The sequence below is a fragment of the Pseudomonas kilonensis genome (genome assembly GCF_001269885.1).
Taxonomy (GTDB): domain Bacteria; phylum Pseudomonadota; class Gammaproteobacteria; order Pseudomonadales; family Pseudomonadaceae; genus Aquipseudomonas; species Aquipseudomonas kilonensis.
Map to the genome: position 1 here is coordinate 1 of NZ_LHVH01000030.1, position 178,989 is coordinate 178,989.

The following is a 178,989-nucleotide window of genomic DNA, read 5'->3' on the forward strand; positions in this document are numbered from 1 at the left end:
TCGCGGGCAAGGCGTGCGTCCACACTGAAGATCGGGGTGTTCACAGATCCCGCCTTCACCAAAAATCCCCTGTGGGAGCTGAGCTTGCTCGCGATAGCGGTGGGTCAGCTTGCAGCGATGTTGAATGTGCCGCCGCCATCGCGGGCAAGCCTTGCTCCCACACTGAATCTCGGGTGTTCACAGATCCCGCCTTCACCACAAATCCCCTGTGGGAGCTGAGCTTGCTCGCGATAGCGGTGGGTCAGCTTGCAGCGATGTTGAATGTGCCGCCGTCATCGCGGGCAAGCCTTGCTCCCACACTGAATCTCGGGGGTTCACAGATCCTACCTTCACCACAAATCCCCTGTGGGAGCTGAGCTTGCTCGCGATAGCGGTGGGTCAGCTTGCAGCGATGTTGAATGTGCCGCCGCCATCGCGGGCAAGCCTTGCTCCCACACTAAATCTCGGGGTGTTCACAGATCCCGCCTTCACCAAAAATCCCCTGTGGGAGCTGAGCTTGCTCGCGATAGCGGTGGGTCAGCTTGCAGCGATGTTGAATGTGCCGCCGCCATCGCGGGCAAGCCTTGCTCCCACACTGAATCTCGGGTGTTCACAGATCCCGCCTTCACCAAAAATCCCCTGTGGGAGCTGAGCTTGCTCGCGATAGCGGTGGGTCAGCTTGCAGCGATGTTGAATGTGCCGCCGCCATCGCGGGCAAGCCTTGCTCCCACACTGAATCTCGGGTGTTCACAGATCCCGCCTTCACCACAAATCCCCTGTGGGAGCTGAGCTTGCTCGCGATAGCGGTGGGTCAGCTTGCAGCGATGTTGAATGTGCCGCCGCTATCGCGAGCAAGCCTTGCTCCCACACTGAATCTCGGGTGTTCACAGATCCCGCCTTCACCACAAATCCCCTGTGGGAGCTGAGCTTGCTCGCGATAGCGGTGGGTCAGCTTGCAGCGATGTTGAATGTGCCGCCGCTATCGCGAGCAAGCTCGCTCCCACAGGGTTTCTGTTCAGTTCAAGATTGAGGCTCAGCCTGTCACCAACTGCCGCACCGCGACGATTTCCGGCAGGTCGCTGCGGGCCATGTACACCCGCAAAGGTTCGCAAAGATTGATCCGGTCGTCGATGTTCTGGTCCAGCAGCAACTGGATGCGCTCGCGACTCAAGGCCATGGTGCCGTCTGCCACAGGGGCCCAGACAAATTCGCAGGTGGGGATAATGCCGTCGTCGGCCACGTCCATGCCGAAAGCGTCTTCGCTGAACCGCACGATGTATTGGCCGGTCTTGCGGTTCAGGCCAACAAAACCCTTGAGCTGGTCGGCGGCCTGGCAGATGAATGTCGAAGTGGTGCGCATGGTAAACCTCATGGATACGTCCCTCGGGACGTCTGATCGATGGTTTACACGCAGGACAAGCGAACACAGAATTTAAGGTCTCCCTCTGCCGGGGAAACTGATGCGACCGAGATTACCGTAGACCTGCTTGAAAAGCATCACAACAGAGGTATCCGTCGCAGTTTCGATTAATCGAGCTTGATGAACCGGGCAGAGTCGAAAGGAGATCGACCGGCCCGGACCATCAGGTTGATACCTCGTTATGGCCTGAAGATTGGATGGACCAGTTCTAATGAGGCTTGCTCATAGGCATAGGCAAACCCCAACAACCCGGCGTCTCCCCACATGGAACCGATAAACAATATAGAAGTTGGCTCACCGCTCTGCTCCACACCGGTCGGTACGGTGATAATAGGATAGCCAGCAATTGCCGTACTCGGCTGGGCTATACCGTCAAGGTCAGCCACCATGGCATCCAGCGTGTGATCGCGGAATTGTGTGTCAATCATATTTTTAAAACTGACCTGTATCGGCTGCCATAGAGCATTGATTTCCTCTTCATTCAACGTTTGCGCATTGATTTGCTCAAGCATCCGCTGGCCATAGTTCTCTTGCACCGGATTTTGCTCGTTGAAATCAATCAAATGGTCAATAGTCGCAATTGGCAAACCGCTACGCGTATTCAAGTAAGCCTGCAATTCGAGCTTCATCCCCGCCATCATCACCTGAAAATAATTACTAATATCCGGCAAACTTAAAGTCACCGGGACCAGAGTAGCTCCATTACCCTGAACGGTTTTCAGTGCTGCGCAAAATTGAGGGCTGAGGTCGTGCACCATCCCGTTACCTAAATCACATTGCGAACGATCCAGGGTCCTTATAACGGGGGGTAACAGTGGAAAAGTACCACTGAATCTTTGTCCCTCATCCAAAACCACGCCAATCCGTTTCCCTTGCAACGCCTCGGTCGTTAAAGCGCTGGTGTAATCGGTGCCTTGCGGAGCATCCGCGGTAGGTGGGTCGGTGGGGTCGGTGCCTGCCAACTGGTTCAATAGCAAAGCGACATCGTAAACCGTGCGGGCCATCGGCCCCGGGGTATCCTGCCGCCGGGTAATTGGAATGACACCCGAGCGACTCACTAACCCAAGACTGGGTTTGAAACCAACGACCCCATTGGCGGCGGATGGGCAGATGATCGAGCCATTGGTCTCGGTGCCCACCGAAATCGGCGCAAAACCTGCAGCCAGGCCGGCAGCCGAGCCGGAGCTGGAGCCACACGTACCTGCGCTTAACACGTGGGGGTTGAGTCCTTGTCCACCTCGGCCGCTCCAACCCCGCGGCGCTCCCGAGTCCCTCATGCCAGCCCATTCGCTCATGTTCGCTTTGCCCAGGATAATGGCGCCGGCGTCGCGTAGCTGCTCGATGACGAACGCATCTTGCGCGGCCGGCACCCCTACCATCGCCAGTGAGCCGGCGGAAGTCTGCATCTGGTCCGCCGTGTTGATATTGTCTTTGATTAATATAGGTATACCGTGCAATGGACTTCGAACGTTACCGCTCGCACGCTCACCGTCGCGTAACGCGGCATCTGCCAAGGCTTGGGGATTCAGTTCAAGGACAGCCTTGAGATGGGGGCCTTCTTTATCCAGCGCCTGGATCCGGTTGTTCAGATAATTCACCAGTTCCACTGAAGTAAGCTGATTGTCAGTCAATCGTTGATTGAGTTCCGTGACGCTCAAGTACTCATACGCCTGCCCGGCATCTTCCGTTGTTTTCGCCTGGGCGTGGACAGCGCACGCGATCAACGATAAAAATCCGAGCTTAGCCATCCACAATGTGCATCGTATAGTCATGTTAGTCCTTGATATGGAGAATACGAGCGAGCCGTTTCGCTCTGCTGCTCATGGTAAGAGCCGAAAACAACAGAGACACCGTTAGAACTGTTAAGGCGTATTGCTTGTTTTTAGCCACGTCAGACAAACCGGGAAACTACAGCTATTCACGGCAGTTTCTGCGAGCTAATCGCTGCGGACCAGGAAGTGTCTTGTAAATATTTAGAAAGTCGCCGCAGGCGCTCGCCGCTTTCGATGCCAGAAAAAATCCGCTGAGACAAACGGTCTGCATAGCCGCCAAAGGCGAGGAAAAAATCTGCTTCGAGAAAGATTATGTCGGTCTAGCGATAGCGCCGAATGCGTTCAATTGTTAAAAGAGAGGTCTTTGCAAATCACGAAAGGATTTCGAGTATGCCTGTCACCTTCACCCGCACCGCCTTGATGCTGAGCCTGTTGCTCGGCTTCGGCCAGGCCCAAGCGTCCGAGGCCCCGAACCCCAAGGCCTTGGCAGCCCTCCAGGGCATTCCGCACCCCGCCGTGATCGCCCACCGCGGCGCCTCGTTCGACGCGCCGGAATCCACCGCTGCCGCCTACAAGCTGGCCCGCGACCTGGGCGCCGACTACCTGGAACTGGACCTGCAACGCAGCAAGGACGGCGTGTTGTTCGTCCTGCATGACGACAGCCTGCTGCGCACCACGGATGTCGCGGTCAAATTCCCCGAGCGCAAGGGCAGCACCGCCAACGAATTCACCATGGCAGAGCTCAAAACCCTCGATGCCGGCAGTTGGTTCAACACCGCTTACCCGGACCGCGCGCGCCCTTCGTTCGCCGGCCTGAAAATCCTGACCCTCGATGAAGTGATCAATATCGCCGAGGGCAACCCGCAGCAAAAACCCGGGCTGTACATCGAAACCAAGGCGCCGAAGCTGTTCCCCGGCATCGAGCGCGACCTGAAGGACAAACTGCAGGACCGCGGCTGGCTGAGCCCGGCCGGGTCGAAACTGGCCAAGCGGGCCACGGGGGTCGGCCAGGGCAAAGGCAAAGTGGTCTTGCAGACCTTTGAAAAGAGCAGCCTCGAACTGCTGCACAAAGAGATGCCGAAGGTGCCGAAGATCCTGCTGTTGTGGGTGGGCGAAGGCAACATCGAGCCCAAATCCAAGGTGCCTTTCGCCGAGTCCGGCGAAACGGACAAGGCCGCCTATTACGCCAAGCAGGAACCCAAGGACAAGGCTGAATTCGAAAAATGGATTCAGTACGCCAAAGCCCAGGGCGCCATTGGTACCGGGCCATCCGCGGCGTTGACCCATGGCGGCAGCCAGAGTTACGCGGACCTGGTGCAGCCGTGGATGAACCAGTACACCCATGACCAGGGTCTGCTGGTGCATGTCTACACTGTTGATGAGCCGGTGGACTTCAAGAAAGTGATGGATGCCGGCGTGGATGGCATTTTCACCAATCGGGCCAGTGAGTTGCTCAAGTACTTCAAGCGTCCCGAAACAGGCGGTGTGGCGCAACTATTGGAGAAGAACGGTTACTGAAAGATCAGGACCGGGTCGGTGCAGTCGCTGCAAGTTTTCCGAATTAAGGGTGAATTAAGTTGCCACAGATAATCTGAGCCCACTTAAACGAATCACCCTTTAACGACACCAAGGAAAGACCTATGAAAACGTTGACTGCCCTGTTTACCGCTGCCGCCCTGACCCTCACCGCTGGCCTGGTCCAGGCGGATGTTCGCGTCGATCAAATTCCTCAACTGGTCAAGGAAGGCAAGATCAAGTCCCTTGAATCGATGAACGAAGAAGCCCTGAAGTTGCACCCGGGCGCGACCATCACCGACACCGACCTGGATAACCACTTCAACGGTTATGAATATGAAGTCGAATTGAAAACCGCCGACGGCAAAGAGTTTGATGTTGATTTCGATGCCACCACCGGCAAAGTCTTGAGCAACAAGCAAGACACTTGATCCATCAGCAAAAAAAGAGCCGCGCAACCTTAGGGTTGCGCGGCTCTTTTGCGTTTATCAATACCTGTCGCGAACGACCGTCAGGCACTCAACCGCGCCGTCACTTCATTCAACTGTCCTGACAAACCGTGCAAATCCCGACTGGCCGCTTCGGTGCGCTGCACATTGTCCTGGTTAGTGCTGGCAATGCAGGTGATTTCAGTCAGGTTGCGGGAAATGTCTTCGGCCACGGAAGTCTGCTCTTCGGCTGCAGTGGCGATCTGGCGATTCATGTCGCGAATCGCTTCGACAGCCTGGGTGATGCGTTCGAGCATCACACCGGCCTGGGTCACTTGCTCCACACTTTCTTCACTGCGCGACTGCCCGCTCTCAATGGCATGGGCCGCGTCCACCGCACCCGTTTGTACAGTCTGGATAATCTGGTTGATCTCGATGATCGACGAGGCCGTGCGCTGGGCCAGGCTGCGTACCTCATCGGCGACTACCGCGAAACCGCGCCCCGCCTCCCCCGCCCGCGCGGCCTCAATGGCAGCATTGAGGGCCAGCAGGTTGGTCTGTTCGGCGATCCCGCGGATCACCTCCAACACCTTGCCGATGCGCCCGCTGTCGGTTTCCAACTGACGGATGACCGTGGCTGTGTTGGCGATCTCGCCGCGCATCCGGGTGATGGTGTGGATGGTCCCCTGCATGACCTTCCCGCCCTGTTGCGCCGATTGATCGGCGTCATCGGCCGCCTGCGCCGCGTCGGCGGCATGACGGGCCACTTCCTGGGCCGTGGCGGACATTTCGTTCATCGCCGTCGCCACCTGATCGGTGCGTTCGAATTGCTCGCTGGTGCCCTGGCTCATCAGGCTGGCGATGGAGTTGAGTTCACCGCTGGCACTGTCCAGTTCCGTGGCACTGCGTTGCAGGCGGGTAAAGGTTTCGGCAAGGAAATCACGCAACGTGTTGGCCGCTACCGCCAGATTGCCCAGCTCGTCCTGACGGTTGCTCGTCACACGCTCGGCGAAACGCCCCTGACTGAGTCGGGTCACGTAGTCGATCAGGTTACGGATCGGCTGAACCAGGTTGCGATTGACCAGCCACAGGCTGAACAACCCGATCAGCACGCCCGACACCAGCATGATCACGGTGCCCAGCATAATCGTGCGATCGGCACCGGCACTGATCAGCGTCGATTGCTCGGTGCCCAGCTTGCGCAGCTCCACCACCAGCGCGCTCATTTGCTCACTGGCCGCACGGTCCACGCCCTTGACCGCCGCATCACCCGCCGCCGCATCGCCACCGGAGGCGACAAATGCGTCACGGCCCTTTTGGTAGGCGACGCCCAACTGACGATGTTCATCGCGCAGGGTCTCGATACGCGTCTTGATCGGCGCCGGCACGCCTTCACGCCCGCTCAACTCACCAAGGAGGCCTTGGACATCACGCTGACGCTCCTCGAACTGCTTCCAGTATTTATCCAGGTCCGCCGGCTGCTTGCCGCGCAGCAGGACGTTTTTCCATTCCTGCACCTGCACCTTGAACTGCAGGTTGGCCTCGTCAATCAACTGCGAGGCACGCAACGGCCCATCGATCAGGTTGCGATAGTTCTGGACACCATTGGAAAGGAAATGAAAGGACGCCAGGGCGATCAGCAATATCGCCAGCAGGCTGCCGCTCAACAGGGCGAGAATCTGGGCTCGAAGGGATTTTTGTAGAATCATGGGGAGCAATCTCTAAGCAAGGAGAACAGGAACGACGTCCCGACCTCCATGTCCGCAACACACCGCGTCGCCCCCCCAATACGGGGGATATGCACATACCATCGGCCTGCGCGGGGCATTCTTGAACCTTGGCGACGGCCGGTAGCGCCAGCTTGGCAGTGCGAAAGGAACTGTCACAAAACCATCAAGAAAGCTTGCGAAGATGGCGTTCAAGTGAACCTGTAGCCGCCACAGGCACTTCCCGCCAGCGAGACTTCATGAACCACAGCATCGATCAAAGCCACCGTGATCCGGACCTGTTCGGCCTGCTTTACGGGTTCCGTTTCCGCCCCGGCGAACGCGGGCAGGAGATCGATTCGGCCCAGGCCTTACGGAGCCTGCAACACCCGCAAGACTCGGATGAGTTCCTCTGGCTGCACTTGAACCTGGCCCACGCTGCGTGCGAGCGCTGGATGAAAGGTCACCTGGCCCTGCCCCAGGAGTTTTTCGAAGCCTTGCACGAAGGCTCGCGCTCGACCCGCATCGAGCATGTCGACTCGGCGTTGCTGGCCGTGGTGAACGATGTCGTGTTCAACCTCAGCAACATGGTGTCCTCGGATGTCTCCACATTGTGGGTTTGCGTGCACAGTCGATTGATCGTCAGCGCGCGGCTGCAACCCCTGCACTCGGTCGACAAGCTGCGCTCGTCGGTGAAGGCCGGCGAGTGCTTTCGCTCGCCAGTGGAATTACTCGTGCACTTGCTGCGCGACCAGGGCGAAGTGCTGACCCAGATCGTGCGCAAGACCAGCCTGAGCGTCGATCAGGTCGAAGATCAGTTGCTGTCCTCGCGCCTGTCCACCAACCGCGCCGAGCTGGGCAGCAACCGCCGGGTGCTGGTGCGCTTGCAGCGCTTGCTGGCCTTGGAGCCGGGTTCATTGCTGCGTCTGCTCAACCGCCCGCCGCAATGGTTGCAGAAAGAAGACGTCAAGGAGCTGCGCAAATCCACCGAGGAGTTCGCCCTGATCATCAACGACCTCACCGCGTTGAGCGAACGGATCAAGCTGCTCCAGGAAGAAATCGCCGCCAACCTCAACGAACAAAGCAACCGCACCCTGTTCACCCTGACGGTGGTCACGGTATTGGCGTTGCCCATCAACATCATTGCCGGTTTCTTTGGCATGAACGTCGGTGGCGTGCCGCTTGCCGGCGATCCCGAAGGCTTCTGGATCCTGGTGGCGCTGGTGGCAACCTTCACGCTAATTGCCGGCCGCTGGGCATTTCGCAAGCGACGTGACTATTGAACATGACGTGTCTAGACAATCCCTTTTGTCGGCCCAACGGGATTTAAAAGTCTTTTTGTCATTTCTCCTGCTGTATCCTGCCCAGGCTTTGTAAAAGCGCGGATCTACCAGATCTATCCACAGACTTTGCGAGGAGCGCGATATGCACGAGATCCCTAATCTCCCCTTCCCAAGCCTGCACGACACTGAGCAGACGACCACGCTACGAGCCGCAGGGCAACCAGACGCCCAGCAACCCGAGCCCAAAGAAGCCACTGAACGCCGCCAGGCCGACAGCGAAGACTGATTGACCCGCACCACCAGACCGTGTGGAAAGCGCTAAAATGCGCTTTCCACACGGCCTGAATCCCGAGCCCTCCATGACCGATGACACCCCTCCCTTCAGCGAAGCCCAGGCCAGCGTGCTGATCGGCACTGCCGAAAAAATGGTCGAGATCTGGACCCGCCTTCCTGCCGAGAAACAAGCGGCCCTGCTGGCGCGCTTTGGCAGCGAAGAAAACGCCATTGCCGCACTGGTGACCACACGCCTGGTCAGCGGTGAGAACGGCAACTGAACCACCGTTGGGCAAATAGTTTTACTTTTCCCCGCCCTGATCCCACGGTCACCGTTATCATAAGCAGCCTATCTATCCTGCTGCTCCGTGGACCTTTACCCCATGTCAGATTCCCAGCGCCCCCTGGCGGTCACGCTGCAAGTCGTTTCCATCGTCCTGTTCACCTTCATCGGCTATCTGAATATCGGCATTCCCCTGGCCGTGCTGCCCGGGTTCGTCCACGGCGAACTGGGCTTCGGCGCGGTGATCGCCGGGTTGGTGATCAGCGTGCAATACCTGGCCACCCTGCTCAGTCGTCCTTACGCCGGGCGAATCATCGATAACCTGGGGAGCAAGCGCGCGGTGATGTTCGGCCTCGCCGGCTGCGGGCTGAGCGGTGTGTTCATGCTGGTGTCTGCCTGGACGTCCCACCTGCCCACGTTCAGTCTGATCAGCCTGCTGATCGGTCGCCTGGTGCTCGGCAGCGCGGAAAGCCTGGTCGGTTCCGGTTCGATTGGCTGGGGCATCGGCCGAGTCGGCGCGGCGAATACCGCCAAAGTGATTTCCTGGAACGGTATCGCCAGTTACGGCGCGCTGGCGATCGGCGCACCGCTGGGGGTATGGCTGGTCAATGCGCTGGGACTGTGGAGCATGGGCGTGAGCATTATCTTGCTCGGTTTGCTGGGGTTGGCATTGGCCTGGCGCAAAACCGCCGCGCCCATCGTCACTGGCGAACGCCTGCCGTTCATGCACGTACTGGGACGTGTGCTGCCACACGGCTGCGGCCTGGCCCTGGGTTCCATCGGGTTTGGCACCATCGCGACCTTCATCACCCTGTACTACGCCACCCAGCACTGGGACAACGCCGTGCTGTGCCTGAGCCTGTTCGGCGCCAGCTTCATCGGCGCGCGCCTGCTGTTCGGCAACCTGATCAACCGTCTGGGTGGCTTTCGCGTGGCGATTGCCTGCCTGTCGGTGGAAACCCTGGGCCTGTTGCTGTTGTGGCTCGCACCGGATGCCCACTGGGCCCTGGCGGGCGCGGCGTTGAGCGGTTTCGGCTTTTCCCTGGTGTTTCCGGCGCTGGGCGTGGAAGCGGTCAACCTGGTGCCGGCCTCCAGCCGCGGGGCGGCGGTGGGCGCTTATTCACTGTTCATTGATTTGTCGCTGGGGATCACCGGACCGCTGGCCGGTGCGATTGCCGCCGGCTTCGGTTTTGCCTCGATCTTTCTGTTCGCCGCACTCGCGGCCCTGGGCGGGTTGGCATTGAGCGTCTACCTGTACCGACAGGCGCCGAGGCATCGCCAGGAACGGGAGAAAAGCTAGAAGTCCACCTTGCCGCGCCCGGCCTTGATCGAGCCGCGCTTGGTCTTGGATTCCAGGCGACGCTTTTTCGAACCCAGGGTCGGTTTGGTCGGACGGCGCTTCTTTTCGACCTTGGTGGCGCTGAGGATCAGTTCGCTCAGGCGCTCCAGGGCATCGGCCCGGTTCTGTTCCTGCGTGCGGTATTGCTGGGCCTTGATGATCAATACACCGTCGCTGGTAATGCGACTGTCGCGCAGCGCCAGCAGCCGCTCCTTGTAGAACTCGGGCAGCGACGAGGCCGGAATGTCGAAGCGCAAGTGCACGGCGCTGGAGACCTTGTTGACGTTCTGCCCCCCTGCCCCCTGGGCGCGGATGGCCGTCAGCTCGATCTCGGCGTCCGGGATGTGCACGGTGTTGGAAATGACCAGCATGGAAAGTGTCCGGTATCAGGACCCACAGGATACCCGAAACAGCTGGAATGAAGATTGCGAGAGCCTGACCTGTGGAATTGGTCTGTGGGAGCAAGGCTTGCCCGCGATGCAGTCACCTCGGTGCAGCTGATGGACCGAGGCGATGCCATCGCGGGCAAGCCTTGCTCCCACAGACCTTGTTCCCAGAGTTCTTGCTTCCAGAGTTCTTGCTTCCACAGGATTTGTGTCTTGCCTGAAACGACAAACCCGGCACTTGGCCGGGTTTGTTGTATTTCAGGCTGGCTTACTTGGCAGCAGCCGCCACCGCCAGTTCATGCCGGGCACTGCGCTTGTTCTTGATCACGTAGCACACCCACATGAACACCACCCACACCGGAATCGCATAGACCGATACCTGGATGCCGGGGATCAGCAGCATCACGCCCAGGATGAACACCACGAACGCCAGGCAGAGGTAGTTGCCGTACGGGTACCACAGCGCCTTGAACAGCGGCGTCTGGTGGGTCTGGTTCATGTGCTGGCGGAACTTGAAGTGCGAGTAGCTGATCATTGCCCAGTTGATCACCAGGGTCGCGACCACCAGCGACATCAGCAACTCCAGCGCATGTTGCGGGATCAGGTAATTCAACAGCACCGCCACCAGCGTGACCGCCGCCGAGGCGAGGATCGAACGCACCGGCACGCCGCGCTTGTCGATCTTGGACAAGGCCTTGGGTGCATCGCCCTGCTCGGCCATGCCCAGCAACATGCGGCTGTTGCAATAGGTGCCGCTGTTGTACACCGACAGCGCGGCGGTCAGCACGACGAAGTTGAGGATATGCGCCGCGGTGTTGCTACCCAGCATCGAGAACACCTGCACGAACGGGCTGCCGCTGTAGGCGTCGCCGGAAGCGTTGAGTGTGGTCAGCAGGCTGTCCCAAGGGGTCAGGGACAACAGCACCACGAGCGCACCGATGTAGAAAATCAGGATCCGGTAGATCACCTGGTTGATGGCCTTGGGAATCACGGTTTTCGGTTTATCGGCCTCGGCGGCGGTGAAACCGAGCATTTCCAGGCCACCGAAGGAGAACATGATGATCGCCATGGCCATCACCAGCCCGCTGACGCCGTTGGGGAAAAACCCACCGTGGGACCACAGGTTGGTCACCGACGCTTGCGGCCCGCCGTCGCCACTGACCAGCAAATAGCTGCCCAGGGCAATCATGCCGACAATCGCCACGACCTTGATGATCGCGAACCAGAACTCGGCCTCGCCAAAGACTTTGACGTTGGCCAGGTTGATGACGTTGATCAGGATGAAAAACGCCGCCGCGGACACCCAGGTCGGAATGTCCGGGGCCCAGTAATGGATGTACTTGCCGACTGCAGTCAGTTCGGACATGCCCACCAGGATGTAGAGAATCCAGCAGTTCCAACCCGACAGGAACCCGGCGAAACCGCCCCAGTACTTATGGGCAAAGTGGCTGAAGGAACCGGCCACCGGCTCTTCGACGATCATTTCGCCCAACTGGCGCATGATCATGAAGGCGATGAAGCCGCAGATGGCGTAGCCCAGGATCATCGACGGGCCGGCTGATTTCAGCACCCCCGCCGAGCCGAGGAACAGGCCGGTACCGATCGCGCCACCGAGGGCGATCAGTTGAATGTGGCGATTTTTCAGGCCGCGTTTCAGCTCGCCCGAATGGGTATTTTCTACAGCGGTCATGCGTCACCTATTTGTTTTTATCTGTGACGAAATCGAACCCGACACGTTTGTGGCGTGGCGGAGTGAACAAGGCGGATAACCTTGAAAATGCGTGGGTACGCGAAGGGTCACAGTAAAACGCCGCGCATTGTACACTGCGGCCCTCCTGCTGCCAGACACCACCGGATCAGCGTCTCCCCCCGCACTTCAGGTATGGCCCGCATCTGACCCTTCCCGTTGGCCTGAAACAAGCGCTGCGAAGTATCAAAAAACGCGTCAAACCGGGGCCCTCGGCAGCTTTTTCTTACAGCCACCCTAAACGCCGATAGCGGCCCGTTCACAAGGCAAAAATCGTCAGCATTCCTTTACGGTGCGTAACGCAAACTTTCCAAAGAGGAAATTTCCGTAGGCTGACTGCAAATTGACGGTAGGTAGCTACCTATTTAAAAAAACACCCAGGCGGCTGTTTTTGAATGAGTAATGTTGTCACTGAAAATGGAACAAAAAGTTCATACAAAAAAAATAAAAATTATTTTTTTGCAATCCAAAAAACCCTCGACTAGGTTTCCACCGACTTGCCAAGGCATCGTGCCGACAAGTTCTGCGGTGCCGTTGCCGGCCTGTTTCCATTCGCCGAATCGACCCGCAAATTTCCGTAAAAGTCATCTAGGAGATTCACTATGCAAGCACTGGACAAAGACTTGGAAACCGAACTGCAACTGGACGAATGGTTTGAAGCCCCAACCCATGAAGCCGCCGTTGAAATGATGCAGGCCGACGCCGTCGTTCCGTTCGGCACGGCGATGTGGCCTCTGTAGGCACCGCCCGGCGGAGGCGATCCGGCCGGTCGACTCCGCCACTAGTTGCCGGCTGTCAGGGACGTTAAATGAACTTGTCAGGGAAGAAAAAGCATGGACACACAACGAGCCATCTCACATTTCCTTTACTACCTCGAACACCATCCCGCCCTGGCCGGCATCCAACCCGCCAAGGTGTTGCTCGGCCATACCGCTGACTACGAAGCGCTGACCGGCGCCATTGCCGAGCAGGCGGGCAGCGGCTCGCCCTTCCGGTTCAGCGCCATGCGCCTGGACCTTGAACCCACGGAACGCCTGTCCAAGGCCATTGCCGACAGCGATCTGTATATTTTCTTCTACGACTCCTCCACCTTGCCCAACCCTCGCCCCGACGGCCCGGACTTTGTCCGCGCGCTGCAAGGCGTGATGGCCGACAACTGGAAGAAATCACTGCTGTTCAAGGACTACGGCGACTACTTCTACGACACCTTCAGCGTGATTCCCCAGCGTATCGCCGGGCTCAACAGTCACCTGATCCGGCGCATGTCCCAGGCGACGACCTTGAGTTTCCAGGATGACCACGGTTCGTATTTCGACACCGCCCTGGGCGGCGTGAAAAAATGGACCGACATCAACGGCCTCGGCAACTACGACCTGGCCCCCGGCGAAATCGCCACCCACAGCGACACCATCAATGGCCGAGTGAATTTCGTCGGCACCTTCCTGAGCACCATCCCGTTCGCGCGCAAATACGGCGTGCTGCAATCGCCGCTGGAGCTGTGGATCGAAGACTCCACCATCCAGAAAATCGCCACCGACGTACCGGGCCTGGAGCACGACTTCAACAAATACCTGGACGCCAACCCGTCCAACCGCCGCATCGAGGAACTGGGGATTGGCACCAACGAAGGGGTCAAGAGCCTGTACGCCCGCAATGCCGGTTTCGAAGAACGGCATTGCGGCCTACACCTGGGGCTCGGCGGCGGGGCCAAGGGCAGCCATCACCTGGATCTGATTTTCGAGAAGGGGATGTTGGCGCTGGATAATGAGCCGATGTTTGATGGGCGGTTTGTGCTTTAGAGGTGGCTGCGAGGCTACTGGCCTCTTCGCGAGCAGGCTCGCTCCCACACTGGATCGCCGGTGATCACAAATGCTATGTCCACTGAAGATCAAATGTGGGAGCGGGCTTGCTCGCGAAGGCGGACTCACCTGCGCCCCATCACTAAAGCCTGCTCAAAAAAAACGCCAACCCGAAGGTTGGCGTTTTTCATGGGCGGCTGCCGATCACTCCGGCTTACGACGCCCAAACCCCGGACGCTGTCCCGAACCTGCCGGTGCACCACGGCGTTTACCCGATGGCGCATCGCGGTCGGCCAGGATGATACCCGGGCGTTTTTTCGGCGCTGGCTTGGCCGGGCGCTTGGTGTCGACCGGGCGATCGGCGACTGGCGTACCGCGACCAGCCGGGGCACCGCGACCTTCGCCGCGCTCAGTGCGACCATTGGCCGGACGCGGCGTGCGTGGACCCCGCTCGCCGTCCTGACGGGGTGCAGGCTTGCGGGCCGGGCGTTCGCCTTCGATCTGCGGCTCGCGCGAAGGACGCGGGCCAGTCGGCGCACCTTCAGCAGCCGGACGCAGCGTACGCACGCGCTCGGTCTTGCCCATCGGGCGCGAGGATTTACGCTGCATCCGCTCCAGCTTGTCCTTGCTCTTGGCGGTCATCTGCGGCATTGCCACCGGCTTGAGGCCCACTTCGGCCGCCAGGATGTCGACTTCGTACTGGCTCATTTCGCGCCAGCGGCCCATCGGCAGGTCGGAGTTGAGGAACACCGGGCCGAAACGCACGCGCTTCAGGCGGCTGACCACCAGCCCCTGGGATTCCCACAAACGCCGCACTTCACGGTTACGGCCTTCCATCACCACGCAGTGGTACCAGTGGTTGAAACCTTCACCGCCAGGCGCCTGCTTGATGTCGGTGAAACGCGCCGGGCCGTCTTCCAGCACAACGCCGGCCTTGAGACGCTCGATCATCTCGTCGTCGACTTCGCCACGCACACGCACGGCGTATTCGCGGTCCATCTCGTAGGACGGGTGCATCAAGCGGTTGGCCAGTTCACCGTCGGTGGTAAACATCAGCAAACCGGTGGTGTTGATGTCCAGGCGACCGATGTTGATCCAGCGGCCTTCTTTGGGACGCGGCATCTTGTCGAACACCGTCGGACGGCCTTCCGGGTCGTCACGGGTGCAGATCTCGCCGTCGGGTTTGTTGTACATGATCACGCGGCGCACCGTTTCGGCGGCCTCTTCGCGCTTGATCACCTTGCCATCGATGGTGATGGCGTCGTGCATGTCGACACGCAGGCCCAAGGTGGCATCTTTGCCGTTGACCTTGATCCGGCCCTGGGTGATCCAGGCTTCCACGTCACGGCGCGAGCCGACGCCGATACGGGCGAGGACTTTTTGCAGCTTCTCGCCTGCTGGGCCGATTTCCTGGCTGTCGTTCTGGTCTTGGTCTTTCATTCTGGGCACCTCCCGGTGTGGTCGGGTCAGGCTTGGCCTGACGCTTTGAAAACGGGTCTTCGACGAAGGGATCGCCAAAGGGTCGCGAATCATACGCTCGTTGAGGCGATTGCGCATCAGAGACTAGCTGATCAACCAGCGCCCGGCGCTTTTTCCGCCGACCGGTGGCTCCCGGTTGGCGCTCATGATGCATTGCATCATCCATGTGGGAGCGGGCTTGCTCGCGAAGAGGGCGTGTCAGGTTAATCAGTGCTAGCTGACCCACCGCCTTCGCGAGCAAGCCCGCTCCCACAGGAGTTGTGGTGAATCAGCAATATCGGCGACAAAAATCGGATCAATCGTCGAACTGGCGCCGTTCGTTTTCAATCGCTTCAGCCAAGGCCCGGGCTTCGGCTTCTTCGTCGCTCAGTTCCGGCTCGGGTTCGCGTGGTTCAAGGGCGGCGACGGCGGCCAGCAGTTTTTCCCGGGCTTCGGCAACGCCGAGGATATCTTCTTCCGGCTCTGGCTCAGGTTCCGACTCGCTGTCAGGCTCTGGCAACTCATCCGACTCATCCTCAGGCCCCGGCCCCTCACGCAGCAGGTCATCGAAATCGGTCTTCAAGCCCTCCTCCATGGTGTCCAGCTCCAGCAACAACGAGTGGAAACTGGTCTCTTCCTTCGGTTCCTCAGGCTCGGCACTGGCATCGGCCAATTCCTGCAGACCCTGGGGCACCGGGGCGTCGTCGAACTCCAGCATCGGTTCGGGTTCCAGCTCCCGCAGTTCGGCCAGCGGCGGCAGGTCATCCAGGTTCTTCAGGTTGAAGTGATCGAGAAAGGCCTTGGTGGTGGCGAACATCGCCGGTTTGCCCGGCACATCGCGATAGCCGACGACGCGGATCCACTCGCGCTCCAACAGCGTCTTGACGATATGGCTGTTGACCGCCACGCCGCGCACATCTTCGATCTCGCCGCGGGTGATCGGTTGGCGATAGGCAATCAATGCCATGGTTTCGAGCATGGCGCGGGAGTAGCGCTGCGGCCGCTCCTCCCACAGGCGCCCGACCCATGGCGCAAACTTCTCGCGGATCTGCAGGCGATAACCGGACGCCACTTCCTTGAGTTCGAAGGCCCGCCCCTCGCAGGACTTGCCCAACAGCGTCAGGGCTTTCTTGAATACGGCCGGCTCAGGCCGCTCGCCTTCTTCGAAAAGTTCGAACAAGCGCTCCATTGATTGCGGCTTTCCCGAGGCCAACAGGAAAGCTTCAAGCAAGGGGGCCAGCTCGCGGGGTTCAGTCAGATTCATTGATTTGCTCGTTATTCGGCTCGTGCCCGCACGTGGATCGCTGCGAACGGCTCATTCTGCACCAGCTCGACCAAGGATTCCTTGACCAATTCCAGGACCGCCATAAACGTCACCACCACCCCTAAGCGTCCTTCCTCGGCGGTGAACAGCTCGACGAACGGCACAAAGCCGCCGCCCTTGAGCCGCTCCAGCACATCACTCATGCGCTCGCGGGTGGACAGCGCTTCGCGGCTGACCTGGTGACTTTCAAACATATCGCCCCGGCGCAGGACCTCGGCCATGGACATCAGCAACTCTTCCAGGCTCACATCCGGCAGCAACTTGCGCGCCCGTGCCTCGGGGGCATCGAGCTTGGGCACCACCACGTCGCGCCCGACCCGGTTCAAACCATCGAGGCCTTCGGCTGCGGCCTTGAAGCGTTCGTACTCCTGCAAGCGGCGGATCAGCTCGGCCCGAGGATCGTCTTCTTCCTGTTCGACCTCCGCCGAGCGCGGCAGCAACATCCGCGATTTGATCTCGGCGAGCATGGCCGCCATCACCAGGTACTCGGCCGCCAGTTCCAGGCGCACCGACTGCATCAACTCGACGTAGCCCATGTACTGGCGGGTGATTTCCGCCACGGGGATGTCGAGGATGTTGATGTTCTGTTTGCGGATCAGGTACAGCAGCAGGTCAAGCGGGCCCTCGAAGGCTTCGAGGAACACTTCCAGCGCATCGGGCGGAATGTACAGGTCCAGGGGCATTTCCATGACCGCCTGGCCATAGACCATGGCGAACGGCAACTCCTGCTGTGCGCCGGCCTGGCTGTCTGCACTGTCCACGGCGGTTTCCACGGCGGACATTCAGGCCTCGACCATGAACGGCGTCGGATCGCCACAACCGACGCGCACCACCTGGGGCTCGCCATCGGCCAGATTGATCACCGTAGACGCCGACATGCCGCCGAAACCGCCGTCGATGATCAGGTCCACCTGATGCTCGAGGATCTGGCGCATTTCATAGGGATCGGTCAGCGGATCGGTCTCGCCGGGCATGATCAGCGTCACGCTCATCAGCGGCTCACCCAGTTCCGCCAGCAGCGCCAGGGCAATGGGATGGCTCGGCACCCGCAGGCCGATGGTGCGTTTTTTCGGGTGCAGCAACAGCCGCGGGACTTCCCGCGTGGCATTGAGAATGAAGGTGTACGGCCCCGGCAAATGCGCCTTGAGCAAGCGGAAGGTGCCGGTGTCGATCTTGGCGAACAGGCCCAACTGCGACAGGTCGCTGCAGATGAGCGCGAAGTTGTGCTTGTCGTCCAGTTGACGCAGGCGTCTGACACGCTCAACGGCATTCTTGTCGCCGATCTGGCAACCGATGGCGTAGGACGAGTCGGTGGGATAGACCACCACGCCACCGCCACGAATGATCTCCACGGCCTGTTTGATCAGGCGCGCTTGCGGGTTTTCCGGATGAATCTGGAAAAATTGACTCACGTGTTCTACCTGTTCAGACGGCGGCGGTAACGGGATCATGTTTGAATCTACACCAGAGTGGTGGCAGATCTTCCGGCAACGGGCGGTATTCGCCAATCTCGGACCAGCCCCCAGGGCCATGGAAATCACTGCCGGCGGTGACCAGCAGGCCGAACTCACGGGCCAGGATCGCCAGGCTGCCAACCTGCTCGGCAGGCTGATGGCCGTTGACCACCTCAATGGCATGGCCCCCCGCTTGAATATAGTCGGCGACCAGACGGCGGCGCTTGCTGCGAGTGAAGTCATAGTGCCATGGATGTGCCAGGCTGACCCAGGCGCCAGCAGCCCGCAGGGTGCCGACGGTTTCTTCCAGCGTTGGCCAGTGCTGCTTGACGTCCCCCAGCTTGCCGGCCCCCAGCCATTTGCGGAACGCTTCGGCGCGGTCCTTGACGAACCCTTCGCGCACCATCCAGTCGGCAAAGTGTGGCCGAGCCGGTGCGTTGCCACTGTCGCCCAGTGCCTGCTGGATCTGCCGCGCGCCGTCCAGCGCACCGGGCATGCCCTTGAGGGCCAGCTTGCGGCTGATCTCTTCGGAACGCAGCCAGCGCCCGTCGCGCAGTTGTGCAATGGCCTGGACCAACGCCGGCGCATTCACATCAAAGCCGTAGCCCAGCACATGGATGGTCGCCCCGCCCCAGGTACAGGACAGCTCGACCCCATTGACCAGCTGCATGCCCAGCGCCGTGGCGGCACTGCGGGCCTCGTCGAGGCCTTCGAGGGTGTCGTGATCGGTCAGGGCCAGGACTCGCACGCCGTGCTCGAACGCCCGCGCCACCAGAACCGCAGGCGCCAGGGCGCCATCGGAGGCCGTGCTATGGCAGTGCAAATCAACATTCACGAGAGTTTGTTACCTCAAATCAGCTGGCCCTATCGCGGCCAAGGATGTTTGTTATTATGCCGCCACATCCTGCTTCTGGCTGCCACTGTGAAACAATTCATCGACTTCATCCCGCTCCTGCTGTTTTTCATCGTCTACAAACTTGATCCCCGGGCCGTCGACTTCGCCGGTCATTCCTTGACTGTAGGCGGTATTTACAGCGCCACGGCAGTGCTGATCATCAGCTCCCTGGTGGTCTACGGCGCACTGTTCGTGTCCCAGCGCAAGCTGGAGAAGAGCCAGTGGCTGACCCTGATCGCCTGCCTCGTGTTCGGCAGCCTGACCCTGGCCTTCCACAGCGAAACCTTCCTCAAATGGAAGGCCCCGGTGGTCAACTGGCTGTTCGCCCTCGCTTTCATCGGCAGCCACTTCATCGGTGACCGCCTGCTGATCAAGCGCATCATGGGCCATGCCATCAACCTGCCGGAACTGATCTGGACCCGGTTGAACATCGCCTGGATCGCGTTTTTCCTGTTCTGCGGCGCCGCCAACCTGTTCGTTGCGTTCACGTTCCAGGAGTACTGGGTCGACTTCAAGGTCTTCGGTAGCCTGGGCATGACGCTGTTGTTCCTGATTGGCCAGGGTATCTACCTGTCCCGTCATCTGCATGATGCCGACCCCACCACGCCAAAAACCGAGGACTGACATGCTCTACGCAATCATTGCTACCGACGTCGCCAACTCCCTGGAAAAACGCCAGGCCGCTCGTCCCGCGCACCTGGAGCGCCTGCAAAAACTCCAGGACGAAGGCCGCGTAGTGCTGGCCGGCCCGCATCCGGCGGTGGACAGCAATGACCCGGGCGCCGCGGGTTTCAGTGGCAGCCTGATGGTGGTCGAGTTCGACTCCCTGGCCGCTGCGCAGCAGTGGGCCGAGGCCGACCCGTTCGTTGTGGCCGGCGTCTATGCCAATGTCGTGGTCAAGCCATTCAAGCAAGTCATGCCGTAAATCCCCCTGGCGCGATGAGCCTTCAGGGCTCATTGCCCCCAGTTGCTCATCTTTCTCATTTGCCTGCCGACAACCTGTCTAATCTCGATTGGAATTCAGGAGTTGCAATGCGCAAAGGTCCGTTGTGCCTGTTATTGGTCACGTTGACGATCGGGGCACCCGCCCATGGCCAGGAGAGCACCGAGGGCAGTCATTCGGCGCCCTTGTCCCTGAGCGCCGGTGGCCAGATCGCCGAACTGCAGCAACGCTTGAAAGACAGCGAACGCCAGCGTGAAGAACTGAGCAAGCAATTGCAAAGCGCTGACAGTGCACGCGAGAGCGCATTGCTGGCCAGGCTGCGCCAGGAAAACCAGCGACTGAAGCTGCAACTCAAGGAAGCCCAGGCAAGCCCGCTGCCACGCCTGTTGACCGATCAACAGCAATGGTTTGTCATTGGTGCCGGGGTAGCGCTATTGGCCCTGCTGTGCGGTATCTTTGCCAGCGGTGGACGTAGACAACGTCGGCAATGGCTAAATTGAGTGAGTCATGAGCGAGCTGTTACTGATAGACGATGACCAGGAGCTGTGTGAGCTCCTCGTAAGCTGGTTGAGCCAGGAAGGTTTTCAGGTCCGGGCCTGTCACGATGGCCAAAGTGCCCGCAAGGCCCTGGCCGAAACCTCCCCGGCAGCCGTGGTACTGGACGTGATGCTGCCCGACGGCAGTGGCCTGGAACTGCTCAAGCAATTGCGCAACGATCACCCGGAGCTGCCGGTGCTGATGCTGTCGGCCCGGGGAGAACCGCTGGACCGTATCCTCGGCCTGGAACTGGGCGCCGATGACTACCTGGCCAAGCCCTGCGACCCCCGCGAACTGACCGCCCGCCTGCGCGCCGTGCTACGCCGCAGCCACCCGACGGCGGTGTCCAGCCAGATCGAGCTGGGTGACCTGACTTTCAGCCCGGTGCGTGGCGTGGTCAGCATCGATGAACAGGAACAGACCCTCACCGTTTCCGAAAGCCGCCTGCTCGAAGCGTTGCTCAAGCAGCCGGGCGAGCCGCTGGACAAGCAGGTACTGGCGCAGATCGCCCTGGGCCGCAAGCTGACCCTGTACGACCGCAGCCTCGATATGCACGTGAGCAACCTGCGCAAGAAAATCGGCCCCCACCCCGACGGCCGCCCGCGCATCGTGGCGCTGCGTAGCCGGGGCTATTACTACAGCCTCTAAGCACGACACTGATCCCTTGTGGCGCCGCCCTGCTGGGCTGTGGGAGCAAAGCTTGCTCGCGATGCAGGCGCCTCGGTTCCCTCAGAGACCGCGTTATCTTCATCGCGGGCAAGCCTTGCTTCCACAGGGTTTAGTGTTCGGCCCTGCAGATTTGTCAGGTCCGCACCAAACCGTCTTTACCCAAGCTTTACCCTCCCCTGACCGCCGCTGACCTTGATCTCCGTAATCTGCACTCATCCGGAACTGACCGGGAATGAGACAAGGAGACACACCATGCGCAAGACCCTTATCGCTCTGATGTTCGCCGCCGCCCTGCCGACCGTCGCCATGGCCATGCCCGAAGGCGCCGGCCCGATGGGACCAATGGACGGCCCACGCCACGGCGGCCAGATGCACGACAAAGGCCCGTACAGCCAACTGGACCTGAGCCGCGAACAGCGCCAGCAGATTCGCCGGATCATGGGCGAACAGCGCCACGAACAACGCGAGCTGGTAGACAAGTACCTGGCCAAGCTGTCGCCAGCCGACCAGAAAGCCATGCAGGACGAAATGCAAGCCCGGCATCAGAAGATCGATGCCCAGATCCGCGGGCTGCTGAAGCCTGAACAGCAGAAAGAGTTCGACGCGATCCAGAAGAAACAGGCCGAGCGTCGCGCCGAGTGGGCTGAGTTCAAGGCCTGGAAAGCGCAACAGCCGCAAAAAGCGCAATAATGCACTGAAGCCCCCAGCCCAACGGCAAGTCGCCGTTGGGCTTTCTTTGTTTTCGAGGATTTACCGTGCGTTCATTGTTCTGGCGCATCCTGGCCAGTTTCTGGCTGGCCATCGCCCTGGTTGCAGGCCTTTCACTCTTGATGGGCCACATGCTCAACCAGGACGCCTGGATCCTCAGCCGCCATCCGGGCCTCAATACCCTGGCCGCAGAGTGGACGCAAACCTATGAAAGCCAGGGCGAAGAGGCCGCCCAGGACATCCTGCAACAGCGCAAGCGCCAGTACCGCATCGACGTCCAGGTACTCAACGAGAGCGGTGACCCGGTGGTACGCGGCACCTTCCCACCTCGCGCCGCCGCCTTCGAGGCACGACAAAAGCGCCTGCCCTGGCGGCGGCTGACCGACGAGTTCACCAGCGCCAAAACCGGCGACACTTACCTGTTCATCTACCGTATTCCCCATCCTGAACTGGACGCCTGGCACCGCGAGAGCCTGCTCTTGCCCCTCAGTGCGCTAGGGATCGCGTTGGTGGTGCTGACCCTGTTCAGCTTGTTGGTGACCTTCTCCATCACCCGGCCACTGAGTCGCCTGCGCGGCGCCGTGCATGACTTGGGGCAAGCCACCTACCAACAGAACAGCCTTGCCAAACTGGCCAACCGGCGGGACGAATTCGGTGTACTGGCCACTGACTTCAACCGCATGGGCGCGCGCCTGCAAAGCTTGATCACCAGCCAGCGACAACTGCTGCGCGACGTCTCCCACGAACTGCGCTCGCCCCTGGCCCGGCTGCGCATTGCCCTGGCATTGGCTGAACGGGCCAGTCCTGAGGAGCGTGAGAAGCTCTGGCCACGCCTGACCCGCGAATGCGATCGCCTGGAAGCACTGATCAGCGAAATCCTGGTGTTAGCCCGGGTCGATGCCGACAACGCCAGCGCCGAAGAGGTGGAACTCAACGGCTTGCTGGTCACCCTGCAAAAAGATGCGCAACTGGCCTCACCGGAACAAACCGTGCAGCTCGAAACCGAGGCGGACCTGACCCTCAAGGGCTGGCCAACCATGATCGAGCGAGCGGTGGACAACCTGCTGCGCAACGCCCAGCGCTTCAATCCGGCCGGGCAATCGATCGAAATGCGCGCGGCGCGCCAGGGCGAACGGATCATGATCAGCGTGCGCGACCACGGGCCAGGCGTGGAGGCCGAACACCTGGGGCAATTGGCCGAGCCGTTCTACCGCGCCCCCGGCCAGACCGCCGCCGGTCACGGACTGGGCCTGGCCATCGCACGCCGTGCCGCCGAACGCCATGGCGGCACGCTGGTGCTGGGTAATCATCCTGGCGGCGGGTTCATCGCGACGCTGGAGTTGCCGTTGGTGCCGGGGGCTGTCGTCCAACCGTAAGCGTTGCAAATACCCCCTGTGGCGAGGGGATTTATCCCCGCTGGGCTGCGCAGCAGCCCCCTGGTTTTATCTGATACACCGCGGTGGCAGACACATTTGGGGGCGCTCCGCACCCCAGCGGGGCGGTGCGACGTTTCGCTAAATCCCCTCGCCACAATGGGTCAGACCATCCTTGAGTGGCCCTCTGATCAAAGCAGCTCTCATCAAACCAAACGATAATTCCTCTTATTCAAACTGCCCCGCCCTGTTAGACTTTGCGCCCTCGTTTTCACTCATCTCCCAGGACGCCCGATGCCGTCGTTGCCTCTTCGTTTATGTGCGCTGTTCATGGCCCTGGGCCTGAGCGCCTGCGATGATGCCCCGCGTTTTACCCAGGCCGAACCCGGTGAAGCCCGTTCCGGTGGCGCTGCGACGGTACGCAAGACGGATCAGAACGCCTTTTCCCTGCCCTCGGCCAACCTGCCGCCCTCGCGGCGCGTGGATTTCAGCGTCGGCAACAGTTTTTTCCGCAGCCCCTGGGTGATCGCTCCCTCGACCACCACCGCCCGCGACGGCCTCGGGCCTTTGTTCAACACCAACGCCTGCCAGAACTGCCACATCAAGGACGGTCGCGGCCACCCGCCCGCGCCGGACGCGAGCACCGCGGTATCGATGCTGGTACGCCTGTCGATCCCCGACGCGCCGCCTTACGCCAAGGTCATCGAGCAATTGGGAGTCGTGCCGGAACCGGTTTACGGCGGGCAGTTGCAGGACATGTCCGTGCCCGGCGTCGCCCCCGAAGCCAAGGTGCGGGTTGATTACACATCGGTCCCGGTGCGTTTCAAGGACGGTACCGTCGTGGAGCTGCGCAAGCCGAACCTGCAGATCACCCAACTGGCCTATGGACCGATGCACCCGGACACGCGCTTTTCCGCCCGCGTCGCCCCGCCGATGATCGGCCTGGGACTGCTCGAAGCCATCCCTGACGAAGCCATCCTGGCAAACGCCGAGGCCCAGGCCCGGGAGAAAAATGGCATTGCCGGGCGTCCCAACCAGGTCTGGGACGATGCCCAGCAAAAAACCGTCCTGGGACGCTTCGGCTGGAAGGCCGGGCAGCCCAACCTCAACCAACAGAATGTCCACGCGTTCTCCGGTGACATGGGCCTGACAACAAGCCTGCGGCCCTTTGACGACTGCACCCAGACCCAGCTCGATTGCCAGCGCGCCCCCAGCGGTAATGGCCCGGACGGCGAACCGGAAGTCAGCGACAACATCCTGCGACTGGTGCTGTTCTATAGCCGCAACCTCGCCGTACCGGCCCGTCGCGAGGTGAATTCACCCCAGGTACTGGCGGGCAAGAATCTGTTTTTCCAGGCCGGTTGCCAGTCCTGCCACACACCGAAATACACCACCGCCGCCAACGCCGCCGAACCAGAGTTGGCGAACCAGGTCATCCGCCCTTACACCGACCTGCTGTTACACGACATGGGCGAAGGCCTGGCGGACAACCGCAGCGAATTCAAGGCCAGCGGCCGTGACTGGCGAACCCCGCCGCTGTGGGGCATAGGCCTGACCGAAACCGTCAACGGCCACACCAAGTTCCTGCATGACGGTCGGGCCCGCAACCTGCTCGAAGCCGTGCTGTGGCATGGCGGCGAAGCACAAGCGGCGCAGCGACAGGTCTTATCGTTCAATGTCGAACAGCGCGCTGCGTTGCTGGCCTTCCTGAATTCCCTTTAAACACCTTTTCCAGAAGTGGGAGCACAACATGTTCCGTCCCAAGCTGTTGTTCACCAGCCTCGCCGCCATCGCCCTTGGCGCCTGTTCGCCCCAGGATCCACAAGCCGTTACCTCGGCCGCCATCGCCAAGCAAGTGATCCTGCCGACCTACAGCCGCTGGGTCGATGCCGACCGGCAACTGGCGACCAGCGCCCTGGCGTTCTGCCAAGGCAAGGAAAACCTGGAAACCGCCCGCGCCGATTTTCTCAAGGCACAAAAAGCCTGGGCCGAGCTGCAACCGCTGCTGATCGGCCCACTGGCCGAGGGCAACCGCGCCTGGCAGGTGCAGTTCTGGCCGGACAAGAAAAACCTGGTGGGCCGTCAGGTCGAGCAACTGGTCAATAGCCAGCCACAGATCGACGCCGACGGCCTGGCCAAGTCCAGCGTCGTGGTCCAGGGCCTCTCGGCCTACGAATACCTGCTGTTCGACGCCAGGATCGACATGGCCGACAGTGCGCAAAAAGCCAAGTACTGCCCGCTGCTCACCGCCATCGGCGAACGCCAGAAGCAACTGGCCGAAGAGATCCTGTCGGGCTGGAACACCAACGACGGCATGCTCGCCCAGATGAGCAAATTCCCCAACCAGCGCTACGCCGATTCCCACGAGGCCATCGCTGACCTGCTGCGTGTCCAGGTCACCGCCCTGGACACGCTGAAGAAAAAGCTCGGCACACCGATGGGCCGTCAGAGCAAAGGCGTGCCCCAACCGTTCCAGGCCGATGCCTGGCGCAGCCAGTCATCGTTGCAAGGCCTGGAGGCCAGCCTGAGCGCGGCCAGGACCGTCTGGGCGGGCGTGGACAACAAGGGCCTGCGCGGCTTGCTGCCAAGCGACCAGAAGCCACTGGCCGACAAGATCGATGCCGCCTACGATGCCTCGTTGAAATTGTTCGCCAGCAGCCAGCGCTCGCTGACCGAAATGCTCAACGACGATGCCGGGCGCCAGCAACTCAACGATTTGTATGACAGCCTCAACGTCGTCCATCGCCTGCACGAAGGCGAATTGGCCAAGGCGCTGGGCATTCAACTGGGCTTCAATGCCAACGACGGTGACTGATCATGTTTCGACGTCAGGTTCTGGCACTGGGCAGCTTGCTGCTCGGCGCCGTCACCCTGGGCGGCTGGACGCTGTTCAAGCAAAAGGACAAGCACCCACTCCTGCTGTCGGCACGGGACGATGGCAACGGCAAGCACTACGCCGTCGGCTATCGGCTGGACGGCACGCGGGTGTTCGCCACCCAGGTCGGCCAGCGTTGCCATGACATCATCAATCATCCGACACAGCCGATTGCGCTGTTCGTCGCCCGTCGTCCAGGTACCGAAAGCTACCTGATCGACCTGCGCGACGGGACGCTGCTGCAAACCATCACTTCGTTGCCGAACCGGCATTTCTACGGCCACGCGGTGATCCACAAAAGCGGCGAATGGCTGTACGCCACCGAGAACGACACCACCGACCCGGGACGCGGCCTGTTGGGCGTGTACCGTTTCGAAGGCGAACGACTGGTGCACAGCGGCGAGATGTCCACCCATGGCATCGGCCCTCACCAGGTGTCATGGATGCCCGATGGCGAAACGCTGGTGGTCGCCAACGGCGGCATTCGCACCGAGGCCGAAAGCCGGGTCGAAATGAACCTCGACGCCATGGAGCCGAGCCTGGTGCTGATGCAGCGCGATGGCACCCTGCTGAGCAAGGAAACCCTCGCCCAATCGATGAACAGCGTGCGCCACCTGGGCATCGCCAGCGACGGCACCATCGTCTCCGGCCAGCAATTCATGGGCGCTGCCCACGAGTCGTCGCAACTGCTGGCGATCAAGCGGCCAGGGCAGCCGTTCCAGGCGTTCCCGGTGTCTGAAGAGCAATTGCAGGCCATGGGGCACTACACCGCCAGCGTCGCCGTGCACAGCGACCTGCGCCTGGTGGCCCTGACCGCCCCCCGTGGCAATCGCTTCTTCATCTGGGACCTGGACAGTGGCGAAGTACGCCTGGATGCGCCGCTGCCGGACTGTGCCGGCGTGGGCGCGGTGGCCGACGGTTTTGTCGTGACGTCGGGCCAAGGGCGTTGCCGCTATTACGATTGCCGACAGACACAACTGGTTGCAAAGCCTCTGGATCTGCCGGCAGGGCTCTGGGACAACCATTTGCATCTGGCCTGAGCCAGGGAGCGAAGCCCCTCGGGGCCGAGCGCCCTGATTTTTCGGAAAAATCCCACGCACCTCCAGCCCGCCAGCATCTGGAATAGCCCGCACACTCAGGGTAATGTGCCCGCCTATCTGTATTTTCTCTCAGCTCTTTTCCAAGGAAGTGGAACATGCTGCGACGCCGCATGCTGATCATGTTGGGTGTTGTCCTGCTGGTGGTGCTGTTGCTCGCCGGCTACAAGGCCTTCTCCGTCTACCAGCAGATCCAGATGTTTTCTGCACCCAAACCGCCGGTCAGCGTGGCCGTGGCCACGGCCGCCCGGCAACCCTGGCAAGCTCGCCTGCCCACCGTTGGCAGCCTCAAGGCGCTGCAAGGCGTGGACCTGAGCCTGGAAATCGCCGGGACCGTGCAGAAGCTGCAGTTCCAGTCCGGGCAGAAGGTCAAGGCTGGCCAGCCGCTCCTGCAACTGGACAGCGAAGTCGAAAGCGCCCTGCTGGAAACCGCCGAGGCCGACCTTGGCCTGTCGCAACTGGATTTTGGTCGCGGCCGACAACTGGTGGGCAGCCAGGCGATCTCCAAGGGCGAGTTCGACCGGCTCTCGGCGCAACTGAAAAAGAACCAGGCCACGGTCAATCAGCTCAAGGCTTCGCTGGCCAAGAAACACATCCTGGCGCCGTTCAGCGGCACCATCGGCATTCGCCAGGTGGATGTCGGCGACTACCTGGCCAGCGGCACGGTGATCGCCACCCTGCAGGACCTCAGCAGCCTTTACGTGGACTTCTACGTCCCTGAACAAACCGTGCCCAGGCTCGCCGTTGCCCAGCCGGTCAACGTCAGCGTCTCGGCCTACCCCGGGCAGAACTTCGTCGCCACCATCAGCGCGATCAACCCCAAGGTCGAAGACAGCACCCGCAACGTATTGGCACGTGCCACCCTGGCCAACCCCGACGGCAAGCTGCTGCCAGGCATGTTCGCCAACCTGGAGGTGATCCTGCCGGACGTGGCCGACGGAATCGTCGTGCCGGAAAGCGCCGTGACCTACACGCTCTACGGCAACTCCATGTACGTGGTGACCCAGAAGAAAACCGCCGACGGCAATGTTGAGAAAAACGACAAGGGCCAGCCGGTCCTGATCGCCGAACGGCGTTTCGTGGAAACCGGCGAGCGACGCGACGGGCAGGTGCTGGTTACCAAAGGCGTGCAGAGCGGCGAGCAAGTCGTGACCGCCGGCCAGCTCAAGCTCGATAACGGTACGCCGATCGCCATCAGCGACGACAAGACCCTGACCGAACAGAACAGCCCGCCGCGCGCGGACTGATCAAGGAACCCCCATGGCCTTTACCGATCCATTCATCCGCCGTCCGGTGCTCGCCACCGTGGTCAGCCTGTTGATCGTGCTGCTGGGCTTCCAGGCCTGGAGCAAGCTGCCCCTGCGCCAGTATCCGCAAATGGAGAACGCCCTGATCACGGTGACCACCGCCTACCCCGGGGCCAACGCCGAGACCATCCAGGGCTACATCACCCAGCCGATGCAGCAGAGCCTGGCCAGTGCCGAGGGCATCGACTACATGACCTCGGTCAGCCGCCAGAATTTCTCGGTGATTTCGGTCTATGCCCGCATCGGCTCCAACAGCGACCGGCTCTTTACCGAACTGCTGGCCAAGGCCAACGAGGTCAAGAACCAACTGCCCCAGGACGCCGAGGACCCGGTCCTCAGCCGCGAAGCCGCCGATGCCTCGGCACTGATGTACATCAGCTTCTTCAGCAAGGAACTGAACAACCCGCAGATCACCGACTACCTGTCACGGGTGATCCAGCCCAAACTGGCGACCCTGCCAGGCATGGCTGAGGCGGAGATCCTCGGCAACCAGGTCTTCGCCATGCGCCTGTGGCTGGACCCGGTCAAGCTCGCCGGTTTCGGCCTGACTGCCGCCGACGTGACCAACGCCGTGCGCCAGCACAACTTCCTCTCCGCTGCCGGTGAAGTGAAAGGCGAATACGTCGTCACCAGCATCAACGCCAACACCGAACTCAAGTCCGCCGAGGCCTTCGGCGCGATTCCGCTCAAGACCGACGGCGACAGCCGCGTGTTGCTGCGGGACGTGGCTCGCGTGGAAATGGGCGCCGAGAACTACGACACCATCAGCTCCTTTGGTGGCACGCCCTCGGTGTACATCGGGATCAAGGCCACGCCCGGTGCGAACCCGCTGGATGTGATCAAGGAAGTGCGCAAGATCATGCCGGACATGGAGGCCCAGCTCCCGACCAACCTCAAGGCCGAGATCGCCTACGACGCCACCCTGTTCATCCAGGCCTCCATCGACGAAGTGGTGAAAACCCTGTTCGAGGCGGTGCTGATTGTCATTGTCGTGGTGTTCCTGTTCCTCGGTGCCCTGCGTTCGGTGGTCATCCCGGTGGTGACCATCCCGCTGTCGATGATCGGCGTGATGTTCTTCATGCAGTTGATGGGCTACTCGATGAACCTCCTGACCCTGCTGGCCATGGTGCTCGCCATCGGTCTGGTGGTGGACGACGCCATTGTGGTGGTGGAGAACATTCACCGGCACATCGAGGAAGGCAAGACCCCGTTCGATGCGGCGATAGAAGGTGCCCGGGAAATCGCCATGCCGGTGGTCTCGATGACCATCACCCTGGCGGCGGTGTACGCGCCGATCGGTCTGCTCGAGGGCCTGACGGGCGCTTTGTTCAAGGAGTTCGCATTGACCCTGGCCGGGGCGGTGGTGATCTCCGGGATCGTCGCCCTGACCTTGTCACCGATGATGTGCGCCCTGCTCCTGCGCCACGATGAGAACCCCTCGGGGCTGGCCCATCGGCTGGACATGGTGTTCGAACGCTTGAAGAGCCGTTACCAGCGCATGCTTCACGGCACGCTCAATACCCGGCCGGTGGTCCTGGTGTTCGCGGTGATCGTGCTGCTGCTGATCCCGGTGTTGATCATGTTCACCAAGTCCGAACTGGCTCCCGACGAAGACCAGGGCATCATCTTCATGATGGCCACCGCTCCGCAACCCACCAACCTCGACTACCTGAACACGTACACCGATCACTTCATTACCATCTTCAAGGAGTTCCCGGAGTACTACTCCTCGTTCCAGATCAACGGCTACAACGGCGTGCAGTCGGGCATTGGCGGCTTCCTGCTCAAGCCCTGGAACGAACGCAGCCGCACCCAGATGGAAATCCTGCCAGAGGTCCAGGCCAAGCTGGAAAGCGTGCCTGGCTTGCAGATCTTCGGTTTCAACCTGCCCTCGCTGCCGGGCACCGGCGAAGGCTTGCCATTTGCGTTCGTCATCAACTCGCCGAAGGATTATGCGACGCTGCTGGAGGTTGCCGACCGGGTCAAAAAGCGCGCATTGGAATCCGGCAAGTTCGCCTTCATGGACATTGACCTGGCGTTCGACAAGCCCGAAGTCGTGGTGGATATCGATCGCGCCAAGGCCGCCCAGATGGGCGTTTCGATGCAGGACCTGGGCGGTACCCTGGCGACACTGCTGGGTGAAGCCGAGATCAACCGCTTCACCCTCGAGGGACGCAGCTACAAGGTCATTGCCCAGGTCGAACGTCCCTTCCGGGACAACCCGGACTGGCTGAACAACTACTACGTAAAAAATGCCAAGGGTGAATCGCTACCGCTGTCGACCCTGATCAAGGTCAGCGACCGGGCACGGCCACGACAACTGAACCAGTTCCAGCAGCTCAATGCGGTGACCATTTCGGGCTTCCCCATCGTGAGCATGGGCGAGGCCATCGAGACCGTCCGCCAGATCGCCCGGGAGGAAGCGCCGGTGGGGTTCGCCTTCGATTATGCAGGGGCTTCGCGCCAGTTCGTACAGGAAGGCAGTGCGTTGTGGGTGACCTTTGCCCTGGCCCTGGCGATCATCTTCCTGGTGCTGGCCGCGCAGTTCGAAAGCTTCCGGGACCCGCTGGTGATCCTGGTGACCGTGCCACTGTCCATTTGCGGAGCCTTGATCCCGCTGTTCCTCGGCTGGTCGAGCATGAACATCTATACCCAGGTGGGCCTGGTGACGCTGATTGGCCTGATCAGCAAGCACGGGATCCTGATTGTCGAGTTCGCCAACCAGCTGCGCAGGGAACAGAACCTGACACCGCGCGAAGCGGTGGAACAAGCCGCGTCGATTCGTCTGCGGCCAGTGCTGATGACCACTGCGGCGATGGTGTTCGGCATGGTGCCGCTCATCTTCGCCACAGGCGCCGGGGCGGTGAGCCGCTTCGACATCGGCATGGTGATCGCAACCGGGATGTCGATTGGCACCTTGTTCACGTTGTTCGTGCTGCCTTGCGTCTACACGCTGCTGGCCAAGCCGGACAAGGCCTGAAATAGACACCTGTGGCGAGGGATAGTGTGGGAGCAAGGCTTGCCCGCGATGAAGGCGGTGCGGTCTTCCAGGAATCGGGGCGGCCGTTTCGCGAGCAAGCTTTGCTCCCACAATCCAACGGGGATAGATCCCCTCGCCACAATGGTTGATTTGACAGTCCACCAAAATAATAAAGGCCTCGCACAAGGGAGACCTTTATCTTGGTTTCAGGGCTTTAACTTTGCGGCCTCATCCCCTGGGACAGGCTGAACATGAACAGCAGCAGATCATCGTTCGGTTGGATCGCCTCGCTGGTCTTTGCCACGCGGGGCAAAGGACAATGCGCATCAGCATTCGAAGCACTGAGGATCTGCGAGCGCGGCTGTTCCCACACAGCCACCGCCATCGATGCAACTGCCAGGGCTCCGACTAAAAACAAACCTCTAGCAATTTCTAGTTTCATCGCTATAAACCCTTGATAGCGCTGCCAAACGCCGCCTCATAAAAGTAGACGAGTTTTTTCCAATCAACATCGCTGAACGACGAATGGCGCCGCAGCTGTTTCATGTCATGGGAGGCCGCCCACCGGGCAGTCAGGCGCCGGCGACACTTCTCCAGAGGCTCCATGAATGATCGGCCCCACTTTATGAAACGGGATGTCATGTCTTTGTGAAAACAACGTCACGTAAATGCCCTATTGTTTAAAAGACTTTTCCATACCTACGCTTAGCCCCTTGGGTTCAGTTCCACCTCGAAATGGCAACCGTTGGGCTCCATCGTACTGAGGCTCACTGTCCAGCCCTGGTTCTCGCAAATGCGCTGCACCAGGGACAACCCCAATCCCAATCCCTCGCCGCGCTTTTCACTGCCGCGCACGAACGGCTCGAACATCGCCTCGCGCTTCTCCTCGGGAATGCCTACGCCACTGTCCTCGACCACGAAACCGGTGGCGGTCAGCGAAAGGCGGATGAACCCCTGATCGGTGTAGTGCAGGGCGTTGCGTAGCAAATTGCCCATCACGGCAGTCAGGAACGTGGCGTTATACAGGGTGTCGACGGTTTGCCCGGGATCGAAGATCAGCGTCAGGCCTTTGGATTCGATGGGCACGCGCCACACGCCGAGGAGGTTCTCGGCCACCAGCCCCAGGGGCAGCCGAGGCGACATGCCGTTGTCTTCGCGTTCGGCCCTGGCGAGCATCAGGAAGGTCTGCACCAACTCGCGCATCTCTTCACTGGCTCGATTGATGCGCTCGACCTGGGTACGTCCGCGCGGGTCCAGTGCCGGATTTCCCAGCAACAACTCACAGGAGGTCGCCAGGACCATCAACGGTGTGCGCAACTCGTGGCTCACGTCGCTGGTAAACAAACGCTCGCGGGTCAAGGCCTGGCGCAAGCGCCCCAATGTGGCGTCGAATGCCACGGCCAGTTCACCCACTTCATCGGCGGCATAATCCGGGGCCAGCGGAGGAGCCAGACCCAGGAGCTGGTCGCGATGGCGCACTTGCCGCGCCAGGCGGACCACTGGCGCCATCACCCGGCGTGCCAGGACCCAGCCCAAAAATACCGCCAGTGCCAGGCTGAGCACAAAGCCCACCAACACCACGGCGAACAGTACCCGCTCGCGCTCCTCGAAGTCACTCTGGTCCTGCAGCAACACGTAGTGCCGCCCATCAACGATCTCGACCATGGCGTGATAGGACAACTGCCCGCGAAACACCTCGTGGAAACCACGCTCCAGATGGCGCAGGTCCTTGGGCAACTCGAAGTCACCTGGGCCGCCGCTGAAATAAAACAGTTGGTCGGGTTCCGGCCGGTGGTTCCAGTCCGAGACACTGTCCATCAGCAGCAAGCGTTGCAGATCGCCGCCAAGCCCGGCGGAAATCAGTTTCTCTTCCACCAGATGGACCGTCGCCACGATGCCCATGGCGAATGCGCCAGCCACCAATGCGCTCATCAGCGCAAAGGCGATGATGATCCGTTGGGCAAGGCTCTGCTTAAACTCCATCGCGGCCCTCGGCCAGGCGATAGCCGACGCCGTGTACGGTGTGCAGCAACGGTTTGTCGAACGGTTTGTCGATCACCTGGCGCAATTGATGGACGTGACTGCGCAGGCTGTCGCTGTCCGGGCAATCATCGCCCCACAACGCTTCTTCGAGGATTTCGCGGCGCAACACGTGAGGGCTTTTCTGCATCAATACCGCCAGCAGCTTGAGGCCTACGGGGTTGAGCTTGAGCAGCTTGCCTTCACGCGTCACTTCCAGGGTATCGAGGTCGTAGCTCAGATCGCCGACCTGCAAGGCTCGGCGGCCACCGCCCTGGGCCCGACGCATGACGGCTTCGATCCGCGCGGCCAGTTCTGACAGGGCAAACGGTTTGATCAGGTAGTCATCGGCCCCGGACTTGAAGCCCTGCAGACGATCGTCCAACTGATCCCGGGCGGTGAGCATGATCACCGGCGTATCGCGCCGGGCGTCTTCGCGCAGGCGCTGGCACAAGGTATAGCCGTCGATGCCCGGCAGCATGATGTCGAGCACGATCAGATCGTAGTGTTCGGTCGCGGCCAGGTGCAATCCTGACAAACCGTCCTGGGCACAATCGACGGTGTAGCCCTTGAGCTCCAGGTAATCGGCCAGGTTGGCCAGGATGTCGCGGTTGTCTTCGACCAATAGAATTCGCATGGGCACCTCTGCGTACACAGTTAACGGCCATCTTGGCCCGCGCAGCTTACGGCCAAGTCTGGCTCACGGCTAGGATTGTATCCGCTGTGACAGCACATGCTTATGTGGGAGCGGGCTTGCTCGCGAATGCGGTGGCCCAGCCGCCATCAATGTTGAATGTACCGACGCTTTCGCGAGCAAGCCCGCTCCCACATAAGTCGAGTGAGCCAAGGAACAGGACTGCGCGGGCATTGACGAGTTTTTCACCCAACATTCACACCGCCCCGACGCAGCGCAGACCAGACTGTGCGACACCGCTTTATGCCCTCCCCCCATCAAAGGTAATGCCATGGTCCCCACCGCCACCCGCCCCGTTTCCCGGCCCCTGAATTTCTGGGTTGTCCTGGGCCTGCCTGCCGTTGTCGCAGCGACGCTGGTGTTGCTGGAATTGACCACGCTGGACATGGACGTGGCCAAGCTGTTTTACGACCCGATGGCGGGTGGATTCATCGGCCGGCACAGCTTTTTCCTGGAAGACATCCTGCACGATCGAGCCAAAGAGGTGGTCATCGTGTTCTCCGTGCTGGCGGTCCTGGGATTCATCAGCTCGTTCTTCATCGCCCGGCTCAAACCGTTCAAGCGCGAGCTCGGTTGCCTGGTGCTGTCCCTGACACTGGCGACGTCCTTCGTCACCCCGATGAAAGCGGTGACGGCGGTGCAATGCCCCTGGAGCCTGAAGGAGTTCGGCGGCAAGGAAACCTATAGCGAACTGCTGAGCCCACGCCCGGCCACGGACAAACCCGGTCGATGCTGGCCCGGCGGTCACGCCGCTACGGGGTTCACGTTGTTTGCACTATTCTTCGTCCTGCGCGACCGCCGCCCGCGCCTGGCCCGCCAGGCCTTGGTACTCACCTTTACGCTGGGCACGGTGTTTTCCCTGGGGCGGATGATGCAAGGGGCGCACTTCTTTTCCCACAATGTGTGGACAGCGGTGTTCTGTTGGCTGATTTGCCTGGGGTGTTACTACTACATTCTGTACCGACCGGCCGTCATGACTGATCGCGCAGCGTTGAGCCAGCCCGCCAACGCCTGAAAGCGCCTTGGACAAACCCTGTGGGAGCAAAGCTTGCTCGCGATTACGATGGCAGCTTCAACATCCTGGCAAGCTGACCCACCGCAATCGCGAGCAAGCTTTGCTCCCACAGAGACAGCCGGGCCCTACTCAATGCTGGGGCAAACCCAAGGCAATAAAAAACCCCGCTTGCTTTCGCAGGCGGGGTTTTTCGCTACAGGGGTAAGGCTGGCTTACATCATGCCGCCCATGCCACCCATGCCGCCCATGTCTGGCATACCGCCGCCAGCTGGAGCGTCTTCCTTGATTTCAGCGATCATCGCCTCGGTGGTGATCATCAGGCTGGCAATCGACGAAGCCGCTTGCAGAGCCGAACGAGTCACTTTGGCCGGGTCCAGGATACCCATTTCGATCATGTCGCCGTATTCGCCGGTAGCAGCGTTGTAACCGTAGTTACCCGAACCCTGCTTGACCTTGTCGACCACAACGCTTGGCTCGTCGCCGGAGTTGGCAACGATCTGGCGCAGCGGTGCTTCTACAGCGCGACGCAGCAACTGGATGCCGACGTTCTGGTCATCGTTGTCGCCTTTCAGCTCGGAGATAGCCTGCAGAGCGCGAACCAGTGCCACGCCGCCGCCAGGTACCACGCCTTCTTCAACGGCTGCGCGGGTCGCGTGCAGGGCGTCTTCAACGCGGGCTTTCTTCTCTTTCATTTCAACTTCGGAACCGGCGCCAACCTTGATCACTGCAACGCCGCCGGACAGCTTGGCCAGACGCTCTTGCAGTTTTTCACGGTCGTAGTCGGACGAAGTGTCGGCCACTTGCTGACGGATCTGCAGAACGCGAGCCTGGATGTCAGTCTCAACGCCGGCACCGTCGATCACGGTGGTGTTTTCTTTCGACAGGATCACACGCTTGGCATTACCCAGGTGTTCCAGGGTAGTGCTTTCCAGGCTCAGGCCGATCTCTTCGGAGATAACGGTACCGCCAGTCAGAACAGCGATGTCCTGCAGCATGGCCTTGCGACGGTCGCCGAAGCCTGGAGCCTTGACGGCCGCGACTTTAACGATGCCACGCATGTTGTTCACGACCAGGGTCGCCAGGGCTTCGCCTTCAACGTCTTCAGCCACGATCAGCAGTGGGCGGCCGGCTTTGGCAACGGCTTCCAGCACTGGCAGCATTTCGCGGATGTTGGAGATCTTCTTGTCGACCAGCAGGATCAGTGGACCGTCCAGCTCGGCAGTCATGGTCTCTGGCTTGTTGACGAAGTACGGGGACAGGTAGCCACGGTCGAACTGCATGCCTTCTACAACCGACAGTTCGTTTTCCAGGCCCGAGCCTTCTTCAACGGTGATCACGCCTTCTTTACCGACTTTTTCCATGGCTTCGGCAATGATGTCGCCGATGGAGTTGTCGGAGTTGGCGGAGATGGTGCCGACCTGAGCGATTGCCTTGGTGTCAGCGCATGGCTTGGACAGGGCCTTGAGCTCTTTGACAATGGCGATGGTCGCCTTGTCGATGCCGCGCTTGAGGTCCATCGGGTTCATGCCGGCAGCGACGGCCTTCAGGCCTTCGTTGACGATCGATTGAGCCAGGACGGTAGCGGTGGTGGTGCCATCGCCGGCGTCATCGTTGGCACGGGAGGCAACGTCTTTGACCAGTTGCGCGCCCATGTTTTCGAAGCGGTCTTTGAGCTCGATTTCCTTGGCAACGGAAACGCCGTCCTTAGTGATGGTCGGAGCGCCGAAGCTCTTCTCGATGATCACGTTACGGCCTTTCGGGCCCAGGGTCGCTTTTACTGCGTCAGCCAGGACGTTGACACCGGCGAGCATTTTCTTGCGGGCGGAATCGCCGAATTTTACTTCTTTAGCAGCCATGATCGATATTCCTTAAATACTTTGTAGTCGCGGGAAAATGAGCGGGGAATCAGCCTTCGATAACAGCGAGGATTTCGCTCTCGCCGATAACCAGCAGGTCTTCGCCATCAACTTTCACAGTGTTGCTACCGGAGTAAGGGCCGAACACAACCTTGTCACCCACTTTCACGGACAGCGCACGTACTTCACCGTTTTCCAGTGCCTTGCCCGGGCCTACAGCGAGGACTTCACCCTGGTTTGGCTTCTCGGCAGCCGAACCTGGCAGGACGATACCGCCAGCGGTTTTCTTTTCTTCTTCGCTGCGACGGACGACGACGCGGTCATGCAGAGGACGAAGCTTCATTGTCGATCTCTCCTAATTGTGGTTTTCATCGGCCGGTGTAGTCCCGGCGGGTTTAACAAAGCCGGCGGAGCCGGGTGCGGTTCGTCAGTCGAACCGCGGAAGTCTGTCCGGTGTCACCACCGGAAACCTTGCGGTGACCGTTACATAAGGGCGCACAAGTGGATTACAAGGGCGGGAGCAGATTTTTTTTACTTTGCGCAGCCAAAACGAACACGGCGCCCGAAGGCGCCGTGCTGATGGTTTTACTTGGAATCGCGGTGTTCGAATTCGCCTTCGATCACGTTGGGCTCGCGGCCCACAGGCTCGCGCGGCGCCGGACCGCCACGGGGTTGGAGGTCATCGGCGAAGGCGCGTTGACGCATCGCCTGCTCTTCGGCGCGCTGGCGCATTTTATTGGCCAGCAGCCTCCGGGTGAACGGCAACAGCATGACCAGGCCCAGCACGTCGCTGATAAAGCCGGGCAGGATCAACAGACCGCCACCCAGGGCCAGCATCAGGCCTTCGAGCATGGTCTGGGCGGGCAGCTCGCCACGGTTCAGGCTTTCACGGGCCCGCAATGCCGTGGCGAGGCCGGCAATGCGCAGCACGAACACGCCGAGCATCGAGCCGAGAATGACCAGCAGCAGGGCCGGGAAAAACCCGATCGCACCGCTGACCTTGACGAATACGAACAGCTCCAACACCGGGAACAGCAGAAAGAGCAACAAAAAAGGGCGCATCAAATGGTTCCTCAACGCAAGAATGCCTTGCTATGAAAACCTAAATGACGTCGCCCTTTCGTGAATTCAAGCGTCGACTTCCGCATTTTTTGGCCATTGCTCGGCGTGAGCCAGATAAACCAAGGCTTCGCGCACTTGTGTCGGCGTGTTGCAAGGCGTCGCAAACGCCAGCCAGTGCAGGCCCTGGCCAATGCGCAAGTGCATGCCCTCGCTGTCGATGCCCGCCAGTTGTGCCGGTTCGCTTTTCGGCAGGCCGGTCAATTCCACGTAATGGGCGATGGCCTTGGCGTGATCGGCATTCATGTGCTCGACCATGCTGGCTTCGGCCTTGCCGGCGAAGGGATTGGCCAGGGTGAGCTGGTCGATCCAGTGGATGGCGCCAAAGCCGCCAATGTAGCGATGGCGCACCGGCTCGAGCACCCAGAAATCGAAATCATGGGCCTTGTGGTAGTTCTGCGAGTCAGGGAAATAGCGGTAGTAACGCTCGGCGGCAGCCTCGATGGCGCCACTGTCTTCGAGTTTGCGGGCCTCGGCCAGGTAGGTCAGGCGCCCCACGGCCTGCACATCCTCGGCACCGCGCTCGCCCACCAGCATCGAACACTTGGGGTCTTTTTGCAGGTTATGAGTGTGCTGGGCGATACGGCTGATCAGGATCAGTGGCCGGCCTTGTTCGTCCAGGCAATAGGGCACCACGGAGCCGAACGGAAAGCCGGGCATGGATTTGGAATGAGTGGCGAGCACTCCACGGTATTCCTTGAGCAGCAGTTCCCGGGCATGCTTGGCAGCTTCAACGCTCAACTTATGACTCCTTTTATGAAAACCGTCTAGAAAACGGTCAGGTGACTGGAGTAATGTTCCGGTACGCCTATGGGACAGTTCTCGTGTGCAGCCGGGCTACACCGTCGCCAATCGAGAGACCTCCCAAAAGGCCCCCTCCACCGCTGCGCCATCTGGACATGAGCATGCAACTCACTGACAAAGTAATCATTATCACCGGCGGTTGCCAGGGCCTGGGCCGCTCCATGGCCGAGTATCTCGCGGGCAAAGGTGCGAAGCTCGCCCTGGTGGACCTCAACCAGGAAAAACTCGACCAGACGGTTGCCGCGTGTATAGCCAAGGGCGTCGAAGCCCGGGCGTACCTGTGCAACGTTGCCAATGAGGAGCAGGTCAGCGACATGGTCGCCCGGGTCGCCGAGGACTTCGGCGCGATCCACGGCCTGATCAACAACGCCGGGATCCTGCGTGACGGCCTGCTGCTCAAGGTCAAGGATGGCGAAATGACCAAGATGAGCCTGGCCCAGTGGCAGGCCGTGATCGACGTCAACCTCACCGGTGTATTCCTGTGCACCCGTGAAGTGGCGGCGAAAATGGTCGAGCTGAAGAACAGCGGCGCCATCATCAATATCTCGTCGATCTCCCGCGCCGGCAATGTCGGCCAGACCAACTACTCGGCCGCCAAGGCCGGTGTGGCCGCCGCCACTGTGACCTGGGCCAAGGAACTGGCGCGCTACGGCATCCGTGTCGCCGGCATCGCACCGGGCTTCATCGAAACCGAGATGACCCTGGGCATGAAGCCCGAGGCCCTGGAAAAAATGACCTCGGGGATTCCGCTCAAGCGCATGGGCAAGCCTGAGGAGATTGCGCATTCGGCGGCGTATATCTTCGAGAACGACTATTACACCGGTCGGATCCTGGAGATGGATGGCGGGTTGCGGATCTAAACCCACCGCCTAACAAAATGTGGGAGCAAGCCTGTGGGGGGCAAAGCCTGTGGGAGCATAGCTTGCTCGCGATGACGGCGTCACACCCAACATCTCTGTTGGCTTTAAAACCGCTATCGCGAGCAAGCTATGCTCCCACAGGCTTTGCTCCTACAGGGTTTGCTCCTATAGGGTTTGCTCCTACAGGCTTGCTCCCCACATAGATCGCAGTTCAGCCGATCAATCGTCGCTGACAGTGATGTTCGGCATCGCCGGCATGGCCGCTTCCTGCAACACGATCCGCGCGCCCACGTGGCGGGCCAGTTCCTGATAGACCATGGCGATCTGGCTGTCCGGTTCGGCGATGACCGTCGGCTTGCCGCCGTCGGCCTGTTCGCGGATCAGCATCGACAGCGGCAGCGAAGCCAGCAATTCGACGCCGTATTGGGTCGCCAGTTTTTCCCCGCCACCTTCGCCGAACAGGTGCTCGGCATGCCCGCAATTGGAGCAGATGTGCACGGCCATGTTCTCCACCACACCCAGCACCGGGATGTTGACCTTGCGGAACATCTCCACACCCTTGCGTGCGTCCAGCAAGGCCAGGTCTTGAGGCGTGGTGACGATCACCGCACCGGCCACCGGGACTTTCTGCGCCAGGGTCAGCTGGATATCGCCGGTGCCCGGTGGCATGTCGATCACCAGGTAATCCAGGTCGCCCCAGGCGGTTTGCGTAACCAGTTGCAACAGGGCACCGGAAACCATCGGCCCACGCCAGACCATCGGCGTGTTGTCATCGGTCAGGAAGGCCATGGACATGACTTCCACGCCATGGGACTGGATCGGCACGAACCACTTCTGGTCCTTGACCTGCGGTCGGGTGCCCTCGGCAACACCGAACATGATGCCCTGGCTCGGGCCGTAGATGTCTGCATCGAGAATCCCGACCTTCGCCCCTTCACGGGCCAGGGCCAGGGCCAGGTTGGCCGCGGTGGTGGACTTGCCCACGCCGCCCTTGCCCGAGGCCACGGCGATCACATTCTTGACGTTCGCCAGCCCCGGCACCTGCGCCTGGGCCTTGTGGGCGGCGATCACGCTGGTGATGTCGACTTTGGCGGCGCTCACCCCGTCCAGGGCCTCGATCGCCATTTGCAGCATCTGCGCCCAGCCGCTCTTGAACAGGTCGGCGGCGTAGCCGATTTCCAGCTGGACGCTGACGCGATCGCCCTGGATGTCGATGGCGCGCACGCATCCGGCGCTGACCGGGTCCTGGTTCAGATAAGGGTCGGTGTACTGGCGAAGGACGGCTTCCACCGCTGCGCGATTGACGGCGCTCATGGGCAACTCCGATAGCAAGACTTGAAAACAGGCCGCTATCCTACGCCGCGCATGCTGTTGTGGCGACCCGATTAAGGGCGACGAATGCGCTTGTGGCGAGGGAGCTTGCTCCCGCTGTGTGGGAGCAAGGCTTGCCCGCGATGCAGGCGATGCGGTCTTTCAGGAATCGAGGCGCCTGTTTCGCGAGCAAGCTTTGCTCCCACAATCCCCTCCCGCAACTTGTACCTGGCTTAATCCTTGCGCCGCTCCCAGCAATACATCCCGAAACAGCCCCGAAGGGTGAAAAAAAGCCGCCAGCGCTTTATAGTGGCCGACCTCCGTTTCATCAAGTAGCCGAGCCCCATGTCCGAGCCACGCAAGATCCTCGTCACCAGCGCCCTGCCCTATGCCAATGGTTCGATTCACCTCGGCCATATGCTGGAGTACATCCAGACCGATATGTGGGTGCGCTTCCAGAAGCATCGCGGCAACCAATGCATCTATGTCTGCGCCGACGACGCCCACGGTTCGGCCATCATGCTGCGCGCGGAAAAGGAAGGCATCACCCCGGAAGAACTGATCGCCAACGTCCAGGCTGAGCACAGCGCCGACTTTGCCGAGTTCCTGGTGGACTTCGACAACTTCCACTCCACTCACGCCGAAGAAAACCGTGAGCTGTCGAGCCAGATCTACCTGAAACTGCGTGACGCCGGGCACATCGCCACCCGTTCGATCACCCAGTATTTCGACCCGGAAAAGAAAATGTTCCTGGCCGACCGCTTCATCAAGGGCACCTGCCCGAAATGCGGCACTGAAGACCAGTACGGCGATAACTGCGAAAAATGCGGCGCCACCTACGCACCGACCGACCTGAAAGACCCGAAATCGGCGATTTCCGGGGCGACGCCGGTGCTCAAGGACTCCCAGCATTTCTTCTTCAAGCTGCCGGACTTCCAGCAGATGCTGCAAGCCTGGACCCGCAGCGGCACCCTGCAGGACGCCGTCGCCAACAAGATCGCCGAATGGCTCGATGCCGGCCTGCAGCAGTGGGACATTTCCCGCGATGCGCCGTACTTCGGCTTCGAGATCCCCGACGAGCCCGGCAAGTATTTCTACGTGTGGCTGGACGCTCCGATCGGCTACATGGCGAGTTTCAAGAACCTCTGCAACCGCACGCCGGAGTTGGACTTCGACGCGTTCTGGGGCAAGGACTCCACCGCCGAGCTGTATCACTTCATCGGCAAGGACATCGTCAACTTCCACGCACTGTTCTGGCCGGCAATGCTTGAAGGCGCCGGTTTCCGCAAGCCGACCGGCATCAATGTCCACGGCTACCTGACCGTCAACGGCCAGAAAATGTCCAAGTCCCGCGGCACCTTCATCAAGGCCCGGACCTACCTGGACCACCTGTCCCCGGAATACCTGCGTTACTACTACGCGGCCAAGCTCGGCCGCGGCGTCGACGACCTGGACCTGAACCTCGAAGACTTCGTGCAAAAGGTCAACTCCGACCTGGTGGGCAAGGTCGTCAACATTGCCAGCCGTTGCGCCGGGTTCATCCACAAGGGCAACGCCGGGGTCCTGGTCGCCGGCAATGCCGCGCCGGAACTGACCGACGCCTTCCTGGCGGCCGCGCCAAGCATCGCCGAAGCCTACGAGTCCCGCGACTTTGCCCGTGCCATGCGCGAAATCATGGCCTTGGCCGACCGCGCCAATGCCTGGATCGCCGACAAGGCGCCCTGGTCGCTGGCCAAGCAGGAAGGCAAACAGGACGAAGTCCAGGCGATCTGCGCCCTGGGCATCAACCTGTTCCGCCAACTGGTGATTTTCCTCAAGCCGGTACTGCCGCTGCTGGCCGCCGATGCCGAGGCGTTCCTCAACGTCGCGCCACTGACCTGGAACGATCACCAGACGCTGCTGAGCAACCATCAGTTGAACGCGTTCAAGCCGTTGATGACCCGTATCGACGCGACCAAGGTGCAAGCCATGACCGACGCCTCCAAGGAAGACCTGGCCGCCAGCCAGACCGACACCGGCGCGCCTGCCGGGAACGGCGAACTGGCCAAGGACCCGCTGTCGCCGGAAATCGAATTCGACGCCTTTGCCGCCGTTGACCTGCGCGTGGCGCTGATCGTCAAGGCCGAGGCCGTCGAAGGCGCCGACAAGCTGCTGCGCCTGACCCTGGACATTGGCGACGAGCAACGCAACGTGTTCTCCGGCATCAAGAGTGCCTACCCGGACCCGGCCAAGCTCGAAGGCCGCTTGACGATGATGATCGCCAACCTCAAGCCGCGCAAAATGCGCTTTGGTATCTCCGAAGGCATGGTGATGGCGGCAGGCCCCGGCGGCGAGGAAATCTACCTGTTGAGCCCTGACAGCGGCGCCAAGCCGGGCCAGCGGATCAAGTAACGCGACCGCTTGCTGTACCGATCCCACAGCCGCCTTGCAGGTGGCTGTGGGATTTTCATATCTGGCCCACGCCCCCGGCGTGCCGGATAATGCCTAATCTTGTAACAGGTCCTTTGTCGCCAACACACCCATGACCGAAATCGTCCTCACGCTGTTCAGCGCTGCCCTGATCAACAACCTGGTGTTGCACTGGCCGCTGGGCGTCGATCCGCTGCTGGCGGCCAACGGTAGGGGGCAGGTACACGCCGTGGGCCTGGCGACGGCATGCCTGATGCTGATCGTCGGCACCCTGGGCCATCTGATCGATCATGGGCTGCTGGCACCGACCAACCTGGTCTCGCTGCGCCTGTTGGCCTGGCTGTCCTTGAGCGTGTTGCTGATCGGCCCCTTGCTGCGCCTGCTGGCACGCTGGCGGCCGGCAATGCCGTTCGAGGGGTTGTGGCCGCTGTTGCTGGGTAATGCCGGCATACTCGGGGTCACGCTGCTCAACGGCCAGGATGACCGAGGCCTGGGCCACGCCATCGCCCTGAGCCTGGGTGCCGGGCTGGGGTTCTGGCTGGTGCTGAGCCTGTTCGACGATCTGCGCCAGCGCACCTTCAATAATGATATTCCCCTGCCCTTTCGGGGCCTGCCGATTCAGTTGATCAGCGCCGGACTGATGGCAGTGGCCTTTCTCGGATTGCGTGGGCTGGTCAAAACATGAGCCTGATTCAACGTATCGACGCCCTGCTGCCGCAGACCCAATGCGGCAAGTGCGGCCATCCCGGGTGCAAGCCCTACGCCGAAGGCATCGCCCAGGGCGAGCCGATCAACAAATGCCCGCCCGGGGGACGCGAAACCATCGCCGCCCTGGCCGAGCTGATGAAAATACCGGTGTTGGAGCTGGACACCAGCCGCGGCGTGGCCCCGGCGCAAGTCGCCTTTATCCGTGAAGCCGAATGCATCGGTTGCACCAAGTGCATCCAGGCCTGTCCGGTGGACGCGATTGTCGGCGCCGCCAAGCTGATGCACACCGTCCTCATCGACGAATGCACAGGCTGCGATCTGTGCGTGGCGCCCTGCCCGGTCGATTGCATCGAAATGCGTCCTCTGCCGACGGCAAACGTGCTGCCGATCGTCGGCGGCCTGGCCTTCAGCACCGAAGAACACCAGGCGCGAACCGCCAAGCGCAATCATGCCCGGCGCCGCTTCGAACAACGCAATGTGCGCCTGCGCCGCGAAGAAGAGCAGCGCCAGGCCGAACGCCTGGCTCGAACCCAACGGGCGGCGCAGGCCCAGGCTCAACCCCAGGACCTGGCACTCGACCCCGTACAAGCCGCACTGGAGCGCGTACGCGCGCAAAAAGCCGCCACTGCCGATGCCGCCTTGAAAAAAGCCAAGGTCGACCTGGCCATGAGCCGGGCGCAGCTGAACAAATCCTTGAAAGCGTTCGGCCACCCGCCAACCTTCGAGCAGCAGTCGCAACTGATCGTGCTGCAACGCCAGTTCGAAGCGGCCGAACAGGCGCTGAGCCAACTGGAAAACGCCGCGCCCGCACCCGCGGCTGCGCCAGCCCCGGCACCGACGCAAAACGCCGAGCTGAAGCGAGCCAAGATCCAACTGGCGATGCGCCGCGCCGAACTCAGCAAAGCCCGGGCAGCTACAGCATCGGCTGAACAACTGCTGGCATTGGAACAAGCGGTGAAGGATGCCGAACGCCAGGTGGACGCCCATGCCGCCTCTTGAGCCAGTGGACGAACGGCTGCGCCAAGCAATGACGCGCGTGTTGCTGGCGACGCTGCCCGGCGTGCTGGCGTTGCTGTGGTTCCATGGCTGGGGCGTGGCGCTCAACCTGCTGTTGTCCGGCGTCACTGCCCTGGCAGTCGAGGCGTTGGTGTTGCGTTTACGCCGCCGGCCACTCAAACCCGAGCTGAACGATGGCAGCGCGCTGGTCAGCGCCACGCTGCTGGCCCTGGCCTTGCCGGCCTATTGCCCCTGGTGGCTGACCGTCACGGCGGCCGCCTGCGCCTTGCTGTTGGGCAAGCACCTGTGGGGCGGCGTCGGCAGCAACCCGTTCAACCCGGCAATGCTCGGGTACGCCCTGGTACTGGTGGCGTTTCCGTCCCAGATGAGTCACTGGCCGGCACTCCACGGCGTGGGCCTGTCCGAAGGCTTGCAACAGGTGTTCGGCGCTCATCCGGCGCCCGATGCCTGGGCCGGGGCGACCGCACTGGACAGCCTGCGAATCAACACGAGCCTGACCGTCGATGAACTGTTCGCCAACGATCCGGCGTTCGGGCGTTTCGGTGGCCGGGGTGTCGAATGGGTCAACCTGGCCTTCCTGGCGGGCGGTCTGTTTCTGCTGCAGCAACGGGTGTGCAGTTGGCATGCACCGGTGGGGATGCTGGTGAGCCTGTCCGTCGTCAGCCTGCTGTGCTGGAACGGTTCGGGCTCCGACTCCCATGGCTCGCCGCTGTTTCATCTGTTCAGCGGCGCAACCATGCTCGGCGCATTTTTTATCGCGACCGAACCGGTCTCGGGTGCCAAGGCTCCTCTCGCCCGCCTGCTGTTTGGCGCGGGCATGGGATTGCTGATCTATCTGATACGCACCTGGGGTGGCTACCCCGACGGCGTGGCGTTCGCGGTGTTGCTGATGAACCTCGGCGTGCCGGCGCTGGACCGGTTTGCCGAGGCGCGACAACGGCGGCCACTGACATGAACAACCCCGTCGGCGTGGCAATCCTGACCGTGTTGATCGGCCTCGGTATCGGTGCCACTTACCTCACGCACCTCGGCACCGCCGGGCGTATCGAGGCCCAGCAGCAAGCGCTGGCGAACAGGGCCTTGCTCGAGGTGCTGCCCACCGACCACTACGATAACCAGCCGTTGGCGCACCCCGTTGTCACAGCCTCGGTGCCCCTGGCCCATAGCACGCTGCTGGGTGGCTACCTGGCGACTCGCAGTGGCCAGCCCAGCGCCGTGCTGCTGCGTAGCCAGGCGCTGGGCTATGAAGGCAGCATCGAATTGCTGGTCGCCATCGATCCACAGGGCCGGTTGCTGGGCGTCAAGACCCTGCGCCAATCCGAGACACCCGGGTTGGGCGCGGCGATTGCCGACTGGCCGAACGCCTGGTTGCAGACCTTCACGGGTAAATCACGCCAGGCGCCTGATGACAGCGGCTGGGCCTTGAAAAAGGACCAGGGCCAGTTCGATCAACTGGCAGGCGCGACAGTGACGTCCCGAGCGGTCCTCCAGGCTGTTCACGATGCGCTGCGTTACTTCGACGAGCACAAGGCTCAGTTGACGGGGGTGGCGGCCAATGAATAAACCATGGGGACTGACACACGGCCTGCTGCTCGTTCCATTGATTGGCGCGAGCGATTCGCTGGTTGGCGCGCTGGGGTTATGGCTGGCCTGGGCCCTGGTTCTTTTCAGCCATGGCTTGGCAATGGGGCTTGTGCGGCAACACCTGGCAGCCTGTCAACGGCTGCTCGCCTCCATCGTATTGGCCACTACCCTGACCACCTGCATTGGCCTTGTCGTCCAGGCCTGGGCGCTGGAACTGTATCGACCGTTGAACCTTTACGTTGGCTGGATCGCCCTGAGTTGCGTAGCGCTGGAGCAGGAAGGCTTCTTCGTTGAAGCTCGCTGGCCCGAACGCCTCAGGCTGGCCGGGCTGTTTGGCCTCTTGATGATCAGCCTGGGCGCCGTGCGTGGGCTGATCGGCAGCGGCCTGCCCCTGGCCCTGCTCGCCCCCGGCGGGTTCATTCTGCTCGGACTGCTGTTGGCAGCCCGACAAGCCTGGACGGCCGCCAAACCCCATTCATCCGTTGAGGAAACGCCGCGCCCATGAATGCCGCAAAACGCCTGGAAATATTTCGTCGCCTTCACGAGGACAACCCGGAACCGAAAACCGAACTGGCCTATTCCTCGCCGTTCGAGTTGCTGATCGCGGTCATTCTGTCAGCCCAGTCCACCGACGTCGGCGTCAACAAAGCCACGGCCAAACTGTTCCCGGTGGCCAATACGCCGAAGGCGATCTACGCCCTGGGCGTCGAAGGACTGTCCGAATACATCAAGACCATCGGGCTGTTCAACAGCAAGGCCAAAAACGTGATCGAGACCTGCCGTCTGCTGATCGAGCGCCACGACAGTGAAGTCCCGCAGACGCGCGAAGCGCTGGAAGCCCTTCCGGGAGTCGGCCGCAAAACCGCCAACGTCGTGCTCAATACCGCGTTTCGGCAGTTGACCATGGCGGTCGACACCCACATTTTCCGCGTCAGCAACCGCACCGGGCTGGCCCCCGGCAAAAACGTGGTGGAGGTCGAGAAGAAATTGATGAAATTTGTTCCCAAGGAATTCCTGCTGGACTCCCATCACTGGCTCATCCTGCACGGCCGTTACGTTTGCCTGGCGCGCAAGCCCCGCTGCGGCAGCTGCCGAATCGAAGATTTATGCGAATACAAGCACAAGACCTCCGACGATTGAGGCGCTATTGCTTTTATCGATCCATCGATTGAAAAAATCTTTTTTACCCGCCCGTGGTTTATCGATATAAGGAGCGCCAATGGCAGTCTTAGCCTGGAGTCGAACCCATGAGTGCTGGCAAAGAACAACTGGATGTAGAAGACGAATTCATCGCCGTTGAGTCCGACGACGTCGAACCTGTGGTCGTGGAAGTGGCGAAAACCAACCTGAGCAAGCGCCGCACCATTGATAACCTGCTGGAAGAGCGCCGTCTGCAGAAGCAATTGGCCGATTATGACTTTGACCTCTGACACGTAAAAGCCTCCCTGATGGAGGCTTTTTACTGAGTACGCGTAACCCGAAAACTCACACCAAGCCATTGCGCTGCGCCAGTTCGATCAGGTCGACCAGCGAACGGGCATTGAGCTTCAATAACAGGCGCGTCTTGTAGGTACTGACGGTCTTGTTGCTCAAGAACATCCCATCGGCGATTTCCTTGTTGGTCTTTCCGCGCGCCAGTTGTTGCAAGACCATCATTTCTCGCCCCGATAATCGATCAACCATATCGGACTCACTGGCATTGCCCAGACTCGACCGCACCGTATGCAATGCCTGGTTGGGAAAGTAACTGTAACCGGACAGTACTGCCTTGATTGCACTCAGTAACTCAGTAAGATCCTGTTGCTTGCATACATACCCGGCTGCCCCTGTCTGCATACAGCGCATCGAAAAATGTCCCGGTGCCTGGGAAGTCAGCACCAACACTTTCATGGGCGAAGGAATGGTCGTCAGGCGGGCAATGACCTCCAACCCGTCCAGCTTCGGAATACCAATATCGAGAATGACGATATCGGGCATAAGTTCGCGAGCAAGTTGTAACGCATCGACGCCATTATCGGTTTCGGCAAGGACTTCATAACCGTGACGCTCCATCAGCAAACGTACAGCAAGACGAATGACGGGATGATCATCCACGATCAGCACTTTATTCATGAGCAAATCCAACTTCGCTGTTCGAATTTTTAGAGCACGCACAATAGCCTAGTCATTTCTACCTTGGCATGCTGCCCCCCCCTGAACGCTCGCACCGAGAGACAGAACCTACAAGCTATACAGAAAATTCCTACAATTCGCCCCGGAAAAAATGTGTCATGGATTTTTTTACAGAGAAGGAATGACCTTTCTTAACAATCCGGTAACCCTATGAACAATGCGCTCTTTCACCGCCACACCCACCCGTGGACAGCCCATTGAAAAGCTCTTCACTCATAGAAAGTAACTGAATTATTTGCTGTTAAAACTGCCATTCACTCACTTAAGGCAGGAAAATTCATATATAAAACTCACTCCGGCGCCCGATATCCAATATGGGCAGCCATTGCGACTGCGCCTATATTTCATTCGGCATGGACAACCACTTTTCAAGCCACTCACCGAGCACAAGTATTCCATGAGTATTAACCATGAACAAACCTTTGAAGACTATAACCAACCCCATGACCCTCATCGCCATATTCGCCACTTTATCCGAAACTTCCGCAGCGATTTCCCTGCCCTTTCTGGATGACCAGGATCGTGAATACTATCTGTGGTTCCTGATCAGCTTTCCTTTTTATCTATTGCTGCTTTTTTTCATAACGCTCAACTTCAATTATCGTTCCTTGTATTCACCTTCGGATTTTCGCAAGAACAAACACTTCATAAAGACCATGGATGATTCGCCCTGTCGACGCAAACGACAGCTACGTCGGGCGGACGACGTCAAGGAACTGCTGGTGATACGTCTTCATCGACGCAGGCGCGAACCAGACACCCTTTGTATCGTATGCAGCCAATCGAAACGTCCGATCGAAACCTGTCGATCAAGACAGTTGAAGCACGCCGGCATCGTCGTGTACGTCATCTACAGCAACACAGGCCTGGCAACGCACGGGCAGGATGAATGAGCGATCGAGGGCAGCGCCGCAGCAAAGGCCACACAAAAAAAGGGCAAAAAAAACGGCCTGCTCATGGCAGGCCGTTTTCATATCGCCAGGGTCAGAACAGCTTGCGACCCTTGTTCGCCGCGATGCGCATGCGCAGGGCGTTGAGCTTGATGAAGCCGGCCGCGTCAGCCTGGTTGTAGGCACCGCCGTCTTCTTCGAAGGTCGCGATGTTGGCATCGAACAGCGACTCGTCGGACTTGCGCCCGGTGACGATCACGTTGCCCTTGTACAGCTTCAGGCGTACCACGCCATTCACGTGAGCCTGGGAGGCGTCGATCATCTGTTGCAGCATCAGACGCTCTGGGCTCCACCAGTAGCCGGTGTAGATCAGGCTGGCGTACTTGGGCATCAACTCGTCTTTGAGGTGAGCCACTTCGCGGTCCAGGGTGATCGACTCGATCGCCCGGTGGGCGCGCAACATGATGGTGCCGCCCGGGGTTTCGTAGCAGCCGCGGGACTTCATGCCCACATAGCGGTTCTCGACGATGTCCAGACGACCGATGCCGTGTTCGCCACCGATGCGGTTCAGGGTCGCCAGCACAGTGGCCGGGCTCATCTCAACGCCATCCAGTGCGACGATATCGCCGTTGCGATAGGTCAGTTCCAGGTATTGCGGGGTATCGGGAGCCTTCTCCGGGGAGACGGTCCAGCGCCACATGTCTTCTTCGTGCTCGGTCCAGGTGTCTTCCAGCACGCCGCCTTCATAGGAGATGTGCAGCAGGTTGGCATCCATCGAGTATGGGGATTTCTTCTTGCCGTGGCGCTCGATCGGAATCGCGTGCTTCTCGGCGTAGTCCATCAATTTTTCACGGGACAGCAAGTCCCATTCGCGCCACGGGGCAATGACTTTCACGCCTGGCTTGAGGGCATAGGCGCCCAGTTCGAAACGCACCTGGTCGTTGCCCTTGCCGGTGGCGCCATGGGAAATGGCGTCGGCGCCGGTTTCGTTGGCGATTTCGATCAGGCGCTTGGCGATCAACGGACGGGCGATGGAGGTACCCAGCAGGTACTCGCCTTCGTAAACGGTGTTGGCGCGGAACATCGGGAACACGAAGTCGCGGACGAATTCTTCGCGCAGGTCATCGATGTAGATCTCTTTGACGCCCATGGCCTGGGCCTTGGCGCGTGCAGGCTCGACTTCTTCGCCCTGCCCCAGGTCAGCGGTGAAGGTCACCACTTCGCAGTTATAAGTGTCCTGCAGCCACTTGAGGATCACCGAAGTGTCCAGGCCGCCGGAATACGCCAGAACGACCTTGTTTACGTCCGCCATGCCATCACTCCACGGGTTGTACGGAAAGCCGGGAAGTCTAACGTCCAGCGCGGATAATTTACAGGGGCGCGACAGCTTATGACGACGAAGCGACAGATTATGTCGATTGCGCGACGATCCGGGCGGGATCAGGAAGTGCGCGCAGCCGCCGTAGCAGGCACCGCCGCCTTGGGCGGGGCAACCGGCGCCGCCGTCTTGCCCGGCGCAGCAGCGGGCGCCACGGCAGGCGGCGCGGCAGGCGGCGCGGGTGTTGCCGCGGGTGTTGGCGGCTGTGGAGCCGGGGCCTGGGTGGCCGCCACCCGCTCCAGTTTTACGACGACACGACGGTTCTTGGCCCGATTGGCTGCGTTGGTATTGGCGACCAGCGGATAACGCTCGCCGTGGAAGCGCACGGTGAACTGGGACTCCTGGAAACCGTTGGCCTTGAAGAAGTCCATGACGGCCAGCGCACGGCGGCGCGAAAGCTCACGGTTGGTCAGGCGGTTGCCACTGTTGTCGGAATGGCCATCAAGTTCGACATGATTGACGCTCGGGTCTGCCTTGATGAAGTCGAGCATGACCTGCAACTGAGCCTTGGCCCGAGCGTCCAGCTCAATCCCCTCGCCGGGGAAGCCGATCTGGGTTTGCTTGATCTGTTCGAAGTTCTTCGGCAACAGTTTCGCCACGCAGCCCTGGTAATCGTTGAACGCCTTGTTGAAGCGCACGGGCAACAGCCGGACTTCAGAAACACGGCCATCCTCGGTGTTGCGTCGAACCACGGGGCTGCGACCTTCCATCAATCCGCTGATCAGTCGGCCTGCCTGTACCTGGGAACTGTCGAACAGCACATCGCCGCTGCCGATCCTGACCGAGCCCAGGTTGATATCGCCCCGCCCCGGTTGCCACGGTGCGGCGGCCGCCAGCAAGGTGGCCGAACCGCCGCCCAGCATCGGGTTATAGCTCTTGAGGCGGAACGTGGCCTGCTCGCCCGCCCGGCGCACGAATTCACCGCTGCCGAAATCGGTAATCGGCTGGCTCAGCCGGCACTCGAACTTGTCGCCTTCGACCGTCCACTCAATGCTCTCCAGACGGGTCTGGAAAGTGAGCGCCATGGCGGGGAGGCTGGCAAACACACTGAGCAAGGCTAGATAACGCTGGCGCACGGGAGGCTCCACTGACTTTTATACAAAGATCGACGCATACCAGGGGCATGACGCCTGTCCGGGGCACTGCACGGATTCGTGGCACACCTGTAGGAGCTATCGGTAAGTTGCGGCAGAACTTGATAGCGGGTGCCTGAATCGGTCTTTTCCGGTAGCATTCCCACAGTTTGACCCGCCTGGAAGCCCCCCAATGTCCGACCGCCTGACCCTGCTGCGTCCCGACGACTGGCATATTCATCTTCGCGATGGTGCTGTGTTGACCCATACCGTCGCCGATGTCGCGCGCACCTTCGGGCGCGCAATCATCATGCCTAACCTGGTTCCGCCAGTGCGCAACGCCGCCGAGGCCGACGGCTATCGCCAGCGCATCCTCGCCGCACGCCCGGCTGGCAGCCGCTTCGAACCGCTGATGGTGCTGTACCTCACCGACCGCACCCAGCCCGAAGAGATCCGCGAGGCCAAGGCCAGCGGCTTCGTCCACGCCGCCAAGCTGTACCCGGCCGGAGCGACCACCAATTCCGATTCCGGCGTCACCAGCATCGACAAGATCTTCCCGGCGCTGGAGGCCATGGCCGAAGTCGGCATGCCGTTGTTGATCCATGGTGAAGTCACCCGGGGCGACGTCGACGTGTTCGACCGCGAGAAAATCTTCATCGACGAGCACATGCGCCGCGTCGTGGAGCGCTTCCCGACCCTTAAGGTGGTGTTCGAACACATCACCACCGGCGATGCCGTGCAGTTCGTCAACGAGGCCCCGGCCAACGTTGGCGCGACCATTACCGCCCATCACCTGCTGTACAACCGCAACCACATGCTGGTGGGCGGGATCCGGCCGCACTTCTATTGCCTGCCGATCCTCAAGCGCAATACCCACCAGGAAGCCTTGCTGGACGCCGCCACCAGCGGCAGCGCCAAGTTTTTCCTCGGCACCGACTCGGCACCCCACGCCCAGCACGCCAAGGAAGCGGCCTGCGGTTGCGCTGGTTGCTACACCGCCTATGCCGCCATCGAGATGTACGCCGAGGCATTCGAACAGCGCAACGCGCTGGACAAACTCGAAGGCTTCGCCAGCCTGCATGGCCCGCGTTTCTATGGCCTGCCGGTGAACACCGATCGTATTACCCTGGTCCGTGACGAATGGACCGCCCCCGTCAGCCTGCCCTTCGGCGAGCAGACCGTCATCCCGCTGCGCGCCGGTGAAAAACTGCGCTGGCGCCTGCTGGAGGAAAACGCGTGAGTGAAGATCATTTCGACGACGAACTGGACGGCAACGGTGGTTCGGGCGGCGCCCGTCACCCGATGGCCGCCCGCTTCCGTGGCTACCTGCCGGTCGTCGTCGACGTAGAAACCGGCGGTTTCAACTCCGCCACCGACGCCTTGCTGGAAATCGCCGCGACCACCATCGGCATGGACGAAAAAGGCTTTGTGTTCCCTGACCACACCTACTTCTTCCGTGTCGAACCGTTCGAAGGCGCCAACGTCGAAGCCGCGGCCCTGGAATTCACCGGGATCAAGCTCGATCACCCGTTGCGCATGGCAGTCAGCGAAGAAACGGCCCTGACCGACATCTTCCGTGGCGTGCGCAAGGCGCTCAAGGCCAACGGTTGCAAGCGAGCGATCCTGGTCGGCCATAACAGCAGCTTCGATTTGGGCTTCCTCAACGCCGCCGTCGCGCGCCTGGACATGAAGCGCAACCCGTTCCATCCGTTCTCCAGCTTCGACACCGCGACCCTGGCTGGCCTGGCATACGGCCAGACCGTCCTGGCCAAGGCGTGCCAGGCGGCCGACATCGATTTCGATGGCCGTGAAGCCCACTCGGCCCGCTACGACACCGAGAAGACCGCCGAGCTGTTCTGCGGCATCGTCAACCGGTGGAAAGAGATGGGTGGCTGGCATGATTTCGACGACTGACTAGTAGAGCCATTGTGGCGGCCCGTGGGAGCAAAGCTTGCTCGCGACACAGGCGACTCGGTTTTTGAAGACCGCATCGCTGCCATCGCGGGCAAGCCTTGCTCCCACAGATAAATCACCTCGCCATAAGGTTCTGTGTTTCAGCCGACAAGTTTGAAACACCCATAAAAAAACCGGCCCATGATGGGCCGGTTTTTTTATGCCTGGGTGCGCTTACAGCTGGCCGCCGTGCTCGGTCAGGTAAGCAGCCACGCCTTCAGGCGATGCGTCCATGCCCTTGTCGCCTTTTTTCCAGTTGGCCGGGCAGACTTCGCCGTGCTCTTCGTGGAATTGCAGCGCGTCGACCAGGCGGATCAGTTCTTCCATGTTACGGCCCAGTGGCAGGTCGTTGATGATCTGCGAACGGACAACGCCTTTGTCGTCGATCAGGAACGCGCCACGGAAGGCCACGCCGCCTTCGGACTCAACGTCATAGGCCTTGGCGATTTCGTGCTTCATGTCGGCAGCCATGGTGTATTTCACCTGACCGATACCGCCATTGTTGATCGGGGTGTTGCGCCAGGCGTTGTGGGTGAAGTGCGAGTCGATCGAAACAGCGACCACTTCAACGTTGCGCGCCTTGAAGTCATCCATGCGGTGATCCAGTGCGATCAGCTCGGACGGGCAGACGAAGGTGAAGTCCAGTGGATAGAAGAACACCAGGCCGTATTTGCCTTTGATGGCCGAGGACAGGGTGAAGCTGTCGACGATTTCGCCGTTGCCGAGGACGGCTGGAACGGTGAAGTCTGGGGCTTGTTTGCCTACGAGTACGCTCATTGGATATCTCCTGATGTAATAGCGTGAAAACAAGGTCCGGGCCAGCCTGCCACCCTCAGGCGACAGCCCTGTGACACGAACCCGCTTGCAAGGGCCGATCATCATACACCGCGCATTTGGACTGTCTTCAACGGTTTTTCGGTGGCATCGAAAAATCGCCGTCCGGTTTCATGCCGCATCAGTCGTCCTGGATAAACCGTTCGTCAGCCCGGCAACGCTCTGGCGCAAGACCTTGAGAAACCACTTTGACAATCATTCTCGTTAACATTAAGATCCGTCCCAATTGAGTCACAACCAGCGACGGTTCTCACTTATGTATGTATGCCTCTGCACTGGCGTCACCGACGGGCAAATCCGCGAAGCGATCTACGAAGGTTGCTGCAGCTATCGCGAAGTCCGCCAGGCCACCGGCGTAGCCAGCCAATGCGGCAAATGTGCCTGCCTGGCCAAGGAAGTGGTTCGTGAAACCCTCGCCAAAGTGCAAACGGCACAGGCCTCGATCCCCTACCCGGTAGAATTTACCGCGGCGTAATAGACAGTTTTCAAGGAACCGGACTCAATGTCCGGTTTTTTTATGCCTGCAAATCAAATGCTTAGCGTCCAGACGCGGAACACAAACATTCTTATTCCGATTAATTTTCATTTATTATTCAATAACTTAGGTTTGACACTCGTAAATGCGCGGCTCAAACTCGGCCTTATACACAGCTATTACAGGGCAGGCCTCATCATGAAAGGCGACATTACAGTCATCCAGCATCTCAACAAGATCCTTGCCAATGAGCTGGTCGCGATCAACCAATACTTCCTGCATGCGCGCATGTACGAGGATTGGGGCCTGAACAAGCTGGGCAAGCACGAGTACCACGAATCCATCGACGAGATGAAGCACGCGGACAAGCTGATCAAGCGCATCCTGTTCCTCGAAGGCCTGCCGAACGTCCAGGACCTGGGCAAGCTGCACATCGGCGAACACACCCGCGAGATGCTTGAGTGCGACCTGAAAATCGAGCGCGAAGGCCACAAGGACCTGAAAGTCGCCATCGCCCATTGCGAAAGCGTTGGTGACTTCGGCAGCCGTGAACTGTTGGAAGACATTCTCGAGTCCGAAGAAGAGCACATCGATTGGCTGGAAACCCAATTGGGCCTGATCGACAAAGTCGGTCTTGAGAACTACCTGCAATCGCAGATGGGTGAAGAGTAAGCTTCCCCGAAAGCAAGCCACTAAAAAGCCCCGCCCTCTTTCGAGAGGCGGGGCTTTTTATTGCCTGGGTTTCCAGGCCCACCTAAATCCACTGTGGGAGCGAGCTTGCTCGCGAAAGCGTTGTATCAGAAACATCAATAGCGACTGACCCACCGCTTTCGCGAGCAAGCCCGCTCCCACAGTGTCCGCATTCAGTCACAACCGGCGTGGTGAATACGGATGTGTAGATCAGGCTTCGGTCTTGTTCGCCGCTGCTGCTTCCACAGCTGCCTTGATCGTGGCCTGCAGAGAGCCGTCGGCGGCCATCTCGGTCATGATGTCGCTACCGCCGATCAGTTCACCACCCACCCACAGCTGTGGGAAAGTTGGCCAGTTGGCGTACTTGGGCAGGTTGGCGCGGATTTCCGGGTTCTGCAGGATGTCCACGTAGGCAAACTTCTCGCCACACGCCATCACCGCCTGAGCAGCCTTGGCCGAGAAACCGCACTGTGGCGCGTTCGGCGAGCCTTTCATGTAAAGCAGGATGGTGTTGTTGGCAATCTGGTCTTTAATCGTTTCGATGATATCCATGGAGCACCTCGGCTTAAAACTTTTGCGACTTAAGTTGTCGACACGGTGACGCATTGTAACGGAAAGCCGAACCTGCTCCAGAGACAATTTTACGCAGCCGCCACCTTCACCGGTACGCCGTTAAGCGCCGCGTTGCCGGACAACTCATCGAGCTGACAATCATCGGTCAGGTCGTTGGCGCTGGAGCCCGGCTGTCCGCTGGCAATGGTCATCTGCACGCCCGGCCGGGCATGGCCCCAGCCATGGGGCAGGCTGACCACGCCTTTCATCATGTCCAGGCTGCCCAGCACCTCGACTTCGATGACGCCCACCCGCGAACTGACGGTCACGCGTTGCCCGTCGACAAGGCCGCGACTGGCGAGGTCATCCGGGTGCATCAGCAACTGATGACGCGGCTTGCCCTTCACCAGTCGATGGAAGTTATGCATCCAGGAGTTGTTACTGCGCACATGGCGACGGCCAATCATCAGCAACTCGTCCGGTTTTGGCGCCTGCAACGCGGCAAAGCGCACAAGGTCGGCAAGAATCACCGCTGGCGCAGCCTGCACACGTTGGTTTTCGGTTTTCAGACGCGCAGCCAGGTTGGGCTTGAGTGCGCCGAGGTCGATGCCATGGGGATGGTCGAACAGGGTCGCCAGGGACAACTTGTGCGTCGAGGCGTCGCCATACGCCCCGCTGCGCAGGCCAAAATCGATCATTTTCGCGGGGGGCATGGTCGGCTTGAGCTCCTTGCCGGTCCGGGCAGCGAAGGCCTTGGCCAGGCCGACAAAGATTTCCCAATCGTGCAGCGCGCCCTCGGGCTTGGGCAGGATCGCCCGGTTGAAACGGGTCACGTTGCGCACCGCGAACAGGTTGAACGTGGTGTCGTAATGATCGTTTTCCAGGGCCGAGGTCGAGGGCAGGATCAGGTCGGCATAACGCGTGGTTTCGTTGATGTACAAATCGACGCTGACCATGAACTCCAGCCCATCCAGGGCCTGCTCCAGTTGCCGCCCGTTGGGTGTGGACAGCACCGGGTTGCCGGCCACGGTGACCAGCGCACGAATCTGGCCTTCGCCCTCGGTGAGCATTTCCTCGGCCAGGGCCGACACCGGCAACTCCCCTGAGTACTCGGGACGCCCGGACACCCGGCTCTGCCAACGATTGAAATGCCCGCCCGAGGTGGTAGCGACCAGGTCCACCGCCGGTTCGGTGCACAGCGCCCCGCCCACCCGATCAAGATTGCCGGTGACCAGGTTGATCACCTGGATCAGCCAATGGCACAGCGTACCAAACGCCTGGGTCGACACCCCCATCCGCCCGTAGCACACCGCTGACGGCGCGCCGGCGAAGTCCCGGGCCAATTGCCGGATCTGCGCTGCTGGCACCGCACAGAGCGGGCTCATGGCTTCAGCCGTGAACGTGGCAACGGCCTCACGCACCTCGTCCAGGCCGTCCACCGGCAGGTGACTGTCACGGGTCAAGCCTTCGCTGAACAATGTATTGAGCAAACCAAACAGCAGCGCAGCATCGCCGCCGGGTCGTACAAAGACATGCTGGTTGGCAATGGCCGCCGTTTCGCTGCGGCGCGGATCGACCACCACCACCTTGCCGCCACGGGCCTGGATCGCCTTGAGGCGCTTTTCCACGTCCGGCACGGTCATGATGCTGCCGTTGGAAGCCAGCGGGTTGCCGCCCAGGATCAGCATGAAGTCGGTGTGGTCGATGTCCGGAATCGGCAGCAGCAGGCCGTGACCGTACATCAGGTAGCTGGTCAGGTGATGGGGCAGTTGGTCCACCGAGGTCGCCGAGAAACGGCTGCGGGTTTTCAACAGGCCCAGGAAATAGTTGCTATGGGTCATCAGCCCATAGTTATGCACGCTGGGGTTGCCCTGGTAGACCGCCACCGCGTTCTGGCCGTGGCGCGCCTGGATATCCGCCAGGCGCTCGGCCACTAACGCAAAGGCGTCGTCCCAGGCAATGGGTTGCCATTCATTACCAACGCGCTGCATGGGCTGGCGCAAGCGATCCGGATCGTTCTGGATATCTTGCAAAGCCACCGCCTTGGGGCAGATGTGACCGCGACTGAAGGTGTCCAGCGTATCGCCCTTGATCGAGGTGATCGCCAGGCCCTGGCCGTCGGTTTCGGTGGTTTCGAGGGTCAAGCCGCAGATGGCTTCACACAGATGGCACGCACGGTGGTGGAGAGTCTTGGTCATGGCCAGTCTCTGTTTTATTCGTGGCGGGCGTTTTCGGCCGCGGGAACAAAACTATGGCGCGTGATTCCCGGCAGCGCCAGCGACGTTCGTCCTGTGAATTGCCGGGCATCAGGCCCACCGATGACCGGGCGTCAAGGCTGGTCGGGAGGCGGCGCCAGCAGCTGGATTTCTTCGACGGTTTCCACCTGTTCCTGGGCAATGGGCACACCCGTGAGTTCGCCGATCAGCCGCCAATGCTCGTCGAGCCCGTTACTGATGGTGGCCATGCGATCGATCATCCGGCGACCCGCGGCTTTGGTCACCTCGTCATCGCTGCGCAGCAATTCGAATGACATGGAAGTCACCGAAGCCGTCAGGTGCGTCAGCGAGCGTGCAGTCAGCCCCAGCAATTCCATCAATTGTTGCTCTTTCGAATCCATTTCGGGCTCCTGTGCCGCTGTGGCTCATTTATAACCCAGGCCTTTGCATTAGGAAATGTTTCACAACCACCAGCAGACAGGCGAAAGGCTGGGGGCCACGGTGCAAACCACCCCTCATCCATGGCGCGCCCGCCACGCTTGATTGCCAAGCCCAGCAACGCCAGTGTACAAATGGGTCGCTGCTGTCAGGAAACCGGCCACAAATATGCCATCGCATTCGCGTGATGGCCTCGCTGAAATCCCCAAAAACCGTAGCCCTATTGGTAAGACGCGACATTTAATTATAAGATCGCGCCTTCCCCTATTTCGTCGCCCCGTGCGGCTTTTGCCGCAGGTCTCGCCCGTTTTTTCATTAAACAAGGCTTTGAGCATCTGCGGTCAGTTACAAAAAGGTAGTCAATCATGAGCGCAAGGCACTTTCTCTCCCTGATGGATTTAACGCCCGATGAGTTGCTCGGCGTGATCCGTCGAGGCGTGGAGCTCAAAGACCTGCGTAACCGCGGCGTACTGTTCGAGCCCTTGAAAAACCGCGTGCTGGGAATGATCTTCGAGAAGTCATCGACCCGCACCCGTATCTCTTTCGAAGCCGGCATGATCCAACTGGGCGGCCAGGCGATCTTCCTGTCGCCCCGTGACACCCAACTGGGCCGCGGCGAACCGATCAGCGACTGCGCCATCGTCATGTCGAGCATGCTCGACGCGATGATGATCCGTACCTTTGCCCATAGCACCCTGACCGAGTTCGCGGCCCATTCCCGCGTACCGGTGATCAACGGCCTGTCCGACGACCTGCACCCCTGCCAGTTGCTGGCCGACATGCAGACCTTCCTCGAGCATCGCGGCTCGATCCAGGGCAAGACCGTGGCCTGGATCGGCGACGGCAACAACATGTGCAACAGCTATATAGAAGCGGCGCTGCAATTCGACTTCCAGCTGCGCATTGCCTGCCCTGAAGGTTTTGACCCCAATGCCGAACTGCTCGCCAAGGCCGGGGACCGGGTGACCATCGTGCGTGATCCGAAACAGGCCGTGGCCGGCGCGCACCTGGTGAGTACCGACGTCTGGACCTCCATGGGCCAGGAAGAAGAAACCGCCAAGCGCCTCGAGTTGTTCGCGCCGCTGCAGGTCAACCGGGCCTTGCTCGACCTGGCGGATGCCGAGGTGCTGTTCATGCACTGCCTGCCGGCCCACCGCGGCGAGGAGATCAGCTTCGATTTGCTCGACGACCCGCGTTCGGTGGCCTGGGACCAGGCAGAGAATCGTCTCCATGCGCAAAAGGCGCTGCTCGAGTTCCTTGTCGAGCCGGCGTATCGCCACGCATGAGCCACTCGCTGCTGCTGAACTTGCAAAACCTGGCCTGCGGCTACCAAAACCAGCGGGTCGTGCAGAACCTCAACCTGCACCTCAATGCCGGCGATATCGGTTGTCTGCTCGGTTCGTCCGGGTGCGGCAAGACCACCACGTTGCGCGCCATTGCCGGCTTCGAACCGGTGCACGAGGGTGAAATCCAACTGGCCGGGGAAACCATTTCCCGCGCCGGTTTCACCCTCGCCCCGGAAAAACGCCGTATCGGCATGGTGTTCCAGGACTATGCCCTGTTCCCCCACCTGAGCGTGGCCGAGAACATCGCCTTTGGCATTCGCAAGCATCCGGACAAGGACCGCGTCGTCGAAGAGTTGTTGGAACTGGTCAACCTCAAGCACCTGGGCAAGCGCTTTCCCCATGAACTGTCCGGCGGCCAGCAACAGCGTGTGGCCCTGGCCCGCGCGCTGGCACCGGAACCACAACTGCTGTTGCTTGATGAGCCGTTCTCCAACCTCGATGGCGAGTTGCGACGCAAGCTCAGCCATGAAGTGCGAGACATTCTCAAGGCCCGCGGCACCAGCGCGATCCTGGTCACTCACGATCAGGAAGAAGCCTTCGCCGTCAGTGACCATGTCGGGGTATTCAAGGAAGGTCGACTGGAACAGTGGGACACGCCCTACAACCTGTATCACGAACCGCTGACGCCATTCGTCGCCAGCTTCATTGGCCAGGGCTACTTCATTCGCGGCCGGCTCGACAGCCCGGAATCGGTGCAGACCGAGTTGGGCACCCTGCGCGGTAACCGTGCCTACACCTGGCCCATCGGCGGCGCGGTGGACGTGTTGCTGCGCCCGGACGATATCGTCTACGCACCGGACAGTCCGCTCACCGCCAGCATTGTCGGCAAGACCTTCCAGGGCGCTTCAACCTTGTATCGCCTGCAATTGCCCACAGGCGCGCAACTGGAATCGATCTTCCCCAGCCACGCCGACCATCAGCTTGGGGACCGTGTCGGCATCCGCGTGGCGGCTGAACACCTGGTGCTGTTCCAGGCCTCGGGCAGCACCGCGGCGCACATCCCTCCGATGGACAGCGGTGTGCGGCGCCATAGCCTGTAGGAGCTGTGTAGGAGCGGTCGAGTGCAACGAGGCTGCGATCTTTCCCCAGCCACTTGAATCTCAAGCGAAAGATCAAAAGATCAAAAGATCAAAAGATCAAAAGATCGCAGGCTTCGCCAGCTCCTACTGGGCGCAAACCAGCGGGGAATGCCATCACCCCAGCATCAACGTCCCACTGGCCACCAACGTCGCATTCCCACCGATCTTCACCCGCTCCCCCTCCAGCCGGCAAAACAGCGCCCCGCCCCGGGCCGAGCATTGGTAAGCCGTCAGGCCGTGCTTGCCCAAGCGCTTGGACCAATAGGGAATCAGGCTGCAGTGAGTCGAGCCGGTCACCGGGTCTTCGTTGATGCCGATCGCCGGGGCAAAATAGCGCGAGACAAAATCATGCTTGCTCCCCGGCGCGGTGACGATAGCGCCGGGCCAGGGCAGTTTTGCCAGGGCCGCCATGTCCGGCTTGCAATCGAGCACCGCTTGCTCCGACTCCAGCACTACGAACAGTTCGTTGGAACTCAGCACATCCACCGCTTCGACGCCCAAGGCATTCTGGACGGCCAAGGACGCGCCCAACTCGGCAGGCACGACGGCCGGAAAATCCAGCCACAGCCGATCACCCTCGCGCGTAACGCTCAATGAGCCGGACTTGCAGATGAAATCCAGTCGTTCGACGGTTTCGTGGTAGACCTCGAACAGTACATAAGCGCCGGCCAACGTAGCGTGCCCGCACAGCGGGACTTCGGTGGTGGGCGTGAACCAGCGGATATGCCAATGCTGACCTTCACGCACCAGAAACGCGGTTTCAGCCAGGTTATGTTCGGCGGCGATCTTCTGCATCAAGTCATCGGCAAGCCAGCCGTCGAGCCGATAGACCATCGCCGGGTTACCGCCGAACGGCCGGTCACTGAACGCATCGACCTGATGAAACGCAAGCTGCATGACACTTCTCCTTTTTATGATGCGCCAGCATGCGGTGCAGCGGCACGGGTTATCCAGTGACAGATCAGCAGAATTTTCACCCTACAGCGCAGGCCATCTCTGAAACTCCAGACTTACGCCCCTGTGGCGAGGGAGCTTGCTCCCGCTTGGCTGCGCAGCAGCCACCCGGCTATCAAGCCCGCCCAATATCGGCAAACGCCGCCCCGGTATGCTCCTTCAAAACCGAAGGCGCCAACTCGACTTCCAAGCCGCGGCGTCCCGCACTGACAAACATACTGGCGAGCGGCTGTGCGGAATTGTCGATGAAAGTGCGCAAACGCTTCTTCTGCCCCAGCGGGCTGATCCCGCCAAGTAAATAACCGGTCGAACGCTGCGCGGCCGCCGGGTCGGCCATCTCGACCTTTTTCACCCCGGCGGCATGGGCCAGGCCTTTCAAGTCCAGGCTTCCGGCCACGGGCACCACCGCCACCAACAGTTCACCCTTTTCGCTGGCCGCCAACAACGTCTTGAACACCTGCGCCGGATCCAGCCCGAGCTTTTCCGCCGCTTCCAGGCCGTAGGACGCGGCCTTGGGATCGTGTTCATAACTGTGGATGCGATGTTCGGCGCGCACTTTCTTAAGCAGATCCAACGCGGGTGTCATGACTGCTCCTGACAAGGAAATGAAAAAAAGAGTGGCCGGATTCTAAGCCATCGTCAGCGAAAAGGCTTGGGAGGGCGTCGCGTGTTCCGGTGATCCACCGCCAATGGAAGAGTCATTCACGCCACGAATAGTTGAAATGTGACCGACGGTTCACTTTCGACCTTTGACACCAGCGTTTCTTGTCTATATTTTTTCGAAACTGAAAGTCATATCGCAGGTCTCAAGCAACAACACGAGATCAGGATGAGGATCCTGCTTCGGTGGAGATCGCGCCATCGAGCTTTATCGAAGGCGCAGCAAAACAACAAAAACCCGAGGTTTGAATGACAACTGCTTTACAACAGCCGTCCCTGTCCAGCCAATGCCTGGCTGAATTCCTGGGCACTGCCCTGCTGATTTTTTTCGGCACCGGGTGTGTCGCGGCGCTCAAGGTTGCGGGTGCCAGCTTCGGCTTGTGGGAAATCAGCATTATCTGGGGCGTTGGCGTCAGCATGGCGATCTATCTGAGCGCGGGCATTTCCGGCGCCCATCTCAACCCCGCCGTCAGCATTGCCCTGTGCATTTTCACTGACTTCGAAAAGCGCAAACTGCCTCTCTACATGCTTTCCCAGTTGGCCGGTGCTTTCTGCGGTGCCCTCCTGGTCTACACGCTGTACAGCAACCTATTCTTCGATTTCGAACAGTCCCGACAGATGATTCGCGGCACCGAAGCAAGCCTCGAACTGGCCTCGGTGTTTTCCACCTACCCGCACGCAGCGCTGTCCACCGGCCAGGCCTTCCTCGTGGAGGTGATCATCACGGCCATCCTGATGGGCGTGATCATGTCCCTGACCGATGACAACAATGGCTTGCCTCGCGGCCCATTGGCGCCACTGCTGATCGGCCTGCTGATTGCCGTGATCGGCAGCTCCATGGGGCCCCTGACAGGCTTTGCGATGAACCCGGCGCGGGACTTCGGTCCTAAACTGATGACTTTCTTCGCTGGCTGGGGTGAAATTTCCCTCACGGGTGGACGCGACATCCCGTACTTCCTGGTTCCGATTTTTGCACCTATCGTGGGTGCCTGCCTCGGTGCTGCGGCCTATCGCGGGCTGATTGCCCGCCACCTGCCCAGCGCCACAACGGCTACAAAGGATGCAAAAACGGCCATTGACGGCAAGCCCAGAACATCCTGAAACAGTCGGTGCAGGCTCTTGCCCATCGAACCTGCGCCGTGGCTTCTTCCTTTTACGTCCCAAGGCAATCGACATGACCGATATCCAGAACAAGAACTACATCATTGCCCTCGACCAGGGTACGACCAGCTCGCGGGCGATCATCTTCGATCGCGACGCCAACGTGGTCTGCACCGCCCAGCGCGAATTCGCCCAGCATTACCCACAGGCCGGCTGGGTCGAACACGACCCGATGGAAATCTTCGCCACCCAGAGCGCGGTCATGGTCGAAGCCCTCGCCCAGGCTGGCCTGCACCATGACCAGGTGGCCGCCATCGGCATCACCAACCAGCGTGAAACCACCGTGGTCTGGGACAAGACCACCGGCCGGCCGATCTACAACGCCATCGTCTGGCAATGCCGCCGCAGTACCGAAATCTGCCAGCAGCTCAAGCGCGATGGCCACGAGCAATACATCAGCCAAACCACCGGCCTGGTCACCGACCCGTACTTTTCCGGCACCAAGCTCAAGTGGATCCTGGACAACGTCGAAGGCAGCCGCGAGCGTGCGCGCAACGGTGAACTGCTGTTCGGCACCGTCGACAGCTGGCTGATCTGGAAATTCACCGGCGGCAAGGTCCACGTCACCGACTACACCAACGCCTCGCGCACCATGCTCTTCAACATCCACTCGCTGGAATGGGACGCGAAGATGCTCGATATTCTCGACATCCCTCGCGAAATGCTCCCGCAAGTGAAATCCTCCTCGGAGATCTATGGCCGCACCAAGAGCGGCATCGCCATCGGCGGCATTGCCGGCGACCAGCAGGCGGCCCTGTTCGGCCAGATGTGCGTGGAGCCGGGCCAGGCGAAAAACACCTACGGCACCGGCTGCTTCCTGCTGATGAACACCGGTAAAAAGGCCGTCAAATCCAATCACGGCATGCTCACCACCATCGCCTGCGGCCCGCGCGGCGAAGTCGCCTACGCCCTGGAAGGTGCGGTCTTCAATGGCGGTTCCACGGTCCAGTGGCTGCGCGATGAACTGAAGATCATCAACGACGCGCTGGATACCGAATACTTTGCCAACAAGGTCAAGGACAGCAACGGCGTGTACCTGGTGCCCGCCTTCACCGGCCTGGGCGCACCCTACTGGGACCCCTATGCCCGCGGCGCGCTGTTTGGCCTGACCCGCGGCGTACGCGTCGATCACATCATTCGCGCAGCGCTGGAGTCGATTGCCTACCAGACCCGCGACGTACTCGACGCCATGCAGCAGGATTCGGGTGAACGCCTCAAGGCCCTGCGCGTCGACGGTGGCGCGGTGGCGAACAACTTCCTGATGCAGTTCCAGGCCGACATCCTGGGTACTCAGGTCGAGCGCCCGAAAATGCGTGAAACCACAGCCTTGGGCGCGGCGTACCTGGCCGGCCTGGCGTGCGGCTTCTGGGGCAGCCTGGAAGAACTGCGCGGCAAAGCGGTGATCGAGCGCGTATTCGCACCACAACTGGACGAGCAGGCGAAGGAAAAACTCTACGCCGGCTGGCAGAAGGCGGTCAGTCGCACCCGTGACTGGGAACCCCATGAAGACGCTGAATAAGGCCTGATAAGGTTCTGAAACTGGTCGGGAGTGGATTCCTGCGGCATCATGGGCAAATTTTGTACGGCAGCCCAAAGGAAGCCCCATGAATCTGCCTCCCCGCCAGCAGCAAATCCTCGAACTGGTCCGCGAACGCGGCTATGTCAGCATCGAGGAAATGGCGCAGCTATTCGTCGTCACCCCGCAAACCATTCGCCGCGATATCAACCAACTGGCGGAAGTGAACCTGCTGCGTCGCTACCACGGCGGCGCCGCCTACGACTCAAGCGTGGAAAACACCGCCTACGCCATGCGCGCCGATCAGATGCGCGACGAGAAGCAACGCATCGCCGAAGCCATCGCCGCCCAGATCCCCGATCATGCCTCGCTGTTCATCAACATCGGCACCACCACCGAATCCATTGCCCGGGCGCTGCTCAATCACAACCATCTGAAGGTCATCACCAATAACCTGCACGTGGCTTCGATCCTCAGCGCCAAGGACGACTTCGAAGTCCTGATCGCCGGCGGCAACGTACGGCGAGACGGCGGCGTGGTGGGTCAGGCCAGCGTCGACTTCATCAACCAGTTCAAGGTCGACTTCGCCTTGGTGGGCATCAGCGGGATCGATGAAGACGGCAGCCTGCTGGACTTCGACTACCAGGAAGTGCGGGTCTCCCAAGCCATCATCGCCAACGCCCGGCAAGTGCTGCTGGCGGCGGACTCCAGCAAATTCGGGCGCAACGCCATGGTCCGCCTGGGGCCTATCAGCCTGATCGACTGCCTGGTGACCGACCAGCAACCCGTGCCGGCCCTGGCGCAATTGCTGAGCCAGCACAAGATTCGGCTGGAGGTGGTTTAACGCCTTCTCCAATACCCTGTGGCAAGACTAATGCTGTGGGAGCAAGGCTTGCCCGCGATGAAGACGACACGGTTTCTACAAAGAACGAGGCGCCTGTTTCGCGAGCAAGCTTTGCTCCCACAAATCCCCTCGCCGCAACTGCCTCCCTGTCGGCTTCAATCTCTCTTCGTGTTCGAAAATTTTCCTTTTAGCTTCCTTTGATCAGTATTTTCAATCGAAGCCCGCTGGCTGTTGCGTTGTTTATGGGCTAGTATTTTCGCAAATGAACATTTATGTTCGAATTCAAATATTGCGAAAAAGAGCCCGAGGCCAGCCGATGCCCACTTCTACCTTGCCTACGCCCCCTCTCGCCGAGATTTACGACGTCGCCGTCATTGGTGGCGGTATCAACGGCGTGGGGATTGCCGCGGACGCTGCCGGTCGCGGTCTTTCGGTGTTCCTTTGCGAAAAGGACGACCTGGCCAGCCACACATCGTCGGCCAGCAGCAAGCTGATCCACGGTGGCCTGCGCTACCTCGAACATTATGAGTTTCGCCTGGTGCGCGAAGCGCTGGCCGAGCGCGAAGTGCTGCTGACCAAGGCCCCGCACATCGTCAAGCAAATGCGCTTCGTGCTGCCTCACCGCCCGCATCTGCGCCCGGCCTGGATGATCCGCGCCGGCCTGTTCCTCTACGATCACCTGGGCAAGCGTGAACAGCTCGCCGGCTCCAAAAGCCTGAAGTTCGGTGCCGACAGCGCATTGAAAAGCGAGATCACCAAAGGTTTCGAATATTCCGACTGCTGGGTCGACGATGCGCGGCTGGTGGTACTCAACGCCATGGCCGCCCGGGAAAAAGGCGCGCATATCCACACCCGCACGCGTTGCGTGAACGCCCGTCGCAGCAAAGGCCTGTGGCACTTGCACCTGGAACGTGCCGACGGCAGCCTGTTCTCGATCCGCGCCAAGGCATTGGTCAACGCCGCCGGCCCGTGGGTCGCCAAGTTCATTCGCGATGACCTGAAGCTGGAATCGCCCTATGGCATCCGCCTGATCCAGGGCAGTCACCTGATCGTGCCGAAACTCTACGAAGGCGAGCATGCACACATTCTTCAAAACGAAGACCAGCGCATCGTGTTCACCATTCCGTACCTGAACCAGTTCACCCTGATCGGTACCACTGACCGCGAATACACCGGTGACCCGGCCAAAGTGGCGATCACCGAGGGCGAAACCGATTACCTGTTGAAGGTGGTCAATGCCCACTTCAAGAAGCAGATCAGCCGCGACGATATCCTGCACAGCTATTCCGGCGTGCGTCCGCTGTGCAATGACGAATCCGACAACCCGTCGGCCGTGACCCGCGACTACACCCTGGCGCTGTCGAGTGACGGTGAAGAAGCCCCCTTGCTGTCGGTGTTCGGCGGCAAGCTGACCACCTATCGCAAACTGGCCGAATCGGCGATGGCGCAACTGGCCCCGTATTTCATGCAAATGCGTGCGAGCTGGACCGCCGTAGAGGCCCTCCCCGGCGGCGAAAACATGACCACCCCGCAGGCGCTTTGCTCGGCGATCCGCGACAAGTTCGACTGGCTGCCAACCGACATTGCCCGCCGCTGGGCCACCACCTACGGCAGCCGTACCTGGCGCATGCTCGAAGGCGTGCACAACCTGAGCGACCTGGGCGAGCACATCGGTGCCGGCCTCTATACCCGTGAAGTCGATTATCTGTGCAGCGACGAGTGGGCCGTCGATGCCCAGGACATCTTGTGGCGCCGCAGCAAGCTGGGCTTGTTCACCACCCCGCTCGAGCAGGAGAAACTGCAGCAGTACCTGGACAAGGTCGAGCACAACCGCCGCAAGATCGAAGCGGCCTGAACGATCGCCCGCTGAACCCAAGGCCCCTGAATCCTGCGATTCAGGGGCTTTTTGCTGTCTGAAATCCGCCACAGAACCCTGTGGGAGCGGGCTTGCTCGCGAAGAGGCCGGCACATTCAACATCAATGTGGCTGACACACCGCTTTCGCGAGCAAGCCCGCCCCCACAAGGATTAATGAAGCTCCAAGCCATTCGGTTTTCCGAACACGACCCGCCAGTCAGTTCGGCTAACCGGATAAAACAGCCCGCATAAAACCTGAAACAAAACATTAATTACCATCTAAAACAACAAGTTAACCAGATAACCCTGGCCTGGCACGACTCATGCTCTACACTCCTGGAGACGAATGCCTGTAAGCCAACACACCAGGAGCTGCCAGGCACTTCGAAGTACTCAGGGCCGACAAACCGGTCGAAATAAAAAAAACAATGTCGAGGAAACATCGATGCGTATCGTTCCCCATCTCCTGGGCGCAGCCATTGCTGCCGCTCTGATCAGCACTCCGGTTTTCGCAGCCGAACTGACCGGCACATTGAAAAAGATCAAAGAGTCCGGCGTTGTCACGCTGGGCCATCGCGATGCTTCCATTCCGTTTTCCTACATCGCGGACGCTTCCGGCAAGCCGGTCGGCTACTCCCACGATATCCAGATGAAAGTCGTCGAAGCACTGAAAAAAGACCTGGACTTGCCCAACCTGCAGGTCAAATACAACCTGGTCACCTCGCAAACCCGTATCCCGCTGGTGCAGAACGGCACCGTGGACCTGGAGTGCGGCTCCACCACCAACAACGTCGAGCGTCAGCAGCAGGTTGACTTCTCCGTTGGCATCTTCGAGATCGGCACCAAGCTGCTGTCCAAGAAAGATTCCAAGTACAAGGATTTCGACGACCTCAAGGGCAAGAACGTCGTGACCACCGCCGGCACTACGTCCGAGCGCATCCTCAAGGCGATGAACGCCGACAAGCAGATGGGCATGAACGTCATCTCCGCCAAGGACCACGGCGAATCCTTCCAGATGCTGGAATCGGGTCGTGCCGTTGCGTTCATGATGGACGACGCCCTGCTGGCCGGCGAAGCCGCCAAGGCCAAGAAAGCCGATGACTGGGCCGTGACCGGTACCCCACAGTCCTACGAAATCTACGGCTGCATGATGCGCAAAGGCGACGAGCCGTTCAAAAAGGCTGTCGATGACGCCATCAAGGCCACCTACGCTTCGGGCGAGATCAACAAGATCTACGAAAAATGGTTCATGCAGCCTATTCCGCCAAAAGGCCTGAACCTGAACTTCCCGATGAGCGAAGAACTCAAGGCACTGATCGCCAAGCCGACCGATAAAGCGGCTGACGACAAGAAATCCTGATTTCTGACTAACCTTATCTCCTGAAGGGGCCCGGCCCTTTCAGGAGATGGTCACTCCCTGCTGGCAACTCTGGAAACACTCGAACCGGTGGCTGTCGAGCCGATCGCGTGTGCCTGGCCTCCAAGCCGGGCGGGAACGGAGTTTCCCCAGGCAGGCATTTGTACATCGAACGATCTGAGGGGAGACCCTAATGAATTACAACTGGGACTGGGGCGTGTTCTTCAAGTCCACCGGCGTGGGCAGCGAGACTTATCTCGACTGGTACGTGGCCGGCCTGGGCTGGACCATCGCCATCGCCGTCGTCGCCTGGATCATTGCCCTGCTGCTGGGCTCGATCCTGGGTGTGATGCGTACCGTGCCGAACCGGCTGGTGTCGGGTATCGCCACGTGCTACGTGGAGCTTTTCCGTAACGTACCGCTGCTGGTTCAGCTGTTCATCTGGTACTTCCTGGTCCCGGACCTGCTGCCCGCCGATATGCAGGAGTGGTACAAGCAGGACCTGAACCCGACCACCTCGGCCTACCTGAGCGTCGTGGTGTGCCTGGGCCTGTTCACCGCCGCCCGGGTCTGCGAACAGGTGCGTACCGGCATTCAGGCGCTGCCGCGTGGCCAGGAATCCGCCGCGCGCGCCATGGGCTTCAAGCTGCCGCAGATCTACTGGAACGTGCTGCTGCCCCAGGCCTACCGGATCATCATTCCGCCGCTTACTTCGGAATTCCTCAACGTCTTCAAGAACTCTTCCGTGGCCTCGCTGATCGGCCTGATGGAACTGCTCGCGCAGACCAAGCAGACCGCCGAGTTCTCCGCCAACCTGTTCGAAGCCTTTACCCTGGCGACGCTGATCTATTTCACCTTGAACATGAGCCTGATGCTGCTCATGCGCATGGTCGAGAAGAAAGTCGCGGTGCCCGGCCTGATCTCCGTGGGGGGTAAATAATGGAATTCGACTTCACTGGCGTCATCCCGGCCATTCCCGGCTTGTGGAACGGTATGCTGATGACCCTCCAACTGATGGCCCTTGGCGTGGTCGGCGGGATCATCCTGGGGACCATCCTGGCGCTGATGCGCCTGTCCCACAACAAGCTGGTCTCCAATATCGCTGGCGCCTACGTCAACTATTTCCGCTCGATTCCGCTGCTGCTGGTCATCACCTGGTTCTACCTGGCGGTGCCGTTCGTGCTGCGCTGGATCACCGGCGAAGACACGCCGATCGGCGCGTTCGGCTCCTGCGTCGTGGCATTCATGATGTTCGAGGCAGCGTACTTCTGCGAAATCGTGCGGGCCGGCGTACAGGCGATTCCCAAGGGCCAGATGGGCGCCGCCCAGGCACTGGGGATGAATTATGGCCAGGTCATGCGCCTGATCATCCTGCCCCAGGCGTTTCGCAAGATGACCCCGCTGCTGCTGCAACAAAGCATCATCCTGTTTCAGGACACCTCGTTGGTCTACACGGTCGGCCTGGTGGACTTCCTCAATGCTTCGCGGGCCAATGGCGACATCATCGGCCGCTCCAATGAGTTCCTGATCATCGCAGGTCTCGTGTACTTCACAATCAGCTTTGCCGCCTCGCTGCTGGTCAAGCGTCTGCAAAAAAGGTTCGCCGTATGATCTCTATCAAGAACATCAACAAGTGGTATGGGGACTTCCAGGTACTGACCAATTGCAGCACCGAGGTCAGCAAGGGTGAGGTTGTGGTGGTGTGCGGGCCGTCCGGTTCGGGCAAATCCACGCTGATCAAGTGCGTGAACGCCCTGGAACCGTTCCAGAAAGGCGACATCGTGGTCGATGGCACGTCCATCGCCGACCCGAAGACCAACCTGCCGAAGCTGCGTTCGCGCGTGGGCATGGTGTTCCAGCATTTCGAACTGTTCCCGCACCTGACCATCACCGAGAACCTGACCATCGCGCAGATCAAGGTGCTGGGCCGCAGCAAGGAAGAAGCCACCACGAAAGGCCTGCAACTGCTTGAGCGCGTGGGTCTCTCGGCCCACGCCCACAAGCACCCGGGCCAGCTCTCCGGCGGCCAGCAGCAGCGCGTGGCGATTGCCCGTGCACTGGCGATGGACCCGGTGGTGATGCTGTTCGACGAACCGACCTCGGCCCTTGACCCGGAAATGGTCAACGAAGTGCTCGACGTGATGGTGCAACTGGCCCACGAAGGCATGACCATGATGTGCGTGACCCACGAAATGGGCTTCGCCCGCAAAGTGGCGAACCGGGTGATCTTCATGGACCAGGGCCAGATCATCGAAGACTGCCCGAAAGAAGAGTTCTTCGGCGACATCAGCGCCCGCTCCGAACGCGCGCAGCATTTCCTTGAGAAAATCCTGCAGCACTAAACAACACCACTCCCCACTGTGGGAGCGGGCTTGCTCGCGAAGAGGTCAGCACATTCAACATCAATGTGGCTGACACACCGCCTTCGCGAGCAAGCCCGCTCCCACACAGGGATCGGAGTTGGCTTGTCGATTTGTGTTGTGGTTGACCCAAGGCTTCTGTGATGAAATGCGACCCCACCCTTTATCGCGCCGCGCCGCCATCACTCGCCGTGAAACCCCGCCTGATCCGCCATCTGTTCCTGCCGCCACTGGTCATCGCCCTGATGATCGGCCTGGGTTACCTCGGCTTCTGGATCAGCGAGCACTATGGCGTACGTGGCCTCGCCGAGAATGGCGAACGCCAGTTGGAGCTGCACGCCCGTGCGGTCGAAAGCGAGATCAGCAAGTACACCTACCTGCCCAGCCTGCTGGAACTTGAATCGAGTGTCTCGCAACTGCTCGACGACCCGACGCCCGAGCACCGCAGGACCGTCAATGAATACCTCGAAGGCCTGAACCGCCGCAGCCGCAGCCGGGCCATCTACGTGATGGACACCACCGGCCGGGTGATGGCCACCAGCAACTGGCGCGATGTCGACAGTTACCTGGGCGAAGACCTGTCCTTCCGCGCCTATTTCCAGAACGCCGTGCGCGGCCAGCCGGGGCGTTTCTACGGCATCGGCAGCACCAACGGCGAACCCGGCTACTACCTGGCCCATGGCTTGGAGCAACAAGGCAAGATCATTGGCGTGGCCGTGGTCAAGGTGCGCCTCGAAGCCCTGGAGGAGCGCTGGCAGCGAGCGCGGCTGGAGGCGTTTGTCAGTGATGAGAACGGCATCATCATCCTGTCCAGCGACCCGGCGCGGCGGCTCAAGTCGGTTCGCCCCCTGAGCGACGACACCAAGGAACGCCTGGCCCGCAGCCTGCAGTACTACTGGTTCCCGCTCAATGAACTGGTGCCACTGGCCCGGGAACGCCTGGCCGAAGGCATGGAGAAACTGACGTTCCCGGCCAACAGCGAACTGGTGCCCGACGAGCGCGCCATCAGCTACTTGTCGCAGACCCGGCCCTTGAGCGATACACCGTGGAATTTCACCCTGCTGACCCCACTTGAAGACCTGCGTCGCCAGGCGATCAACCAAGGCATCCTGGTGGCCGTGGCCTTCGCCCTGGTGGCGTTCCTGCTGATTGCCTGGAACGAACGACGCAAGGTCATCGCCACCCGTCTCGCGGCCCGGGAAGCCTTGCAGCAAGCCAACAACCAGCTCGAGCGTCGGATTACCGAACGCACCACCGACCTGCGCGCCAGCAACGAACGACTCAAGGGCCAGATCCGCGAGCGGCGCCAGGCCGAAGAGACCTTGCGCCGGGCCCAGGACGAATTGGTCCAGGCCGGTAAACTGGCGGCCATCGGCCAGATGTCCACCAGCATCGCCCATGAACTCAACCAACCGCTGGCGGCGCTGCGCACCTTGTCCGGCAATACCGTGCGCTTCCTGGAACGCGGTCAACTGGACATCGCCAGCACCAACCTCAAGACCATCAACGAATTGATCGACCGCATGGGCCGGATCACCGCCAGCCTGCGCTCCTTTGCCCGGCGTGGGGACGACCAGGGCCAGGCCAGCCTCGGCAAAGGTATCGAGGCCGCGCTGCAACTGCTGGGCGCTCGTCTTGAAAGCTTGAACATCCAGATTCATTCCAGTTTCGACGACGTCCAGGTGCAAATTGACCAGACGCGCCTGGAGCAGATCCTGGTGAACCTGATCGGCAATGCCCTGGACGCCATGCAGACGCAACCCGAACCGCAGCTGTGGCTCGAAGGCCAGGCCGGCGATGGCAAATATCGCCTGCGTGTGCGAGATAACGGCCACGGTATTGACCCAGAAGCACGCAAGCATCTGTTCGAACCCTTCTTCACCACCAAACCCGGCGAACAAGGCCTGGGCCTGGGCCTGACGCTTTCCGCCAGCCTGGCCGCCGCCACGGGCGGATACCTGGGCGTCGAGCACCCGGTCGAGGGCAGTGGAACCACCTTTGTCCTCAGTTTACCGTTGGTAAGCCTTTCACCTGTCGAGCCGCTATGAACCACGACCTGAGCGTACTGATCGTCGAAGACGACCCCCACGTCCTGCTGGGCTGCCAGCAGGCCTTGAGCCTGGAAGACATTCCCTGCATCGGCGTGGGCAGCGCCGAAGAGGCCCTGGAGCGTGTCGACGATAACTTTGCCGGCATCGTCATCAGTGACATTCGCCTGCCGGGCATCGACGGCCTGGAACTGCTGACCCGCCTCAAGGCACGGGACCGCAGCCTGCCGGTGGTGCTGATCACCGGCCACGGCGACATCTCCATGGCCGTCGGTGCCATGCAAAAAGGCGCCTATGACTTCATGGAGAAACCCTTCTCTCCTGAACGCCTGGTGGACGTCGCCCGCCGTGCCCTGGAGCAGCGCAGCCTCGCCCGGGAAGTGTCATCGCTGCGTCGGCAATTGGCCGAACGCGATTCCCTGGAAGGCCGGATCATTGGCCGCTCGCCCGCCATGCAGCACCTGCGCGCGCTGATCGCCAACGTCGCCGACACCTCGGCCAACGTGCTGATCGAAGGCGAAACCGGCACCGGCAAGGAACTGGTCGCCCGTTGCCTGCACGACTTCAGCCGACGCCACGACAAGCAGTTCGTCGCATTGAACTGCGGCGGCCTGCCGGAGAACCTGTTCGAAAGCGAGATTTTCGGCCACGAAGCCAATGCCTTTACCGGTGCCGGCAAACGCCGGATCGGCAAGATCGAACACGCCGACGGTGGCACGCTGTTTCTCGACGAAGTGGAAAGCATGCCCCTGCCCTTGCAGATCAAGTTGCTGCGCGTGCTGCAGGAACGCACCCTCGAGCGCCTGGGTTCGAACCAGAGCGTGGCCGTGGATTGCCGGGTGATCGCCGCCACCAAGTCCGACCTGGACGAAATGGGCCGGACCGGGCTGTTCCGCAGCGACTTGTATTACCGCCTCAACGTGGTGACCCTGGAACTGCCGCCACTGCGCGAGCGGCGCGAAGACATCCTGCAACTGTTCAAGCACTTTCTCCAGCAGTCGTCCCTGCGCTTCGACCGCACGGTGCCGGAGCTGGACAACCAGACCCTGTCGAACCTGATGAGCCACGACTGGCCGGGCAACGTACGCGAACTGCGCAACGTCGCCGAGCGTTACGCCCTGGGCCTGCCGGCGTTCAAGCGCGCCGGTGCCAGCGGCGGTAACCAGGGCCTGGCCTTCGCCGAAGCCGTCGAAGCCTTCGAGCGCAACCTGCTGGTGGACGCCCTGCAACGCAGCGGTGGCAACCTGACCCAGGCCAGCCTGGAGTTGGGCATGGCCAAGACCACGCTGTTCGACAAAGTCAAAAAATATGGCCTGAGCCATTAACTGGGCGGGAAACCTGTGGATCTGATTTTCAAGGCGGCGCTCGGTGCAGCCGTGGTGGTCATCCTGGCGATGCTGGCCAAGACCAGGAACTATTACATCGCCGGGCTGGTGCCGCTGTTCCCGACCTTCGCCCTGATCGCCCATTACATCGTCGGCAAGGGCCGCTCGGTGGACGACCTGAAGACCACCATCGTGTTTGGGATGTGGTCGATCATTCCGTACTTCGTCTATCTGGCAACGCTGTACGTGATGGTCGACCGCATGCGCCTGGAGGCGTCCCTGGCCGTAGCGGCGGTGGCGTGGCTGATGGCCGCGACGGTGCTGGTCAGCGTCTGGGTAAGAATCCACGGTTAATCCCTGTAGGAGCTGCCGAGCAACGCGAGGCTGCGATCTTTCCTTGGACACTTGAGTCTCTAGCGAAAGATCAAAAGATCGCAGCCTCGCGTTGCTCGACAGCTCCTACACAGTTCCTACACAAACCTGTGATCAATAACCGACGGTAAATCGCGTGCGCGAAAACTGCGGCGTTTCCACTTCATCGATCATCGCGATAGCGTAGTCGGCAAAGCTGATCCAGCTACGCCCGGCATCGTCGAACAGCAGGTGATTCTTGCCGAGGCGAAACTGCTCCGTGCGTTCGGTTTCGACGAACTCTGCCGAAGGCGAAAGGAAGGTCCAGTCCAGGTCTTGCTCCTGGCGCAGCACATCGAGGAACAATGCTCCGGCGCTGGCTTCGGCCAGGTATTCCTCCGGGAAGCCATCGCTGTCGATCACACGAGAGCCGTCCGGAAGCAACAACGAACCGGCCCCGCCGACCACCAGCAAACGCTTGACCCCAGCGGCTTTCACCGGCGCGATGAGCTTGTCGGCCGACACGCTGGCAAAGTGGGCCGCGCTGATCACCACATCGTGATCGGTCACCGCCGCCGTCAATGCCTCGCTGTCCAATACATCCAGTTGCTTGCTGACCACCCCGGCCCTTTCACCGATTTTCGCGGTGTTGCGGGCAATGGCCGTCACGCTGTGACCACGGCGCAGGGCTTCTTCCAGCAATTGGCTGCCGGCGCGACCGGTGGCGCCGATGATTGCGATTTTGCTCATGGTGTTCTCCATTGGTTAGCGATGTTAGAAATGCATGCTCTTGTGGCGAGGGGATTTATCCCCGCTGGACTGCGAAGCAGTCCCAATGCGCCATTGGTGATAAACCTGATGTAACCCGTTCAGCCTTTTTAGGGCCGCTTCGCAGCCCAGCGGGGCGGTGCGACGTTTCGCTAAATCCCCTCGCCACAAAGGAGTACCGCCCCCAAAATTTGTGTCTCACCACTTCATCTCGCCCTTCGCCACCTTGGCACTCAGTTCCAGGGAACTGTCTTCACCCAGGTTCGGGTAGCGTTGCTTCATGGCGGCGATCAGCGCGGCGGAATCCTTGGCCTTGGCGGTTTCTTCATCGAAGGCCTTGATATAGCCGGCGGTGAATGTCACCGGGGCCAGGGACCGGGCGCTTTCACCCAGGTAGTGGCCCGGGATCACGGTGTTCGGCTGCAGCTTTTCAATACCGGCGAGGGTCGCCAGCCAGTCCTTGTGGGACTGCGGCGTCTGGGTGTCAGCCATCCAGACATGAATGTTCTCGGCCACCACCACACCGCCTACCACGGCCTTGATCGATGGAATCCACACGAAACTGCGGTCCGGCTGTGGGCCATCGAGGCCGACGATCTGCAAGCGCTGGCCTTCCAGGGTCAGGCTGTCGCCCTTGAGCACCTGGGGCACGATGGCTTTGGCCGGTGCATCGGTCTTCAGAATCGGCCCCCAATATTTCAGCTTGCCGTCCATGGTGTGTTTGATGTGCTCGACAGTCGGTGCGGACGCCAGCACCTTGGCCTCAGGGAACGCGGCGGTGAGGGTTTCCAAACCAAAATAGTAGTCTGGATCGCCGTGGCTGATGTAGATCGTGGTCAATCGCTTGCCGCTGGCGCGGATTTTTTCCACCACCTGGGCGGCCTGGGTCTTGCCGAACTGGGCGTCCACCAGGATTGCCTCTTTTTCACCGCTGACTAAAACCGAAGTCACCGGGAAAACCGCCGCCGCGCCGGGGTTGTAGACGTCCAGCGTCAGGCCGGCGGCCCAGGTCTGGGCGGTGAAGGCCAGGGCGGCGGTTGCCAGCAGCAGGCGCTTGAGTGGGATAAGTCCGGTCATGGTGTGCTCCGTTGTCCAAAAACCCGTCAGGGGAATGGGGATTGAGCTTAGTTACCTTACTCGTTACAAAAAATGCGATGCTGGAACATAGTTTGTTTCTGAAATCGGGCAAATCATGGATCGTCTACAAGCAATGCGGGTGTTCGTCACGGTGGTGGACCTGGGCAGCCAGTCGGCGGCGGCCGAGCATCTGGACCTGTCGCGGCCGGTGGTGTCACGCTACCTGGCGGAGCTGGAGGACTGGGTCGGTGCCCGGCTGATGCACCGCACCACTCGCAAGCTGAGCCTGACGGCCGCAGGCACGGAGATCCTGCCGCGCTGCCGGCAGATGCTCGAGCTGTCCGGCGACATGCAAGCCGCCGTCAGCACCCCGGACGACGCGCCGCGGGGCATGTTGCGCATCAGCGCCAGCACCTCGTTCGGCCAAGCCCAACTGGCGAGCGCCATGGCCGAATACGTCAAGCGCTACCCCGGGGTGAGCGTCGACCTGCAAATGCTCGACCGCACCGTGAACCTGGTGGATGAGCGCATCGACCTGGCGATCCGCATGAGCAACGACCTGGACCCGAACCTGATTGCCCGTCGCCTCACGGTCTGCCGCTCGGTGATCTGCGCTTCGCCACAGTATCTGCGCGAGCACTCGACACCGCTGCGCGTGGAAGACCTGAGCCGGCACAACTGCCTGACCCACTCCTACGTCGGCAAGAGCCTGTGGCATTTCGAGCAGGACGGCGAGCAGGTCTCGGTGCCGGTGCAAGGTAATATCAGCGCCAACGAAGCCAGCACATTGCTTCAAGCAACGATAGCCGGCGCTGGCGTGGCCATGCTGCCCAGCTACCAGGCCGGCGCCCACATCAAGAACGGCGAACTGATCCGCCTGCTGCCCCACGCCGAACCCCGCCGGATGAACATGTACGCGGTGTATGCCTCACGCAAACACATGCCGTCGGCACTGCGCAGCCTGCTGGATTTTTTGGTGCTCAAGTTTCCCGAGATGCCCGAGTGGGATGTGGGGCTCTAAGCGATAGCCGCCTCACCGCCGACCGCCACTGTGGGAGCGGGCTTGCTCGCGAAGGCGGAGTGCCAGCCAATCAAATGTCGACTGGTACACCGCTTTCGCGAGCAAGCCCGCTCCCACAGTGGAGGTCGGTGTATTCCTTGTCTCTTCGCCAGGATTTCACCAACAGCCCGCCCCAAGGCATACTGGCCACCCTCCGCACTCCAGAACCCAAAACCGCCCCATGCGTATCCACGTCAGTTTCATCGACCGCGTCGGCATCACCCAGGAAGTCCTGGCCTTGCTCGGTGGGCGCAATCTCAATCTGGATGCGGTGGAAATGGTGCCGCCCAACGTCTACATCGACGCCCCGACCCTCAGTCCGCAAGTGCTCGACGAGTTGCGCGAGGCGCTGTTCAGCGTGCGCGGCGTGCAGGCGGTCACCGTGGTGGACATCCTGCCGGGCCAGCGTCGGCACTTGCAGCTCGATGCCTTGCTCGCCGCCATGACCGACCCGGTGCTGGCCCTGGACAGCGCCGGCAAGGTGTTGCTGGCCAATCCGGCGCTGATTGCCCTGTACGGGCGTGAACCGGCCGGGGAAAGCGTGGCCGAGCTGTTCGGTGACGAGGCCTTGCTGGACGCCTTGCTGGAGAACGGTTTCCGCTTGCCGCTGCGGGAAATCACCCTCAACGGCCAGACCTTGCTGCTGGACGCCACGCCCATCACCGATGCCGGCGCGCTGCTGACGCTGTATCAGCCGAACCGCATCGGCGAGCGCCTGTCGGCACTGCATCACGATCACGCCGAAGGCTTCGACGCGCTGCTGGGCGAATCCCCGGCGATCCGCACCCTCAAGGCCCGGGCCCAGCGGGTCGCGGCGCTGGATGCACCGCTGCTGATCCAGGGCGAAACCGGCACCGGCAAGGAACTGGTGGCCCGGGCGTGCCATGCCATCAGCGCCCGTCATGGCGCACCGTTCCTGGCCCTGAACTGCGCAGCATTGCCGGAGAACCTGGCGGAAAGCGAACTGTTCGGCTATGCCCCCGGCGCCTTCACCGGAGCGCAACGAGGCGGCAAGCCGGGACTGATGGAGCTGGCGAACCAGGGCACGGTATTCCTCGATGAAATCGGCGAGATGTCGCCGTACCTGCAAGCCAAGCTGCTGCGCTTCCTGAACGATGGCAGCTTCCGCCGAGTGGGCGGCGACCGGGAAATCAAGGTCAACGTGCGGATCCTCAGCGCCACCCACCGCAACCTGGAAAAAATGGTCAGCGAGGGCTCGTTCCGCGAAGACCTGTTCTATCGCCTGAACGTGCTCAATGTCGAAGTCCCGCCGCTGCGGGAACGCGGCCAGGACATCCTGCTGCTGGCGCGTTATTTCATGCAGCAGGCCTGCGCGCAGATCCAGCGCCCGGTCTGCCGCCTGGCCCCCGGCACTTACCCGGCCCTGCTGGGCAACCGCTGGCCAGGCAATGTGCGGCAATTGCAGAACGTGATCTTCCGCGCCGCGGCCATCTGCGAAAGCAGCCTGGTGGACATCGGCGACCTGGACATCGCCGGCACCTCCGTGGCGCGCCAGGGCGATGTGGAAGTCGAAAGCCTGGAACAGGCCGTGGAAAGCTTCGAGAAGCACCTGCTCGAAAGCCTCTACGTCAACTACCCCTCCACCCGCCAGCTCGCCAGCCGCCTGCAAACCTCCCACACCGCGATTGCCCATCGGTTGCGCAAGTACGGGATCTCCAACAAGCCCTAGTTTTACTCGGTCCATGTGGGAGCGGGCTTGCTCGCGAAAGCGGTGTGCCAGTCGACATCCAATTAGCTGACACACCGTCTTCGCGAGCAAGCCCGCTCCCACAGGGATTCTTGTGTTGCATTCGAAAGTAGCGTCAAAAACGACCTCCACCTGTACTGAAAGCGCTACAGCGGAACGATATCGCTACACTCATCGCTAAGCAGCGCTGCGCAAGGCTTTGATCCCACAACGATTTTTTCCAGCCTCCCATCTGTAGCGATTTCGCTACAGCGAAGTTGGTCCAAGCTTTGACAAAACCAGTCAAGACATTGATATATAAGCAATTATTAAGATTGGCCGCATTCTTGCTATGGGTATTAGCATTCGGCCGGGCCAAGCCCCGTGCCTTTCTTCGCGTCCACCAGACGATTCTGGCCCCAGGAGTTTCCATGAGCGAGTTGCGTTTCACTGAAGATCACGAATGGCTGCGCACCGAAGCCGACGGCAGCGTCACCGTAGGCATTACCGCTTTCGCGCAGAACGCATTGGGTGACGTGGTTTTTGTGCAACTGCCTGAACTGCAGGCCTATGAAAAAGGCGCCGAAGCCTCCACTGTGGAGTCGGTCAAGGCCGCCAGCGGTGTGTACATGCCACTGGACGGTGAAGTGCTCGAAGTGAACAACAAACTCGACGGCAGCCCGGAACTGGTCAACGAAGATCCGATGGTCGAAGGCTGGTTCTTCCGCTTTAAACCGACCGACGTCGACGCAGTGGCTAAGCTGTTGGATCAAGACGCCTACGATCGCCTGATCAAAGCCAACGCCCAAGCCTGAGGAGCGCCATATGACCGTTAATCTCGGCACTGCCAACGAATTCATCGCCCGCCACATCGGCCCGCGTGCCAGCGACGAGCAAGCCATGCTCGAGCGTCTGGGCTACGACTCCCTGCAAGCCCTGAGCGCCAGCGTCATCCCGGAAAGCATCAAGGGCACCAGCGTGCTGGACATGGGCGACGGCCAGAGCGAAGCCGACGCACTGGCCTCGATCAAGGCCATCGCCGCCAAGAACCAACTGTTCAAGACCTACATCGGCCAGGGCTACTACAACTGCCATACGCCGGCACCGATCCTGCGCAACCTGCTGGAAAACCCGGCCTGGTACACCGCCTACACCCCGTACCAGCCAGAAATTTCCCAGGGCCGTCTCGAAGCGCTGCTGAACTTCCAGACCTTGATCAGCGACCTTACCGGCCTGCCGATCGCCAACGCGTCCTTGCTCGACGAAGCCACTGCCGCCGCCGAAGCCATGACCTTCTGCAAGCGCCTGAGCAAGAACAAAGGCAGCAACGCGTTCTTCGCCTCCGTGCACAGCCACCCGCAAACCCTCGACGTGCTGCGCACCCGTGCCGAGCCCCTGGGCATCGACGTGGTGGTGGGCGATGAGCGCGAACTGAGCGACGTCAGCGGTTTCTTCGGCGCGCTGCTGCAGTACCCAGCCAGCAACGGTGACCTGTTCGACTACCGCGAACTGACCGAACGCTTCCACACCGCCAACGCCCTGGTGGCCGTGGCTGCTGATCTGCTGGCCCTGACCCTGCTGACCCCGCCAGGTGAATTCGGCGCCGACGTGGCCATCGGCAGCGCCCAGCGCTTCGGTGTGCCGCTGGGCTTCGGTGGCCCGCACGCGGCGTATTTCTCCACCAAGGATGCGTTCAAGCGCGACATGCCGGGCCGCCTGGTCGGCGTTTCCGTGGACCGTTTCGGCAAGCCGGCCCTGCGCCTGGCGATGCAGACCCGCGAGCAACACATCCGCCGCGAGAAAGCCACGAGCAACATCTGCACCGCCCAGGTGCTGCTGGCCAACATCGCCAGCATGTACGCCGTGTACCACGGTCCCAAGGGCCTGGTGCAAATTGCCAATCGCATCCATCACCTGACCGCGATCCTCGCCAAGGGCCTCGGCGCGCTGGGCCTGAGCGTCGAGCAAGAGCGCTTCTTCGACACCCTGACCCTGCGCACCGGCGCGCAAACCGCGGCCCTGCACGACAAGGCCCGCGCACAGCGCATCAACCTGCGTGTGGTGGACGCCGAACGCCTGGGCCTGTCCCTCGACGAGACCACCAGCCAGACTGACGTCGAAGCCCTGTGGAACGTGTTGGCCGACGGCAAGGCGCTGCCGGACTTCGCGGCACTGGCCGCCAGCGTGCAAAGCCGCATTCCGGCCGAGCTGGTGCGTCAATCGGCGATCCTCAGCCACCCAGTGTTCAACCGCTACCACTCCGAAACCGAGCTGATGCGCTACCTGCGCAAGCTCGCCGACAAGGACCTGGCCCTGGATCGCACCATGATCCCGCTGGGTTCCTGCACCATGAAACTCAACGCCGCCAGCGAAATGATTCCGGTGACCTGGGCCGAGTTCGGCGCCCTGCACCCGTTCGCCCCGGCCGAACAGAGCGCTGGCTACCAGCAACTGACCGACGAGCTCGAAGCCATGCTCTGCGCCGCCACCGGCTATGACGCGGTGTCGCTGCAACCCAACGCTGGCTCCCAAGGCGAATACGCCGGCCTGCTGGCGATCCGTGCCTATCACCAGAGCCGTGGCGAAGACCGTCGCGACATCTGCCTGATCCCGTCCTCGGCCCACGGTACCAACCCGGCCACCGCCAACATGGCCGGCATGCGCGTGGTCGTGACCGCCTGCGATGCCCGCGGCAACGTCGACATCGAAGACCTGCGGGCCAAGGCCATCGAGCACCGCGAACACCTCGCCGCGCTGATGATCACCTACCCGTCCACACACGGTGTGTTCGAAGAAGGCATCCGCGAAATCTGCGGCATCATTCATGACAACGGCGGCCAGGTGTACATCGACGGCGCCAACATGAACGCCATGGTCGGCCTCTGCGCCCCAGGCAAGTTCGGCGGCGACGTGTCGCACCTGAACCTGCACAAGACCTTCTGCATTCCCCACGGCGGTGGCGGCCCGGGCGTCGGCCCGATTGGCGTCAAGTCCCACCTGGCACCGTTCCTGCCGGGCCACGCCAACATGGAACGCAAGGAAGGCGCGGTGTGCGCGGCGCCGTTCGGCAGCGCGAGCATCTTGCCGATCACCTGGATGTACATCCGCATGATGGGCGGCGCCGGTCTCAAGCGCGCTTCGCAACTGGCGATCCTCAACGCCAACTACATCGCCCGTCGCCTGGAAGAGCACTATCCAGTGCTCTACTCCGGCAGCAACGGCCTGGTGGCCCACGAATGCATCCTCGACCTGCGTCCACTCAAGGACAGCAGCGGCATCAGCGTCGATGACGTGGCCAAGCGCCTGATCGACTTCGGTTTCCACGCGCCGACCATGTCGTTCCCGGTGGCCGGCACGCTGATGATCGAGCCGACCGAAAGCGAATCCAAGGAAGAACTGGACCGTTTCTGCGACGCCATGATCTGCATCCGCGAAGAAATTCGCGCGGTGGAAAACGGCAGCCTGGACAAAGACGACAACCCGCTGAAGAACGCCCCGCACACTGCGGCGGAAATCGTCGGCGAGTGGACCCACCCTTACAGCCGCGAACAGGCGGTGTACCCGGTGGCGTCGTTGATCGAAGGCAAATACTGGCCGCCTGTGGGCCGGGTCGATAACGTGTTCGGCGACCGCAACCTGGTCTGCGCCTGCCCGTCGATCGAAAGCTACGCTTGACCTGTGAGGGGGTGGGTTTGCTCGCCCCTCTTTCAATAACACCGCCTACCCCCTGTGGGAGCGGGCTTGCTCGCGAAGGCGGTGTATCAGTCAACATCTACTTGGCTGACACACCGCCTTCGCGAGCAAGCCCGCTCCCACAAGGGGATCTACGCCAATCTCGAACTCATAAAAAGAAACCGGAGAAACACCATGTCGTTAAGCGTGTTCGACCTGTTCAAGATCGGTATCGGCCCTTCCAGCTCCCATACCGTCGGCCCGATGCGTGCCGCTGCCCGTTTTGCCGAAGGGCTGCGTCGCGATGACTTGCTCAATTGCACCACCAGCGTCAAGGTCGAGCTCTACGGCTCGCTCGGCGCCACCGGCAAGGGCCACGGCAGCGACAAGGCCGTGCTGCTGGGCCTGGAAGGCGAGCATCCCGACACCGTGGACACCGAAACCGTCGACGCCCGCCTGCAAGCGATCCGCAGCAGCGGTCGCCTGAACCTGCTCGGCGAACACTCCATCGAATTCAATGAAAAGCTGCACTTGGCGATGATCCGCAAGCCGTTGGCCTTTCACCCCAACGGCATGATCTTCCGCGCCTTCGATGCCGCAGGACTGCAAGTGCGCAGCCGCGAGTACTACTCGGTCGGCGGCGGCTTTGTCGTCGATGAAGACGCGGCTGGCGCCGACCGCATCGTCGAAGATGCCACGCCCCTGACCTTCCCGTTCAAGAGTGCCAAGGACCTGCTGGGCCATTGCAGCACCTATGGCCTGTCCATCAGCCAGGTGATGCTGACCAACGAAAGCGCCTGGCGCCCCGAAGCCGAGACCCGTGCCGGCCTGCTGAAAATCTGGCAGGTGATGCAGGATTGCGTGGCGGCGGGCTGTCGCAACGAAGGGATTCTGCCAGGCGGGCTGAAGGTCAAGCGCCGGGCCGCGGCGTTGCACCGCCAACTGTGCAAGAACCCCGAAGCCGCACTGCGCGACCCGCTGTCGGTGCTGGACTGGGTCAACCTGTACGCCTTGGCGGTCAACGAAGAAAACGCCTATGGCGGGCGCGTCGTCACCGCACCTACCAACGGGGCGGCGGGTATCGTCCCGGCCGTGCTGCATTACTACATGCGCTTTATCCCCGGGGCCAGCGAGGATGGCGTGGTGCGGTTCCTGCTGACCGCCGCCGCCATCGGCATCCTGTACAAGGAAAACGCCTCCATCTCCGGCGCCGAAGTCGGTTGCCAGGGTGAAGTGGGCGTGGCCTGTTCCATGGCCGCCGGCGCCCTCTGCGAAGTGCTTGGTGGCAGCGTGCAGCAAGTGGAAAACGCTGCCGAGATCGGCATGGAACACAACCTCGGCCTGACCTGCGACCCGATTGGCGGCCTGGTGCAGGTGCCATGCATCGAACGCAACGCCATGGGTTCGGTGAAGGCCATCAACGCGGTACGCATGGCCATGCGCGGCGACGGGCATCACTTCGTCTCTCTCGACAAAGTCATCCGCACCATGCGCCAGACCGGCGCCGACATGAAAAGCAAATACAAGGAGACCGCCCGCGGCGGTCTGGCGGTCAACATCATCGAATGCTGATGCGGCCTCACTTCTACATTTTTTCCAGGAGCTGATATGTCCACCGAACAACTGCTGAAGACCCCGCTGCACGCGCTGCACCTCGAACTCGGCGCCCGCATGGTGCCGTTCGCCGGCTACGACATGCCGGTGCAGTACCCTCTGGGCGTGATGAAGGAACACCAGCACACCCGTGATCAGGCCGGGCTGTTCGACGTGTCCCACATGGGCCAGATCCGCCTGACCGGCGCAGGCGTCGCCAAGGCCCTGGAAACCCTGGTGCCGGTGGACATCATCGACCTGCCGGTGGGCATGCAGCGCTACGCCATGTTCACCCAAGAGAACGGCGGCATCCTCGACGACCTGATGGTCGCCAACCTGGGCAATGACGAACTGTTCCTGGTGGTCAACGCGGCCTGCAAGGACCAGGACCTGGCCCACCTGCGGGCCCACATTGGCGCGCAGTGCAGCATCGAGCCACTGTTCGAAGCTCGTGCCCTGCTTGCCCTGCAAGGCCCGGCCGCCGTCACCGTGCTCGCACGCCTGGCGCCGGACGTGGCGAAGATGACCTTCATGCAGTTCCAGCGCGTCACGCTGTTGGGCATGGACTGCTTTGTCAGCCGTTCGGGCTACACCGGTGAAGACGGTTTCGAAATCTCGGTACCCGCCGCCGATGCGGAAAAACTGGCCCGCGCCCTGCTGGCCGAGCCGGAAGTCGCGGCCATCGGCCTCGGTGCCCGTGACTCCCTGCGCCTGGAAGCCGGCCTGTGCCTCTACGGCCACGACATGAACACCGAGACCACGCCAATCGAAGCCAGCCTGTTGTGGGCGATTTCCAAAGTACGTCGTGCCGACGGCGCCCGCGCTGGCGGTTTCCCCGGCGCTGAAAGCGTGTTCGCCCAACAACAGGGCGGCGTGAAGCGCAAACGCGTCGGCCTGCTGCCCCAGGAACGCACACCGGTGCGCGAAGGCGCAGAGATCGTCAACGAAGCGGGCGAGATTATCGGGACGGTGTGCAGCGGCGGTTTCGGCCCGACCCTGGGCGGTCCGTTGGCGATGGGTTACCTGGACAGCGCCTATGTCGCACTGGATACGCCAGTCTGGGCCATCGTGCGTGGGAAAAAGGTGCCTTTACTTGTAAGCAAAATGCCATTCGTCCCACAGCGCTACTACCGCGGTTGATTGACTGTTTCTATAAGTAACGCGATTGCGTTATACGTGCACTAATGTGTAACGCAACCGCCATAAAAAGGTGCATATCTTTAGACATTGAACAACGCTTATAACGGTCGCTAACAATTGAACTAGCCTATCGAATAAGCTCCGCCCGGTGGTGTATGTAAATGCTTGCAAGCTGAGCAAATACGGGGCTTCCCCGGGGGGTTGTTTTTTCATTCGTAGTTGGCGTAGAGTTTGGTCACTGTGTTTGCATGGGTCGCTTGGAATCGTGACCTGGGCAGTAGCTTATGAAGTTCGCTACATCCCGTTCGACGTCTCTTACTTTCCTGCAACCCAGCCCCAGTACTCTTTCATGCGAAAGAGGCTGTCATCAATTTTAGCGTCAAAGGAAATAAGAAAATGTCTCAACGTCAGAGCGGTACCGTCAAGTGGTTCAACGACGAGAAGGGTTTTGGTTTTATCACGCCTGAAAGCGGTCCGGACCTGTTCGTGCATTTCCGCGCCATCCAGGGCAACGGCTTCAAGAGCCTGAAAGAAGGCCAGAAAGTCACTTTCGTTGCTGTGCAAGGCCAGAAAGGCATGCAGGCTGACGAGGTTCAAGCAGAAGCCTAAGGCTTTCGCACACTAAAAAGCCCCTGATTGATATCAGGGGCTTTTTTATGGGCGTAAATCCGTAAAATGGCTTCTTTTTTCGTCCGAGGCCGTCATGCCGAAACACCTGCTCACCCCCCAGGGCGACTTTCCTCCCGCCGGCCTGGGCCGTCGCCTGGCCGCGATGTTCTATGACTTCTTGCTGTGCACGGCGCTGCTGATCGTCACCAGTGGCGCCTACAAGATGATCCAGATGGCGATCATCGGCGAAGAAAAAATGCGTGCCCTGACCGAAGCTGGCGCACTGGACGGTGACCCGCTGCTGTCCACCGTGCTGCTGTTCGTGCTGTTCGGCTTCTTCGCCAAGTTCTGGACCCACAACGGCCAGACCCTGGGCATGCAGGTGTGGTGCATCCGCGTACAGAACGCCGATGGCACGGCCATCAGCCTGTGGCAGGCGCTGTTGCGGTTCGTGGTATCGATTGCGTCACTGCTGCTGGTGGGGCTGGGCTTCATCTGGGCGCTGTTCGACAAGCGCAAGCGCAGCTGGCATGACATCTACTCGGATACGCAGTTGGTGCGGATTCCCAAGAAGAGCAAGTAAGAACACCACGTCAGTGGGTTTGATCGTTCCCACGCTCTGCGTGGGAATGTAGCCCGGGACGCTCTGCGTCCCAAAAAGCCGAACGCGGAGCGTCCGCAGAGACGTTCCCACGCAGAGCGTGGGAACGATCAAGCTCACGCCTCCAATCAGGCATTGCCCGCCAGCTTCATCCGCGCCGCCTGGGTGAAGTCCAGCATGCGCTTGAGCGGGCGAATCGCCTGGGGAATCAGCGCCGGGTCGACGAATATCTCGTTGGCACCCTCCTGCAAGCTCTTGAGCGTGCGCTCCAGGGTATTCATCGCCATCCATGGGCAGTGTGCGCAACTGCGGCACGCCGCGCCGTTGCCGGCGGTAGGGGCTTCGATGAAGACCTTGTCCGGGCACAGCTGCTGCATCTTGTAGAAAATGCCCCGGTCGGTGGCGACGATCAGCGTCTTGTTCGGCAGGGTCTGGGCCGCGGCGATCAACTGGCTGGTGGAGCCCACGGCATCCGCCAGTTCGATCACCGACGTCGGCGACTCCGGGTGCACCAGGATCGCGGCGTCCGGGTACAGCGCCTTCATGTCCTCCAACTGCTTGGACTTGAACTCTTCGTGGACGATACAGGCACCGTCCCAGAGCAGCATGTCAGCGCCGGTCTTGCGCTGGATGTAAGTGCCCAGGTGCTTGTCCGGGCCCCAGATGATCGTCTCGCCGTTGTCCATCAGGCTCTCGACGATTTCCAGCGCGCAACTGGACGTCACCACCCAGTCGGCCCGGGCCTTCACTGCCGCCGAGGTGTTGGCATACACCACCACGGTGCGCTCCGGATGCTGGTCGCAGAACGCCGAGAACTCGTCCACCGGGCAGCCCAGGTCCAGGGAGCAGGTGGCTTCCAGGGTGGGCATCAGCACACGTTTTTCGGGGTTGAGGATCTTGGCGGTCTCGCCCATGAACTTGACCCCCGCCACCACCACGGTCTTGGCCGGGTGGGCATTGCCAAAGCGGGCCATTTCCAGGGAGTCGGACACGCAACCCCCGGTCTCTTCGGCCAGGGCCTGGATGATCGGGTCGCAATAGAAGTGCGCGACCAGCACCGCGTCCTGAGCCTTGAGCTCGGCGGCGATGGCGGCGCGGTACCAGGCCTCTTGCTCGGCGGTCAGCGGCTTGGGCTGCTTGGCGTCGAGGTGGGCCTGGACCAGAAGGCGTTCGGAAATTTGCGTCATGTTCGCAAGACCTGCAAGCGCGTTTAGCGCGAAAGTCGAGTATACACCCGGCTCCGGACCACTCGGGTACCGCCGGGAAAGTGGGTATCAATCAGGCACGGGACAGCGTGAAGCCGGCAAGGCTACAGAATATCCCGTCGATGCAAAAGATCATTCTGACCTGTGCCCGACCAACCTGTCACAGGCAACTGAGTCGAACACAAACCTTGTGGCGAGGGGATTTATCCCCGCTGGGCTGCGCAGCAGCCCTAAACCCTGACACCGTGGTGTATCAGGCATGTTGCATTCACCTTCTTTGGGGCTGCTTCGCAGCCCAGCGGGGATAAATCCCCTCGCCACAGGTTTTGCGTTAGCCAAGGCAATAGTGGCTTCTGCCTCCGGCAAGCTGACCGAAATGTAATCACCTGCCCGGCCGGCTTATGTCATCTTCTTTTCAAAGCGACACCGGGGGATTGCCCCCGTGTTCGCTGCGAATCGACTGACGGACTTCCATCGCATGCAAACAAAAACTTCCCGGCGAACCTTCGTAAAGGGCCTGACTGCCGGCGGCATCCTTGGCGGCCTGGGCTTGTGGCGCGCGCCTGTCTGGGCGGTCACCGGCCCGGGCCAGCCCAACGTCCTGAGCGGCACCGAGTTCGACCTGTTCATCGGCGAAAGCCCGGTCAACTTCACCGGCAACCCACGTACCGCCCAGACCATCAACGGCGGCATTCCCGGCCCGCTGCTGCGCTGGCGTGAAGGCGACACCGTGACCCTGCGGGTGCGCAATCGCTTGAAGGACACCACGTCCATCCACTGGCACGGCATCCTGCTGCCAGCCAACATGGACGGCGTTCCGGGGTTGAGTTTCAAAGGCATCGAACCCGACGGCATGTACGTGTATCAGTTCAAGGTCCGGCAAAACGGCACCTACTGGTACCACAGCCATTCCGGCTTCCAGGAACAATCCGGGGTCTACGGCCCGCTGGTGATCGACGCCAGGGAGCCGGAGCCCTTCCAGTACGAACGGGACTATGTGGTGATGCTCACCGACTGGACCGATGAAGACCCCGCCGACATCCTTCGCAAGCTCAAGAAACAGTCGGACTACTACAACTACAACAAACGCACCGTCGGCGACTTCATTGACGATGTGGGCAAGAACGGCTGGGCCAGCACCGTGGCCGATCGCAAGATGTGGGCCGAGATGAAGATGAATCCCACTGACCTGGCCGACGTCAGTGGCGCCACCTACACCTACCTCATGAACGGCCAGGCGCCGGATATGAACTGGACTGGCCTGTTCAAGCCTGGCGAACGTCTTCGCCTGCGCTTTATCAACGGCTCGGCCATGAGCTATTTCGACGTGCGCATTCCTGGCTTGAAGATGACGGTGGTGGCGTCCGACGGCCAATACGTCAAACCGGTGAGCGTCGACGAGTTCCGGATCGCCGTGGCCGAAACCTATGACGTCATCGTCGAACCGACCCAGGAGGTCTACACCCTGTTCGCCCAGTCCATGGACCGCACCGGCTATGCCCGCGGCACTCTCGCGGCCAGGGCCGGGTTGTCGGCACCGGTGCCGCCCCTGGACCCGCGGCCATTGGTGACCATGGACGACATGGGCATGGGTGGCATGGACCATGGCTCGATGCAGGGCATGGCGGGAATGGACGACAGCTCGATGCAAGGTATGGATCACAGCCAGATGCAGGGCATGGGCGACATGGCCGGTATGGATCACGGTGCCATGCAAGGCATGGACGGCATGCAGTCGCATCCCGACACCGAGAACGACAACCCCCTGGTGGACATGCAGGCCATGAGCGTCAAGCCCAGGCTCGACGACCCGGGCATGGGGCTGCGCGACAACGGCCGCAAAGTGCTGACCTACTCAGACCTGCGCAGCACCTTCCCCGACCCCGACGGCCGCGAGCCGGGCCGTACGATCGAGCTGCACCTGACCGGGCACATGGAGAAATTCGCCTGGTCGTTCAACGGCGTGAAATTTTCCGACGCCGCGCCGCTGCTGCTCAAGTACGGCGAGCGACTGCGCATCGTGCTGATCAACGACACCATGATGACCCATCCCATCCACCTGCACGGCATGTGGAGCGACCTGGAGGATGAGAACGGCCAGTTCATGGTGCGTAAGCACACCATCGACGTGCCGCCGGGCACCAAGCGCAGCTACCGCGTCACCGCCGATGCCCTCGGGCGCTGGGCGTACCACTGTCATCTGCTGTTTCACATGGAGATGGGGATGTTCCGTGAAGTTCGGGTGCAGGAATGAGGAGCCGACCATGACCACTGTTTTTCACTACCCCATGGCACTCATTGCCAGCCTGACCCTCGGCGCCACCTCGGCCTGGGCGGCGGGCAACTACATGCAAGGCATGGATCACAGCCAGATGCCCGGGATGGACCATAGCCAGATGCAAGGCATGGACTCGATGCAGGGCATGGAACCCATGCAATCAGCGCCGACCAGCAGCCGCACGCCGATCCCGGAACTGACCGCCGCCGACCGCGCCGCCGTCTACGAGGATCATGGCGGACACGCGGTGCATGACAGCGCCATCCATTCGTTTTTCCTCATCGACCAGCTGGAGTGGCAAGACGCCGATGACGGCAGCGCCCTGAGCTGGGACGCCTCCGGCTGGATCGGTGGCGACATCGACCGCTTGTGGCTGCGCTCCGAAGGTGAACGCCTCAACGGCAAGACCGAAGAGGCAGAGCTTCAAGCCCTATGGGGCCACGCCATCAGTCCTTGGTGGGACGTGGTGGCCGGCGTACGCCAGGACTTCAAGCCAGGCGATCCGCAAACCTGGGCCGCCTTCGGTGTGCAAGGCATGGCGCTGTATAACTTCGAAGCCGAAGCCACCGCATTCATCGGTGAAGGCGGCCAGAGCGCGGCGCGACTGGAAGGCGACTACGACATCTTGCTGACCAATCGGTTGATCCTGCAGCCCACCGCCGAGGTCAACTTCTATGGCAAGAACGACCCCGCCCGCGGTGTCGGCTCAGGGCTGTCGGACACCGAACTCGGCGTACGGCTGCGTTATGAAATACGCCGCGAATTCGCACCCTACATTGGCGTCACCTGGAACCGGGTCTACGGCAACACCGCCGACTACGCCCGGGAAGAAAGCGAAGACCGCAGCGAAGCGCGCCTGGTGCTGGGCGTGCGCATGTGGTTCTGAGCCACTGACCTGTTTCACTCAAAACTAAAAAACCGAGCTGTAGGAGTCCTTGCATGTCATTCATCAAAACCGCTGTTGTCGCCGTTGCCTTATCCACCGGCCTGTTGGTCAGTGGCCTGGCCCAGGCCCACCCGAAACTGCTGTCCTCTACCCCTGCCGACGGTGCAGACGGGGCGGCACCGGCAAAAATCGAGCTGCATTTTTCCGAAAACCTGCTGACCAAGTTTTCCGGCGCCAAGCTGATGATGACCGCCATGCCCGGCATGGCGGCGCATTCGCCCATGCCCATGCCAGCCAAGGTTTCCGGCAGCGATGACCCGAAAACCATGGTCATTGTCCCGAATGGTCCCCTCACCGCCGGCACCTATCAGGTCCAGTGGCGCGCGGTGTCGTCCGACACTCACCCGATCACCGGTAACGTCACGTTCAAGGTGAAGTGAGTTGATGAGCGACTCGATCAACATCGCCCTGCGTTTCGCCCTGTACCTGGATTTGATGCTGTTGTTCGGCCTGGCCGCGTTCGGGCTCTATAGCCTGCGAGGCCAGGAGCGGGTGTCGGGCGCGCAGTTGCCTTTCACGCCGCTGCTGCTGACCACGGCGGTGCTGGGCGGGTTGCTCTCCTTCGCCGCCATGGCGTGCATGGCCTGGGCCATGAGCGGCGTTGCGGACTGGGCCGAGCTGTGGCCGCACGTTGAAATGATGGTGATGGAGACCGATTTCGGCTTGAGTTGGACGCTGCGGATAGCGGCGCTGCTGCTGGCCGGCTTCGCCGTGACGCTCAATACACGTTGGCCGACCGCCAGCCTGGGCCTGGCGATGCTGGGCGGGGCGGTGGCCTTGGCGACGCTGGCCTGGGCAGGGCATGGCGCCATGGACGAAGGCACACGCCGCAACTGGCACTTCATCACCGACTTCCTGCACCTGTGGGCGGCGGGAGGCTGGGTCGGCGCCTTGGCTGCGTTCGCCCTGCTGCTTCGCCAGACCGAACCGCAGTTGGCGGTACTGGCCCGGACGTTGACCGGGTTTGAAACCGCCGGGGCGGTGATCGTGGTGGTCATCAGCGTGACGGGGGTGGTGAATTATCTGTTTATCGTCGGCCCAAACGTCGCAGGCTTGTTCGACAGTACCTATGGACAGTTGCTGGCGCTCAAACTCATCTTGTTCGCGGCCATGCTGGTGTTCGCCGCGCTGAACCGTTTTCACCTGAGCCCACTGCTGGAGCAGGCCCGAAAGACCGGCGAGCACGGGGTCGCGGTGAATGCCCTGCGGCGCAGCATGGTCCTGGAGTTCACTGTCGCGGTGATCATCCTGGGGTTGGTGGCGTGGCTGGGGACGCTGAGCCCGGGGATGGAATAAACGACTAACGCCCCACTGAATCCGTGGCGAGGGAGCTTGCTCCCGCTGGGGTGCGTGTAGGAGCTGTCGAGTGCAACGAGGCTGCGATCTTGTCCCAGACACTTGAGTCGTGAGCGAACGATCAAAAAATCAAAAGATCGCAGGCTTCGCCAGCTCCTACAGAGTCAAGCGGGAGCAAGCTCCCTCGCCACAAAAGCGAGCAACATTTAATTATTAAATAAGCCTCACCAGTTTTCAGTTTGCCCATCGCAAGGTGCCCTGGCCTAAATGGGGCTTTATCCAGCCAAGGCCCTGTTATGGAAAACATTCGAACCTCAAGCACCCACGCCGTCTGGCTGATGGTCAGCATCGTCTTGGTCGCGCTGAACCTGCGGCCCTCGATGGCGGCGGTCGGGCCGTTGTTGTCGGCTATTCGCGGCGAGGTGCCCTTGAGTTTCAGTACCGCCTCGCTGTTGACCATGTTGCCCGTCATGGCGATGGGCCTCGCGATGTTCCTGGGCATGCGCATCGCCCTGCGCATCGGTGAACACCGCACCATCGTGCTGTCGCTGTTGATCATTGGTCTCGCCACGGCCTCGCGCTTGTACCTGGACAGCGCCGCCGGGTTGATCGCCAGTGCGATCGTGGCCGGGCTCGGGATCGCCTTGATCCAGGCGGTGATGCCGGCACTGATCAAATCGCGCTTCGCCGACAACGTCTCGCTGTTCATGGGTTTGTACGTCACCTCCATCATGGGCGGGGCGGCGCTTGCCGCATCGTTTTCACCCTTTGTCCTGACGCAGACTGGCAGTTGGCGCGTCGGCCTGGCGATCTGGGCATTGTTGGCACTGGTCGCCCTGGGCTGCTGGTACGCCCAGCGCTCGAACATCACGCCCTTGCCCGAAGCAGCGTCCCGGCATCACGAAGCGTTTTCCAGCAACGCCCGGGCCTGGCTCCTGGCGATTTTCTTTGGCCTGGGCACCGCCTCCTACACCTGCGTGCTGGCCTGGCTGGCGCCGTACTACGTGGAAAAGGGCTGGAGCGAACAGCACGCTGGCCTGCTGCTGGGGTTCCTCACGGCAATGGAAGTGTTGTCCGGCCTGATCACTCCGGCGATTGCCAACCGCAGCCGGGATAAACGCCTGGTCCTGACCGTCCTGCTAGCCCTGATCATCGGCGGCTTCTGCGGCCTGATCCTCAGTCCGGAACGCTTCAGCCTGCTCTGGGCCTGCCTGCTGGGGCTGGGTATCGGCGGCCTGTTCCCCATGAGCCTGATCGTATCCCTCGACCACCTGGATAACCCACGTCGGGCCGGTGGCCTTACCGCGTTCGTGCAGGGTGTCGGCTATCTCATCGCCGGGCTCTCGCCATTGATTGCCGGGATGATCCGCGACCAATTGGGGAGTTTTGAGTGGGCCTGGTGGTCGCTCACGGCGGTCATGGCGTTGATGATGGTGATGGTATTGCGCCTGGACCCAAAACATTACGGACAGCACATCCGCTGAATTTCCAGTAGGAGGACTTGATAGGTTGAAGATTTAGCGGGTGCGACTTGGCGTTACTATACCTGCCAGGATTTTTACCTCGTAAGGGAGCTACGCCTTGTCCGTCATTCCTGACAGAACCTTCGCTGAAGTGCTAAAGCGAACCATCAAACGCATTCTTTCCTATTGGACCCAAATCACCGTCACGTTAGGCCTGCTCGCGACAGGGCTTGGGTTCATCACGCTGTATCTCTATACCCGCACGATTGGACGTATCGACCTTTTCATGCCGTCGATCGATGTGAAGTCTGCGCTGTTGGTCTGGGTCGTGCTGGTCCTGCTGCTGATGCTTTCGTATTTGTTCATCCTGGGGGCAACAACGTGGATGTTCGGCTGCTCGGTTTCGCTTTTTTCAAACATGAAGGACCACCAACCGAAGATTGTTTTCTATCTGGTGTTCCCCACGGTTGTGGGATTTAGCGCGTTCATCTGGGCCACCTTCTTCTTGCCCACTTTATTGAACCACTGGGCGACAATGGCGGCGTTACTCCTGATCGTCTTCGTTGCGTGCTTTCTCATGTACGCATTCACGCCGTTCAAAAGAATCATCAGGAAAAGCACACTTGTCCAAGCCAGGCTGGATCGAGCCCGCTTGAAGCGCCTGGCAGCCCATCAACAAATAAAGCGGAAAAAATTGCAGCACAAGGCAGCCCCCGCCCAGAAGACCTGGTCGCAAGAATGGCTCACCTATTGGCAGGCACTCAAGAACAAGACGACGCCAGCGTGGCTCTGGCTAAAAGAAAAATGGCAGCGGCTACAGTCGTGGGTATGGGCTCGCAAAGAGTTCTGGCTCGTCACCCTGCTCTCGATCTCCATATTCGTCACCGTGATCTTCGCCGCCTTTCCAATCCTGCTGACGATACGTTCATATATGGAGAGGGAAACGCCTGACACCGTCCCCTACGTGGCGGGCCTGTCCTGGCTGACACTCATCTTCACCCTGCTACCGGTCGTCATATTTTATTGTTTCAAGGGGGATATCTACAGGCGGACCTTCAATGGCCTGGTCGCAATGATCTTCGCCTTTTTCGTCTTCACATTGCTCTCGCCGGGCAGTTTGAGCCAGATCACCTACATCGCAGCAGGCGGCTTATCGGTTCGCCAACAAACGGCGGAGCGATACACCTTGCCAGAGGATATAAAGCTGCAGGACCTGAGCGCCACCCTGTGGAAAACACGTCAGGTTGCTGCGCAAAAAATAGAAGTCGAGGCGTTCCAGTTATATTCCTTTGGGGACGTACTGTTACTGTGCCCAAAAGACATGCTGTCACTTGAACTCAAAGAACTGAAAAACTACTCGAAGTTCTGTGTGAGCACGCTCAATAGCAAGGTTGTGCGCAAACCTCGGCTACCGGTATTCGCCAGGAAACCACAGAACGAATGGTCCTGTCGGGTGCCCTCATGGCAGATCCAGGCAGGACGTTGGCTCGCGTGGGAAGCGCTGGTTCCTGGCGTTCATCGCTCCGCGTCGGGCGAGAAAAAGGGCTGAAGGCCCTGGCAGTCGTGAGCATGGCGACGGCTCTACAACAGGACTGCTGACTCCCTGCCCTTGGGCGGGGGGACACTTAATTTCAGGCAAAAAAAAATCCGGAAATCCTCACTTTCGTGGGCCTTCCAGACTTTTAAAACTGCAAAAAATGGTGGGTCGTGTGGGATTCGAACCTACGACCAATTGGTTAAAAGCCAACTGCTCTACCAACTGAGCTAACGACCCGCTGTGTGGTGGCGCGTATAATACTGATTTTTAAGGACTATTCAACACCTAATTTGAAATAAATCAAAAATAACGGGTTGGATCGCTCACACCCGCCGCGGCAAAGCCTTCTGCGCGCAGGCGGCAGCTGTCGCACTTGCCGCAAGCACGGCCCTGATCGTCGGCCTGATAGCAGGAAACAGTGAGCCCGTAGTCCACGCCAAGCTTCACACCGGCCTTGACGATGTCGGCCTTGCTGAGATTCTGCAACGGCGCCTGGATGCGGAAACCCAGCCCTTCTACGCCGGCCTTGGTCGCCAGGTTCGCCATGCGCTCGAAGGCTTCGACGAACTCCGGGCGACAATCCGGGTAACCGGAATAATCCACGGCATTGACGCCGATGAAAATGTCACGGGCGCCCAGCACTTCGGCCCAGCCCAATGCCAAGGACAGGAATACGGTGTTACGCGCCGGCACATACGTCACCGGGATGCCTTCGCCAGGCGCCTCCGGCACGTCGATGGAACTGTCGGTCAAGGCCGAGCCACCGATGCCGTTGAGGTTCAGGCCGATCACTTTGTGTTCCACCACGCCCTGGTCCCGGGCCACTCGCTCGGCGGCGTGCAGTTCTGCGCGGTGGCGCTGACCATAATCGAAACTCATGGTGTAGCAGCGGTAACCCTCGGCATGGGCCATGGCCACGACGGTGGCCGAATCCAGGCCGCCGGACAACAGGATGACCGCACGTTTTTCTGCAATGTTCGAATGTTCTGTCATATCAGCGCCCCGGCTCGTCGTTCCAAAGATATTTATGCAGCTGCAGTTGCAGGCGCACCGGCAGGTTATCCGCCACCACCCAGTCCGCCAGGTCCCGGGCGCTCAAATCGTGATGGCTCGGCGACAACAATACTTCGCCGGCCCGCTGGTCGAGTCCGTACTGGATCAGCTTGGACACGGCCCAGTCGTAATCTTCCCGGGAACAGATCACGAACTTGACCTGATCGTTGGGCGTCAGCAGTTCGATATTCTCGTAACGGTTGCGGTGCGCTTCCTTGGAACCTGGAGTCTTCAGGTCCACAACGCGACTGACACGCGGGTCGACGGCCGAGATATCCAAGGCGCCGCTGGTTTCCAGGGAAACCTGATATCCGGCATCACACAACTGCTTGAGCAAGGGAATGGCGTTGGGTTGCGCCAATGGCTCGCCGCCCGTGACGCAGACATAACGCGGGCGATAACTGGCCACTTGCTCCAGGATATCGTCGAGGGTTCGCAAGGTGCCGCCGCTGAACGCGTAGGCACTGTCGCAGTATTGGCAACGCAACGGGCAACCGGTGAGGCGCACAAATACTGTGGGCAGCCCAGCCGTCCGCGTTTCACCCTGCAACGAGTAAAAAACTTCGGTGATTCTCAATGTGTCTTGCATAGTCGCCACGGGCGTAACAGCTAAACAGGCTGTCCGCCTCCGTCAGGCACTTCAAGGAACCCCGCCAACGCGCAGATCCCAAAAAGCGTGTTTCATAAAAAGGGCGTGAATTCTAACGAAAAAACCCGCGACAGGCGCGGGTTTCTTCAAAACAGGTCAAGCCAGCTTACATGCGTTGCAGATCACGCTGGGCCAACTGGGCGGCGGATGTACCCGGATATTGGGCCACCACCTGCTGCAGAATGCCTTTTACCTTGTCGGTGTGACCGAGGCGGCGCTCTACGTCAGCCAGCTTGTACAGCGAATCCGGCACTTTGGCGTGCTTGGGATACAGTTGCGAAACCTTGGCGAACGCCTGGCCAGCGCCTTGCAGGTCACCCTTGGCCAGGTTCACTTCGCCCAACCAGTATTGGGCATTACCCGAGTACTGGCTGTTTGGGTATTTGCGCAGGAAAGCGCCAAAGGCCTGGCTGGCCTTGTCGAAATCCTTGGCCTTGATCAGGTCGAAGGCAGCATCGTAATAGAGCTTTTCCTTCGCCGGATCAGCCGGCTCGCCACCGGCGGCAGGTGCTGCGGGAGCGGCTGCCCCCGCGCCTGCGGCTGCACCGGGGGCGTTCAAGTCGCCACCGGCTGGAGAATTCTCGGGAGTCGCGGCAGGTGCAACGCCGGATCCTATGCGCCGATCAAGATCCTGGTATCGCTCCAGGTTTTCCTGCTTCATGCGCGAAATATCATTCTGCAGAACTTCGATCACGCCTTGCTGGCGCGAAAGCTGATCCTGCATTTGCTGGAGCTGGTTGAACAGCTCGCCCTGTGCCGAGACAGGGGCCGAAACCCCTCCCCCGGCATAGGCGCCGTTCGTACCGTAACCTGCAGGCGGATAGCTGCTCCCGCTATTGTTATAGCCGGCATCGTTATCGACCACAGGAACCGCAGCCCACGCCGCAAGCGGCGCGAGGCTGAGAGCCAGAACAGTTACAGCACGACGGCACGTTCGCATGACGAATTACTTACGCAGTTCGACGCGACGGTTTTGAGCCCAGGACTGCTCGTCGTTGCCGGTAGCAACTGGACGCTCTTCGCCGTAGGAAACCAGTTCCAGCTGAGCTGGGGAAACACCTTGCAGTACCAGGTAGCGTTGAACGGCTTTCGCACGACGCTCGCCCAGTGCCATGTTGTACTCACGAGTACCACGTTCGTCGGTGTTGCCTTCCAGAACAACGCGAGCGCCGTTCGACTTCAGGTCTTTGGCGTGAACGTCCAGAGCGCGCATGGCTTCTGGCTTCAGGTCCGAGCTGTCGTATTCGAAGTAGAAGGTGGTGATTGCGCGCAGAGCAGCTTCTTCGCTCAGGGAGCCGTCAACTGCACCGGTGTTAGCGCCGTAACCAGCGTTTGGATCAACAGCGCCTTCACCGGCATTGTCGCCGCCTTTGGACGAGCAACCTACAGCTACAGCCATGGCCAGAGCCAGCGCAGCAAATTTACCAAACTTCAGCATTTCCATCGTGAAACTCCTAATGAACCCCAGTGTGTTAAGTAAAACGTATAGCGCCGCGTCAGTTCAGGTAAGGGGACCAGGACGGTTCTCTGACTTCGCCTTGAGCGGTAGGAAGCGGGAGCCTCACGCGTCCGTTAATGGACACGAGCATCAAGACTCCCCGGCCCTGCTGGCGGGTGGCGTAGATTACCATGGTGCCGTTGGGCGCAACAGTGGGTGACTCGTCCAGAGTGCTATCAGTGAGGATTTTTACGCTACCGCGCTGCAAATCCTGGGCCGCCACCTTGAAATTAGTGAAACCATCCTGGCGATGGATCATCACCAGGGTCTTTTCATCTGCCGACAGTTTAGGGTTGGCGTTGTAGTTACCGACGAACGTCACGCGCTCGGCACCGCCACCACCGGCACCGGTCTTGTAGATCTGTGGCTTGCCGCCACGGTCGGAGGTGAAGTAGATGGTCGAGCCATCCTTGCCCCAGAACGGTTCGGTGTTGATGCCCGGGCCATTGGTGACGCGGGAGATCGAACGCGAAGCCAGGTTCATCACATAAATGTCCGGGTTACCGTCCTTGGACAGCACGAACGCCAGGCGCGAACCGTCCGGCGACCAGGCTGGCGCGCCGTTCAGGCCTTCGAAGTTGGTGATCTGCTCACGACGACCGGTGTCGATGTGCTGCACGAAAATGCGCGGACGCTTCTGCTCGAACGAGACATAGGCGATGCGCTTGCCATCGGGGGCGAAGCGCGGCGACAGGATCGGCTCGCGCGATTGCAGCAAGGTCACCGCACGCGCGCCGTCATAGTCGGAACGCTGCAGGGTGTAGCGGGTGTTGTTCTCGGAGAAACGCTCGGCCGTCACGTAGAGCATGCGGGTAGAGAACGCGCCCTTGATGCCGGTGAGTTTCTCGAACGACTGGTCGGCGATGTAGTGCGACATGTCGCGCAGCTGATCGACACTGCCCGACACGCTGCCGGTCAGCACTTGCTGTTCGGTGGCGACGTTGAACAGGGCGTACTGCACCTGCAGGCGACCGCCAGCCGGAACGATGCTGCCGACCATGATGTACTGGGCGCCCAGGGCCTTCCAGTCACGGTAGATGACTTCGCTGGCCTGGGTCGGCAGGCTGATCATGTTCTGTTTCGGAATCGGCGCGTAGTAACCCGAGTTGCGCAGGTCGTTGCCGATGATTTCCGCCATGTCGTCCGGCAGGACGTTACCGCCCTGCCAGCCGAACGGTACGACGGCGATCGGGGTCGCCCGGTCGCTGCCGCTGGTGACCAGAATGTTCTTTTCCTCTGCTACCGCTATCCCTGCCAGGCAGCAGATAACGACCAGCATTGATCGAAGAAGGTTTCTCACAAGGCTAGATCCTCAGGTGTGAATGTCATCTTGAATGAACGATAGGGAGCAAAGTCGCTCGGTTTCATTCCTTGCATTTCCGTCAATCGCCCAATGTTCTTGACCGCTGCGACCGCCGAAGCGTCGAACGGGCCGTCACCACTGGACTTGGCGACGCTGACCGAGGTAACCGTACCGTCGGGCAACATGCCGATTTGCAATACTACCGTCATGCCTTTACGCGCCGAAGGTGGACGAGCCCAGCCTTCTGCCGCTCGGGCACGAATCAGATCATCGTAGCTGCCGGCGACTTCATCGCCCTGCTCATCGGCCAAGGCCTGCTGGCGCTCCGGCGTGTCGGAAAGCAAATCTGCCAAGGCCTGGGCCTTTTTGTCTTCGGCGGATTTACGCGCTGCGTCCTGGGCCTTTTTCTTGGCGGCGTCGGCGGCGGCTTTCTTCTTCGCGTCTTCGGCGACTTTCTTTTTCGCCTCGTCAGCTTCAGCTTTCTTCTTGGCGTCTTCGGCTGCTTTTTTCTTCGCGTCCTCGACGATCTTTTTCTTCGCTTCTTCAGCGGCCGCTTTCTTGGCCTCTTCTTCAGCGGCTTTCTTGGCTTCTTCTTCGGCTTTCTTCTTGGCTATATCAGCCAATTGTTTCTCTTCTGCCTTTTTGGCCTCGGCGGTTTTCTTCGCTTCGTCGGCTTTCTTGGCTTCGTCAGCCTTTTTCGCCTCGTCCGCTTTCTTCGCCTCATCGGCCTTCTTGGCTTCCTCGGCCTTTTGAGCCGATTCCTCTTTCTTTTGTTCCGCGGCCTTTATCGCTTCCTGCTCGACCTTCTTCTGTTCCATCTGCTCGACTTCGGTCTGGCGCGCGGCGGATTTTTTCGCCTCACCGGCAAGCTTCTGGTTGGTCTGCGTGGTGGCCTGGCTTTTCGACTTGAGCTGGTACAAGGTCGCCTGCACGATCGGCTTGGCCGGCGGCAGCTCCGGGGTCATGGCAAAACTGACGAACAGCATGCCGAACACCAGCACATGCAAGCCGATGGCCAGGACACTGGGCCAGAAGTAGCTTTCCGAGGCGGACGGCTCTCGCTGTTGCTGCATCAGGGGGCCTCGGTGATCAAGCCAACATTACCGACCCCGGCTTTCTGCAGGCCGCCCATGGCGCCCATCACGGCACCGTAGTCGACGGTCTTGTCGCCGCGAATGAAGACCTGCGTGCGCTTGCCGGCATCGTTGCCGACACGAATGATCTTGGTCACCGCATCGGTCATCTGCGGCAAGGTCATGGCCCGGTCCTGCTGCTTCTCGGTGTCCACTTCACTGCCAAGGTTCCAGTAGTAGGTCTTGTCAGCCTTGATCGAAATGGTCAGTACCTGGGTGTTGTTGTCCTGCGGCAAGGCTTCGCTGGAAACCTTGGGCAGATCGACCTTCACGCCCTGATTGAGCATCGGCGCGGTCACCATGAAGATGACCAGCAGCACCAACATCACGTCGATGTAGGGCACCACGTTCATCTCGGCAACCGGCTTGCGCTTTTTTCGGGCTCGAGCGATTAAAGCCATTGGGAAATACCTGCTTATTCTTCGCTGGTGTGCACTTTGCGGTGCAGGATCGCCTGGAATTCATCGGCGAAGGTGTAGTAACGGCCGGTCAGCATTTCGCTGCGGGCGGCAAAGCGGTTGTAGGCGATAACGGCCGGGATGGCCGCGAACAGACCGATGGCGGTGGCGATCAGTGCCTCGGCGATGCCCGGGGCCACGGTGGCCAGGGTTGCTTGCTGGGCAGAAGCCAGGCCACGGAAGGAGTTCATGATCCCCCACACGGTACCGAACAGACCGATGTACGGGCTGACCGAACCGACGGTGGCCAGGAACGACAGGCCTTGTTCGAGCTTTTCTTCCTCGCGGGAAATGGCCACGCGCATGGCACGGGCCACACCTTCCATCACCGCTTCAGGGTCGACGCCCGGCTGCTGGCGCAGGCGAGAGAACTCCTTGAAACCGGCGCGGAAGATCTGCTCGACGCCCGAATCCGGGTCCGGATTGCTGCCAGCCTGGCGATAGAGCTTGGACAGGTCGATACCGGACCAGAAGCGCTCCTCGAAGCTCTCCAGGGCACGACGACCGGCGCGCAGCATGTTGCTGCGCTGAAAGATCATGATCCATGAGGTCACCGATGCGGCTACCAGGGTCAGCATTACCAGTTGCACCACGACGCTGGCATTGCTGACCAGGCTCCACATGGAGGAATGGTCGACGACGTTAGCTTCCACGCTTTATCTCCTGCTCTGAGTGTGTACCCGCGCCGCTCACGCCGGCAAAGGCCGCACGTAGAGCTTCGGGAATGGCCCGGGGTTTCAAACTATGGGTGCGCACACAGGCCACCAAAAACTGCCCTTCGCAGAGCAGCACATTATCCGTAGCCCGCCTGACCTGCTGCTTGAAACGCAGGCTGACACGGTTCAATTCGATGACATCGGCACTTACCACCAGTTCGTCGTCCAGTCGCGCCGGCGCGTGGTAGCGCGCTTCGCTGGAATGCACGACGAATAACAGGTCCTCCCCTGCCAGCGCGGATTGGGCAAAACCCAGTTCCCGCAGCCGTTCGGTTCGAGCCCGTTCCATAAACTTGAGGTAATTGACGTAGTAGACGATGCCGCCAGCATCGGTGTCCTCGTAATAAACGCGACAGCGATGTGCGAACGACTCCAGCCCGTTTTGCGCGCGCATACTCTAGTGCTTACTCCTCAGGTTGCCAATCGGCCAGGCAACTGTTTTTTCATTCTCGAACGCATTGACGCTCCAGGCGTCGTCTGGGACAGCACGAACTGGAAAAAAGTCGGCGTACAGAGCGCGTTCAATCGTCCACGGCATCGAGGAATTCGTCTACCACTGGCATCTCACCCATTCGTGTCGGGATGTTTAAGCCAAAATGCAGATAAGCATGGCGGGTCACCACGCGCCCGCGAGGGGTACGCATGATGTAGCCCTGCTGGATCAGGTACGGTTCCAGCACATCTTCAATGGTGTGGCGCTCTTCGCTGATGGCCGCGGCCAGGCTGTCCACGCCCACCGGGCCACCGTCGAACTTCTCGATCATGGTCAGCAGCAGGCGCCGGTCCTGGTGGTCGAAGCCACGCTCGTCGATGTCCAGCAGGTTCAACGCCAGGTCGGCAATCGGCTTGGTGATGTGGCCCTTGGCCCGGACTTCGGCAAAATCCCGGACCCGGCGCAGCAGGCGGTTGGCGATCCGCGGCGTGCCCCGGGCACGCCGGGCGATCTCATACGCACCGTCCGGGTCCAGCGGCAACCCGAGGATGCCCGCCGAACGACTGACAATCGTCGCCAGGTCGGCGTTGTTGTAGAACTCCAGGCGCTGGACGATACCGAAACGGTCCCGCAACGGGTTGGTCAGCATGCCAGCGCGGGTGGTGGCGCCCACCAGGGTGAAGGGCGGCAGGTCGAGCTTGATGGAGCGTGCCGCCGGCCCTTCGCCGATCATGATGTCGAGCTGGAAATCTTCCATGGCCGGGTACAGCACTTCCTCGACGATCGGCGACAACCGATGGATTTCGTCGATGAACAGCACGTCATGGGGCTCAAGGTTGGTCAGCAGCGCCGCCAGGTCGCCCGGCCGCTCGAGGACCGGCCCCGACGTGCTCTTGATCGAGACGCCCATTTCCTGGGCAATGATGTTGGCCAGGGTGGTCTTGCCCAGGCCCGGCGGGCCGAAGATCAAGGTGTGGTCCAGCGACTCGCTGCGCCCACGGGCCGCCTGGATGAACAGCTCCATTTGCTCGCGCACGGTCGGCTGGCCGATGTAGTCGGCCAGGCTGACAGGGCGAATCGCGCGGTCCTGGATTTCCTCGCGGTCACGGGGCGCGCCCGTGGCGGCGATCAGGCGGTCAGCTTCAATCACTTAAATCATTCCCTTCAGGGCACGACGAATCATATCTTCAGTGCTCAGGCCTTTTTCCTTGATGGCGGAAATCGCCTTGCTGGCTTCCTGCGGCTTGTAGCCCAGGGAGATCAGCGCGGTGACCGCATCGTTTTCGGCGCTGACCGCTGGCGCCGGCGCGTCCGGCTGGTTCGGTTGATTCGGCACTAAGGCGAACATCGCCGGCACCGCCTCCCAGGCCTTGAAACGGTCCTTGAGCTCGACCAGCAGGCGCTCGGCGGTTTTCTTGCCCACCCCCGGCACCTTGGTCAGGGCCGAGGTGTCCTGGGACTGCACACAACGCACCAACTCATCGACCTCCAGGCTCGACATCAAGGCCAGGGCCAGTTTCGGGCCGACGCCATTGAGACGGATCAGCTCGCGGAAGAAATCCCGCTCGCGCTTGCCGACGAAGCCATAGAGTAACTGCGCATCCTCGCGCACGACCAAATGGGTGTGCAGGGTCAGCGGCTCGCCGACCGACGGCAAGCGGTACAGCGTGGTCATGGGCACTTCCAGCTCATAGCCCAGGCCGTTTACATCCAGAATCAGGTGCGGCGGCTGTTTTTCAGCCAGGGTGCCGCGCAAGCGTCCAATCACGTTTCAGATCCTTGGGTGTTGGCCAACCTGCTGGCTGGCGAGTAACAGCCCGGGCATAAAGGCCGACGACACAGGCGCAAGATGCTCGGGCTCACGAAAGATTGCGCTGATGCTATCAGAGACGCAGGCGCCCGCCACGACTGCGTGCGGTCCCCAGGCCATGAGGCAACAGGCTGGAACGGGTGTGGGCATGGCAAATGGCGATGGCCAAGGCGTCGGAGGCATCGATCTGCGGCTTGCTGACCAGTTTCAACAGGTGCATCACCATCATTTGCACCTGCTCCTTGTTCGCCGCCCCTGTGCCGACGACCGCCTGCTTGACCTGGGTCGCGGTGTACTCGGCGATCTCCAGGTTTTCCTCGGCGCCAGCCACGATGGCCGCACCCCGGGCCTGCCCCAGCTTCAGGGCCGAATCGGCGTTGCGCGCCATGAAGACTCTTTCGATACCCATGGTCACCGGCCCGTAGGTCTGGATGACTTCGCGAACGCCGCGATAAACGATCTGCAAGCGCTCAGGCAGCTCACCCGCGCCAGTGCGGATGCAACCAGACGCGACGTACACGCAGCCGCGCCCGGTATCGCGAACCACACCGTAGCCGGTGATGCGCGAACCAGGGTCGATACCAAGGATTAAAGTCATAGCGCCTGCGGTTTGAAGGGGGTTACCTGAACTTGTGGGAGCGGGCTTGCTCGCGAAGAGGTCGTCACATTCGACATCGATGTCGACTGATGCACTGCATTCGCGAGCAAGCCCGCTCCCACCCTGATAATCATGCGCCTCAATAGAAGATCATTAACCCAGCTGTTCAGCCACCGACTCCGGAATGTCGGCGTTGGAGTAGACGTTCTGCACATCGTCCAGGTCTTCAAGCATGTCGATCAGCTTGAGCACCTTCTCGGCACCTTCCAGGTCCAGTTCGGCACTGGTGGTCGGCTGCATGACGATCTCTGCGTCGGCGGGTTTGAAACCGGCCGCCTCCAGGGCGTTACGCACGGCATAGAAGCTGGCGAACGAAGTGAACACGTCGAACGAGCCGTCTTCGTGGCTGACCACGTCATCGGCGTCGGCCTCCAGGGCGGCTTCCGTCAGGGCATCTTCATCGAGACCCGGCGCGAAGCTGATCTGCCCCTTGCGCTCGAACAGATAGGCCACGGAGCCGTCGGTGCCCAGGTTGCCACCGCATTTGCTGAACGCGTGACGCACGGCTGCCGCAGTGCGGTTGCGGTTGTCGGTCATGCATTCGACCATCACCGCCACACCGCCCGGGCCGTAACCTTCGTAGGTCAGCTCTTCAACGTTGTCAGCCTCGGTCGCACCGGCGCCACGGGCGATGGCCCGGTCGATGATGTCGCGGCTCATGTTGGCACCCAGCGCCTTGTCCAGGGCCAGGCGCAAGCGCGGGTTGGAACCCGGATCGCCGCCGCCCTGGCGGGCCGCGACCGTCAGCTCACGGATCCACTTGGTGAAGATCTTGCCTCTCTTGGCATCCTGACGTTCTTTGCGGTGCTTGATGTTCGCCCACTTGGAATGACCTGCCATAACTCGCTCCGTTTCTCTTTGGAACATTGCCCGCCCTGCGCGTACGCAGTGGCCGGCAATCAGAAATATCGACCCCAATGAAAAGGCGCATCCGAAGATGCGCCCTCTCAGGTGCCAGCCTTACTCAGCCTTTGGCTGTTCACGCAGACGAATGTGCAACTCGCGCAATGCCTTGGCATCCACCACACCCGGCGCCTGGGTCATGACATCGGCCGCGCTCTGGGTTTTCGGGAACGCGATCACTTCACGGATCGACTGGGCGCCGGTCATCAGCATCACCAGGCGGTCCAGGCCGAAGGCCAGGCCACCGTGGGGCGGCGCACCGTACTTCAGGGCGTCGAGCAGGAAGCCGAACTTCTCTTCCTGCTCGGCTTCGTTGATGCCCAGCAGGCGGAACACGGCCTGTTGCATTTCCTTGCGATGGATACGGATCGAACCGCCACCCAATTCGGTGCCGTTCAGGACCATGTCGTAAGCGCGCGACAGAGCGGTGGCCGGGTTGGCCTCCAACTCTTGCGGCGAGCACTTCGGCGCAGTGAACGGGTGGTGCAGCGCGGAGAAGCTGCCGTCGTCGTTTTCTTCGAACATCGGGAAGTCAACGACCCACATTGGCGCCCATTCGCAAGTCAGCAGCTTCAGGTCGTGACCCAGCTTGATGCGCAGCGCGCCCAGGGCTTCGCTGACGATCTTGGCCTTGTCGGCGCCGAAGAACACGATGTCGCCGTCAACCGCGCCCACGCGATCGAGGATCACATTGAGGTTGGCTTCAGGGATGTTTTTCACGATCGGCGATTGCAGGCCATCAACACCCGCGGCGCGCTCGTTGACCTTGATGTAGGCCAGGCCCTTGGCACCGTAGATGCCGACGAACTTGGTGTAGTCGTCGATCTGCTTGCGCGGCATGCTGGCTCCGCCAGGAACGCGCAGGGCCGCGATACGGCATTTCGGGTCGTTGGCCGGGCCGCTGAACACCTTGAAATCCACTTCCTTGAGCTGGTCGGCCACGTCCACCAGCTCCAGCGGGTTACGCAGGTCTGGTTTGTCGGAACCGTAGCGGCGCATGGCCTCTTCGAAGGTCATGTGCGGGAACTCGCCGAATTCCAGACCCAGCACTTCCTTGAACAGGTTGCGGATCATGCCTTCGGTCAGGCCCATGATGTCTTTTTCGTCGAGGAAACTGGTCTCGATGTCGATCTGAGTGAACTCAGGCTGACGGTCGGCACGCAGGTCTTCGTCACGGAAGCACTTGGCGATCTGGTAGTAGCGATCGAACCCGGCGACCATCAGCAGTTGCTTGAACAGCTGTGGCGATTGCGGCAAGGCGAAGAAGCTGCCGGGGTGGGTACGGCTCGGCACCAGGTAGTCGCGAGCGCCTTCCGGCGTGGCGCGGGTCAGGATCGGCGTCTCGACGTCGAGGAAGCCGTTCTCGTCCAGGTAACGACGGATGCTGGTGGTCATGCGCGAACGCAGGCGCAGCTTCTCGGCCATTTCCGGGCGACGCAGGTCGATGAAGCGGTAGCGCAGGCGGGTTTCTTCGCCCACGTCGGAGTATTCGTTGAGTGGGAACGGCGGGGTTTCCGATTCGTTGAGCACTTCCAGCTCGTAACCCAGCACTTCGATCATGCCAGACGCCATGTTGGCGTTGCCGGCGCCAGCCGGGCGCAGACGCACCTTGCCGGTGACCTTGACCACATATTCGCTGCGCACGCGGTCGGCGGCGGCGAAGGTTTCAGCGCGGTCCGGATCGAACACCACCTGGGCCAGGCCTTCACGATCACGGATATCGAGGAAAATCACCCCGCCATGGTCACGGCGACGATGGACCCATCCGCAAAGAGTAACTTCCTGACCTTCCAGGCTTTCGTTCAGTTGGCCGCAATAATGGCTGCGCATCATGGTAGTGGTTTCACTTCTCGTAATTCGAAATTCGGTTGGAGGACCTGCCCGTGCAAGCACTCGCGCGTGTTCAACTCAATCAGCTTTGTCGCCACCGGCCAGATTCTTCTTGGCGCCGGTCTTGAAGTCGGTTTCATACCAGCCTGTGCCGCCGAGGCGGAAACCAGGCATGGACAGCATCTTTTTCAGTTCCGGCGCCTGGCAGGCAGGGCAGTCGACCAGCGGTGCCGCGCTGATCTTTTGAATGGCTTCCATCTGATGACCACAGGAAGCACATTGATAGTCGTACATCGGCATGGGGTTGTCTCGGCGATCAGGTTACTCGCGCAAAGGCTGGGCTTTGCGGCAAAGAGCGAGATTATATCCATTAAATGCGGCCTGTGCAGCCGTAAGACCGCGCGTAGGAGCTGACGAGTGCAACGAGGCTGCGATCTTGCCCCAGAGACTTGAGTCGCAAGCGAGAAATCAAGATCAAGATCAAAAGATCGCAGCCTTCGGCAGCTCCTACGCCCCACCATGATCCATCCCGGCTTCCTTCAAACTGTGCACCACGCAAACCACACGCACCAGTGCGCTGAAATTGCGCACCCCGCCATGGCGCAGGTGCACCTCCCTGTCGACATGGGACAGCAACGTACTGATGGAGCAGCTGTTGAGCTGGGCCATGTCACCGAGGATATCCCAATAGACCTGCTCCAGCCGCAGGCAGGTGGCGAACCCGTTCAGACGAATGGATCGGGCCAGGGGACGCGCCAGCTGCATGTCGAACCCCCTGACGAACGGATCGACGCGGATGGACTGAAAGCGCCCACGCACACCCTCCCCCGGTTCTTTTCCTTGAATCATACCGTTGACACTCCTTTGCCATACGAACCTCTCAGTTGGAACACTCCATCTGTGGCTCTATGGAAGCTCAACGGCATCGCCAGTTCCAGACGACTTTATGACCGTGGACGTAGGACAAGCCAACAGTAGGCAGGCGACGAATTACGCCGTCCTACACGCCGCACGCTGGGAATGTGGCCCACGCCACGTCATCACTTGCCGGATCATGTCTTCGGCACCCGGCACACCTTCCTCTTATTTAATAGAAGACAGGCGCGCATACACCGAGTAAGCACCGGCGGGGCTTTTCTGGCCGACGAACAGCGCGGTACGCGCCCGTAACGCGTTTGAGAAGGCCGGGGCTTTGCTGTTAAATAGGCAGTGTGTCGCTACGCCTATTTTTCCGGGCGTAACGCATAGGCTGATTCGGGTACGTGTCCAACGCCTCTCATTGTTTCGAAGCGAACCGTCCCCGACCCGCTCTTCCTTGTGATCTGTCTTAACCGTGAGCCAATCAAAATGTTGAAAATCGTCCACTTGCTAATGGGCGCAGCTGCCCTGCTGCTGTCCTTCATCCCTAGCCTGGGTTCCGAAGCCACACCTTACCTGCAACACCCCGATGCACTGTACCTGGCCTTTTTCGGCCTGCTCAACCTGACCCTTGCACCCGTCATCCCTTACTGGAACAAAGGTCCACGTCACCAACTGCAAAACCTGGTCAGCGCCCTGCTGGTGCTGGCCGTTGCCCTGCAAACCCTGGCCCTGCTGGCGCCTATGCCGGAAATCGGCGGTCAACCTGCCATTCTGTTCAGCCTGGGCGCAGCACTGCTCGCCGTGGCACTGCACCTGGCCGTCAGCTTCTACAAGAAGTCGTCGCCGGCCGCCGCTGCGCAGAACTACGACATGTCCAACCGCGATACCGGCACGGTGAAGTGGTTCAACACGTCCAAAGGGTTCGGCTTCATCTCCCGCGACTCCGGCGATGATATTTTCGTGCATTTCCGGGCCATTCGTGGCGAAGGCCATCGCGTCCTGGTGGAAGGCCAGCGCGTGGAGTTCTCCGTAATGAACCGCGACAAGGGCCTGCAGGCCGAAGATGTGATCGCCGCGCTGCCGCGCCGCTGATCCAAGCGTAAAAAAACCGCGATGCAGCCTGGCTGCTCGCGGTTTTTTATTGCCCGTCAATCGGGAATCGGGCAAGTCAGTAGTGAGGCGGCGGCGCCTCTTCTTCGAACGACTCGAACTGCCCGACCATCTCTTCCTGGCGCTTGAGCAACGCCGCCATCTGCAGCTGCAGACGCTCGACGACCCGCTGCTGCTCGACCAGCACATCGTTCAACGCCTGGATGGTGTCATCCTGAAACGCCAAGCGGCTTTCCAGATCGGTTACACGGTCTTCAAGGTTCATGGTTCAGCCCTCCAGAAACTTGAAATCATCGGTCAAGGCCACTCGCAACCGTTCACGAATAGCCGTGACCTGCCCTGCATTATAAGGCTGGGCCGGGTGCTTGCCCCAGACAGGCGCAGGCCAGGCGGCGTCATCCCGTTTGCGCACGATGACGTGCATGTGCAGTTGACTGACAACGTTACCTAAGGTTGCAACGTTCATCTTGTCGGCATCGAACGAATCCTTGAGGGTTTCGGCCAGCGCCGTGGTTTCTTTCCACAGTTGCTGTTGATCAGCGTCATCCAATTGAAATAATTCGCTGATATCTTCCCGCCGCGGCACGAGGATGAACCACGGATAATTCGAATCGTTGGACAAGAGCAACCGGCACAGCGGGAAATCGCCGATGGGCAATGTGTCTTGTTGCAGTCGTGGATCTAAAGCAAACACCGCGCGTACTCCTCGCTCGTTATCGGTTCTGCCCGGTTTGGCGGCCCGCAGGCCTGCATCGGACTCAGGTGCGCAGCATACCCGCGAACGCCGAATCGATCACGGCGTACCGTCCTGATGCTCGGTCTTCGAATGTTTTTCAACACACCGCATCAACCTGTGCAAGCTGACGCACCAACACAGCGCAGGCGGCACCACACCGTCCTGACAGGACCGTGCCAGGGGCCCAGGCAAGGCTTCGACGTTGTAAGATTTTCGTACAACCGGAAAATTTTCTGCACCAAAACAGCACAGTGCGTCTACGCTCAGTGCACAGAGCATCCGTGATTTACTCACTGGGTAGGGTGAACCGGTAACGTTTTTGGTGGTCTCGCCACGTTTACGGGCGTTAATCACGAGAGCGGTACACGAGTCAACCCTATTTAAAACAAGGCCTTTGGAGCCCGGTTTCATGAGGTTTCACGGCGTCAACCGGTCAAATGTGAAAAAAATGTAAACAAAATTCGGGTTTGAGCATGCTTGTTGCAAGCATACTCGCACTGTCCAAAGGTCTCGCCGGAAGCGAGAACCTGCCGACATACAAATTAAAGTGGCAAGGCTGCCCACAGGAGCTTCAAGCGCGGTAATGACGGACTCTTTACACCGATGCCGGAAAAGAAAAAACAACATTAAAGTTGTGAATACGGTTGCGTCGGAACAGCTGAAATGCGACATGGATCGAGCCATTGGCGACACGGTCGTAAAGAAGCTGAAAGGTTGAATGGGCAAGTATCGCCAAAGAATGTCGACGTGATATAAGTTTGCGCCGACACAAAAAGAAAGAGCCGCCCAGATAAAAAAACAGGTGGGACGGCAGTACTCTTCTAAAAACCAAAGGAGCAAATCACGATGCGCGTGATGAAGTGGAGCATGATCGCACTGGCTGTATCGGCCAGTACCTCGCAGTTCGCAATGGCCTCTTCCCAGGAAGAATCCAAGGGCTTTTTTGAAGATCAGAGCTTGAATGTTCTGAGCCGCATGCTGTACATGAACCGCGACTTCAAGAACGAAATAAGCACTCGTCAAAGTTATCGTGAAGAAGCCGGCCTTGGCGTACGTGCCACGTACGAATCGGGCTTCACCCAAGGTACCGTTGGTGTAGGCGCCGATGCCTTCGCATTCGGCTCCGCCCGTTTCGACGGCAGTGCTGGTCGTGCCGGTAACGGTCTGTTCGCCCAGCAAGACGATGGCGACCTGGAACACACCCAATCGAAGGCTGGCGGCGCGGTTAAGTTCCGTCTGTCCGACACTGTCTTGAAATACGGTAATCAAGTGGTTGCCAGCCCGGTTTTCTCTACTGACGACAGCCGTCTGCTGCCAGAAGTTGCTACCGGTACGCTGATCACCAGTAAAGAAATCAAAGGCTTGGAGCTGAGCGCAGGTCATTTCAACGCCATCAGTTCGCAAACTGGCATGGGTGATGACGGCCTTGGCCTGACATCCGCTGATATCGTCGGCGCAACCTACCAGTTCACCGACAATTTCGTAGCCGGTGTAGCGGCTTCCGATGTTGAAGATCACTACAAAAAGAAATACATCAACCTGAACTACACCCTGCCGATCAACGAAGATCAGTCCCTGAACTTCGACTTCAACGGCTATGACAGCCAGGACCAAGGCCAGAAGCTCAGCGGCGACGTTGACAACCGCATCTGGTCCCTCGCAGCAGCCTATGCCATCGGCGCCCACAAATTCACCCTGGCTCACCAGCGCTCCACCGGTGACACCGGCTATGTGTATGGCGTTGACGGCGGCGGTACCATTTTCCTCGCCAACTCCATCCAATACTCCGACTTCAACGGTCAGGACGAGCGTTCCTGGCAGGCGCGCTACGACCTGAACATGAAAACTTACGGCGTTCCTGGCCTGAGCTTCATGACCCGTTATGTCACCGGTGACAACATCTCCACCGCTGACGGCGAAGCAAAAGAGCACGAGTGGGACTTCGAAACCAAGTACGTTATGCAAAGCGGTCCAGCCAAAGACCTGTCGTTCCGTGTTCGTAGCGCGTTCTACCGCGCTAACAGCTCTTATTCCGACAGTACCGGTAACCGCGACAACAACGACTTCCGCTTCATCGTCGAATACCCACTGAGCATCTTGTAATTCAGTGCTAGTTCGATAGCTGCACCCGCAACAAACAAAAACCGCTCACCTGATCCAGGTGAGCGGTTTTTTTATGTCCATCGCATGTCAGCTTTAACACAACTCGTTAAATAGCAAGCTAACTAAATATAACCTGACCCCAGCGCCAAGTTATAGTCGAATCATTACTGCGCTGGCCCTTCCTGAACAACCCGAATCACACGTTGCGGAAACGGAATATCAATGCCCGCGTCCTTCAAGCGATCCCGCGCCTGTTCATTGAGCATGAACATCACATTCCAATAATCCGCTGTCTTGACCCAAATGCGCAGCGACACCGTGATGGAACTGTCGCCCAGGGTGGAAATTACCGCCTCAGGCGCCGGGTCAGCCAGCACGCGCTCATCCTTGGCCAGTTCCAGCAACACTTCCCGGGCCTTTTGCAGGTCGGCCTGGTAATCCACGCCGACATCAAACACCACCTTGCGGGTCGGCTGGCGGTTGGTGTTGGTGATGATGCCGTTCGACAGATTGCCGTTTGGCACGATCACGGTCTTGTTGTCACCGGTGCGAATCACAGTGTGGAAAATCTGGATGCTGTCGACCGTACCGGCCACACCCTGGGCTTCGATCCAGTCACCAATGCGGAATGGGCGGAACAGCAGGATCAGTACGCCACCGGCGAAATTCGCCAGGCTGCCTTGCAAGGCAAGGCCAATGGCCAGGCCGGCGGCACCGATGGCGGCGACGAACGAAGTGGTTTCTACACCGATCATCGAAGCGACGCTGACGATCAGCAAAATCTTCAGGATGATGTTGGCCAGGGTACTGATAAACCCTTGCAGTGCCAGGTCGGCGTTACGCAAGGCCAGCAACGCACCCAGTTTCTGCGTCACTTTGTTGATCAACCACCAGCCGATGGCCAGGGTGATGACCGCCAGCAGCACGCGGCTGCCGTATTCCATGATCATGGGGATCCAGGTCTGGGAAGCCTTGACCAGGTTGTCCACTTCAGCATTCAAATCCATCTTTCTCTCCTATTCCTGTTGCACGCGGCATTTTGTGGCGAGGGGATTTATCCCCGCTGGGCTGCGCAGCAGCCCTAAATCAACTCAATCTTCCTGGCACACCGAGTTGTCTGGTTTGGGGGCCGCTGCGCAGCCCAGCGGGGATAAATCCCCTCGCCACAGTATTTAATGCAACCCAGTATCAGTCGCGGAAGTTGTTGAATTGCAGCGGCATGCCGAATTCCTTGCCGCGCAGTGCGGCAATGGCTTCCTGCAAGTCGTCACGCTTCTTGCCGGTGACCCGCACTTGCTCGCCCTGGATGGCGGCTTGCACCTTGAGTTTGGCGTCCTTGATATGAGCGACGATCTTCTTCGCCAGTTCCTTGTCGATGCCTTCCTTGAGCACGGCTTCCTGTTTCATCAGCTTGCCGGAGGCATAGGCGTCCTTGACCTCAAGGCACTGCACGTCGATCTTGCGCTTGACCAGCGCCAGCTTGAGGATCTCGATCATCGCCTCGAGCTGGAAATCGGCCTCGGCGGTCAGGTTCACGGTCAGGTCTTTTTCCTTGAACTCGAAACTGCCCTTGCCCTTGAGGTCATAACGACGGTCGAGTTCCTTGACGGCGTTTTCAACCGCGTTGGTGACTTCGTGTTTGTCCAGTTCGGATACCACGTCGAATGACGGCATGTAGTGTTCTCCAAATAAAAAGGCGCGCCAGTATCAACGGCGCGCACTTGGCTTGTGGTTAAAATCGGGCTCATTATAACGGCTCTTTTCCTGCCGACACTGCGAGCCCTCAGATGCCTGCGCCAATCCGAGTAAAAAACTGATGTCCACTACCTGGCATGTCCTCGGGGCCGGCAGTCTCGGCACGTTGTGGGCCACGCGCCTGGCCCGGGCCGGGTTGCCGGTGCGGCTGGTGCTGCGCAACGAAGCCCGCTTGCAGGCCTACCGCAGCGCCGGCGGCCTGACGCTGGTGGAACAGGGACAGGCGCAGAGCTACCCGATACCTGGCGAAACGGCGGACAGCCCGGAACCGATCAGGCGCCTGCTATTGGCCTGCAAAGCCTACGACGCGGAAGCGGCCGTGGCCTCGGTGGCCCATCGCCTGGACGCCGAATCGGAACTGATCCTGTTGCAGAACGGCCTCGGCAGCCAGGACGCAGTAGCCAACTGTGTGCCCCAGGCCCGTTGCATCAGCGCTTCCAGCACCGAAGGCGCGTTCCGCGACGGTGATTGGCGCGTGGTGTTCGCCGGCCACGGCTACACCTGGTTGGGCGACCCCGCGCACCCGGTGGCACCGTTCTGGCTGGACGACCTGAGCGCCGCCGGCATTCCCCACGAATGGAGCGCCGACATCCTCACCCGGCTCTGGCGCAAACTGGCGCTCAACTGTGCAATCAATCCGCTGACCGTACTGCACCACTGCAAGAATGGCGGCTTGCAGGAACACCGTTGCGAAGTGGCGACCCTGTGCGTGGAACTCACCGACCTGCTCGAACGTTGCGGCCAGCCTGCGGCTGCCGAAGACTTGCAGCCGGAAGTCGAACGGGTGATCCAGGCCACGGCCGCCAATTACTCCTCGATGTACCAGGATGTCGCCAATCGGCGCCGCACCGAAATCAGCTACTTGCTCGGTTACGCCTGCAAGGTCGCCCAACGCCACGAGCTGACCGTGCCGCACCTGGAGCAACTGCGCCAGCGACTGATTGCCCACTTGCACAACCTCGCATTGCCCAGCGACTGAGCAGCGGCTACGCTGGCCCTCGTGTTCCTTTTTAGCGACGAGTCTGATGCCATTGCGCCAGCGCCTTGAAAACCTCCCGGTCGGCCAGAAACTGCTGGCTGCCCTGTTGGTGTTGTTGACCACTGTCCTGCTGGTGGCCAACCTGACCTTTATCAGCGCCGCCTACTACATCTCCCAGGAAAGCATGGCGCCCCAGGCCCTGCAGACCATTGGCCGACTGGTGGCCAATCCGAGCCTGATCTCCGACGCCCTGCAATCGCCACAAAATGCCCAGCGCTTGCTCGATGAGCTCAACAGCTATGCACCGCTGCGGGCGGCGGCGCTGTATGACGGCCAGGGCGAACGCCTGGCACAACTGCAACAGGGCGAAAAGCTCAAGCTGCCGGACCATTACCGCAACATACAGGCCTGGCAGGCCGGTGAGTTTCGCAGCAACCAGGTCATTACCCTGCCCCGTCCCGGCACGGCGCCTGGCCATCTGTTGCTGGTGGCCAGCAGTGAATTGCCGACCGCGTTCTACACCGGCACCCTGACCGCCAGCCTCGGCATCCTGATTTTCAGCGTGTTGCTGTGGTTGATCATTGCCCAGCAGATCAAGCGCCTGATCACCCAGCCGATTCATCAGCTTGAAGAGCTGTCACGCCAGGTCACCCGCGAAGAGAACTATGCCCTGCGTGCCGCACGCGGCAACCACGATGAGATCGGCAGCCTGGCCGAGGCGTTCAACACCATGTTGTCGCGGATCGAAGCCCGGGAACAGCAACTCAAGCGCGCGCGGGACGACTCCCAGGCCGCCTACGACCAGGCCCAGGGCCTGGCGGAAGAAACCCGCCATACCAATCGCAAGCTGGAGCTGGAAGTCCAGGTGCGCAGCAAGATCGAGAAAAAGCTCACCGGCTTTCAGAATTACCTCAACAGCATCATCGACTCCATGCCCTCGGCGCTGATCGCCCTCGACGAGCAACTCTACGTCACCCAATGGAACCAGGAAGCCAGCGCCCTCTCCGGCACACGGCTGGACGAGGCGCTGAACCAGCCGATCTTCCTCGCTTTCGAACCGCTCAAGCCGTACCTGCCCCAGCTCAAGCAGACCGTCGAGCAGCACACGGTGGCCAAGATCGAACGCGTCACCTGGACCAAGGACGACGAAGCCCGCCACTACGCCCTCACGTTCTACCCACTGATGGGCGGTGCCGGACGTGGCGTGGTCATCCGGATCGATGACATCACCCAGCGCCTGTCGCTGGAAGAAATGATGGTGCAATCGGAGAAAATGCTCTCGGTCGGCGGCCTCGCGGCGGGCATGGCCCATGAGATCAACAACCCCCTGGGCGCCATCCTGCACAACGTGCAGAACATCCGCCGACGCCTGTCGCCGGAATTGCCGAAGAACCTCGAACAGGCCGAACAATTGGGTATCCCGTTGGAGGAGGTCAATCGCTACCTCCAGGGTCGGGAGATCCCGCAGTTGCTCGACGGCATCCAGCAAGCCGGCGCCCGAGCGGCAAAAATCGTCACCCATATGCTCAGCTTCAGCCGGCTCAGCACGCGGCAGATGGCACCCTGCGACCTACCGGCGCTGATCGACCAGGCGGTAGAAATCGCCGGTAACGACTTCGACCTGGCGATCGGTTTCGACTTCAAGGGCCAAGCGATCATCCGCCAGTTCGATCCGAACCTGGGCCCGGTGCCCGGCACGGCCAACGAACTGGAACAGGTGCTGCTCAACCTGCTGAAAAACGCCGCCCAGGCGATCCATCAACGCCAGGACGACAGCGAACCGGGACGCATCGTCCTGCGCACACGGTTGAACCCGCCATGGGCGGAAATCCAGGTCGAGGACAACGGCATCGGCATGAGCGAGAACGTGCGCAAACGCACCTTCGAGCCATTTTTTACCACCAAGGAGATCGGCCAAGGCACAGGCCTTGGGTTGTCGGTCTCGTACTTCATCATCACCAATAACCACAAGGGCCAGATGGAAGTGCAGTCGGCGCCGGGCCAAGGCACCTGCTTCACCTTGCGCCTGCCGCTGGCCGGCACGTCGATGGTGCCGCCGGAACACAAACAATTGGAGCGCTGAGCATGGGTTTTCGCCTGTCGAAGATTTACACCCGCACCGGCGACAAGGGTGAAACCGGGTTGGGCGATGGTCGCCGCGTGGCAAAGGACCACCCACGGGTCGAGGCCATCGGCGAAGTGGATACGCTGAACAGCCAGCTGGGCTTATTGCTGGCCGGGCTCGCCGCTGAAACGGCCCGATACCCGGCGCTAAAGGAAGTCAGTGAAGTGCTGGGGCCTTGTCAGCATCGCTTGTTCGACCTCGGTGGTGAACTGGCGATGCCGGCCTACCAGGCCTTGAACGTGGCGGAAATCGAGCGGCTGGAAGCGGCGATCGACGTGTGGAACGAGGAATTGGGGCCCCTGGAAAACTTCATCCTGCCCGGTGGTTCGACGCTGATCGCCCAGGCCCATGTCTGCCGCAGCCTGGCCCGCAGCGCCGAGCGCCGTTGCCAGCAACTGAACGCGGTGGAACCGCTGGCCGGGCCGGGGCTGGCCTATATCAATCGATTGTCGGATCTGCTGTTCGTGGCCGCACGGGTCATTGCCCGGCGGCAAGGGGTGGCGGAAGTGCTTTGGGTGGCGGCGGCCAAGCCTGGGATTTGATCAGAGAGGTGTATCGCCTGTCAGGCCGCCTTCGCGAGCAAGCCCGCTCCCACAGGGGATCTGCGGCAGGCACACATTCTGTGCCTGGCAGAAATCTACTGTGGGAGCGGGCTTGCTCGCGAAGAGGCCAGCAGTCACACCACACCATCAAGCCTCAGGCCAAAACGCCCGAATCCCCGCCACACCCTGCGCCCCGGTCTCCCAGGCTTTTTGCCGCTCGCCGGGCCCGACCCCACCCAACAGATAGACCGGCCTGTTGAAGCCCTCGATCAACCGCGCCGCCTCTGCCCACCCCAACGGCTGTGCGTCAGGATGGGTCTGGGTCGGTTGCACCGGCGAGAGCGTCACGAAGTCCACGTCCATCTGCTGCGCCAGGGAGAGTTCCTCGGTGTTATGGCAGGAGGCCGCCAGCCAACGGTCCTTGCCGAACGGGCGACCGGCCGCAGCATGCTTGCGCAGTTGCGCGGCGGTAATGTGCCAACCGGCGGAGGGAAAATCCCCCAGCCATTCGAACGGCCCCTTGAGCATCAGTTGGGCCTTGCCGGCACACAACCCCACCGCATCCACCGCCAGATCGCGGTATTTCGGGTCGTAGCCACCGGGGGCACGCAGTTGGACCAACTTGATCCCGCCGGCAATCGCCTTCTGCATACCCCGCAGCAAGGCCGGCGTCTCAAGGCCTTCAGGGGTAATCAGGTACTCACCCGGCAAACGGGCCGCCGCGACGATCGGCTGATTGGCCGCCGGAAACGCATAGTTCGTCAGGTCGCGGGCCGTCACCCAGGCCAACGGCTGCCCTTCGGCACCGTGGGGCTCGCCAGTGAAGGCCGAGACTTCCCAGACATCCAGCAACACCTGTTTGTCCGGGTAGTCGTGACGCACCTTGATCAACGGCCGGGCGGCACCGACAACGATACCCAGTTCCTCATGAAGCTCGCGGGCCAGGGCGGTTTCGACGGACTCGTCGGCCTCGACCTTGCCGCCAGGAAATTCCCACAGGCCGCCCTGGTGCTGGGTGTCGGCCCGTCGGGCGATCAGGATTTTACCGGCGGCATCGCGGATGACCGCTGCCGCCACATGGACTCGTTTCACCGCGCAGTGTCCTCCAGGCCAGCCTGTTGCCACGCCTTGAACGCTGGCCATTGATATAGGGTTTCGACGTAGGCCTCATCGACCTCGGACAGTTTCACCTGATAAGTGCGCAAGCGCACGGCAACAGGGGCAAAAAACGCGTCGGCCAGGCTGATGCGGCCAAACAGGTAGGGACCGGCTTCGGTCGCCGCGGCACGGCATTCGGCCCACAGCGCCAGCATCCGCTGGATTTCCGCCTGCACATCAGATGGCATCGGCGACAACGGCGCATCGTGCAGCAGGTCCATGGGCATGTGGCTGCGCAGGGCGAAAAAACCGCTGTGCATCTGTGCACAGGCCGAGCGTGCCTGGGCCCGGGCGGCCACATCCTTGGGCCAGAGATTGGCCTCGGGAAACTGTTCAGCCAGGTATTCGGCAATCGCCAGGGAATCGGCGATCACGCCGAACTCGGTCTTGAGTAACGGGACCTTGGCCGTGGCCGAATACTTGAGCAGCTTCTCGCGGGTGTCGGGCTGGTCGAGCCTGACCAGCTCTTCGGTGTATTTCGCGCCGGTCAGCGCCAGGGCCAGCGCGCCGCGCAGGGACCAGGAAGAAATGCGTTGGTCGCCGATGATCAGGTGCAGGCTCATGTCTGGATTCCTTTCTTGTGGTTTTGTAGAGGCCGTACTGGCGCCTTCGCGAGCAAGCCCGCTCCCACAGGGGATTGGTGGTGTGAGCACTTTCTCAGTCACCCAGCAAATCCCCTGTGGGAGCGGGCTTGCTCGCGAATGGGACGACTCGGTTTAAGTCCGGTACTCAGCGTTGATCTTGACGTACTCGTGGGACAGGTCGGTGGTCCAGATGGTTTCGCTGCAATCCCCACGTCCCAGCTCGATACGGATGGTGATCTCTTCCTGCTGCATCACAGCCGCGCCCTGGGCTTCGGTGTAGGTCGCAGCACGAGCACCTTGGCTGGCGATGCAGACTTCGCCGAGGAACACGTCGATCTTGCTCACGTCCAGCTCAGGCACGCCGGCACGGCCCACGGCGGCGAGGATGCGGCCCCAGTTCGGGTCGGAGGCGAACAGCGCGGTCTTGATCAGCGGCGAGTGGGCCACGGTGTAGCCGACATCCAGGCATTCCTGGTGATTGCCACCGCCATTGACCTGCACGGTCACGAACTTGGTCGCGCCTTCGCCGTCACGCACGATAGCCTGGGCCACTTCCATGCACACTTCGAACACCGCCTGCTTGAGGGCGGCGAACAGCGCGCCGCTGGCCTCGGTAATCTCCGGCAGGTTGGCCTGGCCGGTGGCGATCAGCATGCAGCAATCGTTGGTGGAGGTATCACCGTCGATGGTGATGCGGTTGAACGACTTGTTGGCACCGTCGAGCATCAGGTCTTGCAGCACCTGGCGCGAAACCTTGGCGTCGGTGGCGATGTAGCCGAGCATGGTCGCCATGTTCGGACGGATCATGCCGGCGCCTTTGCTGATACCGGTGACGGTGATGGTCACGCCATCGTGCTCGAACTGGCGGCTCGCGCCCTTGGGCAAAGTGTCAGTGGTCATGATGCCGGTGGCGGCCGCAGCCCAGTTGTTCTCCGACAGGTCATCAAGGGCGGCTTGCAGCGCGCCTTCGATCTTCTCGACCGGCAGCGGTTCGCCGATCACGCCGGTGGAATACGGCAGCACCTGGCTGGCGTCAACGCCGGTCAGTTCCGCCAGCTTGGCGCAGGTGCGCTCGGCGGCTGCCAAACCTGGCGCACCGGTGCCGGCGTTGGCGTTACCGGTGTTGGTCAACAGGTAACGCACCGGCCCCTGCACGCGTTGCTTGGCCAGGATGACTGGAGCGGCACAGAAGGCGTTGAGGGTGAACACGCCAGCCACCGTCGAGCCTTCGGCGCAACGCATGACCACGACGTCCTTGCGCCCGGGGCGCTTGATGCCCGCCGAGGCAATACCGAGTTCAAAACCGGCAACCGGGTGCAACGTTGGCAACGGACCAAGACCAACAGCCATGAATGCGCTCCTAAATGAGATGTCTATCGACGCCGTCCTCATCGGGACGGCGATTGAAAATGGCAAAACGCCGCGACGGATAGAATCCGGTCGCGGCGCGGGTGGTTCAGCGTTGGAACGGGTTTATTGGATCTGCCCGTGGCAATGCTTGTATTTCTTGCCCGAACCGCAATAGCACAGTTCGTTACGGCCCAGCTTCTGCTCGTTGCGCACCGGTGCGGTCGCCAGGGCGACATCCACATCGACGCCCTCTTCGGCGACCACTTCCAGGCCCGGGGCCTCGGCGTGTTCGAACTGCATGCGGGCAGCCAGGGCTTCGGCTTCCTGACGCAGGCGAGCTTCTTCTTCGGCCGGGTCTTCGCGGCGAACCTGAACGTGGGACAGCACACGGATCGAGTCGCGCTTGATCGAATCGAGCAATTCGGAGAACAGCGTGAAGGACTCGCGCTTGTACTCCTGCTTCGGGTTCTTCTGGGCGTAACCACGCAAATGGATACCGTGACGCAGGTGGTCCATGGTCGACAGGTGGTCTTTCCACAGGTCGTCCAGTACTCGCAACACAATCTGCTTCTCGAAGGAGCGCAGCGCCTCGGCGCCCGCCTGGTCTTCCTTCTCGTTGTAGGCAGCGATCAGTTCGGCCAGCAGTTTCTCGCGCAGGGTTTCTTCGTACAGGTGATCGTCTTCGTCGAGCCATTGCTGGATCGGCAATGCCACGCCGAAGTCGCTCTGCAAGGCGGCTTCCAGGCCGGTGACGTCCCACTGTTCCGGCAGCGACTGCGGCGGGATATGGGCGCTGACGGTGGCGTTGAGCACGTCCTGGCGGAAATCGGCGATGGTTTCGCCAATGTTGTCGGCGGCCAACAAACTGTTACGCATGTGATAGATCACTTTACGCTGTTCGTTGTTGACGTCGTCGAACTCCAGCAGTTGCTTGCGGATATCGAAGTTGCGGCCTTCGACCTTGCGCTGGGCTTTCTCGATGGCGTTGGTCACCATGCGGTGCTCGATCGCCTCGCCTGGCTGCATGCCCAGGGCCTTCATGAAGTTCTTCACCCGGTCAGAGGCGAAGATGCGCATCAGGCTGTCTTCCAGGGACAGGTAGAAACGGCTGGAACCGGCGTCGCCCTGGCGACCGGCACGACCACGCAACTGGTTGTCGATACGACGCGATTCGTGACGCTCGGAAGCGATCACCTGCAAACCGCCGGACTCGAGTACCTGCTGGTGACGCTTCTGCCAGTCGGCCTTGATCTGCGCGATCTGCTCAGGCGTAGGGTTTTCCAGGCTGGCGACTTCCACTTCCCAGTTGCCGCCCAACAGGATGTCGGTACCACGACCGGCCATGTTGGTGGCGATGGTCAGCGCACCCGGGCGACCGGCCTGGGCGATGATCTCGGCTTCCTTCTCGTGGAACTTGGCGTTGAGGACCTTGTGCTCGATGCCTTCCTTGTTGAGCAGGGCGGACATGTGCTCGGAGGTCTCGATGGTGGCGGTACCCACCAGGATCGGACGGCCCTGGGCCATGCATTCCTTGATGTCGTTGATGATCGCCGCGTATTTCTCATCGGCGGTCAGGAACACCAGGTCGTTATAGTCTTTACGGGCCAGCGGCTTGTTCGGTGGAATCACCATCACTTGCAGGCCGTAGATCTGGTGGAATTCGAACGCTTCGGTGTCCGCGGTACCGGTCATGCCGGACAGCTTGTTGTACAGGCGGAAGTAGTTCTGGAAGGTGGTGGAGGCCAGGGTCTGGCTCTCGGCCTGGATGTTCAGGCCTTCCTTGGCTTCGATGGCCTGGTGCAGGCCTTCGGACAGGCGACGGCCCGGCATGGTACGACCGGTGTGTTCGTCCACCAGCACGACCTGGCCGTCCTGCACGATGTATTCAACGTTGCGATGGAACAGCTTGTGGGCACGCAGGCCGGCATAGACGTGGGTCAAAAGGCCCAGGTTATGGGCCGAGTACAGGCTCTCGCCTTCGGCCAGCAAACCAATACGGGTGAGCATTTCCTCGACAAACTGGTGACCCGCTTCGTTGAGCTCGACCTGACGGGTCTTCTCGTCAACGGTGTAGTGCCCGGCCTGGGTCACTTCGCCTTCGACTTCCTCGACGTGCAACTTGAGCTGCGGGATCAGCTTGTTGATCTCGATGTACAGCTTGGAGCTGTCCTCGGCCTGACCGGAAATGATCAGCGGGGTACGGGCTTCGTCGATGAGGATGGAGTCGACTTCGTCGATCACGGCAAAGTTGAGTTCACGCTGGAATTTTTCTTCCATGCTGAACGCCATGTTGTCGCGCAGGTAGTCGAAACCGAATTCGTTGTTGGTGCCGTAGGTGATGTCGGCGGCGTAGGCGGCGCGCTTCTCTTCCGGCGGCTGGAACGGCGTGACGACGCCGACGCTCAGGCCGAGGAATTCGTAGAGCGGGCGCATCCAGTTGGCGTCGCGGCGGGCCAGGTAGTCGTTGACCGTCACCACATGCACGCCCTTGCCGGACAGCGCGTTGAGGTAGACACCCAGGGTCGCCACGAGGGTCTTGCCCTCACCGGTACGCATTTCGGCGATCTTGCCTTCGTGCAAGGTCATGCCGCCGATCAACTGGACGTCGAAGTGGCGCATGCCCATGACCCGCTTGCCGGCTTCACGGGCGACCGCAAAGGCTTCGGGCAGGAGTTGGTCAAGGGTTTCCCCCTTGGCGATGCGGTCCTTGAATTCGGCAGTCTTGGCGCGTAACTGATCGTCCGAAAGGGCCACCATTTGCTCTTCGAAGGCATTGACAGTCTGTACCGTCTTGAGCATGCGTTTGACTTCACGCTCGTTCTTGCTTCCAAAAAGTTTCTTTAACAAAGGCGCAAACATATCGGCAGGATCTTCCACACTAAAGGGATGGAGGGCGGCCCCGTGAGTCGCCCGTGCAGCCCTCATGGCCGCATGCGAACGAGCATTCTACCCGGAAACGATGGAGAGGAAAGTGGCGTTATTCCACGATGCTGGCACAGCGCTGTGACGGGGCTTGCTTAAAATAAGGGCTTTTGCGCGAACTTCAACCCACAAAGCGCAGAAGTTACTTATTGATTGTGCAGCTAAAAGCCACTGGGCGAGAGGGTCGAGGCGCATCCGGCGCTTTCTGCTACCATGGCGCCTCTGTCACTTGCGGTATTCATTCATGGCCTTTCGCCCTCTTCCAGCCAAGGCGCCCGCCGTTCTGCTGCGCGAAGCCAAGCCGCTGAAAGCCATCTTCGGCCACGCCAAACGCCTGGGTCACCTGCAACGCCTGCTCGACAGCCAGTTGCAACCGGCCGCGCGCGAGCATTGCCACGTGGCTTCCTGGCGCGAAGGCAGCCTGCTGCTGATCGTCACCGACGGCCACTGGGCCACACGCCTGCGCTACCAGCAAAAACGCCTGCTGCGCCAACTCCAGGCGTTCGAAGAATTCGCCAACCTGACGCGGATCCTGTTCAAGGTACAACCGCCCACCGTCCAGGTCGGCGCCAAGGGGCACACGCTGGATTTGTCCACCGACGCCGCCGCGACCATTCAAGCCACGGCGGATGGCATCAGCGATCCCAACCTGCGGGCGGCGCTGGAGCGGTTGGCGGCGCATGCGCGGCCCAAGGATTGAGATTTTCGGCGCCTGTTGAATCGCTTTCGCGAGCAAGCCCGCTCCCACAGGGGATCTAGGCGAACACAAATTTTGTGTCTGGCAGAAACCCACTGTGGGAGCGAGCCTGCTCGCGATGGCGGCAGATCAGCCAGCCTATTTTTCGCCTGCTAAACCGTCTTCGCGAGCAAGCCCGCTCCCACAGGGGATTTGCGGCGGGCACACATTCTGTGTCTGGCAAAAATCTACTGTGGGAGCGGGCTTGCTCGCGAAAGGGGCGACTCGGTCCTGACTACCGGCGCTTGCTGCCCCCCAGCAACGACCCCATCAACCCACGCACCAATTGCCGGCCCAACTGATTGGCCGCCTGGCGCATCGCCGATTTAAGCGCCTGGCCGGCCGCGGTGCCGAGGAACTCGCCGGCTTTTTCGGTGAAGCTCGGTTCTTCCGCCGCCGGCTTGCCCGGCGCCTCTTCGGCCTGCGGTTCCAGCCCTTTGCGGCCCATCAGCACTTCATAGGCCGATTCACGATCAATGGGTTTGTCATAGCGCCCTTGCAACGGCGAACTGGCGATCAACCCGGCGCGCTCGGCTTCGCTCAGCGGCCCGATGCGCGATTGCGGTGGCGCCACCAGCACGCGCTGGACCACTTCCGGCGTGCCTTTTTCCTGCAAGGTGCCCACCAGGGCTTCACCGATGCCCAGTTCGGTCAGCACCGCCAGGGCATCGAATTGCGGGTTGGGCCGGAAACCGTCAGCCACCGCCCGCAGGGATTTCTGCTCCTTGGCCGTAAAGGCCCGCAACCCGTGCTGGATGCGCAAGCCCAACTGCGCCAGCACGTCATCCGGCAAGTCGCCCGGCGACTGGGTCACGAAATACACCCCGACGCCCTTGGAACGGATCAGCCGCACCACTTGCTCCAGGCGCTCCTGCAAGGCCTTGGGCGTCCCGGCAAAGAGCAGGTGCGCCTCATCGAAGAACAGCGCCAGCAACGGTTTGTCCGCATCACCGCGCTCAGGCAACTGCTCGAACAGCTCGGCCAGCAGCCACAACAGGAATGTCGCGTAGACCTTCGGCGCTTCGTGGACCAGGCGGCTGGCGTCGAGCAAGTGGATGCGGCCACGGCCATCGCTGGCCGGTTGCAGGATGTCTTCGAGCTGCAAGGCCGGCTCGCCGAACAACGCATCCGCACCCTGCTGTTCCAAAGTGGACAAGCGTCGCAACAACGCCTGGCTGGAGCCCGTGGTCATCAGCGCCGCGTCGTCCCCCAGCAACTCAGGGTTGTCCTTGAGATGGTTGAGCAGCGCTTTCAGGTCCTTGAGGTCCAGCAGTAACAAGCCTTCGCGGTCGGCCACCTTGAACGCGGCGTAGAGCGCCGACTGCTGGCTGTCCGTCAGTTCCAGCAGGCTGCCGATCAACAACGGACCCATTTCACTCAAGGTGGTGCGCAGTGGATGACCGGACTGGCCGTGGATATCCCACAAGGTCACCGGATAAGCCTGGGGCTTGTGGTTGAGCCAAGGCATGCCGGCGATACGCTCGGCGATCTTGCCTTGGGGGTTGCCGGCCGCGCCGAGGCCGCACAGGTCACCCTTGATGTCCGCCGCGAACACCGCCACGCCGGCATCGCTGAACATTTCGGCCAGGCGCTGCAAGGTGACGGTCTTGCCGGTACCGGTGGCGCCCGCCACCAGACCATGACGATTCGCCAGGCGCATGGCCTGGGCGATGGGCTGGCCGCTAAGGTCGGCGCCGATAATGAGTTGCGATGAGTCAGGCATGTGGTCACCCGTGGTGTTTGCGATATGACGCCATTTTGCACGCTTATATAAAAGCATGCCTGGGGCATTAAGGCTTGAATGCACAGTCAACACTGTATTTGGCCGGACCTATGTGGCGAGGGGATTTATCCCCGCTGGGCTGCGCAGCAGCCCTAAAGCAGCGTACTCCATCATCCTGGCACACCGAGTTGCATGGTTTGGAGCCGCTTCGCGGCCCAGCGGGGATAAATCCCCTCGCCACAGGAATCTGCATGACCGCTACGTCACCACAACCCCAACCGAACATCTATTCTTACTAAAGGTCAACACAGGAGAACACTGACCGGAGGGACGTTCATCGTGCATATAGCGGACATAACCATGTTCTACGCCCCCGCCAGCGGAGGCGTGCGCACTTATCTGGATGCCAAGCACCGGCGCCTGGGCGATCGGCCCGGTATTCGCCACAGCCTGCTGATTCCCGGCGCGCATTTGAGCGTGCATGACGGAATCTACAAGGTTCCAGCCCCTGCACTGCCGTTCGGCAAGGGCTACCGCTTCCCCCTTCGCCTGGCCCCCTGGCGCAATGTCCTGCGCGATCTACAGCCCGATCTGATTGAAGTCGGCGATCCCTACCTCACGGCCTGGGCCGCGCTGGATGCCCGTCGCCAGCTCGACGTCCCCGTCATCGGTTTCTATCACTCCGACCTGCCACTGCTGGTCAGCAACCGCATGGGCAACTGGTTCACCCCCAACATCGAAGCTTATGTCAGCAAGTTGTACGGCAATTTCGACCGGGTCCTGGCGCCGAGCCAGGTCATGGCCGACAAACTGACCGGGTTGGGGGTCAAGAACGTCTTCGTGCAACCGTTGGGCGTCGACCTGCAAACCTTCAACCCGGCCGCCCGCGACCCGGAGCTGCGCGCCGAGCTGGGCATCGCCGAGGACACGCGCCTGCTGATTTTTGCCGGGCGCGGCTCCAAGGAAAAAAACCTGCCGGTGCTGCTCAAGTGCATGAAACGCCTGGGCGAGCGCTATCACCTGTTGTTGGTGGGCTCGTCGATGCCCGCCGTGGTGCCGGACAACGTCACGGTGATCGATGAATTCTGCCCGGCACCGCAAGTCGCCCGGCTCATGGCCAGCGCCGATGCCCTGCTGCACGCTGGCGACCAGGAAACCTTCGGCCTGGTGATTCTCGAAGCCATGGCCAGCGGTATTCCGGTCGTGGCGGTGGCGGCCGGGGCTTTCACTGAGGTCGTCGATGAAGACTGCGGCCTGCTGTGCACACCCAACAATCCACAGGCCATGGCCAATGCCGTGCGGCAACTGTTTGCCGAAGGCTGCCAGCGCCGTGGTGTGCTGGCGCGCCAGCATGTGGAGCAGCATTACGCCTGGGATACCGTGGTCAACAGCTTGCTGGGGCACTACTACGCCGTGCTCGGCGGGCAGATGCCACTGCTGGCCAATGGTTGAGGTGAGGTCCGTGTCGATGAACCGCTCGTCCAGTGTCCTGTTTCGCAAATACGTTTCTTTCTTGGCGAGTGGCTGTTGTCGTCAGGCAAGGCGCCGCGACGAGTCATAGCCCGCTATGGCGAGGAGCGGCAACGCAGCATGACGACAACAGACACCGTCAAAAAGGAACAGTATTTGTGATACAGGACACTAGCGTGCTCCTGGTGCTGCACGACGTGGCACCGCAAACCTGGCCCGACTACCAGCCCTTCGTCGAAGCCGTTGACGCCCTCGGCCAGGTGCCGATGACCTGGTTGGTGGTGCCGGACTTTCACCGCAACAATGCCTTGGAGGCTGACCCCGGCTTTCGACGCCTGCTCGACAGCCGGGTCGAGCGCGGCGACGAACTGGTGTTGCATGGCTACTACCATTGCGACGACGGCCCTGCCGCCCGCCACCCCAAGGAGTGGTTCATGCGCCGGGTCTATACCCATGAGGGGGAGTTCTACAACCTGTCCGAGGCCGCCGCCCTCGCCCGCCTGCGCGCCGGTATCGAAACCTTTGAACGCTACCACTGGCCACTGGAGGGTTTCGTCGCCCCGGCCTGGCTGATGAGCGAAGGCACGCGCCAGGCCTTGCGCCAGTTGCCGCTGAGCTACACCAGTGACACCCAACACCTTTATCGCCTGCCTGACTTCACCGCCATCGATGCGCCGGGGCTGGTCTGGAGTGCCCGCAGCGCCTGGCGCCGTGGCCTGTCGAAAGTCATCAGCGACCAACGCGAACAGCGCTGGCGCCAGGCCCCGGTGATTCGCCTGGGCCTGCACCCGGTGGACATGCGCCATACCTTTTCCCGGGACTATTGGCTGCGCACCCTCCAACGCCTGCTCAACGACGGTCGCATACCCATGACCAAAGTCGACTGGCTGGCGACCCAGGGGCTGCGGGTCAGCAGCGCCGCATGAAACGGCTGATCTGGCTGGGTGCCGCCCTGCTCACGGCGCTACTGGTGCCGCTGCTGGTCGGCGGCGGGGAAATGTGGTCGCGGGTGCAGCGCTTTCCGTTGTCGCTACTGCTGGCCATGCTCGGCATGATCGTGCTGTGCTGGGGTTTGAACTCCGTGCGCTTGCGCCTGCTGCTGGGGGAGCACCGTGGGCGCATCGGCGGGCTGAAAAGCATCGGCGTGGTGATGTCCACCGAGTTCGCCATGTGCGCGACGCCCGGTGGCAGTGGCGGCCCGCTGACGCTGATGGCCCTGCTGGCGCGCAACGGCGTGCGCCCGGCCCATGGCAGCGCGGTGTTTGCCATGGATCAGTTGAGTGACTTGCTGTTCTTCCTCTGCGCCTTGGTGGGCATTCTGTTTTACGCGCTGTTCCAGAACCTCAGCCAGCGCATGGAGTGGATGCTGGCGTTAAGCGCGATTTCATTGTTTGGCGGGTTGTTCGGCTGTGTGCTGGTGGCCCGGTATCACCGCAGATTGATTCTGCTGGGTGCTCGACTGCTGCGCCACCTGCGCGTAAAAGCCGTCACCCGTCGACGCTGGGCGCGCAAGATCCTGAGCTTTCTGGCGGCGTTCACCGACACCTTGAAGTTGCCGCGACAGACACTGCTCCAGGTCTTCGGCCTGACCTGCCTGCATTGGGCGCTGCGCTACAGCGTGTTGTACCTGGCATTGAGGGGACTGGGGGCGGATTTGCAGTGGGCCTGGAGTTTCCTGATCCAGATGCTGTCCCTGAGTGCGGGACAGTTCAGCCTGCTGCCGGGCGGCGCCGGGGCGGCCGAATTGACGTCGGCGGCGCTGCTGGCACCCATGGTGGGCAAATCCACCGCAGCGGCGGCGATCCTGATCTGGCGGGCGGTGACCTATTACTTTTATCTGGTGGCCGGCGGGCCGGTGTTCTTCCTGATGGTCGGGCGACCGTTGCTCAAGAAACTGATCAGGCTCAGGCAGGCCTGACGTATCACGGCTTCTGTTCGGGCTCGTCCTGGGGATGCAGTTGCTCCCACAATTGCGCAGCATCGGGAAACTCAGTGCCGTCCTCCGGGCCCAACGCATCTGGGTCATAGCGGCTGAGGCAGCCCTCGCCCAGGGTCGCCGGCGCCTTGGAGGTGGCTTTGTCCAATGGATCGGTCATGGCGCGAGCGTCTCCCTTGAACTGTATGAGTTCCTGTGGCGAGGGGATTTATCCCCGTTGGGTTGCGGAGCAACCCTAAAGCGGCGAGCTCAATCTGGCATACCGGGTTGCCTGGATTGGGGCCGCTTCGCAGCCCAACGGGGATAAATCCCCTCGCCACAGGGACATCATTGCTCTTCAGAAAAAAGGCCTGGCGATCGCTCGTCCAGGCCCTTTGCAGTGCAGTCAGAACACCACGGTCTTGTTGCCGTGCACCAGCACCCGGTCTTCCAGGTGATAACGCAGGCCGCGGGCCAACACCATCTTCTCTACGTCACGGCCGAAACGCACCATGTCTTCGATGCTGTCGCTGTGGCTGACGCGCACCACGTCCTGCTCGATGATCGGGCCGGCATCCAGCTCTTCGGTCACGTAGTGACAGGTGGCGCCAATCAGCTTCACACCACGCATCGACGCCTGGTGGTACGGCTTGGCCCCGACGAACGACGGCAGGAAGCTGTGGTGGATGTTGATGACTTTATGGGCGTATTCGCGGCACAAGGCCGGCGGCAGGATCTGCATGTAGCGGGCCAGCACCACCACCTCGGCATCGTGCTGCTTGACCAGCCGCGAGACTTCGGCGAACGCCGGCTGCTTGTCTTGCGCGTTGACGGGTACGTGGTAGTACGGGATGCCGTGCCACTCCACCATGCTGCGCAAGTCGTCATGGTTGGAAATCACACAGGCGATGTCGCAATCGAGCTCATCGCTGTGCCAGCGGTGCAACAGATCGGCCAGGCAGTGGGACTCACGACTGGCCATCAGCACCACGCGTTTTTTCTGCGCGGTGTCGGTGATACGCCAGTCCATCGAGAACTCTTCGGCGATGGGGGCGAACGCTTCACGGAAGGCTTCGATACCGAAGGGCAGCGAGTCGGCACGAATCTCGTGACGCATGAAAAACCAACCACTTTGATTGTCCGAGTGATGGCTTGCTTCGGTGATCCAGCCGTTATGGGACGCCAGAAAGTTACTGACTTTAGCAACGATGCCGACGCGGTCCGGGCAAGCAATCACCAGACGAAAAGTGCGCATTAGGGAAACTCCAGAACTTCGCAAAGGCGGCCATTCTAGCCATTGCGCGGCAAAACTGCAGTATCGATGACACGCCAAACCCTCCGCGACGGCCTATCGCTGCGATCTGCGTGGCCTGGGGAAGCAGGCTATATGTGTGAAAAGATGTGAAGACTCTGTCGCGGCATTTAACTGCAACAGGCGTTTTTGTGGCACAGCACTAATTAATTAAATAAAACACCGGTTAAATGTTTACTTGATGAAACTGTCTGATTACTATTGCCGCACTGTGTCCTTGTCACCCGCGTCCTACATAAGGTAGTCCACATGTCCTTGATCAATGAATACCGCGCCACAGAAGAAGCCATCAAAGAACTGCAAGCTCGCCTGAAAAACCTGTCCCAAGACGACAAACTGCAAACCGAGCTTGAATTCGAAGGCAAACTGCGCACTCTGATGGGCGAATACTCCAAGTCGCTGCGCGACATCATTGCCCTGCTGGATCCAGAAGCCAAGTCGAGCAAAGCACCCCGTGGCGCCGTGAAAACTACCGGCACCAAACGCGCTCGCAAAGTTAAGCAATACAAGAACCCGCACAACGGCGAAGTCATCGAAACCAAAGGTGGCAACCACAAGACTCTGAAAGAGTGGAAAGCCAAGTGGGGCGGTGACGTGGTTGAAGGCTGGGCAACCCTGCTGGGCTAAGCCTCACCGGTTCGCACCGTTCTTAGCGAACAAAAAAACGCCAGCGATTGCTGGCGTTTTTTATGCCTGTCATCTTTTTACTTCATCACGGCTCAAGGCTTAAACGTTTGCGCAATTGCTGGCTGTAGCCCTGCCACTCCCTGAGTACTTCTTGCTGCACGGGTGTAGACAGAGCCATCCACTCTCCCATCGCCGCATCAAAACTTTCCAAGGTATTAGGCGCCCCCCACTCCGGGGATGACAGCCGTTGTTGACAGAAAAGTCTCCAACGCGCCTGCTCTTCAGGACTCAACGTGTCTGGAAAGTTGCGCGCGCGATATCGGAACAATAGTTCTGGCAAACGCTCATCATCGAAAGGCCAGCGTTCTTGAGCCAATTGCGCGGGGTCAGCCATGCGCACTTGTTCACATAAACGTCGATCGCGATCCCCCAGGAAGCCCGCGTATAACTGTTGTTCGGGATCCTCGCTGGCGGTGAAATCCTCGCGCCCATAAATAGCCTGAAGTTTATCTTGCCAAACTTTCTGTGCGTCAGTTAGCCGCAATGCCCGCTGCTGATAGCCCTCCATGTCCAGTTCCAGTCGCTGCTGGTCCGCGGCACGCAGCACCGACAATGGCGCGATCACCGGGCATTTGTTGATATGGATAAGCTTGAGCGGCACCGGCAACTCACCTTCGAGCAATTCTTCACGGCGGGTATACAAACGCTGGCGCAGGCTTTCGGCATCGTCGTCCAGCAGGCCCTGGGGGTCCAGATGCAGGTCGCAGACGATCAGGGCGTTGCGGTTTTTCGGGTGCCAGGCCAGCGGCAGGACCACACCGATGTAGTTGCGCGCCGCCGAGAAGCGACCGGAAATATGCACCATGGGCTGCAACAGACGGATCTGGTCCATCACCTTCTGTTTGCTGCGCAACTGGAACAGCCAGTCGTAGAGCCGGGGCTGCTGCTGACGGATCAGCCGGGCCAGGGCGATGGTCGCGCGCACGTCCGACAACGCATCATGGGCCTGGCCATGGTCGATGCCATTGGCGGCGGTCAGGCGCTCGAGCTTGAGGGTCACGCGACCGTCCTCTTGCGGCCAGACAATGCCTTGCGGGCGCAGCGCATAGGCCGCGCGCACCAGGTCGATCAAATCCCAGCGACTGTTGCCGCCCTGCCATTCCCGCGCGTACGGGTCGAAGAAATTCCGATAGAGGCTGTAGCGGGTCATTTCATCGTCGAAGCGCAGGGTGTTGTAGCCGGCGCCACAGGTACCGGGCGCGGCCAGGTGGCCGTGGACACGGGTCATGAAATCGGCTTCGCTCAAGCCTTTTTCGGCCAGGCATGTCGGGGTGATACCGGTAATCGCACTGGCCGCCGGATGCGGCAGGATGTCATCGCCGGGCTGGCAATACAGGTTCACCGGTTCGTCGATTTCATTGAGTTCGAAATCGGTACGGATACCCGCCACCTGCAAGGGCCGGTCGCAACGCGGGTTGATGCCGGTGGTTTCGTAGTCGTACCAGAAAATGGAAGTCACGGGCTGTTCCTGAACTGAAGACTGGCGAAGTCTAGGCGCTCGAACCCGCCTGCGACCAGCAGTCCTGTAACTTTTGAATGCCGACACGGGGGTGGATATTGGATCTGTAAACACCCGAGAACCCATGTGGGAGCGGGCTTGCTCGCGAAAGCGGTGGGTCAGCGACATCGATGTTGAATGTACCGCCGTCTTCGCGAGCAAGCCCGCTCCCACAAGGATCCGTGAACACTGAGGGGGCGCAGAATGATGCAGACAACGTTCACGCGCTCAATCCTGTTACAAACCATGAAATGACACACACAGCTCTATCGTTTGCCCGCACGAAGACTGCTAGCATCTGGGCCGAGATTGAACGTTCGGTCTGGCCCATCACAGGTTGCCCATGCTCGAGACACCAGCACTGCAAAGGAACGCGACGCTGCCCGCGCCCCTGGACACGCGCTATCAGGTTGAAACGCCCGAAGGCATCGACCTGCCGCTGCGCCCGGCGGGACTGATGCCGCGTGCAATCGCCTTCGCCATCGACCTGGGCATACGCGGGCTGGTCCTGGGGCTTTTCTTCCTGGTCCTGGCGTTTTTCGGCGAACTGGGGATGGGCCTTGGGTCCATCCTGCTGTTTGTCGTCAGTTGGTGGTACATGGTGCTGTTCGAGGTGCTCAACCAGGGGCGCTCTCCCGGCAAGCAGATCATGGGGCTGCGCGTGGTGCAGGACGATGGCCGGCCCATCGGCTGGTCGGCGTCGTTGATCCGCAACCTGCTGCGTTTCGTCGACATGCTGCCCTTCGGCTACACCTTCGGGGCCATCAGTTGCCTGCAGCATCCGGCGTTCAAGCGCTTGGGCGACCTCGCGGCCGGCACGCTGGTGGTGTATCGCGAACAGCCGGTCAAACGCCCCGCCTTGCCGATGGCCCCGCCGATACGCACGCCTTTCACCCTCAGTCTGAATGAGCAACGCGCCGTGCTGGGCTTCGCCGAACGCCAGGCAGAACTGTCCCAGGCGCGAGTCAACGAACTGGCTGCCATCCTGGCCGCGCCACTGAACGTCCAGGTGCCAAACGCCGCGGCCGAACTCAATGGCGTCGCCCGCGGCCTGCTGGGGCCAACATGAAGCAAAGCCTGTTCGAAAGCCGTCACCAAGGGGAATGGGAGCACCTGACCCGGCAACTCGACCAACTGGAGCGCAGCCGCAGCGTACCCCAGAGCAGCGACTTCCCTGCCACCTACCGACGGCTTTGCCATCACCTGGCACTGGCCCAGGCCCGGGGCTACAGCAGTTTGCTGGTCGACACCCTGCAACAACTGGCGCTGCGCGGTCACCAGCAACTCTACCGGGATCGCAGCCGGCCCTCGGCCAGTCTCTCGGCGTTTATCCTGGTCGGTTTCCCCCGACTGGTGCGTGAACAATGGCGATTCGTGCTGGCCGCCAGCCTGATGTTCCTGGGCAGCCTGGTGGGCATCGGGCTGCTGGTCTATCTGTTCCCGGAACTGGTCTACAGCGTGCTGGGCGCTGACGAAATCAGCCAGATCCGCAGCATGTATGACCCGGCGTCCGGGCACCTGGGGCGCTCGGTCGAGCGGGCCGCCAGCGAGGACTGGGTCATGTTCGGTTACTACATCATGCACAACATCGGCATTGCCTTTCAGACCTTTGCCAGTGGCTTGATGTTTGGCCTGGGGAGCGCGTTTTTCCTGTTTTTCAATGGCCTGACCATCGGCGCGGTGGCCGGGAACCTGACCCAGATCGGCTCCGGGGGAACGTTCTGGTCGTTCGTGATCGGCCACGGCGCCTTCGAACTCACCGCCATCGCCCTGGCCGGGGCCGCAGGCCTGCAACTGGGCTGGGCCTTGATTGCGCCGGGACGCCTGACCCGAGGCGAGGCCTTGCGGCTCGCGGCGGGCAAAAGCGTGCTGATGATCGGCGGCGTGATGCTGTTCCTGCTCATTGCCGCGTTCATCGAGGCCTACTGGTCTTCCAGCGCCGTGACGCCCGCCACCAAATACACGGTAGGCGCCTTGTTGTGGCTGTTGGTGATCAGCTATCTGTCGCTTGCCGGACGGGTCCGCCATGCGCCTGAGTGACGCCACCGTCGTCATCCGCCCACGCACCACCTGGGAAGCCATGGACCTTGGCGTGTTGATGAGTCAGCAGCATCGACGCCTGCTGATGACCAGTTGGGCGATCATCACGTTGCCGGTGTACCTGTTGCTGACCCTGCTGCTGTGGGACTCACCGTCGCTGGTGGTGATGCTGTTCTGGTGGTTGAAGCCGGCCTTCGACCGGCTGCCGCTGTACATTCTGTCCAAGGCACTGTTTGGCGAAACCCCCACCTTGCGGCAGGCGTTGCGCCAGTGGCCTGCGCTGCTCAAGCCGCAGTTGCTGGCCAGCCTGACCTGGCGCCGGTTGAGCCTGAGCCGCAGTTTCCTGATGCCGGTGGTGCAACTCGAGGGGCTTAGCGGTGAGGCCCGGGCGCAGCGCTTGCGGGTATTGCAGCAACGCAACCGCGGCGCGGCGCAATGGTTGACCGTCATCGGCGTGCACCTGGAAACCGCCTTGTGGTTCGGCCTGATGGCCCTGTTCTATCTGTTCGTGCCGCAACAAGTCGAACTGCAATGGGATTGGGAGACGCTGGTGTCAGCGGCCGAGCACGACTGGTTGTGGTTCGAACACCTGGTCAACTTCCTGTACCCGCTGCTGCTGATCTTATGGGAGCCGATATATGTCGCCTGTGGCTTCAGCCTCTACCTGAACCGGCGCACGATCCTCGAGGCGTGGGACATCGAGCTGGTGTTCCGACGCCTGCGCCAACGCCTGAGCGGCGTGGCCCCGGTGCTGATGCTGCTGGTGTTCATGCTGCTGCCGCTGGCGCCCCCGGCGTTTGCCGATGAGGACCGCAGCGGCCCCGACAGCCCCCGACTGCTCAACCAGCCCCTCACCAGCGAAGCCTCCCGGGACGGTATCAAGGCAATCCTCGACGCCCCGCCGTTCAAGAACCCCGAGACCGTCATTCGTTATCGTTTCGGCGAAGAAACGGCCGAATCCCCCGAGTCCGAGACCGAAACCGAGGCCAAACCGAGCTGGCTCAAGGACCTGTTCAAATGGCTCGGCAGCCAACGTTTCGACATCGCCGCCGCACTGATCCAGGTGGTGCTGTGGGCCTGCCTGGTGGCGGCGATCGTCTGGCTGGCCTGGCGCTACCGTGAACGACTCAAGGCCCTGGCCAATCTCCGACCGACGCAGCGCCTGCCGGTGGAACGCGCCGTACCGGCGCGCATGTTCGGCCTGGATATTCGCGAAGAGAGCCTGCCCGCCGACGTGGCGGCCAACGTCGAGCAACTGTGGGCCACGCAACCCCGTGAAGCCCTGGGCCTGCTGTACCGGGCGCTGCTCAGCCGGTTGCATCATGACTTCAAGATCCCCTTGAAACCGGCCGACACCGAAGGTCAGGTGCTGGAACGCGTCGAACAGCTCAAGCAGGACAACCTGCTGGGCTTCAGCAAAAACCTCACCCTGCATTGGCAGAACATTGCCTATGGGCATCGCCCCCCACCGACACACCTGCAACAGGAACTGTGTGACGGCTGGCGCGCGCTGTTCGGTCCGGGGGCGTCTCGATGAGCCGGCACGCGGGATGGCTGATCGGCGCCGTGCTGGCCGCCGTGGTGTGCGCATTCGGTCTCTACCTCTACACCAAGGCCGTGCCCTATGAGGAGGTCGTCGAGCACGACCCCTCCCCTGAGGCCCAGGCCAATCCTTACCTGGCCGCCGAGCTTTTCCTGCGCCAGAAGGGTATCAACATCGAGCACGCCAACAGCCTGGATGTGCTGCCCACCCTGGAGCCTCGCCAGCACAGCCTGCTGTTGCTAGGCGAACGAACCCACATGACGCCACGGGAAGTCGAGCAGTTGATGAACTGGACCCGGGCCGGCGGGCGCTTGCTTTTCGTTGCCGAAGCCTTGTGGGACGACAGCACCGGCAACAGCGGCGACCTGCTGCTCGACCGCGTGCGCCTGCGCCAATCCTTGAGCAAGGACCTCAAGGAACCGGCGCCCAAACTGATCAAGGACCGTTACCCGGAACTGACCAAACTCTATCTGGAAGACGAAGAGGCGCCGGCGTATGTCGGCTTCGACACCGACTTCCACCTCGAGGACCCGCATGACCTGGCCCAGGCCTGGGCCAACAGCGCGCTGGCGACCCACATGATGCAATTGAACCTCGGCCTCGGCTCGATCACCGTGATCACCGACGCCGAGCTGTGGAAGAACGAGAAGATCGACCAGTACGACAACGCCTGGCTGCTCTGGTATTTGAGCGCCGACACGGACGTCACGCTGCTGTTCAACACCGACCACGACAACCTGCTGACCCTGCTGCTGCGCTATTTTCCCCAGGCATTGGTGGCACTGCTGGCCTTGATTGCCCTGTGGTTCTGGCGTTCAGCGGTGCGCCATGGCCCACTGCAACAACCGGCCTCCAAGGCGCGGCGTCAGTTGGAAGAGCACGTGCAGGCCGGCGCCGGTTTCCACCTGCGGCACAACGGCCAGGAGTACCTGTTGCATGCCTTGCAACAAGACGTGCTGCGCCGGGCACGTCATCTTCACCCAGGCTTCGAACAACTGGCCGTCGCCGAACAATGGCAGGTACTCGCCCGCCTGACCCGACAACCGACGCGGGCCATCAGCCAGGCCTTGAGCCCACGGCCGAAACAGCGCCTGTCCCGCGCCGAGTTCTGCCGCCAGGTTGCCCATTTGCAAACCCTTAGGAATGCCTTATAGATTCTTTCCGCAGAAAAATCCGCAAAAACAGCGGAAACAATCTATCGTACGGTATCGCCAAACCCAGTAATTACGGGCTTTATCGACCGTTTTATTTTCCGCATAAATTTCCGCAGGAATTGCCCAACCAATAGCCGTTTATGTTCGCTGGAAGCAAAACGATGATCACCTCGAAAACGTACCTTGATCCCGTACTGCCAGAAAGTCTGCCCGACTCGATCATTCAGGCTGCGGATCAATTGCCACGCAAGGCAACCTTTCTGGCCGGACGGCTGGCCGATGAGACATCCAAGCAACTGGCGGGCCTGTTGCGCATCACCAATACCTACTACTCGAACCTGATCGAAGGGCATCGAACCGAGATCGCCGACCTCCAGGTTGCTCGCACGACACCGAAACGGGAAAGAAAAGAGCTCAAAGAGCTTGCCGTGCAACACATGACGCAGCAGGAGGTGATGGAACGACTGCTTCGCATGCGGCCAACGGACAGTTTCTCTGCCGTGTTCGATCCCAAGTTGATCGCGGCCATCCATCGTCGACTGTTCAAGGACGCCTCTAAGCAGGAGTTGACCCTGGGTGATGGTCGCATGATGGAACCCGGCAGGCTGCGGGCCGAAGAGAACGAGCAGGTCCAGGTTGGCGCCCATGTCGCTCCAGCGGCGGCTGTTGTATTGCCCATGCTTGAGCATCTGCAGTTGCACTACGGACGAATCAGGGATCCGCGACGCCAATTGATCGCGGCCCTGGCAGGCCATCACCGAGTGGCGCTTGTTCACCCCTTCCTTGACGGCAATGGTCGAGTGATTCGGATGCTCACCCACCTGCAGCTTGTTCACCTTGGGCTGAAACCTTTTCTCTGGTCACTGTCTCGTGGCCTGGCTCGCAGGCAAGATGAGTACTATCGCTTTCTGGCCTTGGCTGATCGCCCTCGCGAAGGTGACTATGACGGGCGCGGCCAACTCTCACAGCGTCACTACTTCAACTTCATCGAGTTCATGCTCGATGTCTGCCACGACCAGATCGAGTACATGACGACCTCGCTAAACCCGGCCAAGCTGCGCGAGCAGGTTGTTCATGTGTTTTCAACCGATCCTGAGCTTCGCCGTGCCGGCATCCGGCCCACCAGTGCAGCCGCCGTGCTGGCGCTTCTCACCCAAGGTGCGATGCCGCGTGCGGAGTTCAAAGTGTTCACAGGTTTGAAGGATCGGCTTGCAACGGAAGAACTGGGCCGCTTGATCGAAGCGGGGATCGTGGTCAGCAGTACCCCCAGATCCCGAACGGTGGAAGCGGGTTTGCCCGCACGCTTCGCCGGATTGATCTTTCCAAACCTGCATTTTCAAATGGGCTAAGGTGTGCAGCGACTCAGTTGTCAGCGCCCGGCACTGCACCATGTCGCGAGTCATAGGATTTAACCGTTAGGAGAACGCCAGAATTGACGACTGAACAGAACGAACCTGTCGACGGCCAGGCCCACGCCGCCCAACAGCGCCAGCGCGCCAGTCAGTTGGCCCAGGCCATCCGCACCGAGCTGCGCAAAGCGGTGGTTGGCCAGGGCGCAGTGATCGACGATGTGCTCACCGCGCTGATCGCTGGCGGGCATGTGCTGCTCGAAGGCGTTCCCGGGCTGGGCAAGACCTTGCTGGTGCGGGCCCTGGCCCGGTGTTTCAACGGCGAGTTCGCGCGTATCCAGTTCACCCCCGACCTGATGCCCAGCGACGTCACCGGGCACGCGGTGTACGACTTGCAGACCGAGCAGTTCAAGCTGCGCAAGGGCCCGGTGTTCACCAACCTGCTGCTGGCCGACGAGATCAACCGCGCACCGGCCAAGACCCAGGCCGCGCTGCTCGAAGCCATGCAGGAACGCCAGGTCACCCTCGAAGGCCGCGCCCTGCCCATCAGCCAGCCGTTCATGGTCCTCGCCACCCAGAACCCCATCGAACAGGAAGGCACCTACCCGCTGCCGGAAGCCGAGCTCGACCGCTTCATGCTCAAGGTGCGCATGGACTACCCGGACGCCGACCAGGAGCTGGACATGGTGCGCCAGGTCAGCCGCTCGACCCGCGCCGACATGCTCGACGTGCAGCCGCTGCGCATGGTGTTGCAGGCCAAGGACGTGCAAGCACTGCAACGCATTGCCAGCGACCTGCCGATGGACGATCAGGTGCTCGATTACGCCGTGCGCCTGGCCCGCACCACCCGCAGTTGGCCGGGCCTGACCCTCGGCGCCGGCCCGCGCGCGTCGATTGCGCTGGTACGTTGCGCCCGGGCCCGGGCGTTGTTGCGCGGCGGCGAGTTCGTCGTGCCGGATGACATCAAGGGCTGCGCCCTGGCCGTGCTGCGCCATCGCGTGCGCCTGGCGCCGGAACTGGACATCGAAGGGCTGTCGGTGGACCAGGTGCTGGGGCAACTGCTCGATCAAGTGCCGGCGCCGCGGTTGTGAGTCACACCAGCATGATGAGGGGATTTATGTGGGAGCAAGGCTTGCTGTGGGAGCAAGGCTCCCACAGCAAGCCTTGCTCCCACATAAATCCCCTCACCACAAAAGCCCACTCTGCATTTCTTCTAAAGGGAATGTGTCGATGAAACCCTCGCGCCTGCTGCTGACCTGGCTCGCCGTGCTGCTGGCCGTGAGTATCGTGCTCGGCGCGCTGCGGGCGTTGGGCATGGCGGTGCCATCGGCGCTGCTGTCGATCAACTGGGCGCTGCTGTTGGCCTTGCTGGCCCTGGCGCTGCTCGACGCGGTGCGCGTCAGGCGCCTGCCCTCGCCGCGGGTACAACGGCAGATGCCCGGCAGCCTGGCCCTGGGTCGCTGGGGTGAAATCCGCTTGGACATCAGCCATGACTTTGCCCAACCGCTGCACGTGCAGCTCTTCGACCATGTACCCGATGGCCTGGACTTCGAAAACCTGCCGCTGTCGGTCGAGCTGCAACCCGGCCAGCGCAGCCAGGCCGGCTACCGCCTGCGCCCGCTCAAGCGCGGTCACTTCACCTTCGCCCGGTGCGAAACCAGCCTGCCAAGCCCGCTGGGCCTGTGGACCGACAGACGCCTACTGGACGCTGTCGACCACACCCGCGTCTACCCGGATTTCGCCAGGCTCTACGACGGTCAACTGCTGGCGGTGGACAACTGGCTGAGCCAGCTCGGCATCCGCCAGCGGCAACGACGCGGCCAGGGCCAGGAATTCCATCAATTGCGCGAATTTCGCGAGGGCGACAGCCTGCGCCAGATCGACTGGAAGGCCACGGCCCGCCATCGCACGCCGATTGCCCGGGAATACGAAGACGAGCGCGACCAACAGATTATCTTCATGCTCGACTGCGGCCGGCGCATGCGCAGCCAGGACGGCGAACTGTCGCACTTCGACCACGCCCTCAACGCCTGCCTGCTGCTCAGCTACACCGCGCTGCGCCAGGGCGATGCCGTGGGCCTGAACACCTTCGCCAGCGATCAGACCCGCTACCTCGCCCCGGTCAAAGGCACCGGCCAGCTCAACGTCCTGCTCAACACCGTGTACGACCTCGACAGCAGCCAACGCCCCGCCGACTACCAGGCCGCCGTCACCCAGCTGTTGGCCCGGCAAAAACGCCGGGCCCTAGTGGTGCTGGTGACCAACCTGCGGGATGAGGACGACGCGGATCTGCTCGCGGCCGTCAAACGGTTGGGCCAGCAGCATCGGGGGCTGGTGGCCAGCCTGCGGGAAGAGGCCCTCGACCGGTTGCGCCAGGCGCCGGTGCAAACCTTGCCCGAGGCCTTGGCCTACTGCGGGACGGTGGATTATTTGAATGCCCGGGCCGAACTGCACAAGCAGTTGGCCGCCCACGGCGTCCCGGCCCTGGATTCGCGTCCTAGTGAATTAGGTGCGGACCTGGTGACCCAATACCTGGCCTGGAAAAAGGCCGGGACCGTCTAGGTCCTACAGCGAGCCAGCAAAACTCCGGCTGACTACAACGCCTTGCGCAACGGACTACAGATCCGCCAGAATCCGCCGGCTTGTGCGCTTTGACGTCGCCCCGTAACTTGATTCGCGTCGCTGATATCCAGCGATCGGGTTTAGTCGCCCGGCTATGAAGTGATGTGCACAAGCGTCATCCAGTCGGGTTCCCCTATCCCCGCACTTGATGGTGGCTGTGCGCAGGGCGCCCTCGGGCGCGCCGGTTTCACTTCTCACCGGTCGACTAACCTGCGTCCAGCCGCCACCCCTCGTTTAGTCGCGAGCCGGATGGCAGCACCACCAACGAGAAGTGAATATGATCAAGCCAACTCCAAATCCACCCCACGAAACCCTCGACCCCGAAAAGCTCGACGAAGCCGCTCAAAGAGCCCTCGACTACTACCTCAAGCCCAACCACGGCCAACCCGACAAAAAGCCTTACAAACAACCGGACTACTTCATCGTCGCCCCCGACGCCGATCCCGAAGGCATGCTCGCGCACACCTACGAAACCTTCTGCTCGGTGAGCACGCTGATCCTGGATTTATCGGAAGACCTGGAAGGCGCCCCGCGCAACCTGGCCCTGGCGATTCACCAGATGGGCGAGATGGGGGTGTTGTTGCTGGAGAAGATGCTGGATAACGAGGCGAAGGTTCAGCGCTGAAGCTTTGGACTGTTTCTGAGTAACCTGTGGGAGCAAAGCTTGCTCGCGATGGCGTCCGTGGAATCGCCATCGCGAGCGAGCTTTGCTCCCACAGAGGTATCAACCAGGCTGGTTATTCCATAGCCCGATCTCAGGCCGATTCCGGCAACGGATAAAAACTGAAATATTGCTGCAACGCGCTGATCAGTTGCCCGTACTCCGGCGGCGCCCATTTCAGGCTGAAACCGGCGTCGAAATGCTGCGGCGTCACGTCTTCGCGGCACCACAGGCAATTGGCCCTGAGCACAATGTTCTGCTGCGGTCCCTCATCGGCAGGGATTTTCAGGAGCAGGTCAAAGTCCGCGCCGACCATCAACGGTAAATGGCTGATCAGCATCAGGCCATCTGCAGAAACGTTGCCCAAAAAACCGATGGGCTTGCCGTTGACGCCATTGAACACTCTCAGGAAACACGGCAGCTGATGCCGTTCGATTCGCCGTTTTTTGTACATGTCCTGTATCGCTTTTTGAACGACCCCGAATCGGGGCAACCTAATACTTCGGAACGAGCACACGTCAGCTCGCTCTCCCCGATCCCGGTGCCAGACGCTCGCAAGCGTTCAGGCCCTAGTGCTGCCGGTCACAGGTGCCGCTTGAAGTTAGAGATTTAGCTCTAATGACGATTTGTACAAATATAGCTCAAGGTGGTGTGGCGGCCAGTCCTTGCGCAAACCTTTCATAAACAAAAACACGCCAGGCGCTTGTGGCCGGGGATCGCCCCGGCCAATGGCTTGGTGAGCCTGTCAGGACGCCGACGGGCGGATCGCCGACGCGCTGCGGGTCGGGTAATGGCCCAGGCTCTGCAGGGTCTCGAGCCGAGCGCGGGCGCGGAAGGCGTATTCACTGTTAGGGTATTGCACGATGATGAACTGGTAGGTCTGCGCCGCATCGACAAACAGCTTCTGCCGTTCCAGGCACTGGCCGCGCAGCATCGAGACTTCCGGCTGCATATAGCGGCGGGCACGGCTGGCGCGGTCGACCTGGGACAGTTCGAGCATGACCTGCTCGCAATTGCCGCGTTCATAGGCCTTGTAGGCCAGGTTCATGTGATGGTTCATCGACCAACGGGTGCAGCCCGTGACGCTCAGGGCCAGGGCAACAAAAAGCACGAATCGCATGGGAGGTTCTCCTGTCTTGAGCTCTGTATCGACCTGGCTGGGAAAATCTTCAGCCTGAAAATGGACCGGACGCTGTCCCTCTGGCAAGGGGAATGATGAGCTATGGGAACTGGATGGGAATGATGGCCTGGGGAGCAGAGATGTGAATGAAGACCTGTGGGAGCAAGGCTTGCCCGCGATGGCACACTCGAGATCGCCATCGCGAGCAAGCTATGCTCCCACAGATCATCCACCACACCAGCAAGCCTTGCTCCCACAGATCATTCCAGCTCACCACCAAGCTGTACTTGAAAGCTCATCCAAGGCGCAAAAATTTTCAGGAATGTTCATTTCGAAAAACAAACGAAAAAGTAGTGCATATGAACAATGACTACACCCAAAGAGCATAGTAGCCTTCGCTGGCGCTTGAACTTGAGGAGTCTTGCATGTCCGTCCGTCGCACCAAAATCGTCGCTACCCTTGGCCCGGCCAGTAATTCGCCGGAAGTTCTCGAACAGCTGATTCTGGCTGGCCTGGACGTTGCCCGCCTGAATTTCTCCCACGGTACCCCCGACGAGCACAAGGCTCGTGCCAAGCTGGTGCGCGACCTCGCCGCCAAGCACGGCCGCTTCGTTGCCCTGCTGGGTGACCTGCAAGGCCCGAAGATCCGTATCGCCAAATTCGCCAACAAGCGCATCGAGCTGAAGATCGGTGACGCCTTCACCTTCTCCACCAGCCATCCGCTGACCGAAGGCAACCAGCAAGTGGTCGGCATCGACTACCCGGACCTGGTCAAGGACTGCGGCGTGGGCGACGAGCTGCTGCTCGACGACGGTCGCGTGGTGATGCGCGTCGAAACCGCCACCGCCACTGAACTGCACTGCATCGTGATCATCGGCGGCCCGCTGTCGGACCACAAAGGCATCAACCGTCGCGGCGGTGGCCTGACCGCACCGGCCCTGACCGAAAAAGACAAGGCCGACATCAAGCTGGCCGCGGAAATGGAAGTCGACTACCTGGCCGTGTCCTTCCCGCGCGACGCCGCTGATATGGAATACGCCCGTCAACTGCGCGACGAAGCCGGCGGTACTGCCTGGCTGGTGGCCAAGATCGAACGCGCCGAAGCGGTGGCCGACGACGAAACCCTCGATGGCCTGATCAAGGCGTCCGACGCCGTGATGGTGGCCCGTGGTGACCTGGGCGTGGAAATCGGCGACGCCGAGCTGGTGGGCATCCAGAAGAAGATCATTCTGCACGCACGCCGCCACAACAAAGCGGTGATCGTCGCGACCCAGATGATGGAGTCGATGATCCAGAACCCGATGCCGACCCGCGCCGAAGTGTCCGACGTAGCCAACGCCGTACTGGACTACACCGACGCCGTGATGCTCTCGGCCGAAAGCGCCGCCGGCCTCTACCCGCTCGAAGCGGTGCAGGCCATGGCACGCATCTGCATCGGCGCTGAAAAGCACCCGACCAGCAAGACCTCCAGCCACCGCATCGGCAAGACCTTCGAGCGCTGCGACGAGAGCATCGCCCTGGCGACGATGTACACCGCCAACCACTTCCCGGGCGTGAAGGCGATCATCGCCCTGACCGAAAGTGGCTACACGCCGCTGATCATGTCGCGCATCCGTTCCTCGGTGCCGATCTACGCGTTCTCCCCGCACCGCGAAACCCAGGCGCGCGCGTCGATGTTCCGTGGTGTCTACACCGTGCCATTCGACCCGGCCGCCCTGCAACCGGGCGAAGTCAGCCAGGCGGCGGTGGATGAACTGGTCAAGCGCGGCGTGGTGCAGACCGGTGACTGGGTCATCCTGACCAAGGGCGACAGCTACCACACCATCGGCGGCACCAACGGGATGAAAATCCTGCATGTTGGCGACCCGATGGTCTGAGTGACCGAGCGCTGAAAAACAAAAGCCCTGCCATGTGAATGGCGGGGCTTTTTGGTTTTTGCCTGCAAGAAATGTGGCACTTGGACTGGCCCCATCGCGAGCAAGCTTTGCTCCCACAGTTCGGCCGGCGTACACATCTCACCTGTGGGAGCGGGCTTGCTCGCGAAGGCGTCGGCCCATTCAAAATGGATGCAAGCTGACCCACCGCTTTCGCGAGCAAGCCCGCTCCCACAGGGGTTTTGTGTTGAACACATTATTCGTGAACACCACAGACCTACTGTGGGAGCAAAGCTTGCTCGCGATGGGGCCAGTCCAGGCGCTGCAAAACCCAATGCCTGTTGATAAACCCCGACAACGCGGCTACCTGCCTGCCCTCTTCTTCAATCACCTTGCGCAACTGTCCCCGGCCTGGAAACGCTCAACCACGGGGCAGGAAGACGTCGGCCAGCAGTTGATTGCGCGGCAAGCCCGCCAGGTACAAGCGCTTGGCAAAGGCCTCGACCCGGTCGGGGTGGCCGCAGAGTAAGGCTTGGGTTTGCCGTGAAACAAGCCGCAGTTGCGCCAAGGCGGACGGCGCCTCGGCTGCGCTCAGCAGCTCCACGGTGAGGTTTTGATGCTTGGCCGCCAGCGCCGCCAGGGGTTTGGCCAGGTAATGCCCGGCCGCATCATGGGCCACGTGAATAAGGCGAATCGCGCCTTGATGCTGCTGGCGCAACGCTTCGCGCAGCAAGCCAAACAACGGCGCCAGGCCGGTGCCGGCGGCGAGCAGCCACAGCGGCCTGTCGTGCCAGTCGGGGTCGTAATGCAGGGCACCGCCGCGCAACTCGCCCAGACGGATCGGGTCACCGGCCTTCATCTGCCGGGCCGCATCAATGAATTGGCCGGGCTCGCGGCAATCGAGGTGGAACTCCAGGAACCGGTCTTCCTCGGGCAGGCTCGCCAGGGAATACGGCCGGGCCACGTCACCAGCCCACAGCACCAGGTGCTGCCCGGCCTGATAACGCAGCGGCCGCTCGGGGGTGACGCGCAGGCGCAGCACCTCGCCACCGAGCCAATCCACCGCGGCTACGTGAGCGGCCTGGCCGTCGCGTTGCGGGTCGAAGGTGTGGATCTGCACATCCTCGACCACCTGGCATTGGCAGGCCAGCCGCCAGCCCTGGTCGCGTTGCACCGGGTTCAAGGCGTCGGGACGACTGTCGCGCACATCACCGCCCACACACTGCACCAGGCACGCGTGGCAGCTGCCGGCGCGACAACTGTAGGGCACCGCCACACCGGCGCCGTTCAACACGTCCAGCAGGTTACTGCCCGCCGCCACCGTCCATTGCCGACCGGCGACTGTCAGTTCAGGCATCGACGTTCTCCCAGGCGGCGGCGCACCGATTGCGGCCGTCTCGCTTGGCACGGTACAGGGCCTGGTCGGCACGCTGCAACGCGTTGTCCAGGTCATCGCCCATTTCCAGCATCGTCATGCCCGCCGACAAGCTGAGGGCGCCGACCTGCAGGCCGATCAGCTCGACTTCAGTGAACGCCAGCCGCAGCCGCTCGCAGCAGGCCGTCAGGCGCTGGGGGTCACAAGCAGGCAGCAGCATGACGAATTCCTCGCCGCCATAACGGGCCAATACATCGCCCTCGCGCAGGCACGCCGTGGCGACCGCGGCAAATGCCTGCAGCACCTGGTCGCCAGCAGCGTGGCCGTGCAGGTCGTTGATGCGCTTGAAATGGTCGAGATCGATCAGGGCCAGGCCATGGGCGATGCCGGGCCTGAGGGTGTTGAGTTCGCGCGAAGCGAGGCGCAGGAAGTGCCGGCGATTGAACAGCCCGGTCAGCTCATCGGTGGCCACCAGGTCTTCGAGCTGGCGCATCATCCCGCGCAAGGTGTCCTGGTGCGCCTGCAGGGCAAACCGCCGCTGGCGCATGCGCTGACGTGAGGTCTGGACGTAGCGGGCGTAGAACACCAGCCACACCAGCACGAGAAACAGCACGGCCACCTGCAACCCGGCCAAGGTGGGGTCCGGAAGCCGGAAGAAGTAACCGTCCCACAGGGTAATAGCGGTGAAGCTGATAAACACCAGCGTCGCGCAGCGCACAAAGGCCCGGCGTGACAGGTGAAACAGCCCGAACAGCAGGATCAATACATAAAACACCAGGAACACGCCCCGAGCCTGGTCCAGGTGCGCCATCATCCAGGTTTGCCAGCCCAGGCCGATCAACACCTGCGCTTCGGTAAGGCTGGGGTCGGCGAAGCGCAGGTTACGGTCGGTGATAAACAGCGCGAACAGTCCGGCCTGGCACAGCACCACCAACACGCTGCCGATGATGACATCGCGCAACGAATCGAGGTAATGACCACTGAAAAATGCCAGCCACAACAAAACCAGTGCCAGCGCGTACGTCGCGGCCGCCAAAGCGAAGCGTTTCAGCAAAAGACGTTGAATGGCGTTATGGGTCAATCGTTGACTCACCATGGGAAAGGAAACTGACAGGAGGCGTCCTACGCTACAGGCCAGACGCCACTTTAGTGGCGTGTAGGACAAATGACCATTCAATTCTGGAGCAGAAAAATGGCGTCAAAGCAATGGCCTAGATTGACGCAGTGGTTTGAGGCCTGACACATAGCCTGCACATCGCCCTGTTGGGCTGTGGGAGCAAGGTTTCTGTGGGAACAAAGCTTCTGTGGGAGCAAAGCTTGCTCGCGATGCAGGCGCCTCGATTCCCCGGGAGACCGCGTTGTCTTCATCGCGGGCAAGCCTTGCTCCCACAGAAGCCTTGCCCCCACAGAAGCTTTGCTCCCACAGCCTTGCTCTCACAGCTCGCTCCCACAGGGGGCCGGCCTGCGATATACTGCCGCGCCTTTTTAGCGTCGCGCCAGCATGCCCGGCGTGCCTTATAGAGGTGCCGTCCGTCGACCGATGCACCCAAGCGGCCGGCACCTTATTGAATGTTCCCGTCTTTAGAGAGGAGCGCGACTCATGACCGTGATCAAGCAAGATGACCTGATACAGAGCGTTGCCGACGCTTTGCAGTTCATTTCCTACTACCACCCCGTGGATTTCATCCAGGCGATGCACGAGGCCTATCTGCGCGAAGAATCGCCGGCAGCCCGTGACTCCATGGCGCAGATCCTGATCAACTCGCGCATGTGCGCCACCGGCCATCGGCCGATCTGCCAGGACACCGGCATCGTGACCGTGTTCGTGCGCGTGGGCATGGACGTGCGTTGGGATGGCGCGACCATGAGCCTGGACGACATGATCAACGAGGGCGTACGTCGCGCCTACAACCTGCCGGAAAACGTCCTGCGTGCCTCCATCCTCGCCGACCCGGCAGGCGCACGCAAAAACACCAAGGACAACACCCCGGCGGTCATCCACTACTCCATCGTCCCGGGCAACACCGTGGAAGTGGACGTGGCGGCCAAGGGCGGCGGCTCCGAGAACAAGTCGAAGATGGCGATGCTCAACCCGTCCGACTCCATCGTTGACTGGGTGCTGAAAACCGTTCCGACCATGGGCGCCGGCTGGTGCCCACCGGGCATGCTCGGCATCGGCATCGGCGGCACCGCCGAGAAAGCCGCGGTCATGGCCAAGGAAGTGTTGATGGAATCCATCGACATCCACGAGCTCAAGGCTCGCGGCCCGCAGAACCGTATCGAAGAGATGCGCCTGGAGCTGTTCGAGAAGGTCAACCAACTGGGCATCGGCGCCCAGGGCCTGGGTGGCCTGACCACCGTGCTCGACGTGAAGATCATGGACTACCCGACCCACGCCGCCTCCCTGCCGGTGTGCATGATCCCCAACTGCGCCGCCACCCGTCACGCCCACTTCGTGCTCGACGGCAGCGGCCCGGCGTCGCTGGAAGCGCCACCGTTGGACGCCTACCCGGAAATCGTCTGGGAAGCCGGCCCGTCGGCCCGTCGCGTCAACCTCGACACCCTGACCCCGGAAGACGTGCAGAGCTGGAAACCGGGCGAAACCGTGCTGCTCAACGGCAAGATGCTCACCGGCCGCGATGCCGCGCACAAGCGCATGGTCGAGATGCTGAACAAGGGTGAAACCTTGCCGGTGGACCTCAAGGGCCGCTTCATCTACTACGTCGGCCCGGTCGACCCGGTAGGCGAAGAAGTCGTCGGCCCAGCCGGCCCGACCACCGCCACGCGGATGGACAAGTTCACCCGTCAGATCCTCGAGCAGACCGGCCTGTTGGGCATGATCGGCAAATCCGAGCGCGGCCCGACCGCCATCGAAGCGATCAAGGACAACAAGGCTGTCTACCTGATGGCCGTCGGCGGCGCCGCTTACCTGGTGGCCCAGGCGATCAAGAAATCCAAGGTCCTGGCGTTCGCCGAACTGGGGATGGAAGCGATCTACGAGTTCGAGGTCAAGGACATGCCGGTGACCGTTGCGGTCGATAGCAAAGGCGAGTCGGTACACATCACCGGTCCTGCCATCTGGCAGAAGAAGATCAGTGACAGCCTGGCGGTCGAAGTGCAGTAACAGGCATTTTGGCGCGGTGAAAAAGGCCGGTGGGGCGACAAGCCCACCGGCCTTTTTTTATGCAGGCACCAAAGCCATACCTACACAACCCTGTGGCGAGGGAGCTTGCTCCCGCTGGGCTGCGTAGCAGCCCCAAACCAGTCAACCCAGTACTCCAGGAAAAATCGGCCGACTGGTTTTACGACTGCTGCGCAGCCGAGCGGGAGCAAGCTCCCTCGCCACGATGGTTTATATCCAGCATTCAAGTAACTGACCCACCGCCAATTCCCTGTGGGAGCGGGCTTGCTCGCGAAAGCGGTGGGCCAGCCGACATCAATGTTGAATGTGCCGGCTTCTTCGCGAGCAAGCCCGCTCCCACAGGATCTGCGGCAGGCTCGAAGTACATGATCGCTTGACGCAACCGCCATGCTATCGTGCCCGCCCGACTTTCCACTGGTTTACGCCAGCATGCTGCCGACTCCCCGTACCTTGCGTCTGTCGTTGTACACCTTGCTGATCCTCATCGGCGCGGCCGTTGCCGCCACCCTCGCCGTGCGCCATGCCGAACGTGCGGCCCTGGAGGAAGACGCCGGTCGTGCCAACCAGCAGTTGGCGCTGTACGCCACTTCGCTGCACACCCTGATCGAACGCTACCGCGCCCTGCCCGTCGTGCTGGCGCTGGACCCGGAGTTGCGCTCGGCCCTCAAGGGGCCGGTCAGCGCGGCGCAGCAGGACGCGTTGAACCGCAAGCTGGAACAGATCAACGGCGCCGCCCAGTCATCCACCCTGGAATTGCTCGACCACACCGGCCTGGCCGTCGCGGCCAGCAACTGGCGCCTGCCCAGCAGCTATGTCGGGCACAACTATGGCTTTCGTCCGTATTTCCTCCAGACCCGCACCCAGGGCACCGGGCGTTTTTATGCGGTGGGCGTGACCAGCGGCATCCCGGGGTACTTTCTCTCCAGCGCCGTGACGGGCGACAACGGCGAGTTCCTCGGCGCGATGGTGGTCAAGCTGGAATTTCCGGAGCTTGAGCGCGAATGGCGCCAGGGCAGCGACACGCTGTTGGTCAGCGACGCCCGGGGCATCATCTTCATCGCCAACCGCCCGGGCTGGCGTTATCGCCACTTGCAGCCGCTGAGCGACAGCGACCGCGCCGAGCTCAAGGCCACCCGTCAGTACGACAAACAACCGTTGCAACCGCTGGCCTATGAAGCGCTGCGACGCTTCGACGACAATAGCCATCTGGCCCGGGTCGAGACCCCCGATGGCTCGGCGGACTACCTGTGGAAATCCTTGCCGCTGACCGCCGAAGGCTGGACGCTGCACTTGCTGCGCCGTCCGCAGATTGCCTTCGAAGACCGACGTAATGCCGGGCTCGCGGCTGCCGGGTCGTGGCTGGCGCTGGTGTTCCTGCTGCTGTTTCTCAACCAGCGCTGGCGCCTGGCAAAATTGCGCCAGCGCAGCCGCGAAGAGCTTGAACGGTTGGTCGAAGAACGTACCCGGGATCTGCGCACGGCCCAGGACGGCCTGGTGCAATCGGCCAAGCTGGCAGCACTGGGGCAGATGTCGGCGGCACTGGCCCATGAAATCAACCAGCCCTTGACCGCCCAGCGCATGCAATTGGCGACCCTGCGCTTGCTGCTCGATCACGGGCGGGTCGATGACGCCTACAAGGCCCTCAAGCCGGTGGACGACATGCTGACGCGCATGGCCGCCCTCACCGGCCACCTGAAGACCTTTGCCCGCAAAAGCCCCAGCGGCCTGCGCGAACGCCTCGACCTGGCGGCGGTGGTCGACCAGGCGCTGCAATTGCTGGACACACGCCTGCGCGACGAACAGATCAGCACCGTGCTGCACGTGACTCGACCGGCCTGGGTGCGCGGCGATGCGATCCGCCTCGAACAGGTGTTGATCAACCTGCTGCGCAACGCCCTCGACGCCATGGCCGACCAACCCCTCAAGCGCCTGGAAGTGCGCCTGGAAGCCGATGAGCAATTGTGGCGCCTGACCGTCAGTGACAGCGGCACCGGTATCGCCGAGGAACACCTGGCCCAGGTGTTCGATCCGTTTTTCACCACCAAGGCGGTGGGCGACGGCCTGGGCCTGGGGCTGGCGGTTTCGTTTGCAATCATCCATGAATCCGGTGGACGGCTGACGGCGGACAACCATGAGCACGGCGCGGTATTCTGCGTGACCTTGCCCATTGATCAGGAGCCGCAACTGCATGCTTGATTCAGTCATGGTTGTGGATGACGAAGGCAGCATTCGCAGTGCCGTCGAGCAGTGGTTGAGCCTGTCGGGGTTCCAGGTGCAGCTGTTCAGCCGCGCCGATGAATGCCTGGCCCGGTTGCCGGAGCATTTCCCCGGGGTAATCCTCAGCGATGTGCGCATGCCCGGCCTCAGCGGCCTGGAGTTGTTGGCCGAAGTGCGCCGCCGCGATCCCGACCTGCCGGTGATTCTGTTGACCGGCCACGGCGACGTGCCGATGGCCGTGGAAGCCATGCGCGACGGTGCCTACGACTTCCTGGAAAAACCCTTCAGCCCCGAAGCCCTGCTCGGCAGCCTGCGCCGGGCCCTGGACAAGCGCACCCTGGTCCTGGAAAACCGTCGCCTGCATGAACAGGCCGACGCCCGGACCCGTCTCGATGGGACGCTGCTGGGGGTTTCCCGTGCGTTGCAAAACCTGCGGCGCCAAGTGCTGGACCTCGCCGCACTGCCAGTCAACGTGTTGATCCGCGGCGAAACCGGCAGCGGCAAGGAACTGGTCGCCCGTTGCCTGCACGACTTCGGCCCGAGGGCGAGCAAACCCTTCGTCGCGCTGAACTGCGCAGCCATTCCCGAAGCGCTGTTCGAGGCGGAGCTGTTCGGCCATGAAAGCGGCGCCTTCACCGGCGCCCAGGGCAAGCGCATCGGCAAGCTCGAATACGCCGACGGCGGCACGCTGTTTCTCGACGAAATCGAGAGCATGCCCCTGGCCCAGCAGGTCAAGTTGTTGCGGGTGTTGCAGGAACAGAAGCTCGAACGCCTGGGCTCCAACCAGAGCATCCAGGTGGACCTGCGCATCATCGCCGCCACCAAGCCCGACCTGTTGGACGAAGCCCGGGCCGGGCGTTTCCGTGAAGACCTGGCCTATCGCCTGAACATCGCCGAGCTGCGCCTGCCGCCGCTGCGAGAACGGCGCGAGGACATTCCCTTGCTGTTCGAACACTTCACCCACAGTGCGGCCGAACGCTTGGGCCGCTCCGCCGCGCCCCTGAGCGGCCCGCAGTTGAGCCACCTGCTCAGCCACGACTGGCCGGGCAACGTGCGGGAACTGGCCAATGTCGCCGAACGCCAGGTGTTGGGGCTCGACCAACTGCCCGCCCTGGAGACGGAGCCGGGCCAGTCCCTCGCGGCCCAGCAGGAAGCCTTCGAAGCCCAATGCCTGCGCGCCGCCCTGACTCGGCACAAAGGTGATGTGAAAGCCGTGCTCGAAGAACTGCAACTGCCGCGCCGCACCTTCAATGAAAAGATGCAGCGGCATGGGTTGAGTCGGGAGATGTTTTTGTAGGGCCGCGAATTTTGCGGCCGATCGTTCCCACGCTCTGCGTGGGAACGCCGCTACGGACGCTCCGCGTTCGGCTTCTAGGGACGCGGAGCGTCCCAGGCTGCATTCCCACGCAGAGCGTGGGAACGATCCTCTTGCATAAGCGGATTCCCGCCCACACCCCCAGCCACAATGAGCGGAGTTCCGCTCACGCAACACCACAAACCCCTCTAAACCAGCCTTCTGCCACCTGGCACAGCTCCTGCTATAGCCCTGTCAGGCTGCGTCCACACGCGCTCCACAAAAACAATTAAACGAAGGATCCTTCAATGGACAACTCCAACGCCCTGCCCCTTGGGTCGGCTGCCGTGCCCGCCCGTGAAAGAACCACCGCCAGCCGCATCAAGTCGATCTTCAGCGGCTCGGTCGGCAACATGGTCGAGTGGTATGACTGGTACGTCTACGCCGCGTTCTCGTTGTACTTCGCCAAAGCCTTCTTCCCCAAGGGCGACACCACCGCCCAATTGCTCAACACCGCCGCGATCTTCGCCGTAGGCTTCCTGATGCGCCCGATCGGCGGGTGGTTGATGGGCCTGTACGCCGACCGTGCCGGTCGCAAACGTGCGTTGATGGCCTCGGTGTACCTGATGTGCTTCGGCTCGCTGATCATCGCCTTGAGCCCGAGCTACGAAACCATCGGCGTCGGCGCACCGATCCTGCTGGTGTTTGCCCGCCTGCTCCAAGGCCTGTCGGTGGGTGGCGAGTACGGCACCTCGGCGACCTACCTGAGCGAGATGGCGACCAAGGAACGTCGCGGCTTCTTCTCCAGCTTCCAGTACGTGACCCTGATCTCCGGCCAGCTCATCGCCCTGGGCGTGTTGATCGTGCTGCAACAGACCCTCACCACCGAACAACTGTATGCCTGGGGCTGGCGCATCCCGTTCGCCATCGGCGCGCTGTGTGCGGTGGTGGCGCTGTACCTGCGACGCGGCATGGAAGAAACCGAGTCGTTCACCAAGAAGGAAAAAGCCAAGGAAAGCGCGATGCGCACCTTGATGCGCCATCCAAAAGAGCTGATGACTGTGGTCGGCCTGACCATGGGCGGCACCCTGGCCTTCTACACCTACACCACCTACATGCAGAAATACCTGGTGAACACGGTCGGCATGAGCATCTCCGACTCCACCACTATTTCCGCCGCCACGCTGTTCCTGTTCATGTGCCTGCAACCGCTGATCGGCGGGCTGTCGGACAAGATTGGCCGCCGGCCGATCCTGATTGCCTTCGGCATCCTCGGCACCCTGTTCACCGTGCCGATCCTCACCACCCTGCACACCATCCAGACCTGGTGGGGCGCGTTCTTCCTGATCATGGCCGCGCTGATCATCGTCAGCGGCTACACCTCGATCAACGCCGTGGTGAAAGCCGAGCTGTTCCCCACCGAAATCCGCGCCCTGGGCGTCGGCCTGCCCTACGCACTGACTGTGTCGATCTTCGGCGGCACCGCTGAATACATCGCCCTGTGGTTCAAGAGCATCGGCATGGAAACTGGCTACTACTGGTACGTAACGGCGTGCATCGCCGTGTCGCTGCTGGTGTACATCACCATGAAAGACACCCGCAAACACTCGCGGATCGTTACCGACTGACAGCCACGTCGGACAAACAGAAAGGGGCGCACCTGAACAGGTTCGCCCCTTTTTTTCGCTCCCGGTCTAAAGATTTATCCGACATTAATCTCTGGTTAATGCCCGTCTTCCATCCTCACGCTCAACAGAACGCCATTCGATACGCCGGTAATGGGCCTCATTGACCGTTCTGTGGCAACCGACAACAAATCGATTTAATCGATACGTTTAAGCATTTATTTGCGCTTTTTAATCAAATTAACGAGCGTAATATGAACTCCACACCCAAGGCGCCTAACGCCAAACATTCTGGAGCACGACCATGAAAACCAAACTGATCATCGCCCTGACCCTGTCCGTACTGGCCGCCAACACCTTCGCTGCCGACGGTTTCGACCGCACCAGCTCGGCCATCGCCGCCGACGGTTATGACCGTACTAGCGCTGCCACTGTTGCGGCTGATGGCTTCGACCGCACTAACGGCGCCACCGTCGCTGAAGATGGCTTCGACCGCACTAACGGCGCCACCGTCGCTGAAGATGGCTTCGATCGCACTGGCGGCGCTACCGTTGCTGAAGATGGTTTCGACCGCACTGGCGGCGCTACCGTTGCTGAAGATGGTTTCGATCGCACTAACACTGCTGCCATCAGCTAATCCGATAACGACACCCTTACAGCCCGGCTTCGGCCGGGCTTAGTTATTTATGGAACATGGAAAAAGGAAGACCGCCGCTGGTTCTGTTGTCGCCACTCATCAGATTGTGGGAGCGGGCTTGCTCGCGAAGACAGTGTGTCAGTCGACATCTATGTATCTGTACCACCGCATTCGCGAGCAAGCCCGCTCCCACAGGGCCCCAAGGTGCTGACAAAAACAGTGAGGCCCTGCACTATCTCAAAATCCCTCGAAACTCCACTGCAGGACCTTCTTCAGCCATGCCCGATGACATCCATTTCTACGAACCCGCCAACGGCCACGGCCTGCCCCATGACCCGTTCAACGCCATTGTTGGCCCGCGCCCCATCGGCTGGATTTCGTCCCAGGATGCCGAAGGCCGCCTGAACCTGGCGCCCTACAGTTTCTTCAATGCGTTCAACTACATTCCGCCGATCATTGGGTTCTCCAGCGTCGGGCGCAAAGACAGCCTGAACAACATCGAACAGACCGGCGAATTCGCCTGGAACCTGGCCACCCGCCCGCTGGCCGAGCAGATGAACCAGAGCTGCGCGATGGTCGCGCCAGAGGTCAATGAGTTCGAACTGGCGGGTTTGACGACCGCCCCGTCACGGGTGATCCAGGTGCCGCGCGTCGCCGAAAGCCCGGTGTCCTTCGAATGCAAGGTCACGCAGATCATTCAATTGCAACGGGCGGACAAAGGACTGGTGCCGAGCTGGCTGATCCTCGGCGAAGTGGTCGCCGTGCATATCGCCCAGTGGCTGTTGAAGGATGGGGTATACGACACTGCCGCCGCCGAGCCGATCTTGCGCGGTGGCGGGCCGGCGGATTATTTCCAGTTGGGGCCTGAGGCGTTGTTCAAGATGCATCGCCCTCGATAGAAGGTTGCACACTGCACCTTGTGGCAAAGCACTTATCTGTGGGAGCAAGGCTTGCCCGCGATGCAGACACCACGGTTCCCAAGACAGACCGCGTTGCCTGCATCGCGGGCAAGCCTTGCTCCCACAGTATTAATCCCGTGGGTTCCAGACCAACCCGCCCTCGTCGTCGACACCCTTGAGGTGGGTCAGCTGCAGGGCTGCCGCTTCATCGGCTTTGACGGCGGTCTCGAAGGTCTGCTCTTCAAGGATCTTGTTGAAGCGCGGCGCACCTGAGCCGCCGATGGCCTTGGTGGCAATGGCGGCATGGTAGCCGCCGCCTTCCTTGGGAACGACTGCAGAAACAGCTTCAAAGGTTTCAAAGGCTTTACGTGCCATGTGTTGTGCATCCTGGCGGTGGAAAATGACGCTCATTAAACCTTCAACCAACCCGTTTGTGTACCTGCGCCCGACACCCTTCGGTCGCCTGGGCGGCGGAGACTTCCCGGAAGGTGTGGAAATCCAGGCTGCTCACCACCAGGTCCTGCACCAGCTCGGCGAAAATCGCCATGGCCGGTGAATTGAAGTAGGCGTCCATCGACGGCTGATTGACCCACAGCCCGGACACCAGCCACAAATCAGCGTCGCATTGCGATTGCTGCAAGGCAAAGTGCAAGCAACCGGGAGCCAGGCGCGAGGGCGCGATCAGCGTACTCAGGCGCGCCCCCAGTTGCCTGGAGCAACCGGCACGGGCCCGGACGAAAGCCATGTGGCTGACGGGGATCTGTGTAGTCATGTTCAACCCTCCCAGGTAATCCGTTGTGCAGCCGGGGACAGGCTGCGACAGGATCAAAGGTTAAGCGCCACGACGCCAGCTTCGTTAGTCGGATCCTGCCGACCCATTGCACAATCCTGCGCATCGACGTCACAAAATTCGACACGAACAGGGCTGGAACCGAGGAAGTTGAAACAAAAGGTTTCAAGCAAGTTTCCACAGCATTGCAGCGTCATGGCCCCTTGCGCCGTGCAGGATCAGGCAAGCTTTCAACAGGATGTTGCTACCGCTGCGCCTTGCACAAACATAAGCTTTTGTTCATCGCTCCCTATCGCCTGAGGATCCCGGCATGTCGCCACTCGACCACGCCCACGTCCCGCTGGACACGTACCTGGAACAACAGCGCGCCGAACTGGCGTCGATCATCGACCGCAACACCAGCGAAGACGGCAGCTACGCCACGGCTATCGGCTCACTGAACCTGTCACGGCACAGCCAGCCGCATAAGTTCGCCCCGGTGTTGGCGCAACCGGCGCTGTGCATCATGGCCCAGGGCAGCAAACAGGTGCGCCTGGCGGATGAGTTCTTCAACTATGACCCGCTCCATTACCTGGTGGTCTCGGTGTCGATGCCGTTGAGTGGTTGCATTGCCGACGTTTCGCCCGAGCAGCCGATCCTGGCACTGCGCCTGGACATCGACCCGGCGGAAATCACCGCGTTGATCGCCGATGCCGGCCCCTTGGGCGTGCCGACCCGCCCCGCCGGGCGCGGGCTGTACGTCGAACGCCTGGACACGCCGATGCTCGACGCCGTACTGCGCCTGGCGCGACTGCTCGATACGCCGAAAGACATCGCCATGCTCGCCCCGCTGGTGCGCCGGGAAATCCTCTATCGCCTGTTGCGCAGTCCCCAGGGCTATCGGCTGTACGAAATCGCCATCGCCAACAGCCAGAGCCATCGCATCAGCCAGGCGATCAAATGGCTCAACGGCCATTTCGAACAGCCGCTGCGCATCGATGACCTGGCCCGGGAAGTGAACCTCAGCGTCTCGACCCTGCATCACCGCTTCAAGGCCATGACCGCCATGAGCCCGCTGCAATACCAGAAGCAACTGCGCTTGCAGGAAGCCCGCCGGCTGATGCTCGCCGAAGGGCTGGAAGCCTCGGCGGCGGGGTATCGGGTGGGTTATGAAAGCCCTTCGCAGTTCAGCCGCGAGTACAGCCGGTTGTTCGGCGCACCGCCGTTGCGGGATCTGGCGCGGTTGCGGATGACCGTTTGACCTGAAGTGTGTGTAGCTTTTTCCGGCCTCTTCGCGAGCAAGCCCGCTCCCACATTTGATCGGTTGTGAACAAAGAATCTGTGTTCACTGAAGATCCCCTGTGGGAGCGGGCTTGCTCGCGAAAGCGCCAGTCAAGACAACTTATCTCTCAAGATGATGAACTCAGGCACCGAGCAACCGACACGCCTGCGCCGGTATGGTCACCGACACCGTATGCCCAATCCCCAGGTCCATGCCCTGGCAAGGCGTGCTCAGCGCCGTGAACGAGATCCCAGAACATTCCACCGTGGTCTCGACGGTCGCGCCGATGTCGCGCACGAACGTCACCTTACCCTGCAACCGGTTACCCGCCGTGGCCTGGGGCGAGGACAGTTGCAGGTCTTCGGGGCGCACCAGCAACTTGATCTTCTCGCCAGCGATGACGCTATGGCTGGCCGGCACGTCCAGCGTGTCCCCGCCCGGCAGCCCGACCCGTCCGTTGCCCAGGGTGGTTGCCGGAAAAATGTTGCCTGAGCCGATGAAGTCGGCGACGAATTCATTGGCTGGGTGCCGGTAGATCTCGATCGGCGTACCGACCTGTTGCACCCGATGTTCCCCCAGCACCACGACGATGTCGGCCATGGTCATGGCTTCGCGCTGATCATGGGTCACCAAAATGGTGGTGATGTTCAACCGCTGTTGCAGTTGGCGGATTTCCACTTGCATCGACTCGCGCAACTTGGCGTCCAGGGCCGACAGCGGTTCGTCCAGCAAGAGGATCTTCGGCCGGGCGGCAATGGCCCGGGCAATCGCCACACGCTGGCGCTGGCCGCCGGACAGTTTCGCCACGGGCCGGTCGATCATCGCCTGGAGCTGGATCAGTTCCAGCAACTCCACCACCCGCGCCTGTTGCTCGGCCTTGCCCACGCCCCGCAATTTCAGCGGATAGGCAATGTTCTCGCCGACGGTCATGTGGGGAAACAAGGCCAGTGATTGAAACACCATGCCGAAGTTGCGCAGGTGCGCCGGGGTGTGGCCGATGTCTTGGCCATCCAGGCGGATTTCGCCGCCGCTGAGGCTTTCCAGGCCGGCGATCATGCGCAGCAAGGTGGTCTTGCCACAGCCCGAAGGCCCGAGAAAACACACCAGTTTGCCCTCGGGCAAATGCAGGTTCACGTCCGTGACCGCGCAGGCCGAGCCGTAATGTTTCTCGACGTTTTCCAATATCAGTCCAGTCATGTCTTCACCTCGAAATCAAAAGGAAACGCCGCCCTCGCCCACCAGTTTCTCCAACGCCCAGATCAGCACGAAGTCGATCAGCACGATGAGCACGGCAAACGAAAAAACAGTGGGGTCCAGCGACGACACGGTGCGGCTGTACATCCAGATCGGCACGGTCATGACATCGATGGTGTAGAGGAAATAGGTCACGGTGAATTCGTTGAACGAGACAATGAACGCCAGCAGCATCCCGGCAAGGATCCCCGACTTCATCAACGGCACGACCACATCGACGATGGCCCGCCGTGGTGTCGCCCCAAGCATTCGCGCGGCTTCTTCGACTTCGCTGCCGATGCCGAGCATGGCGGCGGTGCAGTTCTTCACCACGAACGGCAAGGCGAGGATCACGTGGGCAATGACCAGCCGCGAGGTGGTTATCTGGAACGGCAGGCTGTCGAACACCAGCAGCAGCGCCAACCCCAACACCACCATGGGAAACACCAGCGGCAGCGACATCAGTTGCAACGCGACGGCCTTGCCACGGAACTCGCAACGGGTCAGCGCGTAGGCCGCCGGCACCGCGATCAGCGTGGCGAATATCATCGTCAGGCACGCCACCCACAAACTGGTGCCCATGGCCTGGCCCAGGCTCAGCACGTCGCTGGCATCCGGCGATACGAAGGTGTGCCAGGCCGCCCGATACCATTGCAGGCTGTAACTGCTCGGCGGAAAGTCCAGATTCGCCGCGCCGCTGAAGGACATGACGATCATGGTCAGGATCGGCAGCACCGCCAGCAACAGGATGAAGCCCGACAGCAGCCCCACTGTGCGTCCGGTTTCACCGGGCAACAGCGCCTGGCGTTTTTTGCTCAACGCACTCATTGAGAAGCCTCCAGCATCCGCCGACGACGGCCAGTGAAATATTCGGACAGGGTCATGATCATCAGCGTGGTGACAATCAGCACCACCCCGGCGGCGGACGCGGCGGGCCAGTTCATCAACGGGGCAATCTGGTCGTGGACCATCACCGCCAGCATCGGCACCCGCCGACCGCCCAACAGCAGCGGCACGACAAAGCTGCTGGCGTTGTAGGCAAACACCAGCGTCGCGCCAGTGATAATGCCCGGCAGGCTCATGGGCAGCACCACTTGGCGAAACACCTGGAAGCGGCTGGCGCCGAGGGTGGCGGCGGCCTCTTCATAACTGCGAGCCACGCCACGCATGGCGCTGGCGATAGGCAGCACGGCCAGCGGGAAGGCCGTCTGGACCAGGCCCATCAACACACCATTCTGGTTGTACAGCAGCATGATCGGCCGCTTGATCAGACCCAGGCCCATGAGTGCCTGATTGAGCATGCCGGCAGGGCCGAGGATCACCAGCCAGCCATAGCTTTGCAGCAACAAGTTGACCAACAGCGGCAACAGCACCGCGGCCAGGAACACCCGCCGCAACAACGGCGAGGCCAGGCGCGACATGGTGTAGGCCACGGGGATCGCCAGCAGCACGGCGATCACCGCGCTGATCAATGCAAGGCGCAAGGTCAGCAGCAGGGACTTGAGGTAATAAGGCTCCAGCAACTGCCCGTAGCTGGCGAGGCTGAACCCACTCCACTCCGCACCCTTGGTGCCGACGCTCATGCGCAGCACCAACAGGCTGGCAGCGATCAGCACACCGAGAAACAACATCGATGGCGACAGGAACAGCCAGGCTCGGCGGGTAGGGGAAATCTCCCGGGGTGGACGCATAGGCGCGACACTCTGGTGATGGGTTAACGGTAGGTGTTCCATGGCAAGATCTCGTCAGTGGAAAACGACAGAACAAACACAATCTCAAAACAACCCAATTCCCTGTGGGAGCGAGCCTGCTCGCGAAGACGGCACAGCCAACATCTCCATCAACTGAACCACCGCTATCGCGAGCAAGCTCGCTCCCACACTGGGTCTCGGGTGGGCCGAAAGACCCATGCACACCCCAATTCCCCTGTGGGAGCGAGCCTGCTCGCGAAGGCGGCGGCACAGTCAGCATCTCCAGCAACTGAACCACCGCTATCGCGAGCAAGCTCGCTCCCACACTGGGTCTCGGGTGGTCACAGAGGCCGCGTACCCCTCAATTCCTTATGCCGGGCGGGCGGTGTCCAGCAGTTGTTTCAGGAAGAGAAGATTTCCGTGTACCGGCGAATCCATTGGTCATGCACCGTCGCCAGGAAGGCGTTGTCGTGCATGATCGCTTTGTCGGCGATTTGCTCCGGGGTGAGGATGTAGGGGCTCTTGCGCGCCTCGCTGGAGATGATGGCCTTGGCGTTGACCGGGCCGTTGAAGATGTCTTCGGCCATCTTGCCCTGCACCAGCGGGTCAAGAGAGTGGTCGATGAAGGCGTAGGCCAGGTCGGTGTCGCCCGGGCGGTTTTTCGGCATGACCGAGAGCATCAGGTCGGTGTAGAAACCTTCCTTCATGCCGAACGTCGCCCCCAGGCTGTAGGCCGGGTCGCGGATCTGCTTGGGGAAAAACGCCGGTGCGTACAAGCCGCCCATGTCCAGGGAGCCGGTGCGAAACAACTCGGCGATCTGGTTCGGGTTCTCCCCCAGGGTTATCACCCGGTCCTTGAGCTCGGCGAGTTTCTTGAAGCCGGGCTCGATGTTGTGTTCATCACCACCGGCCAGCTTGGCGGCGATGATGATCAGGTCCATGGCCTCGGTCCAGTTCGGCGGCGGCAGGAAGATGTTCGGCGCCAGCTCCGCATCCCACAGCGCGGCGTAACTGTCCGGCGCCTGATTCAAGGTCCGGGTGCTGTAGACCAGGCTGTTGCACCACAGCAGGTAACCGATGCCATGGCCGCCGGCGCCGGTGCGGTATTGCGCCGGCACGTCGGCCAGGTTGGGAATGCGGTTGAGGTCGGGTTTTTCCAACAGCCCGGCGGCGGCCAGGCCCTCGGCGCCGACGCCGGCCAGGGTGATGATGTCGTACTGCGGCCGGTCACCACCGGCCTTGAGCTTGGCCACCATCTCCGAGGTACTGCCGGTGCGGTCGGCAATGACCTTGGCCCCGGTCTTGGCCTCGAAGGTGGCCGCGATGTTGCGCAACGCCGCCAGCCCGGTGTCATCGGACCAGGTGAGCAGGCGCAGGGTCTTGCCAACGAACCGCGTATCGCTGGCCCGGGCGCTGATGAAGGGCACACTCATGGCGGCCGCCGCTACCGAAACCACACTTGCAGTCTTGATGAATTGACGTCTGTTCAGATCATGCTCGCCCATGTAGGACTCCCTTTATTCTTTTAAGTATGAGGTGGGTAAAAACCGTTGCGCCCGCACCGTTCGACGTCGAGCAAAGCCCCGTACCACAAGGGCTTGACCGCCGCCTGCGGCCATCCTGAGGTTGTGCAAAATCCCTGACTATCGAAAAAAACTCATTGGAGCCATGTTCCTGGCGCATGCCTTTTTTCGAGGCATGCGTGACCTGATAACGTGCCGTCAGACCGCCCGGATCACATGCTTGATTTCCTGAAACGCGGCCAGTCCCCAAGGCCCCAATTCGCGACCCAGACTGCTCTGCTTGTAACCTCCCCACGCCGCCTGGGGAAAAATCACCTGAGGCGCGTTGATCCACACCAGCCCTGCCTGCAAAGTGTTGGCCACCTCTTCGGCAGCCGTCGTATCACGGCTGACCACGCTGGCCACCAGGCCGAAACGACTGTCGTTAGCCAAGGCGATCGCCTGCGCCCGGGAGCTGAAACGGCGTACGCACAGCACCGGCCCGAAGATCTCTTCGCACCACAACGCACTGTCCAGGGGCACGTCGGTGAAGATTGTCGGCTGTAAAAAAAAGCCGCGCGGCAGATGCGCGGGCCGCTGCCCACCGCACACCAGCGTCGCTCCGGCGCTCAAGCCTTGGTCGATGTGCCCCAGTACCCGCTGGTATTGCGCCTGGTTGACCAGCGCGCCCATCTCCACATCCGGGTCAAACGGGTCGGCCACGCGGATCGCCTCGGCGCGAGTCTTGAGCCGTTGCAGGAACTCATCGGCCAGTTCATCGGCGACCAGCACACGACTGGTGGCCGAACACATCTGCCCGGCATTGAAGAAACCGCCGCCACAGGCCAGCTCCACTGCCAGGTCCAGGTCGGCATCGGCCAGCACCAGCAAAGACGATTTGCCGCCCAGTTCCAGGCTCACGCCCTTCACCGTTTCCGCCGCCCGCTGCATCACTTGCACGCCCACCGCATTGCTGCCGGTGAAAGAAATCTTTGCCACGCGCGGGTCCGCCGCCAATGGCGCCCCAACGGCCAGGCCCGTGCCGCAGACCAGGTTGAACACCCCGTGGGGCAAACCGCATCCGGCGATGATCGAGGCCAGTTCCAGCTCCGGCAACGGCGTGACCTCCGAGGGTTTGAGCACCACGCAGCAGCCGGCAGCCAATGCCGGGGCGAGTTTCCAGGCCGTGGTGACCATCGGGAAATTCCACGGCACGATCAGGCCGACCACGCCGCAGGGTTCGCGGCGCAGGCGTGCGCTGAAATCAGCGCTGGGCAATGCCAACGGACTGTCTTGCCGGGCGTCCAGGCCTTCGGCCAACTCGGCGTAATACTCGAAGGTGGCGACCACATCGTCGACATCGATGGTCGCTTCGAACAACGGTTTGCCGTTGTTGCTCGATTGCAATTGCATCAACCGCTCGCGGCCGGCCTGCACCCCGGTGGCAATCCGGCGCAGGATCGCGCCACGCTCGGCGCCGCTGGTGCTCGACCAGTGCGTGAAAGCCTGGGTCGCGGCGTTCAACGCCTGATCGACGGCGCGTTCATCGCCGCCATAAACGGTGGTCAACAGCGCTTCGGTCGCCGGGTTGATCACCCGCAGCGGTTGGTCACCGGCCAACCACTCACCATTGATGTACAGCCCGTCTTGCGTCGTAGGGAAATTCATTTCGACACCTGCGCCATCCAGGTTGCCTGGTCGATTTCGATCAGCGTCGGCCCCTGCCGGTCGCAAGCGGCGAGCAACGCATCGTGCAGTTGCGCGACGCCGTCGATGGCTTCGGCAGCGCAGCCCAAGGCCTTGGCAACGCCGATGAAATCCGGGGTGTAGATGTCCACGCCCACCGGTTCGATGGCGCGGTTGACCATGTATTTCTTGATCTCTTCGTAGCCCTGGTTATTCCACAGCAGCACGATCACCGGCGTGCGCGCTTCCACGGCGCTGGCCAGTTCCGGCAGGGTGAACTGCAACCCGCCGTCGCCAATCAAACACACCACCGCCGGGCGACCATGGCCCTGGTCCTTGCCGCCGAGCCAGGCACCGATGGCCGCCGGCAGGGCGTAGCCGAGGGTGCCGTAGCCGGTGGATGAATTGAACCAGCGGCGCGGTTGCTCCAGGTTGAAGGTCAGGTTGCCGGTGTACACCGGTTGGGTGGAATCGCCAACGAACACCGCCTCTGGCAGCGCTTGCAAGACGGTGTCGAGAAACAGAGTCTGGGCGCGGGTCGCGGCATCCCAACTGCCTTGAAGATCCGCGCGCAACCGGGCGGCACGCGTCGTGCCCCAATCGTCACGGCGCTCGGCCAAGGGGTGCTGGCTCAAGGCGTCGAGCACGGCCTGGGCGGCGACACGGGCGTCGGCCACCAGCGCCAGGTGCGGCGGGTAGTTGCGCACGGTCTGGTCCGGGTCGATGTCGATGCGCAACAACGTGCCAGGAATCTCGAAGCCGCCAGCGAAAGTAATGTCGTAATCGGTCTCGGCCAGTTCGGTGCCGATGGCCAGCACCACATCCGCCTCGGCCACCAAGGCGCGGGTGGCGACCAGGCTCTGGGTGGAGCCGATCAGCAACGGATGCTGGGACGGCAACAGGCCTTTGGCATTGATGGTCAACGCCACGGGCGCGCCGAGACGTTCGGCCAGTTCGGTCAATTCAACCGCTGCGTCGATGGCCCCGCCACCGGCCAGGATCAAAGGCCGCCGAGCCGTCGCCAGCAAGCCGGCCATTTGTTTGACCGCACCCGGCGCGGCACCGGCGCGGTTGATGTTCACCGGCACGCTGGCGAGCAAGGCATCGGCGTCTTCGACCAGCACATCCAGCGGAATTTCAATGTGCACCGGCCGCGGGCGCCCGGCCTGGAACACGGCAAACGCCCGGGCCAGCACGCCGGGCAATTCAGCGGCGGACATCAGCGTGTGGGAAAACGCCGCCACCCCGCCCACCAGCGCGCTCTGGTTCGGCAGTTCATGCAGCTTGCCGCGTCCGCCACCCAACTGGCTGCGCGACTGCACGCTGGAGATCACCAGCATCGGGATCGAATCGGCGTAGGCCTGGCCCATGGCGGTGGTGATGTTGGTCATGCCGGGGCCGGTGATGATGAAACACACGCCGGGTTTGCCGCTGACCCGGGCATAACCGTCGGCCATGAAACCTGCGCCTTGTTCATGACGCGGGGTCACATGGCGGATGCTGGAACGGGCCAGCCCGCGGTACAACTCGACGGTGTGCACGCCAGGAATGCCGAACACCTGCTCCACGCCATACGCTTGGAGTAACTTGACCAATACTTCGCCGCACGTCGCCATTGCCATTGCCTTTTTCTTGTCGTGTAAAGGGCCTCGCACAGCCTGCGGCGGGACCCTTTTTTGTCTTGGGAATGGCGTTATTGGAACGGTCCGACCATAGCGGCAACAATGGATAAAAAGTCATACTCGCCATGTCCTCACGTCATGGCTTGGATCCGAAATGAAACGACTTCCTCCGCTGCCGGCGCTGCACACGTTTCTGATCACGGCCCAATGCTGCAACTTCACCCGGGCCGCCGAACAACTGCACATCACCCAGGGCGCGGTGAGCCGGCAGATCGCCGGGCTGGAAGATCATCTGGGTTATGCGCTGTTCCAGCGCCAGGCACGCGGCCTGAGCCTGACTGCCGAAGGCCAGGCGTGGCTACCCCGGGTGCAGCAGGTGTTCAGGCTGATCGGGGACGCGGTCGAGCAGGTCGGCGAAAAACGCCAGACCCTGCAACTCAAGGCCCCGACCTGTGTGATGCGCTGGCTGCTGCCGCGCCTGTTGCAGTGGCAGAAGGAGCGACCGGACGTGCCGGTGGAGTTGACCACCACGGTCCGGCACGGCGTGGATTTCCAGCGCGAAGCCTTCGACGCCGCGGTGGTCTATGGCCCACCACCCGACGCCTCGCTGGCGTGCCTGCCTCTGTTCGATGAACAACTGACGCCCGTCTGCTCCCGCCCGGTCCTGGAAGGTCCCGTGCCACTGCGTGAACCCGCCGACCTGCAACACCACCTGCTGTTGCACCCGGCCCTTGACGAGCGCGACTGGAACACCTGGCTGAAGGCAGCCGATGTGCACTTGAGCAATGTCAGCAAAGGCCAGCATTTCGAAACCCTGGACCTGGCGATGTCCATGGCTTCCCAAGGCACGGGCGTGGCGATTGGCGACTGGTCGCTGATCGGCGACGACTTGAGCGCCGGCCGGCTGGTGATGCCATTCGAGCTGAAGGTCAAGACCGGGCTGGGTTATCACCTAGTGCACCCGCACAAACCCCAGGTGTCAGGGCCGTTGCAGGAATTGATGGGGTGGTTGGTGGAGCAGGCACGGGCGCGGTCCTGTGGGAGCAAGGCTTGCCCGCGATGAAGGCGACGCGGTCTCTCAGAGATCGAGGTGGCTGTTTCGCGAGCAAGCTTTGCTCCCACAAATCCCCTCGCCACAAAAGCCGGGCAGGCCTCAAGCCATCAGGGTTATCAGAGCAGATTAGGCGCCTGCACCGGTTCGATCTGCGCCCAGTGCGACGTGTCCTCGCGGTGCTGCTGCAGATACGGCAACACGGCCCCCAGCAACGGCGCCTTGAACGCCTCCTGGAAACGATGGGCCAGGCCCGGGATCAGCTTCAACTGGCTGCCTTGGATGTGCGCCGCCAGATGCACGCCGTGCATCACCGGCAGCAAAGGGTCGGCGGTGCCGTGGACCACCAGGGTCGGCACCCGCAGTTGATTGAGCAGTGCCACCCGACTCGGCTCGGCCATGATCGCCATGATCTGGCGCTTCACGCCTTCAGGGTTGAAGGCCCGGTCGTAGGCCACGGCGGCCTGATGCAGCAATACCTGGCGATCATCCGCCACCATCGGACTGCCCAACGCGGCCAGCAGATCGGCCTGTTGCTGCAAGGCCGCTTCGCGATTCGGTGCACTGCGCCGCGACAGCAACTGCACCAGTGCGGCGCTGGGTGCGGGCAAGCCTTCGGCACCGGAACTGCTCATGATCAGGGTCAGGCTTTCGACCCGCTGCGGCGCCATGGCGGCCATGTGCTGGGCGATCATCCCGCCCATGCTCACGCCCAATACGTGAAAGCTGTGCACCTGCAAGGCATCCATCAACCCCAGCCCGTCGTCGGCCATGTCGGTCAAGGTATACGGCGCAGCCACGGGCAAGCCGAGTTTGTAGCGCAGGGCTTCGAAGGTCAGGTTGGCGCTGCCGGGGGCCTGGCGCCACGTGGACAGGCCGACGTCGCGGTTGTCGTAGCGAATCACCCGGAAACCCTGCTCGCACAGGGCGACCACCACTTCGTCCGGCCAATGGATCAACTGCCCACCCAGGCCCATCACCAGCAACAGCGCCGGATCCGAGGCACGGCCAACGCTCTGGTAGGCCAGGCTCACCTGATCCAGATCGACCCGCTGGGTCGCAACATTGATGTCACACCGAGAAGCCGCCATCGACGGCAGGCCGAAAAACAACGCGGCCAGGAAAATGAATACACGCATGAAGAAACACCGAAACGCAGAACCCCAGTAGAGCGCGAGTCTGATGAAGTTTGTTCAAGCGCGCTGCCACAGTTGCGTGACAGTTTGATGAAGATTGCCGAGTGGTCTCCTGCGCGAAGGATGTATCTGTGGGAAAGGATGTATCTGTGGGAAAGGATGTATCTGTGGGAAAGGATGTATCTGTGGGAAAGGATGTATCTGTGGGAAAGGATGTATCTGTGGGAAAGGATGTATCTGTGGGAAAGGATGTATCTGTGGGAAAGGATGTATCTGTGGGAAAGGATGTATCTGTGGGAAAGGATGTATCTGTGGGAGCAAAGCTTGCTCGCGATACAGGCACCTCGATTCCAGAGAAATCGCGTTGGCTTCATCGCGAGCAAGCTTTGCTCCCACAGATCCCCGCTCAAGGCGTCAGCTTCAGGCCAGTTGGCTACGCAACTGCCGCGCCGCCGCCACCATGTTCACCAGTGCCGCTTCCGTTTCCGGCCAGCCCCGGGTTTTCAACCCGCAGTCGGGGTTGATCCACAGCCGCTCGGCGGCGATCCGTTTTACCGCCTTGCTCATCAGCGCAACCATCTCGGCGGTGTCCGGCACCCGTGGCGAGTGGATGTCGTAGACGCCCGGGCCGATGTCGTTCGGGTAGTCGAACGCCTCGAAAGCCTCCAGCAACTCCATGTCCGAACGCGAAGTCTCGATGGTGATGACATCGGCGTCCATGTCGGCGATGGCCTTGATCACATCATTGAATTCGCTGTAGCACATGTGGGTATGGATCTGGGTTTCATCCGCCACCCCCGACGCGCACAAACGGAACGCGTCAACCGCCCAGTCCAGGTAGGCCTGCCATTGTCCGCGACGCAACGGCAACCCTTCGCGGAACGCCGCCTCGTCGATCTGCACGATCTTGATCCCGGCTTTTTCCAGGTCCAGCACTTCGTCGCGCAGGGCCAGGGCCAGTTGTTGCGCCTGGACCTGGCGCGACACGTCTTCGCGGGGGAACGACCACATCAGCATGGTCACGGGGCCGGTGAGCATGCCTTTCATGACTTTGTCGGTCAGGCTTTGCGCGTAGCGGATCCAGTCGACGGTCATGGCGTTCGGCCGACTGATGTCGCCATAGATAATCGCCGGTTTCACGCAGCGCGAACCGTAGCTCTGCACCCAACCGAAACGGGTGAAGACATAGCCGTCCAGTTGCTCGGCGAAGTATTCGACCATGTCGTTGCGCTCGGCTTCACCGTGCACCAGCACGTCCAGGCCCAGGCGTTCCTGGATCTGCACGGCATGGCGGATCTCGGTGTGCATGGCGTCCTGATAGTCGTTGGCCGACAACTTGCCTTGTTTGTAGGCCTGGCGTGCCAGGCGAATCGCCGGGGTCTGCGGGAAGGAGCCGATGGTGGTGGTGGGAAAGGCCGGCAGTTTCAGACGGGCGCGCTGGCGTTCGATGCGCTTGGCAAACGGCGAACGCCGCTGGCTGTCCTGTGGCCCGATTGCCGCCAGGCGCGCCTGGACCGCGGGTTTGTGAATGCGCGCCGAACTGGCGCGACTGGCCTGCACCTCGCGGCTGTCGGCCAAGGCCTGCTGCACAGCGGGGGCCTGTGGATCGTTCAGGGCATCGCGCAGCACCGCGACTTCACCACACTTCTGCACGGCAAAGGCGAGCCAGCTTTTGAGTTCCGGATCGAGGCGGTCTTCGCGCTCCAGGTCCACCGGGCTGTGCAGCAGCGAGCACGAGGTGCTGACCCAGAGGTTGTCGCCAAAGCGTTCCTGGGCCGGTTGCAATTGCGCCAGCGCCTGTTCCAGTTCACAGCGCCAGACGTTGCGACCGTTGACTAGGCCCACCGAGAGAATCTTGTAGGTCGGCAGGCGGTCCAGCACCTGGCCCAGTTGTTCCGGGTCACGTACCGCGTCGATGTGCAAGCCGTCCACCGGCAGGCTCACCGCCAGGCCGAGGTTGTCTTGCAGGCCACTGAAATAGGTGGCCACGAGTTTTTTCAACGGCGAGTACTGGAGGATGTGATAAGCCCGCTCGAAAGCGTTCCTCCAGGCTTGAGGCAAGTCGAGTGTGAGGATCGGTTCGTCGATCTGCACCCATTCCACACCTTGGGCCTTGAGGCGGTTGAGGATTTCCCCGTAGACCGGCAGCAGGCGCTCCAGCAGGTCGAGCTTGTCGAACGCCGCGCCCTTGGCCTTGCCCAGCCACAAGTAGGTCAACGGACCGATGATCACCGGCTTGATCTGGTGGCCCAAGGCATGGGCCTCGTCCACTTCGTCGAACAACTGTTCCCAGCTCAGGGCGAAGGTCTGGTCGGCGGAAAACTCCGGGACCAGGTAGTGGTAGTTGGTGTCGAACCACTTGGTCAGTTCCTGGGCGTATTGCGCCTGGCCATGGTCGGCACCGCAGCAACTGGCCGTGGCGCCACGGGCCATGGCGAACAAGGTGTCGAGGGTCGGCCGGCCCTGGGCATTCAAGGTGCTGTGGAAACGCTGTGGGACGGCGCCCAGGGTCAAGGAGTGGCTGAGCACCTGGTCGTACCAGGCAAAGTCGCCGACGGGCAGCAGGTCGATGCCGGCGTCTTTCTGCAGTTGCCAGTGCCGGGCCCGCAGTTCGCGCCCCACCGCTTGCAGCGCGGCCGGGGCCAGGTCGCCCTTCCAGTAGGCTTCGAGGGCTTTCTTCAGTTCGCGGTCGGCGCCGATGCGGGGAAAACCGAGGGTGTGGGCCAGGGCCATGGTGTGCGTCCTCCTATAAAAGATGGCGCCATTGTCGACAGTTGACCCTACATGAGACAAACTCAACTTTTTCGTGTTGATCACAAGTTTTACTCATGGAGCAACTCCGGTGCTTGAACTCCGTCACCTCAAGACCCTGCACGCCCTGCGCGAAGCCGACAGCCTGGTCGAAGCCGCCGAACGCCTGCACCTGACCCAGTCCGCCCTCTCCCACCAGTTCAAGGAACTGGAAGAGCGCTTGGGCATGCAGTTGTTCGTGCGCAAGACCAAGCCGGTACGGTTCACCAGTGCCGGCCTGCGCCTGTTGCAACTGGCCGATGCCGCCCTGCCCTTGCTGCGCGGCGCCGAACGGGACATCGCCCGCCTGGCTGGCGGCACCGCCGGACGGCTGCACATGGCCATCGAGTGCCATAGCTGCTTCCAATGGTTGATGCCGACCATCGACCAGTTCCGCGATGCCTGGCCGGAAGTCGAACTGGACCTGGCCTCGGGCTTCGCCTTCGCGCCGTTGCCAGCCTTGGCCCGCGGCGATCTCGACCTGGTGGTGACCTCCGACCCGCTGGAGTTGGCCGGCATCACCTACGTGCCGTTGTTCACCTACGAGGCGATGCTCGCCGTGGCCAACCAGCATCGACTGGCGGGCAAGGCGTACATCGTCCCCGAGGACCTGATCAGCGAAACCCTGATCACCTACCCGGTGGAACGCGACCGGCTGGACATCTTCACCCGTTTCCTGGAACCGGCCGACATTGAACCGGCCCAGGTGCGTACCTCTGAACTGACGGTAATGATGATGCAACTGGTGGCCAGCGGTCGCGGCGTGTGCGGCATGCCGCACTGGGCCCTGCATGAATACAGCTCGCGTGGCTACGTGAAGGCCAAGCGGCTGGGAGAGAAAGGCTTGTTTGCCACGCTGTACGCGGCGGTGCGCACCGACATGCTCGACGCGCCGTACATGCGCGATTTTTTGCTGACGGCCAAGGACACGTCGTTTTCAACCCTCGACGGCGTCAGTGCCGTGCGCTGATAGCTTCTGTGGGAGCAAGGCTTGCCCGCGATGGCGATTGCGAAAACGCCATCGCGGGCAAGCCTTGCTCCCACAGAAGCCCATACACAGGAAATCGCGGAGGGATCACAGTTCGAGCCACATATGGATTTTGTCGTGGTATTCGTCGCCCACGCAGATCGCCATCGGCTCAAGGCCATACAGGACGAAGCCGCAGCGCTGATAGAGCTTGAGCGCCGGCTCGTTGCCGGCGGTGACGGTCAGTTGCACCAGACGCAGGAAGGGATGACGCCGGGCTTCGGCGAGGGCGGCTTGGACCAGTTGGTAGCCGAGCCCGCGATGGCGCTGTTCATCGGCGACATACATGCCGAACAGCAGCGCCTTGTGCCGGGCTTTTTCCCGGGGCTCCAGGGCCAGGCCGACGATACCGACCAACTCCTGTTCGACAAACGCCCCCAGCAGCACATCGAGCCGGCTGCCCAGGCGTGACTCCCACCAGTTGATAGGCAGCTTGGCCCGCTCGGTGACGCTGGAGGTGAAGGCCTGCGGATGCAGTGCGTACGCCTGGAGCATCAGCTGGCGATACGCCTGGGCATCGCCGGCCCTCAACCGTCGGATGCTCACGCCGAACGCCGTTGCTCAAACATCAGGCGCAACGCCAGCGCACCGAGGACAAACCCCATGAAGTAGCGCTGCGCCGCCAGCCAGGTCGGGTTATGGACGAACCACGAGGCAATACCGGCGGCGAACAGGGCGATCAACAGGTTGACGCTGAAACTGACGCTGATTTGGGTCAGCCCGAGGATGATGCTCTGGGTGAACAGCGAACCGTGTTCCGGGCTGATGAACTGCGGGAACACCGACAGATAGAACACCGCGATCTTGGGGTTCAGCGCGCTGGTGAGAAAGCCCATGGTGATCAGCTTGCGCGTCGAGTCCGCTGGTAACTGCTGGGCCTCGAAAGGCGAACGCGCGCCCGGCTTGACGGCCTGCCAGGCCAGCCACAACAGGTACAGCGCACCGGCCCATTTCAATACTTCATAGGCCACGGGCACCGCCAGGAACACCGCCGTCAACCCGGCGGCCGCGGCGAACATGTGCACGAAGAACCCCGCCACCACCCCCAGCAGGGAGGTGACGCCGGCCTTGCGGCCCTGGCAGATCGAACGGGAAATCAGGTAGATCATGTTCGGCCCGGGCGTCAGTACCATCAGCAACGCGGCGGCGGCGAAAATCAACAGGTCCGGCAATGGAATCATGAGCATCAGTCCTTGAGGCGTGAATCAGCAGGTAGCGAGAAGTGTCGCTCGATAAAACGGCAGGATCACCTCGCCTGTCAACGGTGCCAGCAAAAGATTGCTGTCGCCGGCCGGGTCGATCCAGCACACCTCTTCAATTTCGGCTGCCGGTGAAACCGGGGCGTCGATGCTCAGCAAAAACACCTCGGCCTGCACGGTAAACCCCGGCTCGTTGGCCGCCGGCGCGCTGAACACGCCCAGGTAATGGGCCTGTGCCGGGTCGATCTGCAACCCCAGTTCCTCTTCCAGCTCACGGGCGAGCGCCTGCACCGGTTGTTCATGGGCCTCGATCTTGCCGCCCGGCTGCATGAAGGCCCGGGTGCCGCGCTTGCGCACCAGCAGGGTTCGACCGTCGGGCCCGAGCAACAGGGCGGCGGCGATGCGGATCAGGGAGGTGGTCATGGGTGATCGAAGCCTTGGCCGAGAAAGTGCCGGGAGATTACAGCGCGTAGGGGTGGGAGCAAAGCCTGGTGCTGGACTAAAAATCAGCGCAGTTCCTCTGTGGGAGGCTGATGCTGTTCACTTAAGGTGTGTATATCCGTTTCTTCGGTAACGGCGGCTGGCGGTTCCGCTCTTACAGCGGTTCACTTTTGGAAAGAGCGCCAAAAGTAACCAAAAACGCTCTGCCCCACCACTCGGCACCTCGCCTAGGCTCGGTGTGCCCTCACTCCGGCATTGCTCCGTGGGCCCGCCGCGAAGGGCCATCCATGGCCCAGCGCGGCTAACCCGGCATCCATGCCGGGTTGCCCACTGCGCAATGCCTGCGTTCGGCCATCGTGGTTAACGGGGCGCCCGAGATCAACGTCCACCGCGAGGCGGCCTAGTAGCCGGCCTGGCTCTTGCGGTCGTACACCTCATCAGATCTGTGGGAACCATCAGATCTGTGGGAGCAAAGCTTGCTCGCGAGGCGGCCTGACAGCCGACCTGGCTCTTGCGGTCGTACACCTCATCAGATCTTTGGGAACCATCAGATCTGTGGGAGCAAAGCTTGCTCGCGAGGCGGCCTGACAGCCGACCTGGCTCTCCCGGTCGTACTCCGGTCCAATTGTGGAAGCGAGCCTTCTCGCTTCTGCGCGCGGTGTGGTCAGGGTTGTGTATTGACGTTATCCAGCATCCGATTCGCCAATAAAGCGCCCAGCTCGATCAGTTGCTGAATGCCAAGGGCAACATGGCGTCGCGAGCCTTTAAGGTCGAAGGCAAGGTCGCTGACCATGGCATCGGCTGAGGCCAAAGTTTCGCTGAGGTTGGCCAGCAGGCTTTCGGTGTCGACACCGTCCACGACGGTGAACAGTTGACCTGAGGGCTTTTTCTTTTTGGCTTGAGGCTTGGGGTCGAGATAATGGTCGATGGCGCGCTTGGCGGCTTCATCGAGTTCTTGGGGATCGGTTTCGGGGGGATTGGGTGTGGCTTTGAACATAGGGTGACACTCCGTCTACAGGTTGGAGCTGCCACGTTCGTTTCCAAGCGAGGGGTGGCAGCCGTACGCAGGTTGGAAAACCGGGGTAAACGAGCCCGACAGACCCGAAGGTCTCCCGCGCACAGCCGCCATAACGAAAGCATGGTCAAAAAACGACCGTAAGCATACGTCATGAAGGGCGCTTTCGCGCCGTCTACTTATCGGATTTCCAAGCCCGGCCGCTGAATTTGCAGCGACGGGAAAAGACTAGCGACAGCCCTTCCCACCCGGCAACCGCCAGAGTTCGTCGGAAAAATCTGCTGCAACCCGGAGGATTGTCCGACCATTCCCACAATCCTGGTCGGCTGTCAGGCCGCCATCGCGAGCAAGCTCGCTCCCACACAGGTTTTTGGTCGTTTATAAGATCCGTGTCCACCGCCGATCCCTGTGGGAGCCGAGCTTGCTCGCGATAGCGATGGGTCTGCTTGCATCCATGTTGAATGTGCCGCCGTCTTCGCGAGCAGGCTCGCTCCCACAATGGGATCGGGGTACGACCGGAAGAATCAGGTCGGCTGTCAGGCCGCCTCGCGAGCAAGCTTTGCTCCCACAGATCTGACAGGTGTACGACCAAGAGAGCCAGGTCGGCTACTAGGCCGCCTCGCGAGCAAGCTTTGCTCCCACAGATCTGACAGGTGTACGACCAAGAGAGCCAGGTCGGCTACTAGGCCGCCTCGCGAGCAAGCTTTACTCCCACAGATCTGACAGGTGTACGACCAAGAGAGCCAGGTCGGCTACTAGGCCGCCTCGCGAGCAAGCTTTGCTCCCACAGATCTGACAGGTGTACGACCAAGAGAGCCAGGTCGGCTACTAGGCCGCCTCGCGAGCAAGCTTTGCTCCCACAGATCTGACAGGTGTACGACCAAGAGAGCCAGGTCGGCTACTAGGCCGCCTCGCGAGCAAGCTTTGCTCCCACAGATCTGACAGGTGTACGACCAAGAGAGCCAGGTCGGCTACTAGGCCGCCTCGCGAGCAAGCTTTACTCCCACAGATCTGACAGGTGTACGACCGGGAGAGTCAGGTCGGCTGTTAGGCCGCCTCGCGAGCAAGCCTTGCTCCCACAGATCTGACAGGTGTACGACCAAGAGAGCCAGGTCGGCTACTAGGCCGCCTCGCGAGCAAGCTTTGCTCCCACAGATCTGACGGGTGTACGACCGGGAGAGCCAGGTCGGCTGTTAGGCCGCCTCGCGAGCAAGCTTTGCTCCCACAGATCTGACAGGTGTACGACCARGAGAGCCAGGTCGGCTACTAGGCCGCCTCGCGAGCAAGCTTTGCTCCCACAGATCTGACAGGTGTACGACCGGGAGAGCCAGGTCGGCTATAAGGCCGCCTCGCGGTGGACGTTGATCTCGGCGCCCCGTTAACCACGATGGCCGAACGCAGGCATTGTGGAGTGGGTAACCCGGCATGGATGCCGGGATAGCCGCGCTGGGCCATGGATGGCCCTTCGCGGCGGGCCCACGGAGCAATGCCGGAGTGAGGGCATGCCGAGCACTAGCGAGGCACCGAGTGGTGGGGCAGGAGCGTTTTGCTTACTTTTGCGCTTCTCAAAAGTGAGC

General features: G+C 61.2%; 165 protein-coding genes, 1 tRNA gene and 2 pseudogenes. 90 read left to right on the forward strand and 78 right to left on the reverse strand.

What is annotated here, in order from left to right:
* Positions 1–1,012: 1,012 nt before the first annotated feature.
* A complete protein-coding gene (locus AD662_RS21940) occupies positions 1,013–1,339 on the reverse strand; it encodes a DUF2025 family protein (protein WP_053189729.1) in 327 nt (108 codons plus the stop codon).
* A gap of 239 nt (positions 1,340–1,578) precedes the next feature.
* The gene (locus tag AD662_RS21945; RefSeq protein ID WP_235862365.1) at positions 1,579–3,147 is read right to left on the reverse strand and encodes an amidase family protein; all 1,569 of its coding nucleotides are present in this window, start codon (positions 3,145–3,147) and stop codon (positions 1,579–1,581) included.
* Between the two features lie 414 nt (positions 3,148–3,561).
* On the opposite strand from AD662_RS21945, the gene AD662_RS21950 reads away from it, so the two are divergent.
* Both AD662_RS21950 and AD662_RS21955 read left to right on the forward strand, forming a co-directional pair.
* The gene (locus AD662_RS21950) at positions 3,562–4,689 is read left to right on the forward strand and encodes a glycerophosphodiester phosphodiesterase (protein WP_053189731.1); all 1,128 of its coding nucleotides are present in this window, start codon (positions 3,562–3,564) and stop codon (positions 4,687–4,689) included.
* A 122-nt stretch (positions 4,690–4,811) separates the two neighbouring features.
* Positions 4,812–5,117, forward strand: coding sequence for a PepSY domain-containing protein (locus AD662_RS21955; protein WP_053189732.1), 306 nt, complete (start codon positions 4,812–4,814; stop codon positions 5,115–5,117).
* Positions 5,118–5,197: 80 nt separating this feature from the next.
* On the opposite strand, the gene AD662_RS21960 is transcribed toward AD662_RS21955, so the two are convergent.
* Positions 5,198–6,823, reverse strand: coding sequence for a methyl-accepting chemotaxis protein (locus AD662_RS21960; RefSeq protein ID WP_018604549.1), 1,626 nt, complete (start codon positions 6,821–6,823; stop codon positions 5,198–5,200).
* 257 nt (positions 6,824–7,080) lie between these two features.
* Between AD662_RS21960 and AD662_RS21965 the strand changes: the two genes are divergently transcribed.
* The 4 genes from AD662_RS21965 (at position 7,081) to AD662_RS21975 (ending at position 9,959) form a co-directional block, all read left to right on the forward strand.
* Complete coding sequence (locus tag AD662_RS21965; RefSeq protein ID WP_018604547.1) at positions 7,081–8,103, forward strand: transporter; 1,023 nt, start codon at positions 7,081–7,083, stop codon at positions 8,101–8,103.
* A gap of 142 nt (positions 8,104–8,245) precedes the next feature.
* Positions 8,246–8,389: a hypothetical protein gene (locus AD662_RS29565; protein WP_018604545.1), complete on the forward strand. Its 144-nt coding sequence runs from the start codon at positions 8,246–8,248 to the stop codon at positions 8,387–8,389.
* Positions 8,390–8,426: 37 nt separating this feature from the next.
* On the forward strand, positions 8,427–8,657 hold the full coding sequence (locus AD662_RS21970; RefSeq protein WP_074849453.1) for a hypothetical protein: 231 nt from the start codon (positions 8,427–8,429) through the stop codon (positions 8,655–8,657).
* 102 nt (positions 8,658–8,759) lie between these two features.
* The gene (locus AD662_RS21975; protein ID WP_018604541.1) at positions 8,760–9,959 is read left to right on the forward strand and encodes an MFS transporter; all 1,200 of its coding nucleotides are present in this window, start codon (positions 8,760–8,762) and stop codon (positions 9,957–9,959) included.
* On the opposite strand, the gene arfB is transcribed toward AD662_RS21975, so the two are convergent.
* On the reverse strand, positions 9,956–10,369 hold the full coding sequence (gene arfB, locus AD662_RS21980) for an alternative ribosome rescue aminoacyl-tRNA hydrolase ArfB (RefSeq protein ID WP_053189733.1): 414 nt from the start codon (positions 10,367–10,369) through the stop codon (positions 9,956–9,958). The genes AD662_RS21975 and arfB overlap by 4 nt on opposite strands.
* 283 nt (positions 10,370–10,652) lie before the next feature.
* Positions 10,653–12,074 carry an amino acid permease gene (locus tag AD662_RS21985; RefSeq protein ID WP_053189734.1) on the reverse strand — a complete coding sequence of 474 codons (1,422 nt, stop codon included), beginning with the start codon at positions 12,072–12,074 and terminating at the stop codon, positions 10,653–10,655.
* Between the two features lie 659 nt (positions 12,075–12,733).
* Here AD662_RS21985 and AD662_RS29570 point away from each other — a divergent pair.
* Together AD662_RS29570 and AD662_RS21995 are read left to right on the forward strand one after the other, a co-directional pair.
* Entirely contained in the window at positions 12,734–12,871 is a 138-nt protein-coding gene (locus AD662_RS29570; RefSeq protein ID WP_003178782.1) for a hypothetical protein, read from the forward strand.
* A 93-nt stretch (positions 12,872–12,964) separates the two neighbouring features.
* Positions 12,965–13,930, forward strand: coding sequence for a M29 family metallopeptidase (locus AD662_RS21995; RefSeq protein ID WP_053189735.1), 966 nt, complete (start codon positions 12,965–12,967; stop codon positions 13,928–13,930).
* Positions 13,931–14,134: 204 nt separating this feature from the next.
* Here the strand turns inward: AD662_RS21995 and rluB are convergent, their stop codons facing one another.
* The 5 genes from rluB to AD662_RS22020 form a co-directional block, all read right to left on the reverse strand.
* Positions 14,135–15,370: a 23S rRNA pseudouridine(2605) synthase RluB gene (gene rluB, locus AD662_RS22000; RefSeq protein WP_024617296.1), complete on the reverse strand. Its 1,236-nt coding sequence runs from the start codon at positions 15,368–15,370 to the stop codon at positions 14,135–14,137.
* A 334-nt stretch (positions 15,371–15,704) separates the two neighbouring features.
* Entirely contained in the window at positions 15,705–16,652 is a 948-nt protein-coding gene (scpB, locus tag AD662_RS22005) for an SMC-Scp complex subunit ScpB (RefSeq protein WP_053189736.1), read from the reverse strand.
* An 11-nt stretch (positions 16,653–16,663) separates the two neighbouring features.
* On the reverse strand, positions 16,664–17,494 hold the full coding sequence (locus AD662_RS22010) for a segregation and condensation protein A (RefSeq protein ID WP_053181241.1): 831 nt from the start codon (positions 17,492–17,494) through the stop codon (positions 16,664–16,666).
* Positions 17,495–18,124: an L-threonylcarbamoyladenylate synthase gene (locus tag AD662_RS22015; RefSeq protein ID WP_014339843.1), complete on the reverse strand. Its 630-nt coding sequence runs from the start codon at positions 18,122–18,124 to the stop codon at positions 17,495–17,497.
* A gap of 13 nt (positions 18,125–18,137) precedes the next feature.
* Complete coding sequence (locus AD662_RS22020; RefSeq protein WP_018605009.1) at positions 18,138–19,001, reverse strand: PHP domain-containing protein; 864 nt, start codon at positions 18,999–19,001, stop codon at positions 18,138–18,140.
* Positions 19,002–19,088: 87 nt separating this feature from the next.
* Here AD662_RS22020 and AD662_RS22025 point away from each other — a divergent pair, with 87 nt between their 5' ends.
* From AD662_RS22025 to AD662_RS22075, 11 genes are all read left to right on the forward strand, one after another.
* A complete protein-coding gene (locus AD662_RS22025; protein WP_003204874.1) occupies positions 19,089–19,685 on the forward strand; it encodes a septation protein A in 597 nt (198 codons plus the stop codon).
* Position 19,686: 1 nt separating this feature from the next.
* Positions 19,687–19,986: a YciI family protein gene (locus AD662_RS22030; protein ID WP_018605011.1), complete on the forward strand. Its 300-nt coding sequence runs from the start codon at positions 19,687–19,689 to the stop codon at positions 19,984–19,986.
* Positions 19,987–20,093: 107 nt separating this feature from the next.
* The gene (locus tag AD662_RS22035; protein ID WP_018605012.1) at positions 20,094–20,504 is read left to right on the forward strand and encodes an SH3 domain-containing protein; all 411 of its coding nucleotides are present in this window, start codon (positions 20,094–20,096) and stop codon (positions 20,502–20,504) included.
* Between the two features lie 7 nt (positions 20,505–20,511).
* The gene (locus tag AD662_RS22040) at positions 20,512–21,189 is read left to right on the forward strand and encodes a response regulator transcription factor (RefSeq protein ID WP_018605013.1); all 678 of its coding nucleotides are present in this window, start codon (positions 20,512–20,514) and stop codon (positions 21,187–21,189) included.
* 273 nt (positions 21,190–21,462) lie between these two features.
* The gene (locus tag AD662_RS22045; protein WP_014339849.1) at positions 21,463–21,900 is read left to right on the forward strand and encodes a Spy/CpxP family protein refolding chaperone; all 438 of its coding nucleotides are present in this window, start codon (positions 21,463–21,465) and stop codon (positions 21,898–21,900) included.
* 65 nt (positions 21,901–21,965) lie between these two features.
* On the forward strand, positions 21,966–23,294 hold the full coding sequence (locus tag AD662_RS22050; RefSeq protein WP_053189737.1) for a sensor histidine kinase: 1,329 nt from the start codon (positions 21,966–21,968) through the stop codon (positions 23,292–23,294).
* Between the two features lie 291 nt (positions 23,295–23,585).
* On the forward strand, positions 23,586–25,013 hold the full coding sequence (locus AD662_RS22055; RefSeq protein ID WP_053189738.1) for a di-heme oxidoreductase family protein: 1,428 nt from the start codon (positions 23,586–23,588) through the stop codon (positions 25,011–25,013).
* 28 nt (positions 25,014–25,041) lie between these two features.
* Entirely contained in the window at positions 25,042–26,106 is a 1,065-nt protein-coding gene (locus tag AD662_RS22060; RefSeq protein WP_053189739.1) for an imelysin family protein, read from the forward strand.
* Positions 26,107–26,108: 2 nt separating this feature from the next.
* The gene (locus tag AD662_RS22065) at positions 26,109–27,206 is read left to right on the forward strand and encodes a DUF1513 domain-containing protein (protein ID WP_053189740.1); all 1,098 of its coding nucleotides are present in this window, start codon (positions 26,109–26,111) and stop codon (positions 27,204–27,206) included.
* Positions 27,207–27,361: 155 nt separating this feature from the next.
* Positions 27,362–28,510, forward strand: a complete 1,149-nt coding sequence (locus AD662_RS22070; RefSeq protein WP_053189741.1) for an efflux RND transporter periplasmic adaptor subunit — start codon at positions 27,362–27,364, stop codon at positions 28,508–28,510.
* A gap of 13 nt (positions 28,511–28,523) precedes the next feature.
* Entirely contained in the window at positions 28,524–31,550 is a 3,027-nt protein-coding gene (locus AD662_RS22075; RefSeq protein WP_024619197.1) for a multidrug efflux RND transporter permease subunit, read from the forward strand.
* Between the two features lie 214 nt (positions 31,551–31,764).
* Here the strand turns inward: AD662_RS22075 and AD662_RS22080 are convergent, their stop codons facing one another.
* The 4 genes and pseudogenes from AD662_RS22080 to colR all read right to left on the reverse strand — a co-directional run bounded on the left by AD662_RS22080 (position 31,765) and on the right by colR (position 34,206).
* The gene (locus AD662_RS22080; protein WP_033062899.1) at positions 31,765–31,992 is read right to left on the reverse strand and encodes a hypothetical protein; all 228 of its coding nucleotides are present in this window, start codon (positions 31,990–31,992) and stop codon (positions 31,765–31,767) included.
* Between the two features lie 2 nt (positions 31,993–31,994).
* Positions 31,995–32,147 (reverse strand): annotated as a pseudogene (locus AD662_RS29835) (lipopolysaccharide kinase InaA family protein); the annotation flags it as partial.
* A 108-nt stretch (positions 32,148–32,255) separates the two neighbouring features.
* Positions 32,256–33,533 carry a sensor histidine kinase gene (locus AD662_RS22085; RefSeq protein ID WP_018613109.1) on the reverse strand — a complete coding sequence of 426 codons (1,278 nt, stop codon included), beginning with the start codon at positions 33,531–33,533 and terminating at the stop codon, positions 32,256–32,258.
* Positions 33,523–34,206, reverse strand: coding sequence for a two-component system response regulator ColR (colR, locus tag AD662_RS22090; RefSeq protein WP_014339860.1), 684 nt, complete (start codon positions 34,204–34,206; stop codon positions 33,523–33,525). Before colR ends, AD662_RS22085 begins: the two co-directional genes overlap by 11 nt.
* Positions 34,207–34,534: 328 nt before the next feature.
* Between colR and AD662_RS22095 the strand changes: the two genes are divergently transcribed.
* Entirely contained in the window at positions 34,535–35,278 is a 744-nt protein-coding gene (locus AD662_RS22095; protein WP_053189742.1) for a phosphatase PAP2 family protein, read from the forward strand.
* Positions 35,279–35,490: 212 nt separating this feature from the next.
* On the opposite strand, the gene groL is transcribed toward AD662_RS22095, so the two are convergent.
* The 4 genes from groL to AD662_RS22115 all read right to left on the reverse strand — a co-directional run bounded on the left by groL (position 35,491) and on the right by AD662_RS22115 (position 38,994).
* On the reverse strand, positions 35,491–37,134 hold the full coding sequence (groL, locus tag AD662_RS22100) for a chaperonin GroEL (RefSeq protein ID WP_014339862.1): 1,644 nt from the start codon (positions 37,132–37,134) through the stop codon (positions 35,491–35,493).
* A 49-nt stretch (positions 37,135–37,183) separates the two neighbouring features.
* The gene (locus AD662_RS22105) at positions 37,184–37,477 is read right to left on the reverse strand and encodes a co-chaperone GroES (protein ID WP_003178744.1); all 294 of its coding nucleotides are present in this window, start codon (positions 37,475–37,477) and stop codon (positions 37,184–37,186) included.
* A 242-nt stretch (positions 37,478–37,719) separates the two neighbouring features.
* A complete protein-coding gene (locus tag AD662_RS22110; RefSeq protein WP_014339863.1) occupies positions 37,720–38,196 on the reverse strand; it encodes an FxsA family protein in 477 nt (158 codons plus the stop codon).
* A gap of 66 nt (positions 38,197–38,262) precedes the next feature.
* Entirely contained in the window at positions 38,263–38,994 is a 732-nt protein-coding gene (locus AD662_RS22115) for a HugZ family pyridoxamine 5'-phosphate oxidase (protein WP_018613122.1), read from the reverse strand.
* A 164-nt stretch (positions 38,995–39,158) separates the two neighbouring features.
* Between AD662_RS22115 and AD662_RS22120 the strand changes: the two genes are divergently transcribed.
* The gene (locus AD662_RS22120) at positions 39,159–39,917 is read left to right on the forward strand and encodes an SDR family oxidoreductase (protein WP_018613125.1); all 759 of its coding nucleotides are present in this window, start codon (positions 39,159–39,161) and stop codon (positions 39,915–39,917) included.
* A gap of 219 nt (positions 39,918–40,136) precedes the next feature.
* Here the strand turns inward: AD662_RS22120 and apbC are convergent, their stop codons facing one another.
* Entirely contained in the window at positions 40,137–41,231 is a 1,095-nt protein-coding gene (gene apbC, locus AD662_RS22125) for an iron-sulfur cluster carrier protein ApbC (RefSeq protein WP_003204921.1), read from the reverse strand.
* 342 nt (positions 41,232–41,573) lie between these two features.
* On the opposite strand from apbC, the gene metG reads away from it, so the two are divergent.
* The 8 genes from metG (at position 41,574) to AD662_RS22165 (ending at position 48,376) form a co-directional block, all read left to right on the forward strand.
* On the forward strand, positions 41,574–43,619 hold the full coding sequence (metG, locus tag AD662_RS22130; RefSeq protein WP_018613127.1) for a methionine--tRNA ligase: 2,046 nt from the start codon (positions 41,574–41,576) through the stop codon (positions 43,617–43,619).
* 130 nt (positions 43,620–43,749) lie between these two features.
* Positions 43,750–44,322 carry an Rnf-Nqr domain containing protein gene (locus AD662_RS22135; protein ID WP_053189743.1) on the forward strand — a complete coding sequence of 191 codons (573 nt, stop codon included), beginning with the start codon at positions 43,750–43,752 and terminating at the stop codon, positions 44,320–44,322.
* Positions 44,319–45,344, forward strand: coding sequence for an electron transport complex subunit RsxB (gene rsxB / locus AD662_RS22140; protein WP_053189744.1), 1,026 nt, complete (start codon positions 44,319–44,321; stop codon positions 45,342–45,344). The genes AD662_RS22135 and rsxB overlap by 4 nt, the downstream gene beginning before the upstream one ends.
* Entirely contained in the window at positions 45,331–46,317 is a 987-nt protein-coding gene (locus AD662_RS22145) for an RnfABCDGE type electron transport complex subunit D (protein ID WP_053189745.1), read from the forward strand. Before rsxB ends, AD662_RS22145 begins: the two co-directional genes overlap by 14 nt.
* Entirely contained in the window at positions 46,314–46,925 is a 612-nt protein-coding gene (locus AD662_RS22150) for an RnfABCDGE type electron transport complex subunit G (RefSeq protein ID WP_053189746.1), read from the forward strand. Before AD662_RS22145 ends, AD662_RS22150 begins: the two co-directional genes overlap by 4 nt.
* A complete protein-coding gene (locus AD662_RS22155; RefSeq protein WP_053189747.1) occupies positions 46,918–47,451 on the forward strand; it encodes an Rnf-Nqr domain containing protein in 534 nt (177 codons plus the stop codon). The genes AD662_RS22150 and AD662_RS22155 overlap by 8 nt, the downstream gene beginning before the upstream one ends.
* Complete coding sequence (nth, locus tag AD662_RS22160) at positions 47,448–48,086, forward strand: endonuclease III (RefSeq protein WP_018613139.1); 639 nt, start codon at positions 47,448–47,450, stop codon at positions 48,084–48,086. Before AD662_RS22155 ends, nth begins: the two co-directional genes overlap by 4 nt.
* Positions 48,087–48,193: 107 nt before the next feature.
* Complete coding sequence (locus tag AD662_RS22165) at positions 48,194–48,376, forward strand: PA3496 family putative envelope integrity protein (protein ID WP_014339874.1); 183 nt, start codon at positions 48,194–48,196, stop codon at positions 48,374–48,376.
* Between the two features lie 55 nt (positions 48,377–48,431).
* Here AD662_RS22165 and AD662_RS22170 read toward each other — a convergent pair whose 3' ends face one another.
* Positions 48,432–49,058 carry a response regulator transcription factor gene (locus AD662_RS22170; RefSeq protein ID WP_018613141.1) on the reverse strand — a complete coding sequence of 209 codons (627 nt, stop codon included), beginning with the start codon at positions 49,056–49,058 and terminating at the stop codon, positions 48,432–48,434.
* 470 nt (positions 49,059–49,528) lie between these two features.
* Here AD662_RS22170 and AD662_RS29575 point away from each other — a divergent pair.
* Positions 49,529–49,786 (forward strand): annotated as a pseudogene (locus AD662_RS29575) (hypothetical protein); the annotation flags it as partial.
* A 316-nt stretch (positions 49,787–50,102) separates the two neighbouring features.
* Here AD662_RS29575 and AD662_RS22180 read toward each other — a convergent pair.
* Complete coding sequence (locus AD662_RS22180) at positions 50,103–51,320, reverse strand: argininosuccinate synthase (protein WP_003204943.1); 1,218 nt, start codon at positions 51,318–51,320, stop codon at positions 50,103–50,105.
* Between the two features lie 128 nt (positions 51,321–51,448).
* Positions 51,449–52,462, reverse strand: a complete 1,014-nt coding sequence (locus tag AD662_RS22185; protein ID WP_053189748.1) for a flagellar protein MotY — start codon at positions 52,460–52,462, stop codon at positions 51,449–51,451.
* A gap of 190 nt (positions 52,463–52,652) precedes the next feature.
* On the opposite strand from AD662_RS22185, the gene pyrC reads away from it, so the two are divergent.
* Positions 52,653–53,699 (forward strand): dihydroorotase, encoded by a 1,047-nt coding sequence (gene pyrC, locus AD662_RS22190; protein ID WP_053181280.1) that lies wholly within the window; start codon positions 52,653–52,655, stop codon positions 53,697–53,699.
* Complete coding sequence (rnt, locus tag AD662_RS22195; RefSeq protein WP_024619184.1) at positions 53,696–54,373, forward strand: ribonuclease T; 678 nt, start codon at positions 53,696–53,698, stop codon at positions 54,371–54,373. The genes pyrC and rnt overlap by 4 nt, the downstream gene beginning before the upstream one ends.
* A gap of 213 nt (positions 54,374–54,586) precedes the next feature.
* Here rnt and AD662_RS22200 read toward each other — a convergent pair whose 3' ends face one another.
* The gene (locus AD662_RS22200; RefSeq protein ID WP_018614166.1) at positions 54,587–55,189 is read right to left on the reverse strand and encodes a peroxiredoxin; all 603 of its coding nucleotides are present in this window, start codon (positions 55,187–55,189) and stop codon (positions 54,587–54,589) included.
* A gap of 313 nt (positions 55,190–55,502) precedes the next feature.
* Here AD662_RS22200 and AD662_RS22205 point away from each other — a divergent pair, with 313 nt between their 5' ends.
* Together AD662_RS22205 and bfr are read left to right on the forward strand one after the other, a co-directional pair.
* On the forward strand, positions 55,503–55,721 hold the full coding sequence (locus tag AD662_RS22205; RefSeq protein ID WP_003178704.1) for a bacterioferritin-associated ferredoxin: 219 nt from the start codon (positions 55,503–55,505) through the stop codon (positions 55,719–55,721).
* 198 nt (positions 55,722–55,919) lie between these two features.
* Positions 55,920–56,393 (forward strand): bacterioferritin, encoded by a 474-nt coding sequence (gene bfr / locus AD662_RS22210; RefSeq protein ID WP_018614169.1) that lies wholly within the window; start codon positions 55,920–55,922, stop codon positions 56,391–56,393.
* 228 nt (positions 56,394–56,621) lie between these two features.
* On the opposite strand, the gene grxD is transcribed toward bfr, so the two are convergent.
* From grxD to AD662_RS22225, 3 genes are all read right to left on the reverse strand, one after another.
* A complete protein-coding gene (gene grxD, locus AD662_RS22215; protein ID WP_018614171.1) occupies positions 56,622–56,963 on the reverse strand; it encodes a Grx4 family monothiol glutaredoxin in 342 nt (113 codons plus the stop codon).
* A gap of 89 nt (positions 56,964–57,052) precedes the next feature.
* Positions 57,053–59,161, reverse strand: coding sequence for a molybdopterin oxidoreductase family protein (locus AD662_RS22220; protein WP_053189749.1), 2,109 nt, complete (start codon positions 59,159–59,161; stop codon positions 57,053–57,055).
* Positions 59,162–59,292: 131 nt separating this feature from the next.
* Positions 59,293–59,580, reverse strand: a complete 288-nt coding sequence (locus AD662_RS22225) for a hypothetical protein (protein ID WP_014339882.1) — start codon at positions 59,578–59,580, stop codon at positions 59,293–59,295.
* Between the two features lie 402 nt (positions 59,581–59,982).
* On the opposite strand from AD662_RS22225, the gene argF reads away from it, so the two are divergent.
* Together argF and AD662_RS22235 are read left to right on the forward strand one after the other, a co-directional pair.
* Positions 59,983–60,903, forward strand: coding sequence for an ornithine carbamoyltransferase (gene argF, locus AD662_RS22230; protein WP_018614175.1), 921 nt, complete (start codon positions 59,983–59,985; stop codon positions 60,901–60,903).
* Positions 60,900–62,003, forward strand: a complete 1,104-nt coding sequence (locus AD662_RS22235; RefSeq protein ID WP_053181286.1) for an ABC transporter ATP-binding protein — start codon at positions 60,900–60,902, stop codon at positions 62,001–62,003. Before argF ends, AD662_RS22235 begins: the two co-directional genes overlap by 4 nt.
* A 153-nt stretch (positions 62,004–62,156) precedes the next feature.
* Here the strand turns inward: AD662_RS22235 and AD662_RS22240 are convergent, their stop codons facing one another.
* Positions 62,157–62,939, reverse strand: a complete 783-nt coding sequence (locus AD662_RS22240) for a PhzF family phenazine biosynthesis protein (RefSeq protein ID WP_024619180.1) — start codon at positions 62,937–62,939, stop codon at positions 62,157–62,159.
* A 172-nt stretch (positions 62,940–63,111) separates the two neighbouring features.
* Positions 63,112–63,582, reverse strand: coding sequence for a Cys-tRNA(Pro) deacylase (gene ybaK, locus AD662_RS22245; RefSeq protein ID WP_018614180.1), 471 nt, complete (start codon positions 63,580–63,582; stop codon positions 63,112–63,114).
* A 323-nt stretch (positions 63,583–63,905) separates the two neighbouring features.
* Between ybaK and AD662_RS22250 the strand changes: the two genes are divergently transcribed.
* The 11 genes from AD662_RS22250 to AD662_RS22300 all read left to right on the forward strand — a co-directional run bounded on the left by AD662_RS22250 (position 63,906) and on the right by AD662_RS22300 (position 76,477).
* Positions 63,906–64,757 carry an MIP/aquaporin family protein gene (locus AD662_RS22250; protein ID WP_053189750.1) on the forward strand — a complete coding sequence of 284 codons (852 nt, stop codon included), beginning with the start codon at positions 63,906–63,908 and terminating at the stop codon, positions 64,755–64,757.
* Between the two features lie 73 nt (positions 64,758–64,830).
* On the forward strand, positions 64,831–66,336 hold the full coding sequence (gene glpK, locus AD662_RS22255) for a glycerol kinase GlpK (RefSeq protein WP_053189751.1): 1,506 nt from the start codon (positions 64,831–64,833) through the stop codon (positions 66,334–66,336).
* 85 nt (positions 66,337–66,421) lie between these two features.
* Positions 66,422–67,177, forward strand: coding sequence for a DeoR/GlpR family transcriptional regulator (locus tag AD662_RS22260; RefSeq protein ID WP_003204973.1), 756 nt, complete (start codon positions 66,422–66,424; stop codon positions 67,175–67,177).
* A 316-nt stretch (positions 67,178–67,493) separates the two neighbouring features.
* Positions 67,494–69,032 (forward strand): glycerol-3-phosphate dehydrogenase, encoded by a 1,539-nt coding sequence (gene glpD, locus AD662_RS22265; protein WP_053189752.1) that lies wholly within the window; start codon positions 67,494–67,496, stop codon positions 69,030–69,032.
* Between the two features lie 446 nt (positions 69,033–69,478).
* Positions 69,479–70,393: a glutamate/aspartate ABC transporter substrate-binding protein gene (locus AD662_RS22270; protein WP_018614189.1), complete on the forward strand. Its 915-nt coding sequence runs from the start codon at positions 69,479–69,481 to the stop codon at positions 70,391–70,393.
* A 190-nt stretch (positions 70,394–70,583) separates the two neighbouring features.
* The gene (locus AD662_RS22275) at positions 70,584–71,330 is read left to right on the forward strand and encodes an amino acid ABC transporter permease (protein WP_018614191.1); all 747 of its coding nucleotides are present in this window, start codon (positions 70,584–70,586) and stop codon (positions 71,328–71,330) included.
* Positions 71,330–72,001: an amino acid ABC transporter permease gene (locus AD662_RS22280; protein ID WP_018614193.1), complete on the forward strand. Its 672-nt coding sequence runs from the start codon at positions 71,330–71,332 to the stop codon at positions 71,999–72,001. Before AD662_RS22275 ends, AD662_RS22280 begins: the two co-directional genes overlap by 1 nt.
* Positions 71,998–72,732, forward strand: coding sequence for an amino acid ABC transporter ATP-binding protein (locus AD662_RS22285; RefSeq protein WP_053189753.1), 735 nt, complete (start codon positions 71,998–72,000; stop codon positions 72,730–72,732). The genes AD662_RS22280 and AD662_RS22285 overlap by 4 nt, the downstream gene beginning before the upstream one ends.
* Before the next feature lie 161 nt (positions 72,733–72,893).
* Positions 72,894–74,798, forward strand: coding sequence for a two-component sensor histidine kinase AauS (gene aauS, locus AD662_RS22290; protein WP_018614197.1), 1,905 nt, complete (start codon positions 72,894–72,896; stop codon positions 74,796–74,798).
* Complete coding sequence (gene aauR, locus AD662_RS22295; protein ID WP_053189754.1) at positions 74,795–76,123, forward strand: two-component response regulator AauR; 1,329 nt, start codon at positions 74,795–74,797, stop codon at positions 76,121–76,123. The genes aauS and aauR overlap by 4 nt, the downstream gene beginning before the upstream one ends.
* Before the next feature lie 24 nt (positions 76,124–76,147).
* Positions 76,148–76,477 carry a GlpM family protein gene (locus tag AD662_RS22300; RefSeq protein WP_162843741.1) on the forward strand — a complete coding sequence of 110 codons (330 nt, stop codon included), beginning with the start codon at positions 76,148–76,150 and terminating at the stop codon, positions 76,475–76,477.
* 132 nt (positions 76,478–76,609) lie between these two features.
* Here AD662_RS22300 and AD662_RS22305 read toward each other — a convergent pair whose 3' ends face one another.
* Positions 76,610–77,224 carry an NAD(P)-dependent oxidoreductase gene (locus tag AD662_RS22305; RefSeq protein WP_018614203.1) on the reverse strand — a complete coding sequence of 205 codons (615 nt, stop codon included), beginning with the start codon at positions 77,222–77,224 and terminating at the stop codon, positions 76,610–76,612.
* Positions 77,225–77,440: 216 nt separating this feature from the next.
* Positions 77,441–78,319 carry an MBL fold metallo-hydrolase gene (locus tag AD662_RS22310; RefSeq protein ID WP_018614204.1) on the reverse strand — a complete coding sequence of 293 codons (879 nt, stop codon included), beginning with the start codon at positions 78,317–78,319 and terminating at the stop codon, positions 77,441–77,443.
* 115 nt (positions 78,320–78,434) lie between these two features.
* Between AD662_RS22310 and AD662_RS22315 the strand changes: the two genes are divergently transcribed.
* The 8 genes from AD662_RS22315 (at position 78,435) to AD662_RS22350 (ending at position 88,663) form a co-directional block, all read left to right on the forward strand.
* Positions 78,435–79,340, forward strand: coding sequence for a LysR family transcriptional regulator (locus tag AD662_RS22315; RefSeq protein ID WP_018614206.1), 906 nt, complete (start codon positions 78,435–78,437; stop codon positions 79,338–79,340).
* Between the two features lie 220 nt (positions 79,341–79,560).
* Positions 79,561–81,069, forward strand: coding sequence for a sigma-54-dependent transcriptional regulator (locus tag AD662_RS22320; protein ID WP_018614208.1), 1,509 nt, complete (start codon positions 79,561–79,563; stop codon positions 81,067–81,069).
* 428 nt (positions 81,070–81,497) lie between these two features.
* Positions 81,498–81,881 carry a glycine cleavage system protein GcvH gene (gene gcvH, locus AD662_RS22325; RefSeq protein WP_053189756.1) on the forward strand — a complete coding sequence of 128 codons (384 nt, stop codon included), beginning with the start codon at positions 81,498–81,500 and terminating at the stop codon, positions 81,879–81,881.
* A 10-nt stretch (positions 81,882–81,891) separates the two neighbouring features.
* The gene (gene gcvP, locus AD662_RS22330) at positions 81,892–84,741 is read left to right on the forward strand and encodes an aminomethyl-transferring glycine dehydrogenase (protein WP_053181308.1); all 2,850 of its coding nucleotides are present in this window, start codon (positions 81,892–81,894) and stop codon (positions 84,739–84,741) included.
* 192 nt (positions 84,742–84,933) lie between these two features.
* Positions 84,934–86,310 carry an L-serine ammonia-lyase gene (locus tag AD662_RS22335; RefSeq protein ID WP_018614215.1) on the forward strand — a complete coding sequence of 459 codons (1,377 nt, stop codon included), beginning with the start codon at positions 84,934–84,936 and terminating at the stop codon, positions 86,308–86,310.
* Positions 86,311–86,346: 36 nt separating this feature from the next.
* On the forward strand, positions 86,347–87,471 hold the full coding sequence (gene gcvT / locus AD662_RS22340) for a glycine cleavage system aminomethyltransferase GcvT (RefSeq protein WP_053189757.1): 1,125 nt from the start codon (positions 86,347–86,349) through the stop codon (positions 87,469–87,471).
* Between the two features lie 396 nt (positions 87,472–87,867).
* Positions 87,868–88,080: a cold-shock protein gene (locus tag AD662_RS22345; protein ID WP_003175786.1), complete on the forward strand. Its 213-nt coding sequence runs from the start codon at positions 87,868–87,870 to the stop codon at positions 88,078–88,080.
* A 94-nt stretch (positions 88,081–88,174) separates the two neighbouring features.
* On the forward strand, positions 88,175–88,663 hold the full coding sequence (locus AD662_RS22350; protein WP_018614225.1) for an RDD family protein: 489 nt from the start codon (positions 88,175–88,177) through the stop codon (positions 88,661–88,663).
* 146 nt (positions 88,664–88,809) lie between these two features.
* Here the strand turns inward: AD662_RS22350 and nadA are convergent, their stop codons facing one another.
* Positions 88,810–89,868 carry a quinolinate synthase NadA gene (gene nadA / locus AD662_RS22355; protein ID WP_003205010.1) on the reverse strand — a complete coding sequence of 353 codons (1,059 nt, stop codon included), beginning with the start codon at positions 89,866–89,868 and terminating at the stop codon, positions 88,810–88,812.
* Positions 89,869–90,364: 496 nt separating this feature from the next.
* Here nadA and AD662_RS22360 point away from each other — a divergent pair, with 496 nt between their 5' ends.
* The 6 genes from AD662_RS22360 (at position 90,365) to AD662_RS22385 (ending at position 97,418) form a co-directional block, all read left to right on the forward strand.
* Entirely contained in the window at positions 90,365–92,140 is a 1,776-nt protein-coding gene (locus tag AD662_RS22360; RefSeq protein WP_018614227.1) for a copper resistance system multicopper oxidase, read from the forward strand.
* 10 nt (positions 92,141–92,150) lie between these two features.
* Positions 92,151–93,050, forward strand: a complete 900-nt coding sequence (locus tag AD662_RS22365; protein ID WP_053189758.1) for a copper resistance protein B — start codon at positions 92,151–92,153, stop codon at positions 93,048–93,050.
* A 53-nt stretch (positions 93,051–93,103) separates the two neighbouring features.
* Positions 93,104–93,490: a copper homeostasis periplasmic binding protein CopC gene (copC, locus tag AD662_RS22370; protein WP_024616308.1), complete on the forward strand. Its 387-nt coding sequence runs from the start codon at positions 93,104–93,106 to the stop codon at positions 93,488–93,490.
* Positions 93,491–93,494: 4 nt separating this feature from the next.
* Complete coding sequence (gene copD / locus AD662_RS22375; RefSeq protein WP_053181319.1) at positions 93,495–94,406, forward strand: copper homeostasis membrane protein CopD; 912 nt, start codon at positions 93,495–93,497, stop codon at positions 94,404–94,406.
* A 296-nt stretch (positions 94,407–94,702) separates the two neighbouring features.
* Positions 94,703–95,890, forward strand: a complete 1,188-nt coding sequence (locus AD662_RS22380; RefSeq protein WP_053189759.1) for a cyanate transporter — start codon at positions 94,703–94,705, stop codon at positions 95,888–95,890.
* Between the two features lie 97 nt (positions 95,891–95,987).
* Positions 95,988–97,418: a hypothetical protein gene (locus tag AD662_RS22385; protein ID WP_053189760.1), complete on the forward strand. Its 1,431-nt coding sequence runs from the start codon at positions 95,988–95,990 to the stop codon at positions 97,416–97,418.
* Between the two features lie 149 nt (positions 97,419–97,567).
* On the opposite strand, the gene AD662_RS22390 is transcribed toward AD662_RS22385, so the two are convergent.
* The 17 genes from AD662_RS22390 to AD662_RS22470 form a co-directional block, all read right to left on the reverse strand.
* Positions 97,568–97,643, reverse strand: a tRNA-Lys gene (locus tag AD662_RS22390).
* A 63-nt stretch (positions 97,644–97,706) separates the two neighbouring features.
* Positions 97,707–98,381, reverse strand: a complete 675-nt coding sequence (gene queC, locus AD662_RS22395) for a 7-cyano-7-deazaguanine synthase QueC (protein ID WP_174553538.1) — start codon at positions 98,379–98,381, stop codon at positions 97,707–97,709.
* A gap of 19 nt (positions 98,382–98,400) precedes the next feature.
* The gene (gene queE / locus AD662_RS22400) at positions 98,401–99,048 is read right to left on the reverse strand and encodes a 7-carboxy-7-deazaguanine synthase QueE (protein WP_018614239.1); all 648 of its coding nucleotides are present in this window, start codon (positions 99,046–99,048) and stop codon (positions 98,401–98,403) included.
* A 166-nt stretch (positions 99,049–99,214) separates the two neighbouring features.
* Positions 99,215–100,048: a tol-pal system protein YbgF gene (ybgF, locus tag AD662_RS22405; protein WP_014339914.1), complete on the reverse strand. Its 834-nt coding sequence runs from the start codon at positions 100,046–100,048 to the stop codon at positions 99,215–99,217.
* Positions 100,049–100,054: 6 nt separating this feature from the next.
* Positions 100,055–100,552 carry a peptidoglycan-associated lipoprotein Pal gene (pal, locus tag AD662_RS22410; RefSeq protein WP_003205029.1) on the reverse strand — a complete coding sequence of 166 codons (498 nt, stop codon included), beginning with the start codon at positions 100,550–100,552 and terminating at the stop codon, positions 100,055–100,057.
* Positions 100,553–100,604: 52 nt separating this feature from the next.
* Entirely contained in the window at positions 100,605–101,906 is a 1,302-nt protein-coding gene (gene tolB / locus AD662_RS22415) for a Tol-Pal system beta propeller repeat protein TolB (RefSeq protein WP_024616314.1), read from the reverse strand.
* On the reverse strand, positions 101,903–102,982 hold the full coding sequence (tolA, locus tag AD662_RS22420; protein ID WP_053189762.1) for a cell envelope integrity protein TolA: 1,080 nt from the start codon (positions 102,980–102,982) through the stop codon (positions 101,903–101,905). Before tolA ends, tolB begins: the two co-directional genes overlap by 4 nt.
* Positions 102,982–103,434, reverse strand: coding sequence for a protein TolR (gene tolR, locus AD662_RS22425; protein ID WP_161798348.1), 453 nt, complete (start codon positions 103,432–103,434; stop codon positions 102,982–102,984). Before tolR ends, tolA begins: the two co-directional genes overlap by 1 nt.
* A 23-nt stretch (positions 103,435–103,457) precedes the next feature.
* Positions 103,458–104,153, reverse strand: a complete 696-nt coding sequence (gene tolQ, locus AD662_RS22430) for a protein TolQ (protein ID WP_014339916.1) — start codon at positions 104,151–104,153, stop codon at positions 103,458–103,460.
* A complete protein-coding gene (gene ybgC / locus AD662_RS22435; protein ID WP_003205037.1) occupies positions 104,143–104,610 on the reverse strand; it encodes a tol-pal system-associated acyl-CoA thioesterase in 468 nt (155 codons plus the stop codon). Before ybgC ends, tolQ begins: the two co-directional genes overlap by 11 nt.
* A 127-nt stretch (positions 104,611–104,737) precedes the next feature.
* Positions 104,738–105,799 carry a Holliday junction branch migration DNA helicase RuvB gene (gene ruvB / locus AD662_RS22440; protein WP_003178599.1) on the reverse strand — a complete coding sequence of 354 codons (1,062 nt, stop codon included), beginning with the start codon at positions 105,797–105,799 and terminating at the stop codon, positions 104,738–104,740.
* On the reverse strand, positions 105,800–106,417 hold the full coding sequence (gene ruvA / locus AD662_RS22445; protein WP_053189763.1) for a Holliday junction branch migration protein RuvA: 618 nt from the start codon (positions 106,415–106,417) through the stop codon (positions 105,800–105,802). It abuts the gene before it with no gap.
* Positions 106,418–106,532: 115 nt separating this feature from the next.
* Positions 106,533–107,057, reverse strand: a complete 525-nt coding sequence (gene ruvC / locus AD662_RS22450) for a crossover junction endodeoxyribonuclease RuvC (protein ID WP_018614254.1) — start codon at positions 107,055–107,057, stop codon at positions 106,533–106,535.
* Positions 107,058–107,210: 153 nt separating this feature from the next.
* Positions 107,211–107,957: a YebC/PmpR family DNA-binding transcriptional regulator gene (locus AD662_RS22455; protein ID WP_018614256.1), complete on the reverse strand. Its 747-nt coding sequence runs from the start codon at positions 107,955–107,957 to the stop codon at positions 107,211–107,213.
* A 120-nt stretch (positions 107,958–108,077) separates the two neighbouring features.
* Positions 108,078–109,853 carry an aspartate--tRNA ligase gene (gene aspS / locus AD662_RS22460; RefSeq protein ID WP_014339921.1) on the reverse strand — a complete coding sequence of 592 codons (1,776 nt, stop codon included), beginning with the start codon at positions 109,851–109,853 and terminating at the stop codon, positions 108,078–108,080.
* A 75-nt stretch (positions 109,854–109,928) separates the two neighbouring features.
* A complete protein-coding gene (locus AD662_RS22465; RefSeq protein WP_003178589.1) occupies positions 109,929–110,150 on the reverse strand; it encodes an FmdB family zinc ribbon protein in 222 nt (73 codons plus the stop codon).
* Between the two features lie 207 nt (positions 110,151–110,357).
* Positions 110,358–110,699, reverse strand: a complete 342-nt coding sequence (locus tag AD662_RS22470) for a ribbon-helix-helix domain-containing protein (RefSeq protein WP_053189764.1) — start codon at positions 110,697–110,699, stop codon at positions 110,358–110,360.
* Positions 110,700–111,197: 498 nt separating this feature from the next.
* On the opposite strand from AD662_RS22470, the gene AD662_RS29965 reads away from it, so the two are divergent.
* Entirely contained in the window at positions 111,198–111,803 is a 606-nt protein-coding gene (locus AD662_RS29965) for a cold-shock protein (protein ID WP_003205048.1), read from the forward strand.
* Positions 111,804–111,879: 76 nt separating this feature from the next.
* Here AD662_RS29965 and AD662_RS22480 read toward each other — a convergent pair whose 3' ends face one another.
* Both AD662_RS22480 and AD662_RS22485 read right to left on the reverse strand, forming a co-directional pair.
* Positions 111,880–112,086 (reverse strand): SlyX family protein, encoded by a 207-nt coding sequence (locus tag AD662_RS22480; RefSeq protein WP_018614263.1) that lies wholly within the window; start codon positions 112,084–112,086, stop codon positions 111,880–111,882.
* 3 nt (positions 112,087–112,089) lie between these two features.
* Entirely contained in the window at positions 112,090–112,515 is a 426-nt protein-coding gene (locus AD662_RS22485; protein WP_024618677.1) for an HIT family protein, read from the reverse strand.
* An 888-nt stretch (positions 112,516–113,403) separates the two neighbouring features.
* Between AD662_RS22485 and AD662_RS22490 the strand changes: the two genes are divergently transcribed.
* Positions 113,404–114,660 (forward strand): OprD family porin, encoded by a 1,257-nt coding sequence (locus tag AD662_RS22490; protein ID WP_053189765.1) that lies wholly within the window; start codon positions 113,404–113,406, stop codon positions 114,658–114,660.
* Between the two features lie 164 nt (positions 114,661–114,824).
* Here the strand turns inward: AD662_RS22490 and AD662_RS22495 are convergent, their stop codons facing one another.
* Together AD662_RS22495 and AD662_RS22500 are read right to left on the reverse strand one after the other, a co-directional pair.
* A complete protein-coding gene (locus AD662_RS22495; protein ID WP_053189766.1) occupies positions 114,825–115,667 on the reverse strand; it encodes a mechanosensitive ion channel family protein in 843 nt (280 codons plus the stop codon).
* Positions 115,668–115,848: 181 nt separating this feature from the next.
* Positions 115,849–116,334 (reverse strand): YajQ family cyclic di-GMP-binding protein, encoded by a 486-nt coding sequence (locus AD662_RS22500; protein WP_003205057.1) that lies wholly within the window; start codon positions 116,332–116,334, stop codon positions 115,849–115,851.
* Positions 116,335–116,476: 142 nt separating this feature from the next.
* Between AD662_RS22500 and AD662_RS22505 the strand changes: the two genes are divergently transcribed.
* From AD662_RS22505 to AD662_RS22515, 3 genes are read left to right on the forward strand one after another with little or no spacing between them, the layout of a single operon-like run.
* The gene (locus AD662_RS22505; protein WP_018614274.1) at positions 116,477–117,394 is read left to right on the forward strand and encodes a putative 2-dehydropantoate 2-reductase; all 918 of its coding nucleotides are present in this window, start codon (positions 116,477–116,479) and stop codon (positions 117,392–117,394) included.
* A 46-nt stretch (positions 117,395–117,440) separates the two neighbouring features.
* Positions 117,441–119,477: a sensor histidine kinase gene (locus tag AD662_RS22510; RefSeq protein WP_053189767.1), complete on the forward strand. Its 2,037-nt coding sequence runs from the start codon at positions 117,441–117,443 to the stop codon at positions 119,475–119,477.
* A 2-nt stretch (positions 119,478–119,479) separates the two neighbouring features.
* Positions 119,480–120,061, forward strand: a complete 582-nt coding sequence (locus AD662_RS22515; protein WP_018614276.1) for a cob(I)yrinic acid a,c-diamide adenosyltransferase — start codon at positions 119,480–119,482, stop codon at positions 120,059–120,061.
* A 147-nt stretch (positions 120,062–120,208) separates the two neighbouring features.
* Here AD662_RS22515 and AD662_RS22520 read toward each other — a convergent pair whose 3' ends face one another.
* From AD662_RS22520 to secA, 4 genes are all read right to left on the reverse strand, one after another.
* Entirely contained in the window at positions 120,209–121,153 is a 945-nt protein-coding gene (locus AD662_RS22520) for a Nudix family hydrolase (RefSeq protein WP_018614277.1), read from the reverse strand.
* Positions 121,150–121,782, reverse strand: coding sequence for a glutathione S-transferase family protein (locus tag AD662_RS22525; protein WP_053181338.1), 633 nt, complete (start codon positions 121,780–121,782; stop codon positions 121,150–121,152). The genes AD662_RS22520 and AD662_RS22525 overlap by 4 nt, the downstream gene beginning before the upstream one ends.
* A gap of 153 nt (positions 121,783–121,935) precedes the next feature.
* Positions 121,936–123,153: a bifunctional glutamate N-acetyltransferase/amino-acid acetyltransferase ArgJ gene (argJ, locus tag AD662_RS22530; RefSeq protein WP_053181341.1), complete on the reverse strand. Its 1,218-nt coding sequence runs from the start codon at positions 123,151–123,153 to the stop codon at positions 121,936–121,938.
* Positions 123,154–123,276: 123 nt separating this feature from the next.
* Positions 123,277–126,012 carry a preprotein translocase subunit SecA gene (gene secA / locus AD662_RS22535; protein WP_053189768.1) on the reverse strand — a complete coding sequence of 912 codons (2,736 nt, stop codon included), beginning with the start codon at positions 126,010–126,012 and terminating at the stop codon, positions 123,277–123,279.
* Positions 126,013–126,319: 307 nt separating this feature from the next.
* Here secA and AD662_RS22540 point away from each other — a divergent pair, with 307 nt between their 5' ends.
* Positions 126,320–126,775 carry a DUF721 domain-containing protein gene (locus AD662_RS22540; protein WP_018614283.1) on the forward strand — a complete coding sequence of 152 codons (456 nt, stop codon included), beginning with the start codon at positions 126,320–126,322 and terminating at the stop codon, positions 126,773–126,775.
* A gap of 271 nt (positions 126,776–127,046) precedes the next feature.
* Here the strand turns inward: AD662_RS22540 and AD662_RS22545 are convergent, their stop codons facing one another.
* Positions 127,047–128,534 (reverse strand): helicase HerA-like domain-containing protein, encoded by a 1,488-nt coding sequence (locus tag AD662_RS22545; protein ID WP_053189769.1) that lies wholly within the window; start codon positions 128,532–128,534, stop codon positions 127,047–127,049.
* 360 nt (positions 128,535–128,894) lie between these two features.
* Between AD662_RS22545 and gpgS the strand changes: the two genes are divergently transcribed.
* The 3 genes from gpgS to gpgF all read left to right on the forward strand — a co-directional run bounded on the left by gpgS (position 128,895) and on the right by gpgF (position 131,922).
* Positions 128,895–129,986: an N-acetylglucosaminyl phosphatidylglycerol synthase gene (gene gpgS, locus AD662_RS22550; protein ID WP_074849460.1), complete on the forward strand. Its 1,092-nt coding sequence runs from the start codon at positions 128,895–128,897 to the stop codon at positions 129,984–129,986.
* A gap of 179 nt (positions 129,987–130,165) precedes the next feature.
* Positions 130,166–130,930, forward strand: a complete 765-nt coding sequence (gene gpgD, locus AD662_RS22555; RefSeq protein ID WP_053189783.1) for an N-acetylglucosaminyl phosphatidylglycerol deacetylase — start codon at positions 130,166–130,168, stop codon at positions 130,928–130,930.
* Positions 130,927–131,922, forward strand: coding sequence for a glucosaminyl phosphatidylglycerol flippase (gene gpgF, locus AD662_RS22560; RefSeq protein ID WP_018614289.1), 996 nt, complete (start codon positions 130,927–130,929; stop codon positions 131,920–131,922). The genes gpgD and gpgF overlap by 4 nt, the downstream gene beginning before the upstream one ends.
* 4 nt (positions 131,923–131,926) lie before the next feature.
* Here gpgF and AD662_RS29580 read toward each other — a convergent pair whose 3' ends face one another.
* Complete coding sequence (locus tag AD662_RS29580) at positions 131,927–132,100, reverse strand: hypothetical protein (RefSeq protein WP_003205087.1); 174 nt, start codon at positions 132,098–132,100, stop codon at positions 131,927–131,929.
* A 225-nt stretch (positions 132,101–132,325) separates the two neighbouring features.
* Positions 132,326–133,174 (reverse strand): formyltetrahydrofolate deformylase, encoded by an 849-nt coding sequence (purU, locus tag AD662_RS22565; RefSeq protein ID WP_018614294.1) that lies wholly within the window; start codon positions 133,172–133,174, stop codon positions 132,326–132,328.
* Positions 133,175–133,480: 306 nt separating this feature from the next.
* Here purU and mvaT point away from each other — a divergent pair, with 306 nt between their 5' ends.
* Entirely contained in the window at positions 133,481–133,858 is a 378-nt protein-coding gene (gene mvaT, locus AD662_RS22570; RefSeq protein ID WP_003205091.1) for a histone-like nucleoid-structuring protein MvaT, read from the forward strand.
* 85 nt (positions 133,859–133,943) lie between these two features.
* On the opposite strand, the gene sbcB is transcribed toward mvaT, so the two are convergent.
* On the reverse strand, positions 133,944–135,377 hold the full coding sequence (gene sbcB / locus AD662_RS22575; RefSeq protein WP_053189770.1) for an exodeoxyribonuclease I: 1,434 nt from the start codon (positions 135,375–135,377) through the stop codon (positions 133,944–133,946).
* Between the two features lie 382 nt (positions 135,378–135,759).
* Here sbcB and AD662_RS22580 point away from each other — a divergent pair, with 382 nt between their 5' ends.
* From AD662_RS22580 to AD662_RS22615, 8 genes are all read left to right on the forward strand, one after another.
* On the forward strand, positions 135,760–136,485 hold the full coding sequence (locus AD662_RS22580; protein ID WP_018614298.1) for an RDD family protein: 726 nt from the start codon (positions 135,760–135,762) through the stop codon (positions 136,483–136,485).
* Positions 136,482–137,456, forward strand: coding sequence for a stage II sporulation protein M (locus AD662_RS22585; protein ID WP_053189771.1), 975 nt, complete (start codon positions 136,482–136,484; stop codon positions 137,454–137,456). Before AD662_RS22580 ends, AD662_RS22585 begins: the two co-directional genes overlap by 4 nt.
* Complete coding sequence (locus AD662_RS22590; RefSeq protein ID WP_033062956.1) at positions 137,443–138,993, forward strand: DUF4129 domain-containing protein; 1,551 nt, start codon at positions 137,443–137,445, stop codon at positions 138,991–138,993. The genes AD662_RS22585 and AD662_RS22590 overlap by 14 nt, the downstream gene beginning before the upstream one ends.
* Positions 138,990–140,153, forward strand: coding sequence for a DUF4350 domain-containing protein (locus tag AD662_RS22595; RefSeq protein WP_053189772.1), 1,164 nt, complete (start codon positions 138,990–138,992; stop codon positions 140,151–140,153). The genes AD662_RS22590 and AD662_RS22595 overlap by 4 nt, the downstream gene beginning before the upstream one ends.
* 161 nt (positions 140,154–140,314) lie before the next feature.
* Positions 140,315–141,502, forward strand: coding sequence for a Fic family protein (locus AD662_RS22600; RefSeq protein WP_018614306.1), 1,188 nt, complete (start codon positions 140,315–140,317; stop codon positions 141,500–141,502).
* A gap of 83 nt (positions 141,503–141,585) precedes the next feature.
* A complete protein-coding gene (locus AD662_RS22605) occupies positions 141,586–142,593 on the forward strand; it encodes an AAA family ATPase (protein WP_053189773.1) in 1,008 nt (335 codons plus the stop codon).
* A gap of 139 nt (positions 142,594–142,732) precedes the next feature.
* Complete coding sequence (locus AD662_RS22610) at positions 142,733–144,064, forward strand: DUF58 domain-containing protein (RefSeq protein ID WP_053189774.1); 1,332 nt, start codon at positions 142,733–142,735, stop codon at positions 144,062–144,064.
* A 337-nt stretch (positions 144,065–144,401) separates the two neighbouring features.
* Positions 144,402–144,749 carry a DUF6124 family protein gene (locus AD662_RS22615; RefSeq protein ID WP_046062649.1) on the forward strand — a complete coding sequence of 116 codons (348 nt, stop codon included), beginning with the start codon at positions 144,402–144,404 and terminating at the stop codon, positions 144,747–144,749.
* Positions 144,750–144,879: 130 nt separating this feature from the next.
* On the opposite strand, the gene AD662_RS22620 is transcribed toward AD662_RS22615, so the two are convergent.
* Both AD662_RS22620 and AD662_RS22625 read right to left on the reverse strand, forming a co-directional pair.
* Entirely contained in the window at positions 144,880–145,239 is a 360-nt protein-coding gene (locus AD662_RS22620) for a PilZ domain-containing protein (RefSeq protein WP_018605633.1), read from the reverse strand.
* Positions 145,240–145,530: 291 nt separating this feature from the next.
* Positions 145,531–145,905 carry a tetratricopeptide repeat protein gene (locus AD662_RS22625; RefSeq protein WP_018605632.1) on the reverse strand — a complete coding sequence of 125 codons (375 nt, stop codon included), beginning with the start codon at positions 145,903–145,905 and terminating at the stop codon, positions 145,531–145,533.
* Between the two features lie 142 nt (positions 145,906–146,047).
* Here AD662_RS22625 and AD662_RS29390 point away from each other — a divergent pair, with 142 nt between their 5' ends.
* Together AD662_RS29390 and pyk are read left to right on the forward strand one after the other, a co-directional pair.
* A complete protein-coding gene (locus AD662_RS29390) occupies positions 146,048–146,275 on the forward strand; it encodes a hypothetical protein (protein WP_139213011.1) in 228 nt (75 codons plus the stop codon).
* A gap of 55 nt (positions 146,276–146,330) precedes the next feature.
* The gene (gene pyk, locus AD662_RS22630) at positions 146,331–147,782 is read left to right on the forward strand and encodes a pyruvate kinase (protein ID WP_053189775.1); all 1,452 of its coding nucleotides are present in this window, start codon (positions 146,331–146,333) and stop codon (positions 147,780–147,782) included.
* 418 nt (positions 147,783–148,200) lie between these two features.
* On the opposite strand, the gene AD662_RS22635 is transcribed toward pyk, so the two are convergent.
* A complete protein-coding gene (locus AD662_RS22635) occupies positions 148,201–149,136 on the reverse strand; it encodes an iron-sulfur-binding ferredoxin reductase (RefSeq protein ID WP_053189776.1) in 936 nt (311 codons plus the stop codon).
* Entirely contained in the window at positions 149,129–150,235 is a 1,107-nt protein-coding gene (locus AD662_RS22640) for a GGDEF domain-containing protein (RefSeq protein ID WP_018605627.1), read from the reverse strand. Before AD662_RS22640 ends, AD662_RS22635 begins: the two co-directional genes overlap by 8 nt.
* Before the next feature lie 519 nt (positions 150,236–150,754).
* Here AD662_RS22640 and AD662_RS22645 point away from each other — a divergent pair.
* The 6 genes from AD662_RS22645 to AD662_RS22670 all read left to right on the forward strand — a co-directional run bounded on the left by AD662_RS22645 (position 150,755) and on the right by AD662_RS22670 (position 158,968).
* Positions 150,755–152,278, forward strand: a complete 1,524-nt coding sequence (locus tag AD662_RS22645) for a fumarate hydratase (RefSeq protein ID WP_053189777.1) — start codon at positions 150,755–150,757, stop codon at positions 152,276–152,278.
* Between the two features lie 447 nt (positions 152,279–152,725).
* Positions 152,726–154,492: a sensor histidine kinase gene (locus AD662_RS22650; protein ID WP_033062592.1), complete on the forward strand. Its 1,767-nt coding sequence runs from the start codon at positions 152,726–152,728 to the stop codon at positions 154,490–154,492.
* Positions 154,485–155,810 carry a sigma-54-dependent transcriptional regulator gene (locus AD662_RS22655; RefSeq protein ID WP_018605620.1) on the forward strand — a complete coding sequence of 442 codons (1,326 nt, stop codon included), beginning with the start codon at positions 154,485–154,487 and terminating at the stop codon, positions 155,808–155,810. The genes AD662_RS22650 and AD662_RS22655 overlap by 8 nt, the downstream gene beginning before the upstream one ends.
* A gap of 305 nt (positions 155,811–156,115) precedes the next feature.
* A complete protein-coding gene (locus tag AD662_RS22660; RefSeq protein WP_053189778.1) occupies positions 156,116–157,435 on the forward strand; it encodes an MFS transporter in 1,320 nt (439 codons plus the stop codon).
* A gap of 301 nt (positions 157,436–157,736) precedes the next feature.
* A complete protein-coding gene (locus tag AD662_RS22665) occupies positions 157,737–158,069 on the forward strand; it encodes a hypothetical protein (RefSeq protein ID WP_053189779.1) in 333 nt (110 codons plus the stop codon).
* Between the two features lie 278 nt (positions 158,070–158,347).
* Positions 158,348–158,968: a flavin reductase family protein gene (locus tag AD662_RS22670; RefSeq protein ID WP_018605614.1), complete on the forward strand. Its 621-nt coding sequence runs from the start codon at positions 158,348–158,350 to the stop codon at positions 158,966–158,968.
* 129 nt (positions 158,969–159,097) lie between these two features.
* Here the strand turns inward: AD662_RS22670 and AD662_RS22675 are convergent, their stop codons facing one another.
* Both AD662_RS22675 and AD662_RS22680 read right to left on the reverse strand, forming a co-directional pair.
* Complete coding sequence (locus AD662_RS22675) at positions 159,098–159,343, reverse strand: hypothetical protein (RefSeq protein ID WP_024617534.1); 246 nt, start codon at positions 159,341–159,343, stop codon at positions 159,098–159,100.
* 43 nt (positions 159,344–159,386) lie between these two features.
* The gene (locus AD662_RS22680; RefSeq protein WP_024617533.1) at positions 159,387–159,740 is read right to left on the reverse strand and encodes a putative quinol monooxygenase; all 354 of its coding nucleotides are present in this window, start codon (positions 159,738–159,740) and stop codon (positions 159,387–159,389) included.
* A gap of 328 nt (positions 159,741–160,068) precedes the next feature.
* Between AD662_RS22680 and AD662_RS22685 the strand changes: the two genes are divergently transcribed.
* Positions 160,069–160,998 carry an AraC family transcriptional regulator gene (locus AD662_RS22685; protein WP_018605609.1) on the forward strand — a complete coding sequence of 310 codons (930 nt, stop codon included), beginning with the start codon at positions 160,069–160,071 and terminating at the stop codon, positions 160,996–160,998.
* Positions 160,999–161,160: 162 nt separating this feature from the next.
* Here the strand turns inward: AD662_RS22685 and AD662_RS22690 are convergent, their stop codons facing one another.
* The 6 genes from AD662_RS22690 to AD662_RS22715 all read right to left on the reverse strand — a co-directional run bounded on the left by AD662_RS22690 (position 161,161) and on the right by AD662_RS22715 (position 168,747).
* The gene (locus AD662_RS22690) at positions 161,161–162,216 is read right to left on the reverse strand and encodes an ABC transporter ATP-binding protein (RefSeq protein WP_018605606.1); all 1,056 of its coding nucleotides are present in this window, start codon (positions 162,214–162,216) and stop codon (positions 161,161–161,163) included.
* Between the two features lie 15 nt (positions 162,217–162,231).
* Positions 162,232–163,080 (reverse strand): ABC transporter permease, encoded by an 849-nt coding sequence (locus tag AD662_RS22695; RefSeq protein ID WP_018605605.1) that lies wholly within the window; start codon positions 163,078–163,080, stop codon positions 162,232–162,234.
* Positions 163,077–163,985, reverse strand: coding sequence for an ABC transporter permease (locus tag AD662_RS22700; RefSeq protein ID WP_003205151.1), 909 nt, complete (start codon positions 163,983–163,985; stop codon positions 163,077–163,079). The genes AD662_RS22695 and AD662_RS22700 overlap by 4 nt, the downstream gene beginning before the upstream one ends.
* Positions 163,986–164,344: 359 nt before the next feature.
* Positions 164,345–165,448, reverse strand: a complete 1,104-nt coding sequence (locus AD662_RS22705) for an ABC transporter substrate-binding protein (protein WP_018605602.1) — start codon at positions 165,446–165,448, stop codon at positions 164,345–164,347.
* Between the two features lie 216 nt (positions 165,449–165,664).
* Entirely contained in the window at positions 165,665–167,113 is a 1,449-nt protein-coding gene (locus tag AD662_RS22710) for an aldehyde dehydrogenase family protein (RefSeq protein WP_053181374.1), read from the reverse strand.
* Positions 167,110–168,747 (reverse strand): 5-guanidino-2-oxopentanoate decarboxylase, encoded by a 1,638-nt coding sequence (locus AD662_RS22715; protein ID WP_053189780.1) that lies wholly within the window; start codon positions 168,745–168,747, stop codon positions 167,110–167,112. The genes AD662_RS22710 and AD662_RS22715 overlap by 4 nt, the downstream gene beginning before the upstream one ends.
* Before the next feature lie 160 nt (positions 168,748–168,907).
* Between AD662_RS22715 and AD662_RS22720 the strand changes: the two genes are divergently transcribed.
* On the forward strand, positions 168,908–169,816 hold the full coding sequence (locus tag AD662_RS22720; protein WP_053189781.1) for a LysR substrate-binding domain-containing protein: 909 nt from the start codon (positions 168,908–168,910) through the stop codon (positions 169,814–169,816).
* A gap of 107 nt (positions 169,817–169,923) precedes the next feature.
* Here the strand turns inward: AD662_RS22720 and AD662_RS22725 are convergent, their stop codons facing one another.
* Positions 169,924–170,943, reverse strand: coding sequence for an alpha/beta fold hydrolase (locus AD662_RS22725; protein ID WP_053181379.1), 1,020 nt, complete (start codon positions 170,941–170,943; stop codon positions 169,924–169,926).
* A 417-nt stretch (positions 170,944–171,360) separates the two neighbouring features.
* A complete protein-coding gene (metE, locus tag AD662_RS22730; RefSeq protein WP_053189782.1) occupies positions 171,361–173,673 on the reverse strand; it encodes a 5-methyltetrahydropteroyltriglutamate--homocysteine S-methyltransferase in 2,313 nt (770 codons plus the stop codon).
* Positions 173,674–173,782: 109 nt separating this feature from the next.
* On the opposite strand from metE, the gene metR reads away from it, so the two are divergent.
* Positions 173,783–174,700 carry a transcriptional regulator MetR gene (gene metR, locus AD662_RS22735; protein WP_003205167.1) on the forward strand — a complete coding sequence of 306 codons (918 nt, stop codon included), beginning with the start codon at positions 173,783–173,785 and terminating at the stop codon, positions 174,698–174,700.
* 105 nt (positions 174,701–174,805) lie between these two features.
* Here the strand turns inward: metR and AD662_RS22740 are convergent, their stop codons facing one another.
* The 4 genes from AD662_RS22740 to AD662_RS22755 form a co-directional block, all read right to left on the reverse strand.
* Complete coding sequence (locus AD662_RS22740) at positions 174,806–175,303, reverse strand: GNAT family N-acetyltransferase (RefSeq protein ID WP_053181384.1); 498 nt, start codon at positions 175,301–175,303, stop codon at positions 174,806–174,808.
* A complete protein-coding gene (locus AD662_RS22745; protein WP_013694135.1) occupies positions 175,300–175,938 on the reverse strand; it encodes a LysE family translocator in 639 nt (212 codons plus the stop codon). The genes AD662_RS22740 and AD662_RS22745 overlap by 4 nt, the downstream gene beginning before the upstream one ends.
* Before the next feature lie 24 nt (positions 175,939–175,962).
* Positions 175,963–176,379 carry an NUDIX hydrolase gene (locus tag AD662_RS22750; protein WP_053181389.1) on the reverse strand — a complete coding sequence of 139 codons (417 nt, stop codon included), beginning with the start codon at positions 176,377–176,379 and terminating at the stop codon, positions 175,963–175,965.
* 682 nt (positions 176,380–177,061) lie between these two features.
* Positions 177,062–177,394 (reverse strand): DUF6124 family protein, encoded by a 333-nt coding sequence (locus AD662_RS22755; RefSeq protein WP_003205177.1) that lies wholly within the window; start codon positions 177,392–177,394, stop codon positions 177,062–177,064.
* Positions 177,395–178,989: the final 1,595 nt, after the last annotated feature.

Bases quoted from the DNA above. Each gene is read 5' to 3' on its own strand.
- AD662_RS22225 (WP_014339882.1), bottom strand. From the start codon at position 59,580: ATGGATTCGAAAGAGCAACAATTGATGGAATTGCTGGGGCTGACTGCA.
- AD662_RS22505 (WP_018614274.1), top strand. From the start codon at position 116,477: ATGTCCACTACCTGGCATGTCCTCGGGGCCGGCAGTCTCGGCACGTTG.
- apbC (WP_003204921.1), bottom strand. From the start codon at position 41,231: ATGAGCGCCGTCAATCGCGCAGCGGTGGAAGCCGTCCTTCGCCAGTAC.
- AD662_RS22610 (WP_053189774.1), top strand. From the start codon at position 142,733: ATGAAACCCTCGCGCCTGCTGCTGACCTGGCTCGCCGTGCTGCTGGCC.
- AD662_RS22135 (WP_053189743.1), top strand. From the start codon at position 43,750: ATGACCGAAATCGTCCTCACGCTGTTCAGCGCTGCCCTGATCAACAAC.
- AD662_RS22150 (WP_053189746.1), top strand. From the start codon at position 46,314: ATGAACAACCCCGTCGGCGTGGCAATCCTGACCGTGTTGATCGGCCTC.
- AD662_RS22380 (WP_053189759.1), top strand. From the start codon at position 94,703: ATGGAAAACATTCGAACCTCAAGCACCCACGCCGTCTGGCTGATGGTC.
- scpB (WP_053189736.1), bottom strand. From the start codon at position 16,652: ATGAATCTGACTGAACCCCGCGAGCTGGCCCCCTTGCTTGAAGCTTTC.
- bfr (WP_018614169.1), top strand. From the start codon at position 55,920: ATGAAAGGCGACATTACAGTCATCCAGCATCTCAACAAGATCCTTGCC.
- AD662_RS22580 (WP_018614298.1), top strand. From the start codon at position 135,760: ATGCTCGAGACACCAGCACTGCAAAGGAACGCGACGCTGCCCGCGCCC.
- AD662_RS22510 (WP_053189767.1), top strand. From the start codon at position 117,441: ATGCCATTGCGCCAGCGCCTTGAAAACCTCCCGGTCGGCCAGAAACTG.
- copC (WP_024616308.1), top strand. From the start codon at position 93,104: ATGTCATTCATCAAAACCGCTGTTGTCGCCGTTGCCTTATCCACCGGC.
- AD662_RS22040 (WP_018605013.1), top strand. From the start codon at position 20,512: ATGAGCGAGCTGTTACTGATAGACGATGACCAGGAGCTGTGTGAGCTC.
- AD662_RS22045 (WP_014339849.1), top strand. From the start codon at position 21,463: ATGCGCAAGACCCTTATCGCTCTGATGTTCGCCGCCGCCCTGCCGACC.
- grxD (WP_018614171.1), bottom strand. From the start codon at position 56,963: ATGGATATCATCGAAACGATTAAAGACCAGATTGCCAACAACACCATC.
- arfB (WP_053189733.1), bottom strand. From the start codon at position 10,369: ATGCTGGTCATTTCCAACACCGTGCACATCCCGGACGCCGAGATCGAG.
- pyk (WP_053189775.1), top strand. From the start codon at position 146,331: ATGTCCGTCCGTCGCACCAAAATCGTCGCTACCCTTGGCCCGGCCAGT.
- AD662_RS22725 (WP_053181379.1), bottom strand. From the start codon at position 170,943: ATGCGTGTATTCATTTTCCTGGCCGCGTTGTTTTTCGGCCTGCCGTCG.
- ybgF (WP_014339914.1), bottom strand. From the start codon at position 100,048: ATGCGAACGTGCCGTCGTGCTGTAACTGTTCTGGCTCTCAGCCTCGCG.
- AD662_RS22615 (WP_046062649.1), top strand. From the start codon at position 144,402: ATGATCAAGCCAACTCCAAATCCACCCCACGAAACCCTCGACCCCGAA.
- AD662_RS22540 (WP_018614283.1), top strand. From the start codon at position 126,320: ATGGCCTTTCGCCCTCTTCCAGCCAAGGCGCCCGCCGTTCTGCTGCGC.
- AD662_RS22305 (WP_018614203.1), bottom strand. From the start codon at position 77,224: ATGAGCAAAATCGCAATCATCGGCGCCACCGGTCGCGCCGGCAGCCAA.
- glpK (WP_053189751.1), top strand. From the start codon at position 64,831: ATGACCGATATCCAGAACAAGAACTACATCATTGCCCTCGACCAGGGT.
- AD662_RS22120 (WP_018613125.1), top strand. From the start codon at position 39,159: ATGCAACTCACTGACAAAGTAATCATTATCACCGGCGGTTGCCAGGGC.
- pal (WP_003205029.1), bottom strand. From the start codon at position 100,552: ATGGAAATGCTGAAGTTTGGTAAATTTGCTGCGCTGGCTCTGGCCATG.
- AD662_RS22660 (WP_053189778.1), top strand. From the start codon at position 156,116: ATGGACAACTCCAACGCCCTGCCCCTTGGGTCGGCTGCCGTGCCCGCC.
- AD662_RS22635 (WP_053189776.1), bottom strand. From the start codon at position 149,136: ATGCCTGAACTGACAGTCGCCGGTCGGCAATGGACGGTGGCGGCGGGC.
- AD662_RS22240 (WP_024619180.1), bottom strand. From the start codon at position 62,939: ATGCAGCTTGCGTTTCATCAGGTCGATGCGTTCAGTGACCGGCCGTTC.
- AD662_RS22720 (WP_053189781.1), top strand. From the start codon at position 168,908: ATGAAACGACTTCCTCCGCTGCCGGCGCTGCACACGTTTCTGATCACG.
- rsxB (WP_053189744.1), top strand. From the start codon at position 44,319: ATGAGCCTGATTCAACGTATCGACGCCCTGCTGCCGCAGACCCAATGC.
- AD662_RS22700 (WP_003205151.1), bottom strand. From the start codon at position 163,985: ATGGAACACCTACCGTTAACCCATCACCAGAGTGTCGCGCCTATGCGT.
- gcvP (WP_053181308.1), top strand. From the start codon at position 81,892: ATGACCGTTAATCTCGGCACTGCCAACGAATTCATCGCCCGCCACATC.
- copD (WP_053181319.1), top strand. From the start codon at position 93,495: ATGAGCGACTCGATCAACATCGCCCTGCGTTTCGCCCTGTACCTGGAT.
- AD662_RS21975 (WP_018604541.1), top strand. From the start codon at position 8,760: ATGTCAGATTCCCAGCGCCCCCTGGCGGTCACGCTGCAAGTCGTTTCC.
- AD662_RS22360 (WP_018614227.1), top strand. From the start codon at position 90,365: ATGCAAACAAAAACTTCCCGGCGAACCTTCGTAAAGGGCCTGACTGCC.
- AD662_RS21985 (WP_053189734.1), bottom strand. From the start codon at position 12,074: ATGACCGCTGTAGAAAATACCCATTCGGGCGAGCTGAAACGCGGCCTG.
- AD662_RS22670 (WP_018605614.1), top strand. From the start codon at position 158,348: ATGCCCGATGACATCCATTTCTACGAACCCGCCAACGGCCACGGCCTG.
- AD662_RS22075 (WP_024619197.1), top strand. From the start codon at position 28,524: ATGGCCTTTACCGATCCATTCATCCGCCGTCCGGTGCTCGCCACCGTG.
- AD662_RS22030 (WP_018605011.1), top strand. From the start codon at position 19,687: ATGCTCTACGCAATCATTGCTACCGACGTCGCCAACTCCCTGGAAAAA.
- AD662_RS22490 (WP_053189765.1), top strand. From the start codon at position 113,404: ATGCGCGTGATGAAGTGGAGCATGATCGCACTGGCTGTATCGGCCAGT.
- AD662_RS22710 (WP_053181374.1), bottom strand. From the start codon at position 167,113: ATGAATTTCCCTACGACGCAAGACGGGCTGTACATCAATGGTGAGTGG.
- AD662_RS22080 (WP_033062899.1), bottom strand. From the start codon at position 31,992: ATGAAACTAGAAATTGCTAGAGGTTTGTTTTTAGTCGGAGCCCTGGCA.
- AD662_RS22155 (WP_053189747.1), top strand. From the start codon at position 46,918: ATGAATAAACCATGGGGACTGACACACGGCCTGCTGCTCGTTCCATTG.
- AD662_RS22690 (WP_018605606.1), bottom strand. From the start codon at position 162,216: ATGACTGGACTGATATTGGAAAACGTCGAGAAACATTACGGCTCGGCC.
- AD662_RS22525 (WP_053181338.1), bottom strand. From the start codon at position 121,782: ATGAGCCTGCACCTGATCATCGGCGACCAACGCATTTCTTCCTGGTCC.
- AD662_RS22600 (WP_018614306.1), top strand. From the start codon at position 140,315: ATGATCACCTCGAAAACGTACCTTGATCCCGTACTGCCAGAAAGTCTG.
- AD662_RS22480 (WP_018614263.1), bottom strand. From the start codon at position 112,086: ATGAACCTTGAAGACCGTGTAACCGATCTGGAAAGCCGCTTGGCGTTT.
- AD662_RS22110 (WP_014339863.1), bottom strand. From the start codon at position 38,196: ATGCGCCCTTTTTTGTTGCTCTTTCTGCTGTTCCCGGTGTTGGAGCTG.
- AD662_RS22645 (WP_053189777.1), top strand. From the start codon at position 150,755: ATGACCGTGATCAAGCAAGATGACCTGATACAGAGCGTTGCCGACGCT.
- gpgF (WP_018614289.1), top strand. From the start codon at position 130,927: ATGAAACGGCTGATCTGGCTGGGTGCCGCCCTGCTCACGGCGCTACTG.
- AD662_RS22665 (WP_053189779.1), top strand. From the start codon at position 157,737: ATGAAAACCAAACTGATCATCGCCCTGACCCTGTCCGTACTGGCCGCC.
- AD662_RS21970 (WP_074849453.1), top strand. From the start codon at position 8,427: ATGCGCTTTCCACACGGCCTGAATCCCGAGCCCTCCATGACCGATGAC.
- AD662_RS22335 (WP_018614215.1), top strand. From the start codon at position 84,934: ATGTCGTTAAGCGTGTTCGACCTGTTCAAGATCGGTATCGGCCCTTCC.
- AD662_RS22220 (WP_053189749.1), bottom strand. From the start codon at position 59,161: ATGACCAAGACTCTCCACCACCGTGCGTGCCATCTGTGTGAAGCCATC.
- AD662_RS22285 (WP_053189753.1), top strand. From the start codon at position 71,998: ATGATCTCTATCAAGAACATCAACAAGTGGTATGGGGACTTCCAGGTA.
- AD662_RS22105 (WP_003178744.1), bottom strand. From the start codon at position 37,477: ATGAAGCTTCGTCCTCTGCATGACCGCGTCGTCGTCCGTCGCAGCGAA.
- AD662_RS22085 (WP_018613109.1), bottom strand. From the start codon at position 33,533: ATGGAGTTTAAGCAGAGCCTTGCCCAACGGATCATCATCGCCTTTGCG.
- aauS (WP_018614197.1), top strand. From the start codon at position 72,894: ATGAAATGCGACCCCACCCTTTATCGCGCCGCGCCGCCATCACTCGCC.
- AD662_RS22280 (WP_018614193.1), top strand. From the start codon at position 71,330: ATGGAATTCGACTTCACTGGCGTCATCCCGGCCATTCCCGGCTTGTGG.
- AD662_RS22180 (WP_003204943.1), bottom strand. From the start codon at position 51,320: ATGGCGGACGTAAACAAGGTCGTTCTGGCGTATTCCGGCGGCCTGGAC.
- AD662_RS22470 (WP_053189764.1), bottom strand. From the start codon at position 110,699: ATGATTCAAGGAAAAGAACCGGGGGAGGGTGTGCGTGGGCGCTTTCAG.
- ybaK (WP_018614180.1), bottom strand. From the start codon at position 63,582: ATGACACCCGCGTTGGATCTGCTTAAGAAAGTGCGCGCCGAACATCGC.
- argF (WP_018614175.1), top strand. From the start codon at position 59,983: ATGAGCGCAAGGCACTTTCTCTCCCTGATGGATTTAACGCCCGATGAG.
- AD662_RS29580 (WP_003205087.1), bottom strand. From the start codon at position 132,100: ATGACCGATCCATTGGACAAAGCCACCTCCAAGGCGCCGGCGACCCTG.
- pyrC (WP_053181280.1), top strand. From the start codon at position 52,653: ATGTCCGACCGCCTGACCCTGCTGCGTCCCGACGACTGGCATATTCAT.
- gcvT (WP_053189757.1), top strand. From the start codon at position 86,347: ATGTCCACCGAACAACTGCTGAAGACCCCGCTGCACGCGCTGCACCTC.
- AD662_RS22620 (WP_018605633.1), bottom strand. From the start codon at position 145,239: ATGTACAAAAAACGGCGAATCGAACGGCATCAGCTGCCGTGTTTCCTG.
- rluB (WP_024617296.1), bottom strand. From the start codon at position 15,370: ATGAAAGACCAAGACCAGAACGACAGCCAGGAAATCGGCCCAGCAGGC.
- groL (WP_014339862.1), bottom strand. From the start codon at position 37,134: ATGGCTGCTAAAGAAGTAAAATTCGGCGATTCCGCCCGCAAGAAAATG.
- argJ (WP_053181341.1), bottom strand. From the start codon at position 123,153: ATGGCTGTTGGTCTTGGTCCGTTGCCAACGTTGCACCCGGTTGCCGGT.
- AD662_RS22545 (WP_053189769.1), bottom strand. From the start codon at position 128,534: ATGCCTGACTCATCGCAACTCATTATCGGCGCCGACCTTAGCGGCCAG.
- gpgS (WP_074849460.1), top strand. From the start codon at position 128,895: ATGTTCTACGCCCCCGCCAGCGGAGGCGTGCGCACTTATCTGGATGCC.
- AD662_RS22055 (WP_053189738.1), top strand. From the start codon at position 23,586: ATGCCGTCGTTGCCTCTTCGTTTATGTGCGCTGTTCATGGCCCTGGGC.
- AD662_RS22095 (WP_053189742.1), top strand. From the start codon at position 34,535: ATGGTCCCCACCGCCACCCGCCCCGTTTCCCGGCCCCTGAATTTCTGG.
- AD662_RS22695 (WP_018605605.1), bottom strand. From the start codon at position 163,080: ATGAGTGCGTTGAGCAAAAAACGCCAGGCGCTGTTGCCCGGTGAAACC.
- AD662_RS22595 (WP_053189772.1), top strand. From the start codon at position 138,990: ATGAGCCGGCACGCGGGATGGCTGATCGGCGCCGTGCTGGCCGCCGTG.
- AD662_RS21965 (WP_018604547.1), top strand. From the start codon at position 7,081: ATGAACCACAGCATCGATCAAAGCCACCGTGATCCGGACCTGTTCGGC.
- metE (WP_053189782.1), bottom strand. From the start codon at position 173,673: ATGGCCCTGGCCCACACCCTCGGTTTTCCCCGCATCGGCGCCGACCGC.
- AD662_RS29565 (WP_018604545.1), top strand. From the start codon at position 8,246: ATGCACGAGATCCCTAATCTCCCCTTCCCAAGCCTGCACGACACTGAG.
- AD662_RS22455 (WP_018614256.1), bottom strand. From the start codon at position 107,957: ATGGCAGGTCATTCCAAGTGGGCGAACATCAAGCACCGCAAAGAACGT.
- metG (WP_018613127.1), top strand. From the start codon at position 41,574: ATGTCCGAGCCACGCAAGATCCTCGTCACCAGCGCCCTGCCCTATGCC.
- AD662_RS22320 (WP_018614208.1), top strand. From the start codon at position 79,561: ATGCGTATCCACGTCAGTTTCATCGACCGCGTCGGCATCACCCAGGAA.
- AD662_RS22200 (WP_018614166.1), bottom strand. From the start codon at position 55,189: ATGAGCGTACTCGTAGGCAAACAAGCCCCAGACTTCACCGTTCCAGCC.
- AD662_RS22145 (WP_053189745.1), top strand. From the start codon at position 45,331: ATGCCGCCTCTTGAGCCAGTGGACGAACGGCTGCGCCAAGCAATGACG.
- AD662_RS22585 (WP_053189771.1), top strand. From the start codon at position 136,482: ATGAAGCAAAGCCTGTTCGAAAGCCGTCACCAAGGGGAATGGGAGCAC.
- AD662_RS22495 (WP_053189766.1), bottom strand. From the start codon at position 115,667: ATGGATTTGAATGCTGAAGTGGACAACCTGGTCAAGGCTTCCCAGACC.
- mvaT (WP_003205091.1), top strand. From the start codon at position 133,481: ATGTCCTTGATCAATGAATACCGCGCCACAGAAGAAGCCATCAAAGAA.
- AD662_RS22260 (WP_003204973.1), top strand. From the start codon at position 66,422: ATGAATCTGCCTCCCCGCCAGCAGCAAATCCTCGAACTGGTCCGCGAA.
- AD662_RS22755 (WP_003205177.1), bottom strand. From the start codon at position 177,394: ATGTTCAAAGCCACACCCAATCCCCCCGAAACCGATCCCCAAGAACTC.
- AD662_RS22515 (WP_018614276.1), top strand. From the start codon at position 119,480: ATGGGTTTTCGCCTGTCGAAGATTTACACCCGCACCGGCGACAAGGGT.
- AD662_RS22500 (WP_003205057.1), bottom strand. From the start codon at position 116,334: ATGCCGTCATTCGACGTGGTATCCGAACTGGACAAACACGAAGTCACC.
- AD662_RS22270 (WP_018614189.1), top strand. From the start codon at position 69,479: ATGCGTATCGTTCCCCATCTCCTGGGCGCAGCCATTGCTGCCGCTCTG.
- AD662_RS21945 (WP_235862365.1), bottom strand. From the start codon at position 3,147: ATGGCTAAGCTCGGATTTTTATCGTTGATCGCGTGCGCTGTCCACGCC.
- ybgC (WP_003205037.1), bottom strand. From the start codon at position 104,610: ATGCGCGCGCAAAACGGGCTGGAGTCGTTCGCACATCGCTGTCGCGTT.
- AD662_RS22065 (WP_053189740.1), top strand. From the start codon at position 26,109: ATGTTTCGACGTCAGGTTCTGGCACTGGGCAGCTTGCTGCTCGGCGCC.
- AD662_RS22345 (WP_003175786.1), top strand. From the start codon at position 87,868: ATGTCTCAACGTCAGAGCGGTACCGTCAAGTGGTTCAACGACGAGAAG.
- AD662_RS22750 (WP_053181389.1), bottom strand. From the start codon at position 176,379: ATGACCACCTCCCTGATCCGCATCGCCGCCGCCCTGTTGCTCGGGCCC.
- AD662_RS22705 (WP_018605602.1), bottom strand. From the start codon at position 165,448: ATGGGCGAGCATGATCTGAACAGACGTCAATTCATCAAGACTGCAAGT.
- gcvH (WP_053189756.1), top strand. From the start codon at position 81,498: ATGAGCGAGTTGCGTTTCACTGAAGATCACGAATGGCTGCGCACCGAA.
- AD662_RS22235 (WP_053181286.1), top strand. From the start codon at position 60,900: ATGAGCCACTCGCTGCTGCTGAACTTGCAAAACCTGGCCTGCGGCTAC.
- AD662_RS21995 (WP_053189735.1), top strand. From the start codon at position 12,965: ATGGACACACAACGAGCCATCTCACATTTCCTTTACTACCTCGAACAC.
- colR (WP_014339860.1), bottom strand. From the start codon at position 34,206: ATGCGAATTCTATTGGTCGAAGACAACCGCGACATCCTGGCCAACCTG.
- AD662_RS22165 (WP_014339874.1), top strand. From the start codon at position 48,194: ATGAGTGCTGGCAAAGAACAACTGGATGTAGAAGACGAATTCATCGCC.
- AD662_RS22650 (WP_033062592.1), top strand. From the start codon at position 152,726: ATGCTGCCGACTCCCCGTACCTTGCGTCTGTCGTTGTACACCTTGCTG.
- AD662_RS22465 (WP_003178589.1), bottom strand. From the start codon at position 110,150: ATGCCGATGTACGACTATCAATGTGCTTCCTGTGGTCATCAGATGGAA.
- AD662_RS22655 (WP_018605620.1), top strand. From the start codon at position 154,485: ATGCTTGATTCAGTCATGGTTGTGGATGACGAAGGCAGCATTCGCAGT.
- AD662_RS21960 (WP_018604549.1), bottom strand. From the start codon at position 6,823: ATGATTCTACAAAAATCCCTTCGAGCCCAGATTCTCGCCCTGTTGAGC.
- AD662_RS22685 (WP_018605609.1), top strand. From the start codon at position 160,069: ATGTCGCCACTCGACCACGCCCACGTCCCGCTGGACACGTACCTGGAA.
- AD662_RS21940 (WP_053189729.1), bottom strand. From the start codon at position 1,339: ATGCGCACCACTTCGACATTCATCTGCCAGGCCGCCGACCAGCTCAAG.
- AD662_RS21955 (WP_053189732.1), top strand. From the start codon at position 4,812: ATGAAAACGTTGACTGCCCTGTTTACCGCTGCCGCCCTGACCCTCACC.
- ruvC (WP_018614254.1), bottom strand. From the start codon at position 107,057: ATGACTTTAATCCTTGGTATCGACCCTGGTTCGCGCATCACCGGCTAC.
- purU (WP_018614294.1), bottom strand. From the start codon at position 133,174: ATGCGCACTTTTCGTCTGGTGATTGCTTGCCCGGACCGCGTCGGCATC.
- AD662_RS22745 (WP_013694135.1), bottom strand. From the start codon at position 175,938: ATGATTCCATTGCCGGACCTGTTGATTTTCGCCGCCGCCGCGTTGCTG.
- AD662_RS22675 (WP_024617534.1), bottom strand. From the start codon at position 159,343: ATGGCACGTAAAGCCTTTGAAACCTTTGAAGCTGTTTCTGCAGTCGTT.
- AD662_RS22170 (WP_018613141.1), bottom strand. From the start codon at position 49,058: ATGAATAAAGTGCTGATCGTGGATGATCATCCCGTCATTCGTCTTGCT.
- AD662_RS22060 (WP_053189739.1), top strand. From the start codon at position 25,042: ATGTTCCGTCCCAAGCTGTTGTTCACCAGCCTCGCCGCCATCGCCCTT.
- AD662_RS22205 (WP_003178704.1), top strand. From the start codon at position 55,503: ATGTATGTATGCCTCTGCACTGGCGTCACCGACGGGCAAATCCGCGAA.
- aspS (WP_014339921.1), bottom strand. From the start codon at position 109,853: ATGATGCGCAGCCATTATTGCGGCCAACTGAACGAAAGCCTGGAAGGT.
- AD662_RS22070 (WP_053189741.1), top strand. From the start codon at position 27,362: ATGCTGCGACGCCGCATGCTGATCATGTTGGGTGTTGTCCTGCTGGTG.
- AD662_RS22010 (WP_053181241.1), bottom strand. From the start codon at position 17,494: ATGTCCGCCGTGGAAACCGCCGTGGACAGTGCAGACAGCCAGGCCGGC.
- AD662_RS22250 (WP_053189750.1), top strand. From the start codon at position 63,906: ATGACAACTGCTTTACAACAGCCGTCCCTGTCCAGCCAATGCCTGGCT.
- AD662_RS22590 (WP_033062956.1), top strand. From the start codon at position 137,443: ATGCGCCTGAGTGACGCCACCGTCGTCATCCGCCCACGCACCACCTGG.
- tolA (WP_053189762.1), bottom strand. From the start codon at position 102,982: ATGCAGCAACAGCGAGAGCCGTCCGCCTCGGAAAGCTACTTCTGGCCC.
- queE (WP_018614239.1), bottom strand. From the start codon at position 99,048: ATGCAAGACACATTGAGAATCACCGAAGTTTTTTACTCGTTGCAGGGT.
- AD662_RS22275 (WP_018614191.1), top strand. From the start codon at position 70,584: ATGAATTACAACTGGGACTGGGGCGTGTTCTTCAAGTCCACCGGCGTG.
- secA (WP_053189768.1), bottom strand. From the start codon at position 126,012: ATGTTTGCGCCTTTGTTAAAGAAACTTTTTGGAAGCAAGAACGAGCGT.
- nadA (WP_003205010.1), bottom strand. From the start codon at position 89,868: ATGACGCAAATTTCCGAACGCCTTCTGGTCCAGGCCCACCTCGACGCC.
- aauR (WP_053189754.1), top strand. From the start codon at position 74,795: ATGAACCACGACCTGAGCGTACTGATCGTCGAAGACGACCCCCACGTC.
- AD662_RS22625 (WP_018605632.1), bottom strand. From the start codon at position 145,905: ATGCGATTCGTGCTTTTTGTTGCCCTGGCCCTGAGCGTCACGGGCTGC.
- glpD (WP_053189752.1), top strand. From the start codon at position 67,494: ATGCCCACTTCTACCTTGCCTACGCCCCCTCTCGCCGAGATTTACGAC.
- AD662_RS22680 (WP_024617533.1), bottom strand. From the start codon at position 159,740: ATGACTACACAGATCCCCGTCAGCCACATGGCTTTCGTCCGGGCCCGT.
- AD662_RS22715 (WP_053189780.1), bottom strand. From the start codon at position 168,747: ATGGCGACGTGCGGCGAAGTATTGGTCAAGTTACTCCAAGCGTATGGC.
- AD662_RS22035 (WP_018605012.1), top strand. From the start codon at position 20,094: ATGCGCAAAGGTCCGTTGTGCCTGTTATTGGTCACGTTGACGATCGGG.
- AD662_RS29570 (WP_003178782.1), top strand. From the start codon at position 12,734: ATGCAAGCACTGGACAAAGACTTGGAAACCGAACTGCAACTGGACGAA.
- AD662_RS29965 (WP_003205048.1), top strand. From the start codon at position 111,198: ATGTTGAAAATCGTCCACTTGCTAATGGGCGCAGCTGCCCTGCTGCTG.
- AD662_RS22315 (WP_018614206.1), top strand. From the start codon at position 78,435: ATGGATCGTCTACAAGCAATGCGGGTGTTCGTCACGGTGGTGGACCTG.
- AD662_RS22310 (WP_018614204.1), bottom strand. From the start codon at position 78,319: ATGACCGGACTTATCCCACTCAAGCGCCTGCTGCTGGCAACCGCCGCC.
- nth (WP_018613139.1), top strand. From the start codon at position 47,448: ATGAATGCCGCAAAACGCCTGGAAATATTTCGTCGCCTTCACGAGGAC.
- AD662_RS22365 (WP_053189758.1), top strand. From the start codon at position 92,151: ATGACCACTGTTTTTCACTACCCCATGGCACTCATTGCCAGCCTGACC.
- AD662_RS21950 (WP_053189731.1), top strand. From the start codon at position 3,562: ATGCCTGTCACCTTCACCCGCACCGCCTTGATGCTGAGCCTGTTGCTC.
- AD662_RS22350 (WP_018614225.1), top strand. From the start codon at position 88,175: ATGCCGAAACACCTGCTCACCCCCCAGGGCGACTTTCCTCCCGCCGGC.